Source organism: Salinivibrio sp. KP-1, assembly GCF_000968645.1.
In the GTDB taxonomy this organism is placed as follows: Bacteria; Pseudomonadota; Gammaproteobacteria; order Enterobacterales; family Vibrionaceae; genus Salinivibrio; species Salinivibrio siamensis.
This window is the reverse complement of sequence record NZ_LAQR01000045.1, coordinates 57,672-283,104: the sequence shown is the minus strand read 5'-3', so window position 1 is coordinate 283,104 and position 225,433 is coordinate 57,672. Positions and strand designations below refer to the sequence as shown.

The 225,433-nt window shown below is 49.4% G+C and carries 197 protein-coding genes, 14 tRNA genes, 2 pseudogenes and 1 other annotated feature; of the genes and pseudogenes, 99 read left to right on the top strand and 114 right to left on the bottom strand.

The window, feature by feature from the left end; genetic code table 11:
- Positions 1–18: 18 nt before the first annotated feature.
- The 6 genes from WN56_RS13360 to WN56_RS13335 form a co-directional block, all read right to left on the bottom strand.
- Positions 19–95 (bottom strand) — tRNA-Met (locus tag WN56_RS13360).
- A gap of 37 nt (positions 96–132) precedes the next feature.
- Positions 133–208 (bottom strand) — tRNA-Gly (locus WN56_RS13355).
- Between the two features lie 37 nt (positions 209–245).
- Positions 246–322, bottom strand: a tRNA-Met gene (locus WN56_RS13350).
- Between the two features lie 37 nt (positions 323–359).
- Positions 360–435, bottom strand: a tRNA-Gly gene (locus WN56_RS13345).
- 136 nt (positions 436–571) lie between these two features.
- Positions 572–648: transfer RNA gene (locus WN56_RS13340), tRNA-Met, on the bottom strand.
- 28 nt (positions 649–676) lie between these two features.
- Positions 677–750: transfer RNA gene (locus WN56_RS13335), tRNA-Cys, on the bottom strand.
- 324 nt (positions 751–1,074) lie between these two features.
- Here WN56_RS13335 and WN56_RS13330 point away from each other — a divergent pair.
- Entirely contained in the window at positions 1,075–2,583 is a 1,509-nt protein-coding gene (locus tag WN56_RS13330) for a M28 family metallopeptidase (protein WP_046075460.1), read from the top strand.
- Between the two features lie 97 nt (positions 2,584–2,680).
- Here WN56_RS13330 and WN56_RS13325 read toward each other — a convergent pair whose 3' ends face one another.
- The 3 genes from WN56_RS13325 to WN56_RS13315 form a co-directional block, all read right to left on the bottom strand.
- On the bottom strand, positions 2,681–3,316 hold the full coding sequence (locus WN56_RS13325) for an alpha-ketoglutarate-dependent dioxygenase AlkB (RefSeq protein ID WP_369795710.1): 636 nt from the start codon (positions 3,314–3,316) through the stop codon (positions 2,681–2,683).
- A gap of 47 nt (positions 3,317–3,363) precedes the next feature.
- Positions 3,364–3,972: a 2OG-Fe(II) oxygenase gene (locus WN56_RS13320; protein WP_046075459.1), complete on the bottom strand. Its 609-nt coding sequence runs from the start codon at positions 3,970–3,972 to the stop codon at positions 3,364–3,366.
- Between the two features lie 121 nt (positions 3,973–4,093).
- Positions 4,094–5,389, bottom strand: coding sequence for an FAD-binding oxidoreductase (locus WN56_RS13315; protein ID WP_046075458.1), 1,296 nt, complete (start codon positions 5,387–5,389; stop codon positions 4,094–4,096).
- Between the two features lie 298 nt (positions 5,390–5,687).
- Here WN56_RS13315 and WN56_RS13305 point away from each other — a divergent pair, with 298 nt between their 5' ends.
- The 7 genes from WN56_RS13305 to WN56_RS13275 all read left to right on the top strand — a co-directional run bounded on the left by WN56_RS13305 (position 5,688) and on the right by WN56_RS13275 (position 14,222).
- A complete protein-coding gene (locus tag WN56_RS13305) occupies positions 5,688–6,731 on the top strand; it encodes a PotD/PotF family extracellular solute-binding protein (RefSeq protein WP_046075456.1) in 1,044 nt (347 codons plus the stop codon).
- A gap of 169 nt (positions 6,732–6,900) precedes the next feature.
- Positions 6,901–7,911: a low-specificity L-threonine aldolase gene (gene ltaE / locus WN56_RS13300; RefSeq protein WP_046075455.1), complete on the top strand. Its 1,011-nt coding sequence runs from the start codon at positions 6,901–6,903 to the stop codon at positions 7,909–7,911.
- A gap of 174 nt (positions 7,912–8,085) precedes the next feature.
- Positions 8,086–10,458: a Lon protease family protein gene (locus WN56_RS13295; protein WP_046075454.1), complete on the top strand. Its 2,373-nt coding sequence runs from the start codon at positions 8,086–8,088 to the stop codon at positions 10,456–10,458.
- A gap of 223 nt (positions 10,459–10,681) precedes the next feature.
- On the top strand, positions 10,682–10,909 hold the full coding sequence (locus WN56_RS13290; protein WP_046075453.1) for a FeoA family protein: 228 nt from the start codon (positions 10,682–10,684) through the stop codon (positions 10,907–10,909).
- The gene (gene feoB / locus WN56_RS13285) at positions 10,909–13,236 is read left to right on the top strand and encodes a Fe(2+) transporter permease subunit FeoB (protein ID WP_046075452.1); all 2,328 of its coding nucleotides are present in this window, start codon (positions 10,909–10,911) and stop codon (positions 13,234–13,236) included. Before WN56_RS13290 ends, feoB begins: the two co-directional genes overlap by 1 nt.
- Positions 13,187–13,408, top strand: a complete 222-nt coding sequence (locus tag WN56_RS13280; protein WP_046075451.1) for a FeoC-like transcriptional regulator — start codon at positions 13,187–13,189, stop codon at positions 13,406–13,408. Before feoB ends, WN56_RS13280 begins: the two co-directional genes overlap by 50 nt.
- A 169-nt stretch (positions 13,409–13,577) precedes the next feature.
- Positions 13,578–14,222, top strand: coding sequence for a Fic family protein (locus WN56_RS13275; RefSeq protein ID WP_046075450.1), 645 nt, complete (start codon positions 13,578–13,580; stop codon positions 14,220–14,222).
- Here the strand turns inward: WN56_RS13275 and WN56_RS16990 are convergent.
- From WN56_RS16990 to WN56_RS13250, 6 genes are all read right to left on the bottom strand, one after another.
- Complete coding sequence (locus WN56_RS16990; RefSeq protein WP_172969963.1) at positions 14,205–14,357, bottom strand: hypothetical protein; 153 nt, start codon at positions 14,355–14,357, stop codon at positions 14,205–14,207. The two genes, WN56_RS13275 and WN56_RS16990, sit on opposite strands and share 18 nt — an antisense overlap.
- A 178-nt stretch (positions 14,358–14,535) precedes the next feature.
- Positions 14,536–14,622: transfer RNA gene (locus tag WN56_RS13270), tRNA-Leu, on the bottom strand.
- A gap of 39 nt (positions 14,623–14,661) precedes the next feature.
- Positions 14,662–14,737: transfer RNA gene (locus WN56_RS13265), tRNA-Gly, on the bottom strand.
- A 148-nt stretch (positions 14,738–14,885) separates the two neighbouring features.
- A tRNA-Met gene (locus tag WN56_RS13260) sits at positions 14,886–14,962 on the bottom strand.
- A gap of 25 nt (positions 14,963–14,987) precedes the next feature.
- A tRNA-Cys gene (locus WN56_RS13255) sits at positions 14,988–15,061 on the bottom strand.
- Positions 15,062–15,301: 240 nt separating this feature from the next.
- Complete coding sequence (locus tag WN56_RS13250) at positions 15,302–15,889, bottom strand: TfoX/Sxy family DNA transformation protein (RefSeq protein WP_046075449.1); 588 nt, start codon at positions 15,887–15,889, stop codon at positions 15,302–15,304.
- Between the two features lie 301 nt (positions 15,890–16,190).
- Here WN56_RS13250 and WN56_RS16590 point away from each other — a divergent pair, with 301 nt between their 5' ends.
- The 3 genes from WN56_RS16590 (at position 16,191) to WN56_RS13235 (ending at position 18,850) form a co-directional block, all read left to right on the top strand.
- Positions 16,191–16,778, top strand: a complete 588-nt coding sequence (locus WN56_RS16590; RefSeq protein ID WP_052708088.1) for an LON peptidase substrate-binding domain-containing protein — start codon at positions 16,191–16,193, stop codon at positions 16,776–16,778.
- 129 nt (positions 16,779–16,907) lie between these two features.
- Positions 16,908–17,831, top strand: coding sequence for an HDOD domain-containing protein (locus WN56_RS13240; protein ID WP_046075448.1), 924 nt, complete (start codon positions 16,908–16,910; stop codon positions 17,829–17,831).
- 110 nt (positions 17,832–17,941) lie between these two features.
- Positions 17,942–18,850, top strand: a complete 909-nt coding sequence (locus WN56_RS13235; RefSeq protein ID WP_046075447.1) for a lysine exporter LysO family protein — start codon at positions 17,942–17,944, stop codon at positions 18,848–18,850.
- 60 nt (positions 18,851–18,910) lie between these two features.
- Here the strand turns inward: WN56_RS13235 and ptsG are convergent, their stop codons facing one another.
- From ptsG to yceD, 14 genes are all read right to left on the bottom strand, one after another.
- Complete coding sequence (ptsG, locus tag WN56_RS13230; RefSeq protein ID WP_046075446.1) at positions 18,911–20,341, bottom strand: PTS glucose transporter subunit IIBC; 1,431 nt, start codon at positions 20,339–20,341, stop codon at positions 18,911–18,913.
- A gap of 614 nt (positions 20,342–20,955) precedes the next feature.
- Positions 20,956–21,735: a TatD family hydrolase gene (locus WN56_RS13225; protein WP_046075445.1), complete on the bottom strand. Its 780-nt coding sequence runs from the start codon at positions 21,733–21,735 to the stop codon at positions 20,956–20,958.
- Position 21,736: 1 nt separating this feature from the next.
- Positions 21,737–22,729, bottom strand: a complete 993-nt coding sequence (gene holB / locus WN56_RS13220; RefSeq protein WP_046075444.1) for a DNA polymerase III subunit delta' — start codon at positions 22,727–22,729, stop codon at positions 21,737–21,739.
- On the bottom strand, positions 22,726–23,364 hold the full coding sequence (gene tmk, locus WN56_RS13215) for a dTMP kinase (RefSeq protein WP_046075443.1): 639 nt from the start codon (positions 23,362–23,364) through the stop codon (positions 22,726–22,728). Before tmk ends, holB begins: the two co-directional genes overlap by 4 nt.
- Complete coding sequence (mltG, locus tag WN56_RS13210; protein ID WP_046075442.1) at positions 23,361–24,377, bottom strand: endolytic transglycosylase MltG; 1,017 nt, start codon at positions 24,375–24,377, stop codon at positions 23,361–23,363. Before mltG ends, tmk begins: the two co-directional genes overlap by 4 nt.
- Entirely contained in the window at positions 24,371–25,180 is an 810-nt protein-coding gene (gene pabC / locus WN56_RS13205) for an aminodeoxychorismate lyase (protein ID WP_046075441.1), read from the bottom strand. The genes mltG and pabC overlap by 7 nt, the downstream gene beginning before the upstream one ends.
- 126 nt (positions 25,181–25,306) lie before the next feature.
- Positions 25,307–26,545, bottom strand: coding sequence for a beta-ketoacyl-ACP synthase II (gene fabF / locus WN56_RS13200; protein WP_046075440.1), 1,239 nt, complete (start codon positions 26,543–26,545; stop codon positions 25,307–25,309).
- Between the two features lie 92 nt (positions 26,546–26,637).
- Complete coding sequence (gene acpP / locus WN56_RS13195; RefSeq protein WP_046075439.1) at positions 26,638–26,874, bottom strand: acyl carrier protein; 237 nt, start codon at positions 26,872–26,874, stop codon at positions 26,638–26,640.
- A 157-nt stretch (positions 26,875–27,031) separates the two neighbouring features.
- On the bottom strand, positions 27,032–27,766 hold the full coding sequence (gene fabG, locus WN56_RS13190) for a 3-oxoacyl-ACP reductase FabG (protein ID WP_046075438.1): 735 nt from the start codon (positions 27,764–27,766) through the stop codon (positions 27,032–27,034).
- 67 nt (positions 27,767–27,833) lie between these two features.
- Positions 27,834–28,790, bottom strand: coding sequence for an ACP S-malonyltransferase (fabD, locus tag WN56_RS13185; RefSeq protein ID WP_046075437.1), 957 nt, complete (start codon positions 28,788–28,790; stop codon positions 27,834–27,836).
- A 19-nt stretch (positions 28,791–28,809) separates the two neighbouring features.
- Entirely contained in the window at positions 28,810–29,769 is a 960-nt protein-coding gene (locus WN56_RS13180) for a beta-ketoacyl-ACP synthase III (protein WP_046075436.1), read from the bottom strand.
- An 8-nt stretch (positions 29,770–29,777) separates the two neighbouring features.
- On the bottom strand, positions 29,778–30,800 hold the full coding sequence (gene plsX / locus WN56_RS13175) for a phosphate acyltransferase PlsX (RefSeq protein ID WP_046075435.1): 1,023 nt from the start codon (positions 30,798–30,800) through the stop codon (positions 29,778–29,780).
- 9 nt (positions 30,801–30,809) lie between these two features.
- Positions 30,810–30,980: a 50S ribosomal protein L32 gene (gene rpmF / locus WN56_RS13170; protein WP_046075434.1), complete on the bottom strand. Its 171-nt coding sequence runs from the start codon at positions 30,978–30,980 to the stop codon at positions 30,810–30,812.
- A gap of 5 nt (positions 30,981–30,985) precedes the next feature.
- Positions 30,986–31,516 (bottom strand): 23S rRNA accumulation protein YceD, encoded by a 531-nt coding sequence (gene yceD, locus WN56_RS13165; protein WP_046075433.1) that lies wholly within the window; start codon positions 31,514–31,516, stop codon positions 30,986–30,988.
- A 322-nt stretch (positions 31,517–31,838) separates the two neighbouring features.
- On the opposite strand from yceD, the gene WN56_RS13155 reads away from it, so the two are divergent.
- Complete coding sequence (locus tag WN56_RS13155) at positions 31,839–32,432, top strand: nucleoside triphosphate pyrophosphatase (protein ID WP_046075431.1); 594 nt, start codon at positions 31,839–31,841, stop codon at positions 32,430–32,432.
- Positions 32,433–32,507: 75 nt separating this feature from the next.
- On the opposite strand, the gene WN56_RS13150 is transcribed toward WN56_RS13155, so the two are convergent.
- On the bottom strand, positions 32,508–33,224 hold the full coding sequence (locus WN56_RS13150; protein ID WP_082084463.1) for an HAD-IA family hydrolase: 717 nt from the start codon (positions 33,222–33,224) through the stop codon (positions 32,508–32,510).
- A 4-nt stretch (positions 33,225–33,228) separates the two neighbouring features.
- Positions 33,229–34,191, bottom strand: coding sequence for a 23S rRNA pseudouridine(955/2504/2580) synthase RluC (rluC, locus tag WN56_RS13145; RefSeq protein ID WP_046075430.1), 963 nt, complete (start codon positions 34,189–34,191; stop codon positions 33,229–33,231).
- A 693-nt stretch (positions 34,192–34,884) separates the two neighbouring features.
- Between rluC and rne the strand changes: the two genes are divergently transcribed.
- The 13 genes from rne (at position 34,885) to WN56_RS13080 (ending at position 55,643) form a co-directional block, all read left to right on the top strand.
- Positions 34,885–37,836: a ribonuclease E gene (rne, locus tag WN56_RS13140; protein WP_046075483.1), complete on the top strand. Its 2,952-nt coding sequence runs from the start codon at positions 34,885–34,887 to the stop codon at positions 37,834–37,836.
- Between the two features lie 289 nt (positions 37,837–38,125).
- The gene (locus WN56_RS13135) at positions 38,126–41,533 is read left to right on the top strand and encodes a response regulator (protein ID WP_046075482.1); all 3,408 of its coding nucleotides are present in this window, start codon (positions 38,126–38,128) and stop codon (positions 41,531–41,533) included.
- A gap of 941 nt (positions 41,534–42,474) precedes the next feature.
- Positions 42,475–44,163: an ABC transporter substrate-binding protein gene (locus tag WN56_RS13130; protein WP_046075429.1), complete on the top strand. Its 1,689-nt coding sequence runs from the start codon at positions 42,475–42,477 to the stop codon at positions 44,161–44,163.
- Between the two features lie 83 nt (positions 44,164–44,246).
- Complete coding sequence (locus tag WN56_RS13125; RefSeq protein ID WP_046075428.1) at positions 44,247–45,233, top strand: ABC transporter permease; 987 nt, start codon at positions 44,247–44,249, stop codon at positions 45,231–45,233.
- Between the two features lies 1 nt (position 45,234).
- Entirely contained in the window at positions 45,235–46,263 is a 1,029-nt protein-coding gene (locus tag WN56_RS13120) for an ABC transporter permease (RefSeq protein WP_046075427.1), read from the top strand.
- Positions 46,260–47,246: an ABC transporter ATP-binding protein gene (locus tag WN56_RS13115; RefSeq protein ID WP_046075426.1), complete on the top strand. Its 987-nt coding sequence runs from the start codon at positions 46,260–46,262 to the stop codon at positions 47,244–47,246. The genes WN56_RS13120 and WN56_RS13115 overlap by 4 nt, the downstream gene beginning before the upstream one ends.
- 27 nt (positions 47,247–47,273) lie before the next feature.
- Positions 47,274–48,269, top strand: a complete 996-nt coding sequence (locus tag WN56_RS13110) for an ABC transporter ATP-binding protein (protein WP_046075425.1) — start codon at positions 47,274–47,276, stop codon at positions 48,267–48,269.
- Between the two features lie 20 nt (positions 48,270–48,289).
- On the top strand, positions 48,290–50,266 hold the full coding sequence (locus WN56_RS13105; protein WP_046075424.1) for a glycoside hydrolase family 9 protein: 1,977 nt from the start codon (positions 48,290–48,292) through the stop codon (positions 50,264–50,266).
- On the top strand, positions 50,266–52,230 hold the full coding sequence (locus WN56_RS13100) for a beta-N-acetylhexosaminidase (RefSeq protein WP_046075423.1): 1,965 nt from the start codon (positions 50,266–50,268) through the stop codon (positions 52,228–52,230). Before WN56_RS13105 ends, WN56_RS13100 begins: the two co-directional genes overlap by 1 nt.
- A 109-nt stretch (positions 52,231–52,339) precedes the next feature.
- Positions 52,340–53,107 carry a tRNA-(ms[2]io[6]A)-hydroxylase gene (locus WN56_RS13095; RefSeq protein WP_046075422.1) on the top strand — a complete coding sequence of 256 codons (768 nt, stop codon included), beginning with the start codon at positions 52,340–52,342 and terminating at the stop codon, positions 53,105–53,107.
- 379 nt (positions 53,108–53,486) lie between these two features.
- Positions 53,487–54,428, top strand: coding sequence for a transposase (locus tag WN56_RS13090; RefSeq protein ID WP_046075421.1), 942 nt, complete (start codon positions 53,487–53,489; stop codon positions 54,426–54,428).
- A gap of 532 nt (positions 54,429–54,960) precedes the next feature.
- Positions 54,961–55,266 carry a YciI family protein gene (locus tag WN56_RS13085; RefSeq protein ID WP_046075420.1) on the top strand — a complete coding sequence of 102 codons (306 nt, stop codon included), beginning with the start codon at positions 54,961–54,963 and terminating at the stop codon, positions 55,264–55,266.
- Positions 55,266–55,643: a GspS/AspS pilotin family protein gene (locus tag WN56_RS13080; protein ID WP_046075419.1), complete on the top strand. Its 378-nt coding sequence runs from the start codon at positions 55,266–55,268 to the stop codon at positions 55,641–55,643. Before WN56_RS13085 ends, WN56_RS13080 begins: the two co-directional genes overlap by 1 nt.
- Here the strand turns inward: WN56_RS13080 and WN56_RS13075 are convergent.
- From WN56_RS13075 to WN56_RS13040, 8 genes are all read right to left on the bottom strand, one after another.
- Positions 55,636–56,304, bottom strand: a complete 669-nt coding sequence (locus tag WN56_RS13075; protein WP_046075481.1) for a TIGR01621 family pseudouridine synthase — start codon at positions 56,302–56,304, stop codon at positions 55,636–55,638. The genes WN56_RS13080 and WN56_RS13075 overlap by 8 nt on opposite strands.
- A gap of 192 nt (positions 56,305–56,496) precedes the next feature.
- Positions 56,497–57,501 (bottom strand): substrate-binding domain-containing protein, encoded by a 1,005-nt coding sequence (locus tag WN56_RS13070; protein WP_046075418.1) that lies wholly within the window; start codon positions 57,499–57,501, stop codon positions 56,497–56,499.
- A 34-nt stretch (positions 57,502–57,535) separates the two neighbouring features.
- Positions 57,536–58,465: a ribokinase gene (rbsK, locus tag WN56_RS13065; protein ID WP_046075417.1), complete on the bottom strand. Its 930-nt coding sequence runs from the start codon at positions 58,463–58,465 to the stop codon at positions 57,536–57,538.
- 82 nt (positions 58,466–58,547) lie between these two features.
- Positions 58,548–59,441: a ribose ABC transporter substrate-binding protein RbsB gene (rbsB, locus tag WN56_RS13060; RefSeq protein WP_046075416.1), complete on the bottom strand. Its 894-nt coding sequence runs from the start codon at positions 59,439–59,441 to the stop codon at positions 58,548–58,550.
- Between the two features lie 131 nt (positions 59,442–59,572).
- Positions 59,573–60,562: a ribose ABC transporter permease gene (gene rbsC / locus WN56_RS13055; protein WP_046075415.1), complete on the bottom strand. Its 990-nt coding sequence runs from the start codon at positions 60,560–60,562 to the stop codon at positions 59,573–59,575.
- Complete coding sequence (rbsA, locus tag WN56_RS13050) at positions 60,559–62,064, bottom strand: ribose ABC transporter ATP-binding protein RbsA (RefSeq protein ID WP_046075414.1); 1,506 nt, start codon at positions 62,062–62,064, stop codon at positions 60,559–60,561. The genes rbsC and rbsA overlap by 4 nt, the downstream gene beginning before the upstream one ends.
- A gap of 23 nt (positions 62,065–62,087) precedes the next feature.
- Positions 62,088–62,507 carry a D-ribose pyranase gene (gene rbsD / locus WN56_RS13045; protein ID WP_046075413.1) on the bottom strand — a complete coding sequence of 140 codons (420 nt, stop codon included), beginning with the start codon at positions 62,505–62,507 and terminating at the stop codon, positions 62,088–62,090.
- Positions 62,508–62,862: 355 nt separating this feature from the next.
- On the bottom strand, positions 62,863–63,069 hold the full coding sequence (locus tag WN56_RS13040; protein ID WP_046075412.1) for a hypothetical protein: 207 nt from the start codon (positions 63,067–63,069) through the stop codon (positions 62,863–62,865).
- 1,141 nt (positions 63,070–64,210) lie between these two features.
- Here WN56_RS13040 and WN56_RS13035 point away from each other — a divergent pair.
- The gene (locus WN56_RS13035; protein WP_046075411.1) at positions 64,211–65,431 is read left to right on the top strand and encodes an aldose 1-epimerase family protein; all 1,221 of its coding nucleotides are present in this window, start codon (positions 64,211–64,213) and stop codon (positions 65,429–65,431) included.
- 170 nt (positions 65,432–65,601) lie between these two features.
- Here the strand turns inward: WN56_RS13035 and WN56_RS13030 are convergent, their stop codons facing one another.
- On the bottom strand, positions 65,602–66,633 hold the full coding sequence (locus WN56_RS13030; protein WP_046075410.1) for a LacI family DNA-binding transcriptional regulator: 1,032 nt from the start codon (positions 66,631–66,633) through the stop codon (positions 65,602–65,604).
- 258 nt (positions 66,634–66,891) lie between these two features.
- On the opposite strand from WN56_RS13030, the gene WN56_RS13025 reads away from it, so the two are divergent.
- The 3 genes from WN56_RS13025 (at position 66,892) to WN56_RS13015 (ending at position 69,008) form a co-directional block, all read left to right on the top strand.
- Positions 66,892–67,335, top strand: coding sequence for a PTS sugar transporter subunit IIA (locus WN56_RS13025; RefSeq protein ID WP_046075480.1), 444 nt, complete (start codon positions 66,892–66,894; stop codon positions 67,333–67,335).
- Positions 67,336–67,452: 117 nt separating this feature from the next.
- Positions 67,453–67,740, top strand: a complete 288-nt coding sequence (locus tag WN56_RS13020) for a PTS sugar transporter subunit IIB (RefSeq protein WP_046075409.1) — start codon at positions 67,453–67,455, stop codon at positions 67,738–67,740.
- An 11-nt stretch (positions 67,741–67,751) separates the two neighbouring features.
- The gene (locus WN56_RS13015; RefSeq protein ID WP_046075408.1) at positions 67,752–69,008 is read left to right on the top strand and encodes a PTS ascorbate transporter subunit IIC; all 1,257 of its coding nucleotides are present in this window, start codon (positions 67,752–67,754) and stop codon (positions 69,006–69,008) included.
- Positions 69,009–69,532: 524 nt separating this feature from the next.
- On the opposite strand, the gene galU is transcribed toward WN56_RS13015, so the two are convergent.
- From galU to WN56_RS12995, 4 genes are all read right to left on the bottom strand, one after another.
- The gene (gene galU / locus WN56_RS13010; protein WP_046075407.1) at positions 69,533–70,408 is read right to left on the bottom strand and encodes a UTP--glucose-1-phosphate uridylyltransferase GalU; all 876 of its coding nucleotides are present in this window, start codon (positions 70,406–70,408) and stop codon (positions 69,533–69,535) included.
- A 107-nt stretch (positions 70,409–70,515) separates the two neighbouring features.
- Positions 70,516–72,666 carry a polysaccharide biosynthesis tyrosine autokinase gene (locus WN56_RS13005; RefSeq protein WP_046075406.1) on the bottom strand — a complete coding sequence of 717 codons (2,151 nt, stop codon included), beginning with the start codon at positions 72,664–72,666 and terminating at the stop codon, positions 70,516–70,518.
- A gap of 70 nt (positions 72,667–72,736) precedes the next feature.
- Complete coding sequence (locus WN56_RS13000) at positions 72,737–73,171, bottom strand: hypothetical protein (protein WP_046075405.1); 435 nt, start codon at positions 73,169–73,171, stop codon at positions 72,737–72,739.
- An 11-nt stretch (positions 73,172–73,182) separates the two neighbouring features.
- The gene (locus WN56_RS12995) at positions 73,183–74,334 is read right to left on the bottom strand and encodes a polysaccharide export protein (protein ID WP_369795709.1); all 1,152 of its coding nucleotides are present in this window, start codon (positions 74,332–74,334) and stop codon (positions 73,183–73,185) included.
- 399 nt (positions 74,335–74,733) lie between these two features.
- Between WN56_RS12995 and WN56_RS12990 the strand changes: the two genes are divergently transcribed.
- The 5 genes from WN56_RS12990 to wecA all read left to right on the top strand — a co-directional run bounded on the left by WN56_RS12990 (position 74,734) and on the right by wecA (position 80,131).
- A complete protein-coding gene (locus WN56_RS12990) occupies positions 74,734–75,081 on the top strand; it encodes a hypothetical protein (protein ID WP_046075403.1) in 348 nt (115 codons plus the stop codon).
- A 42-nt stretch (positions 75,082–75,123) separates the two neighbouring features.
- Entirely contained in the window at positions 75,124–75,831 is a 708-nt protein-coding gene (locus WN56_RS12985) for a YjbF family lipoprotein (protein ID WP_156146679.1), read from the top strand.
- 1 nt (position 75,832) lies between these two features.
- Complete coding sequence (locus WN56_RS16585; RefSeq protein WP_052708087.1) at positions 75,833–76,654, top strand: capsule biosynthesis GfcC family protein; 822 nt, start codon at positions 75,833–75,835, stop codon at positions 76,652–76,654.
- The gene (locus WN56_RS12975) at positions 76,651–78,819 is read left to right on the top strand and encodes a YjbH domain-containing protein (protein WP_046075401.1); all 2,169 of its coding nucleotides are present in this window, start codon (positions 76,651–76,653) and stop codon (positions 78,817–78,819) included. Before WN56_RS16585 ends, WN56_RS12975 begins: the two co-directional genes overlap by 4 nt.
- Positions 78,820–79,030: 211 nt before the next feature.
- The gene (wecA, locus tag WN56_RS12970) at positions 79,031–80,131 is read left to right on the top strand and encodes a UDP-N-acetylglucosamine--undecaprenyl-phosphate N-acetylglucosaminephosphotransferase (protein WP_046075400.1); all 1,101 of its coding nucleotides are present in this window, start codon (positions 79,031–79,033) and stop codon (positions 80,129–80,131) included.
- 84 nt (positions 80,132–80,215) lie between these two features.
- On the opposite strand, the gene WN56_RS12965 is transcribed toward wecA, so the two are convergent.
- From WN56_RS12965 to WN56_RS12920, 10 genes are all read right to left on the bottom strand, one after another.
- Positions 80,216–81,223 (bottom strand): NAD-dependent epimerase, encoded by a 1,008-nt coding sequence (locus WN56_RS12965; RefSeq protein ID WP_046075399.1) that lies wholly within the window; start codon positions 81,221–81,223, stop codon positions 80,216–80,218.
- Positions 81,224–81,662: 439 nt separating this feature from the next.
- On the bottom strand, positions 81,663–81,944 hold the full coding sequence (locus WN56_RS17220; RefSeq protein ID WP_052708086.1) for a transposase: 282 nt from the start codon (positions 81,942–81,944) through the stop codon (positions 81,663–81,665).
- Between the two features lie 329 nt (positions 81,945–82,273).
- A complete protein-coding gene (locus WN56_RS12955) occupies positions 82,274–83,086 on the bottom strand; it encodes a glycosyltransferase (RefSeq protein WP_046075398.1) in 813 nt (270 codons plus the stop codon).
- A gap of 9 nt (positions 83,087–83,095) precedes the next feature.
- Complete coding sequence (locus WN56_RS12950; RefSeq protein ID WP_046075397.1) at positions 83,096–83,992, bottom strand: glycosyltransferase family A protein; 897 nt, start codon at positions 83,990–83,992, stop codon at positions 83,096–83,098.
- Positions 83,989–84,705, bottom strand: a complete 717-nt coding sequence (locus WN56_RS17100; protein ID WP_231637450.1) for an O-antigen ligase — start codon at positions 84,703–84,705, stop codon at positions 83,989–83,991. Before WN56_RS17100 ends, WN56_RS12950 begins: the two co-directional genes overlap by 4 nt.
- 439 nt (positions 84,706–85,144) lie before the next feature.
- Positions 85,145–86,257: a glycosyltransferase family 4 protein gene (locus WN56_RS12940; protein WP_046075395.1), complete on the bottom strand. Its 1,113-nt coding sequence runs from the start codon at positions 86,255–86,257 to the stop codon at positions 85,145–85,147.
- The gene (locus tag WN56_RS12935) at positions 86,254–87,276 is read right to left on the bottom strand and encodes a polysaccharide pyruvyl transferase family protein (RefSeq protein ID WP_046075394.1); all 1,023 of its coding nucleotides are present in this window, start codon (positions 87,274–87,276) and stop codon (positions 86,254–86,256) included. Before WN56_RS12935 ends, WN56_RS12940 begins: the two co-directional genes overlap by 4 nt.
- A gap of 11 nt (positions 87,277–87,287) precedes the next feature.
- Entirely contained in the window at positions 87,288–87,830 is a 543-nt protein-coding gene (locus tag WN56_RS12930) for an acyltransferase (RefSeq protein WP_052708085.1), read from the bottom strand.
- The gene (locus WN56_RS12925) at positions 87,823–89,055 is read right to left on the bottom strand and encodes a lipopolysaccharide biosynthesis protein (RefSeq protein WP_046075392.1); all 1,233 of its coding nucleotides are present in this window, start codon (positions 89,053–89,055) and stop codon (positions 87,823–87,825) included. Before WN56_RS12925 ends, WN56_RS12930 begins: the two co-directional genes overlap by 8 nt.
- Before the next feature lie 30 nt (positions 89,056–89,085).
- Positions 89,086–90,252 (bottom strand): nucleotide sugar dehydrogenase, encoded by a 1,167-nt coding sequence (locus tag WN56_RS12920; RefSeq protein ID WP_046075391.1) that lies wholly within the window; start codon positions 90,250–90,252, stop codon positions 89,086–89,088.
- Positions 90,253–90,842: 590 nt separating this feature from the next.
- Here WN56_RS12920 and WN56_RS12915 point away from each other — a divergent pair.
- The 3 genes from WN56_RS12915 (at position 90,843) to WN56_RS17135 (ending at position 93,888) form a co-directional block, all read left to right on the top strand.
- Positions 90,843–91,601 (top strand): serine protease, encoded by a 759-nt coding sequence (locus WN56_RS12915; RefSeq protein ID WP_052708084.1) that lies wholly within the window; start codon positions 90,843–90,845, stop codon positions 91,599–91,601.
- 116 nt (positions 91,602–91,717) lie between these two features.
- The gene (gene galE, locus WN56_RS12910) at positions 91,718–92,728 is read left to right on the top strand and encodes a UDP-glucose 4-epimerase GalE (RefSeq protein ID WP_046075390.1); all 1,011 of its coding nucleotides are present in this window, start codon (positions 91,718–91,720) and stop codon (positions 92,726–92,728) included.
- 158 nt (positions 92,729–92,886) lie between these two features.
- Positions 92,887–93,888, top strand: coding sequence for a sugar transferase (locus WN56_RS17135; RefSeq protein ID WP_046075389.1), 1,002 nt, complete (start codon positions 92,887–92,889; stop codon positions 93,886–93,888).
- A gap of 63 nt (positions 93,889–93,951) precedes the next feature.
- Here the strand turns inward: WN56_RS17135 and WN56_RS12900 are convergent, their stop codons facing one another.
- From WN56_RS12900 to WN56_RS12795, 22 genes are all read right to left on the bottom strand, one after another.
- A complete protein-coding gene (locus WN56_RS12900) occupies positions 93,952–94,701 on the bottom strand; it encodes a glycosyltransferase family 2 protein (protein ID WP_197075758.1) in 750 nt (249 codons plus the stop codon).
- On the bottom strand, positions 94,691–95,473 hold the full coding sequence (locus tag WN56_RS12895) for a hypothetical protein (RefSeq protein ID WP_052708083.1): 783 nt from the start codon (positions 95,471–95,473) through the stop codon (positions 94,691–94,693). Before WN56_RS12895 ends, WN56_RS12900 begins: the two co-directional genes overlap by 11 nt.
- A complete protein-coding gene (locus tag WN56_RS12890) occupies positions 95,463–96,680 on the bottom strand; it encodes an O-antigen ligase (RefSeq protein ID WP_046075388.1) in 1,218 nt (405 codons plus the stop codon). The genes WN56_RS12895 and WN56_RS12890 overlap by 11 nt, the downstream gene beginning before the upstream one ends.
- Before the next feature lie 126 nt (positions 96,681–96,806).
- Positions 96,807–97,883: a glycosyltransferase gene (locus tag WN56_RS16580; RefSeq protein WP_052708082.1), complete on the bottom strand. Its 1,077-nt coding sequence runs from the start codon at positions 97,881–97,883 to the stop codon at positions 96,807–96,809.
- 700 nt (positions 97,884–98,583) lie between these two features.
- Positions 98,584–100,020, bottom strand: a complete 1,437-nt coding sequence (locus WN56_RS12880) for a lipopolysaccharide biosynthesis protein (RefSeq protein ID WP_197075757.1) — start codon at positions 100,018–100,020, stop codon at positions 98,584–98,586.
- A 315-nt stretch (positions 100,021–100,335) separates the two neighbouring features.
- Positions 100,336–100,635, bottom strand: a complete 300-nt coding sequence (locus WN56_RS12875; RefSeq protein WP_255352032.1) for a sulfotransferase — start codon at positions 100,633–100,635, stop codon at positions 100,336–100,338.
- Between the two features lie 246 nt (positions 100,636–100,881).
- Complete coding sequence (locus WN56_RS12870; RefSeq protein ID WP_046075386.1) at positions 100,882–101,811, bottom strand: hypothetical protein; 930 nt, start codon at positions 101,809–101,811, stop codon at positions 100,882–100,884.
- Positions 101,808–102,764: an NAD(P)-dependent oxidoreductase gene (locus WN56_RS12865; RefSeq protein ID WP_046075385.1), complete on the bottom strand. Its 957-nt coding sequence runs from the start codon at positions 102,762–102,764 to the stop codon at positions 101,808–101,810. The genes WN56_RS12870 and WN56_RS12865 overlap by 4 nt, the downstream gene beginning before the upstream one ends.
- A 35-nt stretch (positions 102,765–102,799) precedes the next feature.
- Positions 102,800–103,993, bottom strand: a complete 1,194-nt coding sequence (locus WN56_RS12860; RefSeq protein WP_046075384.1) for an ATP-grasp domain-containing protein — start codon at positions 103,991–103,993, stop codon at positions 102,800–102,802.
- Positions 103,993–105,093: a DegT/DnrJ/EryC1/StrS aminotransferase family protein gene (locus WN56_RS12855; RefSeq protein ID WP_046075383.1), complete on the bottom strand. Its 1,101-nt coding sequence runs from the start codon at positions 105,091–105,093 to the stop codon at positions 103,993–103,995. Before WN56_RS12855 ends, WN56_RS12860 begins: the two co-directional genes overlap by 1 nt.
- Positions 105,093–105,971, bottom strand: a complete 879-nt coding sequence (gene rfbA, locus WN56_RS12850) for a glucose-1-phosphate thymidylyltransferase RfbA (protein WP_046075382.1) — start codon at positions 105,969–105,971, stop codon at positions 105,093–105,095. The genes WN56_RS12855 and rfbA overlap by 1 nt, the downstream gene beginning before the upstream one ends.
- An 81-nt stretch (positions 105,972–106,052) precedes the next feature.
- Positions 106,053–107,144: a dTDP-glucose 4,6-dehydratase gene (gene rfbB / locus WN56_RS12845; protein WP_046075381.1), complete on the bottom strand. Its 1,092-nt coding sequence runs from the start codon at positions 107,142–107,144 to the stop codon at positions 106,053–106,055.
- Positions 107,141–108,550, bottom strand: coding sequence for a sulfate adenylyltransferase subunit CysN (gene cysN, locus WN56_RS12840; RefSeq protein ID WP_046075380.1), 1,410 nt, complete (start codon positions 108,548–108,550; stop codon positions 107,141–107,143). Before cysN ends, rfbB begins: the two co-directional genes overlap by 4 nt.
- Before the next feature lie 3 nt (positions 108,551–108,553).
- Complete coding sequence (locus WN56_RS12835) at positions 108,554–109,540, bottom strand: hypothetical protein (RefSeq protein WP_046075379.1); 987 nt, start codon at positions 109,538–109,540, stop codon at positions 108,554–108,556.
- A gap of 3 nt (positions 109,541–109,543) precedes the next feature.
- Positions 109,544–110,176, bottom strand: coding sequence for an adenylyl-sulfate kinase (gene cysC, locus WN56_RS12830; RefSeq protein WP_046075378.1), 633 nt, complete (start codon positions 110,174–110,176; stop codon positions 109,544–109,546).
- Positions 110,177–110,181: 5 nt separating this feature from the next.
- Positions 110,182–111,903 carry an SLC13 family permease gene (locus tag WN56_RS12825; RefSeq protein ID WP_046075377.1) on the bottom strand — a complete coding sequence of 574 codons (1,722 nt, stop codon included), beginning with the start codon at positions 111,901–111,903 and terminating at the stop codon, positions 110,182–110,184.
- A gap of 12 nt (positions 111,904–111,915) precedes the next feature.
- Positions 111,916–112,830, bottom strand: a complete 915-nt coding sequence (gene cysD / locus WN56_RS12820) for a sulfate adenylyltransferase subunit CysD (RefSeq protein ID WP_046075376.1) — start codon at positions 112,828–112,830, stop codon at positions 111,916–111,918.
- Between the two features lie 243 nt (positions 112,831–113,073).
- Complete coding sequence (locus WN56_RS12815) at positions 113,074–114,423, bottom strand: MBL fold metallo-hydrolase RNA specificity domain-containing protein (protein ID WP_046075375.1); 1,350 nt, start codon at positions 114,421–114,423, stop codon at positions 113,074–113,076.
- 49 nt (positions 114,424–114,472) lie between these two features.
- On the bottom strand, positions 114,473–115,405 hold the full coding sequence (locus WN56_RS12810; protein WP_046075374.1) for an alpha/beta hydrolase: 933 nt from the start codon (positions 115,403–115,405) through the stop codon (positions 114,473–114,475).
- A gap of 280 nt (positions 115,406–115,685) precedes the next feature.
- A complete protein-coding gene (locus WN56_RS12805; RefSeq protein WP_046075373.1) occupies positions 115,686–116,852 on the bottom strand; it encodes a nucleotide sugar dehydrogenase in 1,167 nt (388 codons plus the stop codon).
- A gap of 81 nt (positions 116,853–116,933) precedes the next feature.
- Positions 116,934–117,704: a Wzz/FepE/Etk N-terminal domain-containing protein gene (locus tag WN56_RS12800; RefSeq protein ID WP_046075372.1), complete on the bottom strand. Its 771-nt coding sequence runs from the start codon at positions 117,702–117,704 to the stop codon at positions 116,934–116,936.
- 309 nt (positions 117,705–118,013) lie between these two features.
- Positions 118,014–118,101, bottom strand: a tRNA-Ser gene (locus WN56_RS12795).
- 282 nt (positions 118,102–118,383) lie between these two features.
- On the opposite strand from WN56_RS12795, the gene WN56_RS12790 reads away from it, so the two are divergent.
- Positions 118,384–118,962 (top strand): UPF0149 family protein, encoded by a 579-nt coding sequence (locus WN56_RS12790; RefSeq protein WP_046075371.1) that lies wholly within the window; start codon positions 118,384–118,386, stop codon positions 118,960–118,962.
- A 36-nt stretch (positions 118,963–118,998) separates the two neighbouring features.
- Here WN56_RS12790 and nadA read toward each other — a convergent pair whose 3' ends face one another.
- From nadA to aspS, 17 genes are all read right to left on the bottom strand, one after another.
- Positions 118,999–120,042, bottom strand: a complete 1,044-nt coding sequence (gene nadA / locus WN56_RS12785) for a quinolinate synthase NadA (protein ID WP_046075370.1) — start codon at positions 120,040–120,042, stop codon at positions 118,999–119,001.
- 117 nt (positions 120,043–120,159) lie between these two features.
- A complete protein-coding gene (gene ybgF / locus WN56_RS12780; protein WP_046075369.1) occupies positions 120,160–120,891 on the bottom strand; it encodes a tol-pal system protein YbgF in 732 nt (243 codons plus the stop codon).
- Between the two features lie 34 nt (positions 120,892–120,925).
- On the bottom strand, positions 120,926–121,444 hold the full coding sequence (gene pal, locus WN56_RS12775; RefSeq protein ID WP_046075368.1) for a peptidoglycan-associated lipoprotein Pal: 519 nt from the start codon (positions 121,442–121,444) through the stop codon (positions 120,926–120,928).
- Positions 121,445–121,493: 49 nt separating this feature from the next.
- Complete coding sequence (tolB, locus tag WN56_RS12770; RefSeq protein WP_046075474.1) at positions 121,494–122,825, bottom strand: Tol-Pal system beta propeller repeat protein TolB; 1,332 nt, start codon at positions 122,823–122,825, stop codon at positions 121,494–121,496.
- 107 nt (positions 122,826–122,932) lie between these two features.
- Positions 122,933–123,988: a cell envelope integrity protein TolA gene (gene tolA / locus WN56_RS12765; RefSeq protein WP_369795708.1), complete on the bottom strand. Its 1,056-nt coding sequence runs from the start codon at positions 123,986–123,988 to the stop codon at positions 122,933–122,935.
- A gap of 9 nt (positions 123,989–123,997) precedes the next feature.
- Positions 123,998–124,444, bottom strand: coding sequence for a protein TolR (gene tolR / locus WN56_RS12760; protein ID WP_046075367.1), 447 nt, complete (start codon positions 124,442–124,444; stop codon positions 123,998–124,000).
- 3 nt (positions 124,445–124,447) lie between these two features.
- Positions 124,448–125,134: a protein TolQ gene (tolQ, locus tag WN56_RS12755; RefSeq protein ID WP_046075366.1), complete on the bottom strand. Its 687-nt coding sequence runs from the start codon at positions 125,132–125,134 to the stop codon at positions 124,448–124,450.
- A complete protein-coding gene (ybgC, locus tag WN56_RS12750) occupies positions 125,131–125,538 on the bottom strand; it encodes a tol-pal system-associated acyl-CoA thioesterase (protein ID WP_046075472.1) in 408 nt (135 codons plus the stop codon). The genes tolQ and ybgC overlap by 4 nt, the downstream gene beginning before the upstream one ends.
- A gap of 230 nt (positions 125,539–125,768) precedes the next feature.
- Complete coding sequence (locus WN56_RS12745) at positions 125,769–126,065, bottom strand: cyd operon YbgE family protein (protein ID WP_046075365.1); 297 nt, start codon at positions 126,063–126,065, stop codon at positions 125,769–125,771.
- A complete protein-coding gene (gene cydX, locus WN56_RS16785; protein WP_021024361.1) occupies positions 126,058–126,165 on the bottom strand; it encodes a cytochrome bd-I oxidase subunit CydX in 108 nt (35 codons plus the stop codon). The genes WN56_RS12745 and cydX overlap by 8 nt, the downstream gene beginning before the upstream one ends.
- 15 nt (positions 126,166–126,180) lie before the next feature.
- A complete protein-coding gene (gene cydB / locus WN56_RS12735; protein ID WP_046075364.1) occupies positions 126,181–127,317 on the bottom strand; it encodes a cytochrome d ubiquinol oxidase subunit II in 1,137 nt (378 codons plus the stop codon).
- 11 nt (positions 127,318–127,328) lie between these two features.
- Positions 127,329–128,912, bottom strand: a complete 1,584-nt coding sequence (gene cydA / locus WN56_RS12730) for a cytochrome ubiquinol oxidase subunit I (RefSeq protein WP_176719629.1) — start codon at positions 128,910–128,912, stop codon at positions 127,329–127,331.
- 526 nt (positions 128,913–129,438) lie between these two features.
- Positions 129,439–130,452 carry a Holliday junction branch migration DNA helicase RuvB gene (gene ruvB, locus WN56_RS12725; RefSeq protein ID WP_046075362.1) on the bottom strand — a complete coding sequence of 338 codons (1,014 nt, stop codon included), beginning with the start codon at positions 130,450–130,452 and terminating at the stop codon, positions 129,439–129,441.
- Positions 130,453–130,455: 3 nt separating this feature from the next.
- Positions 130,456–131,085, bottom strand: coding sequence for a Holliday junction branch migration protein RuvA (gene ruvA, locus WN56_RS12720; protein ID WP_046075361.1), 630 nt, complete (start codon positions 131,083–131,085; stop codon positions 130,456–130,458).
- 216 nt (positions 131,086–131,301) lie between these two features.
- A complete protein-coding gene (ruvC, locus tag WN56_RS12715; RefSeq protein ID WP_046075360.1) occupies positions 131,302–131,823 on the bottom strand; it encodes a crossover junction endodeoxyribonuclease RuvC in 522 nt (173 codons plus the stop codon).
- Complete coding sequence (locus WN56_RS12710) at positions 131,824–132,570, bottom strand: YebC/PmpR family DNA-binding transcriptional regulator (RefSeq protein ID WP_046075359.1); 747 nt, start codon at positions 132,568–132,570, stop codon at positions 131,824–131,826.
- Between the two features lie 184 nt (positions 132,571–132,754).
- The gene (aspS, locus tag WN56_RS12705; RefSeq protein ID WP_046075358.1) at positions 132,755–134,539 is read right to left on the bottom strand and encodes an aspartate--tRNA ligase; all 1,785 of its coding nucleotides are present in this window, start codon (positions 134,537–134,539) and stop codon (positions 132,755–132,757) included.
- A gap of 254 nt (positions 134,540–134,793) precedes the next feature.
- Between aspS and WN56_RS12700 the strand changes: the two genes are divergently transcribed.
- The 8 genes and pseudogenes from WN56_RS12700 (at position 134,794) to WN56_RS12665 (ending at position 142,823) form a co-directional block, all read left to right on the top strand.
- On the top strand, positions 134,794–135,672 hold the full coding sequence (locus WN56_RS12700) for a DUF72 domain-containing protein (RefSeq protein ID WP_046075357.1): 879 nt from the start codon (positions 134,794–134,796) through the stop codon (positions 135,670–135,672).
- A 133-nt stretch (positions 135,673–135,805) separates the two neighbouring features.
- Positions 135,806–136,534, top strand: coding sequence for a carboxy-S-adenosyl-L-methionine synthase CmoA (cmoA, locus tag WN56_RS12695; protein WP_046075356.1), 729 nt, complete (start codon positions 135,806–135,808; stop codon positions 136,532–136,534).
- Between the two features lie 27 nt (positions 136,535–136,561).
- Entirely contained in the window at positions 136,562–137,533 is a 972-nt protein-coding gene (gene cmoB / locus WN56_RS12690) for a tRNA 5-methoxyuridine(34)/uridine 5-oxyacetic acid(34) synthase CmoB (RefSeq protein ID WP_046075355.1), read from the top strand.
- A gap of 367 nt (positions 137,534–137,900) precedes the next feature.
- The gene (locus tag WN56_RS12685; RefSeq protein WP_046075354.1) at positions 137,901–138,692 is read left to right on the top strand and encodes an ATP-dependent zinc protease; all 792 of its coding nucleotides are present in this window, start codon (positions 137,901–137,903) and stop codon (positions 138,690–138,692) included.
- A 5-nt stretch (positions 138,693–138,697) separates the two neighbouring features.
- Positions 138,698–140,200, top strand: a pseudogene (locus WN56_RS12680) (inactive transglutaminase family protein); the annotation flags it as partial.
- Positions 140,201–140,246: 46 nt separating this feature from the next.
- The gene (locus WN56_RS12675; protein ID WP_197075759.1) at positions 140,247–141,254 is read left to right on the top strand and encodes an alpha-L-glutamate ligase-like protein; all 1,008 of its coding nucleotides are present in this window, start codon (positions 140,247–140,249) and stop codon (positions 141,252–141,254) included.
- Between the two features lie 150 nt (positions 141,255–141,404).
- Positions 141,405–141,917, top strand: a complete 513-nt coding sequence (locus WN56_RS12670) for a VC2046/SO_2500 family protein (protein WP_046075352.1) — start codon at positions 141,405–141,407, stop codon at positions 141,915–141,917.
- Positions 141,918–142,175: 258 nt separating this feature from the next.
- Complete coding sequence (locus WN56_RS12665; protein WP_046075351.1) at positions 142,176–142,823, top strand: SDR family NAD(P)-dependent oxidoreductase; 648 nt, start codon at positions 142,176–142,178, stop codon at positions 142,821–142,823.
- Positions 142,824–142,895: 72 nt separating this feature from the next.
- Here the strand turns inward: WN56_RS12665 and adhE are convergent, their stop codons facing one another.
- Entirely contained in the window at positions 142,896–145,625 is a 2,730-nt protein-coding gene (gene adhE, locus WN56_RS12660; protein WP_255352030.1) for a bifunctional acetaldehyde-CoA/alcohol dehydrogenase, read from the bottom strand.
- 562 nt (positions 145,626–146,187) lie between these two features.
- Between adhE and WN56_RS12655 the strand changes: the two genes are divergently transcribed.
- Together WN56_RS12655 and WN56_RS12650 are read left to right on the top strand one after the other, a co-directional pair.
- Complete coding sequence (locus WN56_RS12655; protein WP_046075349.1) at positions 146,188–146,826, top strand: YchE family NAAT transporter; 639 nt, start codon at positions 146,188–146,190, stop codon at positions 146,824–146,826.
- 109 nt (positions 146,827–146,935) lie between these two features.
- Positions 146,936–147,784: an ion transporter gene (locus WN56_RS12650; RefSeq protein ID WP_046075348.1), complete on the top strand. Its 849-nt coding sequence runs from the start codon at positions 146,936–146,938 to the stop codon at positions 147,782–147,784.
- A 119-nt stretch (positions 147,785–147,903) separates the two neighbouring features.
- Here WN56_RS12650 and cysS read toward each other — a convergent pair whose 3' ends face one another.
- Entirely contained in the window at positions 147,904–149,304 is a 1,401-nt protein-coding gene (gene cysS / locus WN56_RS12645) for a cysteine--tRNA ligase (protein WP_046075347.1), read from the bottom strand.
- A gap of 286 nt (positions 149,305–149,590) precedes the next feature.
- On the opposite strand from cysS, the gene WN56_RS12640 reads away from it, so the two are divergent.
- The 21 genes from WN56_RS12640 (at position 149,591) to pseI (ending at position 166,170) form a co-directional block, all read left to right on the top strand.
- Positions 149,591–150,115 carry a MarR family winged helix-turn-helix transcriptional regulator gene (locus tag WN56_RS12640; RefSeq protein ID WP_046075346.1) on the top strand — a complete coding sequence of 175 codons (525 nt, stop codon included), beginning with the start codon at positions 149,591–149,593 and terminating at the stop codon, positions 150,113–150,115.
- 143 nt (positions 150,116–150,258) lie between these two features.
- Positions 150,259–150,756, top strand: a complete 498-nt coding sequence (locus tag WN56_RS12635; RefSeq protein WP_046075345.1) for a peptidylprolyl isomerase — start codon at positions 150,259–150,261, stop codon at positions 150,754–150,756.
- Positions 150,757–150,839: 83 nt separating this feature from the next.
- A complete protein-coding gene (lpxH, locus tag WN56_RS12630; RefSeq protein ID WP_046075344.1) occupies positions 150,840–151,574 on the top strand; it encodes a UDP-2,3-diacylglucosamine diphosphatase in 735 nt (244 codons plus the stop codon).
- 29 nt (positions 151,575–151,603) lie between these two features.
- Positions 151,604–152,080 (top strand): YchJ family protein, encoded by a 477-nt coding sequence (locus WN56_RS12625; protein WP_046075343.1) that lies wholly within the window; start codon positions 151,604–151,606, stop codon positions 152,078–152,080.
- Positions 152,081–152,173: 93 nt separating this feature from the next.
- Entirely contained in the window at positions 152,174–152,380 is a 207-nt protein-coding gene (locus WN56_RS12620) for a hypothetical protein (protein ID WP_046075342.1), read from the top strand.
- A 143-nt stretch (positions 152,381–152,523) separates the two neighbouring features.
- Positions 152,524–152,661: a sequence feature (His leader region), on the top strand.
- A 34-nt stretch (positions 152,662–152,695) separates the two neighbouring features.
- Positions 152,696–153,592: an ATP phosphoribosyltransferase gene (gene hisG, locus WN56_RS12615; RefSeq protein ID WP_046075341.1), complete on the top strand. Its 897-nt coding sequence runs from the start codon at positions 152,696–152,698 to the stop codon at positions 153,590–153,592.
- Positions 153,593–153,598: 6 nt separating this feature from the next.
- Positions 153,599–154,915, top strand: coding sequence for a histidinol dehydrogenase (gene hisD / locus WN56_RS12610; RefSeq protein WP_046075340.1), 1,317 nt, complete (start codon positions 153,599–153,601; stop codon positions 154,913–154,915).
- A 2-nt stretch (positions 154,916–154,917) separates the two neighbouring features.
- Positions 154,918–155,970, top strand: a complete 1,053-nt coding sequence (gene hisC, locus WN56_RS12605; protein WP_156146680.1) for a histidinol-phosphate transaminase — start codon at positions 154,918–154,920, stop codon at positions 155,968–155,970.
- A gap of 11 nt (positions 155,971–155,981) precedes the next feature.
- A complete protein-coding gene (gene hisB, locus WN56_RS12600; RefSeq protein ID WP_046075338.1) occupies positions 155,982–157,049 on the top strand; it encodes a bifunctional histidinol-phosphatase/imidazoleglycerol-phosphate dehydratase HisB in 1,068 nt (355 codons plus the stop codon).
- Complete coding sequence (gene hisH / locus WN56_RS12595) at positions 157,049–157,648, top strand: imidazole glycerol phosphate synthase subunit HisH (RefSeq protein WP_046075337.1); 600 nt, start codon at positions 157,049–157,051, stop codon at positions 157,646–157,648. Before hisB ends, hisH begins: the two co-directional genes overlap by 1 nt.
- A 6-nt stretch (positions 157,649–157,654) precedes the next feature.
- Complete coding sequence (hisA, locus tag WN56_RS12590; RefSeq protein WP_046075336.1) at positions 157,655–158,392, top strand: 1-(5-phosphoribosyl)-5-[(5-phosphoribosylamino)methylideneamino]imidazole-4-carboxamide isomerase; 738 nt, start codon at positions 157,655–157,657, stop codon at positions 158,390–158,392.
- Entirely contained in the window at positions 158,374–159,147 is a 774-nt protein-coding gene (gene hisF, locus WN56_RS12585) for an imidazole glycerol phosphate synthase subunit HisF (RefSeq protein WP_046075335.1), read from the top strand. The genes hisA and hisF overlap by 19 nt, the downstream gene beginning before the upstream one ends.
- Positions 159,144–159,767: a bifunctional phosphoribosyl-AMP cyclohydrolase/phosphoribosyl-ATP diphosphatase HisIE gene (hisIE, locus tag WN56_RS12580; protein WP_046075334.1), complete on the top strand. Its 624-nt coding sequence runs from the start codon at positions 159,144–159,146 to the stop codon at positions 159,765–159,767. Before hisF ends, hisIE begins: the two co-directional genes overlap by 4 nt.
- Positions 159,768–159,914: 147 nt before the next feature.
- Positions 159,915–160,196, top strand: a complete 282-nt coding sequence (locus WN56_RS17215) for a type II toxin-antitoxin system RelE/ParE family toxin (protein ID WP_046075333.1) — start codon at positions 159,915–159,917, stop codon at positions 160,194–160,196.
- 13 nt (positions 160,197–160,209) lie between these two features.
- Positions 160,210–160,524, top strand: a complete 315-nt coding sequence (locus tag WN56_RS12570) for a HigA family addiction module antitoxin (RefSeq protein ID WP_046075332.1) — start codon at positions 160,210–160,212, stop codon at positions 160,522–160,524.
- Between the two features lie 88 nt (positions 160,525–160,612).
- On the top strand, positions 160,613–161,608 hold the full coding sequence (pseB, locus tag WN56_RS12565; RefSeq protein WP_025738853.1) for a UDP-N-acetylglucosamine 4,6-dehydratase (inverting): 996 nt from the start codon (positions 160,613–160,615) through the stop codon (positions 161,606–161,608).
- Between the two features lie 12 nt (positions 161,609–161,620).
- On the top strand, positions 161,621–162,766 hold the full coding sequence (gene pseC, locus WN56_RS12560) for a UDP-4-amino-4,6-dideoxy-N-acetyl-beta-L-altrosamine transaminase (protein ID WP_046075470.1): 1,146 nt from the start codon (positions 161,621–161,623) through the stop codon (positions 162,764–162,766).
- 3 nt (positions 162,767–162,769) lie between these two features.
- Positions 162,770–163,474 carry a pseudaminic acid cytidylyltransferase gene (gene pseF, locus WN56_RS12555; RefSeq protein ID WP_046075331.1) on the top strand — a complete coding sequence of 235 codons (705 nt, stop codon included), beginning with the start codon at positions 162,770–162,772 and terminating at the stop codon, positions 163,472–163,474.
- Complete coding sequence (gene pseG / locus WN56_RS12550; protein ID WP_046075330.1) at positions 163,471–164,565, top strand: UDP-2,4-diacetamido-2,4,6-trideoxy-beta-L-altropyranose hydrolase; 1,095 nt, start codon at positions 163,471–163,473, stop codon at positions 164,563–164,565. Before pseF ends, pseG begins: the two co-directional genes overlap by 4 nt.
- Positions 164,556–165,134 (top strand): UDP-4-amino-4,6-dideoxy-N-acetyl-beta-L-altrosamine N-acetyltransferase, encoded by a 579-nt coding sequence (gene pseH / locus WN56_RS12545; protein ID WP_052708080.1) that lies wholly within the window; start codon positions 164,556–164,558, stop codon positions 165,132–165,134. The genes pseG and pseH overlap by 10 nt, the downstream gene beginning before the upstream one ends.
- Positions 165,118–166,170, top strand: a complete 1,053-nt coding sequence (gene pseI, locus WN56_RS12540; protein WP_046075329.1) for a pseudaminic acid synthase — start codon at positions 165,118–165,120, stop codon at positions 166,168–166,170. The genes pseH and pseI overlap by 17 nt, the downstream gene beginning before the upstream one ends.
- A 66-nt stretch (positions 166,171–166,236) precedes the next feature.
- On the opposite strand, the gene icd is transcribed toward pseI, so the two are convergent.
- The gene (icd, locus tag WN56_RS12535; RefSeq protein WP_046075328.1) at positions 166,237–167,487 is read right to left on the bottom strand and encodes an NADP-dependent isocitrate dehydrogenase; all 1,251 of its coding nucleotides are present in this window, start codon (positions 167,485–167,487) and stop codon (positions 166,237–166,239) included.
- A gap of 139 nt (positions 167,488–167,626) precedes the next feature.
- Here icd and WN56_RS12530 point away from each other — a divergent pair.
- The 5 genes and pseudogenes from WN56_RS12530 to WN56_RS12510 form a co-directional block, all read left to right on the top strand.
- Positions 167,627–168,265 (top strand): annotated as a pseudogene (locus WN56_RS12530) (pseudouridine synthase); the annotation flags it as partial.
- Positions 168,266–168,712: 447 nt separating this feature from the next.
- On the top strand, positions 168,713–169,822 hold the full coding sequence (gene mnmA, locus WN56_RS12525; protein WP_046075467.1) for a tRNA 2-thiouridine(34) synthase MnmA: 1,110 nt from the start codon (positions 168,713–168,715) through the stop codon (positions 169,820–169,822).
- Between the two features lie 13 nt (positions 169,823–169,835).
- Entirely contained in the window at positions 169,836–170,480 is a 645-nt protein-coding gene (hflD, locus tag WN56_RS12520; protein ID WP_046075327.1) for a high frequency lysogenization protein HflD, read from the top strand.
- Between the two features lie 25 nt (positions 170,481–170,505).
- Positions 170,506–171,873 carry an adenylosuccinate lyase gene (gene purB / locus WN56_RS12515; protein WP_046075326.1) on the top strand — a complete coding sequence of 456 codons (1,368 nt, stop codon included), beginning with the start codon at positions 170,506–170,508 and terminating at the stop codon, positions 171,871–171,873.
- A 112-nt stretch (positions 171,874–171,985) separates the two neighbouring features.
- Entirely contained in the window at positions 171,986–173,134 is a 1,149-nt protein-coding gene (locus WN56_RS12510; protein ID WP_046075325.1) for a cupin domain-containing protein, read from the top strand.
- Positions 173,135–173,150: 16 nt separating this feature from the next.
- On the opposite strand, the gene WN56_RS12505 is transcribed toward WN56_RS12510, so the two are convergent.
- From WN56_RS12505 to WN56_RS16895, 5 genes are all read right to left on the bottom strand, one after another.
- The gene (locus tag WN56_RS12505) at positions 173,151–175,262 is read right to left on the bottom strand and encodes a methyl-accepting chemotaxis protein (RefSeq protein ID WP_046075324.1); all 2,112 of its coding nucleotides are present in this window, start codon (positions 175,260–175,262) and stop codon (positions 173,151–173,153) included.
- Positions 175,263–175,408: 146 nt separating this feature from the next.
- Positions 175,409–176,320 (bottom strand): oligopeptide ABC transporter permease OppC, encoded by a 912-nt coding sequence (gene oppC / locus WN56_RS12500; RefSeq protein ID WP_046075323.1) that lies wholly within the window; start codon positions 176,318–176,320, stop codon positions 175,409–175,411.
- A gap of 10 nt (positions 176,321–176,330) precedes the next feature.
- Complete coding sequence (oppB, locus tag WN56_RS12495) at positions 176,331–177,251, bottom strand: oligopeptide ABC transporter permease OppB (protein WP_046075322.1); 921 nt, start codon at positions 177,249–177,251, stop codon at positions 176,331–176,333.
- Positions 177,252–177,368: 117 nt separating this feature from the next.
- Entirely contained in the window at positions 177,369–179,045 is a 1,677-nt protein-coding gene (locus WN56_RS12490) for an ABC transporter substrate-binding protein (RefSeq protein WP_046075321.1), read from the bottom strand.
- A 689-nt stretch (positions 179,046–179,734) separates the two neighbouring features.
- Entirely contained in the window at positions 179,735–179,899 is a 165-nt protein-coding gene (locus tag WN56_RS16895; protein ID WP_156146677.1) for a hypothetical protein, read from the bottom strand.
- An 816-nt stretch (positions 179,900–180,715) separates the two neighbouring features.
- On the opposite strand from WN56_RS16895, the gene WN56_RS12485 reads away from it, so the two are divergent.
- A complete protein-coding gene (locus tag WN56_RS12485) occupies positions 180,716–181,288 on the top strand; it encodes an LON peptidase substrate-binding domain-containing protein (RefSeq protein ID WP_046075320.1) in 573 nt (190 codons plus the stop codon).
- A gap of 206 nt (positions 181,289–181,494) precedes the next feature.
- The gene (gene yvcK / locus WN56_RS12480; RefSeq protein WP_046075319.1) at positions 181,495–182,427 is read left to right on the top strand and encodes a uridine diphosphate-N-acetylglucosamine-binding protein YvcK; all 933 of its coding nucleotides are present in this window, start codon (positions 181,495–181,497) and stop codon (positions 182,425–182,427) included.
- On the opposite strand, the gene WN56_RS12475 is transcribed toward yvcK, so the two are convergent.
- From WN56_RS12475 to uvrB, 3 genes are all read right to left on the bottom strand, one after another.
- Positions 182,359–182,718 carry an Hpt domain-containing protein gene (locus tag WN56_RS12475; protein WP_046075318.1) on the bottom strand — a complete coding sequence of 120 codons (360 nt, stop codon included), beginning with the start codon at positions 182,716–182,718 and terminating at the stop codon, positions 182,359–182,361. The genes yvcK and WN56_RS12475 overlap by 69 nt on opposite strands.
- A 13-nt stretch (positions 182,719–182,731) precedes the next feature.
- Positions 182,732–184,180, bottom strand: a complete 1,449-nt coding sequence (luxO, locus tag WN56_RS12470; protein ID WP_046075317.1) for a quorum-sensing sigma-54 dependent transcriptional regulator LuxO — start codon at positions 184,178–184,180, stop codon at positions 182,732–182,734.
- 306 nt (positions 184,181–184,486) lie between these two features.
- Positions 184,487–186,514 carry an excinuclease ABC subunit UvrB gene (gene uvrB, locus WN56_RS12465; RefSeq protein WP_046075316.1) on the bottom strand — a complete coding sequence of 676 codons (2,028 nt, stop codon included), beginning with the start codon at positions 186,512–186,514 and terminating at the stop codon, positions 184,487–184,489.
- Between the two features lie 809 nt (positions 186,515–187,323).
- Here uvrB and WN56_RS12460 point away from each other — a divergent pair.
- The 10 genes from WN56_RS12460 (at position 187,324) to gloA (ending at position 195,108) form a co-directional block, all read left to right on the top strand.
- Positions 187,324–187,399 (top strand) — tRNA-Asn (locus WN56_RS12460).
- Between the two features lie 141 nt (positions 187,400–187,540).
- Positions 187,541–187,616 (top strand) — tRNA-Asn (locus tag WN56_RS12455).
- 350 nt (positions 187,617–187,966) lie between these two features.
- Positions 187,967–188,551 (top strand): electron transport complex subunit RsxA, encoded by a 585-nt coding sequence (gene rsxA / locus WN56_RS12450; RefSeq protein WP_046075315.1) that lies wholly within the window; start codon positions 187,967–187,969, stop codon positions 188,549–188,551.
- Complete coding sequence (gene rsxB, locus WN56_RS12445) at positions 188,548–189,123, top strand: electron transport complex subunit RsxB (protein WP_046075314.1); 576 nt, start codon at positions 188,548–188,550, stop codon at positions 189,121–189,123. The genes rsxA and rsxB overlap by 4 nt, the downstream gene beginning before the upstream one ends.
- Complete coding sequence (gene rsxC / locus WN56_RS12440; protein ID WP_046075313.1) at positions 189,123–191,573, top strand: electron transport complex subunit RsxC; 2,451 nt, start codon at positions 189,123–189,125, stop codon at positions 191,571–191,573. Before rsxB ends, rsxC begins: the two co-directional genes overlap by 1 nt.
- Before the next feature lie 5 nt (positions 191,574–191,578).
- Positions 191,579–192,658 carry an electron transport complex subunit RsxD gene (gene rsxD, locus WN56_RS12435; protein WP_046075312.1) on the top strand — a complete coding sequence of 360 codons (1,080 nt, stop codon included), beginning with the start codon at positions 191,579–191,581 and terminating at the stop codon, positions 192,656–192,658.
- On the top strand, positions 192,655–193,293 hold the full coding sequence (gene rsxG / locus WN56_RS12430; RefSeq protein WP_046075311.1) for an electron transport complex subunit RsxG: 639 nt from the start codon (positions 192,655–192,657) through the stop codon (positions 193,291–193,293). The genes rsxD and rsxG overlap by 4 nt, the downstream gene beginning before the upstream one ends.
- Entirely contained in the window at positions 193,290–193,988 is a 699-nt protein-coding gene (locus tag WN56_RS12425; RefSeq protein ID WP_046075310.1) for an electron transport complex subunit E, read from the top strand. Before rsxG ends, WN56_RS12425 begins: the two co-directional genes overlap by 4 nt.
- 17 nt (positions 193,989–194,005) lie before the next feature.
- On the top strand, positions 194,006–194,647 hold the full coding sequence (gene nth, locus WN56_RS12420; RefSeq protein ID WP_046075309.1) for an endonuclease III: 642 nt from the start codon (positions 194,006–194,008) through the stop codon (positions 194,645–194,647).
- Between the two features lie 44 nt (positions 194,648–194,691).
- On the top strand, positions 194,692–195,108 hold the full coding sequence (gene gloA / locus WN56_RS12415) for a lactoylglutathione lyase (protein ID WP_046075308.1): 417 nt from the start codon (positions 194,692–194,694) through the stop codon (positions 195,106–195,108).
- A gap of 112 nt (positions 195,109–195,220) precedes the next feature.
- On the opposite strand, the gene WN56_RS12410 is transcribed toward gloA, so the two are convergent.
- Positions 195,221–196,102, bottom strand: coding sequence for an OmpA family protein (locus WN56_RS12410; RefSeq protein WP_046075466.1), 882 nt, complete (start codon positions 196,100–196,102; stop codon positions 195,221–195,223).
- A gap of 233 nt (positions 196,103–196,335) precedes the next feature.
- Between WN56_RS12410 and rnt the strand changes: the two genes are divergently transcribed.
- The 3 genes from rnt to WN56_RS12395 all read left to right on the top strand — a co-directional run bounded on the left by rnt (position 196,336) and on the right by WN56_RS12395 (position 200,519).
- Positions 196,336–197,004, top strand: coding sequence for a ribonuclease T (gene rnt, locus WN56_RS12405; protein ID WP_046075307.1), 669 nt, complete (start codon positions 196,336–196,338; stop codon positions 197,002–197,004).
- A 500-nt stretch (positions 197,005–197,504) separates the two neighbouring features.
- On the top strand, positions 197,505–198,836 hold the full coding sequence (locus WN56_RS12400; protein WP_046075306.1) for an outer membrane protein transport protein: 1,332 nt from the start codon (positions 197,505–197,507) through the stop codon (positions 198,834–198,836).
- Positions 198,837–199,196: 360 nt separating this feature from the next.
- Positions 199,197–200,519, top strand: coding sequence for a Na+/H+ antiporter family protein (locus WN56_RS12395; RefSeq protein ID WP_046075305.1), 1,323 nt, complete (start codon positions 199,197–199,199; stop codon positions 200,517–200,519).
- A 105-nt stretch (positions 200,520–200,624) separates the two neighbouring features.
- Here WN56_RS12395 and grxD read toward each other — a convergent pair whose 3' ends face one another.
- Positions 200,625–200,963, bottom strand: coding sequence for a Grx4 family monothiol glutaredoxin (gene grxD, locus WN56_RS12390; protein ID WP_046075304.1), 339 nt, complete (start codon positions 200,961–200,963; stop codon positions 200,625–200,627).
- A gap of 283 nt (positions 200,964–201,246) precedes the next feature.
- Between grxD and sodB the strand changes: the two genes are divergently transcribed.
- Complete coding sequence (gene sodB, locus WN56_RS12385) at positions 201,247–201,831, top strand: superoxide dismutase [Fe] (RefSeq protein WP_046075303.1); 585 nt, start codon at positions 201,247–201,249, stop codon at positions 201,829–201,831.
- Positions 201,832–201,981: 150 nt separating this feature from the next.
- Here sodB and asd read toward each other — a convergent pair whose 3' ends face one another.
- Entirely contained in the window at positions 201,982–203,103 is a 1,122-nt protein-coding gene (asd, locus tag WN56_RS12380; RefSeq protein ID WP_102505349.1) for an aspartate-semialdehyde dehydrogenase, read from the bottom strand.
- A gap of 535 nt (positions 203,104–203,638) precedes the next feature.
- Here asd and nhaC point away from each other — a divergent pair.
- Positions 203,639–205,078 carry a Na+/H+ antiporter NhaC gene (nhaC, locus tag WN56_RS12375; protein ID WP_046075301.1) on the top strand — a complete coding sequence of 480 codons (1,440 nt, stop codon included), beginning with the start codon at positions 203,639–203,641 and terminating at the stop codon, positions 205,076–205,078.
- A gap of 127 nt (positions 205,079–205,205) precedes the next feature.
- On the opposite strand, the gene yejK is transcribed toward nhaC, so the two are convergent.
- A complete protein-coding gene (gene yejK / locus WN56_RS12370) occupies positions 205,206–206,225 on the bottom strand; it encodes a nucleoid-associated protein YejK (protein ID WP_046075300.1) in 1,020 nt (339 codons plus the stop codon).
- 77 nt (positions 206,226–206,302) lie between these two features.
- Between yejK and WN56_RS12365 the strand changes: the two genes are divergently transcribed.
- The 3 genes from WN56_RS12365 to WN56_RS12355 all read left to right on the top strand — a co-directional run bounded on the left by WN56_RS12365 (position 206,303) and on the right by WN56_RS12355 (position 208,653).
- Complete coding sequence (locus tag WN56_RS12365; protein WP_046075299.1) at positions 206,303–206,521, top strand: YejL family protein; 219 nt, start codon at positions 206,303–206,305, stop codon at positions 206,519–206,521.
- 42 nt (positions 206,522–206,563) lie between these two features.
- Complete coding sequence (locus WN56_RS12360) at positions 206,564–208,441, top strand: DUF3413 domain-containing protein (protein ID WP_046075298.1); 1,878 nt, start codon at positions 206,564–206,566, stop codon at positions 208,439–208,441.
- A gap of 135 nt (positions 208,442–208,576) precedes the next feature.
- A tRNA-Pro gene (locus WN56_RS12355) sits at positions 208,577–208,653 on the top strand.
- Positions 208,654–208,733: 80 nt separating this feature from the next.
- On the opposite strand, the gene WN56_RS12350 is transcribed toward WN56_RS12355, so the two are convergent.
- Together WN56_RS12350 and WN56_RS16575 are read right to left on the bottom strand one after the other, a co-directional pair.
- Entirely contained in the window at positions 208,734–210,803 is a 2,070-nt protein-coding gene (locus WN56_RS12350; protein WP_046075297.1) for an alpha-amylase, read from the bottom strand.
- Between the two features lie 157 nt (positions 210,804–210,960).
- The gene (locus tag WN56_RS16575; protein ID WP_052708079.1) at positions 210,961–213,906 is read right to left on the bottom strand and encodes an EAL domain-containing protein; all 2,946 of its coding nucleotides are present in this window, start codon (positions 213,904–213,906) and stop codon (positions 210,961–210,963) included.
- 218 nt (positions 213,907–214,124) lie between these two features.
- On the opposite strand from WN56_RS16575, the gene WN56_RS12340 reads away from it, so the two are divergent.
- Positions 214,125–214,883 carry a sulfite exporter TauE/SafE family protein gene (locus WN56_RS12340; RefSeq protein WP_046075296.1) on the top strand — a complete coding sequence of 253 codons (759 nt, stop codon included), beginning with the start codon at positions 214,125–214,127 and terminating at the stop codon, positions 214,881–214,883.
- Positions 214,884–214,963: 80 nt separating this feature from the next.
- Here the strand turns inward: WN56_RS12340 and WN56_RS12335 are convergent, their stop codons facing one another.
- The 3 genes from WN56_RS12335 to WN56_RS12325 all read right to left on the bottom strand — a co-directional run bounded on the left by WN56_RS12335 (position 214,964) and on the right by WN56_RS12325 (position 219,738).
- Positions 214,964–216,967 (bottom strand): DNA topoisomerase III, encoded by a 2,004-nt coding sequence (locus WN56_RS12335; RefSeq protein WP_046075295.1) that lies wholly within the window; start codon positions 216,965–216,967, stop codon positions 214,964–214,966.
- A 114-nt stretch (positions 216,968–217,081) separates the two neighbouring features.
- Complete coding sequence (locus tag WN56_RS12330; RefSeq protein ID WP_046075294.1) at positions 217,082–217,630, bottom strand: NAD(P)H nitroreductase; 549 nt, start codon at positions 217,628–217,630, stop codon at positions 217,082–217,084.
- A gap of 95 nt (positions 217,631–217,725) precedes the next feature.
- Entirely contained in the window at positions 217,726–219,738 is a 2,013-nt protein-coding gene (locus WN56_RS12325; RefSeq protein WP_046075293.1) for an NADPH-dependent 2,4-dienoyl-CoA reductase, read from the bottom strand.
- A gap of 215 nt (positions 219,739–219,953) precedes the next feature.
- On the opposite strand from WN56_RS12325, the gene sppA reads away from it, so the two are divergent.
- The 3 genes from sppA to WN56_RS12310 all read left to right on the top strand — a co-directional run bounded on the left by sppA (position 219,954) and on the right by WN56_RS12310 (position 223,773).
- Positions 219,954–221,843 carry a signal peptide peptidase SppA gene (gene sppA / locus WN56_RS12320; protein WP_046075292.1) on the top strand — a complete coding sequence of 630 codons (1,890 nt, stop codon included), beginning with the start codon at positions 219,954–219,956 and terminating at the stop codon, positions 221,841–221,843.
- Positions 221,844–221,974: 131 nt separating this feature from the next.
- Positions 221,975–222,988: an asparaginase gene (ansA, locus tag WN56_RS12315; RefSeq protein ID WP_046075464.1), complete on the top strand. Its 1,014-nt coding sequence runs from the start codon at positions 221,975–221,977 to the stop codon at positions 222,986–222,988.
- 122 nt (positions 222,989–223,110) lie between these two features.
- Positions 223,111–223,773, top strand: coding sequence for a glutathione S-transferase family protein (locus tag WN56_RS12310; RefSeq protein ID WP_046075291.1), 663 nt, complete (start codon positions 223,111–223,113; stop codon positions 223,771–223,773).
- 61 nt (positions 223,774–223,834) lie between these two features.
- Here WN56_RS12310 and WN56_RS12305 read toward each other — a convergent pair whose 3' ends face one another.
- Complete coding sequence (locus WN56_RS12305; RefSeq protein ID WP_046075290.1) at positions 223,835–224,131, bottom strand: YeaC family protein; 297 nt, start codon at positions 224,129–224,131, stop codon at positions 223,835–223,837.
- Positions 224,132–224,284: 153 nt separating this feature from the next.
- Here WN56_RS12305 and WN56_RS12300 point away from each other — a divergent pair, with 153 nt between their 5' ends.
- The gene (locus WN56_RS12300) at positions 224,285–225,151 is read left to right on the top strand and encodes a DUF2989 domain-containing protein (protein WP_046075289.1); all 867 of its coding nucleotides are present in this window, start codon (positions 224,285–224,287) and stop codon (positions 225,149–225,151) included.
- Positions 225,152–225,433 lie beyond the last annotated feature (282 nt).

The following is a 225,433-nucleotide window of genomic DNA, read 5'->3' as shown; positions in this document are numbered from 1 at the left end:
TCTTCAGCAACCTAAAATTGGTTGCGGGAGGCGGATTTGAACCACCGACCTTCGGGTTATGAGCCCGACGAGCTACCAAACTGCTCCATCCCGCGTCCGTAACATCAATTGTTGCTTGATGTGGGCAAAACTTGGAGCGACATACGAGGTTCGAACTCGTGACCTCGACCTTGGCAAGGTCGCGCTCTACCAGCTGAGCTAATGTCGCTTTATGCAATTAAGCGTTGCATGACGCTGTGTAAAATTGGTTGCGGGAGACGGATTTGAACCGCCGACCTTCGGGTTATGAGCCCGACGAGCTACCAAACTGCTCCATCCCGCGTCCGTAACATCAATTGTTGCTTGATGTGGGCAAAACTTGGAGCGACATACGAGGTTCGAACTCGTGACCTCGACCTTGGCAAGGTCGCGCTCTACCAGCTGAGCTAATGTCGCCTTATGCAATTAAGCGTTGCATGACCCTGTGTAAATTGGTTGCGGGAGGCGGATTTAACGCGCCGTGCAACGGCACCGACCGAAGGTCGTATTGACTTATGATCAATCGTTAAGTGCTTCTTCAGCAACCTAAAATTGGTTGCGGGAGGCGGATTTGAACCACCGACCTTCGGGTTATGAGCCCGACGAGCTACCAAACTGCTCCATCCCGCGTCCGAATTTTACTGCACTAAGAGAAACATGGAGGCGCGTCCCGGAGTCGAACCGAGGTCCACGGATTTGCAATCCGCTGCATAGCCACTCTGCCAACGCGCCTTAACGCTGCTGCCTCTTGAGTACGGGGAGGCATTCTACGGATTAACGTGATCGAGTCAACACTTATTATTTAAAAAAAGTGTCAGCTGCCTGTTTTGCAAACGAAAACATCAAAATCCACCCAGTTTGCGGATCTTTTCAGCATGGTTTGCCTTTTTATTCTTCACTCCCTGTTTCATCTTCATCTTATCTCTTATTAACATTTTTGTGACAAGTTTTGTGTCCGCAATATGTCTGTCTTATTTTTTAAACAACGTGTCTTTTTCCTCTACAGTGAATGGGTTGCAAGGAGTAATGCGACACTATTCAAATCAAGGAGGAAACATGAAATACAAAATGACAATGCTCGCGCTCGTGCTGGCCACTAACTTTGCTCACGCGGGTCAAGGCGACGATAAAGTCTGGATTTCCATTGGCGCTGATGCGCAACAAACGGCACGTCACGCTGGCGCCAGACCGATGTTGTCACACGCTGTTGCAAGCAATGGCAAAGCATGGGTAGGTGAAGTCAGTGAATCGCAACTGGCCGCGCTGTCTCATGAGATGCATGAAAATCACCACCGCTGTGGTGGCTACATCGTGCACACCTCAGCACAAAGTGCCATGGCAGCCAGCAATATGCCGGTGTCCCGCGCAAGCTTTACACCACCAGCTATCAAGCAGCAGGCGCTCGTGACACCTTGGCTGAACCAAATTCAATCAAGTTTAATCGTGAATACCATCGATCGCCTGACCGACTTTCCTAACCGCTTCTACACCACGACATCGGGCGCACAAGCATCCGATTGGATAAAGGCACGTTGGCAATCACTCGCCCAGGGGTTAAACGGTGTGACAATCTCTCAAGTGTCGCACAGTGGTTATAACCAAGCGTCGGTGATGATGACTATCGAAGGCGCAGAAAGCCCTGATGAGTGGGTTGTGATTGGTGGGCATCTCGATTCCACCATTGGTGCACGCACAGACGAGCAAAGTATCGCTCCTGGCGCCGATGACGATGCCTCCGGGATTGCGGCAGTGACAGAGATCATCCGTGTTTTATCGCAGAATGACTTTCAACCCAAACGCAGTATCGCCTTTGTCGCTTATGCCGCCGAAGAAGTTGGACTCCGTGGCTCGCAAGCTATTGCTAACCAATTTAAACAACAAGGCAAAGATGTACGTGGCGTGTTGCAGCTTGATATGACCAACTACCAAGGCTCAGCAGAAGATATTGTCTTTATTACCGATTATACCGATAGCGGGCTCACCCAGTATCTCACTCAATTACTCGATACCTATTTGCCTACACTTAGCTATGGCTTTGATACATGCGGATATGCGTGCTCCGACCACGCGTCTTGGCATCAAGCAGGCTATCCTGCAGCCATGCCGTTCGAAGCAAAATTCAATGACTACAATCCCAATATTCATACCCCTCGCGACACACTCGCCAACAGTGATAGCGAAGGACGTCATGCAACCAAATTCACTAAGCTAGGCCTTGCTTATACGGTAGAGCTAGCCAACGCAGACTCGCAGCCTAATCCGGGTAATAACCTCAAACTTGGGCAGCCTATCAACAACATATCAGGGGATCGTGGCAGCGAGCGCACCTATCGCTACCAGTTAGAGACCACCAGTGATGTTGTCATCCGCACCTACGGCGGTACAGGCGATGTGGACCTTTATGTCAAACAAGGTGGTCAAGTTAGCGCTGATAACTGGGATTGTCGCCCCTATCAAGGCGGAAATAACGAAATCTGCCGGTTTGATGGCGCATCGCCAGGTGAGTTTTCAGTCTTGCTTCGGGGCTATAGGGATTACCAAGACGTCAGCTTGATTGTTGAATAACCACAATCGCTCAAATAGGTAACGGCGAGCGACCCATCGGCTCGCCTTCTTATCAACTTTTTGAGCCACCGTGATTGAAAGGCGTCCGCATGGCGCCCTATTTGTCAGAGGGGGTAAGGAAGCGAAATGTTAAGTTGATTCGCTCGCTCGTCGGCTTTTGTGTTTTCGGCAAACTGTGCTGCCAATGAGTTTGGGTTGTACCTCTCATCACCAACAAGGATCCGTGATTCAATAAAACCTCTCGCTTTTCTTGCCGCTTAGGATGACGAAAGAGAAAACGGCGGCTCGCGCCCAAGCTGACAGAAGCAATAGTAGGTTGCTCCCCCAGCTCGGACTCATCATCTCGGTGCCATCCCATGTAATCGCTGCCGCTGCGATAACGATTTAACAGGACAGTGTTAAAGGGGGTCTGACACTGCGCCTCTACCCAGCCTTTGAGTTGGCGCAAAGGATGAGTCCAAGGCAGCGGCTGAAGCGTTAGCCCACTGTAGGTATAAGGATGATCACCATACCATGCTAATAGACGCGGCTGCATCACGGTGCGGCCAAACAACGAAATCGGCAATTGTTGCCAAGGCGTTTGTGCAAGTAAGGTTGAAAACAATGTGTCAGCACAGCCCACTGACAACCACTTCGGCCACCAGTCTACCTGAGCATCAGGCATATCAGTGATCGGGTGGCTATCAAATGCCGCATCAGAAAAGAAACTTTGCTGCTCGGGAGGGCGAGCCATATAACACTGCCTTGTTCAATACTGTTAGACAGTGAGTATGGCTGCCGTTAGCGGATTGGATCAACTCGCTGACCGCTCATACCATTCAGTCGATACCAACCTGCAATACTAAAACGCTGTCTTTTGGCTGGAAGCACTTCATGAGGGAAAGCTTCGGATAAAAACGTCACCAATCGCCCCGCTTTCGGCCATAGGGTTTGCCGATGGCTACCGTCAGGGTTGTAAATGACGATTTCGCCCCCGTCTTGTTCAGACCAGTCTTCATTGAGATACAACACGGTGGTCACCTTACGGTTTGACCGTCCTTCGAAGGCATCATAATGCTTGGCATAAAAGTCGCCGGGGTTGTACTTGGCAAAATGCGCTTCATATTCAAACAGCCCCAAAAAAAGATGACGATTAAATGCCTGCTGAAGATCAGCCATTTTTGCTAATAATGCATCCACGGCAGGCTGGCGCCCGCGCTCTAACCAGTGAATTTTATCCCGGCGAATTTGCGTATTGGTGTGCTGTTTTTGTTCGCGCCCAATGGTGGCTTGCGACCATTGGGCCGGTAGGCATGTGTGCAAGTCATGCACCTCTTGCGCTGACAAAAATCCGTCACACACACTGAGTCCATGCGTCGCAATATCATCGATGATAGCCAGGTTGCTCAAACACTTGTCTCCGCCTAGGAATAGAGACGCTACCTTACTGCGTTTAACGGGCAGGACAACATGTGTTATTTATCGTAACCATAAGCAAACCTAATCGATAACGTTATTTCCTTTCAAGATATCAACGGAGTAAATCCTCGAGTTTTGCTTTCCAAATCGCAAGCGCGAGCGCTGGGCTACGTAGCATTTTTGGCGTGGGGATCCAGCCATGCTTTAGACGAGCAAACACATCAAAGCGACTGGCTTGGCCATCGATGGCCTCTGCAACCACTCGCCCCGCAATATTGGTTAATCCAACGCCATGCCCCGTATAACCATGTGCGGTATATATATCATTGCCAAGATGCGCAATGTGCGGCATGTAACTGCGGGTCACGGCAAACATCCCGCCCCAATGATAGTCCATTTTTACCTGGGCCAGTTGAGGGAAAACCTTAGTCATCCGCCGGTGGAGCCGCTGGGTCGAATCCTTATATTCTCGATTAAAGGGATGATTGACACCCCCAAACAACAAGCGCCCCTCTACCGTCGGGCGGAAATAATCTAAACAGTTGTTGAGATCCGACATCGCCATGCGATTGGTAATTGGCATGCGCTCCCCGAGCGGTTCGGTAACAGCAATAAACGAGGCAACGGGCAGAACCTTGGCTTGCGCTTGGCGGTGTAACCCCTCTAGATAGGCGTTACAAGCAAGTAAAACTCGGGGCGTATTCACTCGACCTTGAGGCGTGATCACCGCATGAGGTTGCCCCTTAACCAAACGTGTAGCAGGGGTGTGCTCATAGATTTTCACACCCATTTGCGCCGCGGCACGAGCGAGGCCTAGCGTGTAGTTTAACGTGTGAATGTGCGCACTATTGGGATCGTATAACCCGCCTAGATAGCGGTCCGTATTTGCAACATCTGCCACTTGCGCTTTATCCCACCACTGGGCATCAGGATACTGATAACGTCCTTGCTTTAATGCATGCCAGCTTTGCAGCTCCTTTTGCTGCGCGGAATTTAAGGCAAGCTCGATATAGCCGGGTTGAAAGTCACAGTCAATCTGGTGATGCTGGATACGCTCACGCACAATATCAACGGCTTCAACCGACAAGTCCCATAACTGTTTGCCCCAAGCTTGCCCATAGGTTTCGTCAACTTCTCTCAGCCCAAGGCAATATCCCACGAGGCATTGGCCACCATTCCGGCCAGACCCTCCCCACGCCACCGTTCGCGCATCTATAACGGTGACACTGTAGCCACGCTGTCGCAATTCAATGGCGGCATTCAGGCCCGTTAAACCCGCTCCAATGATACACACATCTGCCTCTTGTGTGCCTGCCAAAGCAGGAAATGACAGCGTTTGGTTTTGGCTGGCGACATAGTAATTTGTCGCCGCGTTGAAGTTTTTATCAGGTCGAACCGTTTTGACCATGCTCTCAATGGTTACTCTTAGTATTAAAAAGAAAAGGTAGTAAAAAAAGACAAGCACTATGGCTTAGCGCCAACACACTCTCAAAGGCCGCAAATACTGGCACCGTCCTCCCTTTCTGGCAAGCCCTTATTCTCATCACTTTACCCGACCATTTGGGGGAGATGGCGACGGTTATGCTAACGTTAGCAAGGTATTGCACTTTATCCAGGTTGGTAAAAAACTCGTTGACACTAAGGTCAAGTACAATATGATGCGCTCGACGTGTACTCGGCCAGTAAGCCATTGAAGGATCATGACAATGAAAAAAATTTCTCACGGAATCACCGCCACGACACTTGCGCTTTCAGCCATCTTTGCAAGCGGCGTTCATGCAGACGATAAGGTACTCAACCTCTACAACTGGGCAGAATACATGCCAATGGACGTGATTGAAGCGTTCGAAGAGGAGTATCAAGTCGACGTGAATTACTCCACCTTTGAGAGTAATGAAGCCATGTATGCCAAGCTTAAACTCCTAAATAGCGAAGGCTACGATCTGGCGTTTGCCTCAACCTATTTCATTGAGCGAATGGTCAATGAAGAGATGCTCGCCAAAATTGATAAGAGCCAAATTAGCCATTTTAATCAATTGCGCCCAGGCCTACTGGGTCAACCTTTTGACAAAAACAATGACTATTCGCTGCCGTATGTGTTTGGTGTGACTGGCATTAGCTACAACAGTGATTACGTCGATGGCAGTAAAGTGGCCAAGTGGGCTGACTTATGGCGTGACGACTTCAACGGCCAAGTCATGCTATTGAATGATGTGCGTGATGTGTTTGGCATGGCGTTGAAAGCGCAAGGTCATAGCATTAACAGCACCGAAGAGGCTGAAATTAAACAAGCCTATGAATACCTGCGTGAGTTACGCGATAACGTGGTCGTGTACAACTCTGATGCGCCGCATGTGCCGTTTGTTACCGGTGAAGTGAGCATTGGCCAACAATGGAACGGCAATGCTTACATGGCGCAACAAGAAATCGAAGGCATTGAGTTCGTCTACCCACAGGAAGGGGCGATCTTATGGATGGATAATTTTATCATCCCAAAAAACGCAGAACACAAGACCTTGGCACACCAGTTTATCGATTTTATGTATCGTCCTGAGAATCAGGCGAAATTGGTGGAAGAATTTGGCTATCCAGCCCCGAACACCAACGCGGCTGAGTACTTAGAGGCCGAGCTAAAAGAGAACAGCACCATCTTCCCATCCGATGAAGCAGTTAATAAAGGTGAATTCACCAATGATGTCGGTGAAGCGGTGAAAATCTATCAAAAGTACTGGCAGATGTTGAAAAGCTAATCGCGCGCGTCTGTGATAACAATCTGTACCAAGGCCTCATCGGAGGCCTTTTTTATTTTCCAAGTCAATAACCCACATTTGTCACTATTTTTAGTCAATGGGTTTTTGCTATGCTCAGACGTAAACGCGCATCACCCACTTAAATAACTGACGACAAGGACGTTACCCCATGATTGACTTTCGCTCTGACACCGTGACCCAGCCCGATGCTGCCATGCGAGACGCCATGGCTAACGCCCCTGTGGGCGATGATGTGTATGGCGACGACCCGAGCATTAACGCGCTGGAAACATGGGCGGCTGAACGACATGGTTTTGAAGCCGCACTCTTTACCGCCTCGGGTACCCAAGCCAATTTATTGGCCCTGATGGCGCATTGCGAGCGCGGTGATGAGTATTTGTGTGGTCAGCAAGCGCACAATTACAAATACGAAGCAGGCGGTGCTGCTGTGTTGGGCTCGATTCAGCCACAACCCATTGAGAACGAGTCAGATGGGACCTTGTCTTTCGATAAAATCGCCGCAGCTATCAAGCCCGATGACTTTCATTTTGCCCGTACTAAGCTGCTCAGCTTGGAAAACACCATAGGTGGCAAAGTGTTACCTTTGTCTTATTTAGCCAAGGCGCGAACATTTTGCGACCAACATCAACTGCAGCTACATCTTGATGGCGCCAGGGTTTACAACGCGGCTGTCGCACTGGAGGTGGACATCAAGGCGATCAGTTGTCACTTTGACTCGATGACGATTTGTCTATCCAAAGGGTTAGGCGCTCCTGTCGGCTCACTGCTACTCGGCTCGAAAGCCCTGATTCACAAAGCCCGTCGTCTTCGTAAAATGTTAGGTGGCGGCATGCGTCAAGCGGGCATATTGGCCGTTGCCGGCTATAAAGCACTCACCGAAAACGTGGAACGCTTGGCAGAGGATCACGCTAATGCGCATTACCTCGCCAGTGAGTTGGAAAAACTGAACGGCTTTTCCACCAGCGGCTATCCTGTGCAAACCAACATTGTTTATGTCGATGTGGCCGAAACAATCAATCGTACACGCCTGCAAATGCGACTGATGGAAAAGGAGATCCGCGTCTCTCTGTCCGGCAATCCAGCCCGTTTGGTGACACATAAAGACATCTGCCGCGCAGATATCGATACCCTGATCGCCGCGATAAAGGCATCTCACTAAGCCGTTCCAACGCACAATCGTACCGGGCCCAACGGCCCGTTTTGTACATAAAACCACCAGGCAAAGCAAAATTGTGACCCCATCCCAGCTTTCTCCACCAAGGTCACTAAAACAATCACTTACAGCCGCTACACTGAAAGTCATCACCGACAAAATGCCAATATGGGAAGCGCTATGGCTATCACTCCGCTAACAAGCGATCGTTTATACCGTGAGTCCAGTTTAAAGCACAGTGACATCACTTCAACCAAACACCTTGCGCCACTCGACGAGATTGTGGGCCAAGATCGTGCCCGTCACGCGGTTGAGTTCGCCATGTCCATCAAAGAGAAAGGCTATAACATCTATGCCATTGGCCAAAATGGACTTGGAAAACGCACCATGATGATGCGCTACCTCAACCAACACTGGCAAAGTGAGTCACCGGTTTATGACTGGTGTTACGTCGCTAATTTTCATGAAGCGCGCTCCCCAGAAGTACTGAAGCTGCCTGCGGGTAAAGGCAGTGAACTCAAAAAGCATATTGAGCAACTGATGGGCAAACTGGCCAACGCCCTGCCTATGGCATTTGACAACGAAATGTATTACCAGCGTGCTGAAACACTGAAAAACCAGCTTACTGAGCGCCAACAAAGCGTCCTTCAGGGGTTAAGTGAAACAGCAGAAAAAAACAATGTGAGTTTGACCATCACCCCTCAAGGTGATTACCAATTTGTGGCACTAAATGGCGAGGAGCCTCATACCGAGGAGACCTTTGACGCCCTCTCACACGACGAGCAGATGGCCTTTGGCAAAGTCATCGATAAGCTAGAGACGGAACTGCGCGGTATTGTTCGCCAACTTGGCGAATGGGAGTCTGAGTACGCGGAAAAACAAAAAGCCTTGGATGAGGATATCGCCCAAGAAGTCATCGCCACGCAAATGGCACCGCTTAAGAAAAACTTTGCTGACTTGCCTGACATTTTAACCTTTTTAGACGCCATGCAAGCTGACATGCTTGAGCACCTCGATATTTTCCTTGAAGACAGTGAGGAGCAAGCCGCACTCGCGTATGCGGCGCTGGATAAAAAACTCCCTCGCCGTTACCAAGTCAATGTGTTAGTCAGTCAGAATGACGCACAAGCGCCGATCGTGGTTGAGGATAGCCCTAGTTATCACAACCTGTTCGGTTATGTTGAGAATGCCACGTTTAAAGGCACGGTGTTTACCGACTTTTCATTGATTCGTTCAGGGAGCCTTCACCGCGCCAATGGCGGCGTGTTGCTGATGGATGCGATTAAAGTCCTTGAGAAGCCTTATGTGTGGGATGGCATCAAGCGGGCCCTCAGTAGCCGCCAGTTAAGTGTTAGCGCCCTAGAGCGAGAAGTGACCCTAAGCGGGACTGTGTCTCTCGATCCGGCGCCGATTCCTCTGGATGTTAAGATCATTTTGTTTGGCGACTATCAAACCTATCAGCTACTCCAACGTTACGATGCGGAGTTTATTGAGCTGTTTCGGGTCACCGCCGACTTTGAAGATGACATGCCGCGCACTGAGAGCACCGAGCAACAATACGCCAAGTTCATTTCAAGCATTATTCATGACAGTCATCTTCTTCACTGCAGTCGCAGTGCCATTGCGCGTATTATTGAGCACAGTGCTCGCCAAGCTGACGATCAAAATCGCTTATCACTACACTCCGCTGATATTGCCAACCTATTGCGTGAATCTAATTATTGGGCCCACCACGCCAAAGCAAACAGTATTGGTGCCCTGCATGTAGAAAAAGCCCTCGCCAGCCGCAATATGCGCGTCAGTCGATTGCGTGACAGCATGATGCAGAATGTGGAAAACGGCGTCACACTTATCAACACGCATGGCACGGCACTGGGTCAAATCAATGGCCTTTCGGTACTGAGCACATCGGATTACAGCTTTGGCTTACCCAACCGTATCACCGCGACCACGGCGTTTGGGGAAGGAGAAGTGCTGGATATCGAGCGAAGTGTGAAACTCGGCGGCCGTATTCACTCCAAAGGTGTGATGATCTTGTCAGCATACCTGGCAAGTTTATTGGGTAAAACGGACACCATTCCACTCAAAACCCATCTTACTTTTGAGCAATCATACGGCGGTGTGGATGGAGATAGTGCTTCCATAGCGGAGTTCTGCGCGATTTTTTCTGCGATCACGGATGTCCCACTTCGACAAGATATTGCCATTACTGGCTCGATGAATCAGTTCGGTGAAGCGCAACCCATTGGTGGTGTAAATGAAAAAATCGAAGGCTTTTTTGATGTGTGTACGCTTAAAGGGCCGAGCAGCACTCAAGGGGTGATCATCCCAGAAGCCAATATCCAAAACCTGATGCTCCGCAAAGATGTAGTACTCGCAGTAGAAAAAGGCGAGTTTCACGTGTACGCCGTTTCACATGTCAGTGACGCCCTTGCTTTATTAGCGGGACAGGCCGCAGGCTTTGGCCCTGACAGTGATAATGGGTCTGGACTATTAGCCATCGCGATCGACAAACTGAATCACCAGCGAGCGGCACATCAGTCCCAAAAATAATCGACAACCATCAGCCTATCTCAGTACTGAATGCGGCCAATCGGCCGCTTTTTTATTCCGGCTTTTTCGTGGCACTTACAAATCATTCGCCATATCAACCCTTTACCTTGTTGTGACACTTCTCACACTTTCCACTCGCCGCTTAACTTGATCCGACGCAAAAAACAACGTGAAATTTAAGCGTAATATCCAATGAAAACCATTCTTATTTGGATCTCGCACTATGAAACTGTCCACGCTTGGTCGCGGCCAATCCGCGCGTATCACCAGTGTCCATCATGTGCCTGCCTCTATCCGCCACCGCCTCACGGTCATGGGCGTGATTCCAGGCACAGGCGTTGAGCTTGTCAGACGCGCCCCACTGGGTGATCCACTTCAAATTCGTCTCGATAGCGAACAACTGATCGTACGTCGTGACGTCGCGAAACTGATTGACGTGGAGGTACTCTGATGAGCTCACGCCGCATTGTACTCGCAGGCAACCCAAACTGCGGGAAAACCACCTTATTTAATGCGCTCACCGGCTCACAACAGAAAGTCGGAAATTGGGCTGGCGTCACTGTCGACAAAAAAGTCGGTACGCTCTCTCTGGCGCATAACGACTGTCAAATCACAGATTTACCCGGCCTTTATGCGCTAAACGCAGGCTTTGACGCCAGTATTGATGAGCAAATTGCCACTTACGCCATCGATAGCGGTGAGAATGATTTTATTATTAATGTCTTAGATGCCAATTGCCTAGAGCGCGGTCTATACCTCACCCTTCAACTGCGTGAACGCGGTGTCCCTATGGTGGTGGTGATCAATAAAATGGATTTGCTTGATCGTAATGGTCAACAACTCGACACCGCCAAATTACAAACGATGCTGGGCTGTCCCGTATTGACCGTCACCGCATGTCAACCGGCGACCGTCGACACCCTGTGCCACCAGCTCGCCCACCTGACCACCCACTTACCCGTTTGTGAGGCGATGTACCTGAACTACGGTGCGCCATTAGAAAACTGGATTCAAAACCAGCTTGGCGCCCGTTTTCTTCATTCCGCCGCGGCACAAGTGAATCAACGTGCGCACTTGCTCGAATGCTTAGAGCGGGGACGCTTGCCTGATGGTAGTACCGATGCTGACCAGCAGCAGTTTACGATAGCAAACCAAGCCCTTTCAGACTTAGACACTGACATCGTCATTGCTGATACACGCTACAGTGCGATTCGTGACATGGTTCACCAGGCTCGCCGCGAGCTTCGTCATCTCAGTCGCAATAATACCGAGAAGCTAGACAAAGTCATTCTCAACCCCTTCTTATCACTGCCCATTTTGCTCGCCGTCCTCTATGCGATGTTTGTGTTTGCCATCAACATTGGCGGCGCCTTTATCGACTTTTTCGATATTGCCGCCGGCGCGATACTGGTAGACGGCACCCACCAGCTTCTTGACGGTGTACTGCCGACGGCGATTGTCACTATTCTCGCCGATGGCCTCGGAGGAGGCATTCAAACCGTTGCGACCTTTATTCCTGTTATTGCAGGCTTGTACCTGTTTTTAACGGTATTAGAAAGCACAGGCTACATGGCACGTGCCGCCTTTTTATTAGACGGTTTAATGCAAAAAATGGGGTTGCCGGGCAAAGCCTTTGTTCCCTTAATCCTCGGCTTTGGATGCACCGTCCCCGCCGTGATGGCAACGCGCACATTAGAACAGATTCACGAGCGCAAAACCGCGGCCGCGATGGCAACGTTTATGTCCTGTGGCGCTCGCCTGCCTGTATACGCCCTCTTCGCCGCGGCGTTTTTCCCACAAAACGGACAAAACCTTGTTTTCGGCCTCTACTTGCTTGGCATTGTCGCTGCGATAATCACCGGCCTGATACTGCGTCACACTCTTTATCCAGGGCATAGTGAAAGCCTGCTGATGACACTCCCTGACTACGAGCTGCCGCGTGTGCGCCATGTGATGAACAACACGTGGCAAAAACTGCGTCGGTTTGTCCTTGGTGCAGGTAAAACCATCGTTATCGTGGTGACGATTCTGACCTTCTTCAACTCGTTAGGCACCGATGGATCGTTCGGACACGAAGACAGCGAGTCCTCTGTCCTTTCGAAAACCGCACAAGTGATCACGCCGGCCCTATCACCTATCGGGATTGAAGAGGATAATTGGCCTGCTACCGTCGGGTTGGTGACCGGGCTATTTGCCAAAGAGGCCGTCGTCGGCACCTTGAATAACCTTTATGCGCCAAGCGAAGAAGCCGAAGAAGAGACCACACTCGGAGAAGCGCTGGTCGAAGCGGTTCAGAGCATTCCTGAAAACTTATTTGGCATTGATTATACCGATCCATTGGCTATCGATGTCGGTGAAATTGAAAACACCGAGGCCGCCGCACAAGCGCAAGAAGTCAGTATGACAACGTTTGATAATCTGCATCGTCAATTCACTAGCACCGCCAGCGTGATGGCCTATCTCATTGTTATCCTACTATACACTCCATGTGTTGCCGCTCTGGGCGCCTACACACGCGAGTTTGGTCGCCGATTTGCCCTGTTTGTGGCGAGCTGGTCAATGCTGCTTGCGGTAAGCGGAGCCACGTTATGCTACCAATTCAGTCAGTTGAGTGTCGCCACCACGCCAGCCACACTCTACATCACTGGCCTTTGTGCCTTACTGATTGTCGTGGTGGCACTCATGCGTTATGTCGGCAAACATCCCCATTGGTTTAAGGAGACCTATTATGATCCTGCAAAAGCTCAAAGCCAGTGTCAGTCAGGCGGGTGTCATTAGTCGCACAGACCTCGCCAACCAGTATGGGATAAGCCCAGACGGTATTGAAGCGATGATGGCGACCTGGGTCAAACGCGGGGTGGTTATTCGACAATCGGGGCGTAAGGATCCGCAAGATATCCACTACCGTTTGGCACACCAGAATGAAATACAATGCTTTAGCATGATTTAGCCCTCCTAACCGCGTGATGATCACAAGGCAGCCTTAGCGTTGCCTTGTTGATCAACAGACTCCGTGACTCACCTTATCCATTCGACGATCACGCATTGCATTTATCGCCTTGCGCCCTTGCACACGTCTCTGAACTAAAATCAAAGGAGTCGATGTAGAGGGAGAAGCCATGAGCCGCTATCAAACACAATCCAGTGAGGCACAATACCAACCGGGCTCTAACGAACGCGTCCTCAAAAACCAAATGGGGGTGACTGATCCTACCAAAATGGAAGACATTGAAGCTGTCTTACTTGCGAAGCTTTACGAACGTGTATTCACCGGCGGCCATTTCCCACGCCAATTAAGGGTTAGCACCCTCGCCAGCTGGCATCGACAATGGCTGGGCAATGTTTACCCATGGGCCGGTCAGGTGAGGAATGTTGAGCTGAGTAAAGGTGGGTTTCGTTTTACTTCCCCCAAGCAGATAGGGGCCTGTTTGCAGCATTTTGAAAGCGTCTTTCTCAACCAGTACGCGAGGGTATCGGTAATGCCGCGCGCGACGCTCATTCGTTACCTTGCACAAAGTCACGTTGAGTTCATTCTTATTCACCCATTTCGAGAAGGAAATGGACGAATATCGCGTTTACTCATTGATGTGCTGTGCCAACAGGCGGGCTTAGGATTGTTGGACTATCGACTTTGGGAAGAAAACAAAGACTTTTACATTGCGGCAATTCAAGCTGGTGTCGGGCATGACTACCAGCACATGGAGCGGCTGATTAACGACATTTTACCCCTCACATTTTCATCTCTCTCAATCAGCGAGCGCTAAGTTTTGATATTTCTGCCTGCTCGCTTTAAGCCTTGCCTCCACTTCTTCGGTTGATGCTTGCGTCTCAATCGCGGTCGAGCTTGCTACCGCACGCGTTATCATCGCCGTCGTCACCTTTTTTGTTTTTTTCTGCATCAATCGCCTTTTCACAGTCACTCTTGTCATCACTGACTAAATTTTAGTCAAAAAATAGCGTTAATTCAACGCAGATACCTGTCTGTTTTCTTCAAAATTGTGAAGCACAACGTACGCACTGAACAAGGAAAAGACATACAAAAACGGCGACCCTTAAGGTCGCCGTCTTGCTTATTAATGGTGCCCCGGGCCGGACTTGAACCGGCACAGCGCGAACGCCGAGGGATTTTAAATCCCTTGTGTCTACCAATTCCACCACCAGGGCACACAATCTTTTCAGCCGCTTACGCCACTGTTTTATGTTTGGAGCGACATACGAGGTTCGAACTCGTGACCTCGACCTTGGCAAGGTCGCGCTCTACCAGCTGAGCTAATGTCGCTTATTTATTCAAACGTTAAGTAACGCTTGGAAAACTGGTTGCGGAGGCGGCTTTAACGCTGAATGCAATTCGCGCCGTGCAACGGCACCGACCGAAGGTCGTATTGACTTATCATCAATTGTTAAGCGCTTCTATAGCAACCTAAAATTGGTTGCGGGAGGCGGATTTGAACCACCGACCTTCGGGTTATGAGCCCGACGAGCTACCAAACTGCTCCATCCCGCGTCCGTATTATTTTAGCCAGAGTTCATGGAGGCGCGTCCCGGAGTCGAACCGAGGTCCACGGATTTGCAATCCGCTGCATAGCCACTCTGCCAACGCGCCCTCGCGCTTCACCTCTCGGCTAAGTGGTTTGAATTCTACATAAGTTTTTCCGCCTGTCACGCAAAAATTATCATTTTAGCGTCTAACCGACGATTATTTACCCAAACGTGACATTTCACTACTCTCTGGGCGCTAAACGAGCCCTAAAAAGGCCGATTAGCGTGGCGACTCATGCAGCATTTACAAAAATGCCAGCCCGATTAATCCAGGCTGGCACCGACCAACACTCTATCCATTCACCTAGACGTCAGCGAGCAGCCGTTCACGTTCATCTTTTTCAATCAATTCCCAATGACGCCCCTGCTGTGCTCCAGCGAGCTTCCACAGTAGATTGATATCGATATCTTTACCGTGTGTCATTTGCACTCGACGGAACATTTCTTGCGGCGCCATGCTATAGAACGTCGACACGTCTTTCACACCCGACTTTTTCAGCATTCTTTCAATCGTTAATCGTAAGTTGGGTAAATCTCGCAGCCGAAGACTGGATGTCGATGTTTTCTGCGCTTTATCTTTGAGCGCACGCTGTAAAGACTGTTCAATCATGGTAGGCAAGTCGGGATCATGGCCTAAGTAGAGCGCGGTCACATCATAATAGTTAACCACCGCGGAGGTACTTTTCTTTACATGAACAAATTTATTGCAGCCTTTGGCGATTAACTTGTCGGTGAGCAGGCCTCCTCCTCGTAGATAAACATGCTTTCCGGTAAGCAATGCAAACATCGCCTCTTGAGAGAAAAAACCAATACCACCAAACATAGAGCGTTGCTCCATCTCTCCATAACTATCCAGAAAACGCATTAATTGGGCTTCAAATTGCTTCGCCATCGAAAACTCTCCTTCAGCGAATAGATGTTCATATCGAGCCATAAACTGGCTCACAAAAGTGACTGATAAGTTAGTCAGCGTGCATGATTATTTTAACGAAAAGAGGTTGCATCAAATGGCAACCGAATACTATGCATCTGATCACTTATCGCCAAATATCCCCTCCATTTAGTGCGGTTTTTGTCACATTTATTACAAACATTTTTTCGTGGTTAAATAAAGTCTTCGATGCATCTATGCTTAACGCAGGGCGATGAGTGCGCTAAATTAATAGTGGTAAGCTAATAGTCAGGGAGCCGACATGTCGAGACACCCGCTGTTAATAGAAGTAAATCATTTATTGCCTGGGGGATTGCACAGCTATGTGCTGTCTGAGTCATGTTACTTACAAATGCTCCAACAGGCAGGCGAACCACCTCGCCTTTTGGTCGCGATGAAAAATGAGGATGAAGGTCAGCAGCGCCCGCACGCCATTTCTCCTATCGTTACGCTTTGCGAGATTGCAGACTTCAATCGTCATGGTGCGCATGAAATCGCGTTGACGTTACAAGGGATTGAAAGTGTCAAAGTGAATGCGATTGACGCAGGTGAAGGTGACGTCAATATGGCGCGTTATACACCGTTGCCAAAATGGCAACGTCATGCTGTTCCCAAGCACTACCTCTATCTGAGTGAGAAGCTGCAGCAGTATTATCGATCGAATCCGACACGCCACGAACACTTCCAGTTAACACAGTACGATGAAATTGGCTGGGTCTGCCTGCGCTGGTTGGAGTTACTCCCCATCGAAGTGAAACAAAAACAGCTTCTACTCTCCCAGCCTACGGCCTTATTGGTGGCCGAGTTTATTGATAAACTATTGCGGTATCCACTTATTGACGACGACTAAGCGACAGATGAGTGACTGTGTAAATTATCATCAAAGACGCCAGCAGGCTCACTGATTCAGACAAAGGCGGTTCTCTTTTATTCTTCGCCGCATTACTATGCAGTCTGCTGACAATTACTATCAGGACTTATGGATCATCTTTCATTTTTTTGGGTCTCACCGGATCGTGATAAGTACTTACGCTCCCTAGAAACCGAGTTTTACAAGCGTGCCGTCGAAACCATCCGTGTCAATCGCCTGTCCCTACCTCCTTTACCGGATGCTGTTCTGTCAATACAACGCGCTAGCAAGCGGTCGGATACTACCATGCGGGATATTGCCAACCTCTTGTTGGACGATCCAAGCTTATGTGGGGCCGTGCTTAAAGCTGCAAACTCCGCTTTATTTGCTCCCCGCGCCACAGGTCAATGCAAAGATGTTCAAACCGCCGTCTCTCGGCTTGGCGTTGATCGCGTTTTAGGGATCATCACAGCCGCCGCCGTCTATCAGCTCAAGAGTGATGCCACGTTTTCCAAGGCCTGCAACGCGCTATTGAAAAAAAGTGCGCAAAAATCTCGTGAACTCGCCGCTGCGATGGCACTGGTGACGCAAAAAGTCAGAAACTACTGTGATGAACCGCTTTCAGTGGAGCCCGAAAAAGCACTGATTGTGGGGTTGCTTGCTGATATTGGCTTATACAGCGTGATTGGCGAGTTTCAGCGCTTTGTGAATCAGGGACACTATCTAAAATTTGACATTGCAGAGCGCGTCTTCTTCTCACTGGCGGGCGACTGCAGCCGTCTTGTGCTCAAGCAGTGGCAGTTTGACCGTGACTTTATCGAAGTCGCCATTAACAATAAGCTCTACACTAAGCCGCGCCCCGATATCACCTATTTAGATATCGCGAGAATGGCAAATCACTTGTTATTGTTTCGCAATCAAGATGACGCAATAGAGGATCATGAAGTGGAAATCACTGCGCCTGGCGCAGAAGCTTTATATGAGCTATCCAACCTCGATGAAAAAGAGTTCTCTCGTCAGCTAAACCAAGTCATGGACGCAAGCAGTATCTGACCCAAGCCAGGGTGGTCTTTCCTTTAACCACCCTTGTCTGATTTTATTGACCAACCTATTAACCGGTTGATAACCTCAAGCTCTACTTTCTTAACACCGAGCAAAATCAGATGTTTTCAGGGATGCTACTCATCTTCTCGCCACTTATTATCGGCTATCTAATCCCCATTAAGCAGGCGCGCTACCTCAACGCCGTCAATACCCTGACGATGCGGCTCGTGATGGTCATTTTAGTGTTGATGGGCTTAAGCCTCGCAGGCTTAGATAACCTCGGGCAACATATTTCCACCATTTTGTATTTCGCTGCCACGTTCTTTATTTGTATCGGCGCGGCCAATCTGCTTGCCCTGCCTGTTCTCGATAAGCTATTCCCAACCGAGACCCATGGCCACCAACATAAACTGACCCTCAGCGCCATGATGTCAGAGTCCGGTAAGCTGATTGCGGCTGTGGCCGTTGGCTTAGTCGTAGGGCTATTACTCAATCAAGATCTTTCTTGGGTCGATACGGCCAGCGAGGGGATTTTATTACTTTTGCTCTTATTGATTGGCATTCAGCTCCGCAACAGTGGCATGACGCTGAAGCAAATCATTCTCAATAAAAGTGGGCTGATGATTGCGGCTCTCGTTGTCGCGACCTCCTTGCCCGGTGGCTTGCTGGCGGCATGGTGGTTAGATATTCCTTATCATCACGGGTTAGCGATGGCATCCGGCTTCGGTTGGTACTCGTTGGCAGGGATCTTAATGGGCGACGGACTGGGGCCGGTCTACGGCGGTGCATCATTTATTCTCGAGCTCGCGCGCGAGCTTGTGGCGATTATGATTATTCCAGTGTTAATCCGGCGCTATCCGCTCACCGCAATTGGATATGGTGGTGCCACCGCGATGGATTTCACCTTGCCGATCATTCAAAGCACAGGCGGGATTCGCTGTGTACCGATTGCGATTGTCAGTGGGTTCATACTCAGCTTGTTGGTGCCCGTTTTGATGTTGTTTTTTCTCTCACTCGGTGCCCGTTGAACAAAAAAAGGGGTAGCAAGATGCTACCCCTTTTTACATTTGCTGGTTTAGCGCATGCAATTATTGGCTGCGCATCCAGTTATCCATTTCAGTACGCAGGTTGTCTGACTTGGTACCAAAGATAGCTTGTACGCCACCCGATACCACAACCACACCCGCTGCACCTAGCTGCTTGAGCTTGTCTTGGTCAACAATTTCAGTGTCAGCCACTGAGACACGTAGACGAGTGATACAAGCATCAAGACCTGTGATGTTGTCTTTACCACCGAATGCAGCCACCAAGTCGCCCGCAAGCTCAGAGCCTGTCGCGGTTGACACGTCAGCGACCGCTTCGTCTTCACGACCAGGGGTTTTCAGGTCAAGGGCACGAATCACTACACGGAACACGATGTAGTAGAGTACCGCATAACCAAGGCCCAGTAGCACCAGTGTGGTCACGTTCTCAGCACGTGGCATTTGCACGATGAAGTCGATAAAACCGTTCGAGAAAGTATGGCCGTGAACAACGCCCAACGCGTTAGTCAGAACATACGCCGCACCTGCCATGATAGCGTGGATACCATACAGCACTGGCGCGATGAATAGGAACGAGAACTCGATAGGTTCAGTGATGCCGGTCAAGAATGACGTCAGTGCACCTGATGCCATGATACCCATGATTTTGGCACGGTTTTCTGGCTTGGCAGAATGTGCGATAGCAAATGCCGCCGCAGGTAGACCGAACATTTTGAACAAGTAGCCGCCAGCTAACTGACCAAAGCCGTTACCTGCTTCACGAGTGACATCGTTTGCGGTCAAGAAACAGGTCATGATGCCGTTTACTTGCTCGCCTGCGTTGTTCACACAGCTACCCGCTTCATAGAAGAAAGGTACGTTCCAAATGTGATGCAGACCGAATGGGATAAGCGCACGCTCTACCACACCGTAAATACCAAATGCAGTAACAGGATCTTGTGTCGCCGCCCAGTGAGAGAAGGATGCGATAGCACTGCCGATTGGTGGCCAGATAACAGAGAGGATCACACCAAGCGCGATAGAGATGAAACCGGTAATGATTGGCACTGACCGTTTACCGGCAAAGAAACCAAGGTAGTCAGGCAGTTGAATCGTGTAGAAGCGATTAAAGGTCCACGCCGCGACACCACCGGCAAGAATACCGCCAAGTACCCCTGTCTTGATAACGTCAGCGCCCATAACCGGTGCCATCACGTCCAGTGTCGCCACCATGATGCCGTAACCGACAATCGCAGACAGACCCGAGACACCATCATTGTTGGTGAAGCCAAGGGCAACACCCACAGCAAACAGCAAGGCCATTTGACCAAATACAGACCCACCAGCTTGTTCCATCATGTGTGAGACAATATCTGGCATCCAGCTAAAGTTGGCAGCACCAACACCCAAAAGTATACCTGCGACCGGAAGCACAGATACTGGAAGCATCAGCGCTTTACCGACTTTTTGCAGGTTAGCAAAGAGGTTTTTTGACATAGTTCTTGCTCCTGACAAGGACGTTTAACAATGTGTCTCGTCGGACTAACCTTCCGATTCCCCCGCAAGAGGCCAACCGATACCACAGGCGCCGAGAGCACAAACGATTTGTGATTATTGAACTCACCCAAACTATAAGGGGCGAATCATCACCTTGCCTATCAGTGACGATTTTACTGATTAAAAAGTAAATATAGATCACAATTAGAATTGGCGACAAAAACAGCAAAAAACAACATAAGGTCATGATTTAAAATGACAAAAAATCTATTGCCCAGGGGAAAGGATACGAACAAAAAAATAGCAACCCCTTCACCCCTAACGTTATTTTACGTAACGAATTAATACAGCGCGTAATGCCTAGGACATAGATTGATAATTCCTAATCATTTCAAAAAGGTAGATGTGAAATTGCGCGAGATCAACTTTGATAGGCTAGCGATATAAATCGGTTATTTTGTTGCAAACATAACCGAAAAATGACGCAGGATTGACCAAGTGGGATGGTGCCTTATCAACGCCGAGATAATCAAAAAGCGGTGTTTTCTTGCGGCGAAAGGAGCGTGACGTGCTAAGCAAGAAAAACGCCCGACAAGGTTATCGGGCGACTTGAATTATTGCGGGTTTGCACCAGAAAAAAGCGTAAAAAAGTTACGGCTGGTGATGTCACAGACCGTTTCCACCGATTCACCCTTTAACATCGCGACGTACTCAGCAACTTCTTTCACATAAGCTGGCTGGTTTTGCTTGCCACGATGGGGAACAGGTGCCAAGTAAGGCGAGTCTGTTTCAACCAGCAGGCGCTCAAGCGGTATACGACGCACCACATCTTTCAGCTCTGTGGCCTTATTGAACGTCACTATCCCAGAAATTGAAATGTAGAAACCGAGTTCAATCGCCGCCTCTGCCATCTCGTAGCTTTCTGTAAAACAGTGTAGCACACCCCCGACGCGCTCAGCGCCCTCCTCACGTAAAATCGCAAGCGTGTCTTCACGTGCCGCGCGAGTATGGATAATCAAGGGTTTGTTGAGCTCAACCGCGAGACGGACGTGCTGGCGGAAAATCGCTTGCTGCTGCTCAGCAAGCTCTGGCTGATAGTGGTAATCAAGCCCTGTCTCTCCTACCGCCACGACACGCTCATCAGCCGCTAAGGCTTTCAATCGGTCGTAATCGAAACCATTTTCGATATCCAAAGGGTGCACACCACATGAGGCAAAAACATGCGAGTAAGGTCGGATCATGTCTAGCATCGCCGGAAAGCTATCTAGCGTTACCCCCACCGAAAGGAAATAGTCGACGCCCCTTGCCTGCGCTTTATCTAAAACATCGGCAACATTCTGGTGCAGCGAGTCGTAATCCAGTTTGTCGAGATGGCAATGAGAGTCTATTAACACGTTATTCTCCAATCGATAATAACCACTGGCTAACAACCAATTCGGTATTTAGCCCTGTATGAATTTGTAACTGACGCTGTAATTGATGCAGCGCACGTAGTAGTGAATGAACTTGCTGGGTGGTCAGCACATTGGCCACCTCGGCAACCCGTTGATGATGATGCCGATGCACAATGGTCTGCCCCACACCTTGACGCCATTTAAGTACATCAAGCAGAAAATGACTGAGCCAGTTCAATGAAGCGGGATAGTGTGCGACCAACACCTCGATAGTGTCAAACAGGCCCGTTCTCTCGCGCACATAGGTAGAAAAGCCTTCCACCACACTATGGTGATGATCTAACCCGCCCGATGCCACAAAGTCACGAGCAGCCAAGGGGGCGCCCCGATATAAGCTTACCGCATGGTCTGGCACCGAGCGCTGCAATGCTTGCTCGATCCACACTTTGGCTGTTTCAGCCTCCGCCTGCGGGGCTTTCCACACACTACAGCGACTGATAATCGTCGCGAGTAAACTATCCAGCGAGTCTGTCAATAACACGAAGTAACACCCTGAAGGTGGCTCTTCTAGCGATTTAAGCAACGCATTGGCCGCGGCTTCCCCTAAACGCTCGACACACTCTATGACAATAAAGCGCGCCCCGCCCAATTGCGACGTTTCCAGCGCTTGTCGTTGCACTTTGCGCACTGCATCAATACCAATCTGCTTGCCGGGCTTCTCGGGGGCTAGCCAGTGAATATCGGGGTGGTTACCCGCCGCGAAAAGCTGGCAATGATGACAATGCCCACAGGCGCTATCGTTTTGATGGCCACACAGTCGCACCTTGGCAAGCTGGCTTATCAATGCGCGACGGCCGCTGCCCGGAGGCGCGGCCAACAAGAGCGCGTGCGGAAAGCGCGCACTCGTCAATAGTTGCTGCCAATGCGCCCAAACGCCTTCAAACAAGGGATAAACGTAAGGCGCTGGGTATGCCAATGTTATCTTGTCACTCATACGCCTGGTTGCTGCTTAAGCCAATTTTCTAGTGCCGTTTTAATCTGAGCGGTCACTGTGTCTAGCGACTGGCCCGCATCAATCACCACCACACTAGGATCGTCGTTTGCCAATGCCAAATAACGCGCTCGCGTGCGCTCAAAAAAATCCAGTTGCATGGTCTCAATCCTATCCAACTCACCTCGACCCCGCGCACGTGCAAGGCCTACCTCTGGGTCGATGTCCATATACAAGGTCAGTGAGGGGGCAAACGTCCCCAAGACCGTTTCTTTTAGGCTTTTCATCAGCGACGTGTCCATGCCCCGTCCCCCACCTTGGTAGGCCTGTGATGACATATCATGGCGATCACCCACCACCCATTGGCCCTTCGCCAGGGCGGGTTTAATCACGTTTTCGACAAGCTGTACCCGTGCGGCGTAAAGCATGAGAAGCTCGGCTTTATCCGTGAGCGGTTCATCCGGGTGACCTTGTTTGACAAGCGTACGCAACTGTTCCGCAAGCGGCGTACCGCCGGGCTCTCGCGTAGTGATCACATCCTGGATTCCGGCGTCGAGTAACACCTGTTTGATCTGATTGATGGCCGTACTTTTGCCCGCGCCTTCAAGGCCTTCTACAACGATGAAATGGTTCTTCATTGATTCTTCAACACTTTTAAGTAATCACGCACGGCCCGGTTGTGCTCGGCCAAGGTGGTAGAAAATTGGTGGCCGCCTTTACCCGTGGCGACAAAATAGTAGTAATCCGTTTTGGCTGGCTGGGCAGCGGCAAAGATAGCCGCTTTACCTGGCATCGCGATTGGCGTCGGGGGCAAGCCATTAATTACATAAGTGTTATAAGGCGTCGGTGTACGTAAGTCACGTTTACGAATATTCCCCTCATACTGATCGCCCATACCATAAATCACGGTGGGATCGGTTTGTAAACGCATACCGCGTCGCAACCGATTAACAAATACCGACGCCACCTTTTCTCGCTCACTCGCCACCGCGGTCTCTTTTTCAATGATGGAAGCCAGGATTAATAGCTGATAAGGGGTTTCTATCGGTAAGTCCTCGATACGTTGCTGCCAAGCCTGCTCCAAGGCCACTTCCATTGCACGCGCGGCGCGTTTTAGCAATGCAATATCGGTATCCCCCACATCATAAGCATAGGTTTCAGGAAGCAGTAATCCTTCTAATTTATCGTGTTTGAGCCCAAGCGCATCAGCAATTGCCTGTTCACTCATGCCATCCAATGTTTTGTCAAGATGCGGCGCGGAGGCAAGCTGCTTGCGCCACTGGACAAACGTACTCCCTTCGACAAAGGTGATTTCATCTTGATATTGCTGCCCTGAACGCAGAGTCGCGAACGCCTCGGCTAATGTTTGTCCAGGTTGAATCTGAAAGGTGCCCGCTTGTACTCGAGTCAGCTCTGGATAAACCCGTGGCGCAAACTTCGACCAGATGCTTGATGCCATCCAACCGTTGTCTTCAAATTTTGCAATGACCTTATGGTAATGTGCACCGCTAGGGACAGTGAATAGCTGAGGCGTCTGCAAGGATAACGGCGTGGAAATAAACGCCTTCGTTTGCCAAAGCACCCCAGCGACTGAGGCCAAGACTATCGCCATCAATACGCTCACCAGCCCCAAAAATCGCTTTTTTAGCACGCGTTTAACCTCTGTTGTAATCGCCTTGTCAGCGTATGCGTTTTATAACTTGTTTCATTGATGGATGTCACTGGCACCACCTTCATCAAGGTATTGCAAATAAACACTTCATCGGCACACCACAGCGCCGTCTCATCGACCGCGACCGTTTTACATTGGTAGTCCGTGAAACCTTCAATCACGGCCATCACTTTTTCTCGCATCAGTCCCGCTACACCAGCATATGCCAAATCAGGTGTATAAATGACATGGTCTTGGCACCAGAAAAGATTGGACGCCGTGGTCTCAACCAAGTTGCCAAACATGTCCGCGACCACGAAATCATCGGCCTCCACGTCTTCCAGTGCCAGCTTTAGACGCACCTGCTCTAACCGATTGAGATGTTTAAGCCCCGCAAATGGTGACGCGCCAAGTTGCATCTGCGTCGTCGCCAACGCCACCCCATGCTGTTGCCAATGATGATAATGGCGAGGAAACGGATGTAGGCTAACAATGACGGTTGGCGACGAGCAGCCTTTGGGACTGTAACCGCGTCCCCCCCGGCCTCGGGTGATAATCACCTTCAACACCTGTTCATCCTGCGAATACTGACACGCTTGATCGAGCGTTATCGCGAGTGCCGACCAATCAACCTCGCGAATGGCTAATCGCTCACAAGTGCTTTGTAAACGCAGTATATGTGCATCGCGATCAAGTAATAGCCCCTGATACACATGGCCAGTGGTAAAGCAACCATCACCAAATTGGAGCCCTCGGTCAGCGACCGCTAATTCGCAACAAGGATGTCCGTTTACCCAGATCATCTATCAACCTCGACAGTCAACTATTCTTACCGACAATAAAAACCTTACCGACAATAAAAAACGGCCCGAATCGTCGGGCCGTTACTATAGCAAACTCTTTTTAGGCTGTATAAACGCCTATGCGTATTACAGCTTTTTGAAGATCAAAGAGCCGTTGGTGCCACCAAAACCAAAGGAGTTACACAAGGCGTACTCCATTTTTACGTCACGCGCTTCGTGCGGTACGTAATCTAAATCGCAACCCTCATCGACATTATCAAGGTTGATCGTTGGTGGTACGGCTTGATCAATCAGCGACATGGCAGTGATAATTGACTCGGCAGAGCCTGCCGCACCGAGCAAATGACCGGTCATCGATTTGGTTGAAGAGACCAATACACTGTCCGCCGCCTCGCCCATTGCACGACGGATCGCTTTACTTTCCGCAACATCGCCTGCCGGTGTCGAGGTACCGTGCGCGTTAACGTAACCGATTTGTGCCGGGTTAATCCCCGCATCACGAATCGCTGCTTCCATCGCCAGTGCCGCCCCTGAGCCATCTTCACTGGGTGACGTCATATGGTAAGCATCCCCGCTCATGCCAAAACCGGCTAATTCACAGTAAATGGTCGCGCCACGTGCTTTCGCGTGTTCATATTCTTCAAGCACCATGACACCAGCACCATCACCCAGCACAAAACCATCACGATCTTTGTCCCATGGGCGAGAGGCCGACTGTGGATCATCGTTACGTGTTGATAATGCTTTGGCGGCGGCAAAACCGCCAATACCAAGCTCGGTAGAGGCTTTCTCTGCGCCGCCGGCCACCATAGCGTCTGCATCACCGTATGCAATCATACGGGCGGCATGACCAATATTATGCAGGCCTGTGGTGCATGCGGTGGAAATCGAGATGTTTGGGCCACGCATGCCGTAATTAATCGACACGTGCCCTGCAATCATATTAACGATGGTTGATGGGACAAAGAAGGGGCTGATTTTACGTGGACCCTTCTCCATATACGCACGATGGTTTTGTTCAATCAAACCAAGACCACCAATGCCTGAACCTATCGCGACACCAATACGGTGTGCATTGTTGTCATCAACTTGCAGTCCGGAGTCTTTAATGGCTTGCACACTGGCAGCAATGCCATATTGAATGAACAAGTCCATTTTTCGTGCATCTTTTTTCGACATGTAGTCTTCACAATTGAAGTCCTTAACCATGCCCGCAAATTGAGTAGCAAAGTTAGTGGCATCAAAATGCTCAATCGCTGAGATACCGCTTTGCCCGGCTAGCAGAGCTTTCCATGAAGACTCAACTGAGTTACCCACGGGTGACAACATACCCATGCCAGTCACAACAACACGACGCTTAGACACGATGATATTCTCCGGAGAATATAAGTTTGGAAATTAGAATAGCTTAAAAAGAACACAGGCGGTCGAGGAGACCGCCTGGTAGGATTCTGAGATTACGCTGAAGCGCCGACAACGTAGTCGATAGCTGCCTGTACAGTAGTAATCTTCTCTGCTTCTTCATCTGGAATCTCTGTATCGAATTCCTCTTCAAGAGCCATTACCAGCTCAACGGTATCCAGAGAGTCCGCGCCCAAGTCGTCTACGAATGAAGCTTCGTTTTTCACTTCTGCTTCGTCGACACCTAGTTGCTCAACGATGATTTTCTTTACGCGTTCTTCGATGTTGCTCATATTAATACTAGTCCTTACAAGATTCGCAGATGCGATATGTGCTGTAGTTTATTCATTAATGTGGAAGTTGCAAGACCTCCACGGCTGGTCAAACCACGATTTGGGGACAAATCAATCGGAGTTTGACGTGTGTCATTCGAGATTGCAACGGTCTCGATCAAATCATGTACATACCGCCATTGACGTGCAAGGTCTCGCCCGTCATATAAGCAGCATCATCAGAGGCTAAAAACGCCACCGTTGCAGCAATCTCTTTTGGATCACCCAAACGCCCTGCTGGCACTTGTGCCAGCGTCGCAGCGCGCTGTTCATCATTTAGCGCCTTGGTCATATCGGTTTCGATAAAACCAGGCGCGACTGTATTCACTGTGATGCCACGCGCAGCCACCTCACGTGCCATGGATTTGGTAAAGCCAATCACGCCGGCTTTTGCTGCCGCATAATTTGCCTGTCCCGCATTACCCATCACACCGACCACAGAACCAATATTAATGATTCGGCCACAGCGTTTTTTCATCATCGCACGCAATACGGCCTTTGATAAACGGAAGATTGACGTTAAGTTGGTGTCCATAATGTCCTGCCACTCATCGTCTTTCATCCGCATTAATAGGTTATCACGAGTGATACCCGCGTTGTTAACCAGAATATCAACGTCGCCAAATTCTTTTTTGATCGTATCAAGCACCTCTGCGACCGACTCTGGCGAGGTCACATTGAGTGCCAGGCCTCTACCGTTTTCACCGAGATAATCGCTAATTGCAGCGGCGCCTTTTTCGCTGGTCGCCGTACCAATCACGGTGGCACCACGCTCCGCTAAAAGCTCTGCCGTTGCTCGGCCGATCCCACGGCTTGCGCCTGTCACCAGCGCTACTTTTCCGTCTAGTTTCATTCGGTTACCCTTTTAGTTGATTCTGCCGGCATGCACCGGCAGTCACAAAGTGTCTTCGTAATACGGTTTATGCCTTCGCAGTGGCGAGGCTGGCGCTATCATTGACGGCCGCGCTGCTCAACGCCTTGTTGATGCGTTTGGTCAAGCCAGTCAGTACTTTACCTGGGCCAAATTCCAACAGCTGTTCCACGCCTTCAGCCGCCATATGCTCAACTGTTTCGGTCCAGCGTACCGGGCTATGTAATTGACGCACTAAGGCTTCTTTAATTGCAGCCGGCTCTATCGGCGTTGCCACATCAGCGTTGTTGACCACAGGAATACGTGGCGCATTAAACGTGACAGATTCCAGTGCTTGCGCCAGTTTTTCTGCTGCCGGTTTCATCAGCGCACAGTGAGAAGGCACCGACACTGGCAGCGGTAATGCACGTTTTGCACCCGCGTCTTTGCACAACGCATTGGCGCGCTCCACCGCTTCTTTATTACCCGCAATGACCACTTGGCCTGGCGAGTTGAAGTTAACCGGTGAGACCACCTGGCCTTGTGCCGCTTGCTCACAGGCTGCCGCGATCGCATCGTTATCTAAGCCAATAATTGCCGACATCGCTCCCACACCGGCTGGGACCGCCTCTTGCATCAATTGACCGCGCAGCTCGACAAGCTTAACGGCTTCTTTAAAATCCAATACACCCGCACAAACCAAAGCAGAATATTCACCCAAACTATGGCCAGCAAGCATCGCGGGCGCGGCACCACCTTGTGATTGCCAGACGCGCCAAATAGCCACAGACGCCGTCAACAAAGCTGGCTGTGTGCGGTGCGTTTCATTTAAATCCGCTTCTGGCCCTTGCTGGACCAATGCCCAAAGGTCATAGCCAAGCACTTCTGAGGCTTCTGCAAACGTCTGCTGGACAACACCATATTGTTCGGCGAGCTCCCCGAGCATACCCACGGTTTGGGAGCCTTGACCGGGAAAAACAATCGCAGTTGAAGACGTCGCTGTTGAAGAACTAGCTGTTGAAGACATAGCTGTTTTCCTATTAATTTTAGAATCTTACGAGCGCGGATCCCCACGCAAAACCACCACCAAAGGCTTCGAGTAACACGGTGTGTCCGCGTTGAATACGCCCATCTCGTACCGCCTCATCCAGTGCGGTCGGTACTGACGCTGCCGACGTATTGCCATGACGGTCAAGCGTCAATACCACTTGATCCATCGACATCGACAGTTTTTTTGCTGTCGCTTTAATAATGCGGTAATTGGCCTGATGCGGCACCAACCAGTCAATGTCTGTCTTTTCAATTTGGTTGGCCTGAAGCGTTTCTGTCACAATATTGGCCAGTTGTGTCACCGCCACTTTAAAGACTTCATTCCCCGCCATATAAAGCCAAGCTTCATCGGCCTCTAACGATTGACCACGCTCTGGATACTTAAGTTTCAAGAGCTCGCCAAATTTACCGTCGGCTTTTAAGTGGGTGGACAAAATGCCATCATTTTCATCGGCAGAAAGCACGACGGCGCCTGCACCATCACCAAACAAAATGATGGTGGAGCGATCATCGGGATCACAGGTATGTGAAAGGCGATCAGCGCCCACAACCAGTGCATTTTTGGCTAACCCGTTTTTCACATATTGATCCGCGACACTTAACGCATACACAAACCCAGAGCACGCCGCCGCAATATCAAATGCGGGACAGCCTTTAATCCCCAACATCGCTTGCACATCACAAGCGGCAGCGGGAAAGGCACGCTCACCACTGGTGGTCGCCACAATAATCAGGTCAATGTCATGTTTATCAATGGCAGACATCTCTATCGCCTGCACGGCGGCCTGATAAGCCATCGAGGCAACGGTATCTGTAGGTGCAGCAATGCGACGCTCTTTGATCCCCGTACGGGTCACAATCCATTCATCACTGGTGTCTACCATCTGTTCAAGGTCAGCATTGGTGCGAACCTGTTCAGGCAAATAGCTGCCTGTGCCCAAAATCTTACTATACATGAAGACTACTAATGCCTCTCGAGAAGAACTGCCTCTAAACGGTCACTTATCTTAGTTGGGATTTGCCGTTCGACCTCGTGCACCGCTTCAAAAATAGCGTTTTCGTAAGCGGCGATATCAGCGCGTCCGTGACTTTTTACAACGATGCCGCGCAATCCTAGCAAACTTGCGCCGTTGTACTGGTCGGGTTTCAGCTGTTGGAGTTGATTTAAAAGATCAGAAAATAGCCATTTCGCGATCCAACGCTTAATAGGATGCGGGTGGAGATGGGCTTTCACCTTGTCGATGATCAAGCGTGCGACACCTTCGCTGGTTTTTAACGCCACGTTGCCGACAAAGCCATCACAGACAATCACATCGGTCTCGCCTGTATAGATTTGATCGCCCTCAACGTAGCCGGTATACCGCACTGCCTCACTTTGCTGCAAGAGATCGGCACAGCGGCGCACCAAGTCATTCCCTTTGATCGCTTCTTCACCAATGTTTAGCAGCCCGATTCGAGGTGTATATCCCAATTCAGCCTCCGCCAACACCGCGCCCATCACTGCAAATTGGAATAAGGTATCGGCATCACAGGCCACATTGGCGCCTAAATCCAGCAACCATTTACGTTGATAATTAGCACCTGGTAAGGCTGTCACTAGAGCGGGACGGTCGATGCCGGGTAAGAGCTTGAGCAAGTATTTGGATAGCGCCATAAGCGCGCCGGTATTGCCCGCGCTCACACACGCATCTGCTTCACCACTGGCCACTTTTTCCAGTGCGACACGCATAGACGTGCCATGGCTGCGACGCAGCGCCGTGGACGGTCGCATGTCATTAGGAATAACGTCCGGGGCATGGACGATAGATAGTCGGGAATGATGCTGGGCATGGCGTTGATTCAGTGACGCCTGGATGCGAGATTGGTCGCCCACCAGGATCACATTTAGGTCCGCAAAACGCGACAATGCCTGCACGGAGGCAGGCACTGTGACTTGGGGACCGAAATCCCCGCCCATCGCATCGAGTGCAATGGTTAACCTAGTCAAGGGTCAACCTTACTTGTTGATAACCTTGCGGCCGCGATAGAAACCATCTGCCGTCATGTTATGACGCAGGTGAGTTTCACCGCTAGTTTTGTCTACAGATACAGCTTGAGTACCCAGTGCATCGTGTGAACGACGCATACCACGCTTAGAACGGGTTTTACGGTTCTTTTGTACGGCCATTGACCCTACTCCTCGTTACTTTGCTTTAAGTTTTTTAGTACGGCAAACGGATTTGGACGCTCATCAGCAAGTGGGATTTCCCCATACACCATGTTGTCTGCACTGACCTTACAGTCGGTGTCTTCGTGCATGGCGACTTGTGGCAAGGCCACAATCAACTCGTCTTCGACTAATTGAATCAGATCAATCTCACCGTTTTCGTCGACTAATGCCGGCTCATAAGCATCCGGTAAATTGCCAACCTGGTCATCATTGAAAACCGGGCTATAAACGAATTCAGTTTCAAAGCGATATGGAAATGGTTCCCAACAACGTTGACACTCAAGACTCACTGTTACGGTCGCACGACCGGTGACAGTTTTGAGCCCTTGGGCGTCAATGTCGAACGAAAGCATCACTTCCGCATCACTATCGATGCTTTGGGTTGCCTCACCGAGACGCACTAAACGCTGCTTGTCTACAATACCATCATAGTCAAGTTGCTTTTGTGCACAACGGAACGGATCAACCGTCAGCGGTAGCTTTACCTTCTGCATAGGGCGCGAATATTAGCCTCCAAATGCGCTGGAGTCAAAGAAAATGTTACCTGTGTCAGGCGCGAAAGGATGATAGAGACAAAAGCGCACAAGCCATTGGTGATCGGGATGCCTCTGGCGCCTCGTTTACTCAGACCGGCAACGATGAAAACCAACCCTTTCACCGCGGTCAACAAGCCAGCCAGGCATACCTCTCCCGCTTTGCCCGACTCAAAGTCGCGCCCGCTATTTTTTCAGGTTAGACTGAGAGTTGAAAATAAACAATCATCGACCACGCAGATTGTTTAGTCACCTTCAACTGCGCGCAATATAAGGAACGATCATGCACACGACGCAACCTCCCAAAATTGTGCTGGCTTCAAGCTCACCGTATCGTCAAGCCATCTTTAAAAAGTTTGCGCTTCCGTTTACTGCATTCGCGCCGGCGATCGATGAAAGCCGGCATGAAAACGAGCGTGCCACCGACATGGTTGAACGCTTAGCACTCGAAAAAGCCATGGCGGGGATGCCGCTATTCGATAATGCTCTCATTATCGGTTCAGACCAAGTTTGTGTGATTGACGAGGAGATACTTGGTAAGCCGCATGCGCGAGAGGTAGCGATCGATCAGCTAAAACGGGCAAGCGGAAAACAAGTCACCTTTTATACAGGAATCGCGTTGATTAATAGTGATACGGGAGAGCATCAATCGGACGTTGAGCCCTTTCATGTCGATTTTCGTGAGCTAAGCGAAAAAGAAATCGTTCGTTATATCGACAAAGAACTGCCGCTAGATTGTGCCGGCAGCTTCAAATGTGAAGGCTTGGGTATTGCCCTTTTCAATGCCATGCACGGGCGTGATCCGAATACCCTTGTGGGCCTCCCACTGATACGCTTGCGTGAAATGTTAGAAAAGGAAGGTATCTCAGTTATTTAATGCGCTAACTCATCGTCAGCGCACTCGTATTTGCAACCGTATCAACACGCACTTAAGGATAATCAAAGCGGCCAATTAGCTCACCATCTCGTTTAGGCTGTTTAGTACGGCAACTGGCTCATAGGTCGAGAGGCTGGCGGCGCCTTCTACGCCCCAAGTGACGGCAAGCCTTGCCATATCCGCATTGATGGCCAATTGCATATCATGGCCGGTATCACCAATCATCAGTGCTTTATCACGTGGAATACCTGTTTGCGCTAACACTTCATCCAACATTTGAGGATCCGGCTTAGAGGCCGTTTCATCGGCGCATCGGGTCACCGAAAACAAATCGTGAGTTCCCGTTTCCGCCATGGCCCGATCGAGTCCAGCGCGTGATTTCCCAGTTGCCACCGCGAGCGTAAAACCCTGCGCTCTCAAAGAGATAAGGGTGTTTTTTACGCCAGGATAGAGCTGACAAGGCGTCGGATTATCGTAGACAAATTGTTGACGGTAGTGCTGAATCCAATCGGCATACCACGCCGGATCAGCGTCAGGGTAAAGCCGCTGATAGCCCTTTTCTAAGCTCAAGCCAATCATGGTTTGCAAGCGTTCTGGTGGCAATATAGGCAACTGCTCAGTCAGCCGAGCCGCCGCGTCCAGGCTTGAGACAATGCGCCCAATCGAATCCATCACAGTGCCATCCCAGTCAAAGATTAACAGTGAATATGGCGCAATCACGGAATTCGAAGGTTGCTTGATCTCGCTTGCGCCAGGTTGCCAAGGGGAAGTAAACGGTGATTCAACTGTCATTGCTTTAACCTCTGAGTGATGCTGTTTTCGTCCGTAGTCCCTCAAGCGCCCGCTCAAGCTTAGGCTCCATCGGCGCATTAAGCGTCATGCTTTCATCCTTGCCCGGATGTAGGAAGCGGATGGTGGCCGCATGTAAAAATAAACGATCCAGCCCAAACGACTTGGTATACGCATCAAAACGTGGATCGCCATAACGATCGTCCCACGCCAACGGATGACCCATATACTGAGCGTGCACACGAATTTGATGCGTTCTCCCAGTCACAGGGCTTGCTTGCACTAAGGTTGCTTCAGCGAAGCTTTCAAGCACTTTAAAACGGGTCTCTGACGGCTTACCCTTAGGATTGACGCGTACAATACTGTTCACCTCATTTTTCAATAAAGGTGCCGTTACTTTGCGCTGTTTAGCGGGCCATTTGCCCATCACCAAGGCGTAATAGTCTTTACGTACTGTTTTTTCGCGAAATTGCGCTTGCAAATGACGCAACGCGGAACGTTTCTTCGCAATCAGCAAAATCCCAGACGTATCTCGATCGATCCTGTGTACGAGCTCCAAAAAACGTGCCTTAGGGCGAAGCGCGCGCATCGCTTCTATTGCCCCAAATTGTAACCCACTTCCTCCGTGCACCGCTGTCCCCGAAGGTTTATTGAGCACCAACAGATGGTCATCTTCATAAAGAATGCAATGCTCAAGCGCGGCCACTTTGTCTAATTTAGTACTGGGCGCGGCTTTCTCATCGCGCTCTGGAAGGCGGATGGGAGGCACCCTCACCACATCTCCGGCTTGCAGCTTATACTCTGGTTTTATGCGTTTTTTATTAACTCGCACTTCTCCTTTACGAAGTACGCGATAAATCATACTTTTTGGGACGTTTTTCAGCTGATTTCGCAGAAAATTGTCAATTCGTTGGCCGGCGATATCGTCATCGATGTCGATGAATCGCACTTGAGTTTTTTGTTCTGTCATAACCTTCATTCTACCGCTAAGCACAGCGACATGCACCTGCTGCGGCAAGTCACCCCTCACTTAGCACAGCAGCGGGTTGTGTTCCCCCCTGTAACCGCGAGCGGCACAAGGCATTATCGTGCAAAAAAACACCACATCTGCGCGGTTTTACTACCAACACAACATAAGCGAATAAAGCCGATTGCTGGACTTTAGTCTCCCTGCTATAGTTGCGGCGTTAATCAGAAAAGCAAACGCTTATCTGAAACACAGCTTATCGCCTGTGACAGCGATTTCATCAGTAGAACATGCACTTTTCGACAAAAGGCCTGGTCTGTGATGAGTCAATCAAGTGATAGCTGTATACGGTTATATCCGTAAAAGAACCATAATTCCGAATGCTTTTAAGGCGTTACGCGGCAATTGGCGTAAGACGTAAACCAAAAGCACCCGTTTAGTGTGTTGACACGAGACTGTTAGTCAGTGTCAGAGCTCTCCGCCATCGGTAAAAACGGCGGACGCCAACTGCGTAATCCGGTGAGCCATAAAAACCGTTGCAGCTGGCCGATTAAAACTTGCCCGAGCGCACCCCTGATTTTCTCCAGCCGGGAGGCTGCACCATATCAGACTTGGGGTCAGGCAGCATTGACGACTGCTCTCGTCATCAACCGCTAATAACAACGATAAATAAATGAGAAAAATCAGATGAAAAGAATGTTGATTAACGCAACTCAGAAGGAAGAGTTGCGCGTCGCATTGGTTGACGGTCAACGGCTATACGATCTCGATATCGAGAGTCCTGGCCATGAATCGAAAAAAGCTAATATCTATAAAGGACGCATTACCCGTATCGAACCTAGCCTGGAAGCGGCATTTGTTGACTATGGCGCCGAACGACACGGTTTTCTCCCTCTAAAAGAAATTGCTCGCGAATACTTCCCTTCCGGTTACACCTATCAAGGCCGTCCAAACATCAAAGATGTGGTGAAAGAAGGCCAGGAAGTGATTGTCCAAGTGGACAAAGAAGAACGCGGCAACAAAGGGGCTGCACTGACTACATTTGTCTCGCTTGCGGGCAGCTATTTGGTATTAATGCCAAACAACCCACGTGCTGGCGGGATTTCTCGTCGCATCGAGGGGGAAGAACGCAGTCAGCTAAAAGAAGCCATGTCTGGCCTCGAACTGCCACAAGGGATGGGCTTGATTGTACGCACTGCAGGTGTGGGTAAATCGGCCGAAGAGCTTGAATGGGACTTGAAAGTCCTGCTCAATCATTGGCAAGCGGTGAAAGAAGCGGCTGGCGCCAACCCTGCGCCTTTCCTGATCCATCAAGAAAGTAACGTGATTGCCCGTGCAATCCGTGACTATTTGCGCCGTGATATTGGTGAAATCTTGATCGACAGTGAGAAGGTCTTCCAGCGCGCCCAAGAGCACATCAAACTGGTTCGTCCTGACTTTGTCAGCCGCATCAAGTTTTATGAAGGCGAAGTGCCGCTATTTAGCCACTATCAGATTGAAAGTCAGATCGAATCTGCCTTCCAACGCGAAGTGCGCTTACCCTCAGGTGGTTCGATTGTCATTGATCCTACCGAAGCCCTAACCTCAATCGATATTAACTCTGCCCGAGCCACCAAAGGCAGTGATATTGAAGAGACGGCACGCCAAACCAACATCGAAGCGGCAGAAGAGATTGCACGCCAATTGCGTCTGCGTGACTTGGGTGGCTTGGTCGTGATCGACTTCATTGATATGACCCCTGTCCGCCACCAGCGCGAGGTGGAAAACAAATTGCGTGACTCTGTCCGCATGGACCGTGCACGGGTACAAATTGGCCGCATTTCACGCTTTGGTTTGCTGGAAATGTCACGTCAGCGCCTCAGCCCGTCTCTGGCAGAAGCCAGTCATCATATCTGCCCGCGCTGTAAAGGCACTGGTGTAATTCGTGATAACGAATCGCTAGCATTGTCCATTCTTCGTTTGATGGAAGAAGAGGCAATGAAAGAGAACACGGCGCAAGTACTGGGTATCGTCCCTGTCCCCGTCGCCTCTTACCTACTTAACGAAAAACGTCGCTCGGTCCAGCACATTGAGAAATACCACAATGTCAAAGTGGTCGTGGTACCCAATGCCGACATGCAGACGCCACACTTTGATGTGGTTCGCGTCCGCGGCGGTGAAGAAATGGCGAACCTGTCTTATCAGCTGCCAAGCCAGATTGATGCGCTCAGAGAAGTAGAAGCACGCGAAGAGCCACAACAAGCGCGTCCAGCGAAAAAACGTGAAGAACCTGTATTACAAGGGTTTGCAGCGCCAAGCTCGCCGGCACCAAGCGCAACCAAAACCACCACGTCTGCCACTGAAGCCGAGACAGCCAAGCCAGGCCTGTTCGCGACAGTTGGTAAGTTTTTCTCTCGCCTGTTTGCCGCGCCAGCAGAGGATACAGCAACCGCGTCGTCACAGCCTGCCGCTGCACCTGAGCCAGCTCAGACGAAGCAAAACCAGAAGCCATCACACGACTCACATAACCAACGCAATAAGTCGCGTGGCCATAAGCCACAAAACCGCGATGAGCAAAGTGATAGCAACAACGGCGAACGTGGACGTAACAACAAACAACGCCGCCAGAATAAGCCGCAAGAAGAGCGTCGCGATAACAATCGTAAAGGGAAGAAAACCCGTAACGATAACCGCAACGACAAAGCGAAAAAGCCTACGACGCAACAAGATGAGGCCAAGGTAACCAAGCCACAGTCTGACAATGCGGATAAAGGCAACAAGCAGCAAGACCAAAAGGCGGAGAAAACCGAACAGGTTAAACAACGTCGCCAGCGTCGTAAGCTGAACCGCAGCGTGCGTATCAACAAAGACAATGCGGAGACGCAAGCCACCACAGACACTACATCTGATCAAAGCAAAGATTTGCAACAGGTCGGGGCGGAAGTGGCACAACAGGCCAAGCAGCAGCCTGATAACGCGAAGAAAGAAGGTCAGCAGGACAAGCGCCGTAACCGTCGCTCACCGCGCCACCTTCGCGCCAGTGGACAGCGTCGTCGCCGTCGCCCAATGGTGAAAAGCCCAATGCCACTCACCACCGGTATGGCGTCACCCGAAATGGCGATGGGCAAGGTGTGGTCGGCAGAGCAACCGGTGAAAGTGAAGCAAGATCGCCGCCGCCAGGACAAGCGCCAAAACAATAAGGCCATTGTCAGTGGTGTTGCCCGTCCAGAAATGGCCATGGGTAAAGTCATTATCATGCAAGCTAAATCGGAGGAGACGGACACAGTGTCGACCCAACCGATGGCGTCGATAAACACCCCTGAGCCTGCACCGCAACCGGCACAAAACCAAGCAACACCTGTGATCGACGCTGCGCCTAAGGTCGCGACGCCAGACGCGCCAGCGACAACCCCTGAGCAAGACTCAGAGGTCGATTTGGTGACCGAGAAAGTGATTGAGCGCGAAGCGGAAATCAACGCCCCGACGGCAACGATTCAATACCGCCGCGCTACGTCACCAATGATGAAGGCTCCGGCACCGAACGAAACGGTTGATCACAGCCCTGTGGCAATCGCTGCCTTTAAAGCGCCTAACCCAGAAGCGAAAGCAGCAGGTAGCGCCGAGGCACGAGCGTCTGCCTACGCACCGGCGACCAAACCTCAGTACTAATTCCGTTTGCTTTCGGAATGCTAAAGGCCTCGGCATCTGTCGAGGCCTTTTTTATTTGACCGTTGTTCCATGAAATAACGTGGGCAAAACATACGCAATCTTGCAGCGATACACGGAAAAGTGCGTCGATCCACACGCTTCCATCGCGACTTCCTTGTCAAAGCGAAAAAACTCAGTAACGTCAAGGCAGACAATGATTGTCGTGTCGTCGCGCGAGAAACAGGCTCATCAGAGGCGTAGACGCTGGCCACGACATTAGAACGTTGCTGTAGGGAAGATGCTGTTGCTTATGAAAACCTTGTTTACTGCTTACCCATTTAAACGCCTCCATCACACCTTGATGCTGGCCTTCCTGCTATTGAGCCTCCTCCCTCTGATTTTGGTCGCCTTGTTTTTTCTTAACGCCCATAGCCAAGATCTACAAGAACAAAGCACGGCACACCTTTTATCGGTTCGCGACGGTAAGCAGCAGCAAATCAACGATTACTTTGAGGCGAAAGAAGCGGAAGTCCTTGGGTTTGTTGCTTCAGAGCTCGCCTACGCCAGTGGTGGGCATTTTTATGGTTTGGTCAATGCCTTTCAGCGACTACGACCAAACATCGACGCCGCTCGTGATTACGCACAACGCCGCTATTACCTTGGGTCCGGTGAAAGGATCAAAACCCCTGTCTATAAGGACGATCCCAATTATTCCGCCACCGAGCGTTATCGGCTGCTACACAAACGCTACCACCGCGCTTATCAAGCTTTGCTCGCTCGCGCAGATTTTGACGACCTCCTCTTGGTCGACAAGCAAGGCAACGTCACCTATTCGGTGAAAAAGCTGGACAATTTTGGCACTAACCTACTCTCAGGCCCGCATCGCAATGCACGACTGGGACACACTTTCGCGGCCCTAAAACAGCAAACACAACAAACAAAAGGGAAGTTAGATCCGACGCCTAAGGTGATTATCTCGGACTTTTCTGCTGAAGATACCGACGCACCCGTTGCATGGCTTGGCGCCCCCATTATTCAGCAAGGGTACCTGCATAGCTACGCGATCTTCCGGCTTCCTAATCATACCCTTACCAGGCTAATGGCCCCCAGAGAAACCAATGCGATTGAAACACACCTCGTCGGCGATGACGGCAAGACTCGAGCGCATTCAACCAGCAACAGTCAGCTTGTCAATAACACGCCTGCCATAGAAAAAGCATTAGCCGGAGAAACGGGCGTCACCCGCTATCAAACCCAATCAGGCCAAACCATGCTCGCTGCCTACACCCCCATTCACGCCCACGGTCTCAAATGGGGGCTAGTGGCTGAAGTCCCTACGCAAGTGGCCTACGCTCGAATCCACCAGCTGCAACAGCTTTTTATCGTTGCCATGTTACTTGCGATTCTCGCGGTGGTCATTGCCTCGCACTATATGTCCAACTTTATTACTCGCCCGCTGCTTCAGCTTACATGGGCGGCAGAAAAAGTCAGTGCAGGTGACCTTGATACCCAAATCCACCACACGCGTCGTCGTGATGAAATCGGGCGTTTGGCGGTGAGCTTTGCCCGCATGCGCCATGCCATTCGCGAAAAACTGGCCTTAATACGCCAACAAAACCAGGCCTTAGAAGCTAACATCACCACCATACGTGCTCAGAATGAAGAGCTGCATGTCGCCAACAAGCTGAAAGATGAATTCCTGGCCACCACCTCTCACGAACTTCGTACCCCCTTACACGGCATGATAGGGATTGCCGAAGCACTGATTGACGGTGCGAACGGTCCGATTAGTCGCGATCATCAGTACCAACTGTCGATTATCGTCAACAGCGGCCAGCGCTTGGCCAAGTTGGTTGATGATCTCTTGGACTACCATAAAATGCGCTATGGGCAATTGGATTTGGAGCAAGGTCCTGTCAATCTCAACGCCATCACACAGCTTGTGCTGTCACTCGCCAAGCACCTGAAAAAAGAGAAGCCGCTAGACATCATTAATCAGCTCAGCGACACGCCAATCTGGGTACACGCGGATCCCCAACGGCTTGAGCAAGTTATGTACAATTTACTGGGAAATGCGATTAAGTTCACCGATGCGGGTAAGATTGTTATTAGCGCCGACACCTTGGACGATCGCGTTCGTATCCAAGTGGTTGATACGGGTAAAGGGATCCCCGCGGAACAGCTAAGCACCGTTTTTGAACCGCTCGCACAAGCAGTGAGTAGCCACTATCATTATCAACACGGCGCAGGCCTCGGTCTATCCATCAGTCGTCAACTTGTTGAGCTGATGGGCGGCCAGCTGTACGTCAGTAGTCAGCCGCAAGTGGGGACCACCTTTAGCTTCACCCTTCCGAGCGTCAATGAGCCTCCGGTGTTGACCACCGAGCTTTCCGCCGTCTCTACCCAACACATTCATCAAGATGACACGCGAGAGACCCTCGCTCACTCCTCTTCGGACGTTGTTTCGCAAAGCCAGCATAATCACAATGGCTTACATATTTTAGTGGTCGATGATGAGCCAACCAACCAACAAGTACTGACCAGTTTTCTTAATATTGAAGGCTATCAGGTCAGTACAGCCAGTGATGGACGTACAGCGATTGATCATATCGCCACCACAAAGCCAGATCTCATCTTACTCGATGTGCTAATGCCCGGAATGAGTGGATTCGAGGTCTGTGAGCAGCTGCGTGCACGCTATGACCATGCTGCACTTCCGATTATCATGCTAACCGCCTTAAATCAGCCTGATGATCGCATCTATGGCTTTGAGGTCGGCGCGAATGATTATCTCTGTAAGCCCTTTGATAAAAGAGAGCTCGCCGCACGGATAGCAACACATCTTGCCGCTAGCCAAGCGGAACAGCGCCGCCAAGAAAATCAACGCCTCGAGCAGGCGCTTGAACAAAGTGCTCGGCAACAGGCCAGTCTACTCGAAACCCAGTCTTGGTTGATTTCACAGCTCTCTCTCGCTCCTGAAGCTATGTTAGGTATGCGAAAAGATGGCCAGGTTCGCTTTGTTAACCAAGCGGCAGCCTCCTTGTTTGAGCGTGAGCAAGACGAGGTAAGACGGATGCATGGCCAAGCCTTAGTGAAAGCGCCCGAGCAAGCCAATCAGATGGAGCGCTATCAAGGCCCACTGACCATTTATATTGAAGGACGTCCCCGAGACGTCGACGGTATGGTGCTGCGTTTTCCCGCAGAGTCTGACATTGACAGCCTGTATGTCATCAACACAGACGCTCCCGTGTCTCAGTCTCGTATACAGAGCCTAGAAAGCGCCATCGAAGCCTTATCTGGCTACGCATTAGGCGGAGACTCGCGCCAACTTGAAACGCTAAAAGCCATGGGGGGCGAATTTGAAGCTATCGCTGAAAAAGCGCAACACCAACAACAAGATAAAGCCAACGCACGCAGACAGCTAATTGTTGATGCCATGGTAGCCAGCTTGCATTACTGGGAAGAAGCCACAGGCAAAAGCAAATTCGATTTTGCCGAGCAAAGTGGTCTTTGGCGCGTCTACCTTGACCGTAGTAGCTTACAAACCCGCACATTGGATAAGTACCTGCTCATCGAAACCCTGCCAAAAACCCCGCGATGGCGCACAGTGCTGAGCTCCATTCGCTTTATCCTCGATCATTGTGACAAACGTAGTACGACCCGTACTCAGCTGGAGTCCTATTACCAACAACTTCGCCAGCTACTGCTAGAAGACTAACACAGCCAAATCGCTCCTTCTCCCAGTGCCTCTCCTATCGGGACAGGCACTGCTTCGTTCCCGCTATCGTTTCTCCACCCTCTTAAGCATCCCTTCTTCTGAGGACAGGCACTTTTACCCTGACAAGCACCCTCTTAAGGCACCCTCTTACGGGGACAGGCACTGTCTCTTATGAGGACAGTCGTACTTCTTGCGCTCTCATTTCTTGTAAGGACAGGCACCTACATGTTAGCCGCAGGCCCCTCGTTCTGTCCGACACACTATCAGCTCTTGTGGGGACAGACACTTATAGCACTCCCTTTTAGCGCCCTATCAGGACAGGCGCATCGAAGTAAGTGAGCAAACCTCGGTGACTGTCCTATTGGCGGTTCTCTTAACGTGCCTGTCCTCTGACTGACGAGCTAAAATCGCTCATTAATAATCTTTGCGAACCAACCTCATTTCAATCGCAATGCTTCTTAGCAAAAATCCCCTTTTATGTCGGATATAACTCAGAAATGCGCGACTTGTCACAACAAAATAGATACTGATTTTTCTCGTTAAAAAATAAGCGTGTTTTGGTGTGTGACATGCATCGCCAAAAAGATAATTAAACATAACCTTATGATTTTTATATTATTATAATTCCATCCTGGGTCGTTATCAGGAGAGGATCGTGATTGCATCCTGAAGCGGACAACCTTTTTAGCTGTTTTTTTTAACGAAAATAACGTCAACGTCGCGCTTTTTTACGGTTTTAACGATTATTCACATTGCAGCTTTCACTTAACTTGGGCTTAGTGAAGGTGTTTGCTGGCCTGGAGCAACAAGTATCGCTTGGGGCATCCCATCCATAATCACAACGTCAGGGTCGGCAACACAGTAAGCTTGAGCTCGCGAAGGTTGTTAGCAACGAGCTCACTATCCATCACGTGAACTGAAAGCAACAGTAAGGAATGGCTATGTTTTCGAGTAACATTAGAGTTGCCAGCAAGACCCTACTTGCCTCTGCAATCATCGGTGCGCTGAGCGCAAGTGCTGGCGTCAGTGCCGCCGAGCGCAGTGAGCTCACTATCCACCCGAAAGAATTCAATACTTTTGTCCGTAACTTTAACCCTTTCCTCGGCGCTACCTATCTGCACACCACCACTGACTTTATCTATGAGCCTTTAGTGGTGTTTAACGAAATGAAAGGCAACCAACCTGTCTTTCGTCTCGCGAGCGGCTATGAAATGGCGGATGACCTGAAAAGTGTCACCTTCACCCTTCGTGAAGGGGTGAAATGGTCAGACGGTGAGGCCTATACCGCCGATGATGTGGTGTATTCGTTTGATTTGGTCAAAAACCACCCTGAGTTGGATCAATCTGGGATTAACCAATGGGTTGATGATGTGAAGAAGCTAGACGACTACACCGTCCGCTTTGAACTCACTGAGGCAAACTCGAATGTCCCCTACGAAATTGCGAAAGTACCTGTGGTGCCTGAACACGTCTGGAAAAATGTTGAAGAGCCCGCGTCTTACACCAATGAAAACCCGGTAGGCTCTGGCCCCTTCACCACCATCGATACCTTCACGTCACAGCTCTATATTCAATGTCGTAACCCGCATTATTGGGATAACGACAACCTCGATGTTGACTGTCTGCGCGTACCACAAATTGCCAATAACGATCAGTTTTTAAGTAAAGTGATCAACGGCGAAATGGACTGGACCTCATCGTTTATTCCTGACATTGATCGCACCTATGCCGCCGCTAATCCAAACCATCACTATTGGTATCCTGCCGCCGGCACCCAAGCCTTTATGGTTAATTTTAATGACCCAGACCCTGCCAAGCGTGAAGCGCTAACCAATGTCGACTTCCGTCGCGCCTTTTCGATGGCGCTGGACCGTCAAACCATCATTGATATCGCGTTTTATGGTGGTGGTACGGTAAACGACTTCGCCTCTGGCTTAGGTTATGCCTTTGAGTCTTGGTCCGACGAAGCAGTGCATGAAAAATATCGCCAATACAATACGTACGATCTAGACGGCGCCAAAGCACTGCTCGCTAAAGCCGGCTTTAAAGATCAAGACGGCGATGGCTTTGTGGAAACGCCATCAGGTAAGTCGTTTGAGCTCGAGATCCAATCCCCCAATGGCTGGACCGATTTCAACAACACCGTTCAACTAACGGTTGAGCAACTTGCCGAGGCCGGTATCAAAGCCAAAGCACGTACCCCTGATTTCTCGGTATACCGCCAAGCGATGCTCGAAGCCGACTACGACGTCGCCTACACCAACTACTTCCACGGTGCTGATCCTTACACCTATTGGAATAGCGCGTATAACTCCAACTTACAGGAAGGGGATGGCATGCCGCGGTTCGCAATGCATTACTACCAAAATGCCGAGCTCGACAAGCTGTTAGACAGCTTCTACAAAACCGCGGACAAGGCTGAGCAGCTGGAAATTGCCCACCAAATCCAAGCGATTATCGCCAAGGATCAGGTCACTATTCCGGTGCTTTCTGGTGCACAAATGTATCAATACAACACCACCCGCTTCACCGGTTGGTGGAACGAAGACAATCCGAAAGGTCGCCCCTCTATCTGGGCCGGCATTCCTGAGCGTCTTCTTCATGTGCTGGACCTTAAGCCCGTTCAGTAACCAATATCGGGCGCCTTGCGCGCCCGCTTTTCCACGGTGTTCACGCCACGAACATCACCACTTCGCTGTGTAAGGTGTGGGTTATGGGTTATTTTTTCCGACGGCTAACTTTTTACATGATTGCCCTTTTAGTGGCAGCAACACTCAATTTTATTATTCCTCGTGCCATGCCCGGTGATCCTGTCACCATGATGTTTGCCAACGCCTCGGTGCAAGTCACTCCAGAGCGGATTGAGGCAATGAAACAACTGCTGGGCTTTGTTGATGGCCCCCTCTATATGCAGTATTTCACCTACATGAAAAACGTGTTGAGCTGGGATTTAGGCACCTCCATCCAATTTTATCCGTTGTCGGTTAACGAGCTCCTCGGCAAAGCCTTTGGCTGGTCGCTGTTTCTCGCTGGCAGTGCGGTGCTGCTGTCTTTCTCGTTGGGCTCGATTTTGGGCATTTTTGCCGCTTGGAAGCGCGGCGGAAAATACGATGCTGTGATCACCCCAGGCATGCTGATTATCCAAGCGGTGCCTCAAGTGGTTATCGCCATGTTGGCGCTGTTTATTTTCGCCATTGGGCTGAAATGGTTTCCAACCGGATATGCCTACACGCCAGGCGTCACCCCTGACTGGACCAGCTGGACCTTTATTAAAGATGTGGCCTATCACGCCGTACTCCCGCTGTTTTGTGCCTCCATCATTCAAGTCGGCGGCTTTTTGGTCAACATGCGTAACAACATGATTAACCTGCTTGCGGAAGACTACATCACCATGGCCCGCGGCAAAGGGTTAAGCGAAAACCGCGTGGTGTTTAACTACGCCGCCCGGAACGCGCTCTTACCCAGTGTCACTGCGCTATCGATGTCGCTGGGTATTGCCATCGGGGGCCAACTGATTGTGGAAATTATTTTTAACTACCCCGGTCTTGGCTCGGTGCTTTTGAATGCGATCAACGCGCGGGACTACCAAGTCCTGCAAGGCCAGCTGCTGATTATGACCTTGTTTATGCTCTCGTTTAACTTAATTGCTGACATGCTGTACGTGGTCCTTGACCCACGCCTGCGCAAAGGAGGCAAATAACATGAAAGATCTCCTCACCCTTATCGTTCGCAATAAGATTGCTCGCGCAGGCTCCATCATTGTTGGTTTATTTATATTGATGGCGGTCTTCGCGCCTTTATTAACCCAGCACGCGCCAGATAAACGCACCGGTAATCCGCATGAATACCCCAGCTTTATCGTCAAAGCGGCGCAAGCCAATCCAGACGGCTGGGTCGCCACACACTTAGCGGATGATCGTCGCACCCTACTGATGTCGAAAAAGGCCGACCATGTCCTTGGTACCACCCGTATGGGTCGTGATGTCTGGTCGCAGTTAGTACATGGCGCCCGTGTTTCGTTAGCGGTGGGTTTTGGGGCAGGCATCACCGTGTGTGTGCTCGCCACCTTAATTGGTATTACCGCCGGCTATTTAGGCGGTTGGGTTGACGATGTACTCACCGCCGCGATGAACATTATGTTGGTGATCCCGCAATACCCACTCTTGTTCGTGCTCGCCGCATTTATCGGCGAAGCCGGACCGCTGACGATCGCCATCATTATTGGCTGCACCTCGTGGGCGTGGGGCGCACGGGTGGTTCGCTCACAAACCCTTGCCCTGCGCGAAAAAGAGTTCGTGAAAGCTGCCGAAGTGCTGGGTGAGTCGCGCTTTCGTATCACCTTTGTCGAGATCTTACCTAATCTCGTGCCCATTGTTGGCGCTAGCTTTATTGGTTCGGTGATGTATGCCATTGCCATGGAGTCGATTATCTCCTTTCTAGGCCTTGGCGATCCCAACACCATCAGCTGGGGGATCATGCTCTACAACGTGCAAACCTCTTCATCCATGTTAATTGGCGCGTGGTGGGAGCTGCTCGCACCTTGTATTGCGCTGACTTTACTGGTTACGGGGCTTGCGTTACTCAACTTCGCGGTGGATGAAATTGCCAACCCGCAATTACGAGCGCAAAAAGGGATGAAGCGCTGGAAAAAACTCAGCCAACAAGAAAAGAAAGCCCGCGACGAGAATCCCGTTGCCGAACACATGCTGATCAGTGGAGATAAATCATGAGTCGCACCCCACTTATCTCAATCCGTGACCTGTGCGTGGACTACATTACCGATGCCGGTGATGTCCGAGCCTGTGATCACGTTAGTTTTGACATTGCCCCCGGTGAAGTTTTTGGTCTGGCCGGCGAATCGGGTTGCGGTAAATCCACCGTTGCCTTTTCGCTGATGCGTCTACATAAGCCACCCGCCTTTATCACCGGCGGAGAAGTCATCTTTAACGGCGAGAATATCCTCGATTACAGCGACGCTCGGATGCGCGACTTTCGCTGGCGGGAGATGTCGATGGTGTTTCAAAGCGCCATGAATGCCCTTAATCCAGTGCTGACGCTCGAAGAACAGTTTTGCGATGTGCTAATGCGCCACACCAACCTGACCCGCAAACAAGCGGTCAAACGGGCTCAGGGCTTGCTGGAAATTGTCGATATTCACCCTAGCCGCCTGACCGATTATCCGCACCAGTTTTCGGGCGGGATGCGTCAGCGCTTGGTAATTGCCATTGCGCTGGCCTTAAATCCGAAAATGATCATCATGGATGAGCCCACCACGGCATTAGATGTGGTAGTGCAGCGCGAGATCTTGCAAAAAATCTACGCGTTAAAAGAAGAGTTTGGCTTTTCGATTCTGTTTATCACCCATGACTTATCGCTCATGGTGGAGTTCTCCGACCGGATTGGGATCATGTATTCCGGTGAGCTGATAGAGGTCGCGCCGTCCAAACAGGTGCTCAACAACCCCTACCACCCTTACACCGAAGGACTGGGCAGCTCATTCCCCTCACTCACCGGACCTAAGCGCCAACTCACGGGGATCCCGGGCAACCCGCTCAATTTGCTCGAAATCCCGACCGGCTGCCGCTTTCAAGCGCGCTGTGCTCAGGTGCATGAGCGCTGTCGCACCACCCAAACGGCGCTGCGCCAAATCGAGCCGGGCCGGTATTCCAACTGCCATCTATACGGCGAGCCCATCGCCCAACAAAAACTCTAATAACGCGCCAATGTGAGGAAGTCAGTGATGAGTACAGGTTTTGGAGAACTGCTGGTTGAAGGGAAAAACGTAGTGAAAGATTTTCCCATTAACAGTCATGCCCTTAAACAACCCATGATGCGAGCGATCAATGATGTCTCGTTCAAAATGTATAAAGGCCGTGGACTTGCCGTGGTAGGAGAATCGGGCTCGGGCAAATCCACCACCGCGAAAATGATTGCCAAAATGTATGCCCCGACCGATGGCTGCATTGAATATCGCGGCCGCGATATCACCACCATTAAAAAACGTGATGAGCTGATGCGCTATCGCGAAGGCCTGCAAATGGTCTGGCAAGACCCTTTTGGCTCGCTCAACCCCACGCACAATGTGTTTCACCATATTGCGCGCCCGTTATTGATTCACAAAAAAGTCGACAAGCGCAACAAAGCACAACTGAAAGAGCGGGTGTTCGAGCTGCTCGAGCAAGTGGGGCTGACCCCTGCCAAAGAAACGGCGGAGAAATTCCCCCACCAGCTGTCGGGCGGCCAGCGTCAGCGGATTAACTTGGCGCGGAACATCGCCGTGGGCGCGGAAGTGGTACTCGCCGATGAGCCAACTTCGATGCTGGATGTGTCGATTCGTGCCGGTGTACTTAATCTGATGGAAGAGATGAAAGTGGAAAAGCAAATGTCGCTGCTCTACATCACCCATGATATCGCCACCGCGCGTTACATTGCTGAAGACTTGGCAGTGATGTACGTCGGCCATATGGTCGAATGGGGAGACACCGAAGAGATTATTCATCGCCCTCAGCATCCTTACACCCAGCTATTGGTCTCAGCCGTGCCCGACCCGAGCAAGTCTATTCACGAAAAACTAAAGGGCAACAAGGGTGAAATTCCTCTGTGGACGCCGGATTCTGTCGGCTGCCCTTTTGCTGGCCGCTGCCCACATGCGACAGCCAAATGCACTGAGCAGTTGCCCCGCGTGACCAAGCTCGCCGACAACCACTATGTGCGCTGCTATTTGTACGAGCAATAGCGACCAATAAGGATACCATCATGCAAGTGCTGACCAATCACATTGGCTACTCGTTACACGGTGACAAATACGCGGTGATCGTCAGTGACAGCGACCGCCTCACCGGCACGCCCGTGGCACTGATTTCCCTGCCTCCTCTTAAGGGGACAGGCACATTTAGCTCGGCGGACAAAGCTGCCTCCTCCTCTGGGGACAGGCACTTTAATGATGCCGCAGAAGGCGCGCAAAATTTTACGGGGACAGACACTCTTACTCACGGGACAGACACAGCACCACTCGATAACGTGGTCGCGCAGTTTGAATTACACCAAGGCACACAGTTAAGCAACTGGCAGACTGGCACGGCTTATACCCTCGATTTTTCTGCCTTTGCGCATCGTGGACGCTATCAACTAGCATTACTAACAGAAACACCTGTGTATTCGCATCCGTTTGAGATCATTGACGATTGCCTGTTTCACACCACGTTTTCCGATCTGCTGCATTATTTTAAATCGCAGCGGTGTAGCGGCATCTATGAACACGCGGATCAGCACGCCAAGGTATTCGGCTCTGATGAACGCGTGGATGTCTCTGGTGGTTGGTACGATGCCTCTGGCGATGTGAGCAAATACCTGAGCCACCTTTCCTACGCCAATTACTTCAATCCGCAACAAATCCCGCTATTGGCCTGGGGACTGGCCGATCTTACCAGCCAATTTAGCTCGGAAACGCTGCCCGCGTTTATGCGCACGCGCTTAGAAGATGAAGCGAAACACGGCGCTGATTTTCTTCTCCGTATGCAAGACCCCAGTGGCTTTTTTTATATGACGGTGTTTGATCAATGGTCGAAAGACCCAGAGCGCCGCACTCTTTGCGCTTACGCGACGCAAGATGGAGTGATGAGTGAGGCTTACCAGGCCGGTTTTCGTCAAGGCGGCGGCATGGCGATTGCTGCCCTTGCCGCCGCAAGCCGATCCCCGCTTTGCGCGGATCCAGACCAACAAGCACGCTATTTAGATGCCGCCATTCGCGGCTACTGGCATTTGGTTGAACATAACCATCATTACCTTGATGACGGTGAGCCCAACATTATTGACGAAACCTGCGCTCTTCTCGCCGCATGTGAGTTACATCACGCCACTCGGCAGTCTACCGAAGAGCAATCTACCGGGGACAGTCACGCTTATTTAACGGGACAGGCACCTTTAGGTTCTGGGGACAGACACATTAGTGCGAACAGTGACTGTCCCTTCTTGAACGAGGCTCGAGGCTGGATGAAAAAGCTGGTCGCACGGCAGTGCAGTGATGAAACTTGCCAGTATTATTGGTCAGCAAATACTGATGGCGGCCGCCCGTTTTACCATGCCGCCGATGCAGGTCTACCCGGCTTGGCATTAGTTCGCTACCTCGATGTGGAAACTGACTCTCACCACCAAGCTATCGCGCAAACAGCACTGGAACGCGCCTGCCAGTTTGAGCTCAACCTAACACAAACCGCCGATAATCCATTCGCGTATCCACGTCAGTACGTCAAACCCGTCGAAGGCGTCAAACAGGTACGTCACTTTATTCCTCACCACAATGAAACCGGCTATTGGTGGCAAGGCGAGAATGCACGCTTGGGGTCGCTGGCAACCTTTGCATGTCATGCCACGCGCCATATTCAAGACAATGCGCTAAATGCGGCCCTCCACACCTTTAGCCAACGGGCGCTTAATTGGATCCTCGGTTTAAACCCATTTGATATCTGCATGCTCGATGGACATGGTCACAACAACCCAGATTACCTACCGCACTTGGGATTTTTTAATGCCAAAGGGGGGATCTGCAATGGCATTACCGCAGGGATGGAGGATGAAACACAGATTGCCTTCAACCCCGCACCATATTGCGATGATATGGCGCAAAACTGGCGATGGGGCGAGCAGTGGTTACCACATGCAAGCTGGTTTATGCTCGCCATCAGTGCGCAAACACTGGTTGGCAACGGCCACTCGAACAAGGAGAACGCGTGATGACTTACCGGCTCGATCTTAGTGTGATCAACGAGTACCCCAATGACACCCCACCGCGCAGCCGAATGGGGTTAACCTTGCATAATCTTACCGACCGTTCGCTGGAAGCGCTGTCCATTGCGGTATTGTTTGATCGTTTCATCACCCCCAATACACTGTCACAAGGCAGTATTGAGCAAATCGGTAGTTATTGCGTCATTACACCGGCGCATCAAACACTCGATGCCAATCAAAGCTTGTACATCGAGTTTGATGCCCACACGCCGCCATTACGGTTCCTTTGTGCCGGCTTTAAAGATGCGCTGCTCTATGCCAATGGCGAGCAATATTCAGTGATGCTCACTCCCATTAACTTGGCACACACTCATACCACACGATCAACGATTCCAGATGTTCATCCCGCAGAGCACGCCATTATTCCGGTGCCCAAATCAGTGCGCCACCAGCCAGGGTACTTTACGCTTTCACCTACAACACCGTTAATCGCGGTGGATCCACAGGCCCTGCCCGCCGCGCAGTGGTTAAGTAACGAATGGGTTCGTATGTACCCGCAAGCCGATATTGCACTCGACCCACGCCACCAAGATGCGGTAACTGGCGATCATGCTATTATCTTACGGCCGTTACCCGACTCGGCACTTCGAGATATCGCCCACCGTGATGAGGCCTATCAGCTCACCGTCACCGACCAAGGCGTGGTTATCCAAGCCTGTGCTGAGCGCGGGTTTATTCACGGCTGCGCATCGCTATTACAACTTTGCCAAGAGCATGAAACACAGCTTCGAATACCGGCAATCAAAATCAGCGATGCACCACGCTTTGCTTATCGAGGGATGATGCTCGATTGCTCGCGCCATTTTCATTCGGTGGACACGGTAAAGCGACTGATTAACCAGTTGGCCTACTTTAAGTTCAATACCTTTCACTGGCATTTAACCGACGATGAAGGTTGGCGACTGGAGATTAAAGCCCTACCTGAATTGACGCGCTATGGAAGTCAACGCGGCCCCAATACCCGCCTTGCTCCGCAGTTCAGTCATATTGCAGAACGTCACGAAGGCTATTATCGCCAAGAAGAGGTGCGTGACGTGATTGAATACGCCGCGGCCCGCGGTATTACCGTCATTCCAGAAATTGATATTCCCGGCCACTGTCGCGCAGCCATCAAAGCGCTGCCTGATTGGCTACACGATGCCGACGACCGCTCTACTTACCGCAGCGTACAACACTACACCGATAACGTATTATCGCCAGCCCTTGATGGCACGTATAGATTTTTAGATACGGTATTAAGTGAAGTCGCCGAGCTTTTTCCTGCCTCATGGGTCCATATTGGCGCCGATGAAGTCCCTGACGGGGTATGGACGGATAGCCCAATTTATCGGGACAGACGCATGAACGGAGAAACGACCGCTTCGCTACAGGGACAGATACTGACCTACGCTGAGCAAAAGCTACGCGCCTTAGGCAAACGTATGGTTGGCTGGGAAGAAGTGCAGCACGGCGATAAAGTCAGCAAGAATACCGTGATCTATTCATGGCAAAGCGAAGACGCCGCATTGCACTGTGCAAAGCACGGTTTTGATGTGATTTTAACCCCCGGTCAGGCGACCTATCTCGATATGGTGCAAGATTATGCTGCTACCGAGCCTGGGCTCGACTGGGCGGGCGTCACGCCATTAGAGAAAGCCTACCAATATGAGCCGCTGGCAAGCCTCGCAAATGACGACCCCGCCCGTGAGCACATGCTAGGCGTGCAATGTGCACTCTGGAGTGAACTGATCACCAATCAGGACAGGCTCGATTACATGATATTTCCAAGGCTTACCGCCATTGCAGAAGCGGCTTGGAGCCACAGTGAGCGCCGTGACTGGCTCGATTATCTGGCCAGACTCAAAGCGCAATTACCGCGTTTAGACAAGTTCGGTATTCAATACCGTTCCCCTTGGGCATCGAACAAGTAGGCCGAATTCGCCCACCTGGCAGCGCCTCCTGCGCTGCCAGCTCTTTGCGCTTGCATCCCATCTGTTTATAATGCTCAGCCATTGTTGTCAGTCTGAGAGTGTTTCCGGCATGCTACGCCAAGAAATTAATACCCTACTCACCCCTATTCATGGTTTTCTGCACTGTCAAACCCCCGACAGTTGGATTGAAGCGGCCATTCAGCCTGACAATCAATCGATTCTTTTGCGCGATCACGCAAACTGCGAATTAAAAGCCAGCCAAACCGCGATGTGGCTGATCCGTAAATATGCGGTTGACGCGGCGAGTGGCGAGCAACTGCTGGCATGGGCCAAACCCTATGAGGACTTTGTCTATCGCGGCGTTCGCGATGGGATCTTCCACGCGCGCAAAAACGGTCTCAGCGCGCCTTTAACTCCCAAAGCGGGGTTTGCCCACGGCCAAGCCTTGATTGATAAAATGGTCCGCTTAATCAAAGAAGAGTTTCATCACTTTGAGCAAGTGATTGAGATCATGGACGCACGCGGCATTCCTTATCAACCGTTAGAAGCAGGTCGCTACGCCAAAGGATTAATGCGCGCGGCACGCACTCATGAGCCCGCAACCTTGGTCGATAAACTGATTATTGGCGCCTACATTGAAGCACGCTCCTGCGAGCGCTTTGCTAAAGTCGCCCCGCACCTCGATGATGAACTGCAAAAGTTCTACATCTCGCTACTGCGGTCGGAAGCACGCCATTATCAAGATTACCTGACACTTGCAGAAACTATCGCCGGCGAAGACATTCGCGGCCGCATTCAAACCATCGGCGAGCGCGAAGCCGAACTCATCCAAGCACCCGATAACCAATTCCGCTTTCACAGCGGCGTTCCGGCCTAACTTCTTCTTATTGGGACAGGCACTGTTGATTCTCGCGAGGACAGTTTCTTGCCAAGACAGACACCTTTACGCATCCATAATTGATTTCTAGCGAGGACAGTCACCTCTTGATGACTGTCCTCGTCGTTTTTCTCCAACGTTCGAACCTTTTCCCCTATCAGGACAGGCACTCTGTAGTGAGTGTCCCTGTTACGACGCTACGCCATCACTACTTACTATTCTCGAGAAGTACTTCTTGGGACAGACATGTTAAGAAAATAACAACGCTCATAATTACACCACTTCTTGCACTGTCACGAAAACTCTAGCTAGAAAGGATGAAGGCTGTTCATTTATACAGTATATTTTACTCATACCTAGATGCTAAGAGGGACCGACGATGACCAAAGCTCGCGCATCGCAAATAAATTTAGCCGCCACCTCCTATTACCATTGTGTCTCACGTTGTGTGCGCCGCTCGTTTTTGTGCGGCTATGATGCGCAGTCACAAAAAAGCTATGAGCATCGTCGCACATGGATAGAAACGCGTTTACTTGCACTCGCCAAAGCATTTTGTATCGATATCTGTGCTTATGCCATTATGAGCAATCACTATCACGTTGTTTTGCATATCAACGCCAAAGCGGCTAAGTCTTTAACCAATATCGAGGTTGTTGAACGCTGGCTAGCCTTTCATCAAGCGCCTGCGCTTATCCAACGTTTTTATCAGGGTGAATCGCTCTCTCACTCAGAGCGAAAAGCGTGTTTTCGCATCATTGAGAACTGGCGCGAACGTTTGATGTCTGTCAGCTGGTTTATGAAGCTGCTCAATCAATATATTTCGACACAAGCGAACCGAGAGGATCAATGTTCAGGGCATTTTTGGGAGGGACGCTTTAAAAGCCAAGCAATATTAGATGAAAAAGCACTCGCTGCGGCGATGGCCTATGTCGATTTGAACCCAGTGCGAGCAGGTATCACCAAGCGGCCTAAGCATGCCAATTACACATCGATTAAAAAGCGCGTTGAATCACTCGAGCAAAATAAAGCGACCCCAGCCGGCTTATTCCCCTTCGCCGGGAACCCGAGAAAGTCGATGCCCGACGGTATCCCTTTTCGCCTTATGGACTATTTGGCTCTGGTAGAATGGACGTGCGCTCAGAGCCAGAACGCCAATTCACTCCCGAGACCACAGCTACTCACACAGCTGAACATCTCACGTGAAACCTGGTTAAGTACATGCTCTCACTTAGAGGGCGGGAATATCGTAGGTTCACTATCGAGTATTCAGGCGGTATTACCGACACTAGGCCTAAAACGCATGACCGGCGTCATGATCTAAAGTGAATTGGGCTTGTCGTTGAGTGCATCCCAATAACGTAAACACCAAATAAACTCGCTAAGGCCTCATCCAATCCAATAGGCCAGCACCATTATCAGTACAAACAACACACCCACCGCTTTTAAGAGCGGCTTCAGCCCTTTTGATCCACCCTCCGGGGATTGATTACAGCATCCCATATTATCTCCTGACCGTTTTTGCAGAAGAATAAGCCTTCCAGTAACAGGAAGGTAAAGGCCATTCATTTTTTGATCTTGTCAGGACAGGCACATTAGCAATGCTGATAATGGAGCTCATTGGGGCCAGGCACGTTAAATACTTAAGAATGCTTAAGTGTCTGTCCTACTCTCGGTACTTTTCACTTTTGGTGCCTAACTTTGGTGCCTGTCCCCCCAATACTTTACTTTTGGTGCCTAACTTTGGTGCCTGTCCCCCCAATACTTTATACTCCCCAATACTCACTAATACACTGTACTCAGAAATCTGGACTCTGTATCCTAATGGCTATAAACATCTATCAAGGACAATGACGATGTGGTATCTCATTTATTCGCAAGACGTCGAGAGCAGCCTACCGCTCCGCAAGCAAGCGCGCGACGCACACCTTGAGCGCTTACACCAATTGGAAAAAGAAAACCGCTTGATGATTGCAGGACCAAACCCTGCCGTTGATAGCGACGAGCCGGGCGAAGTTACGGGGTCAACCGTTATCGCTTGGTTTGAGTCATTATCAGCCGCCCAAGCCTGGGCCGACAAAGACCCTTATGTTGCCGCTGGCGTCTATGCAGACGTAACCGTTAAACCTTTCAAAAAAGTGCTTCCTCAGGATCCTGTCTAATGCGATTAGTAAAAGTATTGTTGATGACAGGCCTTGGGCTAATACTGAGTGCATGTAGCAGCACCCAGCATGATCAAGCCGCAGAAGCAGCAACCCAACGTGCAGACATGATTGCACAGTTACTGCCGATGGATATTGAAGGCTACTCACTGGTTCGCGCTCGTGCGCAAGATGTCATTATCGAGCTGACGCTTCTGGAGAAGAATGCAAAAAAAGCACCGGGGCAGCTCTTTTCCGGCTTAGAGCGTCGTTATTGCGAGGATAACGATATCCGCAATATGTTAGACAGTGGCATCAGCTATACCATTTTGGTTCGCGATACCCGCGGCCGGCAAGTTCTCAAAAACGCTATCGATGCAACTGGATGTGCTAGCTAATTAAGTGCCAAGGCTGCTCCCACTCCACCGGTAAGGCTGGCCATGATTCGCCTTGGCTCGGGGGCAGCACATAGCTATAGCGTGTTTTAGGCTGATCATCGGCAAAACGACACGTAAATTGCAGCCCATAAGCGTGTAAGTAGCCACGATCGGCTGGCTCGCCGCCATAGTAATCATCACCGATGAGCGGAGAGCCAATGCTTTTCATCGCCACGCGAATTTGATGGGTTTTGCCTGTGTAAGGCCGACAGAGAAAAAGTCGCCGCCCCTCACCACCAGCAATAGAGGTAAAACGCGTTCTCGCAGGGTTATCTTTGCTGGTCAGTAATTTCCAGCTACCTCGCCGCCCCTTAGTCATATCACCAACGATCGATCCCTGCTTCTTACGCGGCTTTTTCGCACTTAATGCCAAATAGAACTTTTCTATCTCGCGAGAAGCAAACAGCCCTGAGAGGACAGACGCCGCATGAGAAGAAGTTGCCAGCAGCAGCAAGCCCGATGTCATCTTGTCCAACCGATGCACAAGGTAGACTTTCTCAACCCCAATATGCGCCGCCACGGCCGGTAGAAGTGCCGAATGATCGGCTTCTTTTTGCACGCTAACGCCGTGGTACTTATTGATCACCACAAAGTATTGGTTTTGGTCGACAATTGAAAACATAACGAGGAAATTTACTGGTTGGCCATTGAGGACAGGCATCATAACGGCTTCACCCCCAGCCCGCTAGAGCAATTATAAAGGTATAAAGGTGCCTGTCCCGTTAGTTCTAGCTCTTAGCTTAAAGTGCCTGTCCCCGATAGTCTAAAGTGCCTGTCCCCGATAGTCCGCCGTCCCCGATAGCTCGCCCAATAGCTATACCCGCTTCACACTCTCGCGCACCACTAACGTTGGCTCGAGCTGCACAGTTTGGCTATCACTTTGAGGGTCATCCAGTTTGTGGAGTAGCGTTTCGACAGCTGCTTGACCGAGACGGTACTTGGGCTGGTGAATAGTGGTCAGCGAGGGCGAGACAAATTTAGCGAGATGGATATCATCGTACCCCATGATAGAAAGATCCTCGGGTACCCGAATGCCGAGTGCATTAGCAGCATTGATCGCGCCCATCGCCATCATGTCATTGCCGGCAAAAATCGCGCTCGGCAGGGAGCCGCTCGCGGCGATCGCTTGCATGCCTTGATAGCCGCCCTCACACTCAAAGTCCGCTTCTACCATCCAGTCGGCGTTCTCAGTAAGTCCAGCATCGCGCAGCGCATCTTTAAAGCCTTGAAAACGGCGCTGTGCTTGTTGTTTAAGCAAAGGACCACTGATACAACCAATCTGGCGGTGGCCGCAGTCAATCAAGTGCTGGGTCGCTAAATAGCCGCCTTGATAGGAATTATCTTGAATTTTATCGCAAGCAAAATCAATCGGCCCCCAATCCATCACCACCACGGGAATATCCGGATAACGATCAAAGCCTTCAATCCGCTCACCTTCCAAGGTCGAACACATCAAAATCAAACCATCGACCCGCTTTTGCAACAGCGTATCAATTGAAGCACGCATACGCTCAGCATCGCCTTCCGTGTTGCATAAAATCAAACTGTAGCCATTGTGATAACAGCTGCGCTCGACGCCTTTTACTACTTCGCCAAAAAACGGATTGGTGGAAGTGGTCACCAGCATGCCAAATGTTTTAGTTCGATTCACTTTTAGGCTGCGAGCCAGTGCCGAAGGGGCGTAATAGTTAAGCTCTTTCGCGGCTTGGTTTACCTTCTCAGCAATCGCCTCACTCACATAACGGGTGTTGTTAATGACATGACTGACCGTCGATGTCGACACGCCCGCCCGTTTGGCAATATCTTTCATGGTCGCCATTTATCGCGCTCCGCTGACTAAGGTGAAATAACGATTAAGCATCTTGATGGGCCAAAAACGCCTCAACCTCTGAACGAGAAGGAATCGAGGTTTGTGCGCCACGCTTTGTCACGGATAATGCCGCCGCGGCATGCGCAAAGCGAATCGCCTGATAAAGTGTCTGTCCCTCTATGAGTCCTGTCACCAATGCCCCATTAAAGGTATCACCCGCGGCAGTGCTATCGACGGCATCGACACGGAACCCAGGAATGAGCTGACCCGCTTGTTCGTCCTTTTCACTCAGCCACACGCCTTGTTTGCCGAGGGTGATCAGTACAGTCCCTACCCCTTTTTCATGGAGAACGTCCGAGGCCGCTTGGGCGCTGGCGGTGTCTGTTACCGCGATACCCGTCAGGCTTTGGGCTTCCGTTTCATTCGGGGTGATAATATCGACCGCGGCAAGAAGCGCGTCGCTCAGCGGTGCGGCAGGGGCGGGATTAAGCACCACCTGTGTCTTTGCCGCTTTAGCATGAAACGCCGCCTTTTCAATGCCGCACATCGGTGTTTCTAACTGCATCAGTAAATAGTCAGCGTCGGCGATTTTTGTGAGATCATCGCTGATGGTCTCCGCTGTCAGAGTCGCATTGGCTTCTGCGGAGAGCGCAATACTGTTCTCGCCCTGATCAGTCACTTGGATCATCGCAATCCCAGTCGGCGTATCAGGCTGTACCTTTATCGCACTGACATCCATCCCCTCTTGCGCATAAGACTGACGAATCTGCTGACCAAAGGCGTCGTCACCCACACTGGCAATAAAGGCAACATCAGCACCGCAACGCACCGCTGCCACCGCTTGATTCGCCCCTTTGCCGCCAGCTATCACCGCATAGTCTCGACCGTGTAATGTCTCTCCGGGACGAGGAAAACTAGAGACGCGTAAAACATGATCAGCATTGACGCTGCCAAGAACAACCAATCGGCTCATTACTATTCCTTACCGTTTTTAAATCAAAAAAGCACCACCCAGTGCGAACCCGATGGTGCTCACTATACGTTTCCCTGGCGGCTTATTCAGCGATCGTTTCTTGGCTGATCACCTTAAGCGGCACGGGAATATAGCTGTCTACCGACTCGCCTTTCAGCACTTTATCCGCAGTTTCGACACCCAGCTCACCAATCATACCCGGTTGCTGAGCGATGGTCGCTGCCAGATGACCACGCTCGACGGCCGCAATGCCATCTTTGGTGCCATCAAAACCAACAATGGTGACATCTTTGCCTGATGCCTGCACCGCGCGCAACGCGCCAAATGCCATTTCATCGTTCTGGGCGAATACCGCTTCCACATCTGGATGTGCGGCAAGCAGGTTTTCCATCACGTTCAGGCCTTTGGTACGGTCAAAATCCGCTGGCTGACTGGCGAGTAGCTGAACGTCGGTGCCTTCAATGGCATCCATAAAGCCTTCACCACGCTCGCGTGCTGCCGAAGTACCGGCAATACCCTCAAGTTGGATCACTTTGGCTCGCTCACCGACTTTACCGATGATGTATTCCGCCGCCATTTTACTGCCTTGAGCGTTATCAGAAGCAATATGACTCACCACGTCCCCACGACTCGCGCCACGGTCTAGGGTGATCACCGGGATCTCCGCGCGATTCGCAATACGAATGGCGTTTGAGACCGCATCTGAGTCAGTCGGATTAATCAAAATGGCTTTAACGCCACGGATGGTTAAATCCTCCACATTCGATAGCTCTTTACTGGCGTCGTTTTGCGAATCAAGCACCAAGAGCTCATAACCAAGATCTTGTGCTTTCTGCTCTGCGCCCTCTTTCATGGTGACAAAAAATGGATTGTTTAAGGTTGAGACCACGATTGCCATTCTATCTTCCGCTTGCGCACTGATGCTCAGCGTTGACGACAGTAGCGCAGTGGTAATCAAGGTAGTCAGTTTTTTCATGCGTTCAGTCCTTTTGTGTTTGTAGGGTATTGTTTTTGCTTGCTAATAAAACAGAAATAAAAGTGTCTGTCCCGCTAACTTAAAGTGCCTGTCCCAATAAGCTCTATTTCGAAAAGCTTTGTCTAAAGCAGCTATTTGTTTTTGTTATCCACCAGCACGGCGAGCAAAATCACCACCGCTTTGGCAATCATTTGGTAGTAAGACGACACGTCCAGCAGGTTGAGGGCATTGTTCAAAAAGCCGATAATCAGCGCACCAATTAGCGTGCCCATAATCTTGCCTTTACCGCCCATCAAGCTGGTGCCGCCCAGCACCACCGCGGCAATCGCATCAAGCTCATAGCCAGTACCGGCGGTCGGTTGTCCAGAGGACAGGCGCGAGGTGACGATGATCCCTGCCAGCGCCGCGAGCATGCCACACAGGCTATACACACCCACCTTGATTCGATCGACATTAATGCCCGATAACCGCGCCGCCGATTCATTGCCACCAAGTGCGTAAATATAACGGCCAAAACGGGTATGATTGAGCAGATACCACGCGCCGATAAACACGATTGCCATCAGCCACACAGGGACGGGAATGCCCAACAGGTAGCCGGTACCAAACCAAGCGAACGCATCGGCGGTATCAGTAAAGCCCGTTGAGATGGGACGACCATCGGTATACACCATGGTGACACCGCGATAGAGGGTCATTGCTACCAAGGTGGCAATAAACGCCTGTACCTTGCCTTTGGCCACCACGACGCCAGTCATGGCACCAATCGCCGCACCTGCAAACAAAGCGGTGGGCACCGCGACTAACACAGGCACTTCAACCGCAATCAAACTCGCGGCAAACGCGCCACACAGCGCCAACACCGAGCCAACACTCAAGTCGATGCCCGCGGTTAAAATCACCAATGTCACCCCTACGGCGATAATCGCGTTCACCGAGGTTTGACGCAGGATGTTAAGCAGGTTGTCGACCATGAAAAAGTTGCTGTTTAAAAATGACATCACCACGATCAGCACCAGCAGGGCAATGAGTGATTTTTGCTCAATCAACCACGCTTTGCTGAACAGGGGTTTACGTCCATCTTCTGACGGCTGGGACTTATTCATTGCATTCTCACTCATGCTGCATCCTCATTGGCATTTTTGCCTACCGCACAGGCAAGCAGAGTTTCTTGGTTAGCGTCTTTGGCATCAAACTCACCGCATACGCGGCCTTCGTGCATCACTAAAATGCGGTCGCTCATGCCAAGCACTTCGGGCATTTCTGACGACACCAAGATGATGCTCATGCCCTCGGCTTTAAATTGGTTAATTAGCTGATAAATCTCTTTTTTGGCACCGACATCGACCCCCCGAGTCGGCTCATCCAAGATCAGCACTTTCGGTTTGGTCATCAGCCCTTTGGCGATCGCCACTTTCTGCTGATTCCCGCCCGATAAGTTGCCAATGATTTGCTCGCGGGTGGGGGTTTTGATATTAAAAAGGCGAATAAAATCCTCCACCGCCATCACTTCATCACGCGGCTGTATTTTTCCCCAATGGGTGAGCTTATCGAGTGCACTGAGCGACATGTTGTCTTTCACCGATAAACCCAGCACCAAGCCCTCGCCTTTGCGGTCTTCAGAGATGTAAGCAATGCCGTTGGCCAGCGCATCTTGCGGGCTCACTGGGTTAATCACCTTGCCATCAAGCCGGATCACGCCGGCTTCACGCGGCATGGCGCCATAGATTATTTTCATTAACTCCGTGCGCCCGGCGCCCATCAAGCCCGATACACCCAGGATTTCACTACGATGTAGCTGAAAACTCACCTCTTCCACCCCGTGGCCGCTGACATTTTCCACCTCAAGGCTTATCCCATCAGGGGTGACATCACTTCGTGGGTATTGTTCGGCGAGTTTGCGGCCCACCATCATTTCAATCAGGCCATCTTCATCGGTATCACTAACGGGATACTCACCAATAAACTTGCCATCACGTAACACGGTGATCCGATCGCAAATCTCAAAAATTTCTTTTAGTCGGTGAGAGATATAAACAATGCCGCAGCCTTGCGCTCGCAGCTCGTTGATCACCGCAAACAGCGAGGCGGTTTCGGTGTCGGTCAAAGCATCGGTCGGCTCATCCATAATGATCACCTGCGACTCAAACGACAGCGCTTTGGCAATTTCCACCATTTGCTGCTCACCCAAGCTCAGGCTGCCAAGTGGCGTGGTGCCGCGTGCTTTCACATTTAAACGCGCCAGCAGCTTATCGGCTTCTTCAGCCATCTTGGCCCAATCAATCTTGCCAAACCGGTTAGTAAACTCGCGGCCTAAGAAGATGTTCTCTGCAATGGTCAGCTCTGGTATCAAATTGAGCTCTTGGTGAATAATACTGATCCCCGCTTGCTGCGAATCACGTGGGCCTTTAAACGAGACCGGCTCACCTTGATAGTTAACGTCGCCACTGTCGGCGTGATAAATCCCGGTGAGTACCTTCATCAACGTGGACTTGCCCGCGCCATTTTCACCGAGTAGCGCCATTACCTCGCCGGGATAGACATTTAAGCTCGCCTCATCGAGGGCGCGCACCCCGGGAAAAGTTTTTACGACTTGGCTGAGTTGTAAGATAGGTTGCGTCATTGTGGTTACTCGCTTAGGCCGACCTAAAAGGTGACACCGGCTTGAAAAATCACATTGGCATAAGGCGTGCACTCTCCGGTGCGCACCACCGCTTTGCTCTGCACCGTGCGTGCTTTAAACGCCTCGTGGCTGATCGTGGTCACAGTGATCGGCTGCTGACGCGCAGCACTCTCTTGCTCTAATCGCGCAAGCAAAGTTTGATGTAGCGCGGGGCTGACCTCTGCAAGCTCTTCTGCAATCACCACCGACTCAATGCAGGTGTGAGCTAACACCGCCTCGACCGTTTGCATAAAGCTCGGCACGCCTTGGATTAGCGCTAAATCAATACGCGACACCGAGTTGGGGATCGGCAGCCCCGCATCACACACCGTCAATTCATCGGTATGCCCGATTTGGGTGACTAACTGTGCAAGTTCTGGATGGAGCAAACCATGTTTATTCATTCATCACCTTCTCACTCACGATGGACTTAATCAGCACTCACTATGCGCTGGCACGTTTTCTTGTGATCAACGTTTTCTCTCAGGAAAACGCCATCGAAACGTTTCGATATGAGCAAATAATGCAGATGAAAGAAAAATTTCACCATCTGTAAACATCACAGATGTGAGGGGGATCGACTATTGATATTGGAATCATTAGTAAAGAGAGAAGTAAATCACACGAACGACATCGGTAGTACAGTATTGCGTGCTGCAGGCAGAAAGTGAGGTGGCTGTCCCAACAGTATCGTAAGCATGTGGGCGCTGAATGGTTGAATGAGAGAGGCAAGAAAAAGAGCCTGTCCCGTTAATTTAGTTAACTATCGCCCTCTACTTCTTTGTCTGCTTCCAGGTCAGTCAAACCCGGCACCGCTTGGCAAAACGTGCATTCTTCATTATCCACCGAGGCACCGCCCGACTCGACGTAGCGAACACGATGACTCGCTTTGGCTCGGTTAGCCGACACCGCAAACCGCCGTTGGTCACGCTCGGGAATGGTCTTTTCTGTGTCATGCTCAGCCATGGGTTGTCTCCTTCAAATACCAAGAACCGCTCTACTGTATGTTAACTTTACCACCCCTAAGTCGCCTAACCAAAAGTGCCTGTCCCCGATAACTCCGGTCTTTTCTGTGTCATACTCAGCCATGGGTTGTCTCCTTCAAATACCAAGAACCGCTCTACTGTATGTTAACTTTACCACCCCTAAGTCGCCTAACCAAAAGTGCCTGTCCCCGATAACTCCGGTCTTTTCTGTGTCATACTCAGCCATGGGTTGTCTCCTTCAAATACCAAGAACCGCTCTACTGTATGTTAACTTTACCACCCCTAAGTCGCCTAACCAAAAGTGCCTGTCCCCGATAACTCCGGTCTTTTCTGTGTCATACTCAGCCATGGGTTGTCTCCTTCAAATACCAAGAACCGCTCTACTGTATGTTAACTTTACCACCCCTAAGTCGCCTAACCAAAAGTGCCTGTCCCCGATAACTCCGGTCTTTTCTGTGTCATACTCAGCCATGGGTTGTCTCCTTCAAATACCAAGAACCGCTCTACTGTATGTTAACTTTACCACCCCTAAGTCGCCTAACCAAAAGTGCCTGTCCCCGATAACTCCGGTCTTTTCTGTGTCATACTCAGCCATGGGTTGTCTCCTTCAAATACCAAGAACCGCTCTACTGTATGTTAACTTTACCACCCCTAAGTCGCCTAACCAAAAGTGCCTGTCCCCGATAACTCCGGTCTTTTCTGTGTCATACTCAGCCATGGGTTGTCTCCTTCAAATACCAAGAACCGCTCTACTGTATGTTAACTTTACCACCCCTAAGTCGCCTAACCAAAAGTGCCTGTCCCCGATAACTCCGGTCTTTTCTGTGTCATACTCAGCCATGGGTTGTCTCCTTCAAATACCAAGAACCGCTCTACTGTATGTTAACTTTACCACCCCTAAGTCGCCTAACCAAAAGTGCCTGTCCCCGATAACTCCGCCCAATTACTCCCGCTAACTGTGTAATGCTGAACGTGAGTCAGCACTCATGATTCAAAATCAGTTAATAAAAATTAAAGAGCTGAATAACAAGGTCACTTTCAGCAATTTGTCTGTTCAAATAATGAGCGTAGAATTTAAGCTGAAACGATTCAGCTAAACACAACAAATGAGGAAGACTAAGATGATAATCAAAAACGTCCTGGCAACTGTTGCTCTACTCACACCTATCTACGCCCTTTCAGCAGAATTTGTACTCACCGATAGCGCAACTAACACCTACGTGGATCATTGGAAAACATCGGCGCAAGAACTTGGAATTAACACTACAACCCCCTTTTCAATTGAAAAAAAGCGACTCAATACAGGTAAACAAAGTGGCGTGGACATTATCATCATCGATAACGGTGAATTAGAACTGACACTGGTACCAACTCGAGGTATGGGTATCTACCAGGTGCGCAAGGAGGGTAAGCGGATTCTTGGATGGGATTCACCCGTCAAAGAGATAGTCAATCCAGCTTTTATTGATCTTGAAAGCAGAAACGGCCTTGGCTGGTTAGATGGCTTCAATGAAATGCTAGTTCGCTGTGGGTACGAATGGACAGGCCATCCCGGTGTTGATGAAAATGGGCAATTGCTCAGCCTTCATGGGCGAGTTCAAAACACTCCCGCCTCACTGGTGAAAGTCGAAATAGACGATGAAGCCCCACATACAATTACTGTCACCGGGGTTGTTGCAGAGAGTACCTTTAAAAAATCAAACCTTTCGACAGAAACGCGTTTGAATATCATTCCTGGCGAAAATTCCTTCTCAATAAACGATACGCTCACCAACAAAGCTGATTACGACGATGAATATCAAATCATCTACCACTCAAACTTTGGTAAACCCATCCTAGAGAAAGGCGCCAAAGTCCATGCAGCAGCAAGTGAAATATCTCCATTTAATGACTATGCAAAAGGGGGACTTAAAAGCTGGCAAACCTATTTAGGGCCAACAAAAGATTTTGATGAAATGGTATTTAACTTAAACCCCATTAGTGACCCAGAAGGCAACTCTCTTGCTGTTTTACACAATAAAGATGCCAACTCTGGTGTTTCGATGCGATTTAAAACCGAGCAGCTCCCAGTGCTAACCATTTGGAAAAACACTGACACATTAAAACAGGGCTATGTAACGGGAATCGAGCCTGGTACAAGCTATGCGTATAATACAAAATATCAACGGCCGTTAGGCCTAGTGCCGACCATAAAAGCTGGCGAACAAAAACATTTCGATCTTGAGTACACCGTGTTAACGAGTGCGGAAGACGTCAGTCAAGCCGTCGACAATGTAGCCAAAATCATGAAAAAACAAAAAGTCCAACTGAAGTCAGAGCCTTTGGTCGATCTTAGTCACTAAAGCACATAACGGCTAGACATAGCTTTTCGTTATCAAACGTGTTCGGCGTTGCTCACGCTTAGCCGAACACTTTCCACTCAATACTCCTCACAACGCGTTCGCGCCTGTCCTGTCAAAAGCATACTGTACTCTTTGCACTAAAGTGCCTGTCCCTCTAAAACGGCCCAAAACTAATTTTTTCTCGCAGTGCTGGCGCGATGTGCGAGTTTAAATGGAATAGTTTGAGCGCCTGTAAGCGGTTGCCCTTCAATGGCTTGTAAAATGGCCGACGCGGCCTGTACGCCGAGGGATTGATAGTCAATTTCAGCGCTCGTTACGCTCGGAAAGGCATGCTCACTCATGGAAGAGCCCTCCAGGCTGATAAGCGCGATATCAGTCGGCACTTTTAACACCCGTCGGTGACACTCAAATAATGCGCCGATAGCTATCTCTTCATGGCTACATACCAGTGCGTCCAACGTGGCATCGCGAAGCAACAATTTCGCCAACCCTTCGGCCCCCAATTGCGCCGATGGGGCCTCATGCGTTGTCAGAAAATGGTCAGGGGTTAAATAGTGCTCAATCATCGCGCCCTGCCAGCCCTGTAGCTTGCGCTGCAAGGTGGCATGGTTGCCCCGCGCACCAATAAAACCAATATGATGAAAGCCCTGACTAACAAGGTGGGATGTACAGCGCTTGCCGATGTCGTGGGGATCGCTGCCCATGCTGGCATAGCTATTCATGGAAGGCGACTCAGCAATTTCGAGGACAGGCGCATTGGCCATCTCAAGCAATTGATGGGTACGCTGAGTATGCTCATTGCCAAATAGCACCACTGCCGCTGGCCGACTTTCTAAAAAACCGGCCAATAAATCCTCTTCCTGCTGGACCGAATAATCACTGTAACCCAGCAACAATTGATAGCCCGCTTTATTCAGCCGCTGTTGAAAACGAGGCAAAAACAAGGCGCACGCCTTTTCCAATAGAGAAGGAATGATCAACGCAATGGCATAGCTTTGCGCTGATGCCAAGGCACCCGCAGCTTTATTAGGAATATAACCCAGTTGCTCGACGGCGCGTTGAACCTTATCGCGCAATTTGTCAGAGACAGCATCCGGGGTACGCAACACCCTGGAAACCGTCATGGTGCCTACCCCAGCCTGTTTGGCAACATCCGCAAGCGTAACGTTACCGGTATTGCGTCGTTTTCTTGGTTCACTCATCGTATCTATTGATTACTCATCATTTTATGACACCGTATCCTATCACAGCCATCAGCGATTAATCCGTGCCCCGCATGGCCTCTTTGTAGCATGACGCATTGGTAGACAGAAAAAATGATAGCGCTATCACATCTCATGGTAGCGCTATCAGATAGCGCTACCATTTGTGATCATTGTCCATTTATTGCTCAGTTTTCAGCGATAGAGTTATCAACAATTCTCCAACAACCTAATAAAACCTTTAAAACGGATAGAGCCATGTTACGAGATCTGATTACCGCCGACGTTATCCGCATTCACCAAGATGCCAACGATTGGCAAGATGCCATCAACAAAGCCTGCGCAGCACTTTTGGATAACGGTGCCATCGCGCCAAGCTATGTCGACGCGATTTATCGCTCACACCAAGAAATCGGTCCCTACTATGTGGTGGGCCCGGGTATCGCGATGCCCCACGCACGCCCTGAGGATGGCGTTAACCGCCTCGCCCTGGCTATCACAGTGATCAAAAACGGCGTCAATTTTGACAGCGCCGAAAACGATCCGGTTAAGGTGCTAGTCACCCTCGCGGCCACCGACAGTAATAGCCATGTCGAGGCTATCTCCCAATTGGCGAACCTTTTTATGAATGACACACACATCGCACAGATCAGCCGCGCCACCAACGTGGAAGAGGTATTAGCCATTATCGCCAACTACTAACCCTTACATCGGTAGCAACAACACGCAAAAACACAAAGGGCTCGCCCTTAGCTATCGGCTTTAAAACAACGAGCATGCTGAAAATGCACCTGTTAACCCAAATAGAAGGTCTGAATTATGAAAATCACAGTCGTATGCGGCCACGGTCTTGGCACCAGCCTAATGATGGAAATGAGCATCAAAAAAATCATCAACGATCTTGGCGTCGACGCCAGTGTCGACCATATCGATCTGGGCTCAGTCTCTGGGACAGAGGCCGATATATTCGTCGCCACCAACGATATCGCCCAACAGTTACAAGCGATGAATGTATCGCCGCGCATTGTCGCACTCGACAACATGGTGGACAAAGAGGCAATGAAAACCCGCTTGTCTGAGGCCCTACAAGCACTCGGTGCCCTATAAGGAGTGACGTTATGCCCTTTTTTAACTTCCTGATGAAAGACGTGCTCTCTGAGCCCGCGGTATTAGTGGGTTTGATTGCACTGATTGGTTTAATCGCCCAGAAAAAGCCCGCGACTGAATGCATCAAAGGCACCATCAAAACTATTCTAGGCTTTGTGATCCTAGGAGCCGGTGCCTCATTGGTAGTCAGCTCACTCGGGGATTTTGCCACCATTTTCCAGCATGCGTTTGGTATCAGTGGCGTGGTGCCCAACAACGAAGCCATTGTCTCCATCGCGCAAGAAGCCTTTGGTAAGGAAATGGCAATGATCATGTTCTTCGGCATGCTGGTTAACATCCTTATCGCACGCTTAACCCCGTGGAAATTCATCTTTTTAACCGGCCATCACACCTTGTTTATGTCGATGATGGTCGCCGCGATCCTTTCCTCCAGCGGCATGGAGGGGATCTCATTGGTCGCATTAGGCTCTGTGGTTGTCGGCTCGGTGATGGTGTTCTTTCCTGCCATCGCCCATCGCTACATGCAACAAGTCACGGGTTCAGATGAAGTCGCCATTGGCCACTTTTCAACCCTCTCTTACGTGTTAGCCGGCTTTATTGGCAGCAAGTTTGGCAACAAAGCCCACTCCACCGAAGACATGGACGTGCCCAAAAGCCTGTTGTTCTTGCGTGATACGCCAGTCGCTATCTCGTTCACCATGGGGATTATTTTTATGGTGACGTGTCTGTTTGCCGGCGGAGACTTTGTGCGCGAGGTGAGTGACGGAAAGCACTGGTTTATGTTTGCATTAATGCAATCCATCACCTTTGCAGGCGGGGTTTATGTGATCTTGCAAGGGGTAAGAATGGTGATTGCCGAGATTGTGCCAGCGTTTAAAGGGATTTCCGACAAACTGGTGCCCAATGCCAAGCCAGCACTCGACTGTCCCGTGGTTTTCCCCTACGCACCCAATGCGGTGTTAGTAGGCTTTTTATCTAGCTTTGTTGCTGGGCTTGTCGGTATGTTCCTGCTCTATATACTGGGGCTTACGGTGATTATCCCAGGCGTGGTGCCCCACTTTTTCGTCGGCGCAGCGGCAGGGGTATTCGGTAATGCCACCGGCGGACGACGCGGCGCAATCTTAGGCGCCTTTGCGCAAGGCCTACTGATCACCTTCCTGCCCGTGTTCTTGCTCCCAGTGCTCGGCGATCTGGGCTTTGCCAACACCACCTTTAGCGATGCAGACTTTGGTGTGGTCGGCATCCTACTCGGCCTGATTGTGCGATAACCACAAAGAAAAAAGGATGAACAGGCCGATAGGCTTGTTCATCCTTTATTAAAAATTGACGCCCCCTCAGCTGCTAAAGGTAAGGACAGAAACAATTCAATAACTTACTTTCACAGAGCTGTATGAACACTACTTATATTTAGCATCAAATTTGGAAAGTGGGCCTCGTTCCTCGATGTAACTGGCGCGCCCGCTAACAATGCTCCCCTATCCAACACCGTGCTGGAGCTTGTGTCACCAAGGCCAATGACAACATCAAAATACAAACCAGTCGTAGGTCGGACAAGCGCCGAGGAATGTTAATCTTATAACTCGATGTAGCCGCGCGCCTCCGACATCAATATCAAATTTGGCGCCGATCATGACAGGCGCCCGTTAGCAATGTGCATCCATCAAACACCGTGCTAGGGCTTAGGATCTAGTGTAAAAGTGCCTGTCCCCGTTAAGACGTCTGTCCTCGTTAAGGCGGGATAAAAAATGGCGTCATCAAGACGCCATGATTTGTCAATTGAAAGAGGCTGACGTTATGCGGGAATAGGCGTCTCTTGTGTTTGCTCAGCGCTTTCGGTTGGTTTGCCGAGATATACATGCTGATACGCGTAGTTTGTCGCTTCGATGTAGCCTTCTACCGAGCCACAATCGAACCGCTCACCCTCGAACTCGTAGGCAAGCACACAGCCACGTTGGGCTTGCTCAAGTAAGGCATCGGTGATTTGGATCTCGCCACCTTTGCCTGGCTGCGTGTTTTCTAGGATCTCAAAAATATCTGGGGTAAGAATATAGCGACCTATGATCGCCATATTACTCGGTGCATCTTCCGGTGCAGGTTTTTCAATCATACTATCCACACGAAATAGACCAGACTCCAGCTTGCTGCCGCTAATCACACCATATTTGTGTGTTTCTTCTTGTGGTACACGTTGCACCGCAACAATCGAACAGCGGTAGTGGTTATATAGCTCAACCATTTGCTTCAGTACTGTGTCACCACCAATATTCAGACAAAGATCATCAGCCAGTACTACTGCAAATGGGTTATCACCTACCAACTGTTTACCCGTCAGAATCGCATGGCCTAATCCTTTCATTTCGTTTTGACGAATATAGGTGTATGAGGCAGATTGAATCAGTGCACGAACATCGGTCAGCAGCGTTTCTTTCTTAGTGCCACTGATTTGATGTTCAAGTTCGTAGTTTTTATCGAAATGATCCATCAAGGCATGCTTGCCTCGACCGGTAACAATGCCCATATGTTTCACACCTGCTTGAATGGCTTCATCAACGCCATATTCAATCAAAGGCTTGTTAACAATCGGCATCATTTCTTTAGGCATAGATTTGGTGGCCGGTAAAAATCGCGTGCCATAGCCTGCTGCTGGGAATAAGCAGTGCTTGATCATGTTCGCTCCTAGCTGTCTAACGTTGTTATATTCGGAATTGCTTAAAGTGATGATTCAAAAAAGCAGGCAATACTGCAACGCATTGCCTGCTCAATCAAAAGTGCTACTTACTGGTAGCTATAGTTATAGTAACCGTAATTGCCACCATAGGTACTGGCGGCTTTACGCACCACCCCATTGAGGACAAAACCTTTCACGTTGACACCCGCTTGCTCAAAGCGCTGTTTAGTGACTTCAATTTCTTTGATCGGGTTCACACTAAAGCGACCGACTAGCAATGTAGTGCCAGCATGGGCACCCACAATCGCCGCATCTGTCACCGCTAGGACTGGCGGCGTATCGATAATCACAATGTCGTAGTGCGCACTAGCCCAATCTAGCAGTTGATTAAACCGTGGGTGCATCAATAATTCAGATGGGTTGGGAGGTACTTGGCCACGCGTCATCACATCCAAGTTTTCCAGAACATTCTTTTGCACCACAGCGTCCGTATCGCGTTTCCCCGCTAAGTAGTCGGACAACCCATTGTCTGCTTTCATACTAAACTGCTGATGCAAAAAGCCTTTCCGCATATCCGCATCAATGACCAGCACTCGTTGTCCACTTTTCGACAAGACACCCGCCATGTTGGCAGAGACAAATGACTTACCGATACCAGGGCTCGGGCCAGAGAACATCAGGACATTGTTGGACGCTTCCATCATCGCAAAGTGCAAACTAGTACGTAAACCACGTAATGCCTCTATCGATAGATCAGCTGGGTTCGCTGAAGCAAGCAAGCTGTCGCTGGCTGAATGTAATGCCTTTTTTTGACGCTTTTTCTCAATCTCCTGCTGGGTTTCTGACAGCGGTACACTGGCATAGACAGGCAGGCCAATGGCTTCAATATCGTCTGGGTTTTCAACGCCACGGTGGAATGCCGCCTTGAGAAGCACCACACCGACACCGATCATACCGCCGAGCAAGGTGGCAATCACAGCAATAAGCGGTTTTTTCGGTTTAACCGGCAACTCGAACGTTTGCGCATCATCGATAATACGCACGTTGCCAACTGTGCTTGCTTTCATAATGTTGAGCTCTTGCACCTTATTCAAAAGCTGCACATAAATGGCTTGGTTGACCTCAACATCACGCCTCAATCGCAATACCTCACGCTGCGTTTTTGGCAGTTTTTGCGTTTGCTGCTCAACCCGCTTTTTTTCACCAAGCAAGGTTTGTCGTTTATCGAGTAATGCCAAATAAGCAGGGTGCTCTTTGGTGAATTTCTGTGCTAATTCACTCTCTTTGAAGGTTAACTCGTTGAGCTGTTTTTCTACCGATAACATGGTATCGAGTGAGGCCTTCGCTTCCATCGACAAGTCGACCGAGTCGTTCTCTTGACGGAACTTGTTGAGCTTATTCTCTGCCGCGGTCAATTCAGCTTTTACGCCAGGCAAATGCCCTTTCAAGAACTCAAGACTCTTTTCGGCTTCAGCCGCGTCACGCTTGACGTTTTGCATAAAGTAGTTCTGCGCGATATCACTGAGAACGTTCTCAATCAGTACTTTATCTTCACCCTGATATGAAAGTGAGAGAATACCGGTTTGTTTACCACGCTCGCTCACCGACAGTTCATCTTGAATAGCCTTTATCGCGCGTAAACGGCTTATTTTCGATATCGTGAAAGACTCACCCTCATCGGCTTTTAGCTCGCTAATAAATAGATGAAATGCCTCATTGATCGCGGCTTCGCCCACCTTACCTTGAAGCACAAGATCATCCTCGCTGTTATATAGAGAATACTGTTCACGTGCGTCTACGGTTAAACGAAACGGTTGCCGTTCATAGTCTTGCGGAATATCAAAACGACTAATCGCAATCTGATTTTGGTTTCCTGTTAATCGCGCTAAACCCTTACCAACGACAGGGAAGTAGTCAGGTGATGCGACCGTGGTAAGGTTGTACTTATCGACAGTTTGCCCCAGCACCATACGTGAGCGAATTAGCTCGATTTCGGTACTGGCGGAGCTCTCACTCGCGAATAGCTCGCTCGCTCCCTCACCAAGTAGCGAAGACATGCCGCCTTCTTTTTGCTCTACTTGTATGAGCGCATCCGCTTTATAAACCGGAGTGGCAAGAATCGCGAACGCAACCCCTGCAACCGCAAATAAAAAGGTGCAAGCAACAATTATCCATTTGCCATCAATCAAATGGCCAAGCAGTTTGCTAAGATCTATTTCATCGTCTGATGAAGATGTATTTTTTATATTTTGGTTCATTTTATGCTCTTGGGTCCTCTAAGGCACACACTTTCTCGTCATGACCACTGCATCAACGCAAAGGGCCCGGTTAACGAAGTACATCACACCATTTGTGCGCAGCTTGGGCGATTAAGTCGTACGCATAATCAAACGCCTCATCACTCTGACGATAAGGATCTGGAATATCTTTGCTTTGCGCAAGGTAGTGCCCAAATAGCATCGTCTTTCCTCGCGCTTCGGGGGCAATACGGCACACGTCTTCTTTGTGCTTGGATTCCATCACCAAAATCAAATCATATTCATGACACATCGATGCGGTAAGTTGTCGCGCTTCGTGCCCCCCAAGGTCTACACCATACTTGGCGGCAATTCGAGATGCCTGTTCGTTGGCCGGCTTGCCAACCAAGGCACCCACGCCCGCAGAATCAATGGTTTTCGCCGGTAAGCGTTCACGCAACAGCCGCTCCCCAGTTGGAGAGCGACAGATGTTACCCACACACACGACAAGAATTTTATTAAACATGACTTACTCGCTTATCGTGGCCAGTTTTCAACACGAAGCGCACCTTCTGTCAATTCATTAAAGCCAGAGATAGTTGGCAGTAGTGAACGGATGACACGGTTCCAGCGCGCAATAGGAGCGGCTGTCACATAGACCACATCATACGGTTGCAAATCAAACTCTGTACCAACAGCCAAAGCTGTCGCGTCTTTCACATTCAATTGGAACACGTCGGCAACAGGTTCAGACTTTTCATAGCGCGGACTATTTGGCGTATTACGTGCGGTGCTGCGAATCACAAAAATACCCGTTGCGTCTGCTTCTAGCTCATCAATCCCTCCAACGGAGGTTAGCGCTTCAGTTAAGCTCATACCGATACGATCAATCTTCAACATTTTCGGATCGTTCACTTCACCGAGTACAAAGACTTTTTGACCATCATTGCGCGGAACATGCAGAATATCGCCATCTTTCAACAAGCGGTTTTCGGTAAGGTCGCCTTTTTGCATCAGTGCATACAAAGACACGCTTTCTTCTTCACCACGCTTGGTGAGCGTCACGTTGCGCCAATCAGCAAACTCCGTGATACCACCTGCGCGGTTAACCGCATCTAAAATCGTCGTTGGGATATTAGTAATAGGCTGGTAACCTGGCTTTTTCACTTCGCCAGTAATGTAAGATTTTTGCGAGCGAAATGCTGCTACGTTGACATCAACTTGTGGTTTCTCAATATACGTCTTGAGACGTTGAGCAATGTCATCGCGCACTTCCTGTACTGTTTTTCCCGCAACGTTTACTTGCCCGATGTACGGATAAAAAATGGTTCCGTCAGCGTGAACCCAATTCCCTGCCTCGGCAGAGCTACGATAAGAGCCTGCAGGGATGGTGAGCTCTGGGTGATCCCAAATGGTGACATTCAACACATCCCCAGGCCCGATACGATATTCGTAGTTCTGGATCTGTGAATCCAGTTCAGGATTGACCTGTGCAAGCGCCCGCGCCCGTCGATTATTCAACTGCTTGATGTAAGAGGGGGTTAAAGGGTGGATATTTACCTGAGTAGATAAATCCTCAGCGGGCTGACCCACGATATTTTTATCGCTCGGATCAAAATGAGAACCCGGCATCGTACATCCTGCCAGAGCCAGCGAGCTCATAGCGACAAAACAAATAGGTTTTAGCACAACGTCATCCTAATTCTTGTTGTTTATTCCGCTGAAATGTATTTAATTCAGAAGCTTATCTATATTCCAGTCTCGGACGGGAAGCGATTCAGCCCTATTCTCCACACTCAAACCCGAGCAAATCTTAGCCAGAATTTTTGACAATAGAGCACACCGAGCCCACACCCAGCAAACTTCAGATTGCGGATAATACAGACATTAGTGAATGAAATAAACCCCACTTGATGCCACTCGCCATTGGCACTGTCCTATATAATATTGCTGTAACTTAGCGATATTTATGGCAGAATACGCCACAAGACATAGACTTTGCATTTACAAGCAGCAGCTAAATCGTTAGGTTAGTGTCCTGTCTGCTTTAGTAGACGTTGTTTAAGCAAATCACCCATGGAGAGATTTATGAAAAAAGTAGCAACAGGCATTATTGCCATGCTGTTCGCTGCAAGCGCCATGGCTGCCGGTGAAGCGTCAAGCTCAGCCGCAGCGGGTAGCAGCAGTGCAAGCGCAAGTGGCGCAGCCACGTCAGCAAGCGCGGGTGCAGCAGGTACAAGTGCTGGTGCCGCAGGCGCTGCAGGAGCAGGCGCAGCGGGTGCTGCAGGTGCAGGTTCAGCTGCATTTGGCGGTTTAGGTATTGGTGCAGTCGCAGCCGGTACGGCGGCAGTTGCCGCTGTTGGCTCAGTAGTTGCAGCGGCTGGCGACAGCGGTACCACTGGCACTACTGGCACCACAACGACTGTTTCTCAGTAAGCGTGATGTATAATCAAACAGCCGCTTTCGGGCGGCTGTTTTTTGCTTAAATTTCGATGTATCGGCCTACATGACATACTTCAAGCCTCTATTTCCCATCATATTTTTTTTATGCTCAGTGGCTGCACACAGCAAGCGAGCAACTTAGCTGACACTTATAGTCTGCTTTACAAAGGTTTTCCTGACGCCAGCTATAGCAATGAAGAGATTCAAGCGCTCCCTTATGCCAGTATTTACGCTCGGCTTGGTGACGGTCCTCGCGGCTTCTTAGTACTTGCTTATGCTGAGCCCTACGCGCACAATCAAACATCGTTAAAGTGGATGTCTGCCGATAACGAAGTCATTGAAACTGCGTCAGGGCGGGTCATCAAGACCCTAAAACTACCCGGCACCAATTTAGCGAAACTTGACAGCGACACGCCCGATCCACTTTCACTTGGACTTCTTAATCCAAGCACCCCCAAAACCTGGCAGTTTCGCATCGATTTTATGCCTGGTTACCACTTTGGCTACCCTGCGACTAGCGTTTTTGAAAATAAAGGCAACGCAAAAGTGACCATAAACGGTGTGGCTCGTTCCGCTGTATATACCGAAGAAACCGTGTCCATCAGTAGCCTTCATAAAAGCTATACCAACCAATACTGGCTCGACCCCTCTTCTGGCAAGGTACTCAAAACCGTTCAATACCCAGCTCCCAATATGGACGCAGTAAGCGTAACTTTCCTAAAAGCGTATCAGGGGGCGCAATAATATGACGAATCAGTCAATGGCATTAGACTTTTTTAAAACCTCGTCTCTCCCCATAATGCGTCGTCTTTTTAATCTACTGATCTCAAGCAGCATGGTCGTCGGGTTAATTTTGTCACCGCAGGCAACCGCACAGCCCGCTCCACTACAACATCAAATGACCATAGAGGGCGAGACCATCGATTATGACGCCCCGCCACGCTTGAGTGACGCGGTGATGGATGGGCTAAAGCTCACAGAGAAAAATATCGTAGATATTTACTGGCCAGGGGCTGGCTTATATGACATTACCCTACCCAGCCGCCTCGCACTAACAGCGATGGCAGCCGCTGAAAACCAGATCACCATACAAACGGGCAAGCCTCAACAACGCTGGCGCCGACTGGTTCGTACACTTAAAACCTTTACTGTCGAGCGTCGAGCAAAAGTCTCTCTAGACCCAGATCTTACCCGGATTGATATCAGCAAAAACCCGCGTTTAGATGGCGAGTGGCGACTCGTATTTCCTCAGCGTCCCGATCATGTATGGGTGTTGGGTAACGTCGCGGCTCCCGGTCAATATTCATGGCAAGTGAGGCAAGGGGCGGCTGATTACCTTGACCAGGCGAAGGCCAATACACTGGGCAAATCTTACGCTTGGGTCGTACAGCCTGATGGCGCGATTGAAAAACATGCTATCGCGTATTGGAACGCATCACACCAAGATATTGCGCCGGGTGCGGTTATCTACCTGCCCCTGCCGGTAAAAGGACTGGCGTCCTATCCTGACACGATTGATGCCAATCAACTTGTTCTCGACTATCTCAGTAACAGGCTTCCAGAATGAAAACCGCTGTATTTACCCATTCTGCTCTTGCAGCCGCATTGTTCTGTGCGTATTCCGCACATGCAGACAGTTTTTCGTACCCAAGTCTTGTGTATTCGCAAACAGATTTTGGCGGTGTCGGCTTGATGCAAATGCCGTCGGCACGTACAGCGCCTGAAGGCGGGTTTAGCTTGGGCTCAACCTATAACGAAGATTACTTGCATTATCATGCCTCACTGCAACTATTCCCCTGGCTAGAAACGACGATTCGTTATACCCAAGTACACGATGTACTATATAGTCAAAACCCTGACTTTAGTGATGATAACAGTTACACCGATAAGAGCATTGACGCCAAACTGACACTCCTCAATGAGAGCTACTGGCTCCCTGAACTCGCGATCGGCGTACGTGATTTAGGCGGGACAGGGTTATTTGATGGTGAATACGTAGTGGGCTCTAAACGTGCCGGCCCCTTCGATTTCACTCTTGGTGTGGGTTGGGGCTATTTAGGTAACCGTGCTAACTTGCGCGGAAATAAGACGCTAGGTAGCGATTGCGACCGAAATACCGGATACAAAGGTAATGGCGGCAATGTCGATCTGGATCGTATGTTCACAGGCTGTGTGGCACTGTTTGGCGGCGTAGAATATCAAACCCCGTTCTCCCCTTTGTCGTTAAAGCTCGAGTATGATGGAAACGACTACCGCTCTGATTTCCCAACATCCAGCCAAGGTGTGCCCCTACCTGCAGATTCTCCCTGGAATCTCGGTTTAGTTTACCAACTTGCCCCTTGGGCGGATGTGCGTCTGAGCTATGAACGTGGCAACACGTTTACTGCTGGTCTTACGCTTGTAAACAACTTTAGTGACGCGGATCCATTTTGGCTTGATGATCCTATCGCAGCCTACCGTCCACAAGCATCCACCGACAGCTTAACCAAAGCGGAATGGCAACAGCTGAGTCAACAGCTTGCGCAAAATGCGGGGTATAGCGACAATCGCGTTTATTATGATGGCGACCAACTTACCGTCACCGGTGAACAAAACAAATACCGTGATCGAAGCCAAGCGCACGAACGCGCAGCTCGCTTAATCGCCAATACCGGTATAGAGGCCAAGCGCTACAAGCTGATTGAAACCAAAAACCGGCAACCGATGACTGAAACTATCATCGACGCCAACCGTTATACCCAGATAGCCAACAATGATTACGTCGGTGCTGATATTAGTGATGCGACTGGTACGATCGCCTCGCGCTCTCCACGAGGAACATTGATGGGCAATAACGATGACGATTTCCGCGCCGGGCTCGCACCCAAGTTGCGTCAATCGATTGGTGGTGCCGAAGATTTCTATCTCTATGCCATCGGTGTACTCGGAACCGCTGAATGGTTCATGAATGATCACCTCGTCGCCTCCGGTGAGGTGTATGCCAACTTATTTGATAACTACGACAAATTTAATTACACCGTGCCACCTGACGGCACTGATCTTAAGCGAGTGCGCACACTCACGCGCCAGTATATTGATGAGCGCTACCGCGTGACCAACTTGCAGCTCACTTACTTTGATAAGTTTGGCTCAAATTGGTATACCCAAGCCTACGGAGGGTACCTTGAAGACATGTTTGCTGGCGTTGGCGGTGAAGTGCTGTACCGGCCCTATAATAGTGACTTCGCATTAGGTGTCGACATTAACTACGTGAAACAGCGTGATCCAAGCTCCGTGCTTGGCTTATTCCGCCAAGAGCGCCAGTACAGTGACGAAGACCAGCGCTATTACCGCGTTCAAACCGGCACCACCACTGGCCATGCGACCTTATATTGGCGCGAGCCGCTGGGCCTTTTCGAAGGAACAATGGCGAAGATCAGCGCTGGACGCTACCTTACTGATGATGTGGGTGTCACCATTGATGCCTCAAAACAGTTCGATAGCGGTATCACGGCTGGCGTGTTCGCCACTAAAACCGATCTCTCCGCAGAAGAATTTGGCGAAGGAAGCTTTACCAAAGGCTTCTATATCTCGATTCCCTTTGACTTACTGTCGGTGAAACCAAACACCAGCCGTGCCACCATTTCCTGGTTACCGCTGCAACGTGATGGCGGACAAAAGCTAGGCAAGAAATACTCTCTCTATGGCATGACAGACGCACGATCACCCTGGAGCACTCGCCCCATTCAATAATAAAAAAGACCCACTTTAAATGTGGGTCTTTTATTATTACATTGCTCATTAGTGTTTTATTTATGAGACATTTTCACTCTTTTCATATTAATTAGCGAACATGCTGCAATCGACTGCCTACTTTCCTATCAACATCCGCTTAAAAAGAACACTATACACCCTGCCCAGCTTTATTTATATCGCTGAGTGGTGTAACATCTCGCCATAAATTATAAAGGAGAAACATTGTGTTTTTTCTGCATCGGACTTGATAGCGCTTTTTGCGCTATCAACGTGTGTGCTCTTTTTAATGCGTAGGTTCGCTAGGATTGTTGGATTAGTCGATAAACCCAATGCACGTAAGTTACATTCGGGCTCGGTTCCACTGGTGGGTGGCATTTCGATTTGTATCTCATTGTTGTTCTTTCTCTGGAACAATGCAGATCTTATTCCGCATACAGATTTGTACAGTGTTAGCATTCTCGTGCTTGTAATCATTGGTGCCCTTGATGACAAATTTGATATTAGTTACAAGATCCGCTTTTTAATCCAAGCGCTACTATCAATTGCAATGATCGAGGTCGGCAATATTGAGCTCAGCACGATAGGCAATATATTAGGCACAGGTGATATAGATTTAGGAATTGCTGGCTATGTTATCACTATTCTTGCTGTAGTTGGTGCCATTAATGCGTTTAATATGGTCGATGGTATTGACGGGTTGTTAGGCGGTCTATCCGTCGTTACATTTGCCGGTGTCGCCTTCATGATGACAACGGTGAATCACTATGACCTGGCCTACTTATCGACAGCGATGATTGTCATTATGGCACCCTATATTTTGTTTAACCTCGGATTACTAGGTCGCAAGCGGAAAGTCTTTATGGGAGATGCAGGTAGCATGGTGATCGGTTTTACCATCGTTTGGTTCTTGCTACTATCCAGTCAAACCGGTCAACAGGCTTCTATTCGACCCGTCACCTGCTTGTGGCTTATCGCGATTCCGTTGATGGATATGGCCGCGATTATGTTCCGCCGTGTGCGCCGGGGTCACTCCCCATTTAGACCCGATCGTGAACATCTACATCATATTTTCCAACGCCTTGGCCTTAGTTCGACTCAAACACTATTGGTAATTTGTAGTGTTGCTGCATTGTTTGCAGGGTTTGGTATTTACGGTGAGTTAACTGGGATCAATGAGAGCATTATGTTTATCAGTTTTATATTTTGCTTTGCAATCTATGCCGCTTTGCTCAGCTATGTTTGGCGTATTACTCGCTTTATCCGCTCATGGCGGAAGCAAGATAAACCAGAACATGCGCTTAATGGTTAATCCGCACTGAAGCTCAACGCAACGATCAGACAATAAAAAAGCCCGCATTTGCGGGCTTTTTTATTGGAAGGTTTAACAGCTTAATCAATTCGATTGATAGAACGCCTTATACCACTCTACCAATTCAGTTACACCCTGCTCGAGCGAGACTTGCGGTTTATACCGTGTCGCTTTGAATAAGTCTTGTGTATCCGCGTAAGTTTGATAAACATCACCAGGCTGCATTTGACGGAAGTTCTTTTTCGCCTCAATGCCAATAGTACGCTCAATGCATTGAACAAATTCCATTAAATTCACCGGCGAGCCATGTCCGATATTATAGACGGCATAAGGCGCAGAGCTAGAAGCTGGCGTGCCTGCTTCAACGGTCCAATCATTGTTGCGTGATGGAATAACATCCGCAATACGCACCACGCCTTCAACAATATCGTCTACGTGAGTGAAGTCGCGCCACATATCACCATTGTTATTAATATCAATGGTTTCACCTTTTAAAATCTTATCGGTAAAAATAAACGGCGCCATGTCTGGTCGACCCCATGCGCCGTATACCGTAAAGAAGCGAAGCCCTGTCGTCGGGATATCGTACAAGTGCGAGTAGCTATGGGACATAAGCTCATTCGACTTTTTCGTTGCCGCATACAAAGAGACGGGGTGGTCTACCGAATCTGAGGTTTCAAACGGTACCTTTGCATTTAGACCATAGACTGAGCTCGAAGAAGCGTAAATGAGATGTTTTACCTTCGTTTGACGACAGCCTTCCAACACGTTCAAATGCCCCACTAAGTTGGCATCCGCATAGGCATGGGGATTTTCAATCGAATAACGCACCCCTGCTTGCGCAGCCAAGTGAATCACCCGATCAAATTGATGCGTCTCGAACAACGCTGCCATTTTCTCGCGGTCGGCAATATCAAGTTGTTTAAAAGTAAAATTCGGGTGTTCGATGCGGGCTAGACGCGCATGTTTTAACGATACATCGTAGTAGTCATTCAGGCTATCTACACCAATAACATGATGGCCAGCGGCCAAAAGCTTTTCTGCTGTCGCGCTACCGATAAACCCGGCCGCACCAGTGACAAGATATTTCATTGTCAATTCCTTATGTTTATCTAACCAATTAACTGACGCTATTAGGCTTTTATTTAATCTTGACCCACTTTAATGGACACGCCTATTGTTAAGTACATTGTATTCAAGCGCTATTGCCGACATATAGCTAACACTGCTGTGTAACTATATTCAATTATAAAACTACTGAGTACATTTTCTGAGCTTCTCTGGTAAGTGCCTTAGATTAGCAATAGGTACATCTATCACCTCTAATCAGGTGAACAAATTGATCGCACAACCGCAAGATGAACGCTGTTTCTGTACCGAGCTCATTATCCGCGTCTTAGCCAATTATTAATAGTCACTAAGAGACAAAGACAGATGCCTACACAGCTTCTTTACTAAGTAAACATCACTATATTGCTTTACGAATCGGTAGGCTTGCGCCTTTGTTCTGCTTGAAAGCGTTGCCACTTTTTTAAGGCATCGTTCTCCTCTTCAAGCTCTGTGATCGGTCGCTTGAGTGCCGATAACTCGTCCTTCGCCTTGTCTGGATGCACTTTATTTTTTGGGACTTGACCATACCAAACTCTCTATCTCGATACGCTTTACGCCATTTCGATAGCATGAATGGATGGATATCAAGCGCCTCTGCAACCGACTTCACTGTTCGATGCGTTTCATAGCTCCATTCAACCGCTTTCAGTTTGAAGTCTAGTGAATATTGCGCTGTCTTTTTACCCGTTTTATAGGCTGACATACTGATCTCCTCAGGTCGTCGATGCGTGTCAAGTAAGACAGGCCAAGTCCAATTGAGATATCTACTGCATTCGTGTTTTTATTTATACTCATCTTTCCGTCGAATACATTTTGGATATTTTAGCAACTAGACCATCGATGACATCTTATTGATTTACCCAATTAACATAGGCAATCAGGGAATATCAACGACTAACGCTTTTAATGGAGCTCGGTTAATTATGAAGGTTTCATCCAGAGTCCCCCTAAAGTAATGAGTTAAACTGTTTAGGAAGAAAGAGCGATGTAACCATCTGAGAAGCTTTTTCTATTTACACACAGATCTAGGAGTTATCTAAGATATTTGTAAGATAACTTTAACAAGAACGGGGGCATTAAATGGAAAAATATCCTGGATGAAATCAAAAATACATTCTTTGCAGATACTCGTTTAAGCTTAATCATATATTTAAATCTTAATTTAGTCTCGCTAATAGATTTACCTATACCTTTTCTCCTCATTACCGTATCCTCTTCCATTCTAAAGTCCAAAAGAACCAAATCTAGATTAGAAAATATCTTCCCCCTTTCCAAACAGCAGAGCCAAAATGCCATATCTTCAGTCAAATGTGTATCTACCGGATACCTTAAACCATCATCAAAAACGGATCGTCTAAACATCACAGTAGGATGTATAAACGGACATCGACTAATACTGAAGTCATATAACTCAGTATGTGATGTGGGTAGCGACTTTACACTCTTAGCGTAAGAAGAGCCGAACTCACGACAAAAGCAACCGCAAATATCTACATCTGTATTACTTTCTAGAAAGTTGATTTGTTTTTCTAAACGCAAAGGATATGATAAGTCATCGCTATCCATTCTGGCAATAAATTCAAATCCTTTATTTAAAACAACGTCGATTAGCTGATTGAGAGCAAATGCAAGGCCTCTATTCTCATCTGAGCCCAATATGGTGACATTAGATTTAATTGACAACGCGTTCATCTCTCTCATTAGAGTGGCTGGTAGAGCTCCATCCCTATAAATGAACAAGTGACAAGGTGCACTTTGATTTAAAATACTAGAAACTGCTTGTTTGAAAAAATCTACTCGATCACTCTTATAAACACTCATTATTACAGCAATTTTTTTCGACATACCACTTACCTAGACAAAGGACTTAAAAGATCGTAGAAAAGTTGTAGGCATCACCAATAAACCAAGAGCTTTTAAGCTAAATGATTCTTTCAAGGACATTAGCGAATATAGCGATTTTATTCCAAAGCTGTCGGCACCGGCTATAGCTACTCTAAGGTACAAGTTTGCCCTAAATTCTCTTAAGCATTTGTTTTGTATACCAAGATACTTATATTTATTGATCAGGTATTCACTTGCTTGCAAATACTTATTATAGTTTTTACTAACTTGATTTGAGGTACCGCTATGAATGGTATAGTTTATGCCTATGTGGCAGTCATGCTTTATCTTAGTCACTTGAGACATTCTTATCCACATATCATAATCTTGCATGCTAGATAACTGATTATCAAAACCATCCGTCTTATTAAACTCAGCTACTCGAACAGCAACCCGAGATGTAGAACCAATTATGTTACCTTTACTTAATAAGTCATGAGTGTAATTATCAGAGTATTCAACAGGCACCTTAGATGAAACAACCGTATTTAAATCGTCACTAAAAACTGTATTAAACCCAGTGTAAACAAGTCCAATCTCAGAATCAGAAGAAAAAACCTCAAGTCGCCGTTCAAAAGAGTATTTTGTAAACGTATCATCATCATCGATAAAAAAAACAAGCTCTGTTTTAGCTAAAGAAACTCCATAATTTCTACAAAAATTAGCTCCCTTAGATATCTTATTATTTACAGTTTTTATTTTTATGTTGTAGCTATTAAAGACATCATCTGTTAGCCTATCTCCCCCATCATTAATTATTATAACTTCCTCAGGGAGAACAGAGTTTCTATATATAGAATGAACGCATCTAAAAAGAAAATCAGGGCGATTTTTTGTAGTTATAACCACAGAAAAAGTACATCTCATACCGTTTGGCCATCCTCTGTTTTCAACCCAATATTGTATACAAACATAAATAACGGAATCAGAGGAATATATGAGGAGTCTAGCCCCCATGATATATTCCATTGTAAAAAAAGATAAAAACTATAGGCTAGTAACACAACAGACGTATAGCTTTTATAGGTATTGAAAGAACCGTAAAATTTAAATAGAGCGTTTACATACATCTTAATAATAAATATAAATGGCACTAAAAGAAACACGCCTCCATTTATCATAACATCGAGAAAAATGTTATGGGGGTATGTACCGTTAAAATAATCGCCAGCGCTACCTGTGCCATAACCGAATAATGGTTGCTCTTTTATTAATTTTATAGCTTCAGAGTATACGATAACTCTTGGCTCATCCGAAATGTTATCAATCAAACTTTCTATTCGATATAACTGCCTCATGTCAATTTCGGTTATGTACGAAATTGATATAAAAACCATAAGAATAATTGAAGATATAATCAGAAATTTGTACCTGAGCCTCACGTTAGAAAAAAACAGAAGTAAACAAACATGTATTGCAAGCACAAATATCGGCAACAACACAGCACCTCGACTTAATAAAGTGCTCAGAGATAGCAATGAACAGAGTAGAAAAGCTAGTGAAAGCAATATTTTTTTAACTGAACTAATATCATTTAATATGTATAAGAATGAGAATGTTAAAAGGCATCCTATAGGCATCGCTACAGTTAGATATGTTTGACCTAATGATGCACTGTATGTAATACCAATAAAGTACTGCCAGAGTGAAACTATAACACTCCAAACCAGCAATAATTTCGAACAAAAATATATTGATGCTTTATCAAAAGCTATAATTGAAATAGAAACTATCAAACATAAATATAAGAAGTTAAAGAATATCTCATCGACATCTTTTATATTTGGCAAAACAAGTAGCAAAAGACAAAGGGAAAACCAAGCCCATATGATTAGTAAATTTTTTTTATTCCTACTATCTCGACATTTCAATAAAAACCCCAGTATAATGAGACAAGGAGGTAATAAATTCACAATGGCACTTGAATGTACTAGCTTTATTGACGGCGTACATATTGCGACAAAGTAGCCAAAGCCACATAAATATGAAGATAGACTTTGCGTTTTAACTGATAACATTTTAGCTACTACCAAGTTTTAAGTATATATCTCTGTATTTCCTCCCAACACTCTCTATAGAAAATAAAAGCTGTGCGTGTTCTTTTATCCTATTTCTATTATACTTATATTCTACCATCTCATTAATTTTAAGTAGGATATCATTAACATCGCCTGTATTATGAATCTTTCCGTTAAAATCATTTATCATATCAAAAACAACCGGTATATTTGAAGCTAACACCGGAACACCAAGACTTAATGCCTCGATTACGACATTTGGCATTCCTTCGGAATAAGAGGGCAGGCACAACATATCAGACTCTGCTATGATATTTTTTGCATCAGATCTTTCTCCTAGCGCGTGAACTGAACACATTGGATTTTTATTAACCTCATTTATAAGACTATTTAAGTCTTCAATATCACCATAATCAGGGCCAATCAATAATAAAGTGATTTTTTTATTCTTATTATATCTAGCAAGAGCTTTAAGTAAGTCATCAACACCTTTTCTTTTACATAGTGAACCTACAAAAGAGATAACATATGAATCACTATTTTTTTCATCGGGACTAAGTACCGAGAAACCATCTTCATTATCAATAGGTCTAAAGGCATTATTTATTCTTAGGACAGAAGAGTAACGAACGCCAATGCTATTAAGTTCATTTTCAATTTTTGAACTAAGTGCAATGACAATGTCAGCCATCTTCATCGTTTTATAACGTAGTTTCCTGAAAATATTTTTTGACTTATAATTCTCCACTTCATCTTGAGCGACTTTGATTATAACTTTTTTTCCAAGAATTTTTGCCAAAAAGGTCCATATTATAATTTCTGGGCCAGCTTTTATTATATGAACAACATCACACTCAAAGAGTTTCCGAAAGAATTTAAATGGTGATAAGAAAGCAAATGCATAATAGTCCAGCTTTTCTTTTTCTATCGATTTCCGTTTTTTTTTGTGAAACGAAAAGACATTAGATTTAGAGTTGCCTTGATAGCCAGTAATGACGATAATATGAACGTCATTACTGCTTTCAAAATAACTATTTACGGTTTCTAGCTGTTTACCATATCCAGAGAAAGATGGAGGATATACGTAGCAGACTTGTAGAACATTGACATTCATTTTTTCTCCCCAAACTTCTCCTCAATGAACATATTTATTTTTCTAGATTTTTCAAGCATTTTTGAAGGAATGGTGATCGGCTCTGATTCATAACAGTTGCTGACATGAGCATATATGCGAGACGGGTTATGGAAATCCTCAAGAACGACATCGCTTCTATCAAATTCGTCGTACAATCTTTTTACCTTGGCGTGATAGGGTAAAGAACATACTTTTTTATTAAGAGCTGCAGCTACTATACCGACGTGGAGCTTACTTGTAATTACCATATCAAAACTATGAATTTGTGAGACAAACTCATCGATACTCTTATATGTGATATATTTATCGGCAAATAATTCTTTTATATCAGTATATTCATAACAAAGGCGATCATATTCACCAGGATTGTCTTCAATCAGGTAAAAATCATAACTGTTTTTGTTTTCTTTTACATATTTTAATATAGGTTTTATTTGTTCTCTTCCATTCAAAGTTAGGTGTACACCTATTTTATCTACACTGTTGTATACTGGGCCTAATTCATATATATCGTTTATCGACAGGACTAAATCTGACACTTCAATCAGGTTATAATTTTGATTAAGGTTTTTTATGGCTTTTATAGACTCGTTGTCCCTTAGCAGGATATTTTCAGCGCCAGAGCAAACGTGAGAGATGACTTTCCTAGCCACAAAAGAGTTAATTGGTCCAGCACCAACACCAATTATAGAATAAGGGATTTTTTTAATCTTACAATAAGTTGCATATTTAAACAAAGATTTATATCTAGAAATAGCCCATTTAAAGCTATTTCCCGGAGGCTCTGAGAAATAACCACCACCGCAAAACAAAATACAATCAGATTCCGATATTTTAAACTTTTCTTCTTCTAAACCAGCTTCGTTTTTAACGCTATTACTAGCATTAGGCATTATGACTGAATGCCCTAGCATTACTAACTTATCTTTCAAAAGCTTAGCTAACAATACATCGCCGAAATTTGATGTCCAAAGGGCACCAATAATTGCTATCTTCATTAATTATCCTACTAATTTTTCAAATACGAACTTTTAGTCACCAAATCATCAACGTGTCGCTTTTCTCTTTTTTTTACAACTCGTTGTACGCTTCCAACCACTATATCTCCTGGTTCTACGTCTTTTGATATAATAGCACCCATACCAATTACGGCGCCATCACCAATAGTGACTCCCGGGAGTATACTAACATTCATACCTATCCATACGAATTTTCCAATATTTATATCTTTTTTTATATCATTTCTATCATAGGGTAGTAATGTGCCAGATATATTATGATTAACAGTATGTATGGTTACGTTTCTTGATATTCTGGTGTAATCTCCTATTGATATTTTACCACCAGCTCTTATGAAGAAATTTTTTCCTATCGATACGCTATATCCTAGAGAAATAAGCTCAGGGTTATAGATAACTCCTTTCCCTTCCATAAAACAGTTGTCTCGTTTGTTTTTTATACGGGAAAGACATGCCAAACCATAAAATCTATCACATGTCTTTTCTAAACCTAACAAAAACCGAAACACTAAAACAATTAATTTCTTAATCATTGACTTCATTCTTTATCACTCTAAATATAACACATAGAACAAGGAGATAGTAAAACGACGAAGTAGCACTAAAGATAGATACTGTACTCATTGGTGTAAGGTTATTTCTATGACATACAGCAAACAAAGAAACCAGAAGACTAACCCTAACTATATTTAATGCCAAAACGATTTTTTGCTTTTTAAAAATGTTAAATGCATTAAGGATTGGTGAGGATAAAAATTGAAATAACAGCATTACTGACATAACACTTGCCATCTTTCCAGCAGCCATCCAATCTTCACCCAAAAATAGAGTAAAGAGGTACGGTGAGAAACAATACACTAGAACAGTGCAAGGGAATGATAACTTAGCAAGGTTTATTGTTAGACGACGTGTCAATTCATATATTTCATCAGGCTTATTACTACCAATACTGGATACTTTTGAATAATAAACCTTACCAACAGAATTACTTACAAGTGTCACTGGTAGAGTTAATAACATAGTTGCCAAACTTAATTGCCCTACTATATCCTCATCATACATAGCCGAGAATGCTAATATAGGCATTTGAAGAGATAAGACTAGCATTAAATGTGCAGGAAGTCGGTACTTAGCAAAATCAGAGAATATAAACAGAAGTTTTATTATGTTTTTTTTCATTACTTTTGTTTTCTTTCTCCTACCAAAAAAGAAAGGCAAGAAAAAAAACTGTTGTACCATCTGCCCAAGTATTAGTCCAAACGCACTAATTGGCACTAAACTTAGTGAGAGTTTTACGACCCCTCCCCCAATGGACTGTATAACACTAAACTTAGATATAAGTCTATAGCTTTCTTTCCTCGACAGCCAGTATGTGGCAACCTCTAAATAGGATACAAGAAATGCTGAAATTGGTATTAGATATGCGTAATTCCCTAATGGACGTATATACTCCACTCCTAAATTTTTTAGTAGGAAAAGTATAAGAAAAAATACAACACTCACTCCTAGTGAAAGATATAAACACAACCAAAGTATATGGATTGATGTTATGTCTTTTTTAGGTAGTGGGATAGCTACCACATACCTTAAAGTCATAAATGGAACGATTAAGAGTGTTATAGAATTATATAATGATAATACGCCAAACTCCTCTGGAGAGTATAGCCTTGTTAAAATAGGGATAGCAGCTATCCCTATTAGTTTAGATAGGGTTGAACCTAGAATTAATGTCTTAACATTCTTTAAAAATTCATTCACGAGCTGTTTGTCTTTTGTGATAGTTAAAACTTAATCCGTCCCAAACAAATCACGCGTATAGACTTTTTCGGCACTATCGCGGATTTCATCAACCATGCGGTTGGCTACAATCACATCAGCGCGTTGTTTAAACGCCTCAAGGTCGTGAGTGACTTCTGAGTGAAAGAAGGTGTCTTCTTTTAACACTGGCTCGTACACAATCACTTCAACGCCTTTGGCCTTAAGGCGCTTCATAATCCCTTGAATGGATGAGGCACGGAAGTTGTCTGAGCCCGCTTTCATGATCAACCGGTATACGCCCACCGTTTTTGGCTCACGGCGCAAAATGGCGTTGGCGACAAAATCTTTGCGAGTAGTGTTGGCATCGACAATCGCCTGAATCAGGTTGTTCGGCACATCGTTGTAGTTGGCAAGGAGTTGGCGGGTATCTTTTGGCAGACAGTAACCACCATAACCAAACGATGGGTTGTTGTAATGGTCACCGATGCGAGGGTCTAGCCCTACCCCTTCGATGATTTGGCGAGTATTCAAACCATGGGTTTCGGCGTAGCTATCAAGCTCGTTAAAGTAGGCGACCCGCATGGCAAGGTAGGTATTAGAGAACAACTTTACTGCTTCTGCTTCGGTCGAGTCGGTAAACAGTACTGGCACGTCTTTTTTCAGCGCACCTTCGAGCAAGAGACTAGCAAAGGTTTTTGCGCGCTCACTTTGCTCACCCACAATAATGCGTGAGGGATGCAGATTATCGTAAAGGGCTTTGCCTTCGCGCAAGAACTCGGGCGAGAAGAGGATATTATCGCTTCCCATCTCTTCTTTAATTTGTTTGGTGTAACCCACAGGCACTGTCGATTTAATCACCATAGTCGCTTGCGGGTTAATTGCCATCACATCACGGATCACCGCCTCAACAGAGCGGGTATTAAAGTAGTTGGTTTCCGGATCGTAGTCAGTAGGCGTGGCGATGATAATAAAATCAGCGTCTTGGTAGGCTTGGTGTTTATCTAATGTGGCAGTAAATCGCAGTGATTTGTTGGCCAGAAAGTCTTCGATTTCCGTATCAACAATAGGGGATTGCTTTTGGTTGAGCTGCGTTATTTTTTGTTCATTAATATCGAGCGCGACCACATCGAAGTGTTGGGCCAATAGCATCGCGTTTGAAAGGCCCACATAGCCTGTGCCCGCAACAGCAATTTTCATCGTTTTTTCCTTGGGTTACCTAGCTTTACAAGAGTGTTAGTAGATTTGTTCTCTGACGAATAGATACGCTACCGCCCGGAGGTTTCGCTCCCCACGGCACGCTGATCACAGATTTTGTATGATTTTTGATTATTTTCGCCCTATATCTCACAGTGCGAACAGGATTATGCCTAGCACAGTGGAAAAAATGCCTGCCGTATTCTACACATTTTCGTCTACGTTAAAAGAATGACTCGCCGTTTTATCGCATCTGCTCGCGTTTATGTTTATTTATTAAACAAACATTTAGCCTGGCCTAACAGCCGCTCTCGGACTTAGACAATGCCCTAGTCGATACTTTTTTCATCCTTTAAGTTTGTTTCCGCCTCAGGTCCGCCTATTTTTTGTGCACCTCCTCACTCTCCTATTATGTCTGTTACATTTATTGCTTTAAAATAAATTCTTTTTTATTAGTCACTTACATGAAAGATTCTTATTCTTTCTTATTTTTGAGGCGTTATTAAGTTTTTTATCTATTATTAATGTTAGCAAGCCGTTAGATGCGCATCGGGGCTTGACCTTTAAGCAGTGGTTAAGTGAAAGGAGGGCCTATGTCCCTTACCCGCCCCGTACTATGGAAAAACTTAGGTATGGCGTTCGGTATCGTGATTCTCGTGTTTCAGTTAGGGGGTTGCACAGTGTCGAATGGTGGACATCGCGTCGTGAAAGAGCATCCTCCCGTTGAAATGATCAAGCCGAGTTCTTTGTTACAGAGAGGCAAGTTTGGCACCAGTGTGCCCATAACCCCTGCGTTAAGCCTGACAGCTGCGCATGTTGCTGAGTTTTCCGCCAGCGATGTAGTGGCTATTCACCCCCGCTGTGATGTAGCACTCATCAAAGCAGACAACCGTGGGCTGCAACTTCCCGACCTGGGGCTGATTTATCAAGGTGATACCGTCGAGGTGTTTGGTAAGTCAAGTGCTGGTGATGTACTGAACGCTAGTGGCCTCTATTATATGGATTTAATGATTGCGGGCTTTAAAGAGGTCGAGAACTGCCCATCCAGCATTACTGATGCGCCTATTCGAGGTGGTATGAGCGGTGGCGGTGCCTTTAATGGCAATGGCGAATTGGTGGGAATTTTAGTTGGGTTTGCACATCCAGAAAAAACGACCTTGGATAATGGTCAGCGCTTAGGATTAGAACGGATGACAATCTTTGTTTCAATCAACTATATTCACGCTTGGCTTGAAACCAAAGCTGCTCGCTATGGCGGACTGCAACCTTTATCCTTACCGATAGAACAAGACATTTCTAGAAACGAAATGGGAATAGAGTCGTCGGTAATGTCCTTTCAGCCGTCGCTTTAAGTATCATTCTGCGACTAGCTACCTGTAACGCTGCGACAATTGTTAGTGTTTGGCTAGTTTATTGTTTTGTCGCCTGCTAAAATCTGTTGCCTAAATAAGACATTAGGCACAATTTTATGAACGTTCTCGTTACAGGTGGTTCAGGATATATTGGGAGCCACACCTGCATTCAACTACTCTCTGCCGGCCATACACCGATTGTGGTCGATAACCTATGTAACAGTAACTCTCTGGTATTGAATCGCATCGAGCAGGTTGCAGGCACACGTCCATTATTCCTAAAAGGGGATATCCGTGACAGAGCCTTCCTTGACTCGATCTTTGCTACGCACGATATCGATAGTGTGATCCACTTTGCTGGTTTGAAGGCAGTGGGGGAATCCGTGGCTCTTCCACTTAAGTATTATGATAACAATGTATCAGGGACATTGAACTTGGTTTCGGCCATGGATCGGGCTGAGGTCAAGTCGCTGATCTTCAGTTCATCTGCAACCGTTTATGGCGATCCAGCCTCAGTGCCCATTCGTGAAGATTTTCCTACCTCGGCAACTAATCCTTATGGACGTAGCAAATTGATGGTGGAAGAGTGCCTGCGGGATTTTCAACAAGCCAATCCCGACTGGAGCATCACTCTCCTGCGCTACTTTAATCCCGTGGGTGCGCACGAATCTGGCCTGCTTGGTGAAGATCCACAAGGCACACCCAATAACTTACTGCCTTTTGTGGCACAAGTGGCCGTCGGCCGACGTGAAAAGCTGGGCGTATTTGGTAACGATTACAACACGCCTGACGGCACCGGTGTACGCGATTATATTCATGTGGTTGACTTAGCTGATGGTCATTTAGCCGCACTGGATAAGATGACTCATCAACCTGGCACTCATATTTTTAACCTCGGTACCGGCCAAGGCAACAGTGTGCTAGAGATGGTGCATGCCTTTGAAGCCGCAGCAAAGCGCTCCATCCCCTACGAAATCAAACCCCGTCGTGCGGGTGACATTGCTGAATGTTACGCTGATCCTGCTTATGCTGAAGCTCAGTTGGGTTGGAAGGCGATACGCGATTTACAAACTATGGTAGAAGATACTTGGCGCTGGCAGTCTAAAAACCCGCATGGATACTGCTAGGCTTCACGGAGTATGCTGCAAAAATTTACTTTCCTCCGTTGATAACGCACACTTTATAATAATTGAATAAATCACAGTGAAGTTCTCTATTGCCAACATTATAACCATCTCACGGCCAATACTCAGAGTCTTCGCTAATACACTGGTAGATACGCTTGATGACCCAACTCAGTCACCAAATATTTAAGCAAACCACTACTCAGCTCGAGAGCACTGAGAGCTATAAAGCGCTCCAGGAGTCAGGACTCGGTGCTACGACCGAGTCCTACGACCTGTATGTGTTCTGTCCCAAAGAGGATGAAGAGCGACTACAAACCTTATTGTCACGCCATCCACACTTAAGCGCTTGTATAAATTGCTATGAAATTCGCTTTCTAAAAAATAAAACCCTTTGCCACTTCAGGAGCTCTTTTCTCTCGGAGGAGCAGCAACAATTTCTCATTGGTGCTACAGAGCTTGGCGCATGGGTTGAACCATTGGTCAGTTACTTCGATCGTACTTTAGGCTATACAGAGACCGAACTACTGCACAGCGGCTATTTTTTGCACCAAAAAGCGTTTTCTATCCTCTCCGAACGCAAGAATAGCCGAGAAAAGCGCGCTATTGATCTCTTCTGTGCTCTTTGTCTAGGTGTTGTTTCTTTACCTATTGGGATCCTTACCGCACTACTAATAAAATTAGAGTCACCCGGCCCAGTACTTTTCAAACAAACCCGCACCGGCCAGTACAATCAAGAGTTTGATGTGATCAAATTTCGGTCGATGCGTAGTGATGCAGAAAAGCACGGTGCGCAGTGGGCAACCGAGAACGATGCGCGCGTCACTAAAATCGGTAGCTTTATCCGAAAAACCCGCATCGACGAGTTACCACAGTTGATTAATGTACTTAAAGGCGAGATGTCACTGGTGGGCCCACGCCCAGAACGCGAGGTGTTTATTGCAGAGTTAGAACAGTCAATCCCCTACTACCGTTTCCGACATGCGGTGAAGCCCGGTGTAACTGGCCTCGCACAAGTAAAGTATCCTTACGGCGCTTCAGTAGAAGACGCAATATGGAAGCATAAATATGATGTGTATTACATCAAACACCAGAACTGGAGAATGGACCTTAAGATTCTGGCGTTGACGGTGAAGACGGTACTGTTTGGGATGGGGAGATAAGGCTAAAAATACAGTATAATATAATTAGGTACTCTGAAGATAGCCTCACGGTGAGCTATATTGCTATCTATATAGCAACTTGCTGAGTATGTTGCAGACAATGTAGTAGCATGCTTTAATTCTACTCAACCGCTCAAATTTTGTAAAAAGCTCATAATGATATCGAATTAGCTTTAGCTTATCACTCGATACGGATTTAGCAACCATCCTGTAAGTTGCTAAATCCTCTCTCATTCCATATGCCACATTAGTCTTTCTTAATATCTTTAGCCAAAGCCCATAGTCTTGTCTTTTGTTAATTAGCGGCATAAACAATTTACCAACTTTTCTGGTATCATACATGGCGGTCAAGCAGCCTATATGATTTGACTTAAGTAAGTCAACGTACGATACCTTGACAGGAGACTCTATTACTTTTCCAATATAAGTACCGTTTTCATTGATTAGTTCATAATTACTAAAAACGAGTGCTGCATTATTATCATTTATAAAGGCTATTTGTCTTTCTAACTTTTGAGGCTTCCACATATCATCAGAGTCTAGGAATGCAATATAGCGACCATTAGCAACATCAATAGCCTTATTCCTAGCTGCAGCAGGACCAACATTGTCAGATAGCGCTATCAGTTTCACTCTATCATCTTTTTTTTCATAGCTGCGAATTATCTTGTTCGCATTATCGGGAGATTTGTCATCTACTATTATAAGCTCCCAGTTTTTATAGGATTGATGTATTACCGACTCTATTGCATCAGTAATGAACGGCTCCGATTTATAAGATGGCATTATTATTGAGACTAAATCAACGTTCACTTGTCACTCCATCTTTTCTATATAACTTGATACCGCTAATCATCAACCGGTAAAAATTAACAAAGCTCATATGAGCTCGTTTATACTTTCTTAGAGCAAAAACCAATGCCATGAGATAACTTTTATAACCAAAAATTCGATAAAGCATGGCTCCTTTAGACATAATTAAGTCTGGATTTGATTTAAATTGCCCTCCAGAGCTTTCGCCTGGGTGAATTAAAATAGGAATTGGCATATAGAGTATCTTGAGTCCGCGCTTTAGTGCGTCAACTAAAAAAATGTACTCTTCACCAGAAGGTAGTTTACTACCTAAACCAAAGTTCTCGTCAAAACGAAGATTGGCACCTTTAATACTATCAACACGAAAAGCAATCTCGACAGAAGAAACCTTCGCAAGCGAGTAGACATCATGCCAAAACGTTTTTTGTCTATAATTTTTTTTATAAAGCCTGTAATCATTATCCAAAAACTGAAAGGTAATAATATCTGCCTCTGGGTTTTCATCAAAAGCTTTTTTAATTACATGCTCCACATCTTTCACATAGGATACATCATCATCACTTATGAGAGCCAATCCACTTTCACAAAAACTCAGCGCTGCATTTCTACTCTTAGAAACACCTTTTTCGACAAGTGAAATACAGTTAGGAGCACATAAAGCACCATGCTCAATATTAATAATTTGATTAATCACTAAGTAATCACACGAGGGTCTGTAATCTCTTTTAAGAAAAAAATCGTCAGTTGTTGATATTAAAATCTTAAAATCCATTAACTGGCCCTCTTCGCTTATTGCTTTTAATTACATATGAAAAATATGCCAAACACAATATCCAAACCTCATTAATCAAACCAGACAACCCTGCTAATTGAATCATCATTGCGATGTAAGCAAGCAAAGCAAAGACAAAGTAGCTATTATTCAAAGATAGCCTAAACAACCTTAAAAACAACAGTAGATTAAAAGAAATATAAAGTAACGCACCAATTAGTCCCGATTCAACCAGAACCTCTAAATGAGTATTGTGCATATAGTGCCAGTCATTAAAGTATTGAATATTGTAATGCTGGAAATTATATATTCCTATACCTAATATAAAGTTATCGATAAATAGATCGAGCCCATTTTTCCATATATCTAACCTTCCGCTAGCATCTGCGGCAGATTCGACCCTCGCGCTCACCATTTCAACAACATTGTCTAACGACACCAGGTATAAAGCTGCACAAACAAATGCTGAAATCAGTAAAAAAGGCCTTATGAGCGATTTTAGTAACTCTGACTTATTTACAAAACGAATCTTATGGCGAGGGTTGATTGTACGGAAAATTTCATATAGAACAATCACAAAAAACACACTCAGCATCGCCCCTCGAGAAAATGACAAAAACAACAACAATAAAGAAAGAATTAAAAGAGCAGTATCAGCAACCGATTTATCTTTTTTACTGTAAAAGTAGAGCAAGAAAGGTGTCAAATAGAAGGCGAAAAAATTAGGGTCTCTTGTTACACCTATCATTCTTGGTATATGCCTATCTATCATCACTCCATAGATTTTACTCGAGTTATAGGAATAAAAGTCTCCGTTTACGATTAGCAATCCCCAAAAATATAAGATTAATGAAATCACTATAAACAATAGGTATCCGTAATAAAACGCAGATTCTACAGAGAGTCTCGCGGAATAATAGTTCAGCGCATAAATAACTGTAAAATAGGTTAATAGAAGCAGTACTATACCAAGAGCTAATCGCAAGCTAGATTCATAATCAACTCCTACAAAAGCAGTGCTAATGTAAAAGAAAAAGAAAAAGAGCATTATATATTCGTAATCACATAAAAAAACCTTAAGCTTATTGAAGTTAATAGCAACCACGAGAGCTGTCAAAATCATAAAAGGCTTGAGCGCAAACCCTAGATCTAAAAAGTAACTATCTAAAAAGAATGTAAAAATATAAATGGGCAAAAAAAACTTCATTCTAACTATCGTTCTCATGAAAAAGCATAAGGGCTAAAAGCTCCATTTTAATATCAATTGCTATTTTTATAGAAATCACACCAATACAAGCTCGCTAATTGTTCTAAATTAGTGCATTACGTGTAGTTAATAATCATTACGCTCTCCAACACTTAATACAGCACTGGCCCTTTTATAAATTAACAAAGTTGCCAATGTTATTCTTGGCGAGAAAGACAAACAGTATAGTATCGCTTGCCTCTTACTTAAAAATTTATAGAAACACCAGGACTCCCTGATTGATATCCTAGCTTGGTCTAAGTCTTTATTTAGATAACAGTTTAATGCTAGCTCAAGGAGAAATTTTGCTTTAACATAATTCACGTCACACCTTGAGACAACAGAAGAATTGGCCAGTTTGTCAAAGCAACTAAAATGCTTCAACAGTTCATTTTTTAAAGCATTACTATCTTTTCCTTTCCTTCTTGACGTCCAAGAACCTACTGAATTTTTGCGGTAGACGCAACTTTTTATAGGAAGGTACATCGCACCACCTTTTTTAGAGGCAAGGATCTGAAAGTAATAGTCTCCCACCGGGGCTTTATCTAGCCAATTTGGTAAATGATAAAAAAAATCGGTTCTTATCATAAGTGAAGCAGTTGGCATAAAATCCCCTCCACCCCTTACTATCTCTGACTGCGAAAAAACTTTCTCATTACATCCGTAATCACATATTGATTTTATTTTATTCGAAGATTCATCTATACTAAGTCCAGGCGTGAAGCAGATATCAATATTTTCATTTTTTTCTAAAGCTTCGTACTGTCGTTGTAGTTTATTTGGCTCATTCCAATAATCATCCCCTTCACACAATGTTATATACTTCCCCACAGCTTGCTTGGCTATGATTGGGGTAATTCTCTTTCCTTTCGAATACTGATTTTCAGACTGCGAAATAACCTTAATTATATTTGGGTATTTCTCTTTATAGAAATTAATAATATCGATAGTTTTATCGGTTGATGCATCATCATGAATTAATATTTCAAAAGGAAATACTGTTTTCTGAATCAAAAATCCGCGAATGGCATCTTCTATATAATCCTCATGGTTATAAGCAATACATCCGACACTTACAATAGGTATACTAGAGCCCTCGATCCAAAATTTTAATATTTCTTCTTCACAGCGTAATTTTTCATCTTGTATATTTAATTTTTTCACTAAACTCATCCTATTTCACGGAAGACGGGTGAACATCCGCATCAAGAAAAGCTTCTCAGCACTTATGCAAGGTACTTCTGGTCATCGGACACATCAGTCGCTTACGTTGAATGCTAGCTTTGAAACTCTTCTATTTTTTTAATAAAATTAAAACTACTTTCCTTGTTTGTGCAAAAAAAATTCGCGCGGTCATCTACTCTTATTCAGCCGGCATTTTTTTTGATTCAACATAAAGTTGTCAGTACATCGACTTAATTAACCAATGCTAGCGAGTGGCCTCATGAAGCTATTTTGCTGTGAGTGTTTTTGAGCTTATATAATAGCCAGGTAGAACGCATGAGTCATTACATTGTTAACGGCAACGTACTGATAACAAGGTACACTCATCACCAATCAAGTAATCGTCTAATAATCAAACAGTCCCTACCAACAATATTTGACTGAAACAAACCATTATCCATAAGTTAGTAGCATTTGATGAACATGAGTTAAATAGAAATCAATTCATGCGCTCGCCCTGCCGTCAACTGCTGGCAACCCATGGTAATCCCATTTTAATTTTGGCGATAAGAAGCGTACCACTATCAGCAGTTGACTTCCTTTCGCCAGTTTGACCATGAGTGTTGCACTTATTATCTAAATTCACGCCAAACCGGCCGCTTTCAAATGCTCAACCATGATATATCCTCTTTCCCAAATGCTATGCGCGCTGAAGACGTTTGGATACCTTGCCCCACAGCATCAAAGCTCCTTCAGCACGAATGAGAAAGCTCACGAGCATGTATACTCCCGCCCCGGCAAGCCCAGAGAGCATCAATACAATCATCGGGTGCGCTGGTATAGCGTACGCAGTCCACTGTGCACATGCTCCTGCAACCACTGCGGCACCGATGGGTTTGATTACATCTTTCACTTGTTCAACGGTGGTGTAGCCAATTAACCTGGCAGAGAAATATGTGTTAGGTATTAGCGCAAGAAAGGTAGCAATCACTTGGGAGACAACTATTCCCAATACGCCATAGGGAATAGCCAAGAACAGCATTGTCAAGTTAACGGTTCTTTTTACCAAACCGACTTTGAAAACCAAGTCGGAGCGTCCTTTTACGTTGAGTAGGTTTATATTCAGGGCATGGAGTGGGTAAATCATCCCGACCATACACAGCAGTTGTAGGTATGGCACTGCGCCTTGCCACTTTTCATCAAAAGCTACGCTGATTAGCTGTGGCGCTAACGCCGCCAACAGCATCATGATGGGTACAATCAGGAACATCATCAACTGCATGATCTGCCGATACTTGTGCTTCAGGATTGCATTGTCATCTTGCAAGGTAGATAACGCGGGAAATGTTGCCTGCTGAATTGCGCTGGTTAGCTGCTGCGAAATCAGACTACTGATTTTTTTTGCGAAGAAGTAAAGGCCGGTGAGTTCTGCACTGAAAAAGCGACCAATTACCAGTATATAGGAATTCTGGAACGCCACAGCAAGCAATCCTTCCGCTAACAGATTTCGCCCAAATGCGAACAACCGCAAAAATGATTCAGTAGAAAACTGCCAAGCCGGCCGCCAGTTGCCGGCCATCCACAGAATCGCTGCTGATACCGCCGCCTGGCTGAGCATCTGCACCACCAGACTCCATACATCCCACCCCTGATAAGCTGCTGCCACCGCCAGCATGCCAGACACCACGGTAGCCAGGGTGTTAGCCTTCATTTGAGTTTTAAAGTCCATCTTGCGGCTTAAAACTGCCGATTGAACAATCTTTGCGGCATTGATTAATACCACTAGGCCCATCACCTGCACCAATGCCGCTAGCTCCGGCTGACTGTAGAAAGCAGCAATGTAAGGAGCCCCAGCGAAGATAGCAGCGTATGCGACGAAGCTAAGACCAAGGTTGGTGTAGAAAACTGTGTTCAGATCAGCATCAGAAACGTCTTTACTGCGGATCAACGCCGCACCCAAGCCCGAGCTAATGAATGCATTAGCCAATTCGAATACCACGGCCGCCATGGCAACCAAGCCAAAAGCTTCCGGTGCGAGAATTCGTGCCAGAAACAGCATAAAAATGGTGCTGGCACCGCGACTCAGGAACAGGCTCGCTAAGTTCCACAATACGCCAACGCCAATTTTTCGGTTCATGGCCTTCATTTAATACAGCCCTGCATCAAGTTCCATTCTCCCAAGGGAAGTCGTGGTAATACGAGTGTAGATAAAAAAATCTAAATATTTTGATATGAGTCACTTTCACCAACATCAATTACGATAGATCCATGATAGCGGTTATGAAAACAATCGATAGCGTCTTGAATATACTTTCGATAAAAATCTCGTAAGATTTCTTCATTGTAGGGTTCATCTTCAGGAGTTTTAAAGAGGACCTGATTGACATCCCATGATCCACCTCTGTAATAATTAAGAGAATTTTTTAATTGCTCTTTGGTAGGGAGAACACCATTATATAACCCAAGTCTTTGAGTGAAAACTAGTTATAGATTTATACCATTGTATGTCATCACCCCTGACTATTAATATAAATTCAATGCCCAGATAATCTTGATATAAACACTTGTAGGTATTGGGAAAAGAAAACGGAGAGTCCTGGAAGGCTTCAGCTTTTTCACAAAACTTTATTGTTTTAGAATAGTCACTATTTACCCAAGCCCAAAATAATGGCTTAGGTTCTCTCTCTTTCCCAGCGACATAACCTAAATCTGCAAGTGCTTTTGACATGGTCGTAGTACCAGTTTTATTCACCCTATGACAAACACTTTATTTCTTTTTCTTACTTTAGTCTTAGTGTGTCTATAAGCACAGGAAACCCAATGATATAAATTTCTAAGCAAACGAGTCATCTTACTCTTTATACCTTCAACGCTTTCCATAAAACTCCTTCTAATACTTACTAACAGGTTACACATAACACTTAAATATATCTTAATTATTACACAGGCAAGTTTTTAATGAGTAACACTAAGTATTAAACCTATTAAGCATGATACATCAGTATTGATGATGGCGATGCAGTTCTCTCAAACGATCACACTGCTCTTTCGTTGGGTAATGATGCAACCCCCTAGACGAATAACGATACCTCAACGCTCTTTTTAGTCCAAACTGGTTGTATATCCACTTAAAGAGTAAGAAAAGCAGACCTCTGTTTCTTAGAAAAATTCGAACCTTATCCTCAATATATTTGAAGCTTTTTACCTCCTTAACTTCTTTTCCTACTTTTTTCTTTTCATTAATTTTATTAGCTTCAAACTTTGATTGGAATTCTTCCTCTGATAGTAATAAAAGATCGGACCAAGACTGATAAATATTTGGCTTATTTTTTGCAAAATCCTCATAGTCTAACACTGTAACGTCAAACTGACTTTGAAGTTTTTTAAGCCATTTGGAGTAAAAAAAAGATTCAAAAAGAACATTGTCAGGTTCAGCCAGAAGTCTACTGATATATTTACCAAATGAGTTCATGCTATCTATCCTATCGAAATAGTCTGGGTACAGCTGGACATATAATGAATAGAGATAGTCAACAGGCTCCCTTGTTGTAACAACTACTTGTACATCATAACCTTCAAAAATGGCTTTTAGATTATTAAATTTTCTCTTTAAAGGCAGATTTTCTTTTCCTGGGTAAGCAATCATTAAGCCTTCATCACTAAAAACGTTTAATAGGTCGTTATCCAAAGATATAGCTAGTTGCCTTCTTGCTTCAGAGATAGATAACGCCTGCTCAGCAGCATCTCTAATAAACTTCCCGGCATAATTAATGACGTTCAAATTTGCCGATTTATAATCAAAATCAAGGCACTTACCCAAGAAGTTAATTCTTTTTTCTTCATGAAGTTTCTGAAAAACGTTGTGCTGGATTGATGTTGTTGCTGTCTTAGGAAGGCCAAGATGTAATATTATTCTGGGCGTGTTCATTTTTTAAAAGCCCCAAGACCAAGCTTATCTCTAATATCTTCAAACATATTTTTAACAGACCACTGTGATTCAAAGCCAAAAACTTCTTTTGTTTTTTTCATGTCAAAGGTAAAGTTCGGCTGTGATGGCTTCTCTGGTCTAGCGATAACATTTACAGACTGACTCTCCGAAAAGACTTCGATCATTGTATCAACAAGCTCTTTTAATGTGACAGGCTGCCCTGTGCCTGCGTTAAATACACCTTGAGCTGTCGGATGCTCTACACCAAGAGCAATCAGGCGGGAAAAGTCTTTGATGTATGGCATATCTTTCGCATTTTCGGGATTACCCCACAGCTCTACCTTACCATGCGATACGATCGATTTAATCATTTGGATATATGCTTTGGTCTTAAGCTCGCCATTTACGTAATAATTAAAATTGTGATCAGCACAATAAACGGTCGGAATTCTGAAAGTAATGGTTTGTAGTCCATACTCCTGACGATAATGCTCGACGAGATCACAGGCAGCAACCTTTGAGATCGAATATACAGCATGATCTCCCGTTAAGTTCAAGCCTCTTATATCATCACTCTCAATAGGAACACCGTTATAGAATTTATATGCAACATCAGAAAATGTCATAATATAAATGAATTTCCTAATTCCTGACTTTCTGCAATACTCGAGTACGTTTAACGTACCAGTGACATTTACATCAATATATTTCTGCGGGTTATATCCCTTCATAGTCGCTGGCATCGCACCTGCAATCATTACGACCGCATCAAAGTCCCCACCCAGTTTATCAAGGCTCTCTGGATTAGTAATATCCACATGACGAACCAAAATGTCACGTTCTTCGAATTCATTTGATGTATAAGTGGCCGTAATACAATATTCTGATTTCAAATACTCTATAACACCTTTCCCCAAACTACCCGAGGCACCTAATACTAATAATTTTTTCATAATGCTTCCGTTTACAGTTTCGTTTACTATTTAAATCAATCAACAATAACTTGAATATCTTTTTCCATATTATCTAGTATACTGAGCATGTCTTCTTTGTTTGGGTACTTTAAAATCATCATTCCTATTGTGTCGTGTGACCCACTGAACTTATTGACTTTATCGCCTGGTTTAGCGTAAATTTCCTTCTCAACAATATATTTCTCTGCTCTTTCAGAAAGAGATATTTCTTTAAGCGTACCAGTGCTACGAGAGTGGACAATAAGACTGGACCAACACCCTTCTACATCATTACGCATCATTTGCTTAGGCATTTTTCCTAGAGCGACATCTACTGTCGCTGAGATCATATCTACTCCCGTAGCATATTTTAGCACTTGGGGAATCAAATTCCCGCCGTTCCTTGGGCCAATTTCAATAACCCATACCTCATCATTTTTATCAACAACAAATTCAACATTAAAGGCACCTGAATTAAAGCCAAGGTTATTCAGTATTAAATTAATCACACTTTTAGCTTTTTGTTGAATATAATCAGGAAGTACAGATGGATAGCTGATGGCAACGGGCGCATAGGGATGACACTCTGAGTCTTGATGCTGATTTCCCCAAGTACAAGAAACCACTTCTCCATTTAGCATGAAAATATCGCTATCAACCTGATACCCTGTTTTAATAATCTTTTCTTCAACAATCACTTTCTTCTCACGTGAGAACTGAAGTGCGTATTCAAAAGCGCTTTCTAGGTCATCATGATTCTGTATATGGGTTACGCCTTTACTACCAGATGAATCCACAGGCTTTACGAATGCAGGAACACCAATCTCACTCAGCCATTTTTTCGCATCTTGACTATCAGAAAATGATTTTGAACGCGGTACGTTAAAGTGGTTATCTGCAAGGAATTTTCGGAATAAGTCTTTACGTGCAAGAATTTCTACCGCTCTGTAAGGGTTTCCTGGCAATCCCATTTTTTCTGCTACATAAGCCGCTGTAGGAGCTGCAGGATCAGATGCGTACGCTACAATACCATCAATATTTTCAGTTTGAGCGATCTCCAGTACCGCGTCCTTATCAGTCGTTGATATATTATAGTACTGATTAGATAATCTGTGGCCGGGATTATCCGGGAGATAATCGCAGGTGATAACATAATGACCTTCCTTAAGTGCATATTTTATTGGTGGGATTTGTGTCGGCGCACCACCTAAAAATAGGATTTTTTTCATTATATAGTCACCTTCTTTAAAATATCAGTAATGTATTTTACTTCCGTAGTACTTAAAGTGGCATAGATGGGTAAACATAAAATGCGGCTTGCGATATCTCGAGAGAAAGATGATACTTTATTGTCTTTTTCTACTAGTCCTAGTTTATCGAGAGAAGGATAGAAATACCGCCGCGCGTGCACACCACCTTCCTTTAACTTAGCAGCCACATTGACGGCTTGCTGCTCACTTTCAAAGACTATAGGGAAGTAAGAATAATTATAGACCAGCTCTTCATGCAGCTTTTGCATTTGCAATGCTTTTGTTATTGACTGCTGATAGAATTGCCATAAATTTTTTCGCGCTGTTAGATTGTCTTCCATCTCATCCAGCACGCATAACCCCATTGCGGCCTGAAACTCATTCATTTTGGCATTAATACCCAACTCTTCAATTGTTTCAGGCCCAGTAATACCAAAATTGATCATCTTTTTAGCCCGCTCAAGATCTTCCTTGCGTTTGAAGATGATCGCTCCCCCTTCAACGGTGTGAAAGAGTTTGGTGGCGTGAAAGCTTAGAGTAGCCGCATCGCCATGCTTTAATAAACTCTCGTCTTTATATTTAACACCGAAAGAGTGGGACGCGTCATAGATGACTTTTAACTGATGCTTCCGTGCTATCTTATCAATTGTCTCGACATCACAAGCATTACCAAATACATGAACGGGCACAATAGCGCGTGTTTTTGCTGTTATCTCTGCCTCTATATTCTGGGGAGCTAAACACCAAGTCTCTGGGTCAATATCGGCAAATATTGGCTGCACGCCTTCCCACTTCAGTGAACTTGCCGTCGCAATGAAGCTAAATGGCGTCGTAATCGCTTCACTCTGTGCACCAGTAGCGCTTTCACTCACTCCCAAAGCACGGTAGGCAACTTGTAGCGCTAACGTGCCGTTTGAAACCAATAACAGGTTTTCAACGTCTAGATAATCTTCCAGACGCTGTGTGAGATCTTGAACCAAAGGGCCATTATTGGTCAGCCAGTTTCGCTCATAGATACCGTCTATATAGCGTTTTAATTTATCTCGGTCGGGGAGATAGGGCTTGGTGACAGGGATCATTACGCATCTCCCAAAAGATTTTGAAGGTATTCGCCGTAACTATTTTTTTTCAGTTTATTAGCTTGACGATGTAACTGTGCTGAAGATAACCACTCTTGGTTAAAAGCGATTTCCTCTAAACAGGCGACTTTATAGCCTTGACGTTTCTCAATGGTTTCAACAAACTGTGCAGCTTCTAGTAAGCTTTCATGGGTGCCTGTATCAAGCCACGCATAGCCACGACCCAGTAATTCGACATTTAGTTTTTTGCGTTTTAGATACATCTCATTCAGGCATGTGATCTCTAACTCTCCGCGTACTGATGGCTCTACCTCTTTTGCCAGTTTTACGACATCATTGTCGTAAAAGTACAGACCAGTGACGGCATAGTTACTTTTAGGCTTTTGCGGCTTTTCTTCTATTGAAATGGCTCGCTGTTCTTTGTCAAACTCAACAACGCCAAAACGCTCAGGATCTTTCACCTGATAACCAAACACAGTCGCGCCTTTACCATTTTTCGCACTATCAACTGCTTGCCGCAGCTTAGGGCTAAAACCTTGTCCCCAGAAAATATTATCACCCAGCACTAAACAGACTGACGAGCCGCCAATAAATTCTTCACCAATGATGAAGGCGTGAGCAAGGCCGTCAGGCGAGGGTTGAATTGCATATTCAAGTTTGATACCAAACTGACTACCATCACCAAGCAGTCGCTGAAAGCTATCTTGATCTTCAGGTGTGGTGATAATGAGAATTTCGCGAATACCCGCTAGCATCAACACAGATAGCGGATAGTAGATCATTGGTTTGTCGTAAACGGGTAGCAGCTGCTTAGACACGCCCATTGTGATAGGGAACAAGCGAGTGCCTGAGCCACCCGCCAGAATAATACCTTTCATAAAAAAATAGGTCCTAGATCCGAGGTTCTAGATCCTAGAAAAAGCTAAGGCCTAGAACCAAAAATTTGAAAAAGCTGAAGGCTAGTTGACACCTAAGCGTTCGCCTTGGTAACTACCATCCTGAACATTACGACACCACGTTTGATTGTCTAAATACCACTGAACCGTTTTTTTCAAGCCGGTTTCAAAGGTCTCGACCGGTGTCCAGCCAAGTTCTTTTTGCATTTTACTTGAGTCAATCGCGTAACGTCGATCATGCCCTGGGCGATCTTGCACGTACGTAATTTGCTCGGCATAAGAAGTCGTTTTCGGTACCAATGTGTCTAAAATGGCACAAATCGCTTCTACCACCTCAACGTTTTTCTTTTCATTGTGGCCGCCAATATTGTAAGTCTCACCGACTTTGCCTTCCGTGACAACTTTGTACAGTGCTCGGGCATGGTCTTCAACATACAGCCAATCACGAATTTGATCGCCTTTGCCATAAATGGGTAATGCTTTACCCGCTAAAGCATTAAGAATCACAAGCGGGATCAGTTTTTCAGGGAAATGATACGGGCCGTAGTTGTTGGAACAATTGGTGACTATCGTCGGTAGGCCATAAGTGCGCAACCAGGCACGCACCAGATGATCACTTGAGGCTTTAGAGGCTGAATAAGGGCTTGAAGGTGCATATGCCGTGGTTTCTAGGAACAGAGGCAGCTGTTCATCCGCTGAGGGCGCCGTATCTGCTTCAACGTCATCTGGGTGCGGTAGATCGCCATACACTTCATCGGTCGAGATATGATGAAAACGAAACGCTTGTTGGGCACACTCGTCAAGCTGGTTCCAATACTCGCGAGTCGCTTCTAATAGCGTATAGGTACCCACAATATTGGTTTCGACAAAGGCTGCGGGACCGTCGATTGAGCGATCAACGTGCGATTCAGCCGCTAGATGCATCACCGCATCGGGTTGATGCTCGGCAAAGACGCGATCTAATTCGGCACGGTTACAAATATCCACTTGCTCAAACGTGTAGCGATCACTGTCAGCAACTGATACCAAGGATTCAAGATTTCCGGCGTAGGTCAGCTTGTCGAGATTGATCACTCTGTCGTTGGTGTGCTGAATAATATGGCGAATAACCGCAGAACCAATAAAACCCGCACCGCCTGTGACTAAAATCTTCATACTTCCACACACCCCCACTCCGGATAATGCTCACGGATATACGCATTCAAGGCTTTTTCTGCTTCGGTATAAGTGCGTGTGCTCTGCTCACCATTTTCATTGACGCTTTTGACCATGCCAGCACCAACAGTTAAGTTGCTGTGACGGTCAATCAGCACAAACGCCCCCGTTTTTGGTAATGACTGGTAGCTATCTAGTGGCGTTTTCTCGGTAAGCGTGAAGTCGGCAAGGCCGATTTCATTAAGCGCCAAGCTTTCACTATTCGGCGCATGGGTTTCGAGTGTATTCACATCAATCTTGTGCTGAATGTTGGTGACTTTGCCTGTCGTCATGTGAGTAGCAAATTTCACCCATACGTCTTTATGGGTTCGCAGCGGCGCTTCGTCCATCCATACTACATGCGCGCTAAACTGGTTAGTCACGGTGGGTTCGTGGCCGGTATGTACCAACATATCGCCGCGTGAGATATCAATCTCATCCTCAAGCGTTAGGGTAATGGCGTTGTCGGGGTAAGCGCAGTCTAATTCACCATCGTAGGTATAGATAGAGGCAACCACTGATTGTTTTCCTGAAGGCAACACGGTGACATTGTCGCCAACATGCACGGTGCCCGAGGTTAGGGTGCCACAGTAACCACGAAAGTTAAGGTTAGGCCGGTTAACATATTGCACCGGAAAGCGCATGTGCTCGGTATCTTTATCTTGCGCGATTTTGACGGTCTCAAGCAGCTTCATCAAAGTGGCGCCGGGGTACCAGTCCATTTGCTCACTAGGGGTCACCACGTTATCGCCTTTCAGTGCGGAAATGGGCACAAAGCGAATGTCATCAATAGCAAAGTGCTTGGCCATGTCACGGTAATCGGCTTTAATTTGCTGATACACGGCTTGGTCGTAATCCACCAAGTCCATTTTATTCACCGCGACAATGATGTGCTTGATACCCAGCAAGCTACAAATATAGCTGTGGCGTCGGGTCTGGGTTTGAATGCCATGGCGAGCATCGACCATGACAATCGCCAGTTCACATGTCGACGCGCCAGTGACCATGTTACGGGTGTATTGTTCGTGCCCTGGCGTATCAGCAATGATGAACTTACGTTTGTCAGTCGAAAAGTAGCGATAGGCAACATCAATGGTAATGCCCTGCTCTCTCTCTGATTGTAAGCCATCAACCAGCAAGGCCAAGTCAAACGCTTCATCGGTGGTGTTGAACTTTTGCGAGTCTTTTTCAATCGCCGCCATCTGATCTTCATAGATCAGCTTACTGTCATACAGCAATCGGCCAATCAGAGTAGATTTACCATCATCGACGCTGCCGCAGGTTAAAAAGCGCAGTAAATCCTTGTTTTCATGCACCTGCAAATAGGCTTCAATATCTTTGGCTATTAAATCTGAAGAGTGTGACATTGGTTATTGCTTCCTGTAATACTGATTCAGCGTGTCGATGAAAGGGGTTAACTCTGATTTGGGTAACTGATTAATCCCAGCCGCGGCTTTGCGGCCACCACCGGTGGGGAATTGCCCACAAACTTCATCGGCACCATGGCGCTGACTGAGCGGGGCGCGCACGCTGACGGTGTAATCTTGTTCGTTCGGGTTAAGTGTTAATACCGCATTCGCTTTATCAGGCGCTTGGTTGGCCAATTGATTGCCGAACACGCCACTGATGCGTCTCGCCCACGCCGCATTCGGTAAACAGTAAATAGTGCTTTCTGTCGATGTGTGCTCGGGTGCCACCGCCTGAGCCTTGGCCATATCCTCAGCGTACCCGCCTTGTAGTCGATAATACGGCGACGTGCGATCGACTTGTAGCGCAATCGGTGACTCATAGGCCATTAACGCGTGATATAAATCTGCGGGCGCAAAGAGTAAATCATCGACGCTGGCACCATACCCGTTGTAATTAATCAACACCCCCAGTTCATTTAAAAACGCTTGTTGGTCGGCCGCGATACCGTGTTTCTCACATAAGGCATCGGCTGCAGCAACCATGTTATCGCCATACGCCGCTGCTATCGCCCAAGCCACATAGCGCTCGCCAAGGTGCTGGTTAATTAACAAACTGGTGCAGGTGTTGGCATCGGTATTGATTAACGCAGTGAAGTTATCGGCGACGGGCACTTCTCCGGTGCGATGGTGATCGCAATAGAAAATTGGGATATCACGCTTAATCAAAGCTTCAAGGGCGTTTTTGTTCTTATCCATTGAAATATCAAGCACAGTGACACTCGAGACATCAGTTTGTTGCGCGACCTGGTTAAGCAGTTGAATATCGCGTTTAACGCCCGTGACGAGCGTACTTGCCTGCGGTGCGGTTTTTTGTAATTGCGATGCCTTTCGCAACTGCAACAACGCTAGAATGCCGTCGGCATCACCATTAAACACATCGTAATGCATGGCTTAGTTGGCTCCCTGTGGTGCTCGAGTAAACCCGTGAGTGTCGAGATAGCTCACCACCTGCTGGGCACAGGTTTCAATATCGGCTTGGTCGGTGTGCAAATGTATCTCAGGCGCATTGGGCGGCTCATAGGCCGAATCAATACCGGTAAAATCAGGAATGTCTCCTGCACGTGCTTTTTTATACAAGCCTTTCGGATCGCGGGCTTCACAGACGGCAAGCGGCGTGTCAACAAACACTTCAATAAAAGCGGCCTCCCCAATACGGGCACGCACTTTTTCCCTATCGGCCCGAAACGGCGAGATAAAGGCAGTGAGCACAATCACCCCGGCATCAACAAATAAGTTAGCGACTTCGCCAATACGACGGATGTTTTCTTCTCGGTCTGCAGCGCTAAAACCTAAGTCCTGGTTGAGGCCATGGCGAATATTATCGCCATCCAGCAGATAGCTGTGCACACCTGCGGCCAATAATTGATGCTCAACGGCATTGGCAATAGTAGATTTCCCGGAGCCACTGAGCCCGGTAAACCACAGCACCACAGGGGTTTGTTGTTTTTGTTTCGCCCGCGCTTGTGCGGTCACACTGCTGTTATGCCAGGTTATATTGGTAGCTGGCGTCGACGTTGTTGTCATAGCACTCACACAGAATGAAAAGGAAATACAATTGGAATTAATACGGTCACGATCGCGATATACACTAACGTGACCGGCCACCCCACACGGATAAAGTCAGCGGGTCGATACTCTCCCGCGCTCATCACCATTAAATTGGTTTGATAACCAAATGGGCTGATAAAACACGCACTCGCGCCATACGCAACCGCCATCACCCAAGGCATGGCATTCAGTTGCAACCCATCGGCAATACTGAGTGCAATAGGTACCATCAAAGCGGCCGCAGCGGTGTTGGTCATGGTTTCAGTGAGCAGTACCGTTAACAGTATTAAGCCCAATAATACCGCGACCGTCGGCACACCGTTAATATGAGACAAAAAGGATTGTGTCACAGACTGTGCCAAGCCGCTGCTTTGTACTGCAGAGGCGAGCGATAATGCACAGACTAAAATCGTTAATAGCTCAAACGGAAAGCGGCGGCGTAACTGACTACTATCGGCAACCTCACTTCCTACCATTAGCACTAGGTATAATGTCAGGCTTTCTATCAGGCTCATGATGCTCAAGGCGCCTGCCGCAATCGCCGCGAGAAAGCCAGCGATGGCGGCTGAGTTTTGCATCACAGAGAGTGGCTGAAAGGTTTTGTAGTCTGATAGCAAAAAGAAGTTGCGGCTGATGTTCTGTCGCCGCTCAAAGTCGGGCCCGACCGCCAGCATCAGCTTGTCGCCACTTTGAATCGGGTTATTACCCAACTTACCACTGACGGTTTTCCCTTCTCGTGATAAACCAATCACCGCCGCATCAAACCGAGCACGAAACCCCACTTGCTTAAGCGTTTTGCCGATTAGGATTGATTCTGGGCTGACCAAGACTTCCCGCAAATTCGTCGCGGGGAGGTCACCCTTGTTAAAGGTGTGTAATCCCGGTAACGCGGTAATTTGATGCACTCGCCGTACATCGCCACTGAATAGCAATTTATCGTTGGCTTGGATAACATCGTCAGGTTTGACTGGGGAAATTAAGCTATCCCCTCTCACGATTTCAGCGAGAAACAAACCATCAAGTGCACGTAACCCGTTTTTGATAACCGTTTTCCCAATCAACGGGCTGCTGGGTGCCACAGCCGCCTCGATAAAATATTGACTCTCGAGTGACTCATCAGTGGTTTGTTGTGGCAACCAACGGCTTACCACCATTACAACAGCGCCACAGCCCGCGACAAGTGCCGCGCCAATCGGTAAAAAGTCAAATATCGCGATGTTAGGGCCACCTTGGGCGGTGACTAAGCCACTGACCACTAAGTTGGTACTGGTACCGACCAAGGTTAGCGTCCCACCTAAAATGGAAAAATACGATAGCGGGATCAATAAACGCTGGGGCGCATGCAGTTGCGACTTCATCACCGCCCGCATCATGGTAGCGACTACCGCGGTGTTATTTAGGACAGACGAGGCAATAGCACTTAAGGCCCCCATTTTTATTAAGCTCGGCAGATACTTGCTATGAGCAATATGTTTTGCTAAAAAACTCAGCAACACGGTGCGCTCTAACACAATTGCGGCGAGCAATAACAACACCAGGGTAACGATACCCGTGTTAGTGGCATGGCTCAGTACCGTTTGGGTATCGAGCTCACCACCGACTAACAAGACAGCGGTCGCGGCGATAAACATATGGCTTACGCGTTGCTTGGTGGCCACCAGCGCCGTAATCAACCCCACCAATACGGTGGCTGTGAGTAACATTGACCGAACTCTCTAGAAGTAGCCTTCGCGCTTCTTTTTCTCCATCGAGCCGGCGCTGTCATGGTCAATCGTCCGTCCTTGGCGCTCAGACGTGGTCGTCAGCAGCATTTCTTGAATCACTTCGGTCAAGGTGGTCGCTTCTGATTCCACGGCCCCGGTCAATGGATAGCAACCTAGCGTTCTAAACCGTACCATTTTGTGCTCAGGCACTTCACCCTCTTCAAGTGGCATCCGCTCATCATCGACCATAATCAAAGTGCCATCTCGTTCTACGACAGGGCGTGGCTTGGACAAATACAAACCTGGGATCTCGATGTTTTCCAGGTAGATATATTGCCAGATATCAAGCTCCGTCCAATTTGATAGCGGGAAGACTCGGATGCTCTCGCCCTTTTTCACTTTGCCGTTATAAATATTCCAAAGCTCGGGGCGCTGATTTTTTGGGTCCCAGCGGTGATGCTCATCACGGAAGGAATAAACACGCTCTTTGGCTCGTGACTTTTCTTCATCACGGCGAGCACCACCAAACGCCGCATCGAAGCCATGTTGATCAAGTGCCTGCTTTAACCCTTGGGTTTTCATAATATCGGTGTGCACTGAACTGCCATGTGTGAACGGGCTGATATTCATCGCCAGTCCTTCTGGGTTTTGGTGCACAATCAACTTCATGCCCGCTTGCTCAGCCATTTTATCGCGAAACTGATACATCTCTTGGAATTTCCAAGTGGTATCTACATGCATTAAAGGAAACGGGGGTACCCCCGGCGCAAAGGCTTTTTTCGCCAAATGCAGCATCACGGAAGAATCTTTGCCCACGGAATACAGCATCACTGGGTTATCAAACTCCGCCGCCACTTCACGCATGATATGAATAGCCTCGGCTTCAAGCTGTTTAAGATGCGTCATTTTTTCTGGTGATACAGACATGGTGTTTCCTTAACCCTATATGTGATGCATTGTCCCGACGAACAATATTTATACAGTTTTTACCCACGCTACCGCCATGAGGTATCGCTCCCCCTGTGCGCATAGCTAGAGTTTGTCTGACTGTGCAAGGCGCACAGTCGGTATATTTTAATGGGTTTTGAGTTTACCTGCTAACTTTTGTGGGCAAAAGGCTTAGTGGCGAAAAGTCGAGGTTGCGCAGGCGGTGTGGTGGGTTTTTAGGCATTAATTTGCGAATTCCTTGAGCTTGGCACGTAGTGCTTGCTGAGTATCGAGTTCGCCGTGGATTAAGTGGACCTGTTTTGGCGGTGGTTGGATGCCTTGCACAAACCTTACTAGATCGTTTTGGTCGGCGTGGGCGGAGTAGCCTGAAAGGGTGTGGATTTTCGCGTTAACCGTGACTGGGGTGTTATCTATCCACACTTGTTGGTTGCCTTGTTGTAACTCTCGCCCGAGGGTATGTTGAGCTTGGTAGCCGGCGAAGATCACATCGGTGCGTTTGTCCTCAAGCAAGGCGGCAAGGTAGTTCATGATACGCCCACCTTGGCACATGCCGGAGGCGGCGACCACAATGGCCGGCTCGCCGGTTTGTTTTAGTCTATTCACCAGCGCCATGTGCTGGCTATGTTCATCAATGGTAATGCATTGCTCAAACGCTAACGGATGACGGTGTTGGTTCAGCTTGGTTTTGGCCTCTTTGCTCCACAGCTTTTTAAACTGGCGATAGTGACGCGTCACCTTTTGCGCCATGGGCGAGTCGAGAATGATAGGGAGCGTATCATCAAGCTGCTTTTGGTGAATCAGCTGCTCAATATCAAACAACAGCTCTTGGGTGCGACCGACACTGAATGCGGGGATCAATATCGCGCCACCGTCTTCTAATGACCGTTGAATAATGGCGTCTAGTCGCTGTGCGCGCGTGGCGACGGACTCATGGGTTTTATCGCCGTAAGTGGACTCTAAAAACAAGATATCGGCGCGACTTGGCGGGATTGGGTCGGGCAACAATGGCGTATTACTGGGCCCTAAATCGCCGGAGAACACCACCCGTTGTTGGTCCGGCAGTTTTAATTCGACATAGGCCGAACCCAAAATATGCCCGGCCGGTTGAAAACGCAAATAGGTTGCTGGCTGCCCTTTTTGCTTGGGCTTTAGCCGGTGCCAGCTGTTGTAAGGCAGTGCCACCATCAACTGGCGGATACGTTCGAGTACTCGCTGACGATGACCATAATCCATATTAAGTTGCAGTTTTAAGGTATCGTCAATTAACAGTGGCACCAAAGCGGCGGTGGCGTCGGTGCAATAAATGGGGCCGTTAAAGCCCGCCGCCAGTAGCCATGGCAGTAATCCACAATGGTCGATATGAGCGTGGGTAAGGATCAGCGCGTCAATGCGTTTGCCATTGAGGTTAACCCTCGCCTCTCGCACTTCATCGCCTTGGTATTGCCCGCAATCAATCAGCAAGCGTAAGCCGCTTGGTTTTATATCCACTTGGTGACAAGAGCCCGTCACGGTTTGATAGCCACCGTGGTGGGTGACGGTGAGAGTTTCAGTGTTTATTGAGGTGTTAGGCATGGCCACGTCCAGGTTGTTGGTTCAAATGTTATCATCGTCGCCCTAGTTTCTATGTACCTATCATCTTATTCATCATCTGCTCTATCAACGGGCTTGGGTGGCCGTTGTCGTCGGTGAGAAAATAGGTATGACCCCAGAGGGGATCGAAGTGGTCATTAAAGGCGTCGCAGTCGGTGACCGTCACTTTGTTGGCGGGAAGCGCATCAAGGTTTTCAGGGCCGGTCATGCCGAGGCGGCGGGTGACGGTGCGGTGGCGTACGTTCACCACTTTTGAGGCAGCCATGGCTAAATCATCGGCGGCATAGTAAATATGCACTTGTTTGGCGGCATCGAGGACGGCTCTCCCTGGCTGGTGCGGCTCTAGCGCTTGGTTATCAACATCGGCGGCCATCATAAAGATATGTCGAAACCATTGTGGCATGGTGTCGAGTCCAGCATGTTGGTGCCAATGGTGAAAGGTGCTGATGAGCGTGCGGTTCCCCATGGAGTGCGCGAGTAGGTTCATGCGCCGTTTGCACGGGTCAGTTTGTTGCTCAGGGGCGCGACGCCAATCATCAAACATCGCCAGTAAGCGGCTAAACGCCAAGCCAGAAGCAGTGGCAGCAAGTTGGTCATCCCAGTAATCATCAATAACGCCGAGCTGGCCATCTTCATCACACGGCCAAATAATCGGCACTACCAGTATGGCGTTGGGTGACAGGCGATCAAATTGGTGTTGTAAGGTCTGCGCCATCGGGAAAATATGACTTTCCATTTGGTTGTTATAACCATGGAGCCAAAAAAGTATCTGGGTATGCGCGGGCAAGGCTTTCAGTTTGGCCATAAACGGCGCAGCGGTGATCTCTTGGTATTCACCCTGCCCGGCGCGTTGACAAAAATACACCCACTTCGAGATATCGGTGTTTTGGTTATCAAAGCTGAGCCAACGGCCAGCCTCACTGTGCGAGCCTTGTTCGGGAATACGGCTGGTAATAAAAAACATGGCATCATCCATCAGTTATGAATGTGCGGGTGAGGATAAGCGAGATAGGTCTTTGAGCAGTATGGTTTTTGGGGAATTTTGCGAGGGAGAAGGCGGAAAGAGACTTGACGCTTCGCTTCTAGAAACTAGAGACTAGAAAAAGCAGCCTCGTGCTCGCATCGGGGCCTTTGCTCTTTCCGTACTCTGTATTCCGTCATCGGTATTCGGGAATTGGAATACAGAGCGCTGCGCTTACGGAGTACGGAAAAGAGCAGACCGAGCCCGTACTGTGGTTTTTCCCTCAATCCGCTCCGAACAAATCGCGGGTGTAGACTTTGCTTTCTACATCGCGGATCTCGTCGACCATGCGGTTGGCGACTATTACGTCGGCGCGTTTTTTGAAGGTATCCAAGTCTTTGATCACGTCTGAATTAAAGAAGGTGTCTTCTTCAAGCACGGGCTCGTACACCACCACGTCAATGCCTTTGGCTTTAATCCGCTTCATGATCCCTTGAATGGCTGAGGCGCGGAAGTTATCTGAGCCGGCTTTCATCACTAAGCGGTATACACCCACCACTTTGGGATCGCGCTTGATGATCGCATTAGCAATAAAGTCTTTGCGGGTGGTGTTGGCGTCAACAATGGCCTGAATGATGTTATTGGGCACATCTTGATAATTGGCCAATAGTTGACGGGTGTCTTTTGGCAGGCAGTATCCACCATAGCCAAACGAGGGGTTGTTGTAGTGGTCGCCAATCCGTGGATCTAACCCTACCCCCTCAATAATCTGGCGCGAATCCAAGCCGTGGGATTCGGCGTAGCTATCCAGCTCGTTAAAATAAGCAACGCGCATCGCCAAGTAGGTGTTGGAGAAGAGCTTCACCGCTTCCGCTTCGGTGGAATGGGTAAACAAGACCGAGATGCCCGATTTCACTGCGCCTTGTTGCAACAAGGTGGCAAATTGGCGCGCGCGCTCGGATTGTTCACCAACAATGATTCGTGACGGATACAAGTTATCGTAAAGCGCTTTGCCTTCACGCAAAAACTCAGGGGAGAAGAGGATATTCTCGCAGCCCATTTTGAGTTTAATCTCAGCGGTATAACCGACTGGCACGGTCGATTTAATCACCATCACCGCCTCTGGGTTAATCGCCATCACATCTTTAATTACTGCCTCGACTGAACTGGTATTAAAGTAGTTAGTTTCGGGATCGTAATCGGTGGGGGTGGCAATCACCACAAAGTCCGCGCCTTGGTAGGCCTGCTCTTTATCTAAAGTAGCAGTAAAGTTCAGTGGCTTTTCGGCTAAAAACTGTTCTATTTCGGCATCGACAATCGGTGATTGCTGGTTGTTAAGCAAGTTGACCTTTTCTTCCACAATGTCGAGTGCAACCACTTCGTTATGTTGCGCCAGTAACATGGCGTTTGACAGGCCTACGTAACCTGTTCCAGCAACGGCAATTTTCATAGGAGTTTCCTTAAGTAAGGTCTGGAAAAAGGTTGGTATCGAGCAACGCTACCAGTTATATCATTGACGCGGGAAGCAGCACTACTCTGTGTCTTCTCGCTTAAATGCGAAGCGGACTAACACAATGGCAACACCGAGCATACCGCCAAGAAAGAAGCCCAGTGCAGTAATTAACTTTCGTTTAGGCTTTATGGGGGACGTTGGCTCTATCGCCGACGTCACCACTTGGATTAATTCTGTTGAGGGGTGTTTAAGCATTGCCAGCTTGTAGGTTTGCTGGGCGATATAGTCATTCAAAGAGGCACTAATTGTTGCAGAGCTTGTGTTGCGGACTTCTAATTTTAATACATCAACTGAGTGCTTTAACTTTTCGCTAAGGTGAGCTTTATATGCTTGATTCGCAAATTGCGCTACGCTATTCACCTGCTGGTAAACTTGCTCTGGATCGGTTCCCTCAGCAGAAAGGCTAATGGCTTCATCTCCTCTCGCCACTTCATGCTTTACACTGACTGGCTGACCGGCCAGCGCTGAGAGACGCTCCGTGACTGCTTGTGAGAATAAATCAACTTCTAACTCTCGGTTAACGAAAACTAGACGCTCACTTTCCTTATCGGAAAGGCTATAAGGATCCACCACTGCTGATATTGTCGCTTGGGCACGATAGACGTTAGGCTGGGTCATTGCATAAACAGCGGCCACCAACATGAAAAGAATACTTAAGCCAACAATCCAATATTTTCCCTGCCATAACGCCACAAAGAGATCTCTAAGGTCAATGCCATCATCACTAGGCTGTTGAAAGTATGATGGTGCTCCATGCTGAGGTTGTGCGGGTTTATGTTTATCGCTCACTCTATTATCCTTATTCTTGGGCTGCTAGCGGTTGTTGAGCCCCTAATGATCGGTAGTTGTTACCGGGGTGCTACGCTCAAACGGTTAGATGACGCTTATGATAGCGTCTACATAGAGATTGCAAAAGTGCGCAGCCATTATTTTGGCTTACTTTGCTTAAAAAAGAGCGCCTCTTTTAAGATACATCCACCACAGTTCAGACAGGCATGTTTTTTTCTACTGGTTTCAACATGTTTGAGAAGTGCCGTATTCGCTCTTTTCGCGGCTGCACATAGCAAAAAACCGCCACGAGGGCGGTTTTTTAAATGATGGCGGTGAGAGAGGGATTCGAACCCTCGATACGTTGCCGTATACACGCTTTCCAGGCGTGCTCCTTCAGCCACTCGGACACCTCACCATATTGTGTGCTACGCGAGCTATCTATTGGGTGGACTTGCCTACCCGCTGTCGCGTTAACGGGGCGTACTATAGAGAGTTGCTGCTTTGCGGTCAAGCTGTTGGTGATGGCTTTAGGTTTAAATGGCTATTCCATCACCAAAAGCATCATTATGTCTGGAAAAACTGAGTTACCCCCGATTCAGTCGTCAACGTGTTGAGCAACAGTGTACGAGCGATGGAAGCACGCGAGTGCGAAAGCTGTTAAACTCATGGCATTGATCAAAATACAAATAAGAGTGTTATGACGTTATCAGACTTTCTCACCCAGCATGCCGATAGCGAGCAGCTACTTAACGAAATGCAAACTCGTGGTGTCGTCACCGCGATGGCGGCCGCGCCTCATGTTATTAGCCCTAGCGAGTGGCTCCCTGTGATGTGGGGGGGCGAAGAACAAGCGCCATTTGAGAACCATGAGCAGTTTGAGCAGTACGCCAATTTGATTGTGGATATTTGGAATGAACAGCGTCAGCAGTTGTTGGAGAAAACCTGGCAATGGCCGGAAGGCTGTTTGCTGGATGACGCTGAGATTGTCAACCAAGCGACCCGCGATTTCGCCGAAGGATTGTTGCAAGGCTGGAGCCTGACCCGTGATGACTGGGAAACGCTGATGCCAGAAAACACCGATGGTAATGCCCTACTTGGTGGCGTGGTGCTGTCTATTAGCTTGCTTTACGACCCAGAAACCGCGCTTTCCACCATGGAAGCGCAAGGCGCGGAAGAGCTGGCACAGTTTGAGGAAATCTTTAACGCCATGCCCACCATGTTGTGCGGTTTAAGCCTCCACGGCGCGGCGTTGGCGGAGGATGCGGAAGGAGCATAAAAACGGGTTCCTAGAGCCTAGGCCCTAAGAACCGCTTTACCCCTTCATTTCAGCGGCAAAGTTGAGCATGCGGTTGAGCGGGATTAACGCTTTTTCGCGCACCTTGTCGTCAACGTGGATTTCATGCTCTTCACCGCCGTTTTCAAGCGCGTTTTCAATCGCTTTGAGGCCGTTCATCGCCATCCATGGGCAATGGGCGCAGCTTCGACAGGTCGCGCCCGCGCCGGCGGTTGGGGCTTCGACAAGTTCTTTTTCCGGCACCATTTGCTGCATCTTATAAAAAATGCCTTTATCGGTGGCGACAATCAGCTTTTCGTTCGGCAGCGTTTGTGCCGCTTTAATCAGCTGGCTGGTTGAGCCGACGGCATCGGCCATTTTTACCACACTGGCTGGCGATTCTGGGTGAACGAGAATCGCGGCATCAGGATACAGATGCTTCATTTTTTCCAGCGCTTGAGCTGAAAACTCATCATGCACCACGCACTCACCTTGCCATAGCAGCATATCTGCGCCGGTTTCTTTCTCGATATAGGCACCAAGATGACGGTCGGGTCCCCAGATAATCGGCTTATCTTGGCTATCAAGGTGCTCAACAATCTCCAGCGCAATGCTTGAGGTAACCACCCAATCGGCACGCGCTTTAACGGCGGCGGAGGTATTGGCATACACCACCACGGTGTGATCAGGGTTAGCATCACAAAACGCGGTAAATTCGTCCGCTGGGCAGCCTAAATCTAGCGAGCACTCCGCATTAAGTGTCGGCATTAGCACGGTTTTCTCTGGGGTGAGAATTTTGGCGGTTTCCCCCATAAAACGCACGCCGGCCACAATCAAGGTGCTTGCTGAGTGTTGGTTACCAAAGCGAGCCATTTCTAACGAGTCGGCGACACATCCGCCGGTTTCTTCTGCGAGGGCTTGGATCTCTGGATCCGTGTAATAGTGAGCAACAAGCACCGCGTCTTTTTCTTCTAACAATTGTTTGATGCGTGCAACGTGTTGTTTTTTCTCAGTGTCAGTCAATGCCACAGGTTTCGGCGGAAAGGGGTAGACCCTTTGCGACGTTTCAATCACTTGGCTCATGGGATTACTCATGCTTACTTCCAGTCCGGAACTTCCAGTCCGAGTAGTATAACGTGAGTGGGGGGAGAAACAATATGAAGAGAGAGGCTAGGTCCTAGGAGCCTAGGACCTTATTGCCTACATCGCGTTTTTGGCTTGTTTGGCGCTGGTTGAGTCTGGGTAGGTATCAATCACTTGTTGGAAGTATTGATTGGCTTGGTCGCCATTACCTTGTTTTTGTGCAATCAGGCCCAGCTTCAGCAACGCATCGGGGCGTTTGTTAGAGTCTTTAAACTCACTGACTGCCGTGAATTCTTGGCTGGCTTGTTCAAACTTACGTTTGGAGAAATAAAGCTGACCGAGCCAATAGTGGGCATTGGCGGTGTATACCGACTCTGGGTATGTTGAAAGAAACGCTTTAAATGCTTTGGTTGCGCCTTGGTAATCTTTCTCTTTTAATATTAGATTAACGGCAGCTTCATAGGCTGCATTCTCGGTTTGATCAGCGGTGAAGTTAACCGCTGGCTTGTCTTCTGGCGCTTTCTCTGGCTCTGCAGGTGCTGATTGCTTAGCCGTTCTCAGGGTATCGATTTCTCGATAGAGGTCGCGTTGACGCTCAACCATTTGTTGAATGTCATAGCTGTTGCGCTCAACGTTACCGCGTAAATTGCTCAGCTCTTGCGCCATTTGGTCAAGTTGACGCTGCATATCGAGCTGCATTTGGTTACGAGCTTGGAGCATGCGCTCTAAACGATCGACGGCGGTGCCACCCGCCCCTACTTCTGTCACCGGAGCAGGTGTGGCAGCCACGGGGGCTGCCACACTCACCAGTAACGCCAGCGCGAGGGTTCGCACAGAGTTACTGTTCATTGTCATATCCTTTATCCATTACCAAAAGGCTGGATTAGTATACCAATACCGCACGACGGTTTTTGGCGTAAGCTTCTTCGCTTTGGCCAAGTACCAACGGTTTTTCTTCGCCGTAGCTCACGATAGAGATCTGACTCGCCGGTACGCCCAGCGCTTGTAGGTATTTAGAAACCGCTTCGGCACGACGCTCGCCCAGGGCAATGTTGTACTCAGGCGTACCGCGCTCATCTGCGTGACCTTCTACTACCACTTCCATGGCTGGGTTCGCACGCAGGTAAGTCGCGTGGGCATCCAACATGTCTTCGTATTGTGGCAGTACTGATGAGTCGTCAAAGTTGAAGTAAACGGTTTGCGACTGACGCAGTTCTTGGTTACGGATTTGTTGCTCTGTCATTGAGCCTTGGCCGTCAACAGGAGAAACAACGGTGGTGCCGTTTTGGTTAGTTGATTGGCCAGAACCACTGCCGGTTGAGCTATCGCTTGAGCTACAAGCTGCCAGAGTTAACATCGGCAGTGCCACCGCCAGACCTTTCAGTACTTTATTGATTTGCATTCTATTTTCCTTTTCTAGAAAGTTAGCGCACGTTGTTTAAAATTAAAAACTACAGGTAAGGTGACCAGGCTGGTGCACGCACGCGCCCGTTGGTTGCCGGTAACCGCGCTTTAAAGCGGCCGTCTACAGAGACGAGTGACAACACATTCTTACGTCCATATACCGAGCTGTAAATCACCATGCTGCCATTAGGCGCAATGCTTGGCGACTCATCCAACAAGGTTTTGGTTAGGATTTGCACCGCCCCGCTGTTTAAGTCTTGCTTTGCAATGTTATAGCCAGACGATGATTGATTTACCATAATCAAATGACGGCCATCCGGTGTCAGTTGCCCACCCATGTTCTGATTGCCTTGCCACGTGATCCGTCGGCTAGTTCCGTCGTCTAAATTTACGCGATAAATCTGTGGTTTGCCACCCCGGTCAGAGGTATAGATCAGCGAGTTACCATCAGGATCCCAAAATGGCTCGGTGCTGTTGGCACGGCCGTGGGTAATTTGCGTCAATTTTTTGCTGTTCAAATCGAAGGTATACACCTGCAAGCTGCCCGTTTTGGAGAGTACCAAGGCTAACTTACTGCCATCAGGGGAAAACTGTGGCGATCCATTGTGACGAGGGTATGACGCAATTTTCTCACGTTGGCCGGTATAAATGTTCATGATAAAGATTTCCGCCTGGCCATTTTCAAAACTGACGTAGGCGAGCTTGCGACCATCCGGTGACCAAGACGGTGACATCAATGGCTGTTTGGAACGCAGGATCAAGCGCTCGTTATAACCGTCATAGTCTGACAAACGCAGCTGGTAGGGGTAGTCGTTTTCTTTATCAATCACCACATAAGCGATACGAGTTAAGAACGCGCCTTTCTCGCCGGTGAGCTGCTCATAGACAATATTGGAAATGCGATGCGCATAGCGGCGCAAGTCGCTTTCTTTGACCGTGGCGCGGTTGTTGACCAGCAAGTGATCATCGGTTTGCACCAACTCACCATCGGCGCCTAGGCCTTTGCTATCCCCACCGGTGAGCTGGCCCCGAACGATATCAATCAGCTGATAATCAATTTGATAGCGACCGTCCGAGGTCGGGGTAATCGTGCCTGTGACCACCGCATCCACCCCCAGCGAGGTCCAAGCGTTGTAATCTACGTCAGTATCGCTATACGGAGTTTGTGGCATCTCGCTGACCGCCAGCGGGTTAAACTTACCGCTGCGGCGTAAATCGGAGCCGACTACGCCGGAAATATCTTCCGGCAATTCGCCTTGTCCCTTCCATTGAAACGGGATCACGCCAATCGGGCGCGCGGTATTCACCCCTTCGGTGATCACCAATTTCAGCGCGGCATGTGCCGGTTGAGTCAGTATCGACAGACAGGCTAAAAGCATCACAACCGCGGCGATACGCCATGTTCGCAAACGATCCTGACTCTTGCTTGTCACACTGCTTGTGCCACCGCAGGGGCTCACTTCCATCATGTTTGGTATCCTGTCGTTTAGTTAGGTCTAACGGTCAACTCAATATCACGTAGTTTGGCAATAATGTCGCCATCTTCCGGCATTGGAAACTGAGACACAGACGCCACCGCGGTTTTTGTCGCGCGACACAGCCGCGTATTGCCTGCCTTTTCTTCCACATTAAGCAACAGGCCGGTCGGTGACAAGCGCATATTCACCACGCACTCTTGGCCACTTAAGCCATCATCGACGATGAGCCGTTGCTGGATCATTTGTGTAAAAATGGCGCCGTACCGCGCCACTTCATCTTGAATAAATTGCCCGCGCGCGGTTTGCCGTTGGCTGGCTTCCGACTCGAGGCCCGAGAACAAATCGTTCAGCGCCGCCTCTTGCTCTTGTTGTCGTCGCTTCGCCTCCTGAGCTTTTCGCTCTGCCTCTTGGCGCGCTTGTTCGGCTTTACGTGCTTCTTCTTCCGCTTTTTTACGCTCGGCAAGCTTGCGCTGTCGCTCGGCTTCGGCTTTTTTCGCTTCTTCCTCGGCTTTACGTTGCGCGGCGAGCTTTTCTTGCCGTGCTTTTTCCGCTTTCTCCGCCGCGAGTTCCGCTTTGCGCTTCTCTTCTAATTTACGCTGACGTTCGCGCTCGGCCTGTTCGGCCTGTTGCTTAGCAATACGCGCTTGCTCTTGCGCTTTGGCCTTTTGCTCGGCAATTCGCTTTTGCTCTTCACGTGCTTGGCGCTCGGCTTCTAGCTTTTGTCGCTTCACTTCACGAAGGCGCTGCTCTTCTTGCTCACGTTGTTGCTCAAGGCGTTTCGCTTGCTGCTCTAACCGTTTGAGTCGCTCCGCTTCTTCGCGTTTAGCCTGATCGCGTTGCTCGCGAATTTTCTTCGCCTGCGCATTCACTACCGCCGGATCAATGACAGTGGCATCAATCGCGCGACCCGCTTTAGGGGTTGGCGTTGAGTCAGAACTAAAGTCTGCCCCCCATAACAGTACAATCACTAAGACCAGGTGCAACACGGCAGATATTGCCAGCGCGGGCATCAGCGAGTCTTTGCCTGATTTTTTATGGGTTGGTTTATCGCTTGGCTCGTTCATCACCCTCACCTACGACTCATACGGCTCGGTCATTAACCCCACTGACGACACGCCAGCTTGGTTTAATGCATCAAGCGTCAGGATGATTTCTGAATAAGGCACCCGGCCATCGCCGCCCACCAGCACCGGTGATTTGGGGTTCAGCTGCAGCTCAGCTTTGACGCGCACCAGAATTTCTTCCAAGCTCAAACCGCGGGTCATATCGCCATTATTGACACTGAGCCCTAATTGGCCGTCTTTATCCACTTCCACAATGATAAAAGCGCCGCTGTCTTCCTCTTCTGCCAGCTCTGCGGCGGTTTTCGCTTGTGCCGTTTGTGGCAGATCGACATCCACTCCCTGGGTCACAAATGGGGCGGTCACCATAAAGATAATCAGCAGTACCAGCATCACATCAATGTACGGGACAACATTGATTTCCGCCGTCATCTTGCGCCGTTTAGGTTGATACGCCATGGATCACTCCTGGGTTGCCGCAAACGCTTGACGATGAAGAATGCTAGAGAACTCTTCCATAAAGTTCATGTAGTTATGCTCGAGCTTACTGACTTTGGCGGTCAAGCGGTTGTACGCCATGACCGCTGGGATCGCAGCGAACAGACCCATGGCTGTCGCCACTAAGGCTTCAGCAATCCCGGGGGCGACCATGGCCAACGTCGCCTGCTTTACCGCGCCTAGGGCGATAAAGGCATGCATGATCCCCCATACGGTACCAAACAGGCCAATGTAAGGGCTGATCGACCCCACCGTCGCCAAAAATGGCAGATGGGTTTCCAGCTCTTCCACTTGTTTTGATAACGACACGCGCATCGCCCGCGAAGTCCCTTCCATCACGGCCTCGGGCACTTTGTCGTTGCTACGATGCAAACGCGCGAATTCTTTAAAGCCGGCGTAAAAAATTTTCTCGCTGCCCGTCAAATTGTCTTTGCGCGCTTGCACTTCTTGGAATAGTTGAGAAAGATCGATCCCAGACCAAAATCTGTCTTCAAACCGTTCAGCTTTGCTAAACGCGTGCTGCATGACCTTGGAGCGCTTGATGATCATCGCCCAAGATACCACTGACATACCCAGTAATATCAGCATCACTACCTTGACAAGCAAGCTTGCTTGCAAAAACAGGTCGAGAATGGAAAGTTCAGCGGTCACGTCATCATCTCCGATTTAATCTGTGTTGGAATCGATTTGGGTTTCATGGTTGTTGGGTCGACACAGGCTATCTTAACCGTCGCCGCACACAATGCTTTTTGATCAGAATTCACCAAGCTTTGACAAAAGGTCATGCTGGCGCGCCCCATGGCTGACACTGTGGTGACAACCTCCAGTGCATCATCAAGCCGTGCACCGCGGTGAAAGTCAATATCCATATGGCGCACAACAAAGGCGGTGCGATCGGCAAAGAGCGCTTGTTGATTGACACCGATCTCACGCAACAGTTCAGTGCGTGCCCGCTCAAAGTAATTGAGATAATTGGCGTGGTAAACCACTCCCCCGGCATCTGTGTCTTCATAGTACACACGAATCGGCCAGCGAAACGGCGTTGATTCTGTCATGTCTTTACCCATGATCGGTTTACGATAGGCAATTACTATACCTAAGTTGTGGATGTATAGAAATGCTGAGACAGCGCGGCTGGCGCATTGGTCGCCCATCAAGCCGTCGAGAAGTGATGTGCTGCAAAAAACACGCAATTACTCACGCTAGAGTGATGAAAAAAGCACCACTCGGGTGCCTTTGTCATTCGTTTGTCACTTTGCGCTTACTCACCGAGCGCCTGTCTCAACTAGCGCAGCCACATCAAGGCGAGCAACAGAAGGGATACGCCCCACCCGAATGGCGGCCAGGTGAGCCATCGGCTCCATTTGCCTTGCGCCGTGAAACCGACGGCATGGATCACCCCGACACAGGTCGCGTAGAGCAGCCCCACGCCCATCGGAAACGTGACACCACCCATACGCTGAGCGAAGGCTTCTGGCGCCCACATTACTTGGCCGCCCCAGCACAGGGCACTGGCCAATGAGAGCAGCCGCCAAAGGCCAGAAAAGTGCTGGCCTACGGGAGCAGGTTGGCGCTCACTCATTGTCGTGATCCATCGCTTCGGTGTGCTCCAACCATAAGGCATTGATAATGCCAAAGGCGCATGCCAGCAGCACACCAAGAATCCACGTGAAATACCACATATGCAAGCTCCTTAATCAGTACAGTGAATGGGTGTTGTCTTCAATATATTGCGCATCTAAACGACCAAACATCTTAATGTAGCACCACAGGGTGTAAGCCAAGATAATCGGCACAAACACCGCCGCAACGATGGTCATAATCGACAAGGTTAGCTCGCTTGAGGTGGCATCCCACATGGTCAAACTGTGACCCGGGAAAGTGCTCGATGGCATCACAAAGGGGAACATTGCGATACCCGCGGTCAAAATCACGCCCGCCACGGCCAAACTCGAGAACAAGAAAGCCCAACCTCCGCGCTCAAGACGTGACGCCAGCAGTGCCAACAATGGCATGACGGCGCCGACCAGTGGTGCTAACCAGAGGATTGGCATCGCTTGATAGTTACGCATCCAAGCGCCGCTTTGTACCGCGACCTCTTTCGCCAGTGGGTTAGAGGCTGCTTGATTCGCCGCCTCACTGACCACCACAAAGCCATCTATATTTTGTACCCAGAAGCCTGCTGCCACAAAGAGTACGGTGGTCAATAATGCACACAGTTGCGCGACATTACGTGCGCGTACATGCAGCGCATCGGTGGTTTTTAGTTGCAACCAGGTTGCGCCTTGCAACACCACCATAAACAGGCTCACCAATCCACACACCAGTGCGAAGGGATTAAGCAGTGCAAAAAAGCCACCAGTGTAGGTTGGGATCAAGAGATCGCTAAGCTGGAACGGCACCCCTTGTAAGAGGTTACCAAAGGCGACCCCGAAAATGACCGGTGGCACAAAGCCCCCCAGCACCAAGCCCCAATCCCATGCGGTGCGCCAGCGTGGGTCATCGATTTTTGAGCGATAGTCAAAGCCCATGGGACGGAAAAACAGCGCCGCCAGCGTGACCACCATCGCGATATAAAAACCAGAAAAGGAAACCGCATACACCAACGGCCAAGCGGCGAATAATGCCCCGCCTGCGGTCACTAACCAGACTTGGTTTCCTTCCCAGTGGGGCGCGACAGCGTTAATCATTACCCGACGTTCACTGTCGGTTTTGCCGATCAGGGTGAGCAAGGCGCCCACCCCCATGTCAAAGCCATCAGTGACGGTAAAGCCGATCAGTAACACACCGATCAGTACCCACCAGATCAGGCGTAACATTTCATAATCAAACATGCTCTCTCTCCTTATGCTTCAATCTGGCGGCTGAAATCCGCTTCTGGATTGCCTTTTTGTTCAAAATGGTAGCGGCCGGTTTTGAGGCTGCTGGGCCCAAGGCGGGCAAACTTGAACATCAGATAAAGCTCAGCGACGAGGAAAACGGTGTAGAGCGAGCAAATCGCCACCATCGAGAAAATAATATCGCCAGCGGCCAGATTCGATGCGGCCACGTGCACGGGGAGGATTTCCCCCACCGCCCAAGGCTGGCGACCGTATTCGGCAACAAACCAACCCGCTTCGCAGGCGATCCATGGCAGAGGAATACCAATCAGCGCAAGCTTCAGTAGCCATGGTTTTTCATCGATACGCTGGCGACAGGTTTGCCAGAACGCCATGCCAAAAATAAACAGCATCGCAAAGCCGCACGCTACCATGATCCTAAAGCTCCAGAACAAAGGCGCCACTTGCGGGATAGAGTCTTGCGCGGCTTGCTGAATTTGCCCTTCAGTCGCATCCACCACCTTGTCGGTGTACGGCTTAAGAAGCAGGCCATAACCGAGGTCGTTTTTCACTTCATTGAACGCGGCTTTGGTTTCCGGTGATTTCTCGCCGGCACGCAGTTTTTCCAGCAATGCGTACGCCTGCATACCATTGCGGATGCGGGTTTCATGCTCAGCAATCAAATCGGTTAAGCCTGTCACTTCTTTATCCAGTGAGCGCGTGGCAATGATCCCCATCGCATAAGGGATTTTGATCGCATAATCAGTCTGCATGGTCTCTTGATTCGGCAGCCCCACCACAGTGAACGCCGCTGGCGCTTCTTCGGTGTGCCACTCGGCCTCAATCGCTGCCAGTTTGACCTTTTGTACATCACCCAGCTCGTACCCGGACTCATCACCTAAGATGATTACCGATAAAATGGCCGCCATGCCAAACGAGGCAGCAATCGCAAACGAGCGACGCGCAAAGGCAATATCACGGCCTTTGAGCAGATAGTAAGCGCTGATCCCCAGAATGAACATCGCCCCTGTGGTATAGCCAGCGGCAACGGTGTGAACAAACTTCACCTGTGCGACGGGGTTAAAGACCACGTCGGCAAAGCTCACCATCTCCATGCGCATGGTTTCAAAGTTAAACTCTGAGCCCACGGGGTTTTGCATCCAGCCGTTGGCCACTAAAATCCATAGCGCAGAAAAGTTAGAGCCTAATGCCACCAGCCAGGTGGTGACCAAGTGCTGACGTTTACTGAGACGATCCCAACCAAAGAAGAACAGGCCCACAAAAGTGGATTCAAGGAAGAAGGCCATCAGCCCTTCAATGGCAAGCGGGGCGCCAAAAATGTCCCCTACATAGTGGGAATAGTAGGCCCAGTTGGTTCCGAACTGGAACTCCATGGTGAGGCCGGTTGCTACACCGAGCGCAAAGTTAATCCCAAAGAGTTTGCCCCAAAACTTGGTCATGTCTTTGTAGATTTGCTTATCGGTCATCACGTATAACGATTCCATGATGGCCAGCAAAAATGCCATGCCTAACGTTAAGGGAACAAACAGGAAGTGATACATCGCGGTCAGCGCAAACTGCAGCCGCGATAAATCGACGATATCGGTAATCATGGTCACTCCTTTACACCGCTTTCGGTGCCGATACTGGCGTATCGCTCGTTTTACTTTCTCACCCTGCACGGCAGTCAAAACAGCTGGCTGGCGCGGGGAAAGCTACACACTTCTTAATTGACTGCTTGCATGTTACACAGTTGAAACACCAAGGTTATTCTATAGTTAAATCTTATCTAATTAAGGTATAACTAATATTATAGGCGCAACAATTGGGTGTTAATCGTGTTTTGCTCGGTTTGTCGACCAGGCGACAAAAACAGCAAGACGAACCAACCGAGAGACAAAACTGTGATTAACCACGAAGAAACTAGGCGAGATGGCGGCATTAACGGAAGCCATCTCTCATTGCCTTGTCACCGGCAACCGCCAGCAGATGGGGTTACGATAAGGGCTCACGTGCTACATAACCTTAATCTAGATCAAAAAACCCCATTGGTTGTCGGCCAATGGGGCAGTTTTAGCAAAAAACGTCTTGATCTTGATTAAGGTTTGCGAGGATTTTTCGCTCAGTCTTAGCCGATTAGGTTTTCGGCAAATCAAAGCCAAAATGCAGATACGCACGCTGGCTGGCAATCCGGCCACGTGGTGTGCGTTGCAGGTAGCCTTGTTGAATCAAATAAGGCTCAATCACATCTTCGATGGTGTCTTTTTCTTCGCCAATCGCCGCCGCTAAGTTATCAAGCCCCACCGGCCCGCCATCGAACTTCTCAATAATGGCATTGAGTAGCTTGCGATCCATGTAGTCAAAGCCTTGGCTGTCGACATCGAGCATATCGAGCGCACGTTGGGCAATATCAGCACTGATATCTCCCGTGCCTTTTACTTCAGCATAATCACGCACACGACGGAGTAAGCGGTTAGCAATACGTGGCGTACCACGAGAACGACGCGCCACTTCCATCGCCCCTTCCTCATCGGTTGATAACGCCAAACAATGTGCGCTGCGTTTCACGATACCGGTTAAATCTCCCACGCTGTAATACTCTAAGCGCTGGGTAATGCCAAAACGGTCACGCAAGGGCGATGTCAGCGAGCCGGCGCGGGTGGTGGCACCAATCAGGGTAAACGGGGGTAAATCGATTTTGATTGAGCGCGCGGCAGGCCCTTCACCAATCATGATATCCAGCTGATAGTCTTCCATCGCGGGGTACAAGACTTCTTCTACCACTGGGCTTAAGCGATGGATTTCATCAATAAACAGCACATCATGAGGCTCAAGGTTGGTGAGCAAGGCGGCCAGATCACCGGCTTTTTCTAATACAGGGCCTGACGTGGTGCGAATATTGACGTCCATTTCATTGGCAACAATATTGGCCAAGGTGGTTTTACCCAGACCTGGCGGGCCAAAAATCAATAGATGATCGAGCGCTTCTTGGCGTTTGCGCGCGGCATGGATAAAGATTTCCATCTGATCACGGACGTGATTTTGGCCTTGGTAGTCTTCCAATAACTTAGGACGAATCGCGCGGTCGATCACCTCTTCTTCCCGATCAGGGGTGGTTTGCGCCGAGATTAAACGATCAGCTTCTATCATGGGTTACACCATTGAGCGCAGCGCGTGACGAATGACGTCTTCGCTGCTCATGTCATCAGTTGCAATTTGTTTAACCACTTTTTCAGCCTGCGCCGCTTTATAACCCAGCGCGACCAAGGCGCTCACCGCCTCATCCGCGGCAGACGAAATCGTGGTTGGCGCTGCGCGTAGGGCTGCGCCCTCAGCCGTCGCGGCATCCGTGTGCGGGGTAAAGAGATCGAACGCTTCCCAGTTTTTAAGCCGGTCGCGCATTTCAATCACCAAACGTTCCGCGGTTTTCTTACCCACCCCGGGGATTTTCACCAGGGTCGAGACATCATTATGCTCGACACTGTCGACAAAGTGGTTAGCCGTCATCCCCGATAAAATCGCTAACCCCAGTTTAGGTCCCACGCCATTGGCCTTGATCACTTCCCGAAACAGCGCTCGCTCACGTTTACCGCTAAAACCATAGAGAAGTTGCGCATCTTCACGCACCACAAAATGCGTGTACACGGTAGCGGTTTCACCCACCTCCGGCAATTGGTACAAACAGTTCATCGGCATGCTCACTTCATAGCCGACGCCGTTCACATCGATTAAAATCTCAGGAGGTTGCTTTTCTATCAGGGTTCCCTGTAATCGGCCTATCACAATCGCGTCTCTGTTTGTTACTTTGTCCCAAGGATAAAGAATAACTGGATGTATATCCAGTCGGATTGACGACGGACGGATTACGGAAAAGCGTAACGTGTCTGTCCCTGTAGAAAAAGTGCCTAGGGCCTAGGATCCTAGGACCTAGGCACTACTTCCTGCTCTTCCCGTATTCTGTAAGCGAAGCGCTAAGTATTCAAAAATCCCTATGCGCTTTTATCGATATCGGCCGCGGCGGGCGGCGTTGGCTTTGCCGGCCATGGCGATGAGGGTGTGATTGGTGTGGGCATGGCAAATAGCAACCGCGAGGGCATCGGCGGCATCGGCTTGCGGGGTGGCGCTGAGCTTTAACATGTGGGTGACCATATGCTGGACTTGCTTTTTATCCGCACTGCCTTTCCCCACCACTGCTTGCTTGATAAGCCTCGCGGCATATTCAGACACCGGTAAATCGGCGTTTACCGCCGCAACAATGGCGCTGCCGCGCGCTTGCCCCAGTTTAAGCGCTGAATCCGCGTTACGGGCCATAAACACTTGCTCAATAGCAAAGTTATCCGGTTGGAACTGGGTGATGACTTCGCTCACCCCTGCATAGATATGTTTCAGTCGACCGGGTAAGTCGTCTGTCTCGGTGCGAATACAGCCACTACCGAGATATTCAAGATGCCGACCATGTTGGCGGATCACCCCATAACCGGTGATCCGCGAACCTGGGTCAATCCCCAGTATCACTGCCATTTAGCTTAAACTCGCTGCCACTTCGTCCGAGATATCACCGTTATGGTAGACTTCTTGCACATCGTCAAGGTCTTCTAACATATCGATCAAGCGCAGCAGCTTCGGTGCCGTGTCTGCATCTAACTCCGCTTTGGTGGATGGCACCTGAGTCACCTCCGCTCGCTCAGCTTCAAACCCAGCTTTATCTAAGGCATCTTTTACATAGCCAAAGTCATTGGGGGTGGTGTACACATCCATTGAACCGTCGTCATAGGTGACCACATCGTCCGCGCCGCCTTCGAGTGCCGCTTCCATCACCGCATCTTCTTCAAGGCCGGATGGGTAGGTGATCACCCCTTTTTTATCGAATAAGAAGCTGACTGAGCCATCGGTACCCAGGTTACCACCGGATTTTGAAAACGCATGGCGCACACCTGACACAGTACGGTTGCGGTTATCGGTCATGCACTCCACCATCACCGCCGTGCCCGCGGGACCATAACCTTCATAGATGACGGTTTCCATGTTCTCGTCACCTTCGCCGCCCGCACCGCGTGAAATCGCACGGTTGATGGTGTCGCGCGTCATGTTATTTGACAGCGCTTTATCCACCGCAGCACGCAGGCGTGGATTGGTTTCCGCCTCGGGGCCACCCTCTTTGGTTGACACCACAATTTCTCGGATAAGCTTGGTGAAAATCTTACCGCGCTTCGCGTCTTGAGCGGCTTTACGGTGTTTAATGTTCGACCACTTACTGTGACCTGCCATATCGACTCTCCGTTTTTTGCGCTCCCCTCACGTGAAAGGAGTAATAAGAAAAAACGCGCCTTGGCTTTTCAGTCTGAGGCGCGTTGAGACATTGACCTTGCGCCTTGATACGACCGCCTGGTGACGGCAGCTATCGGTCGCAAGGATAAGACGGGCAAGGCTATTTGCCCGTCATCAGGCGAATTTATTCGCTGTGTTCGTTTTGCTCTGCCGCCGCGGTAATGCTCAGCGCCAGCTCTTCAAGCGCCGCGTCATTGGCAAGGCTTGGCGCGTCAGTCATCAAGCAGGCCGCAGCGGTGGTTTTCGGGAAGGCAATCACATCGCGAATGTTTTCGGTGCCGGATAGCAACATCACCAGGCGATCCATACCAAACGCCAAACCTGCGTGTGGTGGAGTACCGTATTTCAATGCATCCAACAAGAAGCCAAATTTCTTGCGCTGCTCTTGCTCATCGATGCCTAATGTTTCAAACACCGCCGCTTGCATTTCTGGGTTATGGATACGCACCGAGCCACCGCCCACTTCGTAACCATTTATCACCATGTCATACGCGTTAGAGTTCGCCGCCGCCGGGTTTGCCACCAGCTCTTCAGGTGTCACGTCTGTCGGCGCAGTGAACGGGTGGTGCATCGCATGCAAGTTACCTTCGTCGTCTTCCTCAAACATTGGGAAGTCAACCACCCACAATGGTGCCCAGGCTTGAGTGTCGGTCAACTCAAGATCCAGGCCGAGCTTTACGCGCAACGCGCCCAGCGCTTCGGTAACGACAGACTTTTTGTCTGCGCCGAATAGGATAATGTCACCGGTTTGCGCCTCGGTGCGTGATAAAATACTTTCTACCACTTCGGCATTGAGGAACTTGGCCACCGGCGATTGAATGCCGTCAAAACCGGCGTCACGGTCGTTGATTTTCATCCACGCCAAGCCTTTGGCGCCGTAAATGCCAACAAAGTTGGTGTATTCATCAATCTGCTTGCGCGACAAGCTGGCACCGCCTGGCACACGAATCACAGCCACGCGGCCTTTCTCATCGTTTGCCGGACCAGAGAAAACTTTAAACTCTACGTCTTTGACGATATCAGCGACATCGACGATTTCGAGCGGGTTACGCAAATCTGGCTTGTCAGAACCAAAACGGCGCATCGCTTCTTCATACTTCATGGTTGGGAACGCGCCCAAGTCCACATTAAGCAGTGATTGCCACATTTCACGGATCAGTTGCTCGGTTACCTCGCGCACTTGGTCGGCGCTCATAAACGAGGTTTCGATATCAATCTGGGTAAATTCTGGCTGACGGTCAGCACGCAAGTCTTCATCACGGAAGCACTTCACGATTTGGTAGTAGCGATCAAACCCAGACATCATCAACAACTGTTTAAACAGCTGTGGTGATTGCGGCAGCGCATAAAAGTTGCCTTTGTGCACACGGCTTGGCACCAAGTAGTCACGTGCGCCTTCTGGGGTCGCCTTGGTGAGTACTGGGGTTTCGATGTCTAAAAAGTCATTGTCATCGAGGAAGCGACGGACAAAGCTGGTGGCTTTAGCACGCAGTTTAATCCGATCGCTCATTTCAGGGCGGCGCAAGTCAAGGTAGCGATACTTCAGGCGCTGCTCTTCGGAAATAAACTGGTTAAAGTCAATCGGCATCGGTGCACTGCGGTTGATGATCTCCAACCCTTTCGCCACCACTTCGACTTCGCCTGTGGCCATATCACTGTTGATCTGGCTCTCTGGACGCGCACGCACTTCACCACGGATGGTCAGGCAAAATTCGTTACGCAATTTGTTTGCTTGCTCGTAAACATCACCCATATCAGGGTCAATCACAACTTGCACCAGACCCTCACGGTCGCGCATGTCGATAAAAATCAAGCCGCCCAAATCACGGCGGCGGTTAACCCAACCACAAAGACTAACTTCTTGCCCGACGTGGGCTTTATTCAGGTGACCACAATACTGGGTGCGCATAGATTATTCCTGATCTGTTCTGATGATTCCGCTTGCCCCTGGGGCACAAGCCTGCCAAATACTGAGGGGAATTCGGGTAACAGCGTCTGTCGTACCTGACGGTACGCCCCCATGAGTGCCGTTACTGTCAAAGCCTGCCATTATAAAGGAAAAGCCCCGCTCTTGGTAAAGCGATCGCGCTTAAAACCGATAGTTTTTTTGTTCAATTCCTTTTAGGCTAGTGACCTATTGGTTGGCAAGGCATCATTACGGGCATGGTATCCCTATTACACCAAGACCTAAATCCGCCCTTACGATTGGGGCTGACACAATGGTCTCATCCTAGTTGGCAGCATCATTTTTACCCGCCAGGCACCAAGTCGGGCGAGCGTTTAGCCCGCTATACCGAGGTGTTTAACACGGTTGAAGGAAACACGACTTTTTACGCCTCCCCGTCGCCGCAAACGGTGAATAATTGGGCGGCCGCCATTCCAGACAGTTTTCAATTTACCTTTAAGCTGCCTAAAACCATTACTCATCAATGCCAGCTGCGTCATGCACAGGACTTAACCGCTGACTTTATCAAGCTGATGGCTCCGCTCCATGACCATATTGGTCAGTGGACGATTCAGCTGCCGGCGCGTTTTGGCCCTGAGGGGTTAGCAAGCTTAGCGGCATTTCTTGAATCACTACCCCGCGCGTTTTCCCTTGGGGTAGAGGTGCGCCACCCCGCCTTTTTTGCCAAAGGCGAGGCAGAGAAAGCGCTCAACCGCCTGTTGATCGATCATCACGCCAACCGCGTGATCATGGACAGCCGCCCGGTATTTGCGGCTAAACCCGATACCCCTGCTATTATTGATGCGCAAAAGAAAAAGCCTCGTGTGCCCGTGCACGCCATCGCCACCAGCGATGCCCCCATGGTACGTTTTATCGGCCATCCAGACTTGCCCGAAAACACCGCGTTTTTTGACCCGTGGATCCCACGCTTATCCAAATGGATAGCCGCGGGCAAAACGCCCTATTTAATGATTCATACCTCAGATAACGATCAGGCCCCTGCACTGGCCGCACAGTTGTACCAACGTCTTGATTTATCAACGCCACTGGCTTCCGTCACGCGCGCCGCGCAAAGTCAACAAGGGGCATTGTTTTAATATCCGCCCCACGCGGCGCGGTCACCGTGCAGACAGGGGCAAAAAAATTCACTACAATACGCCGCTTTTGTGGCTAGGTTTACGCGCGTCACGCGCGAAAGCCTGCCAGCTTGGCTGATGTGTAGGGGCTTACATGGCTAATCAGGATAAAATTTTCGCTGCGCCTATCGAAAAAATGGGCGATTTTACGTTCGATGAGAATGTCGCCGAAGTGTTCCCGGATATGATCCAGCGTTCGGTGCCGGGTTACAGCAATATTATTTCGGCCATCGGCATGCTGGCCAAGCGTTTTGCCACCGCTGACAGCCACATTTACGATCTGGGCTGCTCATTAGGCGCAGCCACTTTATCGATGCGCCGCCATATCCCTCATGACAGTTGCAAAATCATCGCAGTGGATAACTCACAAGCCATGGTTGAGCGTTGTCGCTTGCATGTTAACGCGTATCGCGGCGCCGCCGATGTTGAGGTTCGCGAAGCCGATATTCGCGATGTCGAGATAATCAATGCCTCGGTGGTGGTGCTCAATTTTACCCTACAGTTTTTAAGCCCTGATGACCGCCAAGCCCTACTCACTCGCATTTACCAAGGCTTAAAACCTGGCGGGATCCTGATTTTATCCGAGAAGTATCGCTTTGAAGATGACACCGCCAATGAGTTACTCATCGACTTACACCACGACTTTAAGCGCGCCAATGGCTATAGCGAGCTTGAGATCAGCCAAAAGCGCAGTGCACTTGAGAATGTGATGCGCCCAGACAGTATTGCCACCCACCAAGCGCGACTTAATGCCATTGGCTTTAGCAGCGTCGCCATGTGGTTCCAGTGTTTTAACTTTGGTTCAATGCTGGCGATTAAGTAAGACTAACCTGATGGTACGAGTAATCTGATGTTTGATTTTTCCGATTTTTATCAGCTAATTGCTAAAAACCGCCTGAGCCATTGGCTCGAGGTGTTGCCAGCGCAATTAGCTGACTGGCAAAACCAGCCCCATGGCGATATGCCTAAGTGGATAAAAGTGCTGCACAAGATCCCAACCACCGCGCCCGAGACGGTTGAACTGAAAGACGCGGTGCGTATTGGTGATGCCGGTAGCTTGCCTAATGGCGAGCGCAAAAAATTAGAAAACTTATTGCGCACCTTGCACCCTTGGCGTAAGGGCCCGTACCAGGTACACGGCATTGATATTGATACCGAATGGCGCTCAGATTGGAAGTGGGATCGCGTACTGCCGCATATCTCGCCGCTAAAAGGGCGGTATGTGCTTGATGTCGGTTGCGGCAATGGCTACCACATGTGGCGCATGTTGGGTGAAGAGGCCGCACTGACAGTGGGCATCGACCCCTCCGAGCTCTTTTTGATGCAATTCGACGCCATTCGTCGCTTGATGGGTAACGATCAGCGTGCGCACCTGCTGCCTTTAGGAATTGAAAAACTGCCTGCGCTACGCGCGTTCGACACCGTTTTCAGTATGGGTGTGTTGTATCACCGCCGCTCCCCTCTCGATCATCTGATGCAACTCAAAGACCAATTGCGTAAAGATGGCGAGCTGGTGCTGGAAACCTTGGTTATCGATGGCGATGAAAACGCGGTATTGGTGCCTGCCGGTCGTTATGCACAAATGCGTAACGTCTACTTTTTCCCGTCTGCCCGCGCGTTAAAAGTGTGGCTGGAGAAAGTCGGATTTGTCGATGTGCGTATTGTCGACGAGTGCGTCACCACCACTGATGAGCAGCGCAGTACCGAGTGGATGACCCATAACTCGCTGCCTGAGTACCTCAACCCAGATGACCCAGCGCAAACCATCGAAGGGTATCCGGCCCCCAAACGCGCGATCTTAGTGGCTCGCAACCCGGATTAAACAACAGCGCGGACACCGCTCACCCATACCACCGCCCTTACTCGCCGCCTCACTGGGCGGTGATAAGGGTGAACATGGCGGTGAACGCCGCTTACCGACCTCACACCTGACGCTGACACCACGCTCGCAATCGCGACGCATGTATTGACGGCTGTGTTTTATTTCACCGTCTGAGTGCTTGTTTGCTAAAGACTTTACTTTATTACCGTCGATTAAATCAGCGTTTAGTCAATTCTGACTAACATTTGACAGAATCCCCCTACCCATCTTTGTCGCATCCTTTAGAATTTGCTCTCGCCGTCGCGATCAGCGCTTTACTGCCTGTGACATGGCTAGCCGCAACCCTTCTTACGCTGTGGAGATTTAGATGCTATTTCGTTGCTCACTGATCAGTGCGCTTTTACTTACGGTGTCCGGCTGCACATTAACCTCGCAGCACCAACACCAGGAAACGCTCAGTAAATTTGATAACCTGGCTGCCCAACACCAGCAACAACAACAAACTTTCACCGAGACATTCGCTCAACATGGCACAGCGTTAAATCAGTTGGCCGACAAAGTGAGTGCGCTCGAAAGCCAACTGACCGTGATTCAGCGTACCCAAGCCAAGCTTTACGCCAATGTGGCGACCGACACCGCTGACGTCAAAGTGAAAGAAAAGGTGGTGCGGGTGCCGGTTAACGACGGCAAGATTATTCTCGGTGGACGCGAATTTGTCTGGTTTGATGCGGTCGAAAACACCTTCCAATCCCGTGTGGATACCGGTGCCGAAACGTCTTCACTCAACGCGGTGGATATCCAAGAGTTTGAGCGTGACGGCGATACCTGGGTCAAGTTCAACGTCAATCATAGTGAAAACAGCGATCAGCCAGTGATCATGGAAATGCCGGTGAAACGCTGGGTGCGTATCCGTCAATCGTCAAGCGATAGCACTGAGCGCCGCCCAGTGGTCGAAGCCTGGATTCGTGTCGGTAACATCCATGAGAAAACCGAATTCACCCTCGCCGATCGCACCAACATGGAATACCCAGTGCTGCTCGGCCGCGAATTTTTTAAAGACTTGGCGGTGGTTGATGTCAGCCAAGTCCATATTCATCCGCAATATCAGCCGGACACGCCATCGGAACCAGGCGATGACACCCCCAAAACAAGTAGGTAATCGATATGGTTTCACGGGTTCCTTTTTATTTTTTAATTGGCTTTTTAGTTGTCGCAGGTATTGCACTCAGCGCGTACCGTCATTTTGTCTATGGCGTGCCATGGTTGGCTGACGAAACGCGCCAAGTGTGGCAAATCGAGGCGAGAATCAATTTCGATGCTAACGACGGGCCGGTCAAAATCAGTTTGGCCGCACCAGACAGCCAGCCGGGTTTGACCCTGATTGATGAAAGCACCTCATCGGCGGGGTACGGTTTTTCCTTGCTCGATACCGAGCATGGCCGCCAAGCACAGTGGTCGGCTCGACAAGCGAGCGGTGAGCAAACGCTTTATTTTAAGAACCAGATGCTGGTTGATGACAGCGCGCGCTACACCATGACCCCGCCCGAGGATGACGTGGTCGCCACGCCTGTCATGGATAATGCTGCGAAAAACGCCGCACTCGCGCTGCTTGACCGTGCTCGTGCCCGCTCTGCTGATAACATCACCCTGACCCGTGAGCTCATCAAACAGCTAAATAGTCCTGATAGCCAAAACGCGGCACTGCTGCTCAACACGCTTGATAAACCCGATGCGCTGCGCAAAACCTTGGCTCTTGAAGGCATTCATGCGCGCGTGGTGGGCGGTTTAGAGCTTGAAGATGGCCGGCGCCGCCAAAGTATTTCCCCCATGTTGCAAGTGTGGCAAGACAGTCGCTGGCACTTGTTTGATTTAGTCAGCGGACAAAATGGCCATCACGATAACACGCTGTTATGGAACCAGCATGGCGGGCCGCTGCTAGAAGTGATGGGCGGTGAGCACAGCCAGGTGCACTTCTCCATTATTTCGCAAGACATCAGTCCGCAGCAGGCCACCTCGGCCAAGGTGTCGGCCGACGATTTGCTCAACTTCTCCATCCATAGTTTGCCCATTGAAGAGCAGGCAATGTTCAAAACCATCATGCTGATCCCAATCGGTGCGCTCATTGTGGTGTTCTTGCGGGTGATTGTGGGGCTCAAAACCTCTGGTACTTTTATGCCAGTGCTCATTGCCGTCGCCTTTGTCCAAACCCAGCTCATCACCGGTATCGTGGGCTTTGTGTTGATTGTGGGCACGGGGCTGGTGATCAGAAGCTACTTATCGCGGCTCAATTTACTCTTGGTAGCACGAATATCGGCCGTGATTATTACCGTGATCCTGATTATTTCCGTCTTTAGCGTGATTGCCTTCCATATTGGTTTAATGGAGGGGCTCACCATTACCTTCTTCCCGATGATCATTCTGTCATGGACGATTGAACGGATGTCGATTTTGTGGGAAGAAGAAGGGGCAAAAGAAGTGGTGATTCAAGGTGGCGGCTCACTGCTCACTGCCGTACTGGTATATTTAGCGATGACCAATGATTTGATTCGCCATCTCACCTTTAACTTTATTGGCCTGCAGCTGGTTATCCTTGCACTTATCTTGCTACTAGGTAATTACACGGGCTATCGCTTGTCTGAACTCAAGCGCTTCCGCCCCTTAGCGGAGCCGAGTAATAAGCCACTTGGGTTAGCTACCACCTCAGGAGGCGATGATGCGCAAACTCCTCGATAAGTTAGCCTCTCCGTTTCGCCTTAACCACGCAGGGATCATGGGCATGAACCAGCGCAACATTCGCTATATTGGTCGCTACAATGACAGGCGTTTGTATCCATTGGTTGATGACAAGCTACAAACCAAACTCATCGCCCAACAAGCGGGGGCCACGGTGCCTGAACTGATTGGGGTGATTGACAGCCAAGCGGATGTCAAACGCATCCACGCCATGGTCGCCAATTGGCCCGGCTTTGTGATTAAGCCTGCGCAGGGCTCTGGCGGAAAAGGCATCTTAGTGGTGACAAAAAACCACCAAGGTGTCTATACCAAAGCCTCGGGAAAAGCGGTCAGCCATAATGATGTGGAGCGCCATATCACCAATACCTTGGCAGGCCTTTTCTCACTGGGAGGCAAAGCCGATGTCGCCGTGGTCGAAAACTTAATTGCGTTTGATGATAGCTTTGAAGGATTTAGCTATGAGGGTGTGCCCGATATCCGCGTGATTGTTTTTCAAGGCTACCCAGTGATGGCAATGATGCGTCTATCGACCTCGGCGTCTGATGGCAAAGCTAACTTACACCAAGGTGCCGTTGGCGTCGGCTTAGATATGGCGACGGGCAAAGCACTAAAAGCGGTGCAGTTTAATCGCCCTATTACGCATCATCCAGATACCCATCAAGATCTCTATACCCTGCAAGTGCCTCACTGGCAGCAGCTTCTTACCCTCGCCGCCAGTGCATGGGAAATGACGGACTTGGGTTATATGGGCACCGATATGGTGCTGGACAAAGAAAAAGGCCCGATGGTGTTGGAGCTCAATGCACGACCAGGCCTCGCCATTCAAATTGCGAATGGATGTGGCCTGCTTCCGCGCCTTGCTCTGATTGAATCTCTGCCGCCTTGTCGCTATCCGCCTCTACCGGAAGACCGAGTGGCGTTTTCAATGCAACATTTTGCTGGTCAGAGTACGCAGCCCTTGCAACCCAGGCTTGCGGAGGCAGGATGAGTTGGTACAGCGCTCACTCGACCTTATAGGAGACATGGTCACCAGCCAAAGATATTTAAGCCAAACCAAAGAAAAGCGTTAAAGTTTCTCGTCTGCTGCCGATAGCCTAGTTATTACCGTATCGACCACGTCATAACTAGGGTAACCACAGTGACTATCCATACCATCGACAAAGCGCAGCTGATTAGCGACGTTCAGTTTGGGGATAACCTAAACCATGCGGTGGTACAAGGGCGTCGTTCCGACTTTGCGCTGATGATGGCGCTATTATCTGGTGATGCCAACGAGTCGACCCCGCTGACGCCGATTGATACGCCCGTCAGCAATGATCAAGTGCTCCGTCAGCGGTTCCAACTGCCCGACCCACAACCTCTTGCCGCCAGTAATGAAGAAGACTATCAACGCGCCAGTGCGCAAGCCGATGCCTTTCATCGAGGCGGCATTGCCAGCGCCAACCTACGCTTTCAGCTTGCCCCCGCGGCCATGCATTATCCCCCTCAAGGTACACACGGTTTTGACGAAGCGGTCTATCATAATTTATCTGGCCACGAACGCCGTCACTTGACCGATACCGAGCCCAAGCGCCCTGCGTATAACCCCGCCACTTTGTATGAAAAGCTCACCACCTCACATTGCTTTGATAAAATGCGTGTGAGCGCATAATGCGTCAGATCGCAAGTCGATCTTGATGACATTGGTGGATCCTTTATCAAACTGTGATCCTCTATAGATTCCCGATATTCTTTTTGCCATTCCACCTGACGTTTTTAGTCTTTTTTTCGCAGTCCTCGTATTTATGGTCCAGTATTACACTCCCATGCTTGAATAAGGTGTGAGTAAGCTGTCACTTTCTCGTGACTTGCTTGGGTAAATAAATGCATCAGGTTGTTTTAATAGACTGATAATTATGAGGAAACTCTCATGAAGATCGATAGCGCAGTGGTCGTCATTACCGCAGGTGGTTCACCGTCTGGACGCGCCATGGCTGAGCATTTTTGCTCGCTTGGCGCCAACGTGGTGCTGCTCGATACCGAGTGGCCAGCGCTGCGCTTAAGTGCCGATCAATGCCGCAACTATCCGGGGCGCGTTCAGCCTATTTGTTTAGCTGACCATGAGCCTGAATCTATTCACGATGCGTTCAGCCAAGTTACTCGGCTTTTTGGTGGCATTGATGTGCTCATTAATCATTGGCAAGGGGATATCCTGCCTAAGCTTTTCGACAGTGACAATCAATGGGACACACCCAAAACACTCAGTGATACCACGTCACAATACTTTTTGGTCGTCCAACGTGCAGCAGAATGCATGCAGCAACGCGGTCGGCCAGGCGTGATCATTAATGTCGCGGGCACTCATCTCACTCCCGATACGGTTGCCAACGCCATGATTGGCGGTTTGACCCAGCGGTGGGCCAAAGAGCTTTCCGCGCTGAAAATTCGTGTCGGCGGTATTGTCCCGCGTCACCGAAGCCAACCGAGTCGCGGTGTCGATGATGAGTTTATCCGCAATGCCGAGTACATCGTCTCCAACGATTCTTTTAACGGCCGGTTGTTAGAGGCAAGTGGGTAGAAGATCGCTCTCTCAAATACAAAAAGACCCGCCGGAGCGGGTCTTTATCGTTAAGCGGTTACCTAGGTTAAATTAGGCGTCTGCTTTTTCGTCTTTTTTCGCTGCTTTCGCGGCTTTAGTCGGCGCGGCGGCTGGCTGGTCATCTTTTTTCTTGATAACCGTGGTGCCTTCGAAGGTTTCACCTTCCACGTAAGGCTTACCGTAGTAAGACGCAACCAACACTTCTTTCAGCTCTTTGATGAGTGGGTAGCGTGGGTTAGCGCCTGTACACTGGTCATCAAACGCTTCTTCCGCTAGCTCATCCAGTTTGGCCATAAAGTCCGCTTCTGGTACACCAGCTGCCTGAATTGAGACTGGGATATCCAGTTTCAGCTTCATTTCTTCAAGCCATGCTAGCAGGCGCTCGATTTTCTGTGCGGTACGGTCGCCGTCTTGTGCCAGGCCAAGGTGGTCAGCGATTTCTGCATAACGACGACGTGCTTGTGGACGGTCGTACTGCGAGAATGCCGTTTGCTTGGTTGGGTTGTCATTGGCGTTGAAACGTACCACGTTGGAAATCAGCAGCGCGTTCGCCAAACCGTGTGGCAAGTGGAACTCAGCACCGATTTTGTGCGCCATTGAGTGACACACCCCCAAGAAGGCGTTAGCAAATGCGACACCGGCAATGGTGGCACCATTGTGCACTTTCTCACGTGCAATTGGGTCGTTTGCGCCGTGCGCATAGCTCGCTGGCAGATAGTCTTTCAGCAATTTCAGCGCTTGCAGTGCTTGCCCTTCTGAATATTCGTTAGAAAGGATAGACACATAGGCTTCCAGTGCGTGAGTAATCGCATCGTAACCACCAAAGGCTGTTAGTGACTTCGGCATGTTCATCACCAGGTTGGCATCAACAATCGCCATTTGTGGTGTCAGCTCGTAGTCGGCCAGTGGGTATTTCGCCCCAGTTTCATCGTCCGTTACTACCGCAAACGGAGTCACTTCTGAACCGGTGCCTGATGTGGTTGTCACACAAACCAGCTCGGCTTTTTTACCCATTTTCGGGAATTTGTAGATACGTTTACGGATATCCATAAAGCGCATCGCTAGCTCTTCAAAGGCTGTCTGTGGGTGCTCATACATAACCCACATGATTTTCGCCGCGTCCATCGGTGAACCACCACCTAGGGCAATAATCACATCTGGCTGGAAGCTCTTCATTGCTTCCGCACCTTTGCGCACCACGCTTAAGGTTGGATCCGCTTCTACTTCGAAGAAAGTACTCACGTCCATGCCTTGCGCTTTAAGCATTGACTCGATTTGCTCTGAGTAACCGTTGTTAAACAGGAAGCGGTCAGTCACGATCATCGCGCGTTTCTTGTCTTCTAGGTCACTCAGTGCGATTGGCAAGCTGCCGCGACGGAAGTAGATAGATTTTGGTAGTTTGTGCCACAGCATATTCTCAGCTCGCTTCGCTACGGTTTTCTTGTTCATCAGGTGTTTAGGCCCAACGTTCTCAGAAATTGAGTTACCACCCCATGAGCCACAGCCCAATGTCAGTGACGGTGCAACGTTAAAGTTGTACAAGTCACCGATACCACCGTGCGTGGTTGGAATATTGACTAGGATACGAGCCGTTTTCAGGCGGTCACCAAAGTATTTGATGCGGTCTTGGTTCACGTCCTGGTTAGTATATAGGCCAGAGGTGTGGCCGATACCGCCCATTTCTACCATTTTGCACGCCATATCGACCGCGTGCTCAAAGCTCTTGGCACGGAACATACCCAAGGTTGGCGAGAGTTTCTCGTGAGCAAACTCTTCTTCGATGCTGATTTCCAGCCCTTCACCAATCAAGATTTTAGTGTCTGATGGCACGCTTACACCGGCCATGTCTGCAATCTTAGTGGCAGGTTGGCCCACGATATCAGCGTTAAGGTTACCGTTGATAAGTAGTACCTTACGCACTTTATCGGCGTCTGCTTTGCTCAATACATGGCCTTTGTGCGACGCAAAGCGTTCTTTCACTTCATCGTACACTTCGTCCATCACGATAACCGCTTGCTCTGACGCACACACCACGCCGTTATCGAAGGTTTTTGACATCAGTACAGACGCGACAGCACGTTTAATGTCAGCGGTTTCATCGATAACCACAGGCACGTTACCCGCACCCACACCAATCGCAGGTTTACCTGATGAGTATGCCGCTTTCACCATGCCTGGGCCACCGGTCGCCAGAATCAGGTTAATGTCGTCGTGCTTCATCAGTGCGTTAGAAAGCTCAACTGAAGGTTGGTCAATCCAGCCGATGATGTCTTTCGGTGCGCCCGCAGCCACTGCTGCATCGAGAACCAGTTTCGCGGCATCATTGGTCGAGTTTTTCGCACGTGGGTGTGGCGAGAAGATGATGCCGTTACGCGTTTTCAATGAGATCAGTGATTTGAAGATCGCAGTAGAGGTTGGGTTAGTGGTTGGCACGATACCGCAGATAAGGCCAACGGGCTCGGCGATAGTCATGGTGCCGAATTCGTCATTCTCTTCGAGAATCCCGCAGGTTTTGTCGTCTTTGTATTTGTTGTAGATGAACTCAGAGGCGAAGTGGTTTTTGATAACCTTGTCTTCGAGGATACCCATGCCTGACTCTTCAACCGCTTGTTTCGCCAGTGGGATACGCGCGTTGTTTGCAGCCAGAGATGCGGCACGGAAGATCTTATCTACTTGCTCCTGTGAATAGGTCGCAAATTCTTGTTGTGCCTTTTTGACACGCTCAACCATCGCGTTGAGTTCAGCAATATTAGTGACAGGCATAGTCGTCTCCTGGTTCATATTTGAAAATCATTTAGTAATTGCTTAACGCCGCGTCTTTGCTTACTAAGCCATGTTTATCTTTGGTTAGTGTCGCCATTAGGTGCGTGGCATTTAGTAAATAACTTTCAAAACTGAGTATAAGTTTTCACAGCGTGAGTAACTTGATCTCGATCAGTTGTTATCAAATCAACCGCAATAAACTTTACGCTTAACCCCCACAGTTACTGGGTTTAATATTTTTGTAGCACAGAATGTATGTGTCTAAAATTTTCATCACAGTAACATATTTTTTACATGATGAGACAAGTCTACATGTCGATACTGTATGTAAATTTCAACAAAACGCCTGAAGACGGTTGTTTATATCCACAACACCGACCCTCAGTATAGTTTGCCGTGCGAAAGTTGCATGACGACAAATCGTTTGAGTGAGCCATCTTAAGTTGGTTCAAAACGTGCAACCACTGCATGCAGAAAATACATGGCTGAGTGGTTGGTTTTTAAACTGATATCGCTATACTGGCGCCATTGATTAAACCCGAGAGAAACTGGACTTCCTCACAGCATTACGAGAGTCACCATGGCCGCTTTCGACACCATGATTTTTGTGCAGTTTTTTGTCGGGCTTTTTGCCGCCGTTAACCCTATCGGTATCATGCCCGTTTTTGTCACCCTCACCGTACATCTTGATAAACAAGAACGAAACCGCACGGCATACACCGCAGCCATCGCGGTCGCGATCATCTTGATTGTTTCTCTGCTTGCCGGTCAGATGTTGCTGGATTTATTCAGTATCTCACTCGACTCATTCCGGGTGGCCGGTGGCATGTTGCTGCTCAGTATCGCTTTTACCATGATGAACGGTAAGTTGGGTGAGGGTAAGCAAAACAAGCAGGAGCAATCCGAAACCATTAGTCGTGAACAAGTGGGCGTCGTGCCGCTGGCAATGCCGCTGCTCGCCGGGCCAGGTGCGATCAGCTCAACCATTGTGTATGGCTCTCAATACCCCGATACCTGGAGTACGATTACATTAATCACCACCCTCGTGCTGTTCTCTGCAGGAATCTGGGGATTATTTAAAGTCGGCCCTGCAGTAGTGAAATTTTTAGGCCAAACGGGTATCAACGTTATTACGCGGATCATGGGTCTTATTCTGGGCTCATTAGGCATCGAGTTTATCGCCTCTGGCATGCGCGCTTTGTTTCCTGGCCTCAACTAAACGCGCGGTCATCCCGTGCAGCGCGTAGTACTAGCAAGCCGGCACGCAGGCAGTTGCCGTGCCGGTTTTTTGCGGCTCAATCATGGAAGGTTTATAGCAAGGTAAGCGAATGAATAAGTCACAAAGCCGTCTTCAACATTATCTCTACACCACCATCTTTGGCACCGAGACGAAGCACGGGAAGGCATTTGATTTGGTGCTAATTGTGATGATCTTGGCCTCGATGGTGGTGTTGATGCTGGAATCCATCGCTAGCTTTCACGCTCAATGGTCGCAATGGCTCTATTGGATTGAATGGGGCTTTACCGGCATCTTTACCATCGAGTATTTACTGCGCCTTTATTGCTCTCCGCGCCCGTCTGCTTATGCGCGAAGCTTTTACGGCGTGGTGGATTTACTGGCGATTCTGCCCACCTATATCGCGATTTTTGTCCCAGGGACGACTTACCTGATGGTGGTACGCTTGTTGCGGGTATTGCGTATTTTCCGTGTTTTGAGGCTGATGCGTTTTTTGGAAGACTCCAACATCTTGTTACGCTCGATGATGCTGTCATCACGCAAGGTGATGATTTTCTTCTTCTCCGTGGCGATCCTGGTCACCGTCTTCGGCGCACTCATGTACGTGATTGAAGGGCCAGAGAATGGCTTTACCAGTATTCCCTATGCCATCTATTGGGCGATCGTCACCCTCACCACCGTCGGCTATGGCGATATTGTGCCGCAAACCGATATTGGCAAGGCACTCGCGTCTTTCACCATGTTGATGGGCTATTCGATTATTGCCGTGCCTACAGGGATCATCACCGCCGAAATCGGTCAGCAGATGTCACTGCATCGCAACTTGGTAAAATGCCCTAACTGCTCAAAAAGCGGCCATGAGTCCGACGCCTCATTTTGTAAGCATTGTGGCAGTGAGCTGCCGGAAGCCGATAAACGCGTGGTCACACCTGGGCTGTAACACTGGCTTCACGTTGATTGGTACGGCAGTCGCTGCGAGTAAAAGCACGAGATACCGATAATAAAAAAACGGAGCAGGTCGGCTCCGTTTTTAGTGGCTCAATGGCAAATAACAGTCGCTTACTTACGACGCCAAGTGGTGCCTTGTGGGCCGTCTTCCAGCACAATACCCATCGCGGTGAGCGCATCACGCGCGGCATCGGCGCTGGCAAAGTCTTTGGCTTTACGGGCATCGTTCCGTTTTTGAATGAGCGCCTCGATTTCAGCCACTTCATCATCAGCCCCTGCATCGCCTTGCAAGAAGCTATCGGCATCTTGCTCGAGCAAACCAAGAATCGACGCTAACTTGCGCATTTGCGCGCCCAGCGCGGATGCCGCCGCCTGATCATCGCCGCGCAGTCGATTAACCTCTCGAGCCATATCGAATAGCACCGAATAGGCCTCTGGGGTATTGAAGTCATCGTTCATCGCCGCTTCAAAGCGTGCCACGTATTCATCGCCACCGGCAGGTACGGCCTGAGTGTCTAAACCGCGAAGCGAGGTGTACAGACGCTCAAGTGCTGAACGGGCTTGATTGAGGTTTTCATCGCTGTAGTTCAACTGGCTGCGATAGTGACCGGACAGCAAGAAATAACGCACGGTTTCGGCATCATAATGTGCCAATACATCACGGATGGTGAAAAAATTCCCCAAGGATTTGGACATCTTTTCACGATCAACCATCACCATGCCGCTGTGCATCCAGGTATTGACATATGGGGTGTCATGGGCGCAGCAAGACTGGGCAATTTCGTTCTCATGGTGCGGGAACTGCAAATCAGAGCCGCCACCATGAATATCAAAATGTTCGCCCAAGATCGCAGAGTTCATTGCCGAGCACTCGATGTGCCAGCCAGGGCGACCTGGCCCCCACGGGGATTCCCATGTTGGCTCGCCAGGTTTGGACATTTTCCACACCACAAAATCGAGAGGACTGCGCTTGGCTGTTTCAACATCCACACGGGCGCCCGCTTGCAGCTGATCGAGGTCTTGCTTTGACAGCTTGCCGTAATCATCAAACTTGGCCACTTCAAACATCACGTCGCCATTATCTGCGACATAGGCGAAGCCACGCTCAATCAGCTTTTCTACCAGTGCGATGATTTCATCGATGTAGTCAGTCGCACGTGGCTCGATATCAGGACGCGCCATGTTTAAAGCATCAAAGTCTTGGTACATTTCACCGATCAAGCGCTCGGTCAATGCGTCACAGCTCTCGCCATTTTCCGCCGCACGCTTAATGATTTTGTCATCGATATCCGTGATATTACGGACAAAGGTCAAATCAAAGCCCAAGTAGCGCAAGTAGCGCGCAATCATGTCAAACGAAACAAAAGTACGCCCGTGACCAATATGACAGAGATCGTAAATCGTCACCCCACACACATACATGCCAATTTTTCCCGGCGTGATGGGTTTAAAGACAGCTTTATCTCGCGTCAGTGAGTTGTAGATCTTTAACGGGGGGGTTTGCGTCGACATAATAATTTGATGACTCGTTACAATAGTGACAATGAGTAAGGTGAAGCAGCTATTACACCTTTTCTACTGGCATGACGCAAGCCTCTCACGCCGGCCAAGGCCTGTGAAACATTAAGACTGGGCTCACAAGTTACTACTAAAACCGAGATTATCGCTTGAGCTTTTTAAGTCTATTCATTTATTTTTCAATAAAGAATCTTTATCGATAAGTATTTATTGGGCAAACTGGCCCATTGACTGATTGGCACTCACCGATCTTATTGAGACTAACCGATGTGGCAGAATCATGACTGATAACGCAACCCCTTCCGCTCTGCAAGAGGACAAAGTTGACCTCATCTTACGCCAATGGCACGACGAGCGCCCAGATATCGACCCCAGCCCGATGGCGATCACGGGCCGTCTCGCGCGGGTTTTGGGCAATATCAATCCCAAACTGCAACAAGTATTTGGCCAATATAACCTCAACCCTGGGGAGTTTGATGTGTTGGCCTCCCTACGTCGTGCAGGCTCGCCCTATACATTAACACCCAACCAGCTGCTCGATGCCTTGATGCTTACTTCGGGCGCGATGACCAACCGTATCGATCGCCTCGAGCAAAAAGGCTTGGTGTCTCGCAGCCCTGATCCCAACGATCGCCGTGGCGTCTATGTCTCACTGACAGACGCGGGTATGGGATTAATCGATAAAGCGGTGACGGATCATACCAACAATTTACACCAACTCTTGGCGGGTCTCACCACCGATGAGCAAGCCGAACTCGCCGTGTTACTAAAAAAATTACTCGCACATGTTGAGCCTGTGTCTTAATCGCTTTTCCCCAGCTCGCCTGAGATAAGGACGACTCAGGAATGATGATTAATTCCACATCCAGGGGATCTTTGCTTGATCAGCGAGTACTTTCGGCTAAAATCTGTGATCCTTTTTAGCCAAGCCAATGACAGGATTACATCATGGTGACTCTTCATACCACGTTCGGTGACATCAAACTTCGCATGTTTGCAGACGAAGCACCGGCTACGGTCGAGAACTTTTTACAATACTGCCGTGACGGCTTTTACGACGGAACCCTGTTCCACCGCGTGATTGACGGCTTTATGGTCCAAGGCGGTGGCATGGCCTCTGGCATGGAAGAAAAAGCAACCCGTGCGCCAATTAAAAACGAAGCAGATAACGGCCTCAGCAACTTGACGGGGCGCTTGTCGATGGCTCGCACCATGGAGCCGCACTCAGCAAGCTCGCAATTCTTTATCAACGTCAATGACAACCTGTTCTTGGATCACAAAGCTAAGACGCCAGATGGCTGGGGCTACTGTGTGTTTGCCGAAGTGGTTGAAGGCATGGATGTAGTCAACAAGATCAAAGGCGTTGCCACCGGTAACTGGGGTTACGTTCATCAGGACGTCCCGGTCGAAGAAGTGTTGATCAATAGCGTGACTATTGAAGACTGAAGTGACACTATCGAGCAAGGGTAGCCAAGGCTACCCTTTCTTTTTCGTCGCGACCCGCTTTCTATTAATGATAAAACCAACGCATGTCTCATACCCTCTTCATCGCTGATTTACACTTAAGCCCGACGCGGCCAGATATTACCGACTGCTTCGAACGATTTATGAAGCAAGAGGCGATACATGCCGACGCCCTGTATGTTCTGGGGGATTTATTCGAGGTTTGGATTGGTGATGACGACAACAGCCCGTTTCATCGACAAATTAAAGCGGCGTTTTCCGCGGTGACTGAGCAAGGCGTGCCAGTGTACTTTATTCATGGCAATCGTGATTTTTTAATTGGCCAACGCTTTTCTAGAGAAACCGGCGTAACGCTGTTAAGCGAGCTTGAATGCATCGATTTATATGGCACCCCCACCCTGATCCTGCACGGAGATACCTTGTGCCTCGAGGATGTTGATTATCAGGCATTTCGACGCAAAGTCCACCAGCGCTGGTTGCAGCGACTATTTCTGAGCCTACCACTGACGTGGCGCCGCAAGATTGCGGCCAAAATGCGCGCGGGCAGTGCCAATGCCAACCAACAAAAGTCAACGTCCATCATGGATGTCACGCCGCAAGAGGTGCAGCGCCAGTTGGATAACGCCAATGTACGCCATATGATTCACGGCCACACCCATCGCCCTCATATCCACCAGTGGCTCCAACACGGCACCGCGTACCGACGTATTGTGCTAGGCGATTGGTATCAACACGGCTCTGTGTTGGTGTGCAATGAACAAGATTGTGACTTGCAAACCCGCGACTTTACCCATTTTTAAACCGTTCAGCGACTGGTTAAGAGATAGTTATGCAAACTGATTTATGCCCTTGTTGCAGCAATAAACCCTATCAAGATTGCTGCGCGCCGATTCATCAGAACCCCGCCAATGCTATCCATCCGGAGCAATTGATGCGTGCACGTTACAGCGCACACCCCAAAGGCTTGGTGGATTTTATTGTTAAGACCTACCACAGTGAATGCGGCGCCGAATCGTTTCGTGATGACATCACCACCATGACCCAGCACCAGTGGCAGTCGCTCGAGGTCGTAGATAGCGAGGTGTTGCAACAAGGTGAACTTGGCTTTGTCACCTTTAAAGCCCACTTTATCGCGCACGGCCAGCCCCAATCTCTGCATGAGCGTTCTCGTTTTGTTAAAGAGACGATCGATGGACAGCTTCAGTGGCGATATATCGATGGCGTGTTTCCCGGCCATGTCAAAGCGGGGCGCAACGATCCCTGCCCGTGTGGCAGCGGACGTAAGTTTAAAAAGTGTTGCAGTTAGTCTCTACCCTCCTCTGAGAAGACCTGGTTAAAAATCAATCAAGAATTCTTTTCCTTGGTCGATACTGATAGTAAGACCAGAGGAGGATGAATCATGAATTGGCTCGGCAATCTCAGTCCCGTGTATCGCACACCACATGCACCACCAACCAAAGTATGGGCAATTCGAAAACAAGCCCATATTGAAGAGCGCAAGCAGCGTCGCTTAGATGACCCATCGGATCACCATGCGTCGCCGCAGGCTGAAAAAGAGAGCGCGCCACGCAAAAAAGATGATGGCTCGCTGGATGTTTATGTCTAGGCGTCGCCGCTTGTCATGCTAGGCGGTGAAAAAATCTCCATGTTTGTAGTTGCAATCTAAGCTGACTTTGATATTGTCAAAAAAGAAATGAGATTGACCAACGTAAATGGACATCAAAAAATGACTTCATCGCTAATGACAATGCATCACCACCATCATCCTGACTAGTCTTTCGGGAGGAATGGTTTCGACTGGAAGACGAGTAAAAGCGCTTCCGTCGGTCATTAGCCAGCTAACAGATTCAGACCCTCGGGAGCACCGTCTTCCGAGGGTTTTTTCTTTTTTAGCTTTTCATTTTTAGACAAGGAAGCACACATGCAAACACAACGCTTACGTATCGCCATCCAAAAAAAGGGCCGCCTCGCCAAGGAGTGCCAAGAGCTGCTTAAACGCTGCGGGGTAAAAATCAATTACACCGGTGAGCGTTTAGTGGTCCACGCCGAAAACATGCCCATCGATCTGCTGCTGGTCCGTGACGATGATATCCCGGGCCTTATCATGGACGGCGTGGTTGATTTAGGGGTGATTGGCGAAAACGAATTAGAAGAAGTACGCCTTGAGCGCATCAAGCTGGGCGAGCCGAGCCAATATCAACTACTGCGCCGCCTCGACTTTGGAGGCTGTCGTCTCTCTATCGCCCTAGATAAGGACCAAGATTATAACGGCCCCCAAGATCTAGCCAGCCAACGGATTGCCACCACCTACCCCAATATTCTCAAAGCCTATATGGACAAACAGGGGGTAAACTTTAGCACCTGTATGCTCAATGGCTCCGTCGAAGTCGCGCCGCGTGCGGGACTAGCCGATGCGATTTGTGACTTAGTCTCAACCGGTGCCACCTTAGAAGCCAATGGCTTGAAAGAAGCCGAAGTCATATTCCGCTCAAAAGCGGTATTGATCCAGCGTGAAGGCAGCTTCAGTGAAGAGAAAACCGCATTGATTGAACGCTTGCTCACCCGCATGCAAGGTGTCATCCAAGCCAAAGAGTCCAAATACATCATGCTCCACGCACCCAGCGAAACCTTAGAGCAAGTGGTCGAGCTACTCCCCGGCGCGGAAGATCCCACCATATTGCCATTAGCCCACGAAAAGAGCCGTGTCGCGGTGCACTTGGTCAGTACCGAAAATCTGTTCTGGGAAACCATGGAAAAATTGAAGCAGCTGGGCGCGAGCTCAATCTTGGTCCTGCCGATTGAAAAGATGATGGAGTAAGACACGATGCGTACTGTGGTCTGGAAATCACTCGGAGAGTCACAAAAAGAAGGCTTAATGCGCCGTCCGGCTATCACAACCGGCGCCCAAACCCAAGCCAGTGTCAGCGAGATCATCGCCGATGTCCGTGAGCGGGGCGATGAAAGCTTAAAAGCATTGACCCAAAAGTTTGATGGTGTCGAACTCGATAATATCAAACTCGACAAAGCGACTTTGGCCGACGCCGAAGCGCGCTTGGATGAAGATATCAAGCTATCCCTGCGCCAAGCCTACGATAACATCAGCACCTTTCACCGTGCGCAAAAAGCGCAGCCATTGAAAGTCGAAACCATGCCGGGGGTGGTGTGCGAATCCATTACCCGCCCGATTAACCGCGTGGGGCTGTATATTCCTGGCGGTAGCGCTCCTTTGCCCTCGACCGTATTGATGCTGGGCGTACCCGCGCAAATTGCAGGCTGCCGTAAAGTGGTGCTCTGTACCCCACCGCCGGTGGCCGATGAAATCTTATACTGTGCCAAACTGTGTGAGATTGATGAAATTTATACCCTGGGCGGCGCACAGGCGGTGGCGGCGATGGCCTTTGGCACTCAAAGCGTGACCAAGGTAGATAAGATCTTTGGCCCGGGTAATGCCTATGTCACCGAAGCCAAACGTCAAGTAAGCCTTGCTGCCAATGGCGCGGCCATGGATATGCCTGCCGGCCCCTCGGAAGTGTTAGTGATTGCCGATGCCGGCGCGGATCCAGACTTTGTTGCCGCCGATTTACTCAGCCAAGCGGAGCATGGCCCCGATTCGCAAGTGGTGCTGGTGACCCCTGCCCCAGAGATGGCAGAGAAAGTGGCGGATGCGGTGCAGCAGCAATTAACCACACTCAGTCGTGCAGAGATTGCCAAGCAAGCGCTGGGCAGCAGTGTGATTATTATTGCCGATACTCTCACCCAATGCGTGTCGATTTCTAACCGTTATGGGCCGGAGCACTTGATTGTGCAAACTCAACAACCAAGAGATTTGTTGCCCCTGTTGGATAACGCTGGCTCGATTTTCTTGGGCGCCTACTCGCCCGAGTCTGTGGGTGATTACGCCTCTGGCACCAATCACGTGCTCCCTACTTATGGCTATACGCGCACCTACAGCAGCCTTGGGCTGGCCGACTTTACCAAGCGAATGACGGTACAAGAGCTTAGCGACACCGGTTTGCAAACACTGGGCCCGACAGTGATGCGTATTGCCGAAGCAGAAGGCTTGGATGCACACCGCCAAGCAGTCGAGATTCGTCTCACTAAGCTGCAACAAGCTCAAGCTTCGGAGGATCCATTAGTATGAGCATCGAAAAACTCGCCCGTGAGCAAGTACAAGCGCTTACTCCCTATCAGTCAGCCCGCCGTATCGGCGGTAGCGGGGATGTCTGGCTCAATGCTAACGAGTCACCCTTTGACAACGCTTACACCGTAAGCGGTCAGGGACTCAATCGCTACTCCAGCTGTCAGCCCAATGCATTGATCAATGCCTATGCGGATTATGCAGGCGTCGAAACGAACCAAGTCATTACCACTCGTGGCGCCGATGAAGGGATTGATTTGTTGCTGCGTGCCTTTTGCGAGCCAAACCAAGATAGCGTGCTGATCTGTCCACCTACCTATGGCATGTATGCGGTCAGTGCGGAAAACCAAGGTATCGCCACCACCCAAGTGCCGCTCACCGCCGACTGGCAGTTGGACATGGCAGGGATTGATAGCGCATTGGAGGCAGATACCGGTATCAAGCTTATCTTCGTGTGTAGTCCCAATAATCCGACCGGCAATCTGATTAACCGCGACGACATAGAAGCGCTACTTACCCGCACTCAAGATCGCGCGATTGTGGTGCTGGATGAAGCCTATATCGAATTTAGTCCAGAAGCGACCTGCACCGACTTGCTCGCACGCTTTGAGAATCTGGCTATTCTGCGCACCCTATCCAAAGCGTTCGCCCTAGCAGGACTGCGTTGCGGCTTTACCCTCGCCAGCCCAGCTATTATTAACTTGATGCTTAAGGTGATCCCGCCGTATCCCGTGCCGGTCCCCGTGGCAGACATTGCCCAGCAAGCGCTCTCCGAGGCCGGTTTGGCGCGTATGAAATATCAGGTTTTGGATTTGACCGCCAACCGTGCCTACCTGCAAGCCGGCCTCAGTATGCTGCCCGGCGTTGAGGTGCACCCGGGCTTTGGTAATTATCTGCTCATCACGCTGGATGACGCCGACGCGGTGTTCGCACGTTTAGGACGTGCAGGCATGATTGTGCGCCAGACCGCCGTGGCCAACAGCTTACGCATCAGTATTGGTAACCGTGACGAATGTGAAAAAGTGTTGGCCTTTATCCGCCAGCAACTCAGTGAATAAGGACAACCACTGTGAAAGACAAGATTTTATTTATTGACCGTGATGGCACCTTGATTGTGGAGCCGCCTGAAGACTATCAAGTGGATCGTCTGGATAAATTGGCCCTTGAACCGGGCGTGATCCCCGCGTTGCTGAGCCTGCAAGCGGCGGGTTACACCTTGGTGATGGTGAGCAATCAAGACGGCTTAGGGACCGAGAGCTTCCCGCAAGCGGACTTTGATACGCCACACAACATGATGATGGCGCTGTTTCGCTCGCAAGGGATCCATTTTGAAGACGTACTGATTTGCCCGCACTTTGACAGCGATGACTGTAGCTGCCGCAAGCCCAAATTAGGCTTGGTGAAAGACTATCTGCAGCAAGGACGGATTGATTTCGCCCAATCGGCTGTGATTGGCGATCGCGACACCGATATCACCTTAGCGAACAATATGGCGCTACAAGGGATCAAATATCAACGTGACGTGATGGGCTGGCCACAGATTGTCGAGCGCCTCACCCAGCAGCCGCGACTGGCCAGCGTTACTCGCACCACCAAAGAAACCGATATTCAGGTGGATGTTAATCTAGATAAGAGTGGCGGCAGTCGCATTGAAACCGGATTGGGCTTTTTTGATCACATGTTGGATCAAATCGCCACCCACGGCGGCTTTCAGCTCAACGTTCGCGTTAAAGGCGATTTGCACATCGACGACCACCACACCATTGAAGATACCGCCCTCGCGTTGGGCGACGCACTCAAACGGGCGCTGGGAGATAAACGCGGTATTGGCCGCTTTGGATTTAGCCTGCCGATGGATGAATGCTTGGCGCAATGTGCATTGGATTTGTCCGGACGCCCCTATTTGAAATTTGAAGCCAGCTTCCCACAGCCACAAGTGGGCGATATGTCGACCGAGATGGTGGGACACTTTTTCCGCTCATTGACCGACACCTTGGCCTGTACCCTACACCTGACGGTGTCGGGCGAAAACACCCACCACTTGGTGGAAAGTTTGTTCAAAGCCTTTGGCCGCACCTTGCGTCAAGCCATCAAGGTCGAAGGCGACGCCCTGCCAAGCAGTAAAGGAGTGCTGTAATGCGCAAACAGACTGTCATTATCGATACCGGCTGCGCCAATGTGTCCTCGGTACGCTTTGCTGTTGAGCGTTTGGGGTATCAAGCCACATTAAGCCGCGATCCGGACGTGGTGCTAGGGGCGGATAAGCTCTTTTTGCCCGGTGTCGGCACGGCCAGCGAAGCGATGAAAAACTTGACCGAACGCGGCTTGGTGGATTTAGTTAAGCAAGTGGAGCAACCGCTGCTGGGGATTTGCCTTGGCATGCAAATGCTAGGCACTTACTCGGATGAAGGCGACAGCCCCGTCGAATGTCTCGGCCACATCCCCGCTCCCACCAAACTGATGGATACCGCAGGGCAGCCTCTGCCTCATATGGGTTGGAACCGAGTTGCTACTGTTAATGACCATCCTTTGTTCGATGGCATTGTCGCGGGTAGCCACTTTTACTTTGTCCACAGTTACGCGATGCCGGTCGGCGATTACACCTTGGCACAATGTCATTATGGCCATGCGTTCAGTGCAGCAATCAATCAAGGCAACTACTACGGGGTTCAGTTTCACCCTGAGCGCTCTGGCAAAGTGGGCGCGCGTTTGATTCAGAATTTTTTGGAGATGTAAGCAAGGATGATTATACCAGCACTCGACTTGATAGACGGCCAAGTGGTACGCCTTTATCAAGGGGATTATCAGCAAAAAACCGACTACAGTTTTGACCCGCGTGAGCAGTTTGCGCGTTACCATCAAGCAGGCGCGGATTGGTTGCACCTCGTGGATTTAACCGGCGCCAAAGATCCGACCGCGCGTCAGGTCGACTTAATCACCGAGATCTTGCAATCAACGCCCGCCAATATTCAAATTGGCGGTGGCGTGCGCACCGAGATGGACGTGATTGAGCTGCTGAACACCGGCGCACAGCGCGTAGTGATCGGCTCCACCGCGGTCAAATCGCCCGATTTGGTCAAAGGCTGGATGCAAACCTACGGCCCTGACCGCATTGTTTTGGCACTCGATATTCATATCGACAGCAACGGGACGCGACGCGTAGCGGTGTCCGGCTGGCAACAAGACTCCGGTGTCACCATTGAAGCGCTCCTCGACGATTATTTGTCCGTCGGGCTTAAGCATGTGCTGTGCACCGATATCTCCCGCGATGGCACCTTACAAGGCAGCAATGTGGCGCTTTACCGCGACTTGTGTCAGCGCTATCCGAGCATTGCGTTTCAATCATCAGGCGGCATTGGCAATCTCGAGGACATTCGCGCCTTACGCAACACTGGCGTGGCGGGTGTGATCGTCGGCCGCGCCCTGCTGGAAGGTAACTTTAGCGCAGAGGAGGCGATCGCATGCTGGCAAAACGGATAATTCCTTGTTTGGACGTCCGCGACGGACAAGTGGTTAAAGGCGTGCAATTTCGCAATCACGAAATCATCGGCGATATCGTCCCGCTCGCCAAACGTTACGCCGAAGAAGGTGCTGACGAGCTGGTGTTTTATGACATCACCGCCTCCAGTGATAGTCGCGTGGTCGATAAAAGCTGGGTCAGTCGCGTCGCGGAAGTGATTGATATCCCCTTTTGCGTCGCCGGTGGGATAAAATCCGAGGCCGATGCCCAGCAAATCTTGGAATTCGGCGCGGATAAGATATCCATTAACTCACCGGCCTTGGCCGATCCGAGTTTGATCACGCGGCTGGCCAATAAGTTTGGCGTGCAGTGCGTGGTGGTTGGGATTGATTCTTTCTTCGATGAAGCGACCGGGCAATATCACGTCTATCAATTTACCGGCGATGAGAGCCGCACTCAGGCTACGCCTTGGCAAACCGTTGCCTGGGTTGAGGAAGTCCAACAGCGAGGCGCAGGCGAAATCGTACTCAATATGATGAACCGCGATGGCGTGCGCCAAGGCTATGACTTAACCCAACTCAAAATGGTAAGAGAGCGCTGTCAGGTACCCCTGATTGCCTCCGGCGGTGCCGGTGAAATGTCGCATTTCGCCGACGCCTTTTTACAAGCGAATGTCGATGGCGCACTGGCCGCCTCGGTGTTTCACAAGCAAATCATCGCAATAAGCGAATTAAAACAAGCACTAAAGCAACAAGGGATCGAGGTAAGAGTATGACGGCGACGTGGGTAGAACGTATCGATTGGGAGAAAAACGCCGGCTTGGTGCCTGCGATTATCCAACACAGCGATAGCGGCCAAGTATTGATGCTGGGCTACATGAATGCCGATGCACTGAACGCGACGCTCGAAACCGGTCGCGTCACCTTTTGGTCGCGCAGTAAATCGCGTCTTTGGGTAAAAGGCGAAAGCTCCGGTCATGTATTAAGCCTGGAGCACATTGCACTCGATTGCGATCAAGACACCTTGTTGGTCACGGCGACACCACACGGGCCCACCTGTCACCTCGGCACGACCACCTGCTTTGACAGTGATAATAAACCACCACACACGGGGCCCGGCTTTTTGTCAAGCCTAGAGCAAGTGCTTGCCAGCCGCAAAGATGCCGCGCCTGATGACTCTTACACCGCAAGCTTATTTGCCAAAGGCACCAAGCGTATCGCGCAAAAAGTGGGGGAAGAAGGGGTCGAAGTCGCCCTCGCTGCCACGGCAGGCGATAAAGCCGAGCTATTAAACGAAAGCGCCGACCTGCTCTATCACCTGTTGGTATTGCTGCAAGACCAAGAGCTTAGCCTCCATCAAGTGACCGAAGTCCTCGCCTCTCGCCATCAAGGCTAACGACCACGCACGTTAGCGTAAACAAGGCCCCTTCAAAGCGCCGCCCACATGCGGCGCTTTGTGTGACGCAAGTTATCTCACTCGCAATTTAAGAGATAATACACGCCTTTGATTGACGCCCATCCCATGCGAAAATACGTTTGATGCATGATCAAATCATTCGCAGATAAACGAACGCAGGCACTATACTCAAAGGGAGCGTCAAAGAGGTTCCCTGCCGAGCTGGCGGTACGTGCGGCAAGAAAGTTGGAGTATATCGATCTCGCCACACAACTCGATGATCTCACGGTACCGCCCGGTAATCGCCTTCACGCTTTGTCAGGAAACAGACAAGGGCAACATGCAATAGCGATAAACAAACAGTGGCGCATTTGCTTTCGTTTTGAAGACGGTGACGCGTATGACGTCGAGGTTTGCGACTACCACTAATGAGGTAACAGTGATGACGATTTTCAACACAGCTGGCATGCAACGCCAACCGACGCATCCTGGAGCCATGTTGCGCGAAGACTTTCTGCCCGATTACGACTTGAGCGTAGAACAATTGGCTGATGCTTTGGGCGTCTCTCATCAATCGATGACTGCCGTATTGGATGAGCGTAAAGCCGTGAGCCCGGAGCTGGCGCTTCGTCTCGCACGTCTGTTTGGTAACTCGCCTGAGTTTTGGCTCAATGCGCAAAGGGCCGTTGATCTTTGGGAGGCGTCGCAATCAATTAAACACGAGGTAGCAAAAATAAAACCGCTTGATGTCGCTTAATCGCGCGTCATGGCCGTAGCAGATCGCCAAATCCTGCTCAGATCAGTTAAACTGCCTGTATTCCCGACAGTTAGTGACAAGGCGTCCTATGTTTAACGGCAAATCCATTCTGATCACCGGCGGTACTGGTTCTTTTGGTAAAAAGTACGTCCGCACCCTGCTTGAACGCTATCAACCACGCCGCCTCGTGGTGCTCTCTCGCGATGAGCTCAAGCAATATGAAATGCAGCAAACCTTTAACGCTCCTTGCATGCGCTATTTTATCGGCGATGTGCGTGATGGCGATCGTTTAATGCAAGCGATGCAAGGCATTGACTATGTGATTCATGCTGCTGCACTCAAGCAGGTACCTGCCGCCGAATACAACCCGATGGAATGTATCAAGACCAACATTCACGGTGCAGAGAATGTGATTCGCGCTGCGATTGCCAACGGGGTGGAAAAGGTGATTGCGCTCTCGACCGATAAAGCCGCCAGCCCCAATAATCTCTATGGCGCCACCAAACTGTGTTCAGATAAATTGTTTGTCGCCGCTAACAATATGACCGGGGGCCAAAAGACACGTTTTTCGGTGGTGCGCTATGGCAATGTGGTCGGCTCGCGCGGCTCTGTGGTGCCTTTGTTTAAGAAAAAGGCAGCGGAAGGCGCGGATCATTTGCCCATTACCCATCCTGAAATGACCCGCTTTTGGATTACCTTGCAACAAGGGGTGGATTTTGTGCTGAAAAACTTTTCGCGCATGTATGGCGGGGAAATATTTGTTCCTAAGATCCCATCAGTTCGTCTGACGGATCTCGCCAGCGCCTATGCCCCAAACACACCCGTCAAGGTGATAGGCATTCGCCCCGGCGAAAAAATGCATGAAGTGATGTGTCCGGCTGACGATGCGCATCTGACGCTCGAATTTGCCGACCATTACGTGATTTGTCCCACCATCAAGTTCTACGATGCCGATGATGACTATCGAGAAAATGCGTTGGGCGAAAAAGGACAGCCCGTGCCAGAAGGCTTTGAATATCAATCAGGCACTAACCCAGATGTGTTAACCGTCGAGGCCATTTTGCAACTCGACACCGAGCAGTAAAGGAGTATGGCGTTGATCCCATACGGAAAGCAGCATCTTAGTGAGCAAGACTATGCCGCTGTGCTTGAGGTGCTAAAAAGTGATTATCTGACGCAAGGCCCGCAAGTTCCGGCTTTTGAAGCCGCCGTCGCCGAACTCACCGGGGCTGCGCATGCGGTCGCTGTTAATAGCGCCACATCTGCCCTGCATCTCGCTTGTCTGGCGTTAGGGTTAGGCCCAGGCGATCGTTTATGGACCTCGCCCATTACCTTTGTCGCGTCAGCCAATTGTGGTCGATACTGTGGTGCCGAAGTGGATTTTGTCGATATCGACCCGCACACGCGTAACCTATGCCCTCAGCAGCTCGCGAAAAAACTGGCGCAAGCGGCTGCTACTTACACCTTACCCAAGGTGCTGGTGGTGGTACATATGGCCGGTGCCAGTGCACCAATGGCTGAGATTGCCGCGCTCGCTAAGCGTTATCAGGTGGCCATTATTGAGGATGCGTCACATGCGATGGGCGCACACTATCAAGGCGCGGCAGTGGGTGGGTGCCAGTACAGCGATATTAGCGTGTTTAGTTTTCATCCGGTCAAAGTGGTTACCGCGGGAGAAGCCGGGGTTGCCACCACTCAACGTGCTACATTGGCGAAAGCGCTGCGTCAGTTGCGTAGCCACGGGATCACCCGTGATGCAGAAGACAGCCACGCTGCCCTGCCACCTTGGGGGTATGAGCAGCATACACTGGGGATGAACTATCGCCTCTCGGATATTCATGCCGCGCTTGGCCGTTCACAATTAACCCAGCTTCGCTCCTTTATCGCCAAACGGTTTGCACTCGCTGAATGCTACCATCAAGCACTGGCGGATTTGCCTGTTAAGCGGCCCATTTTAGATCCTGAGTCGGCATGGCATTTGTATTTGATTGAGCTTGTTCATGCCGACACACGCCGCGCCGTTTTTGAGGCAATGCGTGCGCAAGGCATTGGCGTGAACGTGCACTATATTCCTGTGCATACGCAACCTTACTATCAGGCACAGGGCTTCCAGCCCGGAGACTTCCCGCTTGCCGAGCAGTATTACGCGGGTGCACTCACTTTGCCGCTTTACCCCGATTTAACCGAGCAACAGCAAGATACAGTGATTGCTGCGCTACAAAAAGCCATTGAGGATGCGTGACCGATGAATGTATGTATTATTCCCGCCCGCGGTGGCAGCAAACGCATTCCGGGCAAGAACCTCAAACGGTTTAACGGTGCGCCCATTATTACTTATGCCATTGCGACAGCACGTCAAAGTGGGCTATTCGATCGCGTCTTGGTTTCCACCGATTGCGAGGACATTGCCAGTGTGGCGCGCGATGCAGGGGCTGAGGTGCCTTTTGTGCGTCCCGCCGAGATTGCCGGCGATCACGCTACGACCTTGGATGTGCTTGAGCATGCGATCCAGTGGCTCAGCCCGTCGCCACAGCAAACGCCTTTGCACGCGGTTTGCTGCCTGTATGCTACCACCCCCTTTGTCACCTCGGATGACTTGCGCCAAGGCTTAGCGTTACTGGACGGCGACACGGTCAAATACAGTTTTGCCGCCACCCGCTACGCCTTTCCAATTCAGCGCAGTATTCATGTCGATGCCGATGGCAGTGTCAGCATGTTATGGCCGGAGCACTTCACTACGCGCTCACAAGACCTACAACCGGCGTACCACGATGCGGGAATGTTTTACTGGGGCACGCCAAGTGCGTTTTTAGCGCGCGAGCCGGTTTTTGCCCCCCACTCGAAAGCTGTGTTGATCCCTCATTACCGCGTGCAAGACATTGATGAGCCGGATGACTGGCTACGCGCTGAGCTCATGTATCAACTGTTGGAGCAACAGGCCTTGCTATGAGCCATATTGCCATTCGAGTCGATGCCTCCCAAGCGATAGGCACCGGACACGTCAGCCGCATGCACGTGTTGGCTAACATGCTACAAAGGGCTGGCCATCAGGTAACCTTGGTATGTCGCGATTTACCCGGCAATTTGATAGCGGTCAGCCAAGAGCAAGGCTTAACGGTGGCGATGTTGCCTGCCCCCAAAAACTCGCTCAGCAACACCGATTGGCTTGGTGTGAGCCAGCAGCAAGATGCCGAAGAGACAACCGCATACGTGGCTAACCAGCCGGTGGATTTGATGGTGGTGGATCATTACGCCCTCGATGCCCACTGGGAACAATCGATTCACACCCAATTGGGCTGTCCGGTGATGGTGGTCGATGATTTAGCCAATAGGCCCCACGATTGCGCGTTTTTGCTCGATCAAAACCCTTGGCCTGACCTGACTACGCGCTACGGGTCACAGCTTTTAAATCCACAGACCCGATGCTTATTGGGACCAGACTATGCACTATTGCGTCCAGCATTTGCCGCCTTACATCAGTCTCCGCCGCCGCGTGAAGATAAAGTGATCGCCTTTTTCTCCGGTACGGATCCGACCGGTGAAAGCCGCAAGCTTGTGGACGCGGTGAAACACCTAGAAGCCGTTCAACACCTAGAAGAAGGGCAGAACCTCGAGAGGCTGCCTTTCTCACTGTTAATTGTCACCGGCCGGCGCAACCCAGACCGCGACGCATTGTGTAAAGCGCCTGTCCCCGATGGGGTTCGTGTGGTGGAAGCACTGTCGGACTTTGATGCCCACATGGCACGGGCACGCTACGCATTTGGAGCCGCCGGCGTTACTGCCATTGAGCGCAGCTGCTTGGGAGTGCCTAGTACCTTGGTATGTGTGGCGGAAAACCAACACGCCATGGCCGAGTATCTCGCCGGACAGCCGGGCTATCAATACTTAGGACGCGGTGAGCACACCCGCTGGCAAGATTACGCGTCTGCACTGCAGCATCTTGCGGCAAACTGGCATCAGCTTCCTACCCTACCAGCGATCACTGATGGAAAAGGCGCAGAGCGTGTCGTCGCGGCCTTGGAGCATGACTTATGCAACTGATTTTTAGCGCGGTGACTCACGCGGACAGTGACACTTTATGGCATTGGCGCAATCGTCCCGCTGTCCGCCAGTTTATGTACACCCAACATGAAATAAGCCATGATGAGCACCAAGCATGGTTCAGCCATATGCTCGCCAACACGCACCGATATTTCTATATCGTTTACAAACGCGTAGACGGCCAACCGGACAAGCCACTTGGCGTGGTCAACCTTGACCTCGATAGCGAGAATAGGACAAGTGCAATCTGGGCTTTCTATGCCGCCCCCGATGCACCACGTGGGAGCGGTGCGCTCATGGAGTTTGGCGCATTAAGCTTAGCATTTGAAACCTTGGGCGTGACCCAGTTGAACTGTGAAGTGCTCAGTCATAATCAGGGGGTAGTTCGGCTACATCAACGCTTTGGCTTTCGTGAGACGCCGCAAAGTCGGCAACGCACCTTTTCCCTGCCTGAGGGAAAAACCGTCGAGATTGTGTGCCTGTCTTTGTCCGCTGATGAGTGGCAGCAAGGCGCCAGTGCCCTTCAAACCAAACTGAATATCGACGCGGTTTATGAACAACGACATTAAGATTGCAGGCCGTTTGATCGGCCCCCAGCATCCTCCCTATATCATTGCCGAAATGTCGGCGAACCATAATGGTAGCCTTGAGCTTGCCAAACAAACCATTTCCATGGCCAAAGCCTGCGGTGCCGATGCGGTCAAAATGCAAAGCTATACCGCCGATACCATTACCCTTGATTGCGACCACGATGAGTTTCAGATCAAAGGCGGACTGTGGGATGGTTATAGTCTCCACCAGCTATATCGCTGGGCACAAACCCCGTTTGAGTGGCACAAGCCGTTATTTGATCACGCGAGAAAAGAAGGCGTCACCTTATTCTCCTCTCCTTTTGATTGTTCAGCGATTGACTTACTCGAGGATCTTAACGCACCCGCCTATAAAATAGCCTCGTTCGAGGCGATTGATTTGCCCTTGATTCGCTATGCCGCGCAAACCGGTAAACCGATGATCATCTCAACCGGTATGGCTGACGAGACAGAGATCGCCGAGGCGGTGGCGACCGCCCGTGATAACGGCTGTCGTGAGCTGGTGTTGCTTCATTGTATCAGCGCCTACCCTGCGCCGATTGAACAAAGCCATCTGCGAACCATTCCAACCTTAGCCACCCGCTATCAAACCTTGGCGGGCTTATCCGATCATTCGCTGACCAACACCGCCGCGATCGCAGCCGTCGCACTCGGCGCGTGCGTGATTGAAAAACATGTGATGCTCTCTGAAGATTCGGGAGGTCCGGATGCTGCTTTCTCGCTTACGCCACCTGCACTCAGTGCGCTTTGTGAGCAAACCCACGCGGCGTGGCGAGCGTTAGGACAAAGCGCTCTAACCACACGAGAGGCCGAGTCGAGCAACCGGCAATTTAGGCGCTCTTTGTACGTCTGTGAGGATATCGCGACCGGTGAGCCACTGACGTCCGCTAATGTGCGCAGTATTCGTCCGGGCTTTGGTTTAGCACCGAAACACTATGATGCCGTGATCGGAAAGCGCGCAACACGCGCGTTAACCAAAGGCACCGCATTGTCGTGGGAAGATATCGAAGACTAGCTGGAGCATATCCATAAAAAAACCCGGCGACTGAGCCGGGTTTCGTTTCTCACTGAGAATCAGTGATTACATCTGCTTGACCATCTCGTCAGCAAACTCAGAGCATTTACGCAGGCTCGCGCCTTCCATCAAACGTTCAAAGTCATACGTGACTGTCTTATTGGCGATGGTTTTTTCCATTGACTTGATCACCAAGTCAGCCGCTTCAAACCAGCCCATATGACGTAGCATCATTTCTGCAGACAGAATGAGTGAGCCTGGGTTCACCTTATCTTGACCAGCGTATTTCGGCGCCGTGCCGTGGGTCGCTTCAAACAGCGCCACACCGTCACCAATGTTGGCTCCCGGGGCAATACCAATACCGCCAACCTGCGCGGCAAGCGCATCAGATACGTAGTCACCGTTCAAGTTCATGGTGGCAATCACATCATATTCCGCAGGACGCAGCAGAATTTGCTGCAAGAAGGCATCCGCGATGGAGTCTTTGATGGTAATTTGTTTGCCGGTCTTTGGATTTTTCATCGTCATCCACGGACCGCCATCCAGCAACTCGGCACCAAACTCTTTATTGGCCACTTCATAGGCCCAATCTTTAAACGCCCCTTCGGTAAACTTCATGATGTTACCTTTGTGGACGATAGTCAGTGAGTCACGGTCATTATCGATGGTGTACTCGATAGCGGCGCGAACCAGACGTTTGGTGCCTTCTTCTGAGATTGGCTTAATGCCTACACCGCACTGCTCAGGGAAACGGATTTTGTTGGCACCCATTTCTTCACGCAGGAACTTAATCACTTTATCCGCTTCGGCCGTGCCGGCTTTAAACTCAACACCCGCGTAGATGTCTTCTGAGTTTTCGCGGAAGATCACCATGTCAGTATCTTCTGGCTTTTTCAGTGGGCTAGGAACGCCAGTGAAGTAACGTACCGGACGCGCACAAATGTAGAGGTCGAGTTCTTGACGAAGCGCCACGTTCAATGAGCGAATACCACCGCCAACTGGGGTCGTCAGTGGCCCTTTGATTGCCACTTTGTATTCGCGGATAAAGTCGAGGGTTTCAGCTGGCAGCCACTGATCGTCACCATATACCTTGGTAGACTTCTCACCGGTGTAGATTTCCATCCATGAAATCTTACGCTCACCGTTATAGGCTTTAGCAACAGCTGCATCAACAACTTTGATCATTGCAGGGCTAACATCCATCCCGATGCCATCCCCTTCAATGTAAGGGATCACAGGGTGGTTAGGGACTACCAGTTTTGTGCCGTCGAGTGTGATCTTCTGACCTTCCGCCGGTACAACTACTTTACTTTCCATTTTAATCTCCTAGCGTCCATTTGTTATCTTTGTGTAAGATGCGAGTCGAGGATACTCGAATTCATACAACACGCCAAACAGATTATTACGTGTATAATACGGAAGTCTCATTTGCCGTTTAATCTATTTGACAGCCCTCATGCCATATAAAGCCCGCCCCCAGCCAGCGTCAAAGGCTGTTTCAAACACCCAAGCTCCATCGGCCAAGGGTGGAAAGGCTCCCCGAGCGGCCGCCCTCGCCACAAAAGTGATACTTGTTAACAAACCTTATAACATGTTGACTCAGTTTAGTGGCGAACCAGGCGACAGTACATTGGCCGACATTGTATCGGTAAAAGATGTGTACCCGGCTGGTCGACTTGATAAAGATAGCGAAGGCTTGCTGGTGCTCACCAATAACGGCGCTTTACAAGCCAGACTCACCCAGCCTTCATCTAAGTCGTCCAAAACCTATTGGGTACAAGTCGAAGGCGAGCCTAGCGATGAAGCAATTCAGGCGCTCTGTAACGGTGTCGAACTGAAAGATGGTCTCACCCTGCCCGCTGATGTCACCAAAATGGCACCACCCGCCGTTTGGGAACGCCACCCTCCGGTGCGTTATCGCGCTAACATTCCCACCACTTGGTTAAAGGTGGTGCTGCAAGAAGGGCGAAACCGGCAAGTACGCCGCATGACCGCGCATATCGGCCACCCGACGCTGCGCTTGATTCGTGCCCAACTCGGCCCATGGCAGCTGGATGATTTGCAACCGGGCCAGTGGCGTGAGGTTGCGCCCCCGAAAGGCTTCGAGCAGTTCACTCCTAAACCCAAAGGCGCAAAAGGGAAAGCACCGCGTGGGCGCACTCGCTCGTCCAAGCGCGCACCGTCGAAGAAACGAGATAAGCGCTAGGAATACCTGAACATACCATCGTCCGATTTTCGCACACAGACCCTCCGCGCCAAGGATGGCGCGGCGGAGCCCCCAGGGATGAATATACGGCGTGTCTGCGTGCGGGAGTCGGTCGATAAACCTAAGGGGTTCACAAGTCTTTGCGCGGCACCCAATCACAGAAGCTAACATACCCCAAATAGTAACGTGGAAAAGGTGGGAGGCCGATCGCAGGCCACGCGACCATCTACTCACTTTGGATAACGGCTAACATGTGAGCCCTATCACATCTGTATCCGGCGATTTGATTCTGTTAAACTCAGCGTCCGTTTATTGATAGCAGCATTTGTGATCACCATGTCAGATAACAGCAGCAAAAAAGTGATTGTCGGAATGTCCGGCGGTGTTGATTCCTCCGTTTCTGCCTACTTGTTGAAACAACAGGGTTATCAGGTAGAAGGCCTGTTTATGAAAAACTGGGAAGAGGATGACAACGAGGAGTATTGCTCTGCTGCAGAAGACTTGGCTGATGCGCAAGATGTGTGTGACAAGCTTGGCATCGAGCTCCACACCATTAACTTTGCCGCTGAGTACTGGGACAACGTCTTCGAGCACTTTCTAACCGAATACAAAGCGGGTCGTACGCCCAACCCTGATATTCTTTGCAACAAAGAAATTAAATTTAAGGCGTTTCTCGAGTTTGCCGACGAGGTGTTGGATGCCGATTATATTGCCATGGGGCATTATGTCCGTCGCACCTTCCCCGAAAACGGTGAAAAAGCGCAAATGCTGCGCGGCCTTGATAGCAACAAAGATCAGAGCTACTTCCTCTATACCCTCAGCCACGATCAGGTGGCACGAAGCCTGTTCCCTGTGGGCGATTTAGAAAAACCGCAGGTACGCCAAATTGCGGAAGAGCAAGGCTTGGTGACGGCGAAGAAAAAAGATTCAACCGGCATTTGCTTTATCGGCGAGCGTAAGTTTACTGACTTTTTATCACAGTATTTACCCGCGCAGCCCGGCCCTATCGAAACCACTGAGGGCGACGTCATTGGTGAACACCAAGGTTTGATGTACCACACCTTGGGTCAGCGCAAAGGCTTAGGGATTGGTGGCTTAAAGGGGGGCAACGGTAGCGAAGCCCCTTGGTATGTGGTCGATAAAGATGTCGCGCGTAATGTATTGCTCGTCGGTCAAGGCCATGATCATCCTCGACTCTATTCAGAAGGGCTCATCGCGGCGCAATTGCACTGGGTCGATCGTGAGATTGTGACCGAGACCCGCCGTTGCACGGTAAAAACCCGATACCGTCAACACGATATATCGTGTACTATCACGCCCGTTGATGATGATACAGTGAAAGTTATCTTCGACGAGCCGCAAATTGCGGTAACGCCGGGGCAATCCGCTGTCTTTTACGATGGCGATGTGTGCCTAGGCGGTGGCATTATCGAGCAACGTATTTAAGGAGCCGTGATCAGTGGCAGAGACGATTTATGATCGCACCCTGGCTTTTGCCAGCATTTGTCAGGCAGCAAAACTGGTGCAAGACGTATCTCGAAATGGGTATTGTGACCAAGACGCGTTAAATACGAGCCTGAGTAGCATTATCATCACTAACCCCTCTTCTACCCTAGACGTCTTTCGTGGAGAAGTGGGGAATGTCACCGGTGGCGGTGAGTCAGGCCTTCATGTTGGTTTAGAAACCCTCATTGGCCAACTCGATAATAGCCGCAACGGTAGCGAAACCATGCGCTACCTGATTAATTTGTTGGCGCTGGAGCGTAAACTGTCCAGCCGCCGTGATGCCATGGCACAACTGGGCGATCGCATTGAAACGATTGAGCGTCAAGTAAGCCATTTTGATTTGCTTGATGAGCAAATGATCAGCAATCTCGCCAGCATTTATCTCGACGTGATCAGTCCTCTCGGACCGCGCATTCAAGTGTCTGGTGACCCACAACATTTACAGCAAACTGGCGTGCAACACCGTGTGCGTGCCATCTTGCTTTCCGGTATCCGCAGTGCTGTCCTATGGCGTCAAGTAGGCGGTAAGCGCCGGCACCTTATCTTTGGTCGCAAACAAATGGTTGAGCAGGCCAAACTCATTCTAGCCCGAAGCTAATCAGATTGAACTCAGGAGACAAAAAATGGAACTGTCAGCGCTGACTGCTGTTTCACCGGTCGATGGCCGATACGGTACGAAAACGATTGCGTTGCGATCGATTTTTAGTGAATTTGGATTGCTTAAATACCGCACCATCGTGGAAATCCGTTGGCTGCAAAAACTGGCAGCGACAGACAGCATCGCAGAAGTGCCTGTTTTTAGTCATGACGCCAATGCCCAACTCGACCGCATTGCTGCTGAGTTTGATGAACAAGATGCCGCACGTATTAAAGAGATTGAGCGCACCACCAATCATGATGTTAAAGCCGTTGAGTATTTTCTAAAAGAAAAGATTGCCGATAACGCAGAACTCAACGCGGTCAGTGAATTCATTCACTTTGCCTGCACTTCTGAAGACATTAATAACCTGTCGCATGCACTGATGCTAAAAGAAGCACGCGATACGGTAATTTTGCCAGAAATGCAACGTCTGGCGGACGCCGTCAAAGACCTGTCTCAACAATTCCGCGACGTACCCATGCTTTCACGCACCCACGGTCAGCCTGCGTCTCCATCGACCATGGGTAAAGAGATGGCAAACGTGGCGTACCGGATGGCGCGCCAAATCAAGCAGGTTCAAAGTAGCGAAATCCTAGGTAAAATCAACGGCGCAGTGGGCAACTACAACGCGCACTTGTCGGCCTATCCAGACATCGATTGGCATGCCTACAGCGAAGCCTTTGTGACCTCATTAGGCATCGACTGGAATCCGTACACCACTCAAATCGAGCCACATGACTATATTGCCGAGCTATTTGACGCGGTCGCACGTTTTAACACCATTTTGATCGACTTTGATCGTGATATCTGGGGCTATATTGCACTGGGTCACTTTAAGCAAAAAACCATTGCCGGCGAAATTGGTTCATCGACCATGCCACATAAAGTGAACCCGATTGATTTTGAAAACTCGGAAGGTAACCTCGGCCTAGCCAATGCCATTTTCTCTCACCTAGGACAAAAGTTACCGATTTCTCGTTGGCAGCGTGATCTCACCGACTCCACCGTATTACGCAACCTCGGTGTGGGAGTGGGCTACACCCTGATTGCTTATGCATCGACCCTTAAAGGGATCAGCAAGCTAGAAGTCAACCAAGCCGCACTCGAGGCGGAACTGGATCAAAACTGGGAAGTCCTTGCCGAGCCAATTCAAACCGTGATGCGTCGTTATGGGATAGAAAAGCCCTACGAGAAGCTGAAAGAGCTGACACGTGGCAAACGGGTTGATGGCGAGGGGATGCGTACCTTTGTTGATAGTCTTGATTTGCCTGAGCACGAGAAAGCACGCTTGAAGCAAATGACACCGGCTAACTACATTGGCGATGCGGTCAAGCTCACTGACAAACTGTAAGCAAAACGCATCCAATGCTCGCGGCCTCCATATTGGGGGCCGTTTTTTTATCCCACTCGCACCACCCCGCTCGTCACGTTATACTGCCGCAAATTTCGTAAACTAAGTCGTTATGTATCAGTTTCAGTTCTCGCTCGCCGAATTTATGGCCGCACATTGGCATCAAAGCCCCACCGTTATCCGCCAAGGGTTAGCCAATTTTAACGATCCCATTGAGCCTGAAGAGGTCGCAGGACTCGCGATGGAAGAAGACATTGACTCGCGTCTAGTGACCCAAGCCAATGGCCAATGGCAAGTCGCGAACGGTCCTTTCGAGCACTTCGATGATTTCCCAGCGACGCATGCGCAACTGGTGGTACAAGCCGCTAACCACTGGCACCCAGGCGTGCGTGATCTCGCTGAGGCATTTACCTCGCTACCACAGTGGCTATTTGATGATGTCATGGTGTGTTATTCCCAGCCTCAGGGCGGCGTTGGGCCTCATATTGATCAGTATGATGTGTTTATTGTGCAAGGCCAAGGGCGTCGCCGTTGGCGTGTGGGGCCAAAAGGTGATTACCAAGAAGCTAACTTAGACACCGGGCTCAAGCAGATCACCGGCTTTGACGCCATTATCGATGTGGAGCTAGAACCAGGCGATATTCTTTATATCCCGCCAGGCTTTCCACACGAAGGCGATACGCTGGAGCCCTCGCTCAGCTACTCGATTGGCTATCGCTCACCAAAAGCCCGCGAGCTACTGAGCAGTTATGCTGACCAAGTGATTGTCGACGAAGCCGGAGACAATCATTTCCATTGGCCAGCCATGCCAGCGCAAGCCGATGCGCCTGCGGCATTGGATCCACAACATCTCGCGCAAATGAACGAGATGATGATCGCACTCATGCACGACGAGACCCGCAAAAAGCGCTGGATTGGCGAGTTTCTCTCTCAAGCCCGGCATGAGCTCGACTTACTCAGCCCCGATCCACAGTGGCAACCGGATAGTCTCAAAGCCGCGATGCAAGACGGGCTTTGTCTGGAAAAACTCAGTGGGTTGCGTGCGTTTTATCACCCAGACCAGCCTGAAATGATTTTTATGCTGGGTGAAAGCTTTGATTTACCCACAGGATGTGAGTCACTCACCCCAGCGTTATGCAATCAACGCTTTATTGATTGGGAAATCCTCGGCGATGCCGCCGACCATAGCCTGTTTTGGCCGATGCTGACGCTGTGGGTCAATCGCGGCTACTGGTATCCCCTCGAGGAAGCGCCAGAGTAACCGCGCATCACCAAGATTAGACTTTAAACTGGGCCGTTAGCGCACGCTGACGGCCAGCCAGCGCCTCCAATTGGCTGGCAATACTCGCCGCCGATTCGGCATGCGACAAGAGTTCATCGCTGCGTTCACGAATATGGGTCACGTTTTGCGTCACATCGCCTGATACCGCGCTTTGTTGCTCCGCCGCCGCGCTAATTTCACTGTTAAGCCCCATCATGTCTTGCATCGCAGTACGAATCTGGTCCAAGCTCGCCACCGTCTCTTGCACCTTTTCAGCGGTGTCATCCGCTAGCTGATTCCCTTCATGAATCGCTGCTACCACTGACTCTGCCCCCGACTGCAACGAATCAATCACGGTACGGATCTGGGTGATTGACTGGTTAGTACGCTGTGACAGTTCACGGACTTCGTCAGCGACCACCGCAAACCCGCGCCCTTGCTCACCCGCACGCGCCGCTTCAATCGCCGCATTTAAAGCAAGTAAGTTGGTTTGCTCTGACATGGTGTCAATCACCGTCAGGATCTCGGTGATATCCTGACTACTCTTTTGTAAGGCTTGCGCATCGTGGGTCGCGCCATTCAGCGTCTCCACCAAACGCGTCATCGCTTGCGACGAACCAGTCACAATTTTTTCACCCTTCTCCGTCGCTGTATTCACCGCGGTGGCCGCAGTTAGCGCCGATTCGGTATGACTGGCAACCTGTGAGGCCGTTTGCGTCATCTCTTCTGATGCTGTCGCCACTGCATCCAAGCTTGATACTTGTTCACGGCTACCATCTCGGGTTTGCACGGCCACGCGTGCGGCTTCTTTGGCTGTATGTTCCGCTTCTTCAACGCTATTAATCACATTCGCCATAATAGGCTGAAGCTTATCGAGGAAGCGGTTAAAGCGCCCCGCCAGTACCCCAATTTCATCACGATTTTTAAGCTGGATACGCTGCGTGAGATCGCCATCGCCGTCGGCAATCTCTGCCAATCGTTCCGCCAGTAGCTTCAGGGGTTTAACGATTTGGCGCGCCGCTAATCCGGCGATCACCAAGGCAAGCAGGGTTGCCACAACCCCTAAGCTACGTTCTGTCCACGCGGCTTGACTGCGTTGCGCGGTAATTTGTTGGCTTAATTGGTTTGCCTCAGAGAGCAAGACATCTTCCGGCAAGGTGATAAGGGCTCCCCACGTGGTGCCTGGCAAGGCAATCGGCACGTAGGTCATCAACTGGCTTTTTTGCCATACAGTCTGTGGCTGTCCCTGCGTCAGCCAGGAGCTCATCGCATCAGGGCTGGTGGGTAAATCGTCGACAGTGCCGCCGCTCATTTGGGCGTTATCAGACGCCACTAAACGGCCACCTTGGCTCAATACACTGACATTGCCAGCGCCGCCAAATAGGGCTTTATCCGCCTCTGAGATCACTGACTGTAACCCGCCAAGCGCAATATCAATGCCTAGTACCCCCAGCACTTGTCCGTCGCGCATCAGCGGTGAGGAAATGGTGACACTCAGGCTACTGCCCGCTTGTTTGGGCGCAGATACACAAGCTGCGCCTTGGTTCAATGGGCACTGATACCAATGATTCGCCGCTTGCCCATTGCCATTTTTATTGCCGTTGTTAATTTGCTTCTCGCTCAGCACGGTACCTTGCAGCTCGCCATCCCGCTTTTGCCAGCGGCTGGCAAAACGCCCTGCGGCATTCGCGCCCCGTTCTGTATCGAGCTGATAAAAGTCATCTTCTTGGTCAAGTGCATTGGGTTTAAATACCACGAACGCGGCTTGAACCGTATCGAAGTTCTCCACTGAGCGTCGCACCAGCTCATTGATTGAGCCGCGAAGTTCACCACTGTCGGTAAAGTTTTGCTCAGCGTTATACTGTAGGTACACCACACTTTGCGCCAGCATTTGCGCGCGGTACACCGCCTCATCTAAAGAACGTTGCACATGGGTCGCTTGAACTTGGGCCTGACTGGTCGCAAGACGTTGAGCAGCACTACGCAGCGTTTGGGTACTCGCCTGACCGACCGTTTGCTGAAACTGGTTATTGACGTAGGTTGAGAAGGTTAATAACGTCACCGCGGTCACAGCAACGCACAAACTGGCCACGAGGGTGACCTTCCATTGAATTGAGAGGGATCGCATGACAGCTCCTTTGTCACTCTATCGACAGCCACCACTGCTATCGATTCTCATCCTTGAAACACGCATTTAACAGTAACAAAAAAGCGCAGGAAATAAACCTGCGCTTTTCATATTATTGCGTTTTTTACGATGACAAAAAACGTCGCTTATCTGTCTTTTGGATCCAAGGCATCACGAAGCCCATCGCCGACATAGTTAAAACAGAACAATGTCATGACCATAAAGGCGGCAGGGAACAGCAGCTGCCAAATCGCAATTTCCATCGTTTGCGATCCTTCTTGTAGTAAGGCGCCCCAACTGGTCATTGGCTCTTGCACACCTAAGCCCAAGAAACTCAAGAAAGACTCAAACAAGATCATGTTCGGCACTAGTAAGGTCGAGTAAACCGCAACAATCCCAAGTACGTTTGGCACGATATGGCGCGTAATGATATGGCGCGTGCTCACCCCTGAAACGTGCGCGGCTTCGACAAACTCTTTACTCCGTAAGCTGAGTGTTTGACCGCGCACAATACGTGCCATGTCTAGCCAAGCAATACAGCCAATGGCCACGAAGATCAGCACGATATTACGGCCAAAGAAGGTTACCAATACAATCACGAAGAACATGAACGGAATCGATTGGAGGATTTCCACCAAACGCATCATCACCGCATCGGTGCGGCCGCCAATAAAGCCTGATGTGGCACCATATAAGGTACCAATCAAGACGGCGACAAAGGCGCCCATGACGCCTACCATGATCGATATACGCCCGCCCATCATGGTGCGAGTAAAGAGATCTCGGCCTAACGCATCGGTACCAAACCAATGTCCGTCTACGCCCAATGAAGGCGCCGCATGAATGGCATACCAATCGGTCGCGTCATACGCGTAGGCACTGATATACGGCCCAAGGATCACGCTCAAACCAATCAATACCAGAATCACCAAGCTCGCCATCGCGGCACGGTTACGTTTAAAACGAATCGCCGCATCCTGCCAAAGGCTACGCCCCTTGACATCGACTTCTTCAGCAAAGTTTTCGAGGGCGTCAATGTTTTCTTTTTTCGTCAGCATCATGTCACCCCTAGTAACGAATCTTAGGATCGATATACGCCAGCAGGATATCGACGATCGCGTTGAAAAGAATGGTCAGCGTACCGATCAAAATGGTACAGCCAAGCACCAATGAATAATCACGGTTAAACGCGGCGTTCACAAACAGCTTACCGATACCAGGCAAGCCGAAAATGGTTTCGATCACCACCGACCCAGTAATAATGCCCACAAACGCGGGTCCCATGTAGGACACAACCGGTAGCATCGCAGGCTTGAGCGCATGTTTAACAATAATCTTAGGGTAACTGAGCCCTTTGGCACGCGCGGTGCGAATAAAGTTACTGTTTAGGGTTTCGATCATGCTACCGCGGGTCACACGCGCAAATGTGGCCACATACAGCAAGGACATACCGATCATTGGCAACACCATGAATTGCCAACCACCGCCTTGCCAGCCACCGGCGGGGAACCAACCAAGATTAATGGCGAAGATATAAATCAGCACTGGCGCGAGCACAAAGGATGGCATCACCACCCCTAACATCGCCGTGGACATGATGGTGTAGTCAATCCAGGTGTTTTGTTTGAGCGCAGCAATGGTGCCAATCGTGACCCCAAAAATCAGCGTAAAGATAAACGCCAACGCACCGATTTGTGCCGATACAGGAAATGCGTCAGCAATCAGCTCATTCACCGTAAAATCAATGTATTTAAACGATGGACCAAAATCCCCTTGTAGGATATTGCCCAAATAGGTGGTGTATTGCTCAAACACAGGCTTATCCAAGCCGTATTTGGCATTAATATTTTCCATTACGGCAGGGGGCAATGGACGTTCGCTTGAAAAAGGGTTGCCTGGCGCAAACCGCATCAAGAAAAAAGAGATAGTAATTAAGACCAACAACGTTGGAATAGCTTCCAAAAGGCGCTTGGCGATAAATTTCAACATAACTGTACCGTTTCGTTTTGAGCCTCACAGCGTCCGCTACCTAGGCTATACCTACATAACGACAACCAGCCAAGGGAACCGCGTGGTGCGGCTCCCTTATCAGCTGTGAATCAGGCGTTACTCAGCCTTGATATAAAGATCTTTTGAGTAGATCTTCTCTTCGGCGTTATTGGCAGGGAAGCCACCGACTTGTGGACTAAGCAGACGCGCTTTTACATACTGGTAAATCGGCGCAATCGGCATGTCTTTTGCCATCTGGGCTTCCGCATCCAAGTACAGTTGTGTGCGCTTGTCGTCGTCTGTGGTGGTCATGGCGTTTTCCATGATCGCATCATAAGCTTGGCTATCATAATGCACACCACCTGATGAGTTGGAGCTACGCATCAAGCTGAGGAAGGTAGACGCTTCATTGTAGTCACCACACCAACCGGCGCGCGCGACATCAAAATTACCTTCATCTTTGGTGCTCAGGTAGGTTTTCCACTCTTGGTTATTAAGTGCAACATCCACACCCAGCTTGTCTTTCCACATTTGACCGATTGCGACGGCCAGCTTTTTGTGGTTTTCGCTGGTGTTATAAAGCAGTGAGAAGTCGAGCGGGTTGTCTTCACCGAACCCAGCTTCTTTGAGCAGACGCTTGGCCTCCGCATCACGCTCTTCTTGTGTCATCTTGGCGTACGCTGGCAGCTCAGGATCAAATCCAGCGGTAATTTCAGGCGTCAAGAAATACGCAGGCTTTTGCCCTTGACCCAGTAGCGCATCGGTAATCACGTTACGGTCAATCGCGTAAGACAAGGCTTTACGCACACGGACATCATCAAAGGGTTCACGCTTGGTATTAAAGATGTAGTAGTAGCTACACAGGTTACCCACGATAGACAAATCTTCTGGGTGCTCGTTTTTCAGGCGACGGAAATGCTCGTTCGGGATCTCATACGTCATGTCAATTTCGCCGGCCAAGTAGCGGTTCATTTCTGCAACTTGGTTTTCAATCGGCAAATAGGTCACTTTATCGAGCGTGGTATTTTCATTATCCCAATATTGGTCGTTACGGGTTAACTCAATGCGCTCATTAATCACCCAGTTATCCACGACATAGGCGCCATTACCCACGAAGTTCTCAGGTTTGGTCCATTGGTCACCATGTTTTTCCACCGTTTCTTTGTGTACCGGCTTCATGGTGGTGTGACCCATCATCTTCACAAGATAAGGCACCGCGGTATCTAACGTTACCTGAAGGGTGTGATCGTCCAGCGCTTCAACGCCCAATGTGTCTTTATCTTTGTCACCTTTAATAATGGCTTTGGCATTCTCCATGTGGGTGTAGCCAAGATACCAAGAGTAAGGTGACGCTGTCATCGGATCAGCCACGCGCTTAAAGCTGTACTCAAAATCTTGCGCAGTAACAGGATCACCGTTAGACCATTTGGCGTCTTCACGGAGATAAAAGGTAAACACCTTGTTGTCTTCGTTTTCCCAGCGCAAAGCGACGCCAGGGATAACATTGCCGTCTGCATCCTGGTTGACCAAGCCTTCTAGCAGGTCACGAATAACATGCGACTCAGGCACGCCTTGAGTTTTATGCGGATCCAACGACGCCACTTCGGCACCGTTACCACGCACGAGCTCTTGCTCTGCCGCCAGTTGCGGCTCGCCTGTCGCGGACTCGGCTTGTTGTTTGGTTTCAGGGTTGGATTGTGAGGTCTGTTTTTGCTCTGGTTCGCTGCATCCTGCTAGAGCCAGAGAAAGGCCAGCGCCCATAAAGAGGGTTCGGGTGATCGTGTTTAGCTTCATCGTGTAACTCCATAACAATCGCTATTGCATCCATGACAATCGACGCCACGTGGCGGGGGAATCCGTTTTGCACAATCTAAAAAGATGTACTACGCCTCGCTGCGCGATTAGAGGCAAAACATTACCAAGCAACGCTGTGTTTTGCCATAAATCTGAAGTATTTTGCCATAGAATGAGATTAAAAACTCATCTTTCACTACTTAAAAGTCGCATAAAGGAATTTCAAGCTGGTAAGACGAGGCCGCGTTAGCGCTTTATTCACCACAAGAAACAAAATACGGAACAAATTGCTATTTATACTGAATCTGGGGGCATTGGCACTAATGCTGAACTAGCTTGCGGTCGAAAAAACACACAAGCCTCTCTCTATCTTCGCAATCTCAGTGACTTTGACTGCCAATATGCGTCAAATGTTACTTAATTGTAAAGCCGATACTAAACGTTATTTGTCAAAAAAACTCAACAGAAACACATGCACGTGATGTCAGACAGCTATCACGGTCACAAAATCTGAATTGAATAAGCGGTAATGGTGTCTGTCAGAGGAAACGCTCACCGCGAATAGATGCGAGGATCAGGCACGGATGTCGAACGGAGGGAGAACGTAGAAACGGCTGCTTCGGTAGGCTTGAGTGGTGATAATGTCGCAACAAAGCCAGCTTCGCAGGCTGGCTTTGTTCTATAAACCACTATTTTTTGGCATCGTCGGGACTAAAAACGGGGCCACTATCGGATGAACGATCACTGGCCTGATCGCGCAGAACACGGTTGTCCTCACGTGCTTTTTCCATTTCTGGCATGACCTCGTTAAGCATTTCTTTGATTTTCTTGTTGCTATAGCGCTTGTGTTTCATTGTGTCCTCCTGAACTCATCAGTATTTGGCACAGTCACTCGCGGAACAACGACCGAGTCCACTCGGCTGTTACGCCAGTACAAACCGCTTGTGCAATTTTTAAGCTACACCCTCATCGTCAATAAAGCAAAATATTGCCGAAAAGGCACGCCAAACATCTTCGCCTCCACAACATCTCGACGTCTCAACCCAGAGCCATAGCGGATATCGGCCCGCTCTTGCCTTAGTTTAATAACATTTGCTGATAATAAGCGGCTGTTTAGACGAAATACCAATATTGACGCTTTTTTAAACAAACGATGTTGTTATTCGGCGCTCTATCCCCCATCATTGTGTTGTTGATGAGCTGTTCCCGATCATCAACCTAATTTTTCTTCCGACAAGAGAGTAAAAAGCAAGACTATGAGACCACAAAGCTCAACCTCGCGCCCTTTATGCGCACGCGTTCGCCATGGTTACAACCCAAATAAAGGAAAAAAACCACAGGTTAACCGCTAACGCGGTGTTGATGTTAAAAACACCTCTTTAATAGCCTCCAAATGGAGGCTATTTTTTTGTCTTTATATCGCGATACTGACGACGAATCAGGGCGTAATCCTACTCACGGGCGACCGCAAAGCGAGCAAGTTAGCGTTTGCACAATGCGTTATCGCGAGCGGATTTGCGTTGCAAATTGCGAGTTCTCGCCCTCAAGCGCTACGCAATCGCGACATCACGATGCCGAACCGCTGGTATACGGGCGTTTCAAAAAGTAGGCACCCCTTTTGCAATATCTAGATTACTAGACCAACGCCATTGCTTGTCAGGGGGTGTCACATGGGACAATCCACACCAATTTTGTTTAATGATCGTCACATCTTGCCCGGGGGCCGGATACCTCTTCGGATCCCAGCAGGCGACTCGTTAGACACACTCGTATTCGCGTTAAAGCATGGACTCCCTATCGGAGTGTGTATGGCGGAAACACAAGCCCAGCGCTCTCACGTGGATATTGGCACCTTTATTGAAATTGAGGACTATACCCGAAGCCAAGAAGATGGCTGCTTAGTGATCACGGCACGGGGAACCGCACGCTTTGCGATTCATGCGTTTAACCAGCAGCACAACCAAATCTTGTTTGCCTCGGTCAACGCATTACCTCGGTGGCCTGATTGCCACGTCGACAAACAAAGCGAGCCTCTCGTGGAGCGCTTACAGTCGATGTTTGAGCGCTACCCTGAACTACAACAAATGCACCGAGAGACCGAGTTCTCCAATTTGGCGTGGTTATGCCAGCGCTGGTTAGAGCTGCTGCCGCTCCCCACCGGGGAAAAACAACAGTTAATGGCGAACAGCTCCTGTGTCGCCACACGGGATTATCTGTTGAGCATGATGCAAGATCCCCATTAAACCGTTTTTATTGCTGCCTTGCTATTTGCCCTTTTTATACATCGGCTTGATTGGGCGAGGTAACGCGACGCGTTACCTCTTTTTTTTGCCTTCACCCTTTTGTCCCACTTTCCTGACTTGCTCACACTTTACTGCTCTGGTAAATACCTAGTCGCTCAAGCTTCAGGTAAACTAGGCACATTGATTTTTTCTCAGGAAACGACGCAATGATCCAACAGGTTTCAGATCAGCATTCACAACGTATCGTCGCGATCGGTGGCGGGCATGGTCTGGGGCGCGTCTTATCGGCATTGGGAATATATGGCGAGCAGGTAACAGGCATCGTCACCACAACCGATAATGGGGGATCCACTGGCCGTATCCGTGCATGCCAAGGTGGGATAGCCTGGGGCGACATTCGTAACTGCCTCAACCAATTAATCACCGAGCCCTCGGTCGGCTCCATGCTGTTTGAATATCGCTTTAAAGGGAAAGGTGAGCTGAACGGGCATAATTTGGGCAACCTGATCCTTACGGCACTGGATAACCTCTCAGTCCGTCCGCTTGAAGCCATCCAACTTATTCGCGATCTGCTAGATATCCGCCCTAATTTACTGCCGATGTCCGAGCACCCTGCTGAGCTTGCCGCGTTAACGCCAGAGGGTGAGACGGTGTCGGGGGAAACACATATTGATGAGCTAAGCGCCCCCCCGACGCGTCTCTTTTTGTCCCCAACCGTCCCCGCGACCCGCGAAGCCATTGAGGCTATCGAGCAGGCTGACTTGATTTTGCTCGGCCCTGGCAGTTTTTTAACCAGTGTAATGCCGCCGCTGCTCGTCCCCGAACTCAGCCGTGCGTTGAAACATACACAGGCCAAACTGGCGTTTATTAGAAACCTTGGCAAGGAAATCGGGCCGGCGGGTGACATGTCATTAGCCACTATGCTTGCTTGGTGCGAGCGTGCAATGGGTGGGAAAGAAATCGATATTGTGATCGGAGAACAAAACGCGTCGCAGCTCGCCACACGTTACCAACAAAAAGAGGCCAGCTTGGCCTCCTCAAATCATCATTGGCGTCATGACAGGGATAAACTACGTCAAGCTGTTGATGAAGTTTTGCTCGACGGCCATTTCTCGGTAGGTAGAGGCCGTTCCTCGTAACATCTCGGTCAGCTCATCTAAATGATGTGTCATCCACTCCTGTTGCCCTTGCTTGACGCGTGATTCACACTCACGCGCCATCTCGGCCAGATCATCCGCACCAAAACTGGCAGCACTGCTTTTGATCGCATGGCTGATCTCGCGAACTTGCTCGATCGATGGCGAACCAGACAATTGAGAATGGTATTGGGATAGCTCGTCGCTAAATACAGTGAGTAAAACCGTCACCGTATCCTCGCCTACTTCTGATTTCAGTCGACGTAATGTTTCAGTATTTACTGTGGTGGCCATACATCCATTCCTATCATTCATGCGCCGCAGATTTTTGCCAAGCTTGTAGTTTTCGGTACAAGGTTGAAGGGCTAACTTCAAGTAACCCCGCCGCTTGCGGGATATTGCCATTACACACGTCGATCGCGACTTCAATAGCACGTTTTTCCGTTTTCCATAATGGTTCTATATCGGCTTTCATCACCACTGGCGATGCTGGCTTGACGGGCTCGTGAGTTGCTGATGCGCTGTTCGCCGCTTCCGATCGCGTGTTATCCCCTGTAGATGCAATTTCAGCACCAGAAACGCGAGCGACTGGCGATGGTAGCATCTCTTTGCTGACTTCTTCGCCGTTATGCAACACCACTATGTTACGGATCACGTTTTGCAGCTGCCGAACATTGCCTGGCCAGTTGTAGCGAAGGAGCTGAGTGGTCACTTCGTCACTAAAACGACAAAAATCTTTGCCTTCTTCAGCGGAAAACAGCGCGAGTAAGGCGTTGGCAATGGCGATCACATCGTCTCCACGCTCTCTTAAAGGCGGCAATTCGAGTGGAATAACGTGCAAGCGGTAGTAGAGATCTTCCCGGAATTTCCCCTGCTGTACTTGGAGCCAGGGATCGCGGTTAGTGGCACAGACAAACCGGACATCCACCGACTTTACTTGCGAGGAGCCGACCTTTTGAAAACTCCCCGTTTGAATGAAACGTAGCAGTTTGGATTGCAAATCCATATCCATTTCGCAAATTTCATCCAAGAACAAGGTGCCACCATTGGCCATTTCTGCGGCCCCTTCACGCTCAGACGCAGCGCCAGTAAAGGCTCCTTTCACATGACCAAATAACTCACTTTCAATCAAATCTTTCGGGATAGCCGCGCAATTCAGTGCAATAATTGGCTTGTTACTTCGCGTACTGGCAGCATGAATCGCTTCCGCGCATACCTCTTTACCAGTCCCGCTTTCACCGGTAATAAACACCGTGGCTTTACTGGGCGCAGCCGATTCGATCACACGGTACACCGCCTGCATCGGCAGACTGCGACCAATAAACCCGTGGTATTCACTTTCCTGTTTGGTCGCTTTACCCGGATGACTCGGCTTGGGTTTGAGCGACTTATTGACCGTGACACGCAACTGATCGGCTTCACAAGGCTTGATCAAAAAGTCATTGGCACCATGACGCATGGCATCGACAGCGGCATCAATCGAGCCATGAGCGGTCATAATAATCACGGGTAAATCGGGCGCGACTGCTCGCACTTTGGCAAGCACATCAATGCCCGACATATCCGGCAGGCGTAGATCTAAGATCATCAGTGCTAACTGATCGCCTTCTTGCTCGAAAAAAGCCATCGCATCCTGACCCGTCCCTACAATGGTGACATCCACATCTAAGGGGTTAAGGTAGGATTTATATAACGCCGCCACCGACGCCGTATCTTCCACCATCAATATTCGTTTACTGGGTGATAGTGCTGGCATGTATCCTCCAAGAATCGCATCGCGGCGTGTAGCGATAACTCACTCAGTTGCACGAGCGTATGCGAAATGCGTTGCATTATGCAATTGTGCCCTCATTGTAGCTGGGCGAGTCCGTTAAAACCACACGTTTTGTCGATGTAATGGCTATCTTTTATTTTTGGCACGCCAAATGCATCTATTCCAGTGACCCTCAGGGGTCACCTAGCCAACTGACGTTGTTTGTGAGTTTTCACTCACTGAAACACTGTAGCCAACCTGTCATTTAGGTTGGCTTTTTTTTACTTCACGCGGTGCTTTTTCATCCCATTAGCTGTTTACAATAAACTGCTCGCGCAGCGCTTGTAACTGATCTCGCAATTGTGCCGCGGTTTCAAACTCAAGGTTCTGCGCTGCCTCAAACATCTGACTTTCCAGTTTTTTGATTTCAGCATCAATTTGTTGTGGTGACTTCAACGCATAGTCCGCATCAGGCTCGGCAACGGCACGCAACGATTTGACTGCTGGTTTCGCGCTTTTACCCCGTTTACCCGTGCCTATCTCCATCACGTCCATCACTTTCTTATTCAGTTTCTGTGGCGTGATACCATGCGCCTCATTATGTGCAATTTGCTTCGCCCGGCGTCGCTCCGTTTCATCAATGGCGCGTTTCATCGACTTGGTGATCGAATCGCCATATAAAATCGCTTTACCGTGAAGGTTACGTGCTGCACGGCCAATGGTTTGAATTAATGAACGTTCAGAGCGCAAAAAGCCTTCTTTATCCGCATCCAAAATCGCGACCAAAGACACCTCAGGCATATCTAACCCTTCACGAAGCAAGTTAATCCCGACCAAGACATCAAACTCACCAAGACGGAGATCCCGAATAATTTCCATGCGCTCCACCGTATCAATATCAGAATGAAGGTAACGCACTCGCACATCATGCTCTTGCATGTATTCGGTTAAGTCTTCTGCCATACGCTTGGTCAAGGTCGTCACCAGCACGCGCTCGTCTCGCTCACGACGAGCACGCACCTCAGAGAGCAAGTCATCCACTTGAGTCGCGACCGGACGCACTTCTATTTCAGGATCGATAAGCCCCGTTGGACGCACCACTTGATCAATGATATCCGCGCCCGATTTCTCAGCTTCATAGTTACCCGGCGTGGCGGAAACATACACGGTTTGTGGCGCGAGTGCCTCAAACTCATCAAATTTTAGCGGTCGGTTATCCAACGCTGAAGGCAGCCGAAACCCATAGTCCACCAAGGTCTCTTTACGCGAGCGATCGCCTTTGTACATGGCACCAATTTGCGACACGGTGACGTGCGACTCGTCGATGATCAACAGTCCATCGGCGGGTAAATAATCAAACAAGGTCGGTGGTGGTTCGCCTTCTGCTCGACCACTCAAATAACGCGAGTAGTTTTCGATACCCGAGCAATAGCCCAGCTCATTCATCATCTCAATATCAAACTGCGTTCGCTGTGTGATGCGCTGCTCTTCCAGCAGTTTATTATGCTCAAGCAGTGTTTTTTTACGTGCCGATAGCTCCGTTTTTATCTGCTCCACTGCTTCGAGAATACGCTCTCGTGGGGTGACATAGTGCGTCTTAGGGTAGATGGTGCAACGAGGCATGTCTTTGACACTCACCTGCCCCGTTAAAGGATCAAACACGCTGATGGTTTCCACCTCGTCGTCAAACAGCTCCACCCGTATGGCATCTTTGTCCGATTCAGCCGGAAAGATATCGATGACTTCACCGCGAACGCGAAAAGTTCCGCGCTCAAAGGCCATATCATTGCGGGTGTACTGCAACTCAGCGAGGCGTTGTAAAATGGTACGCTGGTCTAAAAAGTCACCGCGGCGAATGTGAAGCATCATTTTTAAATACGAATCAGGGTCACCCAAGCCGTAAATAGCAGAGACCGACGCCACAATCACCACATCACGGCGTTCCATCAACGCTTTTGTCGCCGACAAACGCATCTGCTCAACGTGATCATTAATCGACGCATCTTTTTCTATGAAGGTGTCTGTCGAAGGCACATATGCCTCTGGTTGATAATAATCGTAGTAAGAAACGAAGTACTCCACCGCATTGTCAGGGAAAAACTCGCGCATCTCCCCATAAAGCTGCGCCGCCAATGTTTTATTGGGAGCCAATATCATAGTAGGGCGATTGAGCTCAGCAATGACATTGGCCATGGTGAACGTTTTTCCCGACCCTGTTACCCCCAGCAGCGTTTGATGGGCAAGACCGGCCTCTAACCCTTCACACAGACGATGGATGGCCTCAGGCTGATCACCTGATGGTTTAAAAGCAGAATGCAGCGTAAATGTTTTACTCATGAACCTATCCTGTTTGGGGCTGACCACGATGTCCAGCTTGGGGCGCTAACGCGAAAAGTCTATTGTCCTGACTCGCCCTGCGGAGTCAACGATTGCGGTTAACTACTGACAAACTGCCAATTGCGATCTTTTTCGTCTTGGACGCTTGATCTCATGAAGGTGTCTAGGTAATCTATCGTTCCTCTTTTGGCATGCAGCCATTGCAGCCAGCTTGTCTAAGCAAAGACGGCTCTGAGCGAAGACGGGCTCTAAGCTAGAACAAAGCACTAAACGCATCGAGCACGAAACAAATCAAGTGCAAAGAGTATAGAGTGCAATAAAGATAAACCTCTAAATCATGCGTTTTCGCGCGTATTTCTATTGAATATCCTCTCTTATCACTTTTTTATCCCCGATACTCAAGGGTTGAACAAATAGCGACCTGTGCATAATCCACGATCGTTTTTTTTTCAAACTGATCGCATTAAAAAAAGCACAAACATTAAAAATCAATACCTTATAGTCATTCCCATGCCGACGATAGCTGCGTCAAGCTTGTATAAAATCAGTCACATAGTCAGTTGATCAAGATCCACACACATGGTTATCCACAGAATCTGTGGGTAACCGCTGAGAGCCCTTTCATTACCGGCCGTGTAAAAAGTCAAGAAAAAAATAGCCTCTATGCTCAATCACTCGCCACTATGATGCTTTTATCAGCGTCGCTGGCTAGCTTTTCAGCAGTCGATTGAAAAGACAGATTTTATTGCTTTTCATCAGTTGACACCTTTCGAGGTGCTCGCTAACATTCGCCCCGTTCTCAAGGCAATTCCCCCTTAGTTCAGTTGGTAGAACGGCGGACTGTTAATCCGTATGTCGCAGGTTCGAATCCCGCAGGGGGAGCCACTATCTTGAGATAAAATAGACATTGCAAAAGTGAGCACCCGTTCTGCTACGCAGAATCTGTCGCAGGACTAGGCGTCCCCGTTAAATCCCGCAGGGGGAGCCACTATCTTGAGACCTCACAGAACACAATAGCGACACGATTCCCCCATAGTTCAGTTGGTAGAACGGCGGACTGTTAATCCGTATGTCACTGGTTCGAGTCCAGTTGGGGGAGCCAATTCTATGTCCGATGGCAAATTTAGTTCTTCAGTCTAATCGTTCCGCAATGCGGAATATGTCACTGGGCTGGGCGCCCCCAACTAGGCGTTCCCGATGAGCCCAGTTGGGGGAGCCAAATTTATGTCTCTGTTCTCCCTGACCTATCCTACTTTCTCCGTGATCTCATCACACACTCTTACCGTGATCGAACACGCTATGCTGCCACTACCCCTAGAATAAGGTGCGCGCGTAAAGCGTCACTAACAGCTTACAGCGAACCAAGCAAAAACCCTGCTTGATGGCGGTTGTTATAGCCGCCTCAAAGGTCGATAATAGGCAGATCACAAAAACATTAAATGATTAAACAGCATGGCTGAGTATTTGTTGCTACTGGTGGGCACAGTATTGGTCAATAACTTCGTACTGGTGGAGTTTTTGGGCTTGTGTCCATTCATGGGCGTATCAAAAAAACTGGAAACAGCAATTGGGATGGGGCTTGCCACAACCTTCGTGTTGACCTTGGCATCAGTGAGCTCGTATCTGGTTGAAACCTATATTCTTATCCCACTTGATCTCGGATACCTGCGCACACTGAGCTTTATCTTAGTGATTGCCGTGGTGGTGCAGTTCACGGAAATGGTGGTGCATAAGACCAGTCCAACACTGCACCGACTACTGGGCGTATTCCTACCTTTGATCACCTCAAACTGTGCGGTACTCGGGGTGGCCTTGCTCAATGTGAAACAACAGCACAGCTTTATCGAATCGATTATTTACGGTTTTGGGGCGGCCTGTGGTTTCTCGCTGGTTCTCGTTTTATTCGCTGCAATGCGCGAGCGTATTGCAGCCGCTGACGTACCCGCGCCTTTCAAAGGCGCGTCAGTGGCAATGATTACCGCAGGATTAATGTCGCTCGCCTTTATGGGCTTTACAGGACTGGTGACTTTATCATGAGTGGAATAGTGATAGCGGTGGTTGTGCTTGCCGCGCTCGCCGCCATATTCGGTGCAATCCTAGGTTTCGCCTCGATTCGCTTTAAGGTGGAGGCGGATCCTATTGTCGATCAAATTGATGCCATTCTGCCGCAAACGCAATGTGGCCAATGCGGTTACCCTGGCTGTCGCCCCTATGCCGAAGCCATTGCCAATGGTGACGAGATTAACAAGTGTCCGCCAGGTGGCCAGCAAACGATTGAAAATTTGGCTGATTTGATGGGCGTCGAAGCGACCGAACTCGCCCACGATGAAGAAAAAAGTATCAAAACCGTTGCCTTCATTCATGAAGAAGATTGCATCGGCTGCACCAAGTGCATTCAGGCCTGTCCGGTCGATGCGATTGTAGGCAGTACCAAAGCGATGCATACCGTGATCGAGCAAGATTGTACTGGGTGTGATTTATGTGTTGCCCCCTGTCCGACCGACTGTATTGAAATGATCCCCGTTCAGGACACCCCTGAAACCTGGAAATGGAAGCTTGAACAAATTCCCGTTGTAGATGTCACTGAGAGTCAGAGAGCACGCGCCTGATGGACAGCCTTATAGAACAAATAAAACATGGCCAGATCTGGGATTTCCATGGCGGCATTCACCCGCCTGAGCATAAAACTCAGTCGAATCACGGCGCCATTTTAGAAAAGATACTCCCTACCGAGCTGGTTATCCCGCTAAAGCAACATATTGGCAGCAAGGGAAAATTATGCGTGAGCCAGGGCGATCGGGTATTCACGGGACAAGCCCTCACTGAGACGGATATTCAACAATGTGTGCCGGTACATGCGCCGACATCGGGCACCGTGATTGCCATCGAAGATAGAACCATCGCGCATCCTTCAGGCTTGTCCGACCGTTGCGTGGTGATTCAGCCCGATGGAAAAGATGAGTGGGGACCTAAACCTGCCCTCCCGGCTTATCAAACCCAGCCGCCAGAGCAATTGATCGATCATATCCGCTCTATGGGCATTGCTGGAATGGGAGGCGCTGGCTTTCCAACCGCAAGAAAACTGCAAAGTGGCTTGGCGCGTACTGAAGTACTTATCATCAACGCCGCAGAATGTGAGCCTTATATCACCGCCGACGATCGGCTGATGCAAGATTGCGCCGATGAAATCGTCGCAGGGGTACAAATTCTTAATCACATTGTTAAGCCTAAGCTGTCCGTGATTGGCATTGAAGATAATAAGCCAGAGGCTATCGCTGCGCTTAAAGCAGCGGTGAAAGCCGCCGATGAGGACATACTCATCCAGGTAGTACCTACCAAGTATCCATCTGGCGGTGAAAAGCAGCTGATTCAAATCATTACCGGCAAAGAAGTCCCAGCCAAAGCCTTTCCCGCCAGTATTGGTGTGCTTATGCAAAACATCGGGACCACTTATGCGATCAAACGCGCCGTGCTAGATGGCGAGCCGCTGATCAAGCGTGTGGTCACTTTGACTGGGAAAACACTCAAAACCCAGCAAAACCGGTGGGCACTACTTGGCACGCCAATTGGCGAATTGTTGGCGCATCATGGTTACAAGGCTGAGAAAAAACTGCCTCGGGTGATCATTGGTGGCCCGATGATGGGCTTTACCGTCCCACACACACAAGTGCCTGTGACTAAAACCACTAACTGTGTACTGGTGCCAACGCGCAAGGAAATTGCGCCTGCCAAGCAAGAGATGGCCTGCATTCGTTGCAGTGCCTGTGCCGATGTTTGTCCCGCTCACCTGTTGCCCCAGCAATTGCAGTGGTATGCCAAAGATCAGGATTACGACAAGTGCCAAGACTATGATCTATTCGATTGTATTGAATGTGGCGCCTGTGCCTATGTGTGTCCGAGTGAGATCCCACTGGTGCAATACTATCGCCAGGCCAAAGCAGAAATTCGTGAAATTGAAGCGGAAAAAGAAGCCGCGGAGCGCGCACGTCAGCGTTTTGAAGCCAAAAAAGCGCGAATGGAACGTGAAAAACAGGAACGAGAAGAAAAACATCGCAAAGCGGCCGAGCGTCGCAAGCAAGCGGCGCAACAAAACACTGGCTCGGGTGATGCCCTTAACGCTGCGGTAGAGCGCGTGAAGGCGAAAAAAGCCGCACAATCGGCATCGAGTGATGTCAAACCTGCTGTTGCGGCGGCGATCGCACGGGCCAAAGCGAAACAAGCCGAAGCGGCAAAAACCGGCAGTGATGAGCCAGACAACAGTGAAATGATGAAATTGCGCGAAGAGCGTAAGCGTCAAGCGCGAGAGCGTAAGGCGGCCAAAGAGGCGCAAAAAGCTTCAGCAGCTGCTGATTCACAGGCAACATCCGACAGCACCGAGAGTCAAGACGGCAAGAAAGACGCAGTCGCCGCAGCCGTTGCCCGTGCCAAAGCACGCAAAGCGGCTCAGCAAAACGATGCCAAGGCAGAGCCAACACCGGCGGCCGAGCAATCATCCGCCGCAGAAAACACGACGGCACAAACGGATGATGCTGGTGATAAAAAAGACGCAGTCGCCGCCGCGGTTGCCCGTGCCAAAGCACGCAAAGCGGCTCAGCAAAGCGATGCCAAGGCAGAGCCAACACCGGCGTCCGAGCAATCATCCGCCGCAGAAAACACGACGGCACAAACGGATGACGCTGGCGATAAAAAAGCGGCCGTCGCCGCCGCCGTTGCCCGCGCTAAAGCACGAAAAGCCGCCCAGCAAAGCGATGCCAAGGCAGAGCCAACACCGGCGGCCAAGCAATCATCCGCCGTAGAAGATACTAAGCCACAAACGGATGACGCTGGCGACAAAAAAGCCGCTGTCGCCGCAGCCGTTGCCCGTGCCAAAGCACGTAAAGCGGCCCAGCAAGGCGACACCAAGGCACAACCTGAGACGGCTGCCGATACGCCATCCGACGCTGCAGACACCGCGCCTGCAACCGACGAAGCTAACGACAAAAAAGCCGCTGTCGCAGCCGCCGTCGCGCGTGCTAAGGCGCGTAAAGCCGCACAACAATCACAAGAAGATAAGGAATAACCCACGTGGCGTTTTTCATTGCAAGTTCACCACACGCCCACAACAAACGTTCCACCAGCCATATCATGCTGACGGTGCTTCTCTGTGCCCTACCCGGTTTGGCCGCACAGTGGTATTTCTTCGGCTGGGGCGTGCTGGTTCAATTAACCTTGGCGGTAATCACGGCATGGTCAACCGAAGCACTGGTCATGCGATTACGTCATCGCCCCGTGATGGCTTACCTTCGCGATAATAGCGCCCTACTCACGGCGTTTTTATTGGCCGTCGCGATCCCACCGATGGCGCCTTGGTGGGTGATCGTTATAGGTACCGCGTTTTCTATTATTGTTGCCAAGCATATCTATGGCGGATTAGGACAGAACCTCTTCAATCCAGCCATGGTTGGCTATGTGGTACTCCTCATCGCTTTTCCGGTGCAAATGACCACCTGGTTACCGCCCGAGAGTCTCGCCACCCATAGTTTGACCATTACCGATACCCTCGCGGCGATTTTTGGCGGCTATACCTTAGATGGTTTTAGCGTCAACCAATTGCGTATGACCGTGGATGGCGCCACCATGGCGACGCCTCTGGATACCATTAAAACTGCGCTCGCAGGCGGTCAAACCGTCAGTGAAGCCTTGCAACAGCCCATTTTCTCAGCGCTAGGCGGTAAAGGTTGGGCTTGGGTAAACACGCTTTACCTACTCGGTGGTTTGGTGCTTATCCAACGTGGCATTATCAATTGGCATATTCCTGTCGCGGTACTCGTCGCCTTGTTTGCTTGTTCATTACTCGGCCACTTGGTCGCACCGGATCAACTCGCGTCGCCCCTGATTCATTTGTTGTCTGGCGCGACCATGCTCGGGGCGTTTTTTATCGCCACCGATCCGGTGTCGGCCTCCACCACCGACCGTGGCCGGTTATGGTTTGGTGGCCTGATTGGGGTGTTGGTGTATTTAATCCGCACTTGGGGCGGCTACCCAGATGGTGTCGCGTTTGCGGTGATCATTGCCAACTTGTGCGTTCCATTGATTGATTATTACACCAAACCAAGAACGTATGGGCATGCCACAAACCGTGCGGAGAAGAAGTCAAAGTCATGATTGATACTATAAAAAAACATGGGGGCATTCTCGCTGTTGCTGCCCTCTTGTCGACAGCACTGGTGGCGGTCACTCACGCGCTAACTGAAGATACCATTAAAGAGCAGCAGCAAATCCAATTATCAAAGGCGCTCAATCAGGTGATCCCTGAAGACAGGCACGATAATCCGCTGCATCAAAGCTGCCGCCTTATCGAAAATAAGGATGCACTGGGCACCGATGACGCCCAGCCTTTTTATGTTGCCACCCTAGGCGGTGAGGTCAGTGCCGTTGCTATTCAAGCTATTGCCCCTAATGGCTACAATGGTGCCATTAAGGTATTAATTGGCATGGATGCGACCAACCATCAGGTGCTGGGTGTGCGGGTTCTCGAGCATAACGAAACCCCAGGACTGGGAGATAAGGTGAGCTTGCGGGTGTCAGATTGGATCCGTAGCTTTAGCGGCAAAACCGTCACCAGCGAAGACGATGCGCGTTGGGCGGTCAAAAAAGACGGCGGGCAGTTTGATCAGTTTACCGGCGCCACCATTACCCCGCGCGCGGTTGTCGGCGCCGTCAAAAAAGCGGCTTGGTTTGTGAGCCAACACCAAGACGCGCTGATCAACCAACCGGTTAATTGCGGAGGAGCGTCATGAACAGCGCCCACAAAGAGCTAATGAAAAATGGCTTATGGAGTAATAACCCAGCGTTTGTGCAGCTACTAGGTTTGTGCCCACTGTTGGCGGTATCCGCTACCGTCACCAATGCACTTGGCCTTGGGATCGCGACCTTGGCCGTACTCGTCGGCTCCAATTTGATTGTGTCACTGATTAGGGACTGGGTACCCAAAGAAGTGCGCATTCCTATTTTCGTGATGGTGATTGCTTCACTGGTGACCTGCGTGCAACTGGTCATGAATGCGTATGCTTACGGCCTTTATCAATCGCTCGGTATTTTTATCCCATTGATTGTCACCAACTGTATTATCATCGGCCGCGCCGAAGCCTTTGCCTCTAAAAACCCTGTCGGCTTGTCGGTGAGTGATGGTTTTTGGATGGGCACCGGTATGACAGTAGCCTTGGTGGTATTAGGGGCTATTCGCGAAATTATCGGCAATGGCACCTTGTTTGATGGTGCCGACCTCTTGCTCGGCGACTGGGCTGCCGCGCTTAGGATTGAGATTTTTCAATTCGACACCAAGTTTCTGTTAGCCATATTACCACCGGGCGCGTTTCTCGCGGTCGGCTTTCTTATCGCGTTGAAGAACATCATTGATACACATCTTGCCAGTAAAACAGAAAAAGACGACAAGCCGGTGATTGAGCGTGCACGGGTAACGGGTAATCAATGATCCACAGGATAGGGTAAATGAATAAAGAAAAACGACGACAAATTCTGGAGCGCCTGCGCGATAACAACCCGAATCCGCAAACGGAGCTCAATTGGTCAACCCCTTTCGAGTTATTGATCGCGGTGTTACTGTCTGCGCAAGCGACCGATGTGAGTGTCAATAAAGCCACCGATAAGCTGTATCCGGTGGCCAATACGCCCGAAGGGCTACTGGCATTGGGCGTGGATGGGGTGAAGTCATATATAAAAAATATTGGCTTATTCAATTCCAAAGCGGAAAACGTGATTAAAACCTGCCGCGCCTTGATTGAACAACACCATGGCGAGGTACCAGAAAGTAGAGAGGCGCTAGAAGCCCTGCCCGGCGTGGGACGCAAAACCGCCAATGTGGTACTCAACACCGCGTTTGGTTGGCCCACTATCGCCGTGGATACCCATATTTTTCGCGTGTCCAATCGTACCAAGTTCGCGATGGGTAAAAACGTCAATGACGTGGAAGAGAAACTGATCAAGGTGGTGCCTAAAGAATTTAAGGTCGATGTGCACCACTGGCTAATTCTGCATGGACGCTACACCTGCCTCGCACGAAAACCTCGCTGTGGCAGTTGCATCATTGAAGATTTATGTGAGTACAAAGAAAAAGTTTATCCAGATAGCTAACGCCGTCAACGGCGAGCACTGGCAAGCCAAAAAGGAGCAACGTCATGTCAAACGGCAGAATTCTACACACCATGATCCGCGTCGGTGATCTAGACCGTGCTATCAAGTTTTATACCGAAGTAATGGGAATGCGTTTGTTACGCACCAATGAAAACGAGCAGTACAAATATAGCTTGGCGTTTGTCGGCTATAGCGATGAATCAGAAGGCGCCGTGATTGAGCTGACCTACAACTGGGGCGAAAGCGAGTACGATCACGGTAACGCCTTTGGCCATATCGCGATCGGTGTGGATGATGTTTACGCGACCTGCGATCAAATTCGTCAAGCGGGCGGCAATATCACCCGCGAGCCAGGCCCTGTCAAAGGCGGTAGTACTGAAATCGCCTTCGTGACTGACCCTGATGGCTACAAATTGGAGCTTATCCAAAACAAAAGTGCTTCTGCGGGTCTGAACGGCTAACACAGCAAGACACGTCACAAAAATAAGCCCGGCATTCGATGCCGGGCTTTTTCGTGCTGTCTATGTTGTATCGGAGGCATACACTGTCTGTGATAACCTTGGTGGCTGTCGCCTATAACAAGGTTCTTCCTAACGAAATCACCACGCGGCGGTTTTTACTGCGCCCAATTGGGTCGTCGTTGTCAGCAATCGGACGGCGTTCGCCATAAGCCTCAACGGTAATCCGATCTTCAGGTAAGCCCAGCGAGGTAAAGTAGTCGCGCAATTTCTTCGCTCGTCGCTCGGACATTTGCTGATTGGCTTCACGGGTGCCACGCGCATCAGAGTAGGTCGCCACTAGCACCAAATCGATATCATCGCTGTAACGAACAAACTCGGCTATCTGCGTCAATCGTTGGCGGCTTGCTTTGGTCAACTCATCGCTGTTTTCTTGATAACGCAAGACGGTAAAGGAAATGTCCTCAAACGCATACGGCAATAACTTATTCAGACACCGGCTAAATTCATTATATGGCGCGCCAAATGCCACCGCCGATAACGCCACATCCACCTGTCGCTGCTGACGCTGCCAGTCTTTAAAGCTAAACGTGGGGAATCGTCCCGCCTCTAGCTCGCTCAGCATCGCCCAAGCCGTTTGACCGCCCACATAGCCATCAAATTGTTTGAAGAACTGGAGTTGGTCCATATAGCGTGCCGGCTCTCCGGGCATCCAGTCAGCGGGCATGGAAAGCAGTGACACCTGCGCGGTCTCACCCATGGGCCGCTGCATATCGAGTGAGAAATCGAGATTCATGTCCTTACTGGCTCGTGATGTGAACGATGCTTGCCCGTACCCTGGCACGTCATGCTCAAGACGGCACTCAATGGGCGTATCAATTGTCACGGTCCAGTTTGACTCCCCCAACGATGCCACGTATTGCTTGTTGGCAGACGCCTGGTTGGGCAAAAGAAGAGCAACACATGACACCACCACTGGGATAAAGTGCCATTTCATTAAATCAACAGGACAAAACGCCATTACAGACTCCGTACGTCGCGTGATTCTGTCTTCACGCACAGTTTACTGCTTTAAAGGTTGCGCGAGTCACCGCTGCTGCAGTGACCAAAACATGGCTTAGACAAAAACAAATGGTTATAAAGTTATCGACACGTTACACGCCGACTTTAGCTTAACGCCACTATTTGCGATAATCACCCTTTTCTTATTATTCGTAAAGTGACATCAGCATGAGCCAAGCAAGTGATCCAAATAGTCTCAAAGCCCGATTCCGTGGTTATTTCCCTGTCGTTGTCGACGTTGAGACAGCCGGCTTCAATGCCCAAACCGATGCACTGCTAGAGATTTGTGCTGTCACCTTAAAAATGGACGAGCAAGGCTGGTTATCGCCAGACAAAAAGCTGCACTTTCATGTCACCCCGTTTGAGGGCGCTAACCTTGAACCCGCCGCCCTAGAGTTCACCGGTATCCGTGACCCTTATAGCCCACTACGCGGCGCGGTTGATGAAGGCGAGGCCTTGCGGGAAATCTTTAAGCTTATCCGTAAAGAACAAAAAGCAGCGGAATGCCAACGCACCATTATGGTCGCCCACAACGCTAATTTCGATCACAGCTTTGTGATGGCCGCCGCCGAGCGGGCGCAATTAAAACGTAACCCGTTCCACCCTTTCGCCACCTTTGATACCGCCGCCCTGAGCGGACTGGCGCTCGGTCAAACAGTGTTGGCGAAAGCTTGCCAAACGGCGCAAATCCCGTTCGATAATAAAGAGGCGCACAGTGCGCTCTATGATACCGAGCGTACCGCTGAGCTATTCTGTGAAATCGTCAATCGTTGGAAACGCTTGGGCGGTTGGCCCCTGCCTTCCACCTCGGAGAGCACAGCGTCCCCCTCTACCTAATCACGCTGGTGTAAAGACCGTATACGCACAGTCAGGTCGGCAACAACGCAACCTTTGCGTTGCTACCGACCCTGCATGCTTGACGCCAAACGTGTTCACAAACCACAAAAAGTTCAGCTTATAGTTGTTAACAATTTGTTTGCGGTCACATTTTTGTGATCTTATTTTGGTCTTTATTTCGTTATCAGACTAACCACTATTAAACAGGCACATAAGGAGTGAGCGACAAAAAACGAGTGTGAAAATCACGTTAAATAGGGGCTGAGCATAGGTATAACTCAAATAGAGTATTTACTTAAAACAACTGATAGAAACATTGTCAGCCCAACCAGGTGAAATATTGTGTTACCCGTTTTGAAACCAACCTTTAACAAACGTGAAATTGGTGCCACTATTGAACCTGTAGAACATCCGACCACTTCTCACGCCCACGTAAGATGGGCACTGAAGCGGCGGCCCCAAAGAACAAGAAGCTAATTAACAAAGGAGTGAGGCGCGTTATGTCATCACTATTTAAGAAATCGCTAGTGGCAACCAGTTTATCTTTGTTAGCCGTGCAAGCACACAGTGCCGGCTTCCAAGTATCAGAAACCTCGGTATCCGGTTTGGGGCGTGCTTTTGCCGGTGAAGCCGCTATCGCAGATAATGCCGCAGTGGGCGCACGTAACGCCGCTGCCCTAACCCGCTTTAACACCACCGCTTTCTCGGGCGGCTTAACCATTATTGATCCTGATGTCCACGCGGATGTTGAAAGTGCCAGTAATGGTAGTACTAGCAAAGCAACCCTGGAAGCAGGAGGGTTTGCTACAGACGAAAACGATCTGGCTCCGACTGAGTACGTCCCTAACTTTCATTTGATTCAACCCCTAGATGATCGTCTTGTAGTTGGTTTTTCTGCCTTTTCCAACTTTGGACTATCAACGGAGTATTCTAAAGACTTCGCTGCTGGACCCGGAGCCGGTGATACTGCACTTGTCACCATGAACTTCAACCCCAATATTGCTTATGAAATCAATGATCAGTGGAGTATTGGCGCGGGCGTTAGTGCCATTTATGCAGACGCAGAATTAAATCGATTTGCTGGGGCTTCAGCATCGACCCTTAACTCTGCGCTTAGCGCGTACGGTACGTCTTTTACTAAAACAAGTCGGATTTCGCACCTTAAAGGGGATGGCTGGGGCTTTGGTTGGAACATCGGCACGCTGTGGGAAATCGATGAGAATAACCGTCTTGGGCTTTCCTATCGCTCTCAAACAGATATCACTCTTGAAGGTGACTATGAGGGTGTCTCAACTCTGGGTACCGGAACAGTGGGCCAAATCGATAAAGTGGGTGGCGAACTAGATCTGAATCTACCAGAAGTTATAGAGTTTTCTGGCTTCCACCAACTTAACCAGCAAATTGCAGTGCATTACAGTGCTATGTATGTAGGCTGGGACAGCTTCCAAGAGTTGAAAGCTACCAGTGAACAATGTAACGACCAAATCAATAGCGTTGATAATCAGTGTCTACAAAAAGACGAAAACTGGGATAACAGCTGGCGTTATGCACTGGGTGCCACCTATACCATGGACGATCACTGGGCATTCCGTGCCGGTTATGCATACGATGAAAGTCCAGTGGATGCCGAAGATCGCACACTCAGCATCCCTGACTCTGACCGTCACTGGTGGAGCCTGGGTACGACCTACACTGCGAATGAGAACCTCTCTGTTGACGCGGGTTTCGCTTACCTAGATGGCGACCAAGTTGACGGCACTGAAGACGGGTTTGCGTTCTCAGCCGGTGGCGATGCGTACATCTATGGTTTGCAGCTGAACTACTTGTTCTAATCCCGACTGCTTAACCTAAACCCAAAGAGCCGGCCTATTAAGGCCGGCTTTTTTCGATCTATGTTCCGACCTGAATGACATTAGAAGCGATGGCTGGCCGCTATGATGGAATAACGCGACCAAGCCCCGCACACAGACATGCCGTGAACCCATCCCTGGGGGCGCCGCCGCGCCCTTTTTGCCTACTTTACTGGTCGCGACTTTCAGCAACACTGACAAGCATGAAAGAAAGTAACCAAAAAAAACCGATTACCCCTCGACACGGACAAAATTTTGCGCAAACTGGGTAGCTTAATTACAAAACCATAGATAATTACTGCAGTGAAGCTGCAGTCATCACACCCATAACAGGAATGTTTAATGAACCCGGTAGTCATTTCAGTCTGCGTCATGCTGGCATTGGCGCTTATGCGTGTAAATGTCGTTGTCGCGCTCACGTTCAGCGCCGTCCTTGGCGGCTTGGTCGGTGGCCTTAGTATTTCCGACACCATTAGTGCCTTTGAGGGCGGACTGGGTGGCGGTGCCACCATTGCCCTGAGCTATGCGATGCTCGGCACCTTTGCCGTCGCTATCAGCCGTTCTGGGATCACGGATGTGCTTGCGCACTCGGTGATCCGCAAGTTAAACGCGCGTCCAACCGATGCCAACACCGCCACCTTTAAATATGTTGTTTTAGTCCTTTTAGGCCTGTTAGCAATTTCGTCGCAAAATGCGATTCCGGTCCACATTGCCTTTATCCCTATTGTTATCCCCCCACTATTGCATGTGTTCCAACGCTTAAAGCTCGACCGTCGTCTGGTCGCCTGTGTACTCACCTTTGGCTTAATCATGCCGTATATGGTGTTACCGGTCGGCTTTGGCGGCATCTTTTTGAACAACATTTTGCTCAAAAACCTCAATGACAATGGCTTAGATGTGGTCGCGAGCCAGGTTCCTACAGCCATGTTATTGCCTGCAGCGGGTATGGTGGTTGGCCTGTTGATCGCCACCTTTATTAGCTACCGTCAGCCGCGCCAATACAGTGAAAAAGACGTCTTGAGCGCTGAGCCGGAAAACCAAGGCATTCAATCGCGCAACTTGTGGGTCGCCGCGATTGCCATTGTCGCCGCATTAAGCGTGCAACTAATGGCAGGCTCAATGATTGTGGGCTCGTTGGCTGGTTTTATGGTGTTTACCTTTGGTGGCGTGATCCGCTGGAAAGACACCCAGGATGTGTTTACCAAAGGGGTGCACATGATGGCGATGATTGGCTTTATTATGATCACCGCCGCGGGCTTTGCTGCCGTCATGAAAGCCACGGGGGGCGTCGAATCCTTGGTCGCGTCCCTATCGGGGTCAATTGGTGAGAACAAGCCGCTTGCAGCCTTTTTGATGTTAGTGGTGGGGCTTTTGGTCACCATGGGGATCGGCTCGTCATTCTCAACCATTCCCATTATTGCCACTATTTATGTCCCCCTCTCACTGGCATTTGGTTTTTCACCGATGGCGACAATTGCCCTGGTAGGCACGGCAGCCGCATTGGGCGACGCGGGCTCACCGGCATCTGACTCCACCTTGGGTCCCACATCGGGGCTGAATGCCGACGGTCAGCACGAGCATATTTGGGATACTGTGGTGCCCACCTTTATTCACTACAACTTGCCATTAATTGCGTTTGGCTGGCTCGCGGCCATGGTGCTCTAAGCGGATACGCTAAACAAACGTCACGCACAATGTCAGACATAGATGAATACAAAAAAGCCACGTCTTGGACGTGGCTTTTCAATGTTTGTCACATCAATAACCGCGTTATTCGTTGTCACTCGCATCACGGCGCTCAGCCGCTTCTTTGACCAATGGCTGTAGCTCACCTTTTTGGAACATTTCCAGAATGATGTCACAACCGCCGACCAATTCACCTTCAATCCAAAGTTGTGGGAAGGTCGGCCACTGCGCGTATACAGGCAGCTCTGCGCGGATATCTGGGTTTTGTAAGACATCCACATAAGCAAACTTCTCGCCACACGACATAAGCGCTTGAGAGGCTTGTGAAGAAAAACCACAGCTTGGCAGTTTTGGCGACCCTTTCATGTAAAGCAGAATCGCATTTTCTTCGATTTGCTGCTTGATTTTGTCCGTTGTTTCCATTGCTTCCTCGAACACTGTCTGTGAATCTTGCCTTGATTCTACTGGTTAACAAGCCGGAAAAAAATGCCTAAATCTTTTGTGGGATTAGGCATAAAAATTTTACTGCGATCCTTTTAATAAAGTAAAAACTTGCTAAACTACACTCAGCAAAACGAAAATAGTAGCCACACCCGATGCTTAGGTGGTGAGTTGTTGATGTGATCATTGATGACAAACGACACGCTTGAGCGGCCGGTGATGGACTACAGGAAGCACTCTCACGATAAAAACGGAGATATAAGCAATGTCATTCCAACTACCTGAACTCCCTTTCGCAAAAGATGCGCTAGAGCCACATATCTCAAAAGAGACGCTGGACTATCACTATGACAAGCACCACAACACCTATGTGGTGAAGCTTAATGGTCTGATTGAAGGTACTGACTTTGAAGGTAAATCACTGGAAGAGATCATCAAAACCTCTTCAGGCGGTGTATTTAACAATGCTGCGCAAGTGTGGAACCACACCTTCTACTGGCACTGCCTAAGCCCTAACGGTGGCGGCGAGCCTACTGGTGACGTTGCAGAGGCAATCACTAAAGCCTTTGGCTCTTTTGACGAGTTTAAAACTCAGTTCACCAACGCCGCGGTCACTAACTTCGGCTCAGGCTGGACGTGGCTGGTGAAAAAAGCAGATGGTTCAGTGGCGATCGTCAACACATCAAACGCTGAAACCCCACTGACTCACGACGGTGAAACGCCACTACTGACCGTGGACGTGTGGGAGCACGCTTACTACATCGACTATCGCAACGTGCGTCCAGACTATCTGGCTGCTTTCTGGAAGTTGGTCAACTGGGACTTTGTGGCGAAAAATTTCGCAGGCTAAGTCAGCTTACGAAAAAGTATGAAGTTAAGGGGGCGTCTATCGCCTCCTTTTTTATGCACGCTTGATACGCTAGGACTAAGCGATACAGAACATCGGACACAAAAAAGCCGCCAACTCCGTTGACGGCTTAATATGGCTATTACACGGCCATTAGCCTTGCTCTTTTTCCGACAAGATAATACGCAACGTACGACGTAGAGGCTCTGCCGCGCCCCACAGCAGCTGGTCACCCACGGTAAAGGCATTAAGGAAATCGTCCCCCATGGCCAGTTTACGCAAACGACCCACAGGCACAGACATGGTGCCTGTCACCTTCGCCGGGCTCAGATCGGTCATGGTCACATCGCGCTCATTAGGGACAACACTGACCCAGTCGTTATGAGATGCAATCATGTCTTCAATTTCATCCATTGGCACTGCTTTTTTCAGCTTAATGGTCAATGCCTGGCTATGACAGCGCATCGCTCCCACACGGACGCACGTACCGTCGATAGGGATTGGGTTATTGTCTAACCCCAAGATTTTATTGGTTTCAACCGAGGCTTTCCACTCTTCCTTGCTCTGACCATTTTCGCGCTTCACGTCAATCCAAGGGATCAGTGAACCGGCAAGCGGCACGCCAAAGTTGTCACTTGGGAAGTCACTCGAGCGCATGGTTTGCGCAACTTTGCGGTCAATGTCCAAGATAGAAGTGGCAGGGCTGGCCAAATCAGTGTTGACAGCATCATTAATCACGCCCATTTGGCTGATCAGCTCGCGCATGTGCTTGGCGCCTGAGCCTGACGCAGCTTGATAAGTCTGGGCGGTCATCCACTCGACTAGGCCATTTTGGTATAGGCCACCCAAGCCCATCAGCATCAAACTCACGGTGCAGTTACCACCAACAAAGGTGCGCGTACCTTTATGAATTCCCGCTTGGATTTGTTTGAAGTTAATCGGATCCAAGGTGATGATACTATCATCTGCCATTCGTAATGATGACGCCGCATCAATCCAATAGCCTTTCCAACCTGATTCACGCAGCTTTGCGTAAACATCGTTGGTATAATCTCCGCCTTGGCAGGTGATAATAGCATCGAGGGTTTTTAGCATCTCAATGTCGTAAGCGTCTTTTAGAGTGCCCGCATCCTTACCGTAGTTCGGAGCGTCAATCCCAACCTGAGACGTACTAAAAAACACAGGTTCGATATGGTCGAAATCTTTTTCTTCCACCATACGCTGCATCAGCACAGATCCCACCATGCCACGCCAGCCAACTAAACCTACTCGCATCATAATTTTCACACTCCATGTTGTGTGACCGTCGTTTAAAGTTCGACAGTCAGTGAAAAAACGTTTTTGATACTAACACGTCTTTTCACAGTCGTCAGGTTAGCCCCTTTTTCTGCTCAATTATCCACCATTTTTTAACCGTTCCATCACTGGTACCCACCTTGATTTAACGTACATACGCCGACAAACACCGCCTCCAGACACATAAAAATCATCAATATAAAACAGACAATTAACCTTAAAACCACAATTAAACAACATCTGACAATTGCAATTAACCTCGCTCGCGTTCGACTCACATAAGCGACAAAAATGTTTCCCATCTCATTGTTCTGTTAGCTAGAGTATGACGCCTCACAAATGGAACAAAGGATACTGACACACGGACAGTGATGTGAGTTTGGTTGTTGCTAGTTGCATCGCTAAATGGCGCAGGGAGTAGTCGCGCAATCACAGACGATCCACCTTCCGATAATGATATTGATACGTTCGCCCTATCGGTTGTCACCGAGTGCGACGTGAAGAAGGTTCAGTTATGACAACACATCAAATTCGATTACCATCCATCGTTCAGGTCATTCTGGCGCTTGGTGCATTTTTGGCGCTCGCGTTTTCGTTTACCGCAAAACTCGATTTACCTATCCAACTGGCATTATTTATTGGCTGGTTTGTGATCATGGGCTTGGGGCTCAAATTAGGCCACCAATACAAAGACCTTGAATCGGCAGCAACCAAAGGTATTTCCAACGGTCTTGGGGCGGTGTTAATCCTCCTGTCGGTGGGCGCTCTCGTGGGTACCTGGATTGCAGGCGGCATTGTCCCCACCATCATTTATTATGGTCTGAAAGCTATCCACCCTTCTATCTTCCTTTTAGCGACCATGTTGATTTGCTCATTAACCGCTTTGGCGACAGGAACCTCTTGGGGCGCAGCCGGTACCGCGGGGATTGCAATGATGGGCATTGGTCAAGGCCTAGGCATTCCAGCGCCAATGACTGCGGGTGCGGTGCTGTCAGGGTGTTATTTCGGCGACAAAATGTCTCCGCTGTCTGATTCGGTGATCCTGGCATCATCGATGTCAGGGGTGGAAATTGTCGAGCATATTAAAGGCATGCTTCCGATTGCGCTTATCAGCTACATCATTACCGGCATTCTGTTTACCCTTGTTGGCTGGCACTATGCCGGCAATGTGGATATGAGCCAGGTAGAAATGGTGAAACAAGCGATGCAAGATCAGTTTGTCATCACCCCGATGTCATTTATTCCTGTCCTCATTGTCCTTGCCCTGCTCGCCATGCGCCTTCCATCCTTCCCGGTGATCAGCTTTGGCTCGTTACTGGGCGTGGTGTGGGCAGTCATGCTGCAAGACATGGCCCCTGTTGCGGCGATTAATACCGCCTGGGCCCCCTTCTCTGTCGCGTCAGGGGTGGATTTCATTGATGCCATTCTCAATCGCGGCGGTATGTCATCCATGCTTGGTTCTGTGGCCGTGATTGTGTTTGGTCTCGGTTTCGGTGGCTTGTTGGAAAAAGTGGGCGTACTCCATACCATCGCTAATCTCTTTGAGCGCCGCGTCAATAGTGCTGGAAGCTTGGCCACCTCAACCATTGGTACTGCCTTTATGGGGAACATTTTTGGCTCAGCGATGTATGTATCACTGATCTTAACCCCCAAAATCTGTGCGAAAAACTACGACCGCTTGGGTTATCAGCGCAAGAACTTATCCCGTAACGCCGAGTTCGGTGGCACACTGACATCTGGGATGGTGCCTTGGAGTGACAATGGTATCTACATGGCAAGCATCTTGGGTGTCGCGACCTTGTCGTATGCGCCGTTTATGTGGCTAAGCTTTGTTTGTATCGCTGTAACTATTGTGACTAGCTACATGGGTTGGTTTGTCGACAAAGTCGAGCCAGCACAGAACGCGCACACTGACGACGCAGCGACCCTAGACGCCGCGCCCGAGCGCGCATAAAAACGCAGATCACATATTGTGGTCAATGCGTCGCTAAGCGAAGTAAAGAAAAAGCGGGACACCATCAGGTGTTCCGCTTTTTATCATATAGATCACACTGACCCAGCCATGGTCAATGGTCTAGACGCTAGTCATCATCTCGGTTCGATAAACGACGCTGAAGCTGGTCGCGCAAGTTCGGCGGCGTGCCTTTAATGGTCAGCGTATCTGTCTCTGGATCATAAAACACACGCTCTCCTAACAGCATGGCGTCAAAGTTGACCGACAAACCACCACCAGCTCCGACAAACTTGGTGAGCTTTCGCATCGTGGTTCTATCAGCCGGGAACTGCGCTTCAAGTTCATATCCTTGCTGGTTAGCGTACTGATAAAAGTCAGTGCCGTCAGGCGTCGCTGGCAGTTCACCGGCCAGCTCTTTCACCACCACCTCATCGCCCGCTTTAAGCTGATCATTGCAATAATCAAACACTTGCTTACGGGTATTATGCTTTTCTTCCTTGTCGAGGCGGGCATCGTCGCAGTAGTCTTCTACCGCTTGCATCAGCACCTGATTTTGCTGCTTACTATCCATTCCCACTTCCGCTTGCAGAAAGTCGAGGAAGAAATCAGCGACTTTGCGCCCCACGCGGCCTTTGATAAAGGAAAGATAGCGATTTGATTCGGCATCTGTCTCCCACGTCGATAGGTCAATGCGCGCAGCGATATCCATCTTGCTCACATCGAGATACTCGGTGGCATTCACCTCCAGTTCATCAGTGACACGTAAACTGTGCTTCGACTCGAGCACGCCGATAAACAGATAGTCCGTCGCGAGCGCTCGATAGTGCGCCATCACCAGGGTTCCGTTGTCGGCAAAAGGGTATTTCGCTAATTCAGCGCGCAAGCGCTCCACCGCTTTTTCGGATAACGCTTGAAAGTCGAGCGTATCGGCGCGATAGGCCTTTAACCACTGCTGGAAGTCACTCTCGGTGTCAAACAAAGCAAACCCTTTGCCTGCTTTTGCATGATAAACCCGATGAATGTCTCCCATCAGGTTTTCCGTCTGCTCGGTGAGCGGCAACGGGCCGTCTCGAAGGTGAACGTTAAGCGAATCATCATCTTGCTTAACGATTTGATGCAATATTACGTTAGAAAGCGTGAGGGTCATGATTGAAAAGATTTTCAGTAAGACTAAAGTGTGAGTTATTATACGCTGCTTTGGTTTTAAGAAGAAAAGACGAATTTATGCCTGTAACTTCAAAATATGACGACGAGCAAGTGGAACGTATTATCAGCGATGTTGTCAACGTGTTAGAACAACACGATGCCTCTACGGATTTATCGCTGATGGTGATCGGGAATGTCGCCACTAACATCCTTAATCACAATATTCCTGCCGCCCAACGCCAGGCATTTGCCGACAAGTTTGCCCAGGCATTAATGGCATCCATCGATAAGCAATAATGCAAAAAGCAGCAGTCGCTAATAAGAGAAGAATAAATTTGTATGGTTGATAGCGGAACATCGTATCGTGACAAAGTATCCCAGCTAATCAGTTGGGGGCATTGGTTTAGCTTTTTTAACATCATTGCCGCTATGTTGCTGGGCACGCGCTACATCAGCCAATCAGGATGGCCTGAAACGCTATTAGGGCAAAGCTACTTGGTGTTCAACTGGGTTGGGCACTTTGGCTTTCTGGTGTTTGCGCTTTATATTCTGATTATTTTCCCGGCCAGTTTTCTTATCCCCTCCCAGCGGTTAATGCGGCTGTTTGCCGTACTGGTTGCCACCATTGGGATGATGGTGCTGCTGCTTGATATTTACGCTTACCAAACCCTGCACCTTCACCTTAACCCATTGGTGTGGGAGCTGCTGTTAAGTGGCGAAAAAACCGATATGAATGCGCATTGGCAGTACTTGTTTATTGCCGTGCCTGCTATTTTTATCTTAGAGCTGATTATTGCTGAATGGGTGTGGCGCAAACTGCGTAAACTGACGCGTAAACGTATCGGTATCCCCGTGGCTGCCGTCTTTGCGCTTTGCTTTATCTCTAGCCACCTTATCCATATTTGGGCGGATGCCTTCATATACAGCCCGGTCACCGCACAGCGCTCTACCTTCCCGGTCTCCTATCCGATGACCGCGAAAACCTTTATGGAAAAGTACGGCTTGCTCGACAGGCAAGAGTATCAACGTTTGCGCGAACAGCGTGGGCAGGAAACCAGCGAAGTGATCCGCTACCCTCTCAAACCACTTGCGTTCGCCCCGGATGCCAACAAGTATCAGAAAAATTTACTGATGGTGATGGTAGAGGGGCTGCGTGCGGACATGGTAAACCCGGTAACCATGCCTCACCTCCAGCAGTTTGCCAATCAAAACCTGTGGTTTAAAAATCACTTTAGCAGCAGTAATGATGACATGGCGGGGTTGTTTGGCTTTTTCTACGGCTTGCCTGGCAGTTATGCGCAAAGTGCCCGTACCGAAGGACTGCGCCCCGTACTGATAGAAACACTCAAACAGCGAGACTATCAATGGGGATTGTTTAGTGGCGATCATTTTGCCAACCCCATTTATTATCAAAGCATTTTCAGCCAAGCGCTTGAACGCGACAGCCAATCGGATCAACCCGCTTGGCAGGCGGACGCCAACGCGGTTGCCTCGATGCGCAACTGGCTGGCGCACCGCGAAACCGACAAGCCATGGTTTGGTTACCTGGAATTGGCAACGGTGAATGAATACGAGCAAGGTGGGGACTACCCACAGCCTTTTCAGCCGGCGCTTGACAGTGCCATGGCAGGGGTCGATACCCAGACAAGCTTGGTACTAAAAAACAGTTATAATAACGCCGCACATTACGTTGACGAGCAGCTTGGCCGCTTGCTTGAGCACCTAGACCAGTCAGGGCAGCTGGACAACACCGTGGTGATGATCACCGCTAATCACGGAATGGAGTTTAACGAAACCGGACTCAACAGCTGGGGATCAAACTCAAACTACAGCCGATATCAGTTACAAGTCCCTATGATTATGCATTGGCCCAACCAAGATGCGGAGCAAATTGCGCATTACAGCAGCCACCTAGATGTGGCTCCTACATTGATGGAGTCAATGCTATCGGTCAGCTCTCCGGCGGAGACGTATAGCAGTGGAACCAACTTGTTCGAGCTTAAAAACCGTCCACGCAAGTGGGTGCTTGCTGGCGATAGCCGAGATATCGTGGTGGTACAACCGCAAAAAACCACTGTGGTGGATAAGTTTGGCAACTATAAGGTGTTTGATAAGCACTACACCCCGCTGCCAGAGGGGAAACCGCAGTTGTCACTGCTGATGCAAGTGATGCATGAACTGAAACGCTTTTATTATCCCGAAGAGCCGTCGTCGTGATTAGCAAGGCGCAGAGGAACACGTCACTTCGCCACGCTATGTTGACGCTTTAATAGCCAAACGGTTGAAAAACCGAAAAACAATCCCCCTTGGCAATTGACACCCACTAGGCCGATTCGTAATATAGCGCTTAGTCGGTCTGTAGCGCAGCCTGGTAGCGCACTGTCATGGGGTGTCAGGGGTCGCTGGTTCAAATCCAGTCAGACCGACCAATATTTAAGCCCACCGTTCATCGAACGGTGGGCTTTTTCGTACGCGGCTTTTCTCTGTACACGTATGTATACTGTGCAGGCTATTTATCGGCTTGTCGCCCGATAAATGCCGCAACCACGGTCTCTTCGCCTAGTTGACGAGAGAACACATAGGCACCCGCTTGGGGGATGGCTTGATGCTTGCCTGCACCAATAGCCGGATGATCTTGCCTAAACTGGCCCACTTTACGCCAATGGTTCAGCAAGTCAGCTTGCATAGCGTTGCGCTGCCATATCATGTCTGAACGAGTGCCTTGATGGAAATCGTCCCCGTAAGGGCCCAAGTCACGCCCAACTTCATCACCATAGAACACTTGTACCGCACCGGGCGCTAGCAACAATGCGTTGGCGGCACCACGCTGCATGCTGGCGTCTTTAAAGCGACTGAAAAAGAGCTCAGTATCATGGGAAGACATATAGCTTACCGGTATGAAATCCGCCTCTTTTGCCATGGTGTCTGCATAGGCTTGATAAGTGTCTTGCATTTCACTCAGACAGTACGCTCCCTTGTCCATCTGCTTTTGCAAGTCGAAATTAATCAACGCATCAAAGCCTTGGTCAAAATAAGGGCTACGATAAGCACGGTGGCCCCACACTTCTCCCATCATCCAGAACGGCTCTCCCGTTTTGCCATGCTGACGTCGCCAAGTCTCTAACGCCGCCGAAGCTTTCGATTTCAATGCTCGCCAAACTTCTCCATCGACATGCTTGACCGTATCCACCCGAAAACCATCAATACCGAAACGCTCTACCCATTGGGTTTGCCATTCAAGTAAGTAATCACTCACGGTATAGTTATCGCGCGCTTCAACGCGGGTACCTGGGTTGTTTAGCAACCATTGCGGTGGCGTCACTGGCTGATCGGATTCCGTTTTAAAATCTGGTAGCCCGGCCAATGTCAGGGTTTTATCACTGCTACCGGGCTGATCATAACCCGGTAACCCCGCACGCACCCAGTCTTTGCCCCACCATTGGTGCCAGTGGGTGCTCTTGTAGTCAATGGCGTCATGAAAGTCATGCCAACTTTGCCCCTCATCGGGCTGCCAATCTTGCCATTTTTCTGGCAACTCAGCGTCATTGACGACGTTAATCCCATCTTGCTGTAAGTCCGCGAGCGTGGCATAACCTGGATGGTTGACCACAGCGTCTAGGAACACTTTTAGGCCGCGCTGATGCGCTTCATCCACGAGGGTTTTGAGCACGGCATCATCACCAAAGTTGTTGTCCACTTGAGTAAAATCACGTGACCAATAACCGTGGTAGGCATAAAAAGGAAAACTGCCCTGGCTACCACCGCCGACAAAGCCATGCACTTGCTCAACTATCGGGGATAACCAGATCACATCTGTGCCGAGCGACTGGATATAATCCAGTTTATCAATCACGCCTTGCAAATCCCCACCATGAAAAGTGCCGATGTTCTGTGCATCATCTTGATGACGCCCATAACTGTGATCGTTGCTCGGATCGCCATTGTTAAACCTATCTACCATCACAAAATAGATATTGGCATTCCGATAACTAAACGCAGAAGAAGGCGCGTCAACGGGGGCCAGCAGCACCAAGCCACCGCTGTTCGCTGCCGGCGTCAGCGTGACACTGTGATCCTTTACACGCAACACTTGGCCACTGAGTGCTTCTTTTAGCTGAGTGCCTTCAGCAAAGCTCTCGCCAAGCTGCAAAGTGACAGGTCCGCCTTGATACTGCTGGCATTGCACATCCGGCAAAGGCCGTTTAAAGGTGGAGGCCGTCTTTTTCGGCTCACGTTTTACGCTTAATGTGCGCGTATCCGCTTGATAATAAAAGCCATAGTCACCGGCAAAACGAATAGTGAGGTCAAAAGTGCTGGCCGTGCCGCACCCCAGCGGTATCGGCGTATTAAACTTGGCGCTCGAGGGTGTATTCGCTTGGCACTCGCCATCCACACCGTCCACCGTGATTTGGTAAGTGTTTTTTCCCAATGCAAAGACCGCCGGTGCGTCTGCGTTGAGTGGCTTATCGGCTTGTGTGGTTGAGGTCGTCACCGTGATATGGGGAGAGGCTGCGGCTGTCATTGACAGCGAAGCGGCTATCGCGATAGCGAGCCGCTGCCAAGTAAAAACAGGGGTCATGATCGTGCTCCTTGCGATTTTCTTTTAGGGTAAAAAAACCACAAGCGATTGACATCATTCCTGCTTCTGCGCCCTAAAACTGTGAGCAATGACCATCAAAGGATGAGCCAAGCCAGTTATCCCTTGCGCGCGTAATCGGCAACCGCATAGTGAGATATTAATCATTATCCACCCCCAAAAGCTCGCCAATATCGGCAGCAGGGGCTGGACGACGATATAAATAACCTTGCCCAAAGGTGCAGCCTAGCTCATGCAATATGGCTTGTTGATGTAGCGTTTCTATTCCTTCTGCCACCACGCCGATCCCGAGACTATCCGCCATCGCTATCATCGCTGACACAATCGCGACTTCTTCTTCGTCGGGAGACTGGCTTTGAATATCTTTGATAAAGTGACGGTCAATTTTTAGTTTCGAGATCGGATAACGTTTTAGGTACGCCATGGACGAGTAGCCCGTCCCAAAATCATCGATCGCTATCCCGACACCTTTCTCACGCAATTGTTCGAGAACACGCAGCGCATTGGCTTGGTTTTCGATCAAGGTGTTTTCCGTGATTTCCAGCTCTAAAAAGCGTGGATCGGCGCCGGTGCGTGCGATGGCTTCGGCTACCACTTGGGTGAAAGTGACATCCGCGAGGTTACGCGGTGAAATATTCACGGCCATGGAGGTCGGCGCCCCCGCATCATGCCAAGCCTTTAGTTGGCGACAGCCGGTTTCCACCACCCATCGCGTGATATCATGAATGATTGAACGCTCTTCGGCGACCTCGATAAAATGAATGGGAGACAGCAAGCCGCGCTCAGGATGATGCCAGCGCAATAATGCCTCGACACCCACAATCTGCCCCGTCACCAGATCCACTTGCGGCTGGTAAAAGAGCTCCAGTTCTTCATTTTGCACACATTGGCGTAACTCCACCGCCAAACGTAGCTTGTGGTTGGCATCAATGGTCAACGCATCATCATAGAACGCATAGGTGTTGCGGCCCGATTTTTTGGCGTGATACATGGCCGAATCGGCGAATGTGAGGAGCTCTTCCGTACTCGACGTATCGTCTGGGTATCGCGCAATACCAATGCTTACCCCGATTTGCGCATCAATGCCGCCATCGAGGACAAACAAACGGTTCATGGCATGGATCACGTTTTCAGACAAGCGAATACACGCGGTGTCATCAGTGTGAATCAAACGAAGAATGACAAACTCATCGCCCCCCAAACGTGCCAAGGTATCACCTTCATCAAGCAAACCATGCAGGCGCTCACTGACCAACTTCAATAGTGCGTCGCCCACCGCATGGCCATGGCTGTCATTAACGAATTTAAACTGGTCGAGATCCAGAAACATCAAGGCTATCTGATTGCGCTGAACGGACTGCATGTTCATCGCTTGACGAACACGGGATGTTAGCAACAGACGATTCGGTAACCCGGTCAGCGCGTCATAATGGGCCAAATCAATCAACTTTTTCTCCGAGTCCTTAAGCTTAGTGATGTCAGAGAAGACACCAATATAGTTAACGACCTCCCCGCTATCGTCTTTCACCACGCTAATAGAAAGCAATTGGGGATATACCACGCCATCTTTACGTCGATTCCATATTTCGCCTTTCCAACGCCCTTCGTCGGCGATTTGTTGCCACATCTCACTGAAAAACGCGTGATCATGACGCCCTGAGTTCAAAATGGCCGGCGTGGCACCCAGCACTTCTTCCTCTTTATACCCAGTAATCGCGCTAAATCCGCCATTTACCGTGACAATCCTTCCCGCCGCATCGGTAATCAGCACCCCTTCACTGGACTGCTCAAATATTTTTGCATTCAGCATGAGCTTTCTCTCTACTTCAAGACGTTCTGACACATCATGAATGACAGAAAAAAGCAGCTTGGCATGGCCAATGGTGATCGGTGAAGAATGGACTTCCACTTGCCGCACCTCACCACTTTTAAGCCGATGCGAGAAGATAAAACAATTTTTCGCACGCTGTTGCGCCTGAGAAAGGCTTTCTTTAAGGGTACTATCGGTTTGAGTATTGATATCACTGATCCGCATCGACGTCAGAGCAGCATGGTCATAGCCATAAAACTGCTGCGCGCTGTCATTGGCATCAAGAATGTCGCCCGTTTTCGCATCGAGGAGCATCATCACCGCGTCGTGACGTTTAAAAATGCTTCTGAAGCGGTAACTATCATCCACCACACGCCCTATTGATTGGGCAAAACTACGCCCCGCGTTGTAGCGGCCATACAGGCCACCCAGCCAAAAAAGCAAAATAATCGTACCGACAACCCATACCGTGGGGTGAGGATGCAGCCCTTTCCATCCCGATTGCGGTACCCCCAGTAAACGCCAATCCCCCGAAGGCAAATTGACCGTGACCGTCTCAGGCGACTGGCTTAGTACCGACGTGTCACCATAAACCGTGGTAAATACCTGGTCAGATTCGCGTTTTTCCTGTAATACCGCGCGGACAGGATAGTTTTCTCCTTGCTTAAAACTGGCGGAGAACAAACCATCGATATCTAATACCGTGGATAACACCCCCCAAGGCAGACCGGTGTTTTGGTTGACTATTGACTGCCTGGCAATCAACGCCGTCCCACCTTGTATGAGCTCAACAGGGCCCGAAATGACAGGCTGTCTCGACCCATAAGCCGCACGAACACTCTCTAATTGCTCGGGAATATCATGATAATGAGTGCCCAATAAGGAGGACTCTAACGTGTTAGGGTAGACGTGGCTGATCACCCAGTTTCGCGCCGCGCCAAAATTAAGAATATAGGGGGTTTTGTCTTTGAGCTGGCCCGCAAAGCGGGAAAAATCCTTTTGGTCCAAATCAGGGTTAAGGCTGATGTAAGTAGCAAGTCCGTGACTTAAATCCAAATTCTGTGTCACTTTCAGCTCAATACGCGAGCGATAAGCCAGCAGCGCCCGTTGCACCTCTTTCACTTCTTGGTCATGCGCTTGTTGGTAGAGCCAAAACTCCACTGAGGCCACTGAGAAAGCAAAGACCAAAATGGAAATAAGCACATTATAAACAAACCCCACTCGCGCGGAGCGGCGTGCAACTTTATCAAGCGCTGAGGGAACAGCTTGCTGCATGACGTGATATAACCTTATTTCGCGCGGCTAGCGGAGCGAAAAATAACCAAATTTCAGATGTAGCACGTGATTATAAAGGGCGTGAATAGTTTCGCCAGTATTACTATTAGGTTTCACAACATTGCGCATAAACAGTATGCTTGATGGGGCTTTTCTATCAATCGGTTACGCCTCTCACTTAACGTAACCCCAACGCCGATGGCAAACAAGGAGTGTGCATGGCAATCACCATCGAGTACGGCGTACTACTGGTCAGCTTAGGACTGATCGCAGGGATTATTAATACGCTGGCGGGCGGCGGCTCGAACTTGACCTTACCCGCGTTGATGGTGGTGGGCATGCCGGCTGATGTCGCTAACGCCACCAATCGTGTAGCGGTTTGGTTACAGTGTGTATCTGGCATGTCAGGCTTTCGTCAACATAATAAGCTAGAGACACAAGACATTATCCCCGTTTTGATCCCCAATTTACTCGGTGGCCTTTGCGGTGCATTAGCCGCCGCTTGGCTCCCGACCAGCTGGGTGAAACCCTTGTTGCTTGGTACCTTACTGACCATGACGCTGGTGATGCTGATTAAACCCGCGACCTTTGGCCCCCCAGAGGGAACACCGACAAAACGCGTGAAAGATACGCCCATGGCTTGGTTGGGTCTCTTACTGGCTGGCTTCTATGGCGGCTTCGTGCAAGCCGGGGTAGGATTTGTACTACTGGCAGCGCTGTGCGGCACACTGCACTACGACTTAGTGCGTGGCAATGCGCTCAAGCTGGCCTGTACGCTCGCTTTTACGACGTTATCCTTAGTGGTTTTTATTGCCGATGACCTGGTGCGCTGGGTTCCCGGATTAATATTGGCATTGGGCGCCATGCTAGGGGCACGGGTTGCGGTACGCTTTGCCATTTCCGCCAACCCCAAGGTGCTAAAAACCTTCTTATTTGTGATGACCTTGATCGGCTGCATCGCCGCCTATGCGTTCTAACGCCCGGCCTGTGTGTCAGGTGGCCGCATGACCAGGCGCGACACTTGCTCACCGGCTACGCAATATGCCGCTGCATGAGGCTATCTCGTGGCTTTGCGTGTGCGTTTTGTGGCACGCGTTGATGTCGCCGTTGACTTTTGATTAGCAGCCGGCTTTGCTTTCGTTGTTCGCTTTCGGTAGCCGGACGTACGCCGCCCTTTACGCGTGAAAGATTTAGAGGGGGCGGCAGGCAAGTCGCTTAACGAGGCCGGCGGTGGCGATGTTTTCACGGTTTCAATTAAGCCTGTCACTTGTGCCGTTAATCCTTGCATAAAAGGATGATATCCACACTGACGATCCGCCATATCTTGCAGTTGCCGCTCCCAATCCGCCGTCATATCCGGATACGTGGCACTGTCTGGCAGTGCGGCGATAAGCCCTTTACCACTGGCGCTGGCGTGTAACGTTTTTCCTTGCCGCGTTAATAACCCACGTTTCACCAATAACTCAATGATACCCGCACGGGTTGCTTCGGTGCCTAAGCCGTCAGTTTCACGCAATATCTCTTTCAGGGCTTTGTTTTGTACATAGCGACCAATGCCTGTCATCGCCTGCAACAGCGTGGATTCCGTAAACGCCGCCGGCGGCTCTGTCATGCAATCTTTAATCTCACCGCGTTCACAGCGTTCTTGATCGCCTTTATTCATCAGCGGCAAGGGGGCGGCGTCACTGTCAGCCGTTTGTCGAGTCGGCAACAAAGCACGCCAGCCAGCTAACGTCAGCACCTTCCCTTTGGCGATAAAACAGCCGCCTGCGATATCAAATATGAGCTTGCCTTCCGCGTATTCGGCAGCAGGGTAAAACTGCATCACGTATTGGCGTGCGATGAGCTGATAAATCTTTGCTTCATCGGCTGACAAGCTTGTCGGCGCGACTTTCGCCGTGGGGATAATCGCATGATGAGCGCCTACTTTACTGTCGTTCCATGCCTTACCTTTACGCTGAGCATCAGCCTCATCACATGCCTGGCTAAGCGCCTCACAGCCTTGCTTAATGGCACCGAGTATCTTATTTGCCTCGGCGAAGTGGCCTTTGGGCAAATAACGACAGTCTGAGCGCGGATAAGTGATCAGTTTGTGGCGTTCGTAAAGCTGTTGGCACACATCCAGTGCTTTTTGCGCACTAAAACCAAACCGCTTTGAAGCGTCAATTTGTAATGCCGACAAATTGTACGGCAACGGCGCGGCCTGTTTGCGTTGTTGACGCTCCGCTTCAGTGACGGTCGCGGTTTGTCCTGCGATGCGTTGTGCGACATTTTCTGCCAAGGGACGAGACAGGACGCGTCCCTGTTCATCTTGCCACTTTGCACATGCCTCACTGGGCTGCCAACGTGCCCGTATCTCTCCCTCTGGATGAGCAATGATCGCATCCAGTTGAAAAAATGGGTGTGGCACAAAGCTGTCTATCGCCTGATCACGGCGCACCACCAGCCCTAACACTGGCGTTTGCACACGTCCGACTGATAACACGCCTTGGTAGCCGGCCTGTTTCCCTAACAAGGTATACGCGCGAGACAAATTCATCCCATACAACCAGTCGGCCCGTGAGCGCGCTAAGGCAGATACGGACAGTGGCATGTAGGCTTTGTTGTCTTGCAGTTGCGCGAGGGCTTTTTTCACCGCAGAAAGGTTTAAATCACTGATTAGAAGGCGTTTTATATTGGATTTTTTGTTAGCACTGACCTTGGCGTAGTCAATCACTTCATCAACCAACAACTGCCCTTCTCGATCGGGATCGCCCGCGTGCACCAGTTGGTCAAACTGCTTGATCAGCTTTTTAACAATAGCCAGTTGCGCCGCGGCGGCTTGACGAGGACGGAGCTGCCATTTTTCAGGCACAATAGGCAGATCAGCCAGCTCCCACTTTTTATAGCGGCTGTCATACGCATCCGGCTCAACCTGCTCCAGTAAATGGCCGATACACCAGGTCACCACGTCGCCTTGAGCGGTCTCGATGTAACCTTTGTGATTTTTGTGCGGTTTGGGTAATCCAGCCGCAATTGCGCGTCCGAGACTGGGTTTTTCCGCTATAAACAATCGTGCCATGACAAAGCCTTTTTAACCGTCGCTGAGCGCATGGTATGCAAAGGCCGATCAGGGCGCAATAAAAAACCTGTACATATGCACAGGTTTTTCGAGGTGAGCGCGATGGGTATTCATTCAGAGGTAAGTGACATACTTGCTGGCATCGCGCTTTGGGGCATTGGCTGGGGCGCAATCTGGCGTCCCTAAGTATAAAAAGCCCACAATCTGATCGTCACCTTCTACCGACAGCGCGTCGCGCACAGCAGGATGATAAGCAAACGCGCCAGTGCGCCAAAACCCTTGAAAGCCCTGCGCGACAGCGGCCATTTGCATCGCTTGCGTGGCACATCCCGCCGAGATATGTTGCTCAATGGTAGGAACCTTATCGTGCGGACGCGTACGGGCAATCACTGCGACCACCATAGGCGCTCGAAACGGGGCGTTACGCGCTTTCTCAATCGCCGCCTCATCCGCGCCATTGGTTTGTGCGGCGTCGGCAAGAATGGTGGAAAGCCGGGTGAGCCCCTCACCTTCACAGATCACAAATTGCCACGGCGTCAACGCGCCGTGGTCAGGGGCGCGCAGTCCTGCTTGAATGATGTTTTCAAGCACGTCACCGCTCGGTGCAGGCGCGGCAAGACGCGGTATCGAGCGACGCTGTAAGAGCATTTCAAGTGCGTCCATGATTCATCCTTTTTGCCGTTAAACGGCCATGTATAACTCGGTTACAATAGATTAACACAGCCGTGAACAGATAAAATCGTGCAAAGAGTATGGATTTAGAGTGCCAACGCCGTTTCAATCCCTTGGCGAATCGCGCGTTTCGCGTCCAATTCGCCCGCATGCTCTGCGCCGCCAATCAAATGGTAAGACACCTTCGCCTCATCCAACTGCTCAGCGAGCTGGTTAACGGACTCTTGCCCTGCACACAAGATGATCTCAGTGGCAGGAATCAAGTGCGCCTCGTCTTTGATACTGACGTGCAACCCCTCATCATCAATTTTGTGATAGGTCACCCCTCCTACAAGATTCACACCCCGTTTTTGCAAGGTTTTACGATGGATCCAGCCAGTGGTTTTGCCCGGCCCTTTGCCAACACGTCCCTCGCGGCGCTGTAGCACCCACACCTGCTTATCGCTATGGGTATCATGGCCAGGATACAAGCCGCCTTCGTGGCTTATGGTTTTATCAATGCCCCACTCTTTAAGCCAATCATCCAAGCTTTGATCGCTGGGCTCGGTGATCATGGTAGCAACATCGACCCCAATGCCTCCCGCACCAATGATGGCTACATGGCTGCCAAGGGCTGGCTTCTCGCGAATAAACGTTTGGTAATCAATCACTTTTGGATGGTCGATACCTTCAATCGCGGGGCGACGCGGTTTGACGCCTGTTGCGATAACAATGTCGTCGAATTCGCGCAAGGCGTCCACATCCACAGACTGATTGAGTGTCACCGTCACCCCCGCTTTTTCTAGCCTTCGAAGGTAATAGCGAATGGTTTCTTTAAACTCTTCTTTTCCTGGAATGGCCATCGCCAAATTAAATTGCCCGCCTAGACGATCCGACTTTTCGAATAGGGTCACGTCATGACCCCGCTCAGCCGCTTCGGTGGCACAGCTAATCCCTGCCATGCCTCCCCCAATCACCGCTACTCGTTTCACTTGCCGAACAGGCGTCGCCACCAGTTCCGTTTCGTAACAGGCTTTCGGGTTCACCAGGCAGCTTGCCCGTTTTCCTTTGAACACGTGATCTAAGCAGGCTTGGTTACAAGCAATACACGTATTGATGTCATCCGGCTGTCCCGCCTTAGCTTTGGCAACAAACTCCGCATCGGCCAAAAATGGCCGTGCCATCGATACCATGTCCGCCTGCCCGCTCGCCAAAATCGATTCGGCGACCTCCGGTGTATTAATGCGGTTACAAGTGATCAAGGGCACCGACACTTCACCTTTAAGTTTTTCGGTCACCCAGCTAAACGCACCACGTGGTACCTGGGTGGCAATGGTGGGCACGCGCGCTTCATGCCAACCGATCCCCGTGTTGATAATGGTCACGCCCGCTTGTTCAAGGCCTTTGGCTAAGGCAACCACATCCTCGAAGGTATTGCCTTGCTCGACCAAGTCCAGCATCGATAGGCGGAATATCACGATAAAGTCGTCGCCAGCAGCCTGACGGACCGCACGCATCACTTCAACGGCAAAGCGCATTCGATTTTCAACCGCCCCGCCCCACTGGTCATACCGACGATTGGCGCGATGACAGAAAAATTGGTTGATGAGATATCCTTCCGATCCCATGATCTCGACGCCATCATAGCCCGCTTCTCGGGCGAGCGCGGCACTGCGACCAAAGGCTTTAATCGTGCGCCAAATCGCCCGCTCACTCATTTCAAACGGGGTGAATTTACTGATAGGCGCGCGAATGGCTGACGCACTTTGCGCGAAAGGATGAAAGGCATAACGCCCCGCATGGAGAAGCTGAAGCGCAATTTTCCCGCCATTGGCATGGACCGCTTCAGTGATGGCACGATGTGCACGTGCCGCGCGTCCGGAGCTAAATTGCGCGCTAAATGGGGTCAAGCGACCGCGAAAATTGGGCGAGAAGCCACCTGTGACAATCAACCCTACATCGCCTTTCGCACGCTCGGCGTAGAAGGCCGCTAGCTTTTTAAAACCATCGTTTGCTTCTTCAAGCCCAGTATGCATAGAGCCCATTAGGACCCGATTTTTTAGGGTGGTAAACCCAAGGTTGAGTGGGGCTAGCATGTGGGGATAAGGGTGCTGTTCCATTGCTTGCTCACTTATTGTTTGTGGTCTGACCAGACTATAGCGCTGACAGATACGTGATTTCAAACATTCGTTTACAAGTTAGCAACATGGTGTCGCGATTTATGATCTAGGTAGGACTTTCACCCAGTATTAGCGTATATCGACAATCGCTAGCACCTATCGCTCTTGGCTCTGATCAGCTAGGATATCAGCGACATGCACCGATGGACTCAAGTATGAAAAAACTGTTCCGCTTTATTGCATCCCTTTTTAAATGGCTGTGGCGTGCGCTCAGTTTCGCGCGGCAGCTTTTGTTAAACGTCCTTTTCATAGGCGTGATTGTTGCCATCTACTTTGCGCTCACCTCAGAAACACCCCTAACGCCCAAAAAAGAGGCAGAGTCCGTGAAGGTGGCACAGTCTGATCCCGAGCCACGCGCGCTTTTGCTGAATATTGATGGCCCGATTGTTGAACAGCGTCAACGGCTTAGCCCAATTGATACGCTGTCGCGCAACGCGCTCGGCCAGCCGGTTGAAAGTGAAAATGTGTTGTTTGACATTGTCGACACCATACGCCATGCCGCCACCGACGAGCATATCAATGGGATTGTACTCAGCCTAGGCGACATGCCGTCCACCAGCTTGACCAAGCTGAGGTATATCGCCAAAGCCCTCAATACGTTTAAAGAGAGTGGCAAACCCGTGATTGCCATCGGCGGCACCTATAGCCAAAGCCAGTACTATTTGGCCAGCTATGCCGATGAAGTGTTGATGTCACCTGATGGCATGGTGATGCTGCAAGGCTATGGCAGCTACAACCTTTACTGGAAGGACTTACTCGATAAATTGGATGTCTCTACCCATGTGTTCCGTGTAGGGACGTATAAATCGTTTGTTGAGCCTTACACGCGCAACAACATGTCTGATCCCGCCCGCGAGGCGAATCAAGCCTGGCTATCTCAGCTGTGGGATGCGTATGTGCGCGATGTCGCGGAGAACCGCGGTATCAAAGCCGATATGCTGTCTCCCAGCGCTGAGCAACTCCTCACGCGATTACGCCGTTTCGAAGGTGACTTCGCCGCGTTATCTAAAGACGTGGGAATCGTTGATAAGTTAATGACACGCCAGCAAATCCGTCGCTATCTCGCCGAGACGTTCGGGAGCGATGGCAAAGACAGCTTTGAATACACAGGTTATTACGATTACCTGCCGAAGATACAAAATGGGTTTAGCTTGCCAGGCAACAATAACATTGCCGTCGTCGTCGCCAGCGGCCCCATCATGGACGGGCAACAACGCCCGGGTACGGTGGGGGGGGATACCACCGCAGCCTTGCTTCGCGATGCGCGCCTAGACAACAGTGTTAAAGCCGTGGTGCTACGTGTTGATAGCCCGGGAGGCAGCGCTTTCGCCTCTGAAGTCATTCGTAATGAGGTGGATGCATTGCGTGAGGCAGGCAAACCCGTGGTGGTTTCCATGTCAAGCGTCGCCGCTTCCGGTGGATATTGGTTATCGGCCAGTGCCGACCAAATCATTGCCCAACCGACGACGATCACTGGTTCAATTGGTATTTTTAGCCTATTCACCACCTTTGAGAACACGCTAGATGATTTGGGTATCCAGTCGGATGGTGTGGGCACCACCCCGTTTGCCGGAGTGGGGCTGACTCGCGCGCTCCCTGATGAGGTAGGAGAAATCATGCAACTCGGCATCGAGCACGGCTATCACCGCTTCCTCTCCGTTGTCAGTAACCACCGTAACATGTCGATGGAACAAGCCGATCAGGTCGCGCAAGGCCGCGTCTGGACGGGACAAGACGCATTGAATCTCGGCCTAGTGGATAAGTTAGGTGACTTTGACGATGCGGTATCAACCGCTGCCGAACTCGCTGGCATTGAGAACTACCAGCTCGATTGGATGCAGCAGCCACTCACACCCTTCGAGCAGTTTATTAATGACATGCTCGGACAAAGTGCGAGTGCGCTTGGTAAGACGGTCCAGGCGAACATGCCATCGATAGCGCAACAACTGGCGTCGTCACCACAGTGGCAGTCATTGACCTTGTTGGAAAAATTTAACGACCCGCAAGGGCGTTACTTATTCTGCTTGAACTGTCAGTACCAATAAAATCGACTAACCCTGACCATACAGTCAGGGCTTTTTCCTGTTTTTCTTCTATTCTGTGTGCCGCTCGGTGTTATCGATGTAATCGTTACATGTATACTGTGCCCACGCTCATTTAATGCAGATTTGACATGATGGAACGTAAACACATTTATATCGCTTACACAGGTGGCACGATCGGTATGCAAAAATCCGATCATGGGTATGTCCCTGTGTCAGGTTTTCTTCAACAACAATTGGAGAAAATGCCCGAATTCCATCGTCCAGAAATGCCGCTTTTTACTATTCATGAGTACGAACCACTCATTGATTCATCGGATATGACGCCAACGGATTGGCAACGGATTGCGGACGATATTGGCGAGAATTATCATCAGTACGATGGCTTTGTGATCTTACATGGTACCGACACCATGGCTTACACCGCGTCAGCCCTGTCGTTCATGCTTGAAAACCTAGAAAAGCCAGTGATCGTGACCGGCTCGCAAATTCCGATCGCAGAGTTACGCTCAGACGGGCAAGCCAATCTATTAAATGCACTTCATATTGCGGCCAATTATCCGGTCAATGAAGTGACCTTGTTTTTCAATAACCAGTTATTACGTGGCAATCGCAGTACCAAGTCCCATGCCGATGGCTTTAATGCCTTTACCTCGCCCAACCTACCCGCGCTGCTTGAAGCCGGCATTCATATCGAGGTAAAAGCAGATAAGCTTAACCAGCCATCCGTCGGCCCGTTTAAAGTGCATACGATCAATGATCAACCGGTTGCGGTGATCATGATGTACCCCGGAATCTCTCCCGATGTGGTGAAAAACGCACTCAAGCAGCCGGTCAATGCCATGATTTTGTTAACCTTTGGGGTGGGCAATGCGCCCCAGCAGCCCGAACTACTGGACTTGCTCAAACAAGCCACCGATCGTGGCGTCTTGGTGCTTAACTTGACCCAGTGTTTGGCGGGACGCGTGAATATGGGCGGTTATGCCACAGGCTGTGCATTGGCTGACGCTGGCGTATTGAGCGGCTACGACATGACGCCAGAAGCGGCGTTGGCTAAGCTTCATTTCCTGCTTAGTCAGTCCTTGCCGTTCGAGACCCTGCGTACCTTGGTACAAAAAGATCTCCGCGGTGAACTCAGCTATTACTGATGCGTTGCTATCCAAGCAAATCACTCAGTGTGTGACGCCGGCAAGGTTGCCGGCGTTTTTATTTGCTAACGTATAGACAGAGCCAATCATTTTATATTGGTTGCCACTCAAAGGAGCGCAAAATGAGGGTATTACATGGTGACTCATTGTCGCCGCATACAAGGAAGATCGCACTCGCATTGAGATTGAAACATCTCACCTATCAACTCGCGCCTACCTCGCCCTTTGAGGCGCATGAACGTGTCATTCATCACCCACCGATGCAAACGGTGGTCGCGCTCGCCGAAGCATCACATACCATTTACCAAGACACAGTGATTACGGCCTACCTAGATGATGCCTATCCTGATCCGCTGCTTTATCCCGGTAACCCCACCCATCGCGCCGAGATTCGCTGGATTGAATGGTTTTGTCGCTATCAGCTTGATCCCTTAATCACAGATACCTTGTTTTATCAGCGGGTAGTACGCGGGCATATTTTAGACAAAACGGTGGATCATCAAGCGGTGAACCAAGCCCTGCAAACATTACCCGCATGCTGCCAATATTTAGGTGAGCAGGTAAAGGCAATGCCCACCCAGACAGTGACGATGGCGAGTATCAGTGTGTGGAGTCTGTTTCGTTGCGCAAAAATGGCAGGATTGGTGCTGGACGACCGATTCGCCGCACTGAGTGATTACCTCTCAGCCCTCGACCAACACCCTTTGTTCAATGCCTATGCGCAGGAAGAAAATCATCAATTGACGCCGTTTTTCGCCAGCCCGATTAGCCTAGCGACGATCTAGGTATCAGCACGCTAATGGCCGATTCAATGATAGATGCGGCCATCGCCGTGATCGCTGATCGCTAGTGCTTTGTGTGACTGTCCTGAGTCGTAACCTCAATCCGAGCTTCGTCTGGACGAGCGAATTCACGCTTCAGTTCCGCTTTCGATTTCCACGTCACATTGCCCCCTTTCGCGACGGTCATGTGTTGGGGCTGGCTGTTGTGACGTGATTGATACAACATAACGGCTTGCAAGGCTTGGTCGCGTTGCGCTTGGTTCAAGCTGGTACCGTCTGGCCATTTGCCCGTCTCCACGGCATAGCACAACCGATCATATACTTCAGGCGTCATTGCCTTTAACACTTGTTCAATATCCATGATTACCTCTTGGCGATCCTCATTAGACTATTATGCCTGAACTTGATGGGTGGACGGCATGCTTGGTTCAGTGCGCTTTATCACGCTTTAGACCATCAACTACACTCAAAGATCACGTATACTCATCGCAACTGACTCAGGATACGATAAACCATGGATTTACGATTACTCACGCGTTGTTTTTACCCATTGGGTCTGATTGCGAGTTTACTGCTACTCGCCGGCTGTGAAGGTGAACCGACCACGAATCAAGTCTGCGAAACCCACCCAGAGCTATGTGCAGGACTGAACACCGGTGATGGGCAATGCCGATTTGAGCGCTCTGATTTGATTTTCGATCGCTTATCTGTCTATCAAAACCCCACCGATATGAACAAGCTGGCCGAGCTTAAACAAACCAAAGTCTACCTGCGCTGCATGGAACTGGTGGCAGAAATTGAGCCCACCACCTTAAAAGAACGCAAAACTAAGCGTACCGAGGCGGTATATCATGCTTACGACGCCATTGAGCGACTAGAGAACGAACTGAAAGAATCTTACCAACCGCCCGTGATTTACTATCGCTGGTCTCAAGGCGATAACAGTGCGTTACCACAGTTTTTAAAGCTAGAGGGAACACGCCACCTCGAAACGCCACAATTGCAGCTCGGACTTGCCACCTATTATGTGTCACGCAACAAAGCGAAAACGGTAGAGATCCTACTCCATGCATTGTCGCTTTATGACGGTGAGAATGACACGGTTCGCAAAGAGGTGATCCCAGAAGCAATTAAGTCACTGGCGACCACTAATCATGCGCTAAAACGCTTTGAACATGCTTACTTGTGGGCAAAAGTGGGGGAAAGTTACAATCTTCCGATTGCGCGCGGTGATCGCCTCGCTCGGCTCTATCCATTGACAGAGCAGCAGCAAAAATCGCTACAACGTCTGGCGTTCGAGATCGCCGCCGCCATCGAAGACGGTGAGTTCGAAGCAACCTTGCTACAAGCAATCGACAAAGAGACTCAAGCATCCTCGTAGACAGCTAGCCTCACCACTTCCGTGCAGCCCTTGTACCCGCATGCTGCACGGATGAGGCCGCCTTTGTTCCCGACTATCGCTTGTCATACCAGTTTAACTTTCACGATCGCGGTTCTACTTCTACGCTAACAATTACCAGCAGTCGCTCCGTGTCTGCAGCCGATGCGTTAATCGCTCGCGGTTAAAGCGCATACAGACATGGCCGCAAGGGCGTCAAATGTTTAGGCGATGTAAAAAAAATCCGTACTTTTTTTTGACTTTAAACAATTTTGGCTGCGATTA

Coding starts and splice junctions, on each gene's coding strand:
- WN56_RS13330 (WP_046075460.1), top strand. CDS start 1,075: ATGAAATACAAAATGACAATGCTCGCGCTCGTGCTGGCCACTAACTTT.
- WN56_RS13325 (WP_369795710.1), bottom strand. CDS start 3,316: ATGGCTCGCCCTCCCGAGCAGCAAAGTTTCTTTTCTGATGCGGCATTT.
- WN56_RS13315 (WP_046075458.1), bottom strand. CDS start 5,389: ATGGTCAAAACGGTTCGACCTGATAAAAACTTCAACGCGGCGACAAAT.
- WN56_RS13305 (WP_046075456.1), top strand. CDS start 5,688: ATGAAAAAAATTTCTCACGGAATCACCGCCACGACACTTGCGCTTTCA.
- ltaE (WP_046075455.1), top strand. CDS start 6,901: ATGATTGACTTTCGCTCTGACACCGTGACCCAGCCCGATGCTGCCATG.
- WN56_RS13295 (WP_046075454.1), top strand. CDS start 8,086: ATGGCTATCACTCCGCTAACAAGCGATCGTTTATACCGTGAGTCCAGT.
- WN56_RS13290 (WP_046075453.1), top strand. CDS start 10,682: ATGAAACTGTCCACGCTTGGTCGCGGCCAATCCGCGCGTATCACCAGT.
- feoB (WP_046075452.1), top strand. CDS start 10,909: ATGAGCTCACGCCGCATTGTACTCGCAGGCAACCCAAACTGCGGGAAA.
- WN56_RS13280 (WP_046075451.1), top strand. CDS start 13,187: ATGATCCTGCAAAAGCTCAAAGCCAGTGTCAGTCAGGCGGGTGTCATT.
- WN56_RS13275 (WP_046075450.1), top strand. CDS start 13,578: ATGAGCCGCTATCAAACACAATCCAGTGAGGCACAATACCAACCGGGC.
- WN56_RS16990 (WP_172969963.1), bottom strand. CDS start 14,357: ATGCAGAAAAAAACAAAAAAGGTGACGACGGCGATGATAACGCGTGCG.
- WN56_RS13250 (WP_046075449.1), bottom strand. CDS start 15,889: ATGGCGAAGCAATTTGAAGCCCAATTAATGCGTTTTCTGGATAGTTAT.
- WN56_RS16590 (WP_052708088.1), top strand. CDS start 16,191: ATGTCGAGACACCCGCTGTTAATAGAAGTAAATCATTTATTGCCTGGG.
- WN56_RS13240 (WP_046075448.1), top strand. CDS start 16,908: ATGGATCATCTTTCATTTTTTTGGGTCTCACCGGATCGTGATAAGTAC.
- WN56_RS13235 (WP_046075447.1), top strand. CDS start 17,942: ATGTTTTCAGGGATGCTACTCATCTTCTCGCCACTTATTATCGGCTAT.
- ptsG (WP_046075446.1), bottom strand. CDS start 20,341: ATGTCAAAAAACCTCTTTGCTAACCTGCAAAAAGTCGGTAAAGCGCTG.
- holB (WP_046075444.1), bottom strand. CDS start 22,729: ATGAGTGACAAGATAACATTGGCATACCCAGCGCCTTACGTTTATCCC.
- tmk (WP_046075443.1), bottom strand. CDS start 23,364: ATGAAGAACCATTTCATCGTTGTAGAAGGCCTTGAAGGCGCGGGCAAA.
- pabC (WP_046075441.1), bottom strand. CDS start 25,180: ATGATCTGGGTAAACGGACATCCTTGTTGCGAATTAGCGGTCGCTGAC.
- acpP (WP_046075439.1), bottom strand. CDS start 26,874: ATGAGCAACATCGAAGAACGCGTAAAGAAAATCATCGTTGAGCAACTA.
- fabG (WP_046075438.1), bottom strand. CDS start 27,766: ATGAAACTAGACGGAAAAGTAGCGCTGGTGACAGGCGCAAGCCGTGGG.
- fabD (WP_046075437.1), bottom strand. CDS start 28,790: ATGTCTTCAACAGCTAGTTCTTCAACAGCGACGTCTTCAACTGCGATT.
- WN56_RS13180 (WP_046075436.1), bottom strand. CDS start 29,769: ATGTATAGTAAGATTTTGGGCACAGGCAGCTATTTGCCTGAACAGGTT.
- rpmF (WP_046075434.1), bottom strand. CDS start 30,980: ATGGCCGTACAAAAGAACCGTAAAACCCGTTCTAAGCGTGGTATGCGT.
- yceD (WP_046075433.1), bottom strand. CDS start 31,516: ATGCAGAAGGTAAAGCTACCGCTGACGGTTGATCCGTTCCGTTGTGCA.
- WN56_RS13155 (WP_046075431.1), top strand. CDS start 31,839: ATGCACACGACGCAACCTCCCAAAATTGTGCTGGCTTCAAGCTCACCG.
- WN56_RS13150 (WP_082084463.1), bottom strand. CDS start 33,224: ATGACAGTTGAATCACCGTTTACTTCCCCTTGGCAACCTGGCGCAAGC.
- rluC (WP_046075430.1), bottom strand. CDS start 34,191: ATGACAGAACAAAAAACTCAAGTGCGATTCATCGACATCGATGACGAT.
- rne (WP_046075483.1), top strand. CDS start 34,885: ATGTTGATTAACGCAACTCAGAAGGAAGAGTTGCGCGTCGCATTGGTT.
- WN56_RS13135 (WP_046075482.1), top strand. CDS start 38,126: ATGAAAACCTTGTTTACTGCTTACCCATTTAAACGCCTCCATCACACC.
- WN56_RS13130 (WP_046075429.1), top strand. CDS start 42,475: ATGTTTTCGAGTAACATTAGAGTTGCCAGCAAGACCCTACTTGCCTCT.
- WN56_RS13125 (WP_046075428.1), top strand. CDS start 44,247: ATGGGTTATTTTTTCCGACGGCTAACTTTTTACATGATTGCCCTTTTA.
- WN56_RS13120 (WP_046075427.1), top strand. CDS start 45,235: ATGAAAGATCTCCTCACCCTTATCGTTCGCAATAAGATTGCTCGCGCA.
- WN56_RS13115 (WP_046075426.1), top strand. CDS start 46,260: ATGAGTCGCACCCCACTTATCTCAATCCGTGACCTGTGCGTGGACTAC.
- WN56_RS13110 (WP_046075425.1), top strand. CDS start 47,274: ATGAGTACAGGTTTTGGAGAACTGCTGGTTGAAGGGAAAAACGTAGTG.
- WN56_RS13105 (WP_046075424.1), top strand. CDS start 48,290: ATGCAAGTGCTGACCAATCACATTGGCTACTCGTTACACGGTGACAAA.
- WN56_RS13100 (WP_046075423.1), top strand. CDS start 50,266: ATGACTTACCGGCTCGATCTTAGTGTGATCAACGAGTACCCCAATGAC.
- WN56_RS13095 (WP_046075422.1), top strand. CDS start 52,340: ATGCTACGCCAAGAAATTAATACCCTACTCACCCCTATTCATGGTTTT.
- WN56_RS13090 (WP_046075421.1), top strand. CDS start 53,487: ATGACCAAAGCTCGCGCATCGCAAATAAATTTAGCCGCCACCTCCTAT.
- WN56_RS13085 (WP_046075420.1), top strand. CDS start 54,961: ATGTGGTATCTCATTTATTCGCAAGACGTCGAGAGCAGCCTACCGCTC.
- WN56_RS13080 (WP_046075419.1), top strand. CDS start 55,266: ATGCGATTAGTAAAAGTATTGTTGATGACAGGCCTTGGGCTAATACTG.
- WN56_RS13075 (WP_046075481.1), bottom strand. CDS start 56,304: ATGTTTTCAATTGTCGACCAAAACCAATACTTTGTGGTGATCAATAAG.
- WN56_RS13070 (WP_046075418.1), bottom strand. CDS start 57,501: ATGGCGACCATGAAAGATATTGCCAAACGGGCGGGCGTGTCGACATCG.
- rbsK (WP_046075417.1), bottom strand. CDS start 58,465: ATGAGCCGATTGGTTGTTCTTGGCAGCGTCAATGCTGATCATGTTTTA.
- rbsB (WP_046075416.1), bottom strand. CDS start 59,441: ATGAAAAAACTGACTACCTTGATTACCACTGCGCTACTGTCGTCAACG.
- rbsC (WP_046075415.1), bottom strand. CDS start 60,562: ATGAGTGAGAATGCAATGAATAAGTCCCAGCCGTCAGAAGATGGACGT.
- rbsA (WP_046075414.1), bottom strand. CDS start 62,064: ATGACGCAACCTATCTTACAACTCAGCCAAGTCGTAAAAACTTTTCCC.
- rbsD (WP_046075413.1), bottom strand. CDS start 62,507: ATGAATAAACATGGTTTGCTCCATCCAGAACTTGCACAGTTAGTCACC.
- WN56_RS13040 (WP_046075412.1), bottom strand. CDS start 63,069: ATGGCTGAGCATGACACAGAAAAGACCATTCCCGAGCGTGACCAACGG.
- WN56_RS13035 (WP_046075411.1), top strand. CDS start 64,211: ATGATAATCAAAAACGTCCTGGCAACTGTTGCTCTACTCACACCTATC.
- WN56_RS13030 (WP_046075410.1), bottom strand. CDS start 66,633: ATGAGTGAACCAAGAAAACGACGCAATACCGGTAACGTTACGCTTGCG.
- WN56_RS13025 (WP_046075480.1), top strand. CDS start 66,892: ATGTTACGAGATCTGATTACCGCCGACGTTATCCGCATTCACCAAGAT.
- WN56_RS13020 (WP_046075409.1), top strand. CDS start 67,453: ATGAAAATCACAGTCGTATGCGGCCACGGTCTTGGCACCAGCCTAATG.
- WN56_RS13015 (WP_046075408.1), top strand. CDS start 67,752: ATGCCCTTTTTTAACTTCCTGATGAAAGACGTGCTCTCTGAGCCCGCG.
- galU (WP_046075407.1), bottom strand. CDS start 70,408: ATGATCAAGCACTGCTTATTCCCAGCAGCAGGCTATGGCACGCGATTT.
- WN56_RS13005 (WP_046075406.1), bottom strand. CDS start 72,666: ATGAACCAAAATATAAAAAATACATCTTCATCAGACGATGAAATAGAT.
- WN56_RS13000 (WP_046075405.1), bottom strand. CDS start 73,171: ATGTTTAATAAAATTCTTGTCGTGTGTGTGGGTAACATCTGTCGCTCT.
- WN56_RS12990 (WP_046075403.1), top strand. CDS start 74,734: ATGAAAAAAGTAGCAACAGGCATTATTGCCATGCTGTTCGCTGCAAGC.
- WN56_RS16585 (WP_052708087.1), top strand. CDS start 75,833: ATGACGAATCAGTCAATGGCATTAGACTTTTTTAAAACCTCGTCTCTC.
- WN56_RS12975 (WP_046075401.1), top strand. CDS start 76,651: ATGAAAACCGCTGTATTTACCCATTCTGCTCTTGCAGCCGCATTGTTC.
- WN56_RS12965 (WP_046075399.1), bottom strand. CDS start 81,223: ATGAAATATCTTGTCACTGGTGCGGCCGGGTTTATCGGTAGCGCGACA.
- WN56_RS17220 (WP_052708086.1), bottom strand. CDS start 81,944: ATGTCAGCCTATAAAACGGGTAAAAAGACAGCGCAATATTCACTAGAC.
- WN56_RS12955 (WP_046075398.1), bottom strand. CDS start 83,086: ATGTCGAAAAAAATTGCTGTAATAATGAGTGTTTATAAGAGTGATCGA.
- WN56_RS12950 (WP_046075397.1), bottom strand. CDS start 83,992: ATGAGATGTACTTTTTCTGTGGTTATAACTACAAAAAATCGCCCTGAT.
- WN56_RS17100 (WP_231637450.1), bottom strand. CDS start 84,705: ATGCCTATAGGATGCCTTTTAACATTCTCATTCTTATACATATTAAAT.
- WN56_RS12940 (WP_046075395.1), bottom strand. CDS start 86,257: ATGAATGTCAATGTTCTACAAGTCTGCTACGTATATCCTCCATCTTTC.
- WN56_RS12935 (WP_046075394.1), bottom strand. CDS start 87,276: ATGAAGATAGCAATTATTGGTGCCCTTTGGACATCAAATTTCGGCGAT.
- WN56_RS12930 (WP_052708085.1), bottom strand. CDS start 87,830: ATGATTAAGAAATTAATTGTTTTAGTGTTTCGGTTTTTGTTAGGTTTA.
- WN56_RS12920 (WP_046075391.1), bottom strand. CDS start 90,252: ATGAAAATTGCTGTTGCGGGCACAGGCTATGTGGGCCTTTCAAACGCG.
- WN56_RS12915 (WP_052708084.1), top strand. CDS start 90,843: ATGTCCCTTACCCGCCCCGTACTATGGAAAAACTTAGGTATGGCGTTC.
- galE (WP_046075390.1), top strand. CDS start 91,718: ATGAACGTTCTCGTTACAGGTGGTTCAGGATATATTGGGAGCCACACC.
- WN56_RS17135 (WP_046075389.1), top strand. CDS start 92,887: ATGACCCAACTCAGTCACCAAATATTTAAGCAAACCACTACTCAGCTC.
- WN56_RS12895 (WP_052708083.1), bottom strand. CDS start 95,473: ATGGATTTTAAGATTTTAATATCAACAACTGACGATTTTTTTCTTAAA.
- WN56_RS12890 (WP_046075388.1), bottom strand. CDS start 96,680: ATGAAGTTTTTTTTGCCCATTTATATTTTTACATTCTTTTTAGATAGT.
- WN56_RS12880 (WP_197075757.1), bottom strand. CDS start 100,020: ATGAACCGAAAAATTGGCGTTGGCGTATTGTGGAACTTAGCGAGCCTG.
- WN56_RS12870 (WP_046075386.1), bottom strand. CDS start 101,811: ATGAACACGCCCAGAATAATATTACATCTTGGCCTTCCTAAGACAGCA.
- WN56_RS12865 (WP_046075385.1), bottom strand. CDS start 102,764: ATGAAAAAATTATTAGTATTAGGTGCCTCGGGTAGTTTGGGGAAAGGT.
- WN56_RS12860 (WP_046075384.1), bottom strand. CDS start 103,993: ATGAAAAAAATCCTATTTTTAGGTGGTGCGCCGACACAAATCCCACCA.
- WN56_RS12855 (WP_046075383.1), bottom strand. CDS start 105,093: ATGATCCCTGTCACCAAGCCCTATCTCCCCGACCGAGATAAATTAAAA.
- rfbA (WP_046075382.1), bottom strand. CDS start 105,971: ATGAAAGGTATTATTCTGGCGGGTGGCTCAGGCACTCGCTTGTTCCCT.
- rfbB (WP_046075381.1), bottom strand. CDS start 107,144: ATGAAGATTTTAGTCACAGGCGGTGCGGGTTTTATTGGTTCTGCGGTT.
- cysN (WP_046075380.1), bottom strand. CDS start 108,550: ATGTCACACTCTTCAGATTTAATAGCCAAAGATATTGAAGCCTATTTG.
- WN56_RS12835 (WP_046075379.1), bottom strand. CDS start 109,540: ATGCATTACGATGTGTTTAATGGTGATGCCGACGGCATTCTAGCGTTG.
- cysC (WP_046075378.1), bottom strand. CDS start 110,176: ATGACAACAACGTCGACGCCAGCTACCAATATAACCTGGCATAACAGC.
- WN56_RS12825 (WP_046075377.1), bottom strand. CDS start 111,903: ATGTTACTCACAGCCACCGTATTGGTGGGGTTGATTACGGCGCTGGTG.
- cysD (WP_046075376.1), bottom strand. CDS start 112,830: ATGTCTGTATCACCAGAAAAAATGACGCATCTTAAACAGCTTGAAGCC.
- WN56_RS12815 (WP_046075375.1), bottom strand. CDS start 114,423: ATGCCTAACACCTCAATAAACACTGAAACTCTCACCGTCACCCACCAC.
- WN56_RS12810 (WP_046075374.1), bottom strand. CDS start 115,405: ATGTTTTTTATTACCAGCCGTATTCCCGAACAAGGCTCGCACAGTGAG.
- WN56_RS12805 (WP_046075373.1), bottom strand. CDS start 116,852: ATGAAAATTGCCGTTGCTGGAACAGGTTACGTAGGCCTGTCAAACGCC.
- WN56_RS12790 (WP_046075371.1), top strand. CDS start 118,384: ATGACGTTATCAGACTTTCTCACCCAGCATGCCGATAGCGAGCAGCTA.
- nadA (WP_046075370.1), bottom strand. CDS start 120,042: ATGAGCCAAGTGATTGAAACGTCGCAAAGGGTCTACCCCTTTCCGCCG.
- ybgF (WP_046075369.1), bottom strand. CDS start 120,891: ATGAACAGTAACTCTGTGCGAACCCTCGCGCTGGCGTTACTGGTGAGT.
- pal (WP_046075368.1), bottom strand. CDS start 121,444: ATGCAAATCAATAAAGTACTGAAAGGTCTGGCGGTGGCACTGCCGATG.
- tolB (WP_046075474.1), bottom strand. CDS start 122,825: ATGCTTTTAGCCTGTCTGTCGATACTGACTCAACCGGCACATGCCGCG.
- tolA (WP_369795708.1), bottom strand. CDS start 123,988: ATGAACGAGCCAAGCGATAAACCAACCCATAAAAAATCAGGCAAAGAC.
- tolR (WP_046075367.1), bottom strand. CDS start 124,444: ATGGCGTATCAACCTAAACGGCGCAAGATGACGGCGGAAATCAATGTT.
- ybgC (WP_046075472.1), bottom strand. CDS start 125,538: ATGACAGAATCAACGCCGTTTCGCTGGCCGATTCGTGTGTACTATGAA.
- WN56_RS12745 (WP_046075365.1), bottom strand. CDS start 126,065: ATGAGTGAGCGCCAACCTGCTCCCGTAGGCCAGCACTTTTCTGGCCTT.
- cydX (WP_021024361.1), bottom strand. CDS start 126,165: ATGTGGTATTTCACGTGGATTCTTGGTGTGCTGCTGGCATGCGCCTTT.
- cydB (WP_046075364.1), bottom strand. CDS start 127,317: ATGTTTGATTATGAAATGTTACGCCTGATCTGGTGGGTACTGATCGGT.
- ruvB (WP_046075362.1), bottom strand. CDS start 130,452: ATGATAGAAGCTGATCGTTTAATCTCGGCGCAAACCACCCCTGATCGG.
- ruvC (WP_046075360.1), bottom strand. CDS start 131,823: ATGGCAGTGATACTGGGGATTGACCCAGGTTCGCGGATCACCGGTTAT.
- WN56_RS12710 (WP_046075359.1), bottom strand. CDS start 132,570: ATGGCAGGTCACAGTAAGTGGTCGAACATTAAACACCGTAAAGCCGCT.
- aspS (WP_046075358.1), bottom strand. CDS start 134,539: ATGCGCACCCAGTATTGTGGTCACCTGAATAAAGCCCACGTCGGGCAA.
- WN56_RS12700 (WP_046075357.1), top strand. CDS start 134,794: ATGGTATCCCTATTACACCAAGACCTAAATCCGCCCTTACGATTGGGG.
- cmoA (WP_046075356.1), top strand. CDS start 135,806: ATGGCTAATCAGGATAAAATTTTCGCTGCGCCTATCGAAAAAATGGGC.
- cmoB (WP_046075355.1), top strand. CDS start 136,562: ATGTTTGATTTTTCCGATTTTTATCAGCTAATTGCTAAAAACCGCCTG.
- WN56_RS12685 (WP_046075354.1), top strand. CDS start 137,901: ATGCTATTTCGTTGCTCACTGATCAGTGCGCTTTTACTTACGGTGTCC.
- WN56_RS12675 (WP_197075759.1), top strand. CDS start 140,247: ATGCGCAAACTCCTCGATAAGTTAGCCTCTCCGTTTCGCCTTAACCAC.
- WN56_RS12665 (WP_046075351.1), top strand. CDS start 142,176: ATGAAGATCGATAGCGCAGTGGTCGTCATTACCGCAGGTGGTTCACCG.
- adhE (WP_255352030.1), bottom strand. CDS start 145,625: ATGAACCAGGAGACGACTATGCCTGTCACTAATATTGCTGAACTCAAC.
- WN56_RS12655 (WP_046075349.1), top strand. CDS start 146,188: ATGGCCGCTTTCGACACCATGATTTTTGTGCAGTTTTTTGTCGGGCTT.
- WN56_RS12650 (WP_046075348.1), top strand. CDS start 146,936: ATGAATAAGTCACAAAGCCGTCTTCAACATTATCTCTACACCACCATC.
- cysS (WP_046075347.1), bottom strand. CDS start 149,304: ATGTCGACGCAAACCCCCCCGTTAAAGATCTACAACTCACTGACGCGA.
- WN56_RS12640 (WP_046075346.1), top strand. CDS start 149,591: ATGACTGATAACGCAACCCCTTCCGCTCTGCAAGAGGACAAAGTTGAC.
- WN56_RS12635 (WP_046075345.1), top strand. CDS start 150,259: ATGGTGACTCTTCATACCACGTTCGGTGACATCAAACTTCGCATGTTT.
- lpxH (WP_046075344.1), top strand. CDS start 150,840: ATGTCTCATACCCTCTTCATCGCTGATTTACACTTAAGCCCGACGCGG.
- WN56_RS12625 (WP_046075343.1), top strand. CDS start 151,604: ATGCAAACTGATTTATGCCCTTGTTGCAGCAATAAACCCTATCAAGAT.
- WN56_RS12620 (WP_046075342.1), top strand. CDS start 152,174: ATGAATTGGCTCGGCAATCTCAGTCCCGTGTATCGCACACCACATGCA.
- hisG (WP_046075341.1), top strand. CDS start 152,696: ATGCAAACACAACGCTTACGTATCGCCATCCAAAAAAAGGGCCGCCTC.
- hisD (WP_046075340.1), top strand. CDS start 153,599: ATGCGTACTGTGGTCTGGAAATCACTCGGAGAGTCACAAAAAGAAGGC.
- hisH (WP_046075337.1), top strand. CDS start 157,049: ATGCGCAAACAGACTGTCATTATCGATACCGGCTGCGCCAATGTGTCC.
- hisA (WP_046075336.1), top strand. CDS start 157,655: ATGATTATACCAGCACTCGACTTGATAGACGGCCAAGTGGTACGCCTT.
- hisF (WP_046075335.1), top strand. CDS start 158,374: ATGCTGGCAAAACGGATAATTCCTTGTTTGGACGTCCGCGACGGACAA.
- hisIE (WP_046075334.1), top strand. CDS start 159,144: ATGACGGCGACGTGGGTAGAACGTATCGATTGGGAGAAAAACGCCGGC.
- WN56_RS17215 (WP_046075333.1), top strand. CDS start 159,915: ATGATCAAATCATTCGCAGATAAACGAACGCAGGCACTATACTCAAAG.
- WN56_RS12570 (WP_046075332.1), top strand. CDS start 160,210: ATGACGATTTTCAACACAGCTGGCATGCAACGCCAACCGACGCATCCT.
- pseB (WP_025738853.1), top strand. CDS start 160,613: ATGTTTAACGGCAAATCCATTCTGATCACCGGCGGTACTGGTTCTTTT.
- pseF (WP_046075331.1), top strand. CDS start 162,770: ATGAATGTATGTATTATTCCCGCCCGCGGTGGCAGCAAACGCATTCCG.
- pseG (WP_046075330.1), top strand. CDS start 163,471: ATGAGCCATATTGCCATTCGAGTCGATGCCTCCCAAGCGATAGGCACC.
- pseH (WP_052708080.1), top strand. CDS start 164,556: ATGCAACTGATTTTTAGCGCGGTGACTCACGCGGACAGTGACACTTTA.
- pseI (WP_046075329.1), top strand. CDS start 165,118: ATGAACAACGACATTAAGATTGCAGGCCGTTTGATCGGCCCCCAGCAT.
- icd (WP_046075328.1), bottom strand. CDS start 167,487: ATGGAAAGTAAAGTAGTTGTACCGGCGGAAGGTCAGAAGATCACACTC.
- mnmA (WP_046075467.1), top strand. CDS start 168,713: ATGTCAGATAACAGCAGCAAAAAAGTGATTGTCGGAATGTCCGGCGGT.
- purB (WP_046075326.1), top strand. CDS start 170,506: ATGGAACTGTCAGCGCTGACTGCTGTTTCACCGGTCGATGGCCGATAC.
- WN56_RS12510 (WP_046075325.1), top strand. CDS start 171,986: ATGTATCAGTTTCAGTTCTCGCTCGCCGAATTTATGGCCGCACATTGG.
- WN56_RS12505 (WP_046075324.1), bottom strand. CDS start 175,262: ATGCGATCCCTCTCAATTCAATGGAAGGTCACCCTCGTGGCCAGTTTG.
- oppC (WP_046075323.1), bottom strand. CDS start 176,320: ATGCTGACGAAAAAAGAAAACATTGACGCCCTCGAAAACTTTGCTGAA.
- oppB (WP_046075322.1), bottom strand. CDS start 177,251: ATGTTGAAATTTATCGCCAAGCGCCTTTTGGAAGCTATTCCAACGTTG.
- WN56_RS12490 (WP_046075321.1), bottom strand. CDS start 179,045: ATGAAGCTAAACACGATCACCCGAACCCTCTTTATGGGCGCTGGCCTT.
- WN56_RS16895 (WP_156146677.1), bottom strand. CDS start 179,899: ATGAAACACAAGCGCTATAGCAACAAGAAAATCAAAGAAATGCTTAAC.
- WN56_RS12485 (WP_046075320.1), top strand. CDS start 180,716: ATGGGACAATCCACACCAATTTTGTTTAATGATCGTCACATCTTGCCC.
- yvcK (WP_046075319.1), top strand. CDS start 181,495: ATGATCCAACAGGTTTCAGATCAGCATTCACAACGTATCGTCGCGATC.
- WN56_RS12475 (WP_046075318.1), bottom strand. CDS start 182,718: ATGGCCACCACAGTAAATACTGAAACATTACGTCGACTGAAATCAGAA.
- luxO (WP_046075317.1), bottom strand. CDS start 184,180: ATGCCAGCACTATCACCCAGTAAACGAATATTGATGGTGGAAGATACG.
- uvrB (WP_046075316.1), bottom strand. CDS start 186,514: ATGAGTAAAACATTTACGCTGCATTCTGCTTTTAAACCATCAGGTGAT.
- rsxA (WP_046075315.1), top strand. CDS start 187,967: ATGGCTGAGTATTTGTTGCTACTGGTGGGCACAGTATTGGTCAATAAC.
- rsxB (WP_046075314.1), top strand. CDS start 188,548: ATGAGTGGAATAGTGATAGCGGTGGTTGTGCTTGCCGCGCTCGCCGCC.
- rsxC (WP_046075313.1), top strand. CDS start 189,123: ATGGACAGCCTTATAGAACAAATAAAACATGGCCAGATCTGGGATTTC.
- rsxG (WP_046075311.1), top strand. CDS start 192,655: ATGATTGATACTATAAAAAAACATGGGGGCATTCTCGCTGTTGCTGCC.
- WN56_RS12425 (WP_046075310.1), top strand. CDS start 193,290: ATGAACAGCGCCCACAAAGAGCTAATGAAAAATGGCTTATGGAGTAAT.
- nth (WP_046075309.1), top strand. CDS start 194,006: ATGAATAAAGAAAAACGACGACAAATTCTGGAGCGCCTGCGCGATAAC.
- gloA (WP_046075308.1), top strand. CDS start 194,692: ATGTCAAACGGCAGAATTCTACACACCATGATCCGCGTCGGTGATCTA.
- WN56_RS12410 (WP_046075466.1), bottom strand. CDS start 196,102: ATGAAATGGCACTTTATCCCAGTGGTGGTGTCATGTGTTGCTCTTCTT.
- rnt (WP_046075307.1), top strand. CDS start 196,336: ATGAGCCAAGCAAGTGATCCAAATAGTCTCAAAGCCCGATTCCGTGGT.
- WN56_RS12400 (WP_046075306.1), top strand. CDS start 197,505: ATGTCATCACTATTTAAGAAATCGCTAGTGGCAACCAGTTTATCTTTG.
- WN56_RS12395 (WP_046075305.1), top strand. CDS start 199,197: ATGAACCCGGTAGTCATTTCAGTCTGCGTCATGCTGGCATTGGCGCTT.
- grxD (WP_046075304.1), bottom strand. CDS start 200,963: ATGGAAACAACGGACAAAATCAAGCAGCAAATCGAAGAAAATGCGATT.
- sodB (WP_046075303.1), top strand. CDS start 201,247: ATGTCATTCCAACTACCTGAACTCCCTTTCGCAAAAGATGCGCTAGAG.
- asd (WP_102505349.1), bottom strand. CDS start 203,103: ATGCGAGTAGGTTTAGTTGGCTGGCGTGGCATGGTGGGATCTGTGCTG.
- nhaC (WP_046075301.1), top strand. CDS start 203,639: ATGACAACACATCAAATTCGATTACCATCCATCGTTCAGGTCATTCTG.
- yejK (WP_046075300.1), bottom strand. CDS start 206,225: ATGACCCTCACGCTTTCTAACGTAATATTGCATCAAATCGTTAAGCAA.
- WN56_RS12365 (WP_046075299.1), top strand. CDS start 206,303: ATGCCTGTAACTTCAAAATATGACGACGAGCAAGTGGAACGTATTATC.
- WN56_RS12360 (WP_046075298.1), top strand. CDS start 206,564: ATGGTTGATAGCGGAACATCGTATCGTGACAAAGTATCCCAGCTAATC.
- WN56_RS12350 (WP_046075297.1), bottom strand. CDS start 210,803: ATGACCCCTGTTTTTACTTGGCAGCGGCTCGCTATCGCGATAGCCGCT.
- WN56_RS16575 (WP_052708079.1), bottom strand. CDS start 213,906: ATGCAGCAAGCTGTTCCCTCAGCGCTTGATAAAGTTGCACGCCGCTCC.
- WN56_RS12340 (WP_046075296.1), top strand. CDS start 214,125: ATGGCAATCACCATCGAGTACGGCGTACTACTGGTCAGCTTAGGACTG.
- WN56_RS12335 (WP_046075295.1), bottom strand. CDS start 216,967: ATGGCACGATTGTTTATAGCGGAAAAACCCAGTCTCGGACGCGCAATT.
- WN56_RS12330 (WP_046075294.1), bottom strand. CDS start 217,630: ATGGACGCACTTGAAATGCTCTTACAGCGTCGCTCGATACCGCGTCTT.
- WN56_RS12325 (WP_046075293.1), bottom strand. CDS start 219,738: ATGGAACAGCACCCTTATCCCCACATGCTAGCCCCACTCAACCTTGGG.
- sppA (WP_046075292.1), top strand. CDS start 219,954: ATGAAAAAACTGTTCCGCTTTATTGCATCCCTTTTTAAATGGCTGTGG.
- ansA (WP_046075464.1), top strand. CDS start 221,975: ATGGAACGTAAACACATTTATATCGCTTACACAGGTGGCACGATCGGT.
- WN56_RS12310 (WP_046075291.1), top strand. CDS start 223,111: ATGAGGGTATTACATGGTGACTCATTGTCGCCGCATACAAGGAAGATC.
- WN56_RS12305 (WP_046075290.1), bottom strand. CDS start 224,131: ATGGATATTGAACAAGTGTTAAAGGCAATGACGCCTGAAGTATATGAT.
- WN56_RS12300 (WP_046075289.1), top strand. CDS start 224,285: ATGGATTTACGATTACTCACGCGTTGTTTTTACCCATTGGGTCTGATT.